The sequence below is a fragment of the Janthinobacterium sp. GW823-FHT06H09 genome, from assembly GCF_058794735.1.
In genome coordinates this window covers 279,618-459,560 of the sequence record NZ_JBXAHC010000004.1, presented here as the reverse complement: position 1 = coordinate 459,560, position 179,943 = coordinate 279,618, and the positions used below count along the sequence as shown (strand labels likewise).

Sequence of the window (179,943 nt, the reverse complement as noted above, 5' to 3'; positions counted from 1 at the left end):
GGCATTCGGCGTGCTCAGGTCGGGAAAAATATTTGATCCGGCCTTGCACGCCGCTTGACGGGGATAACAGTATCTACCTGCTGTGAGGTCAACGCGATTGTCGGATTACGCCCTCCGGGCTAATCCGGCCTACTTTTCCGAGATGGCGCTCGCGTAGGTCGGGTTAGCGCAAAGTGCGTAACCCGACACCACTGCCGGCCGCGTCAACACGGTTGTCGGATGACGCGTGGCTGCGCCCCGCTAATCCGGCCTACGCTCCCGATTTTTCAGAACTTGTATTTCACCCCCGCACTGATGAAGCGTCCCGCCGCGCCCGCGTAGTCGAGCGGGTTGTAGCCCGTGGCGCCATACGTCAGCGGGTCGAGCGGGGCGATCTTGTCGAACAGGTTTTGTACCGTCGCAAACACTTCTAGCTTGGGCGTGGCCAGCCAGCGGGCCGTCAGGTCCACCGTGGTGAACGAGGCGATGCGGCAGCCGCGCGGCGCGTCCGTGCCGTCGGCAAAATGCGTGGCGCAGCCGTCCGGGTCATTCTTGAACCGCACGTTGTCGAGCGGGGCGCGGTAGTTGACGTTGGCCGTGACGCGCCAGTTCTGGCGTTCCCAGGTGGCGCCCAGATTGATGCGGTCGTCCGGCGTGCCCATGCAGTTGGACACGTCGCAATTGCCATGCGTGCCGGCAAAATCGCGCTGCGTGCCATCCTGTTCCGTGCGCAGCCATTTGTACAGGTGCGTCCACTTCAGGTCGAACACCAGGTTGCCATAGTCGCTGCCCAGGTTGAAGCGCTGGCGGGCGTCGATATCGATGCCGCGCACCGTCGTTTGCGCCGAATTCACATAGTTGGCCAGCACGGCCGTGATGGCGCCCGGATCGCCGGGAATACCGGTGGCCGTGGACGGGTCGCGCGCCACGTTGCCGGCGGCAATGGCCGCATCCGTCTGCTCCTGGTTGATTTCATTCTTGCGGCGGATTTGCCACAGGTCGACGGAAATGCTGCTGCGCGGCAGCGGGTCCCACACGGCGCCCACGGAATAGCTGCGCGAACGTTCGGGCGACAGGTTCGGATTGGGCGAGGTGATGACGGCGATCGGCGCCGGATCGCAGGCCACTTCCACGCCCAGCGCGCAGCGCAGCGGATCGCTGGCAGTGGAGAACGCGGCCAGGCCGCCGACGCCGTTTTCCGCCGCGCTTGGAGCGCGGAAGCCCTTGGCAAAGGTGCCGCGCAGGGCCAGTTCGCGTATGGGCGTCCATTTCACGCCCACTTTCGGCGTGTAGGAATTGCCCACGTCGGTAAAATGGTCGGCGCGCAGGGCGCCCGACAGTTCCACGGTTTTCAGCACGGGCGCCAGCACTTCGGCATAGATGGCCGAGGCGTTGCGGCTGCCCTTGTAGGCGGAATAGCCGAGGCCAATGATATTGCCCCGTTCCGTGCCCGTGGTGGGTTTGAGTTCCGTCGCTTCGTGACGGAATTCTGCGCCCACGGCCACACCGAGGCCGCCGCCGTCGAGCTTGGCCACCTCGCGGCTGGCCTTGAAGTCGATCTGTGCGATATGCGTCTTGGCGTCGTTCGAGATGCGCGGCGACAGGGCCGCGTACAGCGCGGGCGAATTGAGGCCCGCGTTTTCCGCGATGCGCCACAGGCTGCCCGCCGGCAAAGCCGCATACGCCGGGTTCAGGCTGGCCGCCGCCACATTGGCGGCTGTCGGGTTGAGCAGGGCGAAGGCGACGTCGCGCTGCAGATAGCCGTTCAAGTCGTTCGAGACCTTGTTCTGTGAGTACAGCAAGGCGCTGTCGATATCCCAGCCCGCCACGCTACCCTTGATGCCGGCCACGAAGCGCGTGAAGGTCGAGTCGACTTCCGACAGGCGCGGCCCTACGTCGGCCGCCAGGTAGCGCAGCCGCGCCGCCGTGCCGAAATACGGGTTGTCCGGGTGCGCAGCACCGAGCGACACGCCGGCATTGCTGACGGGGCCGCCCGGATAGCCGACCGAACCGCTGACCGTCGAGGGCGTGGTGACGGAATTCGATTCGCTGTGATACACGTTCAATTCGGCATACGTTTGCAGGGCCGGCGTCAGTTGCCAGGCGGCGCGGCCGAAGAAATTGATGTTCTTTTGCTTGGGCTGGATCTGGCCGTATTGCTGCGCGGCATCGGTCAGGCAGCCGCCGCCCGGGTCGCCCTGCGGATGTGTGGTGAAGTTGCCGCAGGCGGCGCCGGGGAAGGTGCGCGTAAAGCCCACGCCGGCCAGGTTGCCGCGGTTGTAGTAGTCGAGCGTGTCGGGATTGCGCACATTGCCGTTGACGGCGCTGCCGGCCGCGTTGTTGGTGGTGATGGCGCCCGCGCCGCTGAGCGACTCCTGCGCGCTGAAGCCCTGGTCGCGCAAGTCGCTGCGGCCGACGGCACCCCGTCCGGCCCGGTCGCGGTTCCAGATGGCGGCCTTTTCGCTGTACTCGAGGTTCAGCAGCACGTTGTAGCGGTCGCTGTCGATGTCGCCGAAGCCGTGCGTGATGGCGGCGTGCGCATCGCGCCCGTCCCACTCTTTCGTTTTGCCGTAATTGCCCTTGATGGCCGTGCCCTGGTAGTCGCGCCGCAGGATCACGTTGACCACGCCGGCGATGGCGTCCGAACCGTAGATGGCCGAGGCGCCATCCTTGAGGATTTCCACCCGTTCCACCGCTTCCAGGGGAATGATGTTCAGGTCGGCAAATACCTTCTGGCCATCGTCGGCCAGGCCATATGGCGCCACGCGGCGCCCGTTCAGCAGCACCAGGGTCGAGGCCGTGCCCAGGCCCCGCAGCGACACGCCGGAAGCGCCGGCGGCAAAGCCGTTGCCGAAGGTAGTGGGCACGGAGCCCTGGTTGTCGACGGCCAGGGTCTGCAGCAGTTCGGCCACGCTGGACTTGCCCGATTTTTCAATGTCGGCCGCGTTCAGGGTTTGCACGGCCGACGCCGTTTCCGCTTGCGCGCGGCGGATGTTCGAGCCGGTGATTTCCACGCGGGCAATGGGAGCCGCTTCCTGTGCCAGGACGGGCAGGGCGAGCAGGGCGCTTGCCAGAGCCAGGCCCATGCGTGGCGGTGAAAACGGATGGACAGATTGTTTGTAGATCATGCGAGTCTCCGGAAGGTCAGACAGAAAAAGGTGAGGTACACCTTGCAGTCTTGGCCGTGCGGCCTGGCGGGGATTCGATCTACATCAGTAGTGCGTCGCTTCCCAAGGTCAAAACGGGCTGGCGTGGCGTGCGCGCCACGGCGGCCCCAGCGTTGTTGGCCAGCCGGTGCGGACCTGCAGCGCGCAACTTTTTACGCTTTTTGGCGTGTTTTTCAGTGTGAAACGGCAGCGGCATGCGGCTTTGCCGACAAATACGCTTGCCAACCCTTGCGATTTAGGTTTATAGTCGATCATCACTTAGGGATGACTCGCATGTTCGCTCGCCACTTTTTTACCGCTTATTTTTACTTTAGCAATTCCAACCCCAAAGGCGGTGGAGTAGCGGTCGGTTCACGTAGCAGCAAAAAACGAGACCCCAGCACATTCTAAAAAACCGCCACTGATGGCGGTTTTTTTTTACCCAGATGTTTTACCCATCCTTAAATTTTGGAGAAAATGATGCCCCGCACCGATGATTTGCGAATTCGCGAAATGAAGGAATTGACCCCGCCGTCCCACCTGATCCGCGAATTCGCCTGCTCGGAGCAAGCCGGACAGACCGCCGCCAGCGCCCGTATCGCCCTGCACCGCATTTTGCATGGCCAGGACGACCGCCTGATGGTGGTGATCGGGCCTTGCTCCATCCACGACACCAAGGCGGCGATGGAATATGCGCGCCTGCTGATCAAGGAGCGCGCGCGTTTCGCGGGCGAACTGGAAATCGTCATGCGCGTCTACTTCGAGAAGCCGCGCACGACGGTGGGCTGGAAGGGCCTGATCAACGATCCGTACATGGACAACAGCTTCCGCATCAACGACGGCTTGCGCATGGCGCGCGAATTGTTACGCGATATCAATGAGCTGGGTTTGCCTGCCGGTACCGAGTTCCTCGACGTCATCAGCCCGCAATACATCGCCGACCTGATCAGCTGGGGCGCCATCGGCGCGCGCACGACGGAGTCGCAGGTGCACCGCGAGCTGGCGTCGGGATTGTCGTGCCCGGTTGGCTTCAAGAATGGCACGGACGGCAATGTGAAGATCGCCGTGGAAGCCATCAAGGCCGCCTCGCAGCCGCACCATTTTCTTTCCGTCACGAAGGGCGGCCACTCGGCCATCGTCTCGACCAACGGCAACGAGGATTGCCATATCATCTTGCGCGGCGGAAAAACGCCGAACTATGACGCGGCCAGCGTGGACGAGGCGTGCAAAGCCATCGCCGCGCAAGGGCTGGCGGCGCGCCTGATGATCGACGCCTCGCATGCGAACAGCTCGAAAAAACCGGAAAACCAGATTCCCGTGTGCGCCGACATCGCCAGCCAGGTGGCGGGCGGCGACAGCCGCATCGTCGGCGTGATGGTGGAATCGCATCTGGTGGCGGGGCGCCAGGATTTGATACCCGGCAAGGAATTGATCTATGGCCAGTCCGTCACGGACGGCTGCATCGACTGGAGCGCCAGCGTGGCCGTGCTGGAAAACCTGGCGGCGGCCGTGAAGCAGCGCCGCTTGCAGGGCGACGCGGACTAACATGGCGCGCAGCATGAAAAAAAGCCCGGAAAGCTAAGCTTTCCGGGCTTTTTTAGTTTTCAGCTGACAGGAAGCTTAGAACTTGTAGGAACCGCTCAGGTAGAACTGGCGGCCCAGGGCGCTCGAGTACGATGGGTTGTAGCCTACTTGATGCGAACCCGTGTTACGCAGGGTGAACGGCGGATTGCGGTCGAACAGGTTCAGGATGCCGCCCGTGATTTCCACGTTCTTCAGCGGACGGTAAGCCGTCTGGAAGTCGAAGGTGGTGTAGCTCGGCACTTCCAGCTGGATGCCATAGCATTCGCCAGGGCTGCCGGCCACGATCACGGCGCAATCGTCAGCCGTCTGTTCCTTGTCCGTGTAACCGTTGCGGTAGCTGGCGCTCAGCGTATGCGTGAACTTGGCCGTCTCATACGAGGTGGTGGCGCGGATGATGTTGCGGAAGCTGACCTTGTCGTTCGAACCGTAGCGATTCAGGCTGGTTTCCCATTGATCATCGGTGCCCGGCGTCGTGTAGCGCGAACGCAGCAGGTAGGTACCCATCAGGCGGCTCGTCAGGCGGCCATCCAGCAGCTTCATCTTGTGGGTGAAGTCGTAGTCGATACCGCGGTTTTCCACCTTGCCGATGTTAATCGGCAGCAGCTTGATAGCCAACACGTCCTTGCCCGTCGAGCTGATGTGCTTGGTGGTGAACAGGTTGGCGTACTTGGCAGGATCGTTGAAGATCAGGCCTTCCGAAACCGCGGTGACCTGGTCGCGGATTTCCACGTTCCACAGGTCGAACGACATCGACAGGCTGTCGATCGGCTCGAACACGGTACCGATGCTCCATTGCTTCGACGTTTCCGGCTTCAGGTCCGGGTTGCCGCCCTGGAAGGCTTCGAACTGCTGGCGTCCGACGCCGCTGCAGTAGCCGGCCAGCGGGTGGCCGCCCATGCCGTTCGCTGCCGTCAATGGGCATTGGTAGTTACCGCCCGTGACGCCCCAGTCTTCCAGTGGGCCAGCGATTTCCTGCATGCTGGCGGCGCGGAAGCCGGTACCGGCAGCGGCGCGGAACATCAGGCTCTTGGTGGCGGAATACTTGCCGCTGACTTTCCAGGTGGTGGCGTTTTCTTTCTTGCCTACCGTCTTGCCTGTCAGCTTGTCGTCGATGGATCCGATCTGGTCATAACGCAGCGAGCCGGTCATTTCCAGTTTTTTCGAGATCGGCATCATCAGCTCGGCGTAGGCGCCGGCATTGTCGCGCGCGTATTCGCTGTCGACTTGTGCATTGTCAAACAGGATCTGCGCCTGCCTGGCGACGTCGGCCTGCTTCACCTTGTACGAGGTGTTGCGGTAGTCGGCGCCCACACCCAGCATGGCCGTGCCGCCTGGCAGCGAGAACACAGGGCGCGAAGCGCGGCCGTCGATGCCCTTCATTTCCACGGTTTGCGTGTTGTAGGTGCCGCTGAAGCCCGTGCCCAGCAGGGCCTGGCGCATGGCGTCCGGCATGGAACCGACAGGGTAGGCGAACGGGTCGATATTGCCGGCGGCTACTTGCGCGTCGAATTTGTCGGCCAGCGGGAAGCCGCTGACGTATTTCTGCGTCTGCTTGTTTTTCGAGTACGTCACGGCCGAGTTGATGTCCCAGCCGAATGCATTGCCATCGATGCCGGCGACGATGTGAGTGGCCTTGGTGCCGTAGTCGTACACGCGGTTGCCCATTTCCGACAGGCGGTATTTGGCGACGGCGCCCGTGGCGTTGGCCAACTGCGCCGGCGTCAGGTTCGGTGCCAGATATTTGTTGAACAGCGGCGAGCCGACATCGACGGAGAAATCGGCCGGGTACGGCGCGATGCTGGCGACGACGCGCGCTTCCGTGTAGGCGAGGTCATAGAAACCCTGGAAGCCGGTTTTGCCCAGCTTGACGGTACCCGAGCTGAAGATGGCGTCGCGCTTCGATTCCGGATTGATTTCGATGGTCGATGGCGAATCGAAATAGCAGTTGCCGTCGCCGTAGAAATCCATGTTGCTGGCGGCGCATTTGCCGCCATGGGCCAGGGCGTACGGGTTCAGATTGACGTTGTCGATGAAGGGCTTGTTGGTCTCTGGGTTGATGACCACATTACCGTTCGCATCGGTGCGTTTGTAATCGACCGTGGCATTGCCAGGGGCCGAGCGCGAGGAACCGTTGATGAATTGCAGGGCCTTGCCGGTCTTCGGATCGTTGAAATTGATGATGCCGCTTTTCGCGAAGCTGCGCTGCGATGCCTTCAGCGATTTTTGTTCGTCATGGCTGGCCGACACGAAGATGCTGTAGCCGTCTTCGTCGATATCGCCGAAGCCCTTGCTGATCGAGATCGAGTTGCTGGCGCCGCCTTTTTCTTCAGGACGCGAATACTTGGCATTGATTTCCAGCGGCGATGCGCCTTTTTTCAGGATGAAGTTGACCACGCCGGCGATGGCGTCGGCGCCGTACAGGGCCGAGGCGCCGTCCGTCAGCACTTCCACGCGCTCGATGGCCGACAGGGGAATCGAATTGAGGTCGATGGTGGTGCCGGAATTGGATGGCGCGATACGGCGGCCGTTCAGCAGCACCAGCGTGTAGGCTGCGCCGATATCGTGGATCGAGGCCGTTGTGACGCCGCCGCCGCCGCCGCCCACCGAATCGGCGGCCACGGAGAAGCCCTGCATCGCAGGAATTTGCTGGATGAAATCGGTCACCGTGGTGACGCCGGTTTTCTTGATGTCTTTCTGGTTGAACGACTGCACCGGCAGCGACGCTTCGGAAGCGATGCGCTTGATGCTCGAACCCGTGACTTCCACGCGTTGCATGGTGCCATCTGTTGTTTCTTGTGCGTACGCGGCGTGCATACTCAGGGCCATGCCGCCTGCAAACATCAGGCGCAGCGACCGCGATATTACATTTTCTATCATCATCTGAAATTCCTTGTTATTGTGATAAAGGCGGCAATTATTTTGAAATAACTTGTTGCTTGCCAACAATTTATTTGCCTTTTTGAAAATCCACCAATGAAAATTCTGTAAATTTTCTGGGCCCTCATCAAAACATTCACGATTCAGATTGTCAATTTCACGCGGACTTTTTGGACGAAATGCAACATTTCCCTGTTTTTTTTGTAATCCTTCAGCAATAAAGTATCGTGAACCCTTGTCAGCCTTGCTCAGATGCGTAAAATAAAACGGCGCACATCATCGCTGATGGCGCCGCTTTTCTGTTGCTGGCACGCTGTTGCCAGCGCTGCCTGTTTTATCTATTGACCTGAAAATTCCCCTTAAAACGTATAGCTGCCGCGCAGGTACCAGGCGCGCCCGATCGGGTCCGTGTAACGCGGGTCGTAACCTTTCTGGAACAAGGTGCCCTGGTTCGAGAACGGCGGTTCCCTGTCGAACAGGTTTTTCACGCCGGCCGTCAGCAGCAAGCCTTTCCACGCGTAGCTGCCCGACACGTTCAGCAGGCTGTACGACGGCACATCGTGGCGGAACTGCGGATCCACCAGATTCTGATCCGTGTAGCCGGACTTGAACGATTGCGACACGGTGGCGCCCCAGTTGCCCATGCGCCAGTTCAGCGCGGCCGTATGTTTCCAGCGGAACACGGGATTGTTGTCCGCGTAGCGGCCCACGTTGGCAATGAAGGCGCCGCCCCGTTCGTTCTGGTAGTCATACTTGCGGGTCCACGTGCCATCGACCGACACGCTGACATCGCCATACGCGCCACGGGCCAGGCGCGCATTGAGGCTGACGTCGATGCCGTCCGTTTTCACTTCGCCGAGATTGTCGTTCAAGTCCAGGATGGCGTAGGGCGAACCATCGGGATTGCGCAGGAACAAGGCCTTGTATTTCTCGTAGTTGCCGAAGATCGATTGCTCGGGCAAGGACGAAATCTTGTCCTTCAAATGGATGTTCCAGTAATCGATGGCGAGCGTGACTTCCTTGACGGGTTCGAGCACGAGGCCGAGGGCAAAGGTCGTGGATTTTTCCGGTTTCAGCTTTTCATTGCCGCCCTGTAGCTTGAACTGCTGCAAGTCGCAATCGCGCAAGGGGTTGGCACCGGGCTGCGGCACGCCGCCGGGGCACAAAATCGGGTCATCATAGGTATCGTTGGTATCGTTCTTCGACGGCGGCGCATTCTTTTCAAACAGGGTGGGCGCGCGGAAACCCGTACTGGCCGAGCCGCGCAGCACCAGCGCGCTGCTGGCCTGGTAGCGCAGGGCCAGCTTCGGATTGGTGGTGCTGCCCACGTCGCTGTAATGGTCGAAGCGGGCGGCAAGCTGTACTTCCAGGTCCTTGATCAGCGGCAAGTTGACTTCGCCGAAGACAGCTTCGATGGTCCGCGAACCGCTCTTCGACAGCGAGCCCGACAGACCGGAACTGGCAGCCTGGCCGGCGATGTCGCGGTTGACGTTGAAGTCGGCCTTTTCGCGCCGCGCCTCGCCGCCCAGCGCGATGGCCAGCGGGCCGCCGGCCAGCTGCATCAGTTCGCGGCTGCCCTTGATGTCGAAGCCCGTGGTGGTGACCTTGGCGCTTTGCACTTCGCCGCGCAGTGCCGTGCTGGCCAGGTAAGCCTTGCCGGCCGCATCCTGCTCGCCAAACGGGTTCAGAATGCCGTTCAGCACGCCAGCGGCAAAACCCGCATCCTGCACATAGCCGTTCGTGAATTTTTCCGACGACTTGCTGATGGCATGGCTCAGGCCCGTCTTGTAGTCCCAGCCGGCCAGCTCGCCTTCGAGGGCCAGCACCAGGCGGTCCGCCTTGCCGTCCGAATCGATCTGCCGCTGGCCCGCCTCGACGGGGCGCCAGTTGACGCTCAGCGGCTGGCCCGACAAGCCCGGCTGGGCCGGTACGCCGCCCGCATTGCCCGGATAATATTTGCTGCTGATGGGCAGAATCAGGCCCGTTTGCGGTGGCGGCGCCGTGCGTGCCTTCACCTTGTTTTCCGAATGCAGGTATTCCACCGTGGCCAGGTGGCCGCCGCCCAGCTTGAAGGCGCCCTTGCCGAAGAAGGCTATTTGCTGCTGTGCGGGCAAGTCGTCGATCTGGCGCGTGTAATCCTGGCGGCAGGTGCCGTTCGCCGGCACGGCCGGCACCGACAGCGGCGGCAGGCAGCCGCTGGCCGCGTAGGGGTTGCCGGCCAGGCCATTGCCGCCGTTGGCCGCCGCGTCGAAGTAGTTGCCAGGAAACGTCGTGCCGCTGGTAATGGACAGGCCGCGCGAGGGGACGATGCCGGTGGCTGAAAAGGCGCGGTCCTGCGACGTGAGCACATTTTGCTTGTGGTAGTCGAGCACGCCGAAGATATTGTAGCCGTCCGTGTCGAGCTTGCCGAAACCCGTCGACAGGTTGATGCGGTGCTCGCCGCCGCCCTTGTGTTCGGGGGCGACCACTTCGGCCGTGATGTTCGTGACGTTGACGGAGCGCTTGGTGATGAAATTGATGACGCCGCCGATGGCGTCCGTGCCATAGATGGCCGAGGCGCCGTCGCGCAGCACTTCGACTCTTTCCAGGGCCGCGATGGGGATGATGTTCAGGTCGACGCTGGCGCCGTCATACGGATGGTTGGCGATGCGCCGGCCATTGAGCAGCACCAGGGTCTTGTCGCCGCCCAGGCCGCGCAAGTCGGCGCTGGCCTGGCCGCCCGTGGGCAAGCCGCTGGTATTGCCGCCGACGGCATTGCCGCTGCCCATGCTGGACGCATTCGAGGGTATCTTGCTGAGCACTTCCTGGGCCGTCGTCAGGCCCTGTTTGGCGAAATCCTCGGCCTTGAAGATGGACAGGGGCGTCGCCGTTTCCGAGACGAGGCGCTTGATCGAGGAACCGGTGACTTCGACGCGCTGCATGGCGGCAGGCTCGCCGGCGGCGCCGGTGTCCTGCGCCATGGCCGCATGGCCATACGCGCCGAGCAGGGCTGCGCACAACAGGCGCAAGGTAGGGGAGGGACTGCGGGTTTGCGTCATCTGACACTCCTGTGGCTTGGTCATGGGCCAAGTGGCCTGCAAGGGAGTTTTACAGGCGCACAGCAGGTCAGGTTTGCGCTGGCGCAATAGGCGTGTGGATGAGAGCCTTGCGCCACAGTCGCGGACGAAAAAAAGGCGGTGATTGCTCACCGCCTTGCGCCAGGATACGGGTGTCAGCTTAGAAGAACTTGTAGCTGGCGCCCAGTTTGAAGTAGCGGCCGATGGCGCCGCTGGCATCCATCGGGTTGTAGCTCATGCCGCCATAGGTCAGCGGGTCGAGCGGGGCGATCTTGTCGGTCACGTTGTTGATCGAGGCAAACAATTGCAACTGTTTGTTGACGTTCCAGCGGCTCGACAGGTCGAGCGTGGTGAACGAAGCGAGCTTGCAACCGTTCGGCGCCGGCGTGCCGTTCGCCAGTTTGGAGGCGCAAGGATCGCCTTCAAACTTGATATTTTTCATATCCGAACGGTAGTTCAGCACGCCGCTGACGTTCCAGTTGCCCAGGTCCCACGAGCCGGTCAGATTGATCTTGTCCTTCGGCGTGCCGGCGCAGTTGGAGGTATCGCAATTGCCATGCGTGCCGGCGAACTGGTAGCGCACGGTGGCCGACTCGGCGCGCACCCACGAGGCGATGTGGGTCCAGGTCAGGCCGAACGTGGCGCGGCCGTAGTCGCCCAGGCGCACGCGCTGCTTGACGTCCAGGTCGATACCCTTGATCTCCGTGTAGCTGGAGTTGCGGTACGGTGCCTTGGTGATCAGCAAGGTGCCCGTGTTCGGCACCACCACGCCATTGATGGTCAGGTTGTTGTCGGCGCGCACGGCCGTCGGCAGGGCGGCCGCTTCGTTGTACGGCAGCGGGTTGATCTCGTTTTCGCGCTTGATCTTCCAGGCATCGAGCGACAGGCTGGTATCGTTGAACGGATCCCACACGAGGCCCAGGGTGTAGCCCTTGGACTTTTCCGGCTTCAGGCTCGGGTCGCCGATCTTGACGGCCGCCACCTGCAGTTCGCAATCGCTGGCATTGGCGCCCGGCAGGCGGGTGCCGCCCGGGCAGCGCACGGGATCGCTGACGGTCGAGGTGCCCGTCGATTGCGAGTTGGCATTGCTTTCCGCCGGTCCTGGCGCGCGGAAGCCTTCCGAATACGTACCGCGCACGGCGAAGGTTTTCACCGGTGTCCACTTGGCGCCCAGTTTCGGCGTGGTCGACGAGAAACGGTCATATTTGTCGTAACGCAAGGCGCCCGATAGCTCCACCGTCTTGATCACGGGCGCCAGCACTTCGAGGAACACGGCCGAGACCTTGCTGTCGCCCTTGGCCGCCACATAGCTGGAGTTGATGGAACCGTCCTGCGTGCCCGACAGCGAAGGATTGTCGAGCTTGTCGCGGCGGTGTTCCGCGCCCACGGCCAGGCCCAGGGTGCCGCCCGGCAACTGCATCAGCTCGCGCGAGGCCTTGAAGTCGATGATGTCGAGCTTGGTGGTGGAATCGGAGGTGGCGTTCGTCACCATGGCCGCGTACAGCGAGGCGGGATTCTTGCCCGCCTGCGCGCCGATGTAGTACGGGAAATATTGGCTGTTCGGATTGCCCAGGGCATCCTTGACGACGGCCATGTTCAGCATATTGCTGTAATCGAGGTGCAGCTTCGATTCCGAATGCGTGTAGCCGGCATCGTAGTCCCAGCCCATGGCGTTGCCCTTGACGCCGAGCACGATGCGGTTGAACTCATTGTTGGCCTGGCGCGTGCTGGCGCCCACGTCGAAGGCCTGGTAGCGCACGCGCACCGGCACGCCATACGGATTTTGCGGGTGGTTGGCGGCCAGCACGATGGTGGTGCCGGCGCCGGAACCGTAGTTGACGACGCCAGTCGGGCTGGTGGCATTCGGCGGGAAGGCGATGGTCGGCGTGATCGAGGGCGGGATCAGGGTGAAGGCCGTATCGCGCTTCGAGTAGCCCGCTTCCGCATACACCTGGGTGTCGGCATTGACTTGCCAGGTGCCGCGCGTGTACAGGTTGATCGATTCGATCTTCGGCTGCATCGAGCGGAACTGGTCGTGGTGCCACAGGCAGCCGCCCTTCGGATCTTGCGGCGAAGACACGGACAAGCTGGAGCAGCCGGGCAGGGACACATAGTTGTTGGTGACGGGGTCGCGGATCAGGCCCGTCGGTGCGGCATTCGCATCGTTGTTGCCATTGATGTAGCCGCCGGCGAACTGGGTGTTGATCGCATAGCCATACGGACGCAGGTCGGCCTTGCCTATCCATTTGCGGCCGGCGCGGTCATTGTTCATCAGCATGTCCGATTTGCTGTACTCGGCATTGAGGACGAAGTTGAATTTATCCGTATCCAGGTTGCCCTTGCCGAAGGTCAGCGAGGCGCGGTGCTGCTTGGCGTCGCTGTCGCCGGAGATGCCCGTGTCGCCTTTCAGGGTCAGGCCTTCGAAGTCCTTGCGCAGGATGATGTTGACGACGCCGGCGATGGCGTCCGCGCCGTAGGTCGACGAGGCGCCGTCCTTGAGGATCTCGATGCGCTCGACGATCTGCATCGGCACGGTGGACAGGTCGGTAAAGCTCTTCTGGCCGTCATCGGCGCGCGCGAACGGCGCCATGCGGCGGCCATTGAGCAAGACCAGGGTCGAGGTGGCGCCCAGGCCGCGCAGCGAGATGGCCGTGGAGCCGGCGGCAAAGCCGTTGCCGAAGCCCGTCGGCAGGGAGCCGGCGCCATCGGCGGTCAGGGTTTGCAGGTATTCGGCGACGGTGGCCTTGCCCGATTTCATCAAGTCGTCGCGGGTGATGAGCTGTACCGGCGATGCAGTCTCGGCCGTAGCCCGTTTGATGCTCGATCCTGTAATTTCCACACGTTGCACATTGGCGTCTTGCGCCATTGCCGGCGCAGCCATCATGCCCAGGCTGAACGCTGCTACGCTACCCGAAAAAATCAGGCGTACGGAGCGGGACATCACTGTTTCCATCATCATTCTCAGAACTCCGAAAGTATGCTCGGCCGGCCCTTGTGCGGCACAGCTTTGCCAGGGTGATAAAGATTGCTGCGTCGGCAATCGCTATGGATCAAACGGCATATCGTGTGAGCCGTCGTGATCGATAAGACCATTTGTCGAGAAACCTTGTCAACGCGCACACACCCGCTTTCAGCATGGAAACAACAGTGTTTTTTATAATGTTGACGTGTTTCAATATTTGCAATTATTTCAATGTTGCACTGCGATGCGCATTTTCCGTACTGCGATAAAAACGGCTGTCATTCGAAGCCGTAAGGGTTACTGCCAGGCCGGTTTTTCATGGCGGCGACCTGTCTTTGTTGCGCTGCGCAAGATTCTCCCGGCGAGGCAGGTGAGCGTGGCGCCACGCCACGCCAGTGCTGCGGCTTTTCGCCCGGCGAACGGAATATGCGTTATCGTTACGCCTTTTTCCGGCTCGCCTGCTTGCAGGTCCGGCTGGCGATGAACAAGGCATAGATCTTGCGAGGATGGACTGGTTTTGGCGGTGGAATCCTGTATCCCAGGGGGAAGCCAGTACAAGCGCACCAATACGGTGCGACAGATAATCGAGATGAAGGGTATTACATGAAGTCACCATGGATGCGGCGCGTGGCGCTGCTCGCCTGCCTGGCCACCCTGCCGCTGGCGGCCGTGGCCGTTGACGCTGCCCCCGCGGCCGCGCCGGTCAAAACCTTGCGCTATATCCTGCCGGCCGCCGAGACGGGCTTCGATCCGGCCACCGCGCGCGACCTGTATTCGAACCACATCACGCAGGCCGTCTTCGACACCCTGTACACCTATGACTACCTGGCGCGCCCCGTCAAGGTGGTGCCCGGCGCGGCGGCCGCCATGCCGGAAGTGTCGGCCGACGGCAAGACCTATACCATCCGCCTGAAAAAAGGCATCCTGTACACGCCTGACGCCGCGTTCGGCGGCAAGCGCCGCGAACTGACGATGGCCGACTACGTGTATTCGTGGAAGCGCCTGTTCGATCCGCGCCTGGCGTCGCCGCACAGCTGGCTGTTCGAAGGCAAGGTGGTGGGGCTGGACGACTTGGCCAAGGATGCGGCCAAGTCGAACAAGCTCGATTACAGCAAGAAGGTGGCGGGACTGGAAATCCTCGACCCGTACACCCTGCGCATCTCGCTGACCAAGACCGATTTCAATTTCCCCATGATCCTCGCCTATGTGCCGACGGCCGCCGTGGCGCGCGAAGTGGTGGACAAATACGGCGACGTGAAGGGCGAAGTGGGCTCGAATCCCGTCGGCACCGGCTACTACACCCTGGGTGAATGGACGCGCGGCAACCGCATCGTCCTCAACCGTAACCCCCAGCATTTGCCCGAGACATGGAATTTCATGGCCGGCGACGACCCGGACGACCAGCGCATCGTGCGCCAGATGCAGGGCAAGCGCATTCCCGCCATCGACCGCATCGAAATTTCCGTGATGATCGAAGACCAGTCGCGCTGGCTGTCGTTCCAGAGCGGCGGCACTGACGTGTTCTGGCTCGACGGCCCGCTGGCGCCGAAAGCGCTGCTGAACGGCAAGCTGCGTCCCGAGCTGGCGGAGAAGGGTGTGCAGTTGTCGCGCCTGCTGGATCCGGAAATCAGCTATTACTACTGGAATATGGAAGACCCCACCCTGGGCGGTTTCAGCAAGGAAAAGATCGCCCTGCGCCGCGCCATTGCCATGGCGCACAATATCGATGAGGAAATCCGCATCATCTGGAATGGCCAGGCCAAACGCCTCGACTATCCGATCCCGCCCGGCGTCGTCGGCTACGACCCGCACTATAAATCCCTGCTGCAATACGATCCCGTGCTGGCCAACAAATTGCTGGATAAATTCGGCTACAAGAAGGGCGCCGACGGCTGGCGTACCTTGCCGGACGGCAAACCGCTCTTGATCCGCTACGCCTCGCGCAACGAAGCCAATGGCGTGCTGCAGGCGGAAATGTGGCGCAAGACGTACAACTCGCTGGGCATCCGCATGGAAAACGACCGCATGATCTTTTCCGACATTTTGAAGACGGAAAAGCAGTGCAAGATGCAGACGCGCACGGCGCCGTGGCTGGCCGACTATCCGGACGGCGACAATTTCATGCAGCTGTTCTACGGCCCCAACACGCACCAGAACAACAATGGCTGCTACCAGGACCCCGAGTACGATAAATGGTACGCGGCCAGCCAGGCCATGCCGGCCAGCCCCGAGCGCGACGAGCTGTTCCACAAGATGGCGCGCCGCCTGGAAGTCAATGCGGGCGCCCTGATCGGCTACGCGCGCTACCGCAACATGCTGGCGCAAAAGTCGGTGCTCGGTTACAAGAAGCACCCTATCCTGTTCCAGGAATGGGCGTATATGGATATCGACAGCACGGGCGCGCCGGTGGCGCCTGCGGCTGACTCGGCTAAAAAATAAGCGCGGCCGCTTTTAACACCATATACGACAAGGAATCATTATGTTTGCTTATATCCTGCGCCGCTTGTGGCAGATGCTGCCCACCATGCTGGGCGTGGTCCTGCTGGTGTTTATCCTGTTCAACTGGGTGGGCGGCGACCCCGCCTACATCCTGGCCGGCAAGATGTCTAGTGCGGAAAGCATCGCCAACATCCGCCGCCAGCTCGGCGTCGACCAGCCGTACTATGTACAGCTGTGGATCTTCATCAAGCAGATCATCACGTTTGATTTCGGCCAGAGCTGGGCGACCGGCGAGTCCGTGTCGCACATCATCACCTCGCGCCTGGGGCCGTCGATGATGGTGCTGATCCCGCTGACCGTGCTGGAAACGTTCTTCGGCGTGGCGCTGGCGCTGGCCATCGCGTTCGTGCGCGGTTCGCTGACGGACCGCATGGTGATGATCGCCTGCACGGTGGGCATGTCGATTTCCATCCTCGTCTACATCATCGTCTTCCAGTACGGTTTTGCTTACAAGCTGGGCCTGTTCCCCGTGCAGGGCTGGGGCGACAGCTTCTGGGAAAACCTGCTGCGCTATTCGACTCTGCCCATCCTGATCGGCCTGGCCGTGTCCATCGCACCGACCCTGCGCTTGTTCCGCACTTTCGTGCTGGACGAGGCGAACCAGGATTACGTGCGCACGGCGCGCGCCAAGGGCCTCAAGGAAGGCCGCATCATGTGGGTCCACGTGCTGCGCAATGCCGGCATTCCCATCATTACCTATGTGATGTCGAACTTGCCGGCCCTGCTGATCGGCGCTTTCCTGCTCGAGCGCTTCTTCGGCATTCCCGGCATCGGGCGTGAAGTGATTTTGGCCGTCGAGCGCAGCGATTTTCCGGTGATCAAGGCGATCACCGTGTATGTTGCCGCCGCCACCATGCTCTTCAACCTGCTCACCGACCTGCTGTACCAGGCGGTCGATCCTCGCGTACAACTGAAGTAGAAAGAGACGATGTCGAAACCTCATACATCGCCCGGCCTGTGGGCCCTGGCGTGGCGCCGTTTGCGCGGCGACAAGATTGCAATGGTATCGCTGGCCGTGGTCGGCGCATTTTTCCTGCTGGTGCTGGCGTCTGCCAGCGGCCTGGTGGCGGCGAACTGGGAAGACGAAGTGGCCGTCAGCTATGCGCCGCCCACGTTTGTCGGTGCCGACAAGGATGCGGCCGGCGCCGCCGACGGCGCCATTCCCCAGTCCGACGAGCGCAGCGCGCCGACACCCGTCAACGTGCTCGACCCGCTGGCCGACGATATCGCCGAACTGCGCGCCCAGATGGGCAGCAATCCATCTGCCGGCGTCGAGATGTACGGCGTCATCGACCCGCTGGCCGACGACTTGACGGCCTTGCGCGCGGGCATGGGCAAGACGAAAAAGCTGATCGCGCACAAGGCGGCGACCCTGCCGTTCGGCGCCGACAAGTGGGGTCACGATATCGTGCAGAAAACCATCAAGGGCGGCGAGACGTCGATCGTCGTGGGCCTCGTGGCGGCCTTGCTGGCCGTGGTGCTGGGCACGATCTTTGGCGCCGTGTCCGGCTACTTCGGCGGCATCGTCGATGATTTCTTTAACTGGTTCTACAGCATCTTCACGTCGATTCCGTCGATTTTGATGATCTTGACGGTGGCGGCCGTGCTGCAGCAGAAGGGCGTGCTGACCATCGTGCTGATCCTCGGTTTGACGGGCTGGACGGGGCCATACCGCCTGATCCGCGCCGAATACATCAAGCACAAGGCGCGCGAATACGTGATGGCGGCCGACGCCATCGGCGCCTCGCACTGGCGCAAGATGTTCTCGCACATCTTCCCGAACGTGAGCCACGTGGCGCTGGTGCAGATGTCCATTCTCGTGGTGGGCTTCATCAAGGCGGAAGTGATCCTGAGTTTCCTCGGCTTTGGCGTGCCGGTGGGCACCGTTTCGTGGGGCAGCATGCTCAACGAGGCACAAAATGAACTGATCCTGGGCAAATGGTGGCAGCTGACGGCCGCCGCCACGGCGATGGCCGTGCTGGTGACGGCGTTCTCGCTGTTTACCGATGCCTTGCGCGATGCGCTCGACCCCAAAGTGAAATAGGAGTTGCTCATGGACCAGAATAACCTGTTGGAAGTGCGCGACCTGCGCGTCACCTTCCGCCTGGACAAGAAGACCACGTTCGAAGCCGTCAAGGGCATCTCGTTCAACGTGCCGCGCAACAGCACCGTCGCCCTGGTGGGCGAGTCGGGCAGCGGCAAGTCCGTCAGCTCCCTGGCCGTGATGGGCCTGCTGCCGCCTGACAGCACCATCATCGATCCGCAATCGCGCATCCACTTCGGCGGGCGCGACCTGCTGCAACTGTCGATCGCCGAGCGCCGCACCATGTGCGGCAAGGATATCTCGATGATCTTCCAGGAGCCGATGTCGTCGCTGAACCCCGTCTTCACCGTTGGCTTCCAGATCGCCGAGGTATTGCGCCAGCACATGGGCATGAACCGCAAGCAGGCGCGCGCGCGTACCCTGGCATTGCTGGAGGAAGTGGGCATACCCGACCCCGCCACGAAGATCGACGCCTACCCGAGCCAGATGTCGGGCGGCCAGCAGCAACGCGTGATGATCGCCATGGCGATCGCCTGCGAGCCGAAACTGCTGATCGCGGACGAACCGACGACGGCGCTGGACGTGACGATCCAGAAGCAGATCATGGACCTGATCGCGGCGCTGCAAAAGAAGCACCAGATGTCCGTGCTCTTCATTACCCACGACCTGGGCCTGGTGGGGGAGATCGCCGACCAGGTGATCGTCATGCGCCACGGCGAAGTGCGCGAGACGGGCGAGGTACGGCAAGTGTTCGAAGCGCCGCAAGACAGTTACACGAAAGCGCTGCTGCATTGCCGCCCGTCGCTGGACGAGCGCCCATGGCGCTTGCCCGTCATCGCCGATTATATGGAGGGTACGGCTGGCCCCGGCGTCGAGGTGAAACAGCGCACGCGCGGCTATACGCCGGGCGACGAACCGGTGCTGGTGGTGAATAATCTCAGTAAAAGCTTTTATACGCGCGAGGGCCTGTTCGGCAAGCGCGAATTCCAGGCCGTCAAGGACGTGTCGTTCACTTTGCCGCGCGGAAAAACCCTGGGCGTGGTGGGCGAATCCGGCTCCGGCAAGACGACGGTGGGCCTGACCCTGCTGCGCCTGCACCAGGCAACTAGTGGCACGGCCATGTTCCACGGCAAGGACCTGATTGCCATGCCGAACAAAGAGTATTTGCCCTATAAACGCCGCATCCAGATCATCTTCCAGAATCCGTATGCGTCCTTGAATCCCCGCTTTACTGTGGGGCAGATTTTGCTGGAACCGATGCGCATCCACAAGATCGGCGTCGATGACAAGGAACGCATCGCCAAGGCCTACTGGCTGCTCGATAAAGTCGGCTTGCCGGAACAGGCTTTCCACCGCTATCCGCACGAGTTCTCGGGCGGCCAACGCCAGCGCATCGCCATTGCCCGTTGCCTGACCATGCAGCCGGAGATTCTGGTGTGCGACGAATCCGTGTCGGCGCTGGACGTGTCCGTGCAGGCGCAGGTGCTCAACCTGCTGCAGGATTTGCAGGATGAATTCGGCCTGTCCTACATCTTCATTTCGCACGACTTATCAGTGGTGAAATACATCGCCGACCAGGTGATGGTGATGCACAAGGGGCAAGTGGTGGAGCTGGCCGATTCGGACGAGCTGTACCGCAATCCCGTGCATCCGTACACGCGCACCCTGTTGAGCGCCATACCGAAGGGCGTGCAGTTGTAGGGGGCTTTTTACGGTAAGATAGCGGCCATGCCCAACCTTATTTATCTGCTCGAACATTACGGCGTCCTGATTGTCTTTGGCATCGTGCTGGTGGAGCAGCTCGGTCTGCCGATTCCCGCCTTTCCCATTCTCGTGGTGGCGGGGGCGCTGGCCGTCGATGGCGACATGAATGGGGGGCTGGTGCTGGCCGCCGCGCTGGGCGCCTGCCTGATCAGCGACTTCACGTGGTTCCGCGCGGGCCGCCATTTCGGCAAGCGCATCCTGCGGCTGCTGTGCCGCATCTCGCTGTCGCCCGATTACTGCGTCAGCCAGACGGAAGACAAATTCAAGCGCTGGGGCCCGAAAGCCCTGATCGTCTCCAAGTTCGTGCCGGGATTCAATACCGTGGCCGCGCCCATGTCGGGTGCGCTGGGCACGCCGCCGCGCCTGTTCTTCCTGTATGCGGGCCTGGGCGCCTTGCTGTGGAGCGGCACCGGCATCGCCGTCGGCGTGATCTTTCACGCCAGCGTGCAGCAGGTGCTGGACTTGCTCAGCACCATGGGCAGTACGGCCTTGCTGATGCTGGCCGCCTTGCTGGGCTTGTTCCTGCTGTACAAATTCCTCGAACGCCGGCGTTTCCGCCAGGCCTTGCAGATCGAGCGCATCGGCATCGATGAATTGCTTGAACTCATAGAGCAGGGCGAGGAGCCGCTGATGGTTGACGCGCGCAGTGCCACGGCGCAAGCGCTGGAACCGGCCGTGCCGGGCGCCTTGTTCTTCAATGGCAAGGAGCCGGTGCCCGCCATGATCGCCATGGACAAGGACCGCCACATCATCGTGTATTGCAGCTGCCCCAACGACGTGACGGCCGCGCAAGTGGCCAAGCTGCTGCACCAGCACGGCTTTCACAGGGCCAAGCCCCTGCATGGCGGCCTCGACGCGTGGAATGCCGCCTACCGCTCGGACCAGCCGGCACCCGCCAGCCTGCTGGGCGAAGGCTTGCCCTCCTGAGCAGTAAAAACCGGTAGTAATAATACGAAAATACTGTCGCCGGGCCACCGGGACGGCGCCGCCACGCCTGGGCCGCCCCCTACAAAGCGGCTTTGCGCAAACTGCGGCATACTCTTGTTTTTACGCGATTCCTGCTGCTATGCAGCATGATTTTGGTGCGTCTGACGAGTGTAGGTACTTACTATAAATCATTGTTTTCGAGCAACTTTGGCCTTGCCTGTTGCATTTGGAGTGGAACTACCAATAAAGGCTTGTTTTGATGTACTTAAACTACAAACTTTGCTTGCCTCCGGGCGCATTCATCCTTTAAGCTTGGCGTCCCATGCGTCCCACTTCATCATTTAAAATCATGAGCGCTTCGTCTTCTCCCGTACTGCCGACTTCCGCCTTTGCCGATGGACCGCGCCTGCTGGCCGACGTGGGCGGCACCAATGCCCGTTTCGCCCTGGAAGTGGCCGCCGGCCACATCACCCTGGTCGAAGTGCTGCCCTGTGCCGATTACCCGAGTCTGTCCGCCGCCCTGCAAGCCTACCTGGCCCTGCCGCACATCGCTGCCGCAGGCGGGCAAGCCGTGCGCCATGCCGTGATCGCCATTGCCAACCCCGTCGACGGCGACTTCCTCAGCATGACGAACCACCACTGGTCGTTCTCGATCCGCGCCATGCGCGAAGAGTGCGGCTTCACGACCCTGGACGTGGTCAACGATTTCACGGCCCTGGCGCGTTCCTTGCCGCAGCTGTCGAGCGAACAGAAGCACCAGGTGGGCGCGGGCACGGCCCGTCCGAACACGGCCATCGGCCTGATCGGCGCCGGCACGGGCCTGGGCGTGTCGGGCCTGATTCCTTCGCACGGCGGCTGGATCGCCCTGCAAAGCGAAGGCGGCCACGTCAGCTTTGCGCCGTTCAATGAAACGGAAGTGAGCATCCTGCAATTTGCCTGGCGCGAATACGAGCACGTCTCGGCAGAGCGCCTGATTTCCGGCGATGGCCTGGAACTGATCTACCGCGCCCTGGCCGACCGCGCGGGCGTGCCGGCCGAAGCGTTGCCGGCGGCGGAAATCACGCGCCGCGCGCTGGCCGGCGAATCCCAGCTGTGCGACGATGTCATCGAAGCGTTCTGCTGCATGCTCGGCACGGTGGCGGGCAACGTCGCCGTCACCTTGGGCGCGCTGGGCGGCATTTATATCGGCGGCGGCATCGTGCCACGCCTGGGGGCGCGTTTCGACCGCTCCGGTTTCCGCGCCCGCTTCGAGCGCAAGGGCCGCTTCGCCAATTACGTGTCACAAGTGCCGACCTTCGTCATCACGGCGCAGTATCCAGCTTTCCTGGGTGCATCGGCCATTCTTTCGGAGAAACTCGCCTCCCTGTGATGCGCGAGGTACGGGCGATGTGTCGCGCCAGGGCCGGGTAAAACGCGTGTTTTGCCCGGTTTTGCGCTTTTCCGCTTTTTATCAGGTACAATTGGCATCGTTGGATGAAACGACGACTGTCGCTCTCCTGTCTGGCTGGTTCGCCGCCACGGGAAAAGCAGCTGCTCCGGAGATCGTTTCATTGCTGGTTACTTAGTGAAGGTTAATTAAGGCCAGCACCATGGATGGCAGGACTTTCACTGCATCCGCTTTAATCCCGCTTTGCGCGCATCGGCCAAGGCGTCGGAAAAACAGCCTCAACTAGTAACCCAGCACGGCGTCATTATCGATGTCTGCCATCTGTTACGTTGAAATGAACGTTTTTGATTTCTTTCTCTGCATACGAATTGCAACACACATCCGCACAGAATTGCTATGAATACAATTGAGGCTAAAAAAGTCCTCGAAACCGCGTTGCTGTGCGCTCGTGAATCGCTGACGATCCACAGCCTGAAAAAGCTGTTCGTCGATGCGGACGAGAATGGTCGTGTGCGCGGTGTCGGCGTTGGCGCCGACACGATCAAGCAATTGCTGGAAGAGTTGCGCGACGAGTGGGAAGGGCGCGGCATCGAGATCGTCAGTCTGGCTTCGGGCTGGCGCTTTCAAAGTCGCCCGGAAATGAAGATGTATCTCGACCGGTTGACGCCCGAGCGGCCGCCCAAGTATTCGCGGGCGACCCTGGAAACCCTGGCCATCATCGCCTACCGCCAGCCGGTGACGCGCGGCGATATCGAGGAAATTCGCGGCGTTGCCGTCAATTCGCAGACGATCAAGATGCTGGAAGACCGTGGCTGGGTCGATGCCATCGGCTACCGCGACGTGGTGGGACGGCCGGCCTTGCTGGCCACCACCAAGCAGTTTTTGGATGATCTGGGTTTGCAATCGCTGTCCCAGCTGCCGCCTTTGCAGCAAATCAGCGAGATGCAGGGCAACGGGCTTGAAGCCCTGGAAGCGGCCCTGCAGGAAAATTTTGACAAGGCAAGCAATGAGCTTGTCCCCCAGCTTGGTGCAGGTAGCAATACGGCTGTGACAGATGTAGATGTGACAGCAAGCCTTGATGCCGGCCCCGATGCTTCGCCCATGGACGAAGCCTACACTCACGACCCTGCGCCAGAACTAACGGTTGACGCTGCGCCAGGTCAGCACAGCCAAGAAACGAAGAATGAATAATCCGAACACACCCGAGACAGTAACCGCCAGCGACGAAGCCATCGTTGCCAAGCCCAAGCGCCGCACCAAGGCCCAGATCGAAGCTGACGCGGCTGCTGCCGGCACGGCTGGCGACGCTGTCGCCGCCAAGCCGAAGCGCCGCACGAAAGCCGACGTGGCCGCCGATGCGCCCGTCGCGGAAGCTGTCGCCGCCGACGCTACGCCCGCCGCCAAGAAAACCCGCGCCAAGCCGGCCCTGAAGGCCGTGGCCGACGCCGCTGAAGCGGCTGCCGAAGCCGTCGCTGCACCTGCGCCGCGTCCGCCGCGCGCCCGCGCCGCCGCCAAGGCCGCTGCCGCCGTCGCTGAAACGGCGCCGGAAGCCGTCGCTGACAAGCCGGCCGAAGCACGCCCGACCCGCGGTCCGCGCCAGATGCGCGGCGTGCAGGCGGAGCGCGCGTTGCGCCAGCCCCCGCGCGCCGAAGCGCCGCAGGCGGCCGATGCCGTTGCCGCAGCGCCTGCCGCAGAGCAAGCTGCCGCGCCTGTCGCCGACGTGTTCGATGCCGAAGGCAACCTCGTGTCCGGCCCGCGCCTGCCGCGCGGTCCCCGCAACGACGTGCCGGGTGCCGGCAAGAATGCCGGCAAGAGCCGTAAAAAGGGCAAGGGCCGCCAGGCTGCGCCAGGCAAGCTCAGCGACGCTGATGCCGTCTTCTCGTTCGTTACTTCCGACGCCTTCGACAGTGAAGAAGGCGGCACGGGCCGTGTACAGAAAGCGGCCGTGCGCCGCGACCTGACGTCCGACGACGATGCGCCGAAGCTGCACAAGGTACTGGCCGAAGCCGGTCTCGGTTCGCGCCGCGACATGGAAGACCTGATCATTTCGGGCCGCGTGTCCGTGAATGGCGAGCCGGCTCACATCGGCCAGCGCATCTTGCCGAGCGATCATGTGCGCATCAACGGCAAGTTGATCCAGCGCCGCGTCAGCAAGAAGCCGCCGCGCGTGCTGGTCTACCACAAGCCGGCCGGCGAAATCGTCAGCCACAACGACCCGGACGGCCGTCCATCCGTCTTCGACCGCCTGCCGACCATGAAGGCGGGCAAGTGGCTGGCCGTTGGCCGCCTCGACTTCAACACGGAAGGCTTGCTGTTGTTTACCACGTCCGGTGACCTGGCCAACCGCCTGATGCACCCGCGCTACGGCATCGACCGCGAGTACGCCGTGCGTACCCTGGGCGAGCTGGAAGAGGGCATGCGCCAGAAGCTGCTGGCCGGCGTCGAGCTGGAAGACGGCCTGGCGCAGTTCTCGAAGATCGCCGATGGCGGCGGCGAAGGCATCAACAAGTGGTACCGCGTGGTGATCGGCGAAGGCCGTAACCGCGAAGTGCGCCGCATGTTCGAAGCCATCGGCCTGACCGTTTCGCGCCTGATCCGTACCCGCTACGGCGCCATGACCCTGCCGAGCGGCCTGAAACGCGGCCGCTGGGAAGAGATGGATGAAAACACCGTGCGCGACCTGCTGACCGCCTACGGCATCGAAAAGAAAATGCCGGCATCGGGCGACCCCCGTGCCGCTGGCGCCGCCAAGGGCCGCGAAGCGCGCAAGGCCAGCCGCGATGACGAGCCGAATGGCAACCGCATCGATGTGAGCAACCGCAACGCCGATCCGTTCCCTGTCGCGCCGCGCCGTGGCCAGCCGCAAGGCCAGTTTGCCCGTCCGCAAGGCCAGGGCCGCCCGGGCGGCGCCGGCCGTCCAGGCGAAGCGCGTGGTCCGGGCCGCGGCCAGCCGCAAGGTCCGTTCCAGGGCGGCCAGCCCCGTTCGTCGGCATCGTTCGAAGGCGCGCAAGGCCAAGGCCAGGGCCGTCCGCCGCGTGCGGCAGGCCAGGGACGTCCGGCCGGTGGTGGCGAAGGCCGCGCGCCGCAGCGCGGTCCGCGCCAGCCCGATCCGCTGCAAACGGCCTTCGGCTTCGCCAACACGGGTCCGCGCCGCAATGCCGGCGGTGGTGCCGGTGGGCAAGCACGTTCCGGCGGCCAGCCGCGCGGCGGCATGGATCGCGGCGGCATGGATGGCATGCCGCGCCGCCGCAGCAAAGGTTAATCGGGAAGAGTTTCTTCTTGCGCGCCCGCCGATCTGCCGCGGGTGCGCGCTCTTGTAACTGTTGTAAGCCGGGCCGCTCCTCGTGTGCGGCATTGCGGCGAAGTTAATAAGAGGTTATAATCTGCAGCCTAATAAAAGTTCTCCGCAGGGTTGTTTGGTGGGGAGTGCTTTCATCTGGTTGGGAAAATACAAGAAGATGGGCAGATGCCCATTTTTTTTTTGTTGAACCGTTTGTAATGGCTCCGCAAGGGGCCATATATGACTTGAATGCGTGTTTTTGCATGTTGTCGGCGCTTATTGCGGCGCTGTCATGCCGAAAACGGGCCTTATTTCTGGAGAATTTCTTGCAGCAGTTGGGATTAATTGAAAAGACAGTTACAGGTCTGGGCTATGAGCTCGTTGATGTCGAACGTGCCGAGCGCGGGCTGCTGCGCGTCTTTATTGATTTCAGCGCCGCCGATGCCGCTGAAAAAGGTCCGATCACGGTCGAAGACTGTGCCACGGTCAGTCACCAGTTATCGCATGTGTTGACGGTAGAGAACGTTCCTTACGAGCGTCTCGAGATTTCTTCCCCGGGTCTCGATCGTCCGGTGCGCAAGCTGGAAGACTTCGTCCGTTTCGCAGGCCAGGAAATCATCGTCAAGCTGATGGTGGCGATGCCGGGTACGAACAACCGGAAATCGTTCCAGGGGATCTTGCAAGAACCCGTGGGCGATAAATTGTCGTTGGAATTTGAAGGTAAGGATGGTCCGGCGATGTTGGAGTTTACGCTCGCCGATGTGGATAAGGCACGCTTGGTGCCGCAGGTGGTTTTTAAGGGACGCAAAGCATGAGCCGCGAAGTTTTATTATTGGTTGACGCGCTGGCGCGCGAAAAAAACGTCGATAAAGATGTCGTCTTCGGCGCCCTCGAATTCGCGTTGGCGCAAGCCACGAAGAAACGGTATGAGGGTGAAGTAGACATCCGCGTTTCGATCGACCGCGAAACGGGCGAATTCGAATCGTTCCGCCGCTGGCACGTCGTGCCCGATGAAGCGGGCCTGCAATTGCCGGATCAGGAGATCCTGCATTTCGAGGCAAAAGAACAGATTCCCGATATCGAAGTCGATGACCATATCGAAGAACCGATCGAATCCGTTGAATTCGGCCGCCGTTTCGCCCAGGATACCAAACAGGTGGTCCTGCAGCGCGTGCGTGACGCCGAACGTGAACAGATCCTGGTCGACTTCCTGGAGCGCGGCGATTCGCTCGTCACCGGCACCATCAAGCGCATGGAACGCGGCGACGCCATCGTCGAATCGGGCAAGATCGAAGCACGTCTGCCACGCGACCAGATGATCCCGAAAGAGAATCTGCGTATCGGCGACCGTGTGCGTGCTTTCATCTTGCGCATCGACCGCAATATGCGCGGCCCGCAAGTGATCCTGTCGCGCACCGCGCCGGAATTCATCATGAAGCTGTTCGAGCTGGAAGTGCCGGAAATCGAGCAAGGCATGCTGGAAATTAAATCCGCAGCCCGCGATGCCGGCGTGCGCGCCAAGATCGCCGTCTACACGGCCGACAAGCGCATCGACCCGATCGGTACTTGCGTCGGCATGCGCGGTTCGCGCGTGCAGGCCGTGACCGGCGAGTTGGGCGGCGAACGCGTCGACATCGTGCTGTGGTCGGAAGATCCGGCGCAGTTCGTCATCGGCGCCCTGGCGCCGGCGAACGTGTCGTCGATCATGGTCGATGAAGAAAAACACGCGATGGATGTCGTCGTGGACGAAGAAAACCTGGCAATCGCGATCGGCCGTTCCGGCCAGAACGTGCGCCTGGCCTCGGACCTGACCGGCTGGAAGATCAACATCATGACGGCCGAAGAATCGGCCGACAAAGCTGCCCAGGAAACGGCTGCCGTGCGCATCCTGTTCATGGAAAAGCTCGATGTCGACCAGGAAGTGGCCGATATTCTGGTGGAAGAAGGTTTCGCCAGTCTGGAAGAAATCGCTTACGTGCCAATTTCCGAAATGCTGGAAATCGAATCGTTTGACGAAGATACCGTCAATGAACTCCGTACCCGTGCGCGTGATGCGCTCGTGACCGAAGCGATCGCTTCGGAAGAGGGTCTGGAAGGCATGGACGAGGCGTTGGTGAATCTGGAAGGCATGGATCGCATCACCGCCGGCAAGCTGGGTCTGGCTGGTATCAAGACCGTAGAAGCATTTGCAGCACTGGCATACGACGAATTTGGCGCAATCCTGGCCTTGTCTGCGGACCGTGCGCGTGAACTGATTACAAGTGAATTTAAAGATGTGACCGACGATGAGATGAAGTTGGTTGACTCGAAATACGACGATCGTGCCAAGGCGTTGCAAGCCAAGGCATGGAGTCTGGCCGAATCCGCAAAGGCTTAATTTGAGTATCTTTATCATCTCCGCGACACATAGAAAAGAGGACTGAATGGCGAGTAACAACGTAGCCCAATTTGCCACCGAACTGAAGATGCCTGCAGATTTGCTGCTGACGCAGCTGCGTTCTGCCGGCGTCGAGAAAAGTTCGACGTCAGATCCATTGTCGAAAGATGATAAGGACAAGCTTTTGGATCATCTGCGCCGCACACACGGCGCAGCGGCTGACACAGAAAAGAAAAAAATCACCGTGACCCGCAAGGAAACGACTGAGATCAAGCAAGCAGACGCCACCGGCAAATCGCGCACGATCCAGGTGGAAGTGCGCAAGAAACGCACTTTCGTCCAGCGTGACGAAGCTGCGCCGGTCGCGGCAGAACCGGTCGCGCCTGCCGCACCGGTGATCGATCCCGCCGACGTGGCGCGCCGTGAAGAAGAAGCCCGTAAACAGGCTGAACTGATCGCCCGCCAGGAAGCCGATCTGCGCGAAAAACAAGAACGTCTGGCCAAGCTCGACGCGGAAAAAGAAGCCCAGGCGAAAGCCACGCAACAGGCTGAATTGGCTGCGAAGAAAGAAGCGGAAGCGGAAGCGAAGAAAGCGGCCGCCAAGGCTGCCGCCGCGCCTGCCGCCAGTGCCGCTGCGCCTGTCGTTGACGACGCCGCCGCCGAAGCGAAAAAAGCCGCTGCCGCTGAAGAAGCGAAAAAGAAAGCCGCCGCCGCTGCTGTTGCCGCCAAGGAAGCCGCTGACAAAGCGGAAGCCACCGAGCGCGCACGCAAGGCCGTTGCCGACGAAGTCGCCCAGATCAAGGCCATGATGAACGCGCCACGCCGCGCCATCAAGGCACCGGAACCCGTACCGGTTCCCGTCAAGCCAAAGGCGCCGGAAGGCACGCTGCACAAGCCTGCTGACAAGAAACCTGGCGACAAGCCGGGCGACAAGAAGCCTGCTGTCGCAGACAAGAAATCCATCAAGTCGGCCAATGTGTCGTCCACCTGGTCCGATGACGCGAAAAAACGCGGCACCACCGGTGGTCCCAAGCCACGCGGCAATAGCGGCCCAGGCGGCCGTGACAGCTGGCGCGGTGGCGCGAAGGGCCGTCGCCCGACGCACCATGACGACCGTGAATCGAACTTCCAGGCACCGACGGAAGCCGTCGTCAAGGACGTGCACGTACCGGAAACGATCACCGTGGCCGAACTGGCGCACAAAATGTCCGTCAAGGCATCCGAAGTCATCAAGCATTTGATGAAATTGGGCCAGATGTGCACGATCAACCAGGTGCTGGACCAGGAAACCGCCATGATTCTGGTGGAAGAAATGGGCCACAAGGCGTTCGCCGCCGAACTGGACGATCCGGAAGCGCTGCTGGCCGACGTGGGCGAACACGCGCACTTCGAAACCAAGCCACGCGCACCGGTGGTCACCGTCATGGGTCACGTCGACCACGGCAAGACCTCGCTGCTCGATTACATCCGTCGCGCCAAGGTGGCTTCCGGCGAAGCGGGCGGCATTACGCAGCATATCGGCGCTTACCACGTCGATACGCCACGCGGCATGATCACCTTCCTCGACACCCCGGGCCACGAAGCGTTTACCGCCATGCGTGCCCGTGGCGCCAAGGCAACCGACATCGTGATTCTGGTGGTTGCCGCCGACGATGGCGTGATGCCGCAAACGAAAGAAGCGATTGCCCATGCGAAAGCAGCCGGCGTACCGCTGGTGGTGGCGATCAACAAGGTCGATAAACCAGGCGGCAACGTGGACCGCGTGACGCAGGAACTGGTCGCCGAACAAGTCGTGCCGGAAGAATACGGTGGCGAATCGCCATTCGTGCCGGTGTCGGCCAAAACGGGCCAGGGTATCGACGATCTGCTGGAACAAGTGCTGTTGCAAGCCGAAGTGCTGGAACTGACGGCACCGGTCGATGCGCCAGCGCGCGGCCTGGTAGTCGAGGCGCGTCTGGACAAGGGCCGTGGTCCTGTCGCGACGATCCTGGTGCAGTCCGGTACCCTGAAACGCGGCGACGTGATTCTGGCGGGCTCTTCGTATGGCCGTGTTCGCGCCATGCTGGACGAGAACGGCAAGTCGATCGCTGAAGCGGGTCCTTCGATTCCGGTCGAAATCCAGGGTCTGACGGAAGTGCCGGTTGCCGGTGAAGAAGTCGTCGTCATGGCTGACGAGCGCAAGGCGCGCGAAATCGGTCTGTTCCGTCAAGGTAAGTTCCGCGACGTGAAACTGGCGAAACAGCAAGCTGCGAAACTGGAAAACATGTTCGACCAGATGGCCGAAGGCGAAGTGAAAAACTTGCCGTTGATCATCAAAACCGACGTGCAAGGTTCGCAAGAAGCGCTGGTCGGTTCGCTGCAGAAACTGTCGACCTCCGAAGTGCGCGTACAAGTGGTTCACGCGGCCGTCGGCGGCATCACGGAATCGGACGTCAACCTGGCAGTCGCCTCGAAAGCGGTCATCATCGGCTTTAACGCCCGTGCTGATGCCCAGGCACGCAAGCTGGCCGAGTCGAATGGCGTGGACATTCGCTACTACAACATCATTTACGATGCGATCGACGAGATCAAATCGGCGTTGTCGGGCATGTTGGCACCAGAGAAACGCGAAACCGTCATCGGTCAGGTCGAGATCCGCCAGGTTATCCTGGTCTCGAAGGTCGGCGCGATTGCCGGCTGTCTGGTCACCGATGGCGTGGTCAAGCGTGCTTCTTCCGTCCGCCTGTTGCGCAACAACATCGTGGTGTGGAGCGGCGAGATCGACTCCCTGAAACGCTTCAAGGACGATGCGAAAGAAGTTCGCGCCGGTCTGGAATGCGGCCTGTCGCTGAAGAACTACAACGACATTCAGGTTGGCGACACGCTGGAAGTGTTCGAAGTCCAGGAAATCGCTCGTACCCTGTAATCGCAGCAGCAATGAAAACCGCGCGGACATACCGTTGTCCGCGCAAACACGTGGGGCGCATTGGTCAACGGGCAACCGTTTGACTCATGCGCCCTGCGGCACTTAGGACAGCATAAAATCATGGCTAAACATAGCAAAACCATGCCAGCGCGCGGCTTGCGCGTGGCCGACCAGATCCAGCGCGATCTGGCTGAGATCGTCGCCTACGAATTGAAAGACCCGCGCGTGGGCACGATGATCACCATCACCGAAGTGCAGATCACGCCCGATTACGCGCACGCCAAGGTGTTTTTCACGATGTTGAAAGACAGCAAAGAAGCCATCAAGAACACCACCGAAGGCCTGATGGCCGCGTCGGGCTTCATCCGTGGCTTGCTGGGCAAGCGCCTGCACATCCACACCCTGCCGATGCTGCATTTCGTGCACGACAGCTCGACCTCGCGCGGCATGGAAATGTCGCTCCTGATCGACAAGGCCAACGCCACGCGCGCGGCCGACGCCGAGCCGGATGTCAAACCAGAAGCGGACGAGCAATAACAGTGGCGGGTCCGAAGAAACCACCGGGCATCAAGCGGGTGCGCGACCTGGTCGATGGCGTCTTGTTGCTCGATAAGCCCGTGGGCTGGTCCAGCAACGACGCCCTGATCAAGGCCAAGCGCGTGCTGAACGCGAAAAAAGCGGGCCATACGGGCACGCTGGATCCGTTCGCCACGGGCTTGCTGCCGCTGTGCTTTGGCGAGGCGACGAAGTTTTCGCAGGACTTGCTGGAAGCCGACAAGACCTACGAAACCCTGGTGCACCTGGGGCAGACGACGGATACGGGCGACACGGAAGGCGCAGTGCTGGAAACGCGCGAGGTCAACGTCACGCAAGAGCAGATTGAAGCCGTGCTGGCGCGGTTCCGCGGGCCTATCCTGCAGACGCCGCCCATGTACTCGGCCTTGAAAAGGGACGGCAAGCCCCTATATGAGTATGCAAGGGCAGGCATCACCCTGGAGCGCGAAGCGCGCCCGGTGACCATCCACAAGCTCGAGTTCCTCGGCTATGAAGCCCCGTTTCTGAAATTGTCCGTGATGTGCAGCAAGGGCACGTATATCCGCGTGCTGGGCGAAGACATCGGCCATGCCCTCGGTTGCGGCGGCCATCTGAACGCCTTGCGCCGCACGCAGGTGGGCAACCTGACGCTTGACGGCGTCGTCACCTTGGATGAGTTGACGGCGCATGCCGCGCCGCTGAGTCTGCTGGCGCCCGTCGATGCATTATTGTCGAGCTTTCCGGCCGTGCAGCTGACGGAAGAATTGGCCAAGCGTTTCCTGCATGGTCAGCGCATCGCGCTGGGCAAGGAAGACGTCGCCGTACCAGCCGAACCGGGCAGGGTGCGCGTGTATCACGACAGCAAGCTGCTGGGCACGGGCCAGTTGCAGGAGTACAGCATCCTCGCGCCCGAGCGCCTCATTGCCACGGCGCATCAGTGACCACCTGACCAAACCTACTGCGCGTCGTGATTTGCGGCCTGCGATGCTCACTGTGCATACGCACAGCTGCGCTTCTTAGCCACAACTCACTTCCGCTCGCTACGGTTTTGTCAGGTGTCGTTAAGTCATAGGTAAGTCATGGTCAAGTCATATTGATCAGCGACACTGCTAGCCCGGTGTCGTATTTTTAAACAATCCGTCCCCGACTGCGGGAGCCGCCAGCATTTTTAGATAGCGTTGCAACGCAACATGCTATACTACGCGGTTCCGGAAATAGATTAGCATTCGGGTATCTCGTACACCTTGTACGCACTCCGCAGTTTTTCAGTAACTACTACGACCATGTCAAATACAAAACGCGCAATTCGTAATATCGCCATTATCGCCCACGTTGACCACGGCAAAACCACGCTGGTGGATCAGCTGCTGCGCCAGTCCGGCACCTTCCGTGAAAACCAAGCGGTCGACACCCGAGTCATGGACTCGAACGACCTGGAAAAGGAGCGCGGCATTACGATTCTGTCGAAGAACTGCGCTGTTGAGTACGAAGGCACCCACATCAATATCGTCGACACCCCAGGCCACGCCGACTTCGGCGGCGAAGTGGAACGTGTTCTGTCGATGGTGGACTCGGTTCTGCTGCTGATCGATGCACAGGAAGGCCCGATGCCGCAAACCCGTTTCGTCACGCGCAAGGCGCTGGCACTGGGTCTGAAGCCTATCGTGATCGTCAACAAGATCGACCGTCCCGGCGCACGTCCGGACTGGGCCATCAACCAGACGTTCGAACTGTTCGACAAGCTGGGCGCAACCGACGAGCAACTGGATTTCCCTATCGTTTACGCTTCCGGCCTGAACGGCTATGCCGGCCTGACCGAAGACGTGCGCGGCGGCGACATGAAGCCGATGTTCGACGCCATCCTGGAACACGTTCCAGTACGTGACGACAATCCGGAAGGCCCGCTGCAAATGCAGATCACCTCGCTGGACTACTCGTCGTACGTCGGCAAGATCGGCATTGGCCGCGTCAACCGCGGTACCGTGAAAGTTGGTCAAGACGTGCTGGTCATCAATGGCCCAGGCGCCACGCCAATCAAAGGCCGCATCAACCAGGTGCTGAACTTCAAGGGCCTGGAGCGCGTGCTGGTGGACGAAGCTGTTGCCGGCGACATTTGCCTGATCAACGGTATCGACGAAATCGGCATCGGTTCGACCCTGTGCGCACTGGACACCCCGGAAGCGCTGCCGATGCTGACCGTCGACGAGCCGACCCTGACCATGAACTTCATGGTCAACAACTCGCCACTGGCTGGCCGCGAAGGCAAGTTCGTGACTTCGCGCCAACTGCGTGACCGTCTGGAAAAAGAATTGAAAGCCAACGTTGCTCTGCGCGTAGCGCCGACCGACGACGACACGATCTTTGAAGTATCGGGCCGCGGCGAGCTGCACCTGACGATTCTGATCGAAAACATGCGTCGCGAAGGCTTCGAGCTGGCAGTATCGCGTCCACGCGTGGTGTTCAAGATGGTCGATGGCGTGCGCCACGAGCCGTTTGAAAACCTGTCGGTCGACGTGGAAGAAGCCAACCAGGGCGGCGTCATGGAAGAACTGGGCCGTCGTCGCGGCGACCTGCAAAACATGGAATCGGATGGCAAGGGCCGCGTGCGTCTCGAGTACCTGATCCCGGCGCGTGGCCTGATCGGCTTCCAGGGCGAATTCATGACCCTGACCCGCGGTACCGGCCTGATGAGCCACGTGTTCCATGAATACGCACCGGTCGACAACACCCGTGGCGAAATGGCTGGCCGTCGTAACGGCGTGCTGATCTCGCAAGATGACGGCGCCGCCGTTGCCTACGCTATCTGGAAACTGCAAGACCGCGGCCGCATGTTCGTGTCGCACAATGACCCGGTCTACGAAGGCATGGTCATCGGTATCCACTCGCGCGACAACGACCTGGTCGTCAACCCGATCAAGGGCAAGCAGCTGACCAACGTGCGTTCGTCGGGTACCGACGAAGCGGTGCGCCTGGTACCGCCAATTCAGATGTCGCTGGAATACGCAGTCGAATTCATCGAGGACGACGAACTGGTGGAAATCACGCCTAAATCGATCCGTCTGCGCAAGCGCTTCCTGAAAGAGCACGAGCGTAAAAAAGCGTCGCGTGATGCGTAATCTGTTGTAGAGCATGGCCTGCGGGCCATGCCGTTTCCGGCCCGCTGCGCCGCGTCACCGTCATTGGTGAGGCGCGCAGCGGGTTTGTCATTTGCAGTCCCTGTATTTTTTAGACACCATGACTTCCTCTTCTTTGCCCTCCCGCCGCCTGTCCGTTGCCCCAATGATGGACTGGACCGACCGCCATTGCCGCAAGTTCCACCGCGAAATCACGCGTCACACCTGGCTCTACACCGAGATGGTGACGACGGGCGCGCTCGTCTACGGCGACGTGGAGCGCCATCTGCGCTTCAACGAGGAAGAGCATCCGGTGGCGCTGCAGCTGGGCGGCAGCGATCCGACAGACCTGGCCACCAGCGCCAAGCTGGGCCAGCAGTGGGGCTATGACGAGGTCAACCTCAATTGCGGCTGCCCGTCCGAGCGCGTGCAAAAAGGGGCGTTTGGCGCCTGCCTGATGGCCGAGCCGCAACTGGTGGCGGACTGCGTGAAAGCCATGCGCGACGTGGTCGACATCGACGTCACCGTGAAACACCGCATCGGCATCGACGACAGCGAATCGTACGACTTCGTGCGCGACTTCGTCGGTGCCGTGGCCGATGCCGGCTGCAAGACGTTTATCGTGCATGCGCGCAATGCCATCCTGAAAGGCCTGAGCCCGAAGGAAAACCGCGAAGTGCCGCCCCTGAAATACGATTACGCCTACCGCCTGAAGCGCGATTTCCCCCAGTTCGAGTTCATCATCAACGGCGGCATTAAGACCCTGGACGAGATCGACCTGCATTTGCAGCACCTTGATGGCGTGATGCTGGGCCGCGAGGCGTACCACAACCCGTACGTGATGGCGCAGTTCGACCAGCGCTACTACGGCGACGACACGCCCGTGAAAACGCGCGAACAGGTGCTCGAGGCGATGATTCCGTACATTAGCGCGCAGCTGGAAAAAGAAGCGGGGCGTTTGAAACTGAACAGCGTCACGCGCCACATGCTGGGCCTGATGCAAAATCTGCCCGGCGCGCGCGGCTTCCGCCAGACCCTGTCGGACTCGAAGAAGCTGGCCTCGGGCGACCCCCGTTTGCTGCTGGAAGCGGCGGCGCGCCTGTCGCTGCCCGCGTAATGGACGCCTGCCATGGCCTTGCGCGCGTGATCGAGGGCTACTTGCTGGCCGTCGGCGCCCTGAAGGATGACGGCAGCTTGTTTCTTTGCGAGTATCTGGGACCCGTCGCGCCGCAGGCATCGCTCGACGCGCTGTGCCGCGCGCTGCGGATTGCGCCGACGGGCTTGTCCTTGCAGCCGCTCGAGAGCGTGGTGTGCAGCGGCATCGCCTGCACGCCGCGCCAGTGGCTGCTGGAGCGGTTTCGTCCCATGAGCGAGGCGGACCGCCAGCCGCTCGATGCGCGTTTATATGACGGTTTCGAGCGAGAACTGGCCGAACTGCTGCGCGGCGAGCCGCGCTGGTATCAATTGGTATCATCTGGCCAGATCAGCCTGACCGGGCAATTGGGCGCCATCTGGAGCGTCTTTGTCTTTGGCACAGAGTGCCACGCCTATGTGATGCATTGCAGCTGGGACAGCTGAGCCAACTTGTCTATACCGCTGCTTCTGCGTAGTGGTATTGTCCGTACTCCCCCTTCCTCTGAGCACCTCTTCCAAAACGATGCAATATGGCTACGCCATGTGTTGTAAATGCGCCGTTTCGGCGCACGCCCGCACTGCCATGGGGCATTTCTAAGAGGCAAGAATCGGCGTTGTTGCCATTTCCCCGAAGAAAGTTAATCTGCCATTTATTCAGGTACTTATTGCTTGCTTTGAGGCAAAATTTACACCTATAATTGATTATAGACAAATATTTCTCATATGAATGTTTGATGTTGATCTCATATCATCAGTGTCAAAAATTCAGCGTGTGGAGCAAGTTTGCATTCGCAGTCACTGGCTGTTTCAGGGCTGGCGAAGGACCAGGAAGTACCCTAGGCTGCGTGCAGCCGGATACCGCCAGCATACCAATGGGTAAGGGCGGATGCCGGTGTACCGCAGCCTTCGTCTTGTCGTGCCGGGCAAAAAATCCTTATCAATAGTTTCATTTACGAAGAGCCGAAATGAATTTAGCAAAAATGAAGGTTGGTACCCGCCTGGGCCTGGGTTTCGCCCTGGTACTGGTTCTGCTGGTGGCCGTGACCGTCCTCGGCATCGCGCGCATGGCGCAAATCCAGGAACGTCTCGATCACGTGATCAATGTCAACAATGTCGTCACCCGCCTGGTGATCGATATGCGTGGCAACGTCAGCGACCGCATCACCTCGCTGCGCATCCTCACCCTGATGACCGACGCGAGCGATATGGAGCCGGAAATGGCGCGTATCAAGACGCAGACGAGCACCTATCAGGAAACGCAGAAGAAGCTCGAAGAGAAATTCGCCATCGAGTCGACTGCCGAAGAAAAGACCCTGCTCGCTTCGATCAAGGAATACGAAGCGGCCGCCATGCCGGCCATCGCCAAGGCATCCGCACTGTGGATGGCCAACGATGCGGAAGGCGCCACGCGCGTGATGATCAAGGAAATCCGCCCGGTACAGAAAAAATGGATGGAAGCGCTGGAGCAGCTGGCTACCCTGGAAGACAAGCTCAATGAACAGATGCAGTCGGATGCCCGCAAGGCCTTCGACAGCGCGCGTTTGTTCATGATCATCCTCGGCGTGCTGGCCGTAGCGATGGGCGTGGCGGCGGCACTGGTGATTACCCGCGGCCTGCTGAAACAGCTGGGCGGCGAGCCTGACTACACGGCATCGATCGCCGGCAGCATCGCCAATGGCGACCTGTCGATCGGCATCCACACCCAGCCATCGGACAATTCCAGCCTGCTGGCGGAAATGAAGGAAATGCGCAACAGCCTGGTGGGCATCGTCGGCCAGGTGCGCGTCGGTACGGAAACCATCGGCACGGCATCGCGTGAAATTGCCGACGGCAATATCGACCTGTCGTCGCGCACGGAAATGCAGGCCAGCGCGCTGGAAAAAACGGCGTCCGCGATGGAAGAGCTGACCTCGACCGTGAAACAGAATGCGGACAATGCACGGGAAGCGAACAAGCTGGCCGCGACCGCGTCGGACGTGGCCCTGAAGGGCGGCTCCGTCGTGTCGCAAGTGGTCGACACCATGAGCTCGATCAACGAGTCGGCGAAGAAGATTGTCGACATCATCGGCGTGATCGACGGCATCGCCTTCCAGACGAATATTCTGGCGCTGAACGCGGCCGTGGAAGCGGCACGTGCCGGCGAGCAAGGCCGCGGCTTTGCCGTGGTGGCGTCCGAAGTGCGCAACCTGGCCCAGCGCTCCGCTGGCGCCGCGAAGGAAATCAAGATCCTCATCGACGATTCGGCCGAGAAGACGGAACGCGGTACGCGTCTGGTCGGCCAGGCTGGCGTGACGATGGGCGAAGTGGTCGACAGCGTGCGCCGCGTGACCGACATCATGAGCGAGATCGCCAGTGCCAGCCAGGAACAAAGCGCCGGCATCGAACAGGTCAACCTGTCGATCATCGAGATGGACGGCATGACGCAGCAAAATGCGGCCCTGGTGGAGCAGGCCGCCGCTGCGGCGCAAAGCCTGCAGGACCAGGCGGCCGAACTGGCCCACGTGGTCAGCATCTTCAAACTGGTCGAAGGCGAACAGAAAACGGCAGCGGCGTCTGTGCCGGCACCCGTGTCTGCCGCACCAGCGGCCGTGCGCAAGCCGGCGCCCGCATTGCGTCCGGTCAAGTCGCTGACCCGCAAGACCGAAGCGGCCGCGCCCGTGGCTGCCGCGGCGCCACGCAAGGCGGCAGGGGCCGGCAGCACCAGCAATGACGAGTGGGAAGAGTTTTAAGCGCGATCAACAGCGCACAGGAAGTTGTAATTACCGTATCTGATAATCATGGGGAAGCACATGTTTGAGAATAAGCGTTTGATGAGTGTTGCAGCAGCCTTGCTGGTGTCCGTTTCTTCCGCAGCCTTCGCTGCCGAGGTACCCGCGTCGTTCGATGCCAAGAACTGCAAGGCCGACTATCCGAAAGCCTCGTTGATGAACGAAGAGCAGGGCACCGTGTCGATGTCCTTCCTGGTCAATGCCGATGGCAGCGTTGCCGATTCGAAAGTCGAGAAGAGCAGCGGCTTCAAGAACCTGGACAAGGCCGCCATCAAGGCCCTGTCCGCATGCAAGTTCAAGCCGGGCACCAAGGATGGTTCCCCTGCGCAAACCTGGACCAAGGTCGACTACGCCTGGAAGCTGGACTGATCCAGGCATTGCCGGGAGCGCGGCTCCCGGCATGACCGTATCCGCTACGGGCGGCGCCTGCGAGGGTGCCGCCCGTATTGTTATGTGCGGCAGCCAACGGCGCTGCCGCCGCGGATTCTGTTACCCTCGAAACATACCTTCGGGATATCCCACCACAAGAGGCCTACCATGCAGCGCATCCTGACACTTTCTTCCCTGGCGGCCACCGGCTTGCTGCTTTCCGCCTGCGCTTCCCTGGGCACGCCCGTGGGCTTGCAGGCGGGGCAGACCGTCGCCGTCGTCAACAGCCTGAGCTGGGACAATCCCCTGACGGGCAAGCGCGACGGTGTACGCACCAGCTGGCCCATCAAGGATGGCAAGATTGCCCCTGAATATTTTCCGCTGGCGCAATTGAAGCAATGCGAGGCCGGCGGCAAGGCTTGCAGCTGGGGCGTGATGCGGGCGCAGCGCAGCGCGCCGAAGCTGGCGTATGCGGACGGCGGCGTCGACCTGGCCGTGAACGTTGCGATCGACGTGGCGCGGCGCCAGGATGCGCGCCAGGGTGAGACGCAAACGGCGATGGCGATACCGCAGGACGTGCCGGCCCTGGCGGGCATGCAGCGTGTGCAGCCCAGCTGGAAATTGAAGTATGGCAAGGTCGAGCAGGTCGAGCTCGATTACGGCGTGCGCTACCAGGTGTGCGTGCAGCGCTACGATGCGGCAGGCAAGGCCATCGACACGTGCGACATTCCATTTATCTGAGGAAACATGACGCATGGGCCGCTTGTGGCGTCATTGCCACATTTCATGTTGCGGCGTGCGTCGGGGTGTAACAATCGGTAAAAGCGCAGCAAAGCACGGCGTAATTTCTTATAGTACTTACTTGAGGTAGTACATATTAGGAGAATTGCGATGAAAACCCTGTTGGCAGTAATTTCGCTGGCCGCATTGGGTGGCTGCGTCGTGGCCCCGCCCGGGCCCGCGTATTACGGTTCGCGCGCGCCGCAGGGGGCCTACAATCCCTATGAATGGCATACGGTCTCGTCCGAGCCGGTGCAGTCGGGCCGCGTGATGAGCGCGCCGCGCGTGGAATACACGAATGAGCCCGTCTACGTGCAGCAGTCGCCTGTCTACGTGCAGCAGCCCGTGTATGTGCCGGCGCCCGTGTACGCGCCGCAACCGTATTATTACAATCCGCCCGTATCGATCGGGCTGGACTTCATGTTTGGCTTTGGGCGCTATGGCGGACGCCGCGGCGGCTGGGGCGGGCATGGACACTACCACGGCCGCCGCTAGACGCGGGGCGGAGTCCTTCTGGCGTGAGAAAGCGCGTCGTGCTTCGTAAAGCACGGCGCGCTTTCTCATTGGCGATGACGAGCAGCGCCGCGAAGCTGAATCAGTGGAAATATACCGAACTCTGGTGCAGCACGTCCGCCGAGCACAGGATATACATCGCCGCCGCTGCCAGACCTATTTGCAAGGCGCCAAAGCTGATCGGGATGAGGCGGGACATGTCGTACTCCTGAATGGTGTGAGGTGGGTTGTCAGGCTTTCATCATAGGTCGAATAAATGCTCTCGGGCATCGGATGAATGTCCGCCACGATGTAGGACAACACCTCGTCGCTGAGGCCCCGCCTCGCTCTCCGGCGGCCTAAGTAACCCCCAATAAATTATTGCGATTTCTGACTTCTATAACCGGCGCTCTGCGGTGTTGCCCACTGCTAGCAGTGCTCGCACTGCGTCGCAGCGGGCGCCTTGCATAGCATCCGGTTCTATTCGTCATAACTTCACAATAATTTCCTGAGGATTACTTAGCGGTTTTTCCAGCGCAGCACCGGCTCTTCCGGCGCCGTGTCCGGCACGTTCGAAATCGCCAGCCAGTGCGTCAGGCGTTCCGGATGCTTGAGATTGATGCCCATGCCATCGATGATGCCGACCTGTTCCAGCATGCGCGCGTCGATCTTCGCCTTCGACACCGTGGGTGCGCCCATGACCATGCGGTCATATGCCTTGCGCGCCTTGTGTTCCCATTTGTGCAGATTGCTTTCGTCGAAGCGGTTCGCTTCGAAGTACACGGTCAGGGTGCCGTCGAGGTTGCCGAAGCCGACAATGCCCGCGCCCTTGCGGATGGTGGTGGTGTTGTTGATGTCGAATTCCGCCGTGGGCACGAAAATGCCGGCGCGGCCATCGATGTCGGGACGTCCCACGGGTGTTTCCTTGCCGTAGGAACTCGTTTCGGTAATGGTTTTTTCTGCGGACATGGTGCGTGTGTGGTGGCCGTGCCGGGAGCGCAATCGGGTCCGGCAGCGCCAGTCATCCTGTTCAAAAAATGCGTGCTGATGATCAGGGCGGGGTAGGGGCCCTGGCGGAGCGATGCTTGGCATTGCTTGATACCCCGCTATTGTAGCGCCAATTTAATTCTTTTGGGCAACATTTAATGCTGCAGTGCACGCTTCTTCGGACGAGAAAAAGCCGCCCGGCCAAACGGCGGGACGGCTGTTGCGTGGCGTCTGTCCGGACTCAGGCGGCTGTCTTGCGGCGTGCCATGAAACCCAGCAAGCCCAGGCCCAGCAGCATCATGGCGTAGGTTTCAGGTTCCGGCACGGCGGCCGTCACCGAGACGTTGTCCAGGTAGGAACCATAGGTCGGTGCGGAGACGGGGCCGATCGATTCGAAACGCAGCAGGCTCGAAGAGCCGAGTGCGGTCACGTTCTGGCTGTAGGTTTGCCACACGCCGCTCGTGTTGCCGATCAATGCCGTTGGCGTCAGCAGGGTCGAACCCCAGTAGACATTCATCAGGCTGTTCGCGCCGCCCGCCGTATCGGGACGGCCCGAGTAGGCAAACGACAGCGCATAGGTGCTGCCGGCCGTGGTGGCGATCGCTTGCGATACCGACGTCAGGCGGTCCGTATTGAGTTCTAGGTATTGCGTGCCGCTGGCGGCGACGGGGTTGAATCCGCCCTGGCCGCCTTGCGTGGCGCCTTTCTGGATTTCAAAGGCCGAATTGCCGCTGGCCGATGAAGTCCAGCCTGTCACGCTGCTGAGCGGAGCCCAGGCTGAGGCGATGACATTGTTTTCGAAACTGCCATTGACCACCAGTTCGGTCGCGGCGTTGGCGGCGCCAGCGGTGACCAGGGTGGCCAGTGCGGCGATCTTCAGGAGGGTGGCTGGCGTTTTCATGGGTTCTCGTTTGATTGGTTAAAAGATAATTTGATTTCTTAAATGACATTTAAAGAATATCACCAAAACTCACAAAAAGAACACGCGCTCGCTAAAATTATTTGCAATTGTGAAATCATTTGTGTCTACATGGAAATTAATTTCTATGGTGAATGAATTGCTGTGAAGCTCCAAGGCGAACGCAAGCTTGGAGTTACTTGCGTCACGGTATTTTTGTGACATCGGGACGTAAAAAAACCTGCATCGTAACAACAACGATGCAGGTTTTTTCAGGTAACTGCCGTGCGCAGCGGCATATCGATTCGATAGGCGCCTTCGCGCAGGCATCAGAACGCCAGGCGGCCCTGCAGGTAGACCATGCGCGGCGCGCCCACCAGCTTGCCCAGGTTGCCGTCCGAGGTGCGCGTGAAGTAGCGCTTGTCGGCGAGGTTGTTGACGCCGGCGACCAGTTCCAGGCCCTTCTGGCCCGGCACTGTCCATTTCACCTGCATGTTCCAGGTACGGAAGCCGGGAATCACACCCAAGTTGCCGGCCGCGTTTTCCGCCACGGTATTCGCTTCGTCGGCGAACTGGCGGCTCTGATGGCTGCTCGACAAATCAACACCCCAGGCGCCCAGCTGATAGTGGACGCCGACGGTATCCGTGGTGCGCGAATAGAAGGGCACGTCGTTGCCCGCGTTCGCACCATCCTGCAAGGTTGCCTTGGTGTAGGTGTAGGTGGCATAGGCGTTCAAGCCGGCCAGCGGGCCCGACTTGTCGAAGTGGTAGTCGACGGCCGTTTCCAGGCCGCGGTGGTGCGTGGCGCCCACGTTGTAGAAGACGACGTTCTCGCCGCTGCCCACGGACTGGATCTGGTTGTCGAACTTGATGTTGAACAAGGTCGCTTCGGCCGACAGCTGGCCGCTCTTCCAGCGCGCCCCCAGCTCGGCTGTTTTCGCCAGTTCCGGTTGCAGCGGGTTCTTGCTCGACTGCGCATTGAGCTGCGTATTTTGCACGGCGCCAAACGAGCTGTTGTAGTTGCCGAACAGGGTCACGTTGTTATTGAGCAAGTAGGCGACGTTCAGCGAGGGCAGGGCCTTGTTGTTGAGCAGTTCGATCTTCTGGTCGACCGGCAAATGGTTGAAGCGTTCCGTCTTGATGTGTTCGTAGCGTACGCCCGGCGTGATGCGCCAGGCGTCGATGGCGATCTTGTCATCGATATACACGGCCTGCGCATCGGTGGCATTGTCGGCAAAGCGCGTCGGCTTTTGTTGCACGCCGCTGGCGATGATCACATTGTAGATGGCCTCGTCGGCGCGCTCGGCCAGGTAGCGGTAGCCGACGGTGACGTCCTGTGTGACCTTGCCGGTAATAAAGCGCTGCGTGTAGCGCGGCTCGATGGCCGTCGTTTCATAGTTGCGCGGCTGGTGGCCCAGGTTTTTTCCGCTGATCAAGGTGCTTTCGCGCGAGCTTTTGTTGTAGTAGGCGCGCACTTCGAATTCCTGCGTGTTCGACATGGCATTCAGGTAGCCGATGTCGAAGGCCTTGCGCTCGCCGCTCCAGAAGTCGGTGGGGCGCGTGTTCTGGAACGGGTCCTGCTTGTATTGTGCCGCGGTCAAGCCGCCCGGCGTGCGCGACGTTACGTCGTAGTAGGACAGCTTGCCGTACACCTCGGCCGTGGGGCTCAGGTCGTAGCGGAATTTCAGGGCGAAGTCGTTGACTTTTTCATCGCTGCCCACGCGCCAGTCGCTGCCGCGGATGCCGGAATACAGCACGGCCAGTCCCAGGCCGCTGTCGAGCTGGGTACCGGCAAAGACGCTGGCCTGCGTGTTGTGGCCCACTTCGCTGTACGTGTTGTAGCGCACCGTGGCGTCGCCCGTGATGCCTGGCGTGGTGGGCACGCGGCGCGTCTTGAAGTTGATGATGCCGCCCACGTTTTGCGGGCCGAAGCGCACGGCGCCGCCGCCGCGCACCACGTCGACCGTCTCGACATTGGCCAGGCTGACGGGCGCGAACGACAGTTGCGGCTGGCCATACGGCGCGACCGACATCGGAATGCCGTCAAGTAACACCGTGCTGCGCGGCGAATAGCGTCCGGCCAGTCCGCGCACACCGATGTTGAGCGAAATGGCGCTGCCCGCGCTGCCCGAATTGTCGCTGATCTGCACGCCGGGAATGCGGCGCATCACGTCGCTGAGGCTGGTTGCACCCGAGTTCTCGATATCGTCCTTTTGCACCACGGTGCGCGCGCCCGCGAAATTCTTCGTGCTGGCGGCCATGCTGGTGCCCAGCAAGTTGCTGCTGACCTGAATCGATTCGAGGATGGGACCGGCATTCTCAGCGCTATTGGTGTCCTGCGCCTGCGCGGCAAGCGGGGCGCCCAGGCAGGCGAGGGCGATGGCCAGCGCGCACGGGCGCAGCGAAAAGGACAGTGTGACAGGTGTGGCAGCCATGCATGGATCTCCGTAATGACAATGTTTGCGCGGGCAATCGGGCGGCGCGACAACATCGTGGCGTGGACATCCGGCGCAAGGGGATAAGAATGATAATGATTCTCATTTTATCCGTCAATTGCGCAAACTGCGTAGGATGGGCTTTGCATGGAGAAAGGCGGGAAGTGTTGCTGGCGCGGTACAGGAAGGAGTTTGGATTGCCGCTTGGCACCATTGCTGGGGTGCGGCGGCATTTTGCGTGCTTCTTGTATACTGCCGCTTTTGCAGCCGTCAGACGTGAACGTACAATGAGCCAGACAACTGAAACGACACCAGGCGATTCCTCCGTGGAACGCCGCCAGGGCGACCAGCCGGCAAGTGCTGCGCGCAAATTGAATCTGCTGGTGGTCGACGACAACCAGGAAGTGGGCGAATCGCTGGCCATGCTGCTCGAAGCGCTGGGCCACCATGCGGTGGTGGTGCGCAACTGGCAGATGGCCGTCGAGCAAGTCAAGCTGTGCGTGCCCGACGCCGTCTACCTCGACATCGAAATGCCCGGCATCAGCGGCATCGAAATCGGCCGCCGCCTGCACCACAATCCCGAGACGGCCAACGCCGTGCTGATCGCCGTCACGGGCCACAGCCTGCCCATGTACATGGACGACGCGCTGGCCGTGGGCTTCCGCCACTTCCTCGTCAAGCCCGTGCGCCTGGACGACCTGGCGACGACGGTGCAGTCGGTGCTGGCGGGATAGGTATCCGGCAGTAAAAGACGAAGAGAGCCGGCTGCATGCCGGCTTTTTTGCAAGAATGCGCCTGGGATTGGAAAAACAGTTGTGCTTGCTTAAAAGCGCCGTCCCTGATCCGGCATAGAGTGGCATGACATCTATCTCAAGGAGATGATTCATGCCCTATATTTATTCCAATGTCGCCGAGTTGAAAGGCAGGCCCGTTGTCGGTAGTCGCCACTGCGTCGCTTTGGTGCAGTACTATGCTCGCGCGCCAGTCACGGCAAACTGGCGCGAGGGCGAAGCGGTGTTGGGGAACGCCATCATCAAACCGGGAACCGCGATCGCCACATTTGTCAGGGGGCGTTATCCGAACCGACCACATGGCAATCATGCCGCCTTGTTCATCGGCCAGGCGATAGGCGGCATCTATATTGCAGACCAATGGAAAGCCGACGGCAAGACCGAAATTTCGGTGCGGCTGATACGCTCGCAAGGCAAGGACAAGCGCGGTAATTACATCCACGCCAGCGATAACGCCGATGCATTTTCCGTGATTGAATGAGGTTGGTCATGGCATACTCAAAAACGACAATGGCAGCACGGACCTGCTGGCCTGCAATGGCACTGCTGGCCATATCGTGCCTGCAATCGACAGCCAGCGCCGCGCCCGTTGCCTGCCCAGTGTCGATTTCCCAGGGCTCGCTGCAGCTTGCCGATGTACCGCAAGGCTGGACCAGCTATGTCGGTTCGCCACTTTACCTGCATGCGGCTGCGCCGATGAACGGGCCACCGGAGCAGTTGGGCGAGCTGTCGGACTTCCGGCAAAAGCGCTTGAAAAAAGGTTGGGTAGATACTTATCGGCTCGATGGCAAGTTTCCGGAGGGGAAATGGCTGGCCTGTCGTTACGGCGGCACGGGTCAGCTGACTTTGGCGATGCGGCTCGACGACAGTATCGACAGCTGTACTTTTACTTATCGGCAAGGTGAACATGTCGGTGAGCGCAACATCGCCATCCTGTGCAGATAGTCATGGTGTTTGATTTACGCCATAAAAACCTGCTCTGAAATAGAAAAAGCCCGGTTCGAAAACCGGGCTCTTCTTTATTCTGTGGGGTGGCTGATGGGGCTCGAACCCACGACAACAGGAATCACAATCCTGGACTCTACCAACTGAGCTACAGCCACCACTGTCTTACTTGCCTGTTTAGCTGTTTTGCTGAACAGGTGCCGAATTATACAAAGAACTCGGCAAAGTGGCAAATCTAAATGCAGTCTTTTTTAAAGAATCGAAAGATTGCATGAAAACGCCTGTTTTCCCTCATACGGACAGGTGTTCGACAGGCGGGTGCAAGTCCAGCAAGCCGGCGAAGGCTTGCGCCAGGGATTCGACCTTGGCCGTCGTGTAGCCCTGCAGCTGGGGCGCATCGTTGCCGGTGCGGCGCAGGCTGGCAGCGTCGAGCAAGCGGGCCAGCTGACGCGCCACGGCTTCGCCCGTGTCGACCAGGGTGATCGTTTCCTGCGTATGCGCGCGCACCGTGCGTGCGATGGCGTCCTGCACGAAGGGGTAGTGCGTACAGCCGAGCACGAGGGTGTCGACGCCTTGTTCCAGCATGGGCGCGATGTAGCGTTCCAGCATGGCGCTGGTGGCGTCGAGCGGGTCGTTGCCCAGCTCGCACTGCTCGATGCGGTCGGCCAGGCCGATGCAGGGCTGCAAGATGAACGTGGCGCCTGTGGCTGCGCTCACCTGCTCGCGCAGGGCCAGCAGCTTGTCGCCGCGCAAGGCGCGTTCCGTGGCCAGCACGGCGATCTTGCCGTTGCGGCTGATGGCGGCTGCCGGTTTCAGGCCCGGCTCGACGCCGACGATGGGCAGGTCGAGATAGCGTGCGCGCAGCGCCTTGATGGCGGCGATGGTGGCCGTGTTGCACGCCACCACCAATGCTTTCGCGCCTTGCTGCAACAAGAAGGCGGTGATCGCCAGCGAACGGTCGATCACTTGCTGTTCCGTCTTGTCGCCATACGGCGCGTAGGCGGAATCGGCAAAGTAAATCAAATCTTCCTGCGGCAGCTGCGCGCGGATATGGCGCAGCACCGACAGGCCGCCCACGCCGGAGTCAAAGATGCCGACAGGCAGCTTGACTGCCGGGGTCAGACCCGTCGGGTCTGACCCCAGATTTGCGCTATTACTTAAGGTAAAAGTCATATAAAGCCGAAGCCGATGAAAATAAAAAAACGCCGCGCTGGTGTTGCCGCGCGGCGTCTATGGTAGAGCTTGTTTAAGCAACCGTCACGGGAATCTTGCTGACGCTATTGAGTTGCTCGATCTTCGCCTGCCATTCTTTCGGGCCCGTGTTGTGTACCGAGGTGCCTTTCGCATCGACGGCCACCGTCACCGGCATGTCGACCACGTCGAATTCGTAGATCGCTTCCATGCCCATGTCGGCAAAGCCCAGCACCTTGGCGTGCTTGATGGCTTTCGACACCAGATAGGCGGCGCCGCCCACGGCCATCAAATAGGCCGACTGATGCTTCTGGATCGATTCGATGGCGACCGGGCCGCGCTCGGCCTTGCCGATCATGGCGATCAGGCCCGTCTTTTCAAGCATCATGTCGGTGAACTTGTCCATGCGCGTGGCCGTCGTCGGACCGGCCGGGCCGACGGCTTCGTCGCGCACCGGATCGACCGGGCCGACGTAGTAGATCACGCGGTTCTTGAAATCGACCGGCAATTCTTCGCCCTTGGCCAGCATGTCCTGGATGCGCTTGTGCGCGGCGTCGCGGCCCGTCAGCATCTTGCCGTTCAACAGCAAGGTCTGGCCCGGCGTCCACGAAGCGACTTCTTCTTTTGTCAGGGTGTTCAGGTCGACGCGCTTGGATTTTTCCGTGTCCGGCGTCCAGTGCACTTCCGGCCACGACGACAGCGATGGCGGCGTCATGTAGGCAGGGCCGGAGCCGTCCAGCACGAAGTGGCCGTGGCGCGTGGCGGCGCAGTTCGGGATCATGGCGACAGGCTTCGACGCGGCGTGCGTCGGGTGCATCATGATTTTGACGTCGAGCACGGTCGTCAGGCCGCCCAGGCCTTGCGCGCCGATGCCCAGCGAGTTGATCTTGTCGCACAGCTCGATGCGCAGTTCTTCCAGCTTGTTTTGCGGGCCGCGCTGTTTCAGCTCAAACATGTCGATGTCTTCCATCAACACCTCTTTGGCCATCAGCATGGCTTTTTCGGCCGTGCCGCCGATGCCGATGCCCAGCATGCCAGGCGGGCACCAGCCGGCACCCATGGTCGGCACGGTCTTCATGACCCAGTCCACCAGCGAATCGGACGGATTCATCATGATCATCTTGGATTTGTTTTCCGAGCCACCGCCCTTGGCAGCGACTTTCACGTCGACGGTATTGCCTTCGACCAGTTCCATGTGCACGACGGCTGGCGTGTTGTCCTTGGTGTTCTTGCGGTCGAAATGCGGGTCGGCCACGATGGAGGCGCGCAGCTTGTTGTCGTCGAAGTTGTACGCGCGGCGCACGCCTTCGTTGACGGCGTCGGTGACCGTGCCGCTGAAACCTTCGAAGCGCACGCCCATGCCGATTTTCAGGAAGACGTTGACGATACCCGTGTCCTGGCAGATAGGACGCTTGCCTTCCGCGCACATGCGCGAGTTGGTCAGGATTTGCGCGATCGCATCTTTTGCCGCCGGGCTTTGCTCGGCCGCGTAGGCGCGCGCCAGGTGCTCGATGTAATCAGCAGGGTGGTAGTAGCTAATGTACTGCAACGCTGCGGCGACGGATTCGATCAGGTCTTCTTGCTTTATGACAGTCATGGTGTTCTCGCGGTGGATAAGAAGGATAAGACTTTGATGCTGTTTGCTGTTTGCTGTTTGCTAATCAGTATGGGAGCGCCAGAACTTAGTGGGGCGCCCTGGCTTGGTTCTGCGTCACCGTCATGATGCGGTCCGTGTACGCAATCGCCATCGCCGACAGGATGAAGACCATGTGGATCACCGTTTGCGCGATGATCACTTCGATCTTGTACGAGTTGGCGTTGATAAACGTCTTCAGCAGGTGGATGGACGAGATGCCGATGATGGCCATCGCCAGCTTCGTCTTCAGCACGGACGCATTCACATGCGACAGCCATTCCGGCTGGTCCGGATGGTCGTCGAGGTGCATGCGCGAGACGAACGTTTCGTAGCCGCCGATGATGACCATGATCAACAGATTCGAGATCATGACCACGTCGATCAGGCCCAAGACCACCAGCATGATGGTCGCTTCATTGAGCTTGGTCGGCAGGGCGCCGCCCGGTACGGCCACGGCCGTCAAGACGTGCTGCAGGGCCGCATCATTGCCGAACACGGCGCCGATCAGGTCCGACAGTTCCACCCAGAAATGAAATACGTAGACGCATTGGGCAAGGATCAAACCCAGGTACAGCGGCAGCTGCAGCCAGCGCGACATGAAGATGAAGGCGGACAGGGGATGCAGTTTGCTATGTTTGGGCTTTTGTAAGTGGTCGATCATCTGGAGTTTCCTGGGGGTAAATACCAATTTTTGGTATGCCCGACATTTTACACTTGCTGCTGATCACTGCGCATGCCCTCGATTTGGATTCTTGGGCTTGATGAAACACAAAGCGACGCCAACTAATTGACTTGTTATCAGTTTTTCCATCCAGAATGCTGGGCGGCGCGCGCTTGACGCCCGTCGCCGGTGGCGATTATGGTTAGAATGGATCGGGGAAAACGCTGCATGTAAGGCGTCCGTAAGACAGCAGGAATATTGTGTTAATAAACAATTACTACACTGGAGACTAGCATGGCCGCTATAGAGAACCAAGGGCAGGGCACTGAGCAGCAGGGACCGGAAGAGTCGCGCGTATTTGAACCGTCGGCAGCGTTTGCCGCACAGGCAACGATTTCCGGCATGGACGCCTACCGCGCCATGGTGGCCGATGCCGAACGCGACTACGAAGGCTTCTGGGCCAAGCTGGCGCGCGAGAACCTGAGCTGGAAAAAGCCGTTCACCCGCACCCTGAACGAAGACAACGCCCCGTTCTACAAATGGTTCGAAGACGGCCAGCTGAACGTGTCCTACAACTGCCTGGACCGTAACATCGAAAATGGCCTGGGCGACAAGACGGCCATCATCTTTGAAGCGGACGACGGCACCGTTACCAAGGCAACCTATAAAGAACTGCACGAAAAAGTCTGCAAGTTCGCCAACGGCCTGAAATCCAAAGGCATCGCCAAGGGCGACCGCGTCATCATCTATATGTCGATGTCCGTCGAAGGCGTGGCCGCCATGCAAGCGTGCGCGCGCATCGGCGCCACCCATTCCGTCGTGTTCGGCGGCTTCTCGGCCAAGTCCTTGCAGGAACGCATCATCGACGCGGGCGCCGTGGCCGTCATCACGGGCGACGAGCAATTGCGCGGCGGCAAAAAGCTGCCATTGAAATCCATCGTCGACGAAGCGCTGGCGCTGGGCGGCTGCGACTCCGTGAAAAACGTCATCGTGTATCAACGCACGGGCAGCGACCTGCCGATGGTGGCTGGCCGCGACACGTGGCTGCACGACCTGGTCGAAGGCCAGAGCGCGCAATGCGAACCGGAATGGGTCGATGCCGAGCATCCACTGTTTATCTTGTACACCTCCGGCTCGACGGGCACGCCGAAGGGCGTGCAGCATTCGAGCGGCGGCTACCTGCTGTGGGCCGCGCTGACGATGAAGTGGAGTTTCGACATCAAGCCCGACGACGTGTTCTGGTGCACGGCCGACATCGGCTGGGTGACGGGCCACAGCTACATCGCGTACGGCCCGATGGCGGTGGGCGCCACGCAAGTGGTGTTCGAAGGCATCCCGACCTACCCGAACGCGGGCCGTTTCTGGGAAACCATCAAGAAACACAACGTCAGCATTTTCTACACGGCGCCAACGGCCATCCGTTCGCTGATCAAGGCGGCCGACGTGGACCCGAAAGTGCATCCAAGCAACTACGACCTGACGAGCCTGCGCCTGCTGGGCACGGTCGGCGAGCCGATCAATCCGGAAGCGTGGATGTGGTACTACAAAAATATCGGCGGCGAGAAATGCCCGATCGTCGATACCTTCTGGCAAACGGAAACGGGTGGTCACATGATCACGCCACTGCCGGGCGCCACGCCGATGGTCCCCGGTTCCTGCACCCTGCCATTGCCGGGCATCATGGCCGCCATCGTCGACGAAGCGGGCCAGGACGTGCCGAACGGCCAGGGCGGCATTTTGGTCGTAAAACGCCCATGGCCATCGATGATTCGCACGATCTGGAACAACCCCGAGCGTTTCAAGTCCAGTTATTTCCCGGAAGAACTGGGCGGCAAGATGTACCTGGCAGGCGACGGCGCCATCCGCAACAAGGACACCGGCTACTTCACGATCACGGGCCGCATCGATGACGTCTTGAACGTGTCGGGCCACCGCATGGGCACGATGGAAATCGAATCGGCCCTGGTGGCCAACCCGCTGGTGGCCGAAGCGGCCGTGGTGGGCCGTCCGGACGACACGACCGGCGAATCGATCTGCGCCTTCGTGGTGCTCAAGCAAGCGCGTCCGACGGGCGAAGAAGCGAAGAAGCTGGCCCTGGAGCTGCGCAACTGGGTCGGCAAGGAAATCGGCCCGATTGCGAAGCCGAAGGAAATCCGTTTTGGCGACAACCTGCCGAAAACCCGCTCCGGCAAAATCATGCGCCGCCTGCTGCGCGTGCTGGCCAAGGGCGAGACGATCACGCAAGACGTCTCAACCCTGGAAAACCCGGCGATTCTGGATCAGTTGAAGGAAGCGTCTTAAGAAGGTCAGTCCCTTCTGGATCGGCCTGCGCCCCACTGGGACGCAGGCCCCCTCAGGGTCCGACCCTAGTCCTTCCGGGTTTACTTTCGATGCCTGAATGTTTTACCCCACGGTAAATAACTTTGGCAGTCCGTAGAATCTTTGCTATAATCTGCGGCTTCGCGACAAGCGAGAAATAGTACGCAATGCGAGCAAGTAGACGCATTGCCTGCAGGAGAGGTGGATGAGTGGTTGAAGTCGCACGCCTGGAAAGCGTGTATAGGTTCATAGCCTATCGGGGGTTCGAATCCCCCTCTCTCCGCCAAGGATACAAATTGGCCAGTTCAAGGAAGTCCAAGAACGTCCACAAAAAACCGTTTTAGCCCGTGCTAAAGCGGTTTTTTTGTATTCTGGCGTCCAGTAGTGTCCAGCTGAAGCCAGTAAAAATCGGAGCTAGATACAGATCAGCTTACCCCAAGTCTGGCAACCAAGCCCTCATTCGTCGGTCTAAAGTGATTTCTGACGCATATGCTGAGGAGACAGCCATGGCCAAGATCATTCCTCCCCTGACCGAGTTCCAGGTCAAAAATGCCAAGCCCAGGCAAAAGTCATACAAGCTGTTCGATGGCGGCGGCCTGTACGTTGAAGTGATGCCCAGCGGTTCGCGGATCTGGCGGATGAAATTCCGTCAATCGAACGGCAAGGAAAATACGCTGACCTTCGGACCTTATCCGGAAATTTCGATCATGGTGGCGCGTGAAAAGCGCACGGAGGCGCGCCGCTTACAGCTGCAGGGAATCGACCCTGGCAAGCATCGCGACGACGCCAGGCGGCTCGCCGCCGAAAAAGCATCCAATACCTTCGAGAAAATCGCCCGCGAGTGGTACGCGAACAAGGTGCCGACATGGAGCGAGCGTACTGCCAAGAACATGCTGCAGCGCCTGGAAGCCGATATTTTCCCAAGCATCGGCGACCGGCCGATCACGGAAATCAGGCACCGCGAACTGATTGCCACGCTGCGCAAGATCGAGGAGCGCGGCGCCACCGAGATCGCGCATCGCCTGAAAGCCGTCTGCTCGCAGATATTCAGCTACGCCATCCAGTGCGGCCTGGCCGACCGCAACCTGGTGGTGGATATGAAGGACGTCCTGAAGACCAAGCGCGTTTCGCACTTCGCCGCCATCGATGCCGATGAATTGCCCGTTTTCCTGGACACGCTGGCGCGCAACGAGGCGCGCATGTTCGAGCCGACGCGCATCGCGCTGCGCCTGATGCTGCTGATCTTCGTGCGCACCAGCGAACTGATAGAGACGCCATGGAGCGAAGTCGATCTGGAGAAGGGCGAGTGGATCATTCCTTGGCAGCGCATGAAGCGCGGCAAGCTGACCGTCAACCCCGACACGACCAATCACCACGTCTGCCTTTCGCGCCAGGCGCTGGCCTTGCTACGCCAGCTGCACACCATCACCGGCCGCGGCACGTACCTGTTTCCCAACCAGCGCGACCACGACATGCCGCTGAGCAACAACACGCTGCTGGTGGCGCTGGCCCGCATGGGCTACAAGGGCCGCATGACGGGCCACGGCTTCCGGGCGCTTGCCATGAGCACCATCAAGGAGCGCCTGGGCTACCGCCATGAGGTGGTGGACCGTCAGCTGGCGCACGCGCCCAAGGACAAGGTGGCCAGCGCCTACGACCGCGCCCAGTTCCTGTCGGAGCGCCGCAAGATGATGCAGGAGTGGGCCGACTACCTGGAAGCCGTGGAACGCGGTGATACGCCCCAGCCAGGCCATCATGGATCGCTGGAACTGGTGTGGCCAGCGCCGCGTCGTTAAGGAGACAGCCATGCCAAGACGAATTGAACCTCTGACAGAGCAACAGCTGATACAGGCGGAGCCTGGGGACAAACCATTCAGGTTATTCGACGGCTACGGCCTGTATGTTGAAGTCATGCCGACTGGCTCGAAGGTCTGGCGCATGAAATTTCGCCAGAAGGACGGCAAGGAAAATGCCCTGACATTCGGCCACTACCCGGAGGTATCGCCAACGCTTGCTCGATGCCGCCGCGCAGTCGCCCGCCAGATGCTGCATGATGGGCTGGACCCGCGTACAGAGTTCGACGCGGCCCACATGCGTCCACCGAAGCCCGTCAGGCGGCATTGCCTGCTTCCCGTTGCCATGGACGATAGAAAGGTGGAGCGCTGCGTAAGCCAGGTTGGCAGGCAAGCGCTGGAGCGGTTGCACGGCCTTGTATTCCCGGCGCTGAGCCGCGTCGTGGCCGACGAAGGCGTGAGAAGCGACATGCAGGCCATGCTGGAGAAAATCCAGAAGGAGCGCAGCGTAGAGGTGATTGATTTGCTGTACGACTACTGTGCCGACATCATCTTTGGCTGCCTTGGATTGGGCATTGATGAAGATGATTTGATTGAGGCCATGAGGGATGCTAGGGTGGCGCAGCGGCGGAAGTGAACGGCGCTATGCCGCAGGTATCCCGGTATCCCGGCTTCATTCGGCTCTGGTCCCTTTGTTGCCGATTGGCCTGGTGCTTGATGAAGTGTCGATTATCGAGCATACCGTGTCTGCAGGTCTGCTGGCGTCGATACACGCTTGCATCCAGCGTAGCACCTCGCTCCTGAGCCAGGCGGAGGAACGCCCCTGCAGCTTGACAGGGGGAGGGAAGGTGCCTTCCTTGATGCCTGCATAAACGCTGCTGCGCGACTTGCCGCAGGTTGCCAGCACTTCGCCCAGGCGGATGAAGCGCTCTTCCCCCATGCGAGGTTCAACGCGGCGCTCTTTCAGGTATTCGGCTGTCGCTGCTTTCATGGCGTCCCCTTTCGTGAACCAAAAATGCCAGCGGCAACACCGGGGCGAATGGCATATGCGGCAGGCCTTCCCCTGCCACCGATTCGTCCTTCGTCGAGACGCGCTCGCAATCATTATTCCGAAAACATGGGGCCAGTATCGAATGCCGTAATCGCTGGTGCAACAAGAATCGGCCTGCCATGCCACTTGGATCAAGCCTGCCGCGCACTTTGTGTGAGATCAAGGCTGGACACAGGAGCGGGTTCGTGGAAGCTTTAGCTGCTAAAAATTGGGCAATCGACAGCGCATTCTTCATGCGATAGATGCATTGGCGCGGCCCCGATTTCATTGCTTCTGTCGCTGTATCGCCGCCACATGTGCATGCGACTGCTTGCATCTCACGCCGTCAATACCTGTCAGTAATCGTTTTGACCGTCTCCAGGGGGGAGTTCTTTCTGTCTACGCGGAAAGGCGCAGCCATCGGAGGAGAAGCGCGCTTATTGCCGTGTAGTACTCGTACAGCAGACTATGAAAATTTGTTGCTGACATTGATCAAGGTCGGCCCAGATACATGTCAAATGTTCCCACTTGGACGCTGCTTATTGCCGCTGATCAACCGTGCTACTTTCGGCATACATTCCTGCTAAATCTGCTCTCGTACCTGCAAAAAAATGGTTCGACCGAGGTATTACCCGGTGATTTAAGGGTTCAGTCGCTGCACGGGGCGGAACTACCGTGCTAGTTTCGGCATACATTCCTGCTAAATTTGCTTTCGTACCTGTAAAAAAATGGTTTGGTCGAAGTTGTGTCCGACGATTTTTGTGGTTTAGTCGCTGCGCGAAGCGGGGCAGGATAGGTGAAGTTAGCTAACCTTCGGTTAGCTAACTTCCCACCTGCTTATTCGCACTTTGTGCTCAACGTGACACCCCAAATTAGACTTTCGATTGAGCATGCATCTACTGCACCTTTGCGTGAGTCCGTGTCCGAATGGCAGGCCCGACCCTTGCTCCCCTGAAACGTTCGGAAGTTCAGGTATCGTGCTGCAGCACAGCCGCTCCCTATCAACTGGTGCTTGTTGGGCGTGTAGCCTAGACTGCTGTCGTCGTGCTCTTATCATAGTTCCCTTAGGGGAACAGGCTAGCGTATAGTGTTAGATGACCCGTCGTCAGATCGAGCTCCACTCTACCTAGGGCGAGCTCCGCAGCATTGTGATTGAATAGTTTGATTACGCCGAGTGGCGAAAGGAAGGACCGATGGCTGGAGGCCACGCAACAACGGCAGGGATCAAGTTTCAATGTGAAGTCGGCGCATGGTTTGCCGCCCACATATTGTGCGAACGCTCGCCACTAACCATCGGTGATGAACTGCCGATTGCGATTAAGTTGGAAGCACTATCGCCCGTCGATGATATCGTTTTGCTTACAGCCGGTGGCATTGGATGGTACGTCAATGTTAAGTCTGAAGTCGCTGTATCTTCGCTCTCTAACTCGCCACTTTCAAAGGTCGTCGACCAATTTGTACGCCAGGTTATTTATGGTGTGGATACGGGAGACGGTAGGAGTACGCCAAGGAAGTGGAATCACGACACTGATAGGTTGATACTTGCGGTGCGGGCGGGCGGGAGTGGTAGCCTCATTCATGGACTTTCACCAGTTATCAAGCGGCTGGCGGATGGCGCAACTCGGTTCGGGCTGCCGCTACTGACCAATCAAACGGAGACGGCAGCCTTCAACGCCTTCTTTGCGCAAGCGAACTACCATTGGAGCCTGCACACTGGCGTAAGTCCATCAGAAGCCGAAATTCTGCAGCTTCTAGCATGTGTTCGTTGCCTTGAAATCGACACCGTTGGCGGCGATCGAATGACCGCAATAAGTATGCTGGAGTCCTCAGTGGGGGCGGAAGATGCGGCAACAGCATTCGACCTGTTAGTAACAGTCTGCATGGCTTTTGCTGAGAGGCGGTCAGGCGGTGACATCGTTACGCTGCGAGAGGAGCTTAATTCTAGAGGAATATCTACCCAACCCTTGAAGGGGTTTGCAAACGATATTAGTAAGTTAAAAGAGCGGACTGAATCTGCACTCGCAGACATGTCCAGGTACGCCAAGATCGAAGTACACGCCGGCAACGACAGCATCTCGACGAGCGTTGAGATTCAGCGCGTATGTGTTGAGCAGCTTATCCAAGCTGCTGCATGCAGTAGGTCGTTTCTGGTGGTTGGTGAGCCAGGTTCCGGCAAGTCGGGCGCTATGTATCTTGCTGCTCGCGAGCTACTCACGCGTGGTCATGATGTGCTGTGCTTACAGGTGGACGAACTGGAAGGGATGACCTCGGATCTGCTTTTAAATGATGCGGGATTGGATAACCCAATTGCCGATGTGTTAGCGAACTGGAAGCCGAGCAAACCAGGAATTCTGCTGATTGATGCATTGGACGCGTCCCGAGGGATGGGGGCAGAAGCCGGTGTTCAGGCGCTCATCACTGAAGTCCGTCGAAGAGCGCCCCACTGGTCCATCGTTGCAACAATTAGAAAATTCGATCTCCGCTATGGGACGCATTATCAACGCCTTTTTGAGGGAAAGTCGCTATCGAAACATTTTGAAGACTCGGAGTTTCCCCGCGTTGCGCATTTAAATGTACCTCAGCTTTCTGCGGACGAAGTACTGCAAGTGCGGGAGCAGTGGCCATCACTAGATGAAATAGCTGCTGTTGCGACTCCATCTGTTCTCAGCATGTTGAGTATCCCCTTCAACTTATACTTGCTTGGCAGGTCGTTGGGTCTGCATCAAGGACAATGGGCAGCAAGCACACAACTCGAATTACTTGAGCAATTTTGGAAGCAGAGGGTGGAGCATGATTTTGTAACGGCGGAAGCATCTAGCAATGCGCTGGAACTCCTTCTCGGGAAAATGCTTGGCCAGAGACGGCTATTCGCCTACACGACTGGCTTCGATGGTGCGACGCTTCGTTCCATGGAGAGGCTTCAGAGCGATGGAGTACTTTATCGTCCTGAGTCGTCAAGGCAATTGAAGTTTGCTCACCATATGCTCTTTGATTTTGCGGTTGCAAAACTTGTATTTATGCGAGATGGAATTAGGTCTATTCCTATCGCATTGGAAGAGCATGCAACTGATGTTCTTATGGTTGCCCCGGCTTCAACGCTCGCGCTCGCAATGGCTTGGCACTATGAAGCTGAGCACACGGCATTTTGGGATGTGGCACTTGGCATTGCGACCAATGAAGGTCTCGGCGCTTTTATGAGGACGCTGCCTGCAAAGGTCGCGGCTGAGCAGGTGAGAACGCCCGAGGATGTGGCTCCATTGCTGTTGGCGATGAATGCAGAGGCTGTGAAGAAGGCGGCAGGTGCCAAATTTCTGGCTCGGCATATCCTCAACGTATTGCTCGCGGGCGTAGTTCAGGGCAGGCCAACATTTGGCGGGCATGATGACCCTTGGTGCGAAATCGTTCGTAATTTTTCGATCGAATCTCCGAAGGAGCTCCATTGGCCGCTCAACGCAGTGATTGCCACGTGGTCCTCAATGGAACTGTCCAGCACAGAAGCGCGTGCTATTGGCGAGGCTTCACGCCACTTACTCAAGAGCCAGTTGGTCGCTGGTGATGACTGTCATGAGGGAGTGGTCTCCGCTGCGATAAAAGGGATCGCTAAGACATTCGACACATCTCCTGCCGAAAGTGCCGAGCTTATTCGTGGTTTGTTGCTCCCGGAAAGGGTTGTGCAACGAGGACATAGTGAGCTTTTTTGGTTGGCGAATGAGTTCAAAAAATTTGCTAAAGAAGATGCTGAACTTGCAGCCGATATTTTTATTGCAGCCTACACCACCCCTCTCCCAAGCAGCGAAGAGAAGACGTCAATTGGGGACAGCCGGATCATGAGTCTTACCTCCACTAAACGCCAAGATTTCGAAGGTGTGTTGTATGCATTGGAACGGAACCTAGCTTGGTTTATCGCATCTGCGCCAAAATCCGCAACTCGTGCTTTAAAGGCATCACTTGACTGTTATGTTCGCGACAGTCAGACAACAGAGCGTGCGCCAAAATCGGCACTTGCAAAATTTGGAGCCCGGTCTGTTTGCGTAGTTGAAGATCGTAGTTTTATTTGGTGGGGTCCCGATTCTAGTTACCGCGAAACTCATGCTAAATTGGTTGATGCCCTTTTCGATGACCTGAAAAACGCACCTTCGGAACGCTATGCGCTGCTTGCAGAATTGCTCCTCGACGGGGACGTTTGGGGTGCGGTAGTTGCTGCATTTCTACGGGCGGCCACCAGCAGAGAAGACGCCGGTGGACTTGTCTACGAATTGCTCGCCTCCCCAGGGGTCTTAAGCCTTATGGATACATCGTTTGATGCTGGCCAGTTTATTGCATCCAAGTTTACTGAATTTCCGTTAACAATTCGTAGCGCCATCGAAGACTCGATTTTTCAGATACACGATGAAAACCAGAGAAAAGTATTGGTTGGGTGTCTACTGAAGGCCGGAGTGTCTCCCGACATGCTCGCGCCAAGGCTCCGGGAATTAGTCGGCAGTGATGATCAGTTACCTTTGAATAATCCGCACTTCTCTTTAACTGCTGGGTGGGTTGAGACTGACGAGAACTGGTGGTTGAAGGAGCAAGGCGTTGATTTAGAAAACGAGGAAGTCCTTGAATTAATAGAAGTTTCGGATGCGCTTGCGGGAGGAAAACATGGACACCAAAAGCTACCGTTGCGCGAAAAGTGGAAACTTGCTCAGAATTTAGTGGATCGAGTTCAGCGCAATACAGGACTGAACAATAGCCTGAGAAACCAAATAATGGATGTAATAGCGGAGGTTGCTGAGGAAATCTGTCAACTGCCACCGGATAGCGATGAAGTTCTGTCGTACTTAGGGGTTCGGAATGTAATCGCTAAGTGTCTTGACTTTGGTCTCTCTCCTAAACCCGAGATCGACGAAGAAAATGAGCGTCAGTTTGCTCGTGGCCCGAGCTGGGGGCGGCCTGCACCCAGGATTGTTGGGGCTTCGGCGCTAATGGCGTACATACGCCAGACCGGCTTCGCTTCGCCTGAAGACCGACAACTTGTACTAAGCCTAGCTGGAGATCCAGCGGTGGCGGTCAGACACGCAGTGCTGTCGCGAGCAAATGTCGTGTGTGTTGCGTCGCAAGAGTTGGCTAAAGAATTGGCAGAAATTGCTTTTCTGAGGGAGCGTAATCAGGGTGTTCTGAGGTCTTTCCTCAATTCCTTCGATAAATATATTAGTCAAGACGTCACCTGGTCGGCGTCGCAAGTCCTTGAGCTGGAAAATCGTCTATTGCCATCGAGCGAAGCGGACGGAACGGACAGCCTGCGAACAGCTATTGTCCATACGATATTGCGGTTTTGGATGACTTGGAGTATCGGCGCTGCTGAAAGTCGGGTCAAAGAATGGGCGCGCGATCCGTTACGCTATCACCACCAAGTTCATGCGTTAATCAGCGATTTGCGCCAATTGGTTGTGTTTGGCGAACCAGACGGGATTGAGCAGCGTAGCGATACGATTCGTGAAAACGCGCGTTGCCTCACTGAATTGATTATTCGTACTTTGGTTGCTAACTTCGAAGATATGTGGAAGCGAGCGGCGACCGAGCCAACGGTTCGTGATTCCCTTACGTTGATCACTAGGCTCTTGAGAGAATGTGCTAATCAGCTTTATTTTGGCTCTGGCGCATATGATTTGAGTAAATCAGAAAAATTAAAATACGACACTCGGGGACAAAAGATTAGACGGCGATTTCTCAATGAATATCTGCCGAGCTTGCAATTGTTAGCAAAGGTTTCTTACCCTGCAGTTACTCATCCTATTCTGGAAATAGTCGAGTCAATGATCGACGATGAGCCTGAATTGCTTCTTCAGTTGGTATTCGACGCAATGCAGGAGGGGGGGGAGAAAGGAGGATATCAGTTCGAGAGCTTGGGTGCAGATCTCGTTGTAAAGATAGCGCGGAAATACCTCGCGGATTACACTTCATTATTGTCGAGTTCGCCGAAGAACAGAGGATCGCTTTTGGATGTTCTCAATATTTTTGCCGATACGGGTTGGGCGGAAGCCAAGAAATTGGTCTACGAATTGCCGGAGGCCATGCGTTGAGCCAATCCGATATCAATGCCTTCGCTAGGACTATGGAGCGCCTTGGTACGAGGCTTCATAAAGAAATTCTGCCTGTAATCCAGAAAAAGTATGCTGATTTGTCCACATCGACAAAACTAGGCACACTCCCGATGGCCCGTAATCAAATTAACGAAGCGCAAATTCGACAATATATTCTCGATCCTTTGTTAGCCTCGCTGGGTTGGAACTTAGCATCTCCTGATGAGATGCTAGTGGAGGCTCCCGCGGAGCCTGAGTCCACAAAAGGAAATCGACGGTTTTTGGATTATCTTGGGCAGGTTTCCGCTATCGAGACCGGAGCGCTGCTTGTGGTGGAAGCTAAACGCCTTTCCTTGGAGCTCCCTGCTATTGCGGGCGGCCCACCGGATTCGACCAGCCTTTGCCAAGCACTCTTGGCGGCAGTTAAGAAGCGTGGGAAAATTATAACCAAAGAGTGGTCAGAAATACTTGATACCATCATGGATTATGCTAAGCGCTTGGGGGAATCAAAGGTAGGTGCTCCGTTACGTATGGCAATAATGAACGGAGAATGGGTTGTTGTTTTTCTAAATCCGAGGAAGACATTAATCGAGAAGCAAATCGAGGCTAGCGACATACTCGTTGTTGCTGATATTGCTGACGCATTGCCGCAGGTGCAGCAGTTGTATGCGAATCTTTCATTTCGGGAATTGTCGGGTACGCTGCCGGTTCAGCATTTTGTGAATTTTAATCGTTTGATTTTGGATAGTGGCGGCGAGTTGGAGGCTTCCTTTGCTGTAGAGATTGAGACAGGTGATTTCGGTCGTCGCCCTCTAATGCAGCTTTCTGAAAGCGTTGCAGTAAGGCTAGAAAATGGTGCATGGGTGCGTTTTAGAGACGGGGCAAAGGACCCGCGTATCCTAAGGGATGATGAGGAAATTGTTGATGATATGAAGGACATATCGAATCGCGCAGTCGGACTTTTCTCCAAATTGGCTGCACGCCGTCCTTTGCGGTTGATTGAGGCTAGCTCATATGAGGGGCAGCAAACTAAAGAACTTGCTTTTCCTTCTACTCAATTGCTAGCGCATGAAGGAAAGGGCCGCTACGTATGGTATCTGGGAAAAGAAAGTGCACCCTTTCTAAGTCCCACAGACTACGAAGGTTGCCCATTTCATCATCATGACGCCGCCGACGCCGAAGGCATGGGGCAACCCGACGACCCTATTCGAAAACGTTCCATTCAACCCCCCGTTTACTTTCCTAATGGATCGTCATATCACTGTGCTCACAAGAAAGTGCATGCCTTACGACAGCAGCGCGAGTGCCCTATCTTTTATATGGAGGAGCAACTTTGCTGTAGAGCGTGCTCTTTAAAAGAAAGGTGCTGGCCTGAAGGCGTCGCGGAGTTACCGTGTGTGGAAGCGAAACATGAAGTGATCGATTTACTGACGAAATATGGCCCAGGGGCTGAATGAAACATGCAGGCCTAAATGCATCCGGTTGGTGGTCCACACCGAAGGCAGGTACAGGCGTCTGCACAATTGGATTCTTACGCTGGATAGTCTGCGTGGCATCGGCTATAAAACGCGAGACAAATTTTGGAAAAAGTGATAGTGGTGAATTTTTACGCAGCCTCCTTCGATAGCGACACATGTCCTTTGGGCGAATGTCCGGGGGTGTCACTCGGCTGAGTGTACTGCCCCGCAGTATGAGCCAATTATCCTACCTATAGGCTATCTTTTCTGGGTGCGAAGAAAGAGCTAGGGATAATGCGCGTAACTATTTAATTTCGTTGCTAATTCTCGGTGGCCCGCGGCGGAATCGAACCACCGACACAAGGATTTTCAATCCTTGGCGCGAATGGATTTTTTGTTGCACTAATTTATGATGCAGATAGGCAATCTTTTGGTAAGGGCATCGTTGAGGGTATTCTTCAAGTTTGTATCCGTCGAAATCGGCTATCCATACGCATTTTTAGCCATGATTCGAATCCCCCTCTCCAAAAAAGAAAAAGCTACCTTCGGGTAGCTTTTTCTTTTTTCGTCTATACGCGGAGAGAAGCACTTCGTTCCTCAGGCGCAGGGCAGTGCGCTTCGAATCGACCAACTGCTGTCGCTGCGCTGAAGCCTAGCGCATTAGTGGTTCTAATCAATTTTGTGAATGAGCATGCTTTTACGGGGCCTAGCGTATCAGTTCGTGTCCAAATGGCAGACCTGACCCTGCGTCCTTCGCAGCATGAGCGACGCAACTGCCGAGACGACGCTGACGATGCCTGCTATCAAGAATGCGAACCGGTAACCCGCAAGTTCGGCCGCCTGGGGGAGTTGCCCGGTGGCCAATTGCGTCGCCATTACTGAATGGGCGACTGCACCGAGTACTGCTATGCCCACTGCGCCACCTAGCTGGCGTGCAGTGTTCTGTAGTCCTGCTGCAAGACCCGAGTCTTTCCGTGGAACGCCTGAAAGAACTGCTTGCGTGGCACTCATCATCACCAAGCCGTTGCCAGCGCCGACCAGCAATGTAGGCAGCAGAAATTCGCTGACCTGCAATGGGTGAACAGGTAGCCAATTGAGCCAGATCAGGCCTGCTGCCGACACGAGGCTGCCAATAAAGGGCAACTGTTTAAAGCCAGCGTCCCGCAAATAGCGTGATGCGATCGATGCGATAGCCAGCGCCGAAGCCATTGGCAGTAAAGCCAGTCCGGTGTCGAGCGGACTGCGCCCGTCGATCCGCTGCAGCGCCTGCGACAGAAAGAACATCGACACCGTGAGAACCGCGCCGAGGCTCAACACCATAGCCATTCCGATCGTTACGTTTCGCAGGCGAAATATTTCGAAATTGATCAGGGGCTGGGCCGAACGGCGTTCAGCTGCGATGAAGGCGACGAACATGATCAGCGCGGTAGCCAAGGCACTGAGCACGGTACTGGATGTCCAGCCTGCATGTACCGATTCTGAGATCGCATAGAGAAACGAGGCCAACGCCAGCGTGACAGTGGACGCTCCCAGAACATCGAGCTTCGCCCGGGCGTCGTCCGTTAGCTGTGGTCGCAGACAGCCGGCAACAACCGCAGCCAGGACGATACCGACAGGTATGTTGACGAACATCACCCAGCGCCAGCTGGCTAGGCTCGTCAGCAAGCCGCCAATGACCACGCCAAAGGCGGAGCCCATCGCGGCGCAGGCCGCCCACAGGCCGATCGCGCGTTCCTGACTCGACCCCTTGGGATGGGCGGCGACGATGACTGCCAGCGGTGAGGTCGCCAGTACCGACGCGCCCAAACCCTGCATTGCGCGCGATGCCAGCAGCATGCTCCCGGAAGTCGCAAAGCCACCTGCCAGGCTGGCTCCAGTGAACAGCGTCAAACCCCACAACAGAAGGCGCCGGCGCCCATAGATGTCGCTGGCGCGTGCAGCGAGCAACATGAAGCCACCCAGCAACAGCAGGTAGATGTCGACTACCCACTGCAATTGGACAGGTGACAGACCCAGGTCATCGCGCATCGCCGGTAGCGCGACGTTCACGATGGCACCGTCCACCACGACCATGAAGGCACACACGCAGGCGACGAAGGTAGCAATCCAGGTCGATACGCCACTGCGCAGCAGCGGTGGCGGCATCGCCGGTACGGAAGATATAGACATTTGTTGCCTTTCAGCACGAAGATGGCGGCAACTGCCGCCTAAAAGTTTGGTAGGAGCCAAGTATGCTGAACAGTATGAAAAGTCATATAGCGGTAAATGGACTTAAAATGGTGATAAATGGCCAAACTGAATCCTGAGCATGAGCAACCGGAAGACGACTTCAGCGAGTGGTCGGATGGCCCTCGTCTGATCGCGCTGTTGGGGAATGACGATCAGGCCAGCGAGTACCGCCTCGGAACACGCGAGTACGGTTTGCATCACCATCATCGAGGGCAGGTGTTCTGCGTAGAAGCTGGGCTCATCCATGTGCGGACAGCTCAAGGATCGTGGTTGCTCCCGCCGAACCGGGCCGGCTGGATGCCGCCAGGGGTACCGCATCAAGTACGTGTCAGCGGTGCTCTTGCCGGCTGGAGCGTGTTCATCACGCCGAAATCCAGTGCGTGCTTGCCGAACCAGCCTTGCGTGATCGGCATCACCGAGGTGTTGCGCGCATTGGTGCGCCGGGCCGCCGAATGGGACAAGTCCGCTCAGCTGTCACTGGACCAAGAGCACGTCGTTACCGTAATCCTTGACGAAATCCGTCGCGCGCCGCATGAGTCGCTGCACTTGCCAATGCCGACAAATGCCCGGCTGGAGCGCATCGCTCGGGCGATCCTGGACGATCCCGGTTCGATTCGAACGTTGGAAGCGTGGGCAGATTGGGGCGCGATGTCGGCTCGAACGCTGCGCCGTCAGATGCAGGCTGAAACAGGCCTGAGCTTTGCCCAATGGCGCCAGCAGGCACAACTCACGCACGCCCTGGAAATGCTGGCGCGTGGCGAGTCGGTCACGCATGTTGCCGACACGCTGGGCTATGCCTCACCGAGCAACTTCATCGCCATGTTTCGCCGTTCCTTCGGCAACTCGCCGGCACGATACTTTGCGGCGCGTTCTGTTGGCGGCAGTTGAAGCGCTGTCATCAATCGGCTGCCTCCCATCATTGAGATCGGGCAGGCACGCGCTTGGACGATGCGTACACGCTGGCAGCATCTTTAAAAATGACAGCGGGGATATTCATGCCTGTTTTCTCATGCACTATTGGTCGAACTCGGCAGCCCGGAGGAGAAGCGCTGCTCTCTGCAACATCGGTCCAGGCCGCGTAAAGCGTGGGTTGTTGAATTAGGTAAGTCCGTTTCTATTGACCTATCACATACCTTGCCGCGGGTCTTGAGCATACCTTTCAGTGTATGAATTGTGCTGCGCCCACGTAGCAGTACTCATTGCCATTCCCCTTATTTGCAAGAAGAATTCTATTTTAGTTATGTGGGGTAGACGTCGGTGATCTATCCCTGTTTGTGATGTGGGAGGGCCTTCTTGATGTCATCGTTGATGATGCCGAGGTTCGAACACATAACAACAAGGAACGGGTGCAGCCATGGATGTATGGAAAGCGATAACCTATGTGAGTTCGCCTCTGACGCTCGTAGCATTCCTTGCTGCCGTTGTGGCATGGGTTTATGTCACCCAGCTTAAACGTACTGAGGTACTAATCAATAGCGCCAAAGAATCTGACAGGCGCATATTGCTCGAAGGCGTGCTGGAGGTGCTTCGTGTCAATGTGGACAAATTACCTCTGGCGCGGCGATTTGAGATTGCTACACAGCTTCTGCACGGAAGGGCACTTAAACTCAAACTGGCATTTGCTGCGTTCATGGTGGTGGCGTTTGGAATGCTTGCTTTGTCAGCTTTCGCCATTTATCAATTACCAGCGGAACAATCTATCAAGGATCTGCTGGAGGGGCAGCAAAAGCTAGAGGCAGTGGCTGCACTGAAGAGACATCAGATATATCCTATTTCTGATACTGATTTGCCTCGTGCTCTGAGCGAGCTAGTAAAACTCGACAAGAATGAGTTGAAGTTGGGGATACTTGAGAGAACGCAGAAAATGCAGGAAAAAATTGACGCAGCTCCATCTGTCGCCGAACTACGGAGACGGGCGGAGCGAACGGAGGCTCCCTTTGAACGTCTGGGCCTCAAGCTATGGGCAGGCGTTCCCAAAATAGGTCCAGATCAGCCACGTCGTTTTTATGTCAATGTACCAATAGGTGCAGACTATGCATGGAAAAGGCTGAGGATTATCAATCCAGCCACAAATGAGGAAATCAGGGTGATTGCACGCCCAGTGATAGATGATCAGATTCGAGACGTTGATATTCACCTTAATTATCAACAAGCCGCACAGCTTTTTGGTACACAGATTTCTGAAAGAAAGAAGGAATTATGGGCGCAGGTGCTGGGGCCGGGTCAGCTTTATGATCCAAGTTGTGAACCAGCTCGCAAGCCGGCGGAAAAGAGGCGGTTGGCACAATGTGATCCTGAAGAGTCACCTGACTATTTTGTTATGTTAAAGTCCCGGCCATAAGCATGTCGTGCTGAGTCTGCTCGAGCGTGACACTACAGCCATATCTTCGGGAGCAAGGTACGCGCAAATACATAATCTGTTTTGTCGACGATATGCGGCTTACCGAAGTCCTGTACAACCCATGTACTGCACAGCGACGCGGGATGCGTAATTCACGGACGCCGCCACCGCCGTTATTCCCCCGCAAACCTTATCCCATCTCAACTCCCCTATTGTTTCCCGCATGTATCGTAAGCCTCTCCCATCACCCCCGGAGAGTCCCGTGCCCTATGCCTGCACCAAAGTCGACGATCTGGAAAAAACCACCATGGTTGGCAACCACCAATGCGTCGCGCTGGTCCGCCACTACGCGGGTGCGCCTGCCACATTGGCCTGGATGCAGGGCGAGGCAGTGCTGGGAAACCGTTTGCTGCGCAATGGCACGGCCATTGCCATATTCGTCAACGGCAAGTATGCGAATCATCAGCAAGGCAATCACGCGGCCCTGTATATGGGACAGGCGCTGGACGGTATCCTCGTCATGGACCAGTGGGCGGGCAAGCGCCCGGGCATCGTGACGTCGCGCACCTTGCTTGCCAAAGGCCAGTACAAGAATGGCTTGCATATCGACCCCAGCAATAATGCCGACGCTTTTTTCGTCATCGAATAAGGGAGCATCGATGCAACATCAACGTTTGTTGACCGGTGCCGCCTGCTGCCTATTCCCTGTGTTCGCGCAGGCTGCGATGCCCGCCGTCCATGCTTGCCCGGACAGCGTGCCCGAGGCATCGATCAGGCTGAACGCCGTGCCGGCTGGCTGGACGCCGTATATCGGCAGCGCGCTTTACTTGAGCGCCGCGGCGCCGATCGACGGCGTGCCGGCGCGCAGGGGGCAGCTCGTGCCCAGCGGGGAGCGTAAGAAGCAAGGGAGAACGACGCTCAGCTACCGGCTGGAAGGCCCCTACCCAGACGGCAAGTGGCTGCAGTGCAGCTATGGCGTGCATGGCGAAGTCACGCTGTCGCGGAGGATGGACGACAGTGTCAGCCTGTGCGAGTTCACCTACAGGAAAGGCCGCAAGGCCGGGCAGAACGAGATCGATATCGATTGCCGGTAAGTGTGTTGGTATCAGAGGTATTGCTGGGTGAATCGCAGGCCGCTGCAATCAGTGCCTGCAGCTGTGCATGTCGGCTTACGCGTTCCGCTAAGCCGACCTACGCAACTGCCGCCTACCGGCGGGCCAGACGTAAAAAAGCCCGCCGAAGCGGGCCTTGTCACTCTACAGTCAAGCCAAAAGCTCAGAACTGGTTCATGGTGTTGTCTTTACCAGCCGCCTTCAGTGCCGCTTCGCCGCTGAAGTAATCCTTGTGATCGTCGCCGATGTCCGAGCCGGACATGTTTTGATGTTTCACGCAGGCGATGCCCTGGCGGATTTCCTTGCGCTGCACGCCGGCCACGTAGCCCAGCATGCCCTGGTCGCCGAAGTATTCCTTGGCCAGGTTGTCGGTCGACAAGGCGGCCGTGTGGTAAGTAGGCAGGGTGATCAGGTGGTGGAAGATGCCGGCTTCGCGGGCCGAGTCGGCCTGGAAGGTGCGGATCTTCTCGTCGGCCTGGACCGCCAGTTCCGTCTGGTCGTATTCCACGCTCATCAGCTGGGCACGGTCGTAAGCGGACACGTCTTTGCCTGCCGCTTTCATCGCGTCGAAGATTTGCTGGCGGAAGTTCAGGGTCCAGTTGAACGACGGGCTGTTGTTGTACACCAGCTTGGCGTTCGGGATGACCTTGCGGATTTCGCTGACCATGCCGCCGATTTGCGCGATATGCGGTTTTTCCGTTTCGATCCACAGCAGGTCGGCGCCGTTTTGCAGCGAGGTGATGCAATCGAGGACGCAACGCTCTTCGCCGGAACCGGCGCGGAACTGGAACAGGTTGCTCGGCAGGCGTTTTGGACGCAGCAGCTTGCCTTCGCGCTTGATGATGACGTCGCCATTGCCCAGCGCGTCGGCCGACACTTCTTCGCAGTCGAGGAAGGAGTTGTATTGGTCGCCCAGGTCGCCTGGTTCAGTCGTGACGGCGATCTGCTTGGTCAGGCCGGCGCCCAACGAATCGGTGCGGGCGACGATGATGCCGTCGTCCACGCCCAATTCCAGGAAGGCGTAGCGGATGGCGCGGATCTTGGCCAGGAAGTCTTCGTGCGGCACCGTCACTTTACCGTCCTGGTGGCCGCATTGTTTCTCGTCGGATACCTGGTTTTCGATCTGGATGCAGCAGGCGCCCGCTTCGATGAACTGTTTCGCCAGCAGGTACGTTGCTTCGGCATTGCCGAAACCGGCGTCGATGTCGGCGATGATGGGCACGACGTGGGTGACATGGCCGTCGATCTTGGCCTGGATCGCTTGCTTTTCAGCACCTTGGGCCGCATCCAGCTGGCGGAACAGGCCGCCCAGTTCGCGGGCATCGGCCTGGCGCAGGAAAGTGTACAGTTCCTTGATCAGTGCCGAGACGGCGGTTTTCTCATGCATCGACTGGTCCGGCAGCGGGCCGAACTCGGAGCGCAGGGCGGCGACCATCCAGCCGGACAGGTAGAGGTAGCGGCGGTCGGTGCTGTTGAAGTGCTTCTTGATCGAGATCATCTTCTGTTGACCGATGAAACCGTGCCAGCAGCCGAGCGACTGGGTGTACTTGGATGGGTCCGCATCGTAGGCGGCCATGTCGTTGCGCATGATCTTCGCCGTGTACTTGGCGATGTCCAGGCCGGTCTTGAACTTGTTCTGGGCGCGCATGCGGGCGGCGGACTCGGGATTGATGGCGTTCCATGCGCTGCCTTGTTGGTCTTTCAAACCAGCAACAGCTTTGATGTCGTCTTGATATTGGGACATGTGAATCTCCTAAAAAGAAAAGCTATGTTTGAGAAAATCGCCGAGTGCGCCACAACGTCTTGTCGAAGCAAACTGCATGACTAAATAGTAGGCCGATTCGCGCCGATCTTCAAGTCTTATATAAGACATATAACTTAAATTAAGTCTTTGTTTTTCAATGGCTTAATTATTATTTTTCATGATGTGAAATGAATTTTCAAAAAGTGAGAGGATTTATTGCTGAGTCTGCTGTTCGGAATTCCGCGATGTGAAACGTCTTTTCAGAATTTGGTGCAGCGCGACAAAATCTGGGCGAAAAAAAAGCCACCCGAAGGTGGCCTTGGCCGCTGGCGGCTGATTTAGCGTCCCACGGTCTGCCGCTGATCCTTGATGAACAGCGCCGTCAACATGCCGATCACGCACACGCCGATCACGTAATAGGCGGGACCCAGCACATTGTTCTTCAGCATCAGGGTCACGACCACGGGCGTCAGGCCGCCGAAAATCGCGTACGACAAGTTGTAGGAAAACGACAGTCCCGAGAAGCGCACCTGGGCCGGGAATGCCTGCACCAGCACGTAGGGCACGGCGCCGACGACGCCGACGAACAGGCCCGTCATCGCGTACAGGGGCAGCAGCAGGTCGGGGCGGCTGCCGACGGTGGTGTAGAAGATATAGGTACTGATGGCCAGCAGCACGGAACCGGTGAAGATCACGCGCTTGCCGCCCAGGCGGTCGGCCAGCATGCCGGCGATGATGCAGCCGAAGGCCAGGCACAGGGTGGCCACGGTATTGGCCACCAGGGTGGTGTGCGGCGCGATGTGGTGGATCTTTTGCAGCAGGGCCGGTGTCATCAAAATGACGACGACGATGCCGGCCGACAGCATCCACGTCAGCAGCATCGACACGGCGACGGCGCCGCGGTGGCTGCGCAGCACGGATTTCAAGGGCATTTCCGTGGCCAGCGCCTTGCGTTGCTGCATTTCCGCAAAAACAGGGGTTTCATGTAGCCAGCGGCGCAGATACATGGCGCCGAAGCCGAAGATGCCGCCCAGCAGGAAGGGATAGCGCCAGGCGCCCTCGGCGATTTCTGCCGGCGTATAGACGGTGTTGAGGCCCGTCGCCACGAGCGAACCGAGCAGGATGCCCACCGTCAGGCCGGCCGTCAGCACGCCGCAGGCAAAGCCCGTGTAGCGGCTCGGCACGTGTTCGGACACAAACACCCAGGCGCCCGGCACTTCGCCGCCCACGGCCGCGCCCTGGAAGATGCGCATCAGCAGCAGCAGCAGCGGCGCGGCCAGGCCGATGCTGGCGTAGGTCGGCAGCAGGCCGATCAGCAGGGTCGGCACGGCCATCATCAGGATGGACAGGGTGAACATGCGCTTGCGGCCGAGCAAGTCGCCGAAGTGGGCCATGACGATGCCGCCCAGCGGACGCACGACGTAGCCGGCGGCGAAGATGCCGAAGGTTTGCAGCAAGCGCAGCCATTCTGGCATTTCCGGCGGGAAGAACAACTGGCCGATGGCGTTGGCAAAGAAGACGAAGATGATGAAATCGTAAAATTCCAGCGCGCCGCCGAGGGCGGCCAGCGACAGGGTTTTGTAGTCTTGCTGGGTGAGGGGACGGCTTGCGGCGTGGATGGCGGCGGTGTTGGAAGTAGGCATGTGTCTCGTTCTTGTGTGTTATCGGAGATTGCCAGATCTAGCATACGCATTTCCGCCGCGTGAGTAAACGCGGCGCGTATGGGGATCAGCCTCAGCTGTGCTTAATACAACGCCGCTATCATCGGCGTTGACTTCATTGGAAAGGACACAGTATGCACATCATGATCGTGGGCGCCAGCCGGGGCCTGGGACGCGCACTGGTGGACGGTTTGCTTGCTGACGGGCATGCCGTCATCGGCGTATCGCGCCAGCAACCCGCCGACTTGCCTGCCGGCCAAGGTACACAGCTGCAATGGATCGCGGCGGACCTGGCCGCACCCGCCGAGGCCGTCGAACGCATCGCGCGCGAAGCGCCGGCCGTACTGGACGCGGTGATCTACAACCTGGGCATATGGGAAGAGAAGGCCTTCAGCGACGACTATGCGTTTCTCGGCGATGCGGACGATACTATCGTCGACATGGTCAATACCAACATCACGGCGACCATTCTGCTGCTCAAGCGCCTGGTGCCGCGCTTACTGGCGAGCAACAAGCCGCAGCTGATCCTCACGGGATCGACGTCCGGCCTGCGCCAGAGCGGCCGCCCGGAAGTGACGTTCAGCGCCTCGAAATTCGCCCTGAACGGCATCGCCGATGCCTTGCGTGAAGGTTTCCGCGAACAGGGGCTGGCCGTGACGGCGCTGCAGCTCGGCTATCTGAATACCTACGATGGCTTGTCCGTGCCGCTGGCGGACGCCGCCGCGCGGGGCGAAGGCGAGCTGATCCCCGTGCATGACGTCGTCGCCGTCGTGCGCATGCTGCTGAACCTGTCGAATGCCTCGTTCGTGCGCGAACTGGTGCTGCCGGCGCTGCGCGACGAGCGTTTCTAGCCGCTAGGCATCGTCGCCGTAGACTTCGGACCAGCCGAGACGCTCTTCCAGCCACTCATCCGCTTCGGACGAGTCCATGTGCAGCAGCAGGGCGCCCAGGCGCAGCTGGCCCTTGGCCAGGGCCAGCACGGCGAACACGGATTCCAGCATGACGGGGTCCAGCTGGCCCTGCAGCTCGCGCGCGGCGATGGCGGGCAGCTGCGCCCAAGTAGCCTGGTAGCTGGCGGCCAGCCAGTCCGGCAGCGGCGGATTGTGCGGGCGGTGGCGCTCCAGCTCGATCAGGGCGATGAGCGCATAGAAATCTTCCTCGCGCGATGGTGCGTTGCCCAGCAGGTGGACGAGCTGGGGCACGGCCGCATACGAGGCGACGCCCACGTCGCCCTGGTGGTGCAGCTCTTCCCACAGCTCATGCCAGACGTCCTCGCCCGCCTGCATGGCCTTGAGCGCCCCGGCCACGTCGTAGGGCATGCGGTAGCCGCCTTCCAGGGTGGGCCAGATGGGATCGTCGAGTGATAACAGCATGGGTTTCCTTGATGATTGGGGAACGCTCGCCTGAGCAAACGCGCACTATACAAGCACTAAGCAAGCACCCGGCGCACGCAGCGCGCATGGCCGTCAAATTCGCGCGCGTTCTGGTAGGCGACGCCCGTGTCGAAATCCTTGCACCAGGCTTCGCCTTCGATGTCGCCCAACTCGTTTGACCAGTGCCAGTTCGGCCGGAACGCCTCTTTCAATGTCGCATACAGCAAGGTCTGCTCGCGCCGATCCGGCAGGCTGTGGCCCAGGCTGGCAGCCCAGTTGGATGCGGCTTGCCAGGAATGGTTCTCCTGCTCGTACTCGTCCGGCAGCAGCACCAGGTGGTAATCGGGCGCGCTATCCCAGCCGAGGATCAGGCCGGCATAGCGTTCGCCCGGCTGCAGGGCGATGGGCGCGTCGGCCGATGGCGCCAATGTGACCCGGCGCACGGCGCAGGCGCGGCCTGAATAAGTCTTGCGATAGTTGTACTGGGTGCCGTTGTCGAAATCGTGGCTCCACGCCATGCGGGGCAGGATGGCGTCCGCTTCCGACGACCAGTACCAGGCATCCGGGAAGGCGTGGCCCAGGTTGGCGTGCAGCAAGGCCAGCTCGCTGCGCGTCGGCAGGCAGGCGCCGCGCGCCGCGGCCCAGGCTAGCGCGGCTTGCCAGGGCAGGGCATCGGCCTCGCCGGGCAGCAGGAACAACTGGTAGCCGGCGGCGCCATCCTGGCCCGGCATGATGCCCGCGTAGCGTTCGCCGGCAGCGGCGCCCAGCACGCCCGGGCAATGCTCAAACCAGCCATCGTCTTCTTCCGTGGCAATAAATGCCGCGATCAGCGCCTGCTGCGCGGGCGGCGCGGCGGCCAGCAGGGTGTTGAAGCAGGTGATGGCCGAGGCGTTGGGTGTGCCGGCGTCGTTGGCGATACCGACGAGAAAGTCACCCGCCCAGTCGGGCAGGGTGGCGATCAGGCGCGGCAGTTCGTGCAGCAGGGCGGTGCAATACGCCGTCTCGCCGAAACGCCAGGCGGCGCGGCTGGCCGTCTGGTAGGCGCCGTAATCGTGCTCGGCCTGTACGGATTGCACAATCGCCAGCGCGTAGTGCGTGCCCTCATTCCCCGTCAGCGCATCGAGCATGGCGCAGTAGCGCTGGAAGCGCCGCTGCGCTTCATCGGACGGTGTGGAGGTATCGTCATCCTGGACGATGTTGCCCACAATTAGTAATTCGGCTTTCCAGAGTTCAAAGGCAGTTGGCATGGCTGTGGCTGGCGAGAGTGGCGTCGGCCATGATTATGCCCCGACCATTGGTGTTTCAGCGTGCTGATTGAACATGCTACAGTCCGCCTTTGCCGCCAGCCTGGTGCGGCTTTGCCTGGATCATGATTGATGCCCACCTGGACTTCTCCGCCGCAACTCGTCGCCCTGGCCGCCTTGTATGCGCAGGCGCAGGCCCATCCTGAAACGATCAGCGACGCGGCCTTCCTCGAGGCCGTCAAGGCTGCCCACTGGCCCACCAATTGCTGGAGTTATGTGGAAGCATCGTTCGCCATCATCGCGCCCGCCTGCCTGCTGCGTCCGCATCTGACCGCCGGGCTGATCGTATTCCCCATCGATGCCATGATCGCCGGTGGCCTGGACGATGCGGGGCAAGTCATCGCGATCGGCCTGGACTGCGCCACGCGCGACGCGCCGTATGTGGAGGTGAGCGAGGATGGCGGGCGCTGGCTGACACAGGTGTGGCCGGGACTGGGGGAGGTGGTCGAGACCGTGTTCCAGGCCAGGCTGCAAGCGGCGCTGGCCGATGACGATGATGAATAAGCGATCAACAAGCGCTGAGGCTTGACGCCGAAAGCCCGTTTACGTTAGGGTATACGTAACTACTTACATATATCCTTTCAACATGTCTTCCAATTTGCAAACCTATGGCTCGCTGATGCTGGCCAGCCGCCTGCGCCGTCTTTCCGATCAACTGTATGCGGGCGTCGATACCAGCTATCTGGCCGCCGGCGTCGAGCTGACGTCGCGTTGTTTTCCCTTATTATTGCTGCTGCGCGACAATGGTCCCACCGCGATCACGGCCCTGGCCGCGCAGATCGGGCAGACGCATCCGGTGGTGGTGCAGCTGGGACGCAAGCTGCTCGATGCCGGCGTGGTGGCTGAGCTGCCGGACGCCAGGGATGAGCGGCGCCGCCTGCTGGCGCTGTCCGACGCCGGGCAAGCCTTGCTGCGCAACATGGCGCCCCTGTGGGACGACGTGCGCGCGGCCGTCGATACGGTATTCGAGCAAGGCACGCCGCAGCTGATGGCCAGCCTGGACCGGGCCGAAGCGCGCTTGCAGGCGCAGGGCTTTGGCGAGACGATCGCCGCGTGCCGGCGTCAGCGCGAGCGGGCGGCCGTGGAAATCATCGACTACGACGCCGATTACGCGGCCGACTTCAAGCGCCTGAATATCGCCTGGCTGGAACGCTACTTTTATGTCGAGGCGCTCGACGACAAGGTGCTGTCCGATCCGCAACGCTCGATCCTCGACGATGGGGGGCAGATTTTTCTCGCGCGTTTGGACGGCAAGATCGTCGGCACCTGCGCGCTGATCCGCGCCGGCGGAGACAGCATCGAACTGTCGAAGATGGCCGTCACGCCCGAATGCCAGGGCCTGGGCATTGCGCGCCGGCTGATCGAACGGGCGTTCGACGCCTTTGAGGTCAGCGGCGCCAAGCTGCTGTTCCTCGAGTCGAACAGCAAGCTGGCGCCCGCCATCCGCCTGTACGAAAGCAGCGGTTTTACCCACGTGGCGCGGCCGGCCGGCGACGCCCATTATCAGCGCGCCGACGTCTACATGGAGTGGCAGGGCAGGTAGCGCACGCCAGGGCGCCACGCGGCGCTCCCCATCGGCCGTCTCCCGCGTTACAATACGTGCTCCCATAACGGAACCACGGTTCCACTATCGAGAGACGCCGACGCCGCATGCCTTCCTTTCCGATGCCCTTCCCGCAGATGATCGTTCCCCCGGAACCCACTCAGGCGCGCAGCAAGCAGGCGTTCGAGCGCCTGCTGCTGGTGGGGGAACAGTTGCTGGCGGAAAACCGTTTCGATGAAATCGGCGTGGCCGACCTGGCCAAACTGGCGGAAACCTCCGTGGGCACGTTTTACCGTTTATTGGGCGACAAGGACACCCTGAGCCGCTTGCTGCTGCAGCGCTTTTTTTCCGACATGGTGGAAAAGGTCGAGACCCTGACGGAACTGCGCCAGTGGGAAGGGCGCAGCCTGGAAGACTTCATCCGCGCCATGGTGGCCATGTTCGTGGCCGTGAATGGCGGGCGCAGCGGCGTCTTGCGGGCCTTGATCACGCGCGCATCGCAGGATGCGCAATTCCGCGACAGGGTGCACCAGATCAATCATCTGATCTCGCAACGCACGGTCGCCGTGCTGGCCAGCAAGTCGTCCAGCATCCGCCACCCGAACCCCACGCAAGCGATGATGGTGGTGCCGCCCGTGCTGCTGGGCATCCTGAACCAGCATACCTTGACGGGTTCGCTATCCTTTTTGTCGGGTGCGGCACTCGAGGATGAGCTGGTGCGTGTTGCCTTAAATTACCTGACTTGAGATATTTAGCGATTTAACTTGAAATCGGAATTCGGATTCCGTATTATGTTTTCCAACAGCAGGAAAACATATTCCTGCACCTGAACACAAAGCATGTTCAACAGCAAGGAGACAGAATGCGGCGTCACACGACATCCGATGTTCCATTGCATTACCTCGACCTGGGCAGGGAGCAGGGCGATCCTGCGCAGTCAGAGCCTATTTTTCTGTTGCACGGCCTCGGTTCCTGCGCCGCAGACTGGCGTCCGCAGATCGATGCCCTCGGCAGCAGTTATCGGCTGATCGTGCCCGACCTGCGCGGCCATGGTGCCAGTCCCGCGCCAAACGGCGATTGGCAGATCGGCGACTTCGCCAACGACCTTTTCAATTTGATGGACCAGCTCGAGGTGCCGCGCGCACATATCGTCGGCTTTTCCCTGGGCGGCATGGTGGGCCTGGAAATGGCCAACCGCGCCCCGGGCCGGGTGGCCAGCTTGTGCCTGATCAATTCTCAACCATTTCAGGGCAGCAAGCCGGCAGCGCTGCTGTTTGCCTACTGGCTGCGGCGCACGGTGATCGCCACTTTCGGCCTGAAAGCCATGGGCAAGATCATCGGCAAGAAACTGTTTCCAGATCCGGCACAGCAGCCCCTGGTCGAGCGCTTCGCCACGCAGATGGCGGGCATGGACAAGCGTGCCTACCTGGCCGCGCTCGATGCCATTTTCCACTGGGATATCGACATCCATTTCCAGGCCCTGGCCATGCCCGTCTTCATCATGGCGGCCGACCAGGATTACACGCCCGTCGCCAGCAAGCGGGCCTTTGCCGCACAGTTTCAGCAGTGCGAGATCGAGATCATCGCGAACTCGCGCCATGCCACGCCCCTGGACCAGGCGCAGCGTGTGAATACCTTGTTGCAGTCCTTTCTCGCCACACATTCAAAATAAACAGGCCACTCGCCGCACGGGCAGGGGCCGGGAAACAGTCATCGCAGGGCAGGTGCTCGCTTCACGTGCGCGGGTACCTTGACGTCTTGCGATTCTGCAAACCGGCCGTCTTCCCTGGTGGTAAGCAAGCCTGACATTGGAGACGCTATGAAACTTGCTTTGAAATTGATGCCCGCCGCCCTTGCCGTTGCCGGTGCCTTCAGCTTTTCCACCCAGGCCCAGGCGCAGGAGGCCAGCCAGGCCACTGCTGTCAGCGCCCAGGAAGCCAGCGACGCAAAAGAACGCATGGAAACCGTGACGGTCTCTGCCCGCCGCCGCGAAGAACGGCTGCAGGACGTGCCGCTGGCCGTCACGGCGTTTTCCGCCAAGGCCCTGGAACGGGCGAATATCCAGAACCTGGCCGACTTGCAGGAGCGCGTGCCGAACCTGACCGTGTACGCTTCGCGCGGCACGAATACCACCCTGACCGCGTTTATCCGCGGCGTGGGCCAGGCCGACCCCGTCTGGGGCGTGGACCCGGGCGTGGGTATTTATTTTGACGACGTCTACATGGCCCGTCCGCAAGGCGCGCTGCTCGACGTGTTCGACGTGCAGCGCATCGAAGTGCTGCGCGGCCCGCAAGGCACCTTATACGGCAAGAACACCATCGGCGGCGCCATCAAGTACATTTCGCGCCCCCTGGCAAAGGAAAACGGTGCCTCGGCGGAAGTAGGGATTGGCAATTACAATCAGCGCAACTTCAAGGCCGCCTTCAATGTGGCCAACGAGAGCGGCACCTGGCGCGCGCGCCTGGCCGCTGCCAAACTGGACCGCGACGGATTCGGCCGCAACACGTTTAACGGCGAACAGGTCAGCGACCAGGACAGCACGGCCGCGCGCCTGTCCGTCGGCTACTTTCCGCAGGACATCCCCCTCACCGTCGTGCTGAGCCTGGACGCCACGGACGACAAGTCCGGTGTGCGCGGCTTCCAGCGCATGGGCGTGAGCGCTTTCGATCCGCTCAAGCGGCCCGCCAGCACGGATGCGTATGACATCCAGAGTGGCATGCCGGGCAACAACTTCACGCACAACCGGGGCGGTTCGCTGGTGGCCAACTACACCTTGTTGAACGACTGGTCCGTGAAAGTGATCGGCGCCAAGCGGCGCAGCACGTCCGAGCAAACCATCGACTTCGACGGCTTGCCGCAACCGATTGCCGACGTCTTCGGCGATTCGCGCGACGAACAGAAAAGCCTGGAATTGCAGGCCTCGTACAGCGGCGACTACGGCGCCGGCGTGATCGGCCTGTACCGCTTCGAAGGCACGGCCGGCGGCGGCATCTACAACAACTTCCTTGGGCGCCAGTTTACGACCGCCGTCAGCACGGTGGAGACGGACAGCACGGCGCTGTACACGGACTGGACCTGGCCGCTGGGCAAGGTGTGGAGCATCAATGCGGGCTTGCGCCACACGCGCGAGGAAAAGCGCGCCATCGTGCTCAACCGCGCTTTTGCCGATGTGGGCTTCACGCGGCCCATCCAGACGGCGGCCGACTTCGACAAGTCCTTGTCCGTCAGCAATACCTCGCCGAAAATTTCCGTGCGCTATGAAGCGTCGAAGACGACGAATTTCTACAGCAACCTGTCGCGCGGCTTCAAGTCGGGCGGCTACAACGTGCGCGCCAACAACCTCGTGGTGCCCGATTCCGCGCGGCCCTACAAGGATGAAAAACTCGACGCGCTGGAAGTGGGCATGAAGTATGCGGCGCCCGACGACACCTTCGACGCCAACGTGGCCCTGTTCTACAACCGCTACAAGGATATTCAATTGTCCGTCTTCACCAGCTATGTGCAGCCGGGCGGCGTGCCGGGCTTCTATGGCGACTTCACGAATGCGGGCAAGGGCACCGTGAAAGGCGCGGAGTTCGAATTCTCGTGGCGGCCGAACCGCCAGTGGGAAGTCAACGGCTTCCTCGCCTTGCTCGATGCCAACTATGACGAGTTCATGAGCGGAGGCAAGAACATTGCGGATACGCAAAAGTTCAGCAATACGCCAGCCCGGCAAGTGGGCTTGAACGTGACGCGCACGGACCGCGACGTGTTCGGCGGCGCCTTGCGCAGCATGCTCGGCTATGGCTACCGCAGCAAGGTCTACCCGACGACGGACTTGAGCGAAACCCTGGCGCAGGGCGGCTACAGCATCTGGACGGCCGGCGTCGTGTGGGAAGCGCCGAAGAACTGGACCTTCAGTCTGCACGGCAGCAACCTGGGCAACAAGCGCTACCGCACGGATGGCTACAACATTCCCGCCGTGTTTATCCTCGACGGTTTCTATGGTCCGCCGCGCCAGATCATCGCCAAGGCTGGCTACAAATTTTAGAGTTCTTCACTGCCGGGGCCGGACCCGTTGGGTCGGGCCTCGCGGGTCGGAAGTGCCGGCTTGACGGGCGTCAAGCCGGGTCGTTGTCGCTGTTTTCGTCGTGAATAATAATCAGGAGACTGGCATGGCACATCTGCATCAGCAACTGCGTCATTTATTTTCTGCACTGATCGCCGCCTGCGGCTTGCTGGCCGCGCTGCCGGCTTCCGCCGGGCAGTGGGACTTCGGCCTGTACGCGAGCCTGTGGGGCTCGCGCGAATACCAGGTCTGGCTGCCGAGCAATTACAATCCGAACACGCCGCTGCCCGTCGTGCTGATGCTGCACGGCTGCGGTTCCGAGCCGAACAGCATGGCTGCCGTCAGCCGCTACAACCAGCTGGCCGACAGTGAAAACTTCATCGTCGTCTACCCGCGCCAGAACGTCACGGCCAACCCCATGCGCTGCTGGAATTTCATGTTGCCGCTGAACCAGGAGCGGGGCACGGGCGAACCGGCCGTGCTGATGGGCATCTTGAACAAGGTCAAGAGCAAATATGCGGTGCAGGACAGTCGCGTGTACGTGACGGGCATTTCGGCCGGCGGCGCCATGGCGTCCATCATGGCCGCCTGTTATTCCGACGTGTTCGCCGCCGTGATGGTGCATTCGGGCGGCATGTACAAGGGCGCCACCGGCCTGGTCACGGCTGCCGACTCGCTGTTCAACGGCAGTTCCTTCGACCCGAAAGTACGGGGCAAGGATGCCTGGCGCTGCTCCGGTTCGCCGCGCCGGCTGATGCCGACGATGGTGTTCCACGGCACTTCCGACATCGTCGTCAATCCCGTCAACGGCGAACAGACCATCGAGCAATTCCTGCAGACCAGTGATTATGGCGACGACGGACTCGACAATGACAGCGTGCGCTACCGTGCCGACAGCATCGTGCGCCAGACGGTGCCGTACGGCCGCAGCTATACCATCGACACCTACCTGCACAACGGCGCCGTCATCGCGCAAAAGTACACGGTCGAGGGCATGAACCACGCGTGGAGCGGCGGCCCTCCCGGCTGGCCATTCAGCGATGAGCTGGGCCCGGACGCCACCGTGATCAGCTGGAACTTCTTCAAGAATTACCAGCGCTGATGCTGTAAGGAAATTGATAGCTTGTACAATGGGGCGCAGCGATTGCGCCCCATTTTTATGCCCGTGAAAGATCCCATGTCTGCTTGCCGCCTGCTGTCCTGTCTTGCCGCCGTACTGCTGTCCGCTTGCGCCAGCGCCGGCCCGTCCGCGCCGTCTGCCGCCGACCTGCAAGCGTTCGAGCGCGCCGCCCAGCAAGACAGCATGCGCAGCGAGTGCGACTGGAACGTGCGCTATGCGCCCGTCGCGCCCAGGGACGCCAGCGTGGCGCAATTGCAGGCCATCGCCACGGCGCGTCTGGGGGCCCTGCAACTGGCGCCCGCCTGGACCTTGTCCATGCCCGGCAGCGAGGCGCACGCCTTTACGGACTCGGCGCAAGACCGTGCCGGGCTGCAATTGCTGCTCAGCATCGTCCTGCCGGCCATGGAGCGCTACCCGGCTGGCGTCTTCGCGCGCACGGGCTTGCGCCACGTCGTGCTGGTGAAGGACTTGAGCGTGGACGGCCAGCGCCGCCTGGCCATGCCGGCGCCGGACATCGACAGCGTCGTCTACGCCGACAACCTGCTGGCCGCCCTGTGTCCATCCGGCATGGAGCTGCGCGTGCACCACGAGTATTACCACTTCATCGAATACCGGCTGTTCAACGATTTCTATTACCGCGACCCCGCCTGGCTGGCCCTGAACCCGCCCGGCACAGCCTATGGCCAGGGCGGCGCCACGGCCTACGGCAAGGGTTTCCAGAACCTGGGCCACCCGCAGCCCGGTCTCGTGAGCCTGTACGCCGCCTACGGCCCCGAGGAAGACAAGGCGGAGGTGTTCGGCTGGATGATGGCGCCGGCGTATGCGTTGCGGCTGGAACAGTGGACGGCGTTTGATCCCACCCTGCTGGCGAAGCGGCAAAGATTGATGGAAGTATTGGGAACCTTGGAGAATTCTTACTAAATATCAAGTATTTCCTTGCCGTCCCATGGCATTGTCGTTTCTCCAGCTTGATTAAATGCAAGTAAGAATGAGGAGAACGCCATGGACGGTGATGATTCGATATCGGGTGGCGAACGTCCCTTGCGCCTGCGCCTGGGCGTATCCCCAAAGGTGCCCGCCGGTGCGCTGATACCGCAGCGCGTCGCCGGAAGCGAGGCCATCTGTGGCGGGATCGAATACCGTGTGCTGTGCGTCTCGACGCATGCGGATTTGCCGCTGAGCAGTTTCATCGCCTTACCCGCCGCTATCGATATCGTCACCGACCAGGGGAAGTTGCGCAGCATCTGCGGCATCGTTACGCAAGCGAGTGCCGGTGACAGCGATGGCGCGCTGGCCAGCTATCAGCTGGTGCTGACGGACGCCTTCGCCGTCATGGAAAAGCGCTGCAATACGCGTGTTTTCCGGCGCCTCACGGATATCGAGATCATCAAGATCCTGCTCGACGAATGGATACGCAGCAATTCCGTGCTGGGGCATGCCTTCCAGTATGTGTTTGCCGATTTCTTCGAGGCACAGACGTATCCACAGCGCGAATTTGTCATGCAGCACAATGAGTCCGATGCGGCCTTCGTCCGGCGCCTGCTCAAGCGCAGCGGCGTCGCCTGGTTTTTTCGAGCGGAAGGCAATGCGGATGCGCATGCCGAGCCGGCACATACCCTGGTGCTGTTCAACCATGCCGATGGCTTGCGGAAAAACATGGCCGATACCGTGCGCTATCACGCGGACCGCGCGACGGAACAGCGCGACACCCTGACGTCGTGGAACGAAGTCCGCAAGTTGCAGGTGGGCAAGGTGACGCGCCATAGCTGGAATGAGGAACATCCACGCGCGCGGCCGTTCATGACTGCCGACGCCATGGGGCAGGGCCGGCAAGGCATGCATGGCAATGCCGTTGCCGCCAGCCTCGATGATTACCGCGTGCTGCCGCCACGTGCGGGGAGCGATCATGATGCCTTGTGCCAGTTGGGCATGCTGGCCATGCAGCAGCATGACTACGAAAGCCATTGTTTTCATGCCGAGGGCAGCGTGCGCGACCTGTGTCCGGGCGAATACTTTAGCCTGGCCGAACATCCCGATATCGACGCACTTCCGCCGGCCGAGCGCGATTTTGTCGTGACGGCGCTACAGGTGGCGGCGCAGAATAATTTACCCCGGGAACTGGCCGCCAGGGTGGCGCGTTTGTTCGCGCGCAATCGCTGGCAGGCCGATGATGCATCGCTGCCGCAGCGCGAACTGGCGATGGCGGTGGACGATGGCCCCTTGCGCATGCATATCGAATTGAGCGCTGTGCGGCGCGGCGTGGCCATCGTTCCGGCCTACGACACGCGCATCGACCTGCCGCCAGTTACCATGCAAAGCGCCGTGGTGGTGGGGCCGGCGAATGAAGAGGTTCATTGCGACGCCATGGGCCGGGTCAAGGTGCGCTTTCCCGCCACGCGCAAGGTGGACCATGAGCATGCAGGCGGCACGGGCGCTTCCGACACGGATGCCGATTCGGCCTGGGTAAGAGTCGCGTCGAGCTGGGCGGGAAGCGGGCCTGGCAGCATGCAGCAGTGCGGCTATCTGGGCTTGCCCCGCGTGGGCAGCGAAGTCCTGCTGGCTTTCCTCGGCGGCGACCCGGACCGGCCCATCATCGTGGGACAGCTGTACAACCACAGTGCGTTGCCGATCGCATTGAGCAAGGCGGGCGACTTGCCCGGCAACCGTTATTTGTCCGGCATCAAGAGCCGCGAGATCAAGGGCACACGTGGCAACCAGCTGCGTTTCGATGATGTGCATGGGCAAATCAATGCCCAGCTTGCCAGCGACCATGGCTCCACCCAGCTCAACCTGGGCTGGCTGACGCAGGACCGGCGCAATGGCCAGGGAGAGGCGCGCGGCGAGGGCGCCGAGCTGCGTACCGATGAGCAACTGGCAATGCGGGCGGGCAAGGGCATGCTGATTTCGGCCTGGAAGCGCCTGAACGGCGACGGCGGGCACATGGCACGCAGCGAATATCTGGGGCTGATGGAAAATTGCCTGGAATTGTTTCGCTCGCTGGGCAGCTATGCTGCCACGCATCAGGCGCTGGAGAATACGGATGAAGCGCAGCAGGAGCTGCAGCACAGCTTGAAAAGCTGGGAAGGCGGCAGCAATACGCAGCCCCGTGCCGAGCTGGGCGGTGCGGCGGCGATTGCCGTCACGGCGCCGGCCGGCATCAGCTTTGCCAGTTCGAAGGCCATCATCAGCTATGCCGCCGGCAGCATCGATACGGTGGCGCAGCAGCATCTGCAAGCGGTGGCGGGCCAGCGCTACAGTGTGAACGCGGGCAAGGGCATTTCGCTGTTTGCCCATGCGGATGGCATCCGCGCCATCGCCCACCATGGCAAGTTCCTGCTGCAAAGCCAGCATGACGACATGGACCTCAACGCGGCGAAAAATTTGAAGCTCACCGCCAGCGAGGGCAAGCTGACGGGCATGGCCGATGAAATTGTGTTGATTTCCAAGCATGGCGCTTTCATCCGCATCGGCGACGGCATCACCTTTGGCAGCAAGTCGCCACTGAACTTCAATGCACCCAATTTCGTCTTCAATGACCCGCAGAGCATGGCAGTGCAATTGCCAAGCTTTGCCGAAGGCAAGGCCGATCAGCAATTCATCTTTCAATATGAGGGCGACGACAGTCCCGTCGATGGCGTGCCGCCAGCCCCCCAGCTGGCGCCGCAAGTCCAGTTTGCCGTGAAGCTGGAAGATGGCTCGTCGGCCGATGGCCGCAGCGACGGGGACGGCAAGACGGAGGTGCTGGAGCGCGCGGCCATGCACCTGGCCGCCATCGAAGTGTTCAACAACAAGGATTGATGACGCCAGGAGAGTGCAATGGGCAGCTATCCGAAAGTGCCGTACGTGGTGGGCGAAGACGTGACGCTCCTGCATTGCGAACGCAGCGTCTGCAAGAAGGTGAAAATACGCCGCAACTTGCCGGGTAATATCATCGTTATTCACGGTGTCAACGATGTGGGCGTCAGCTACAAGGCGGTGGAGCACGGCTTGTGCGAGGGATTGACGCAAAGGCTGGGCCGCGGCTTTACGCCAGCTTCTTACCGCATGCCTGTGGCGGCGGACAAGGACAGGCTGGAAGACGATCCCGACGCCGTGTTCTTCAAGCGCACTATCGCCAAGGATACCAACAGCCCCGTGATCCCGTTTTACTGGGGCTACCGTGAAGTGGGAGTGAAATGCAAAACGATCAACGGCCAGTTTGTTGACCGCTACGGCAACCGCCTCGACAAGGACCTGTCCAAGGAAGGCGGTCCCTTCGGCAACGCCACCAGCAGCTTGCCCGACATGTGGCGTCCGGGTATCTATGCGCCTGCGGATCCCATGGGCGATGCCTTGCGTCCATTGAGGACGGCGCCTGGCCGCATGTACATGGTATTGGCGGCCCAGCGTCTGGCCGCACTGATTTCCATGATCCGCGATTATGATGCTGACGATACTGTCAGCATCGTCGCGCACAGCCAGGGTTGCCTGCTGTCGCTGCTGGCCCAAGCCATGCTGATGGAAAAGGGGCTGGCGCCGGCCGATAATTTGATACTCACGCATCCGCCGTACAGCCTGGTGGACAGCCTGCCTCTGCTGATGCGAGGCGCCGCCTGGTTCGACGGCGGCGAGGATGCGGCGATGAAGCCTTATTACCATTTGCTCAGTGGTGCGCAGACCATGGGAGCGCGCCTGAAGACTTTGGCGAATATCGTGGCCTGTGTGGCAAAGGGCACTGGCCAGGCCTGCCAGCCGCCGTTTGCCGACTTGAAGAAGGACGAACATCGTGGCATGGTCGGCAGCCGCTGGCAGAGTGCCGACGACCGCGACAATCGCCGCAAAGTTTATCTGTATTTTTGTCCCGAAGACATGACGGTGGCACTGGATAATATCCAGGGCATGGGGTGGGATGGCGTACCGGATTATGCATCGGGAAGTGAACTCATGGAGGAAGAGGAAACTTCCAGCATTGATGGAAACAGCGTTTTTACTGGACATACCCGCATCGTGGAACGCGAGCAGGTACGCAATGCGCTGGCGGAACTGGGCGGCAGATTTTATCAGCGGATATTCAGCAACAAGACCAGGCTGGATCCGGCCACTGGAAAGACCACGGTGTCGTTGGTAGGCAAGCCGCCGCCTTTTGACTTTCCACTGCGTCTTACAACAGAAAGCGAACAGGCACACGTTGATGTTTCATTACGAAAATATCGTGCGCAACACAAGGCGGTGGCTTGGCCTATCAATACCAGGTTGAGCAAGACGGAACAGCGTAATGGCATACGCACCATCACTGGCGAAGCATTGAAACAGCCGGTGCCGGCCGATTTGCGCGGCACCTCGCAAATCGATTCGCCCAATATTCCCAAAACTTCGATGATGCGAAACCGTAAACCTGAAGATCAGGGACCTGTGGAAGAAGTCGATCCCTGCGATGCATCAGTAGCACTTACCAGCGGAAGCGGCCTGTACACAAGCGTCGAGGATCGCCCGGATCCGGCCGGCTATCGCCGCTTTCCAGAGCGCGATGAAGCTATACGCGGGGCCGAATTAGCCTTGATGACGACTGCCTATAACAAGGAAAAGAAACTCGATGGCAAAGGGCCGCTCGATCAACGCAACGTCATTGCAGCCACCCGCTACACGGACGGAAATGTCTTGGCAACCATCCAGGAAAGCCCGAATGAGGCCCGCTTGCGCTGGCAGCGGGAGGTCAGCGCCAAGTCTTTTCATAGTTCTATTATCGGTAGCGCGAAGAATCATAGTCAAGTGACCGCGTATGACGTGGCGATTGGCAGCGGCAAGGCTAGTTCGGATCCGCAGTTTTATGCGTATTTATGTGCGGTGGCGGATTGGCGGGTGAAGAACCTAAAGAGCAATGAAAAAGGGCGCAATGGAATACGGATAAAAGAAAAGTTCATATTGGAGTTTGCGCCATATTTGTCCGTCGAGCCTGCCTGGAGAAGTGCCGTGATCAATGGCACCATTAACTATTACAACACTGGAGTTTTGCCCGCAGGATTACCCTTGCTATCAGGGCCATTGTGGAAAATTGTAGTGTCACAAACAAAAAATACAAAAATAGTGACTGAAAAAAAAGCGAAATAAATGGATTGTCGTAGCCCCGTCGGTAATAATTTTCTTCCGACTATTGTTCCTTCGAAACTGCAGGCCGAAAGGTGATAATCATGATGACGCTTCGTTGGTTGGGAATATCAATAGTTGTTGTAATTTTATTTTTTGGTTTGTTATGGCTCAGTGCCTTATCGAAGAGCCAGGCGCGTGAAATTGCGTCACAGTTGCAGGCGCAACAGCCAAAGAAACCTATGGAGCCAGAGCAAGAGTACGTGCTGGAAGTGATCGGATTGGGAGTGACGCTGGATAAATATCGTCAGGGCAAATTGTGGGAGGCCTTGCAAAAAGGAAGTGCTTACACCAGCATACGCGAACAAGATCCCAAGAAATACCCGTGGACGGGCGATGACAAGGACGGGGAAGGTGGCAGCAGGGCCTATGACGCGCTGGAAAATGGTGTAAATTTTACCCCATTATACTGGGGGCTGCCATCGTTCTATGCAGGTACTCCCATCCTTGACCCGGCGGCACAACCGAGCTTAACTGAGCCGATGGCGGGACTCGTGGCTGGCGCTGGCACATCTGGAATGGCTTGGCACTTGTTTTCGATTGCTTCCTGGAAGCTGGATGAGCATCCTGACCAATTGCTGATTGATGTGTTTGATTTTTTCGATAGGCATCCTGATGTACCCTACATCGTTTTACATTCCGAGGACAGTGTTGGCACGCGGGATGGCAACCGGAAGCCAGGCACTGCAAGGAAATTGGTAAACGGATATTTCATTCCTGATATGCCTGATGCCACGGCAGTATTTATCCTGGCACGGCGCGAACGTGTTGATTTTTTGCGGCCAGCGATATGGGACGATCCCGGAAATAAGTTCGTACAAGAGCAATTCAGAGCGATGTATTATCAATTGATGGAATCTCTGGCGAAACCAGATAAGGAACTAGGAGCGGAATTTCCTCCCATACCTCGCCAACCCACCGTCGCCGAATGGCTCGCCGCTGCCGCCTCTTTCGCCCAGCGGCCCGATATCCGTGGCGTCGGCTTGCACACCTTCGATAAACTCAATCCCTGGGAAAATCGTCCGCCGCGCGACTGGAAGCCGACGCCGTGGTTCCCCATTCCGTGGAACCGGGAACAGATGGAAACCTTCGACCGATTGCCTTCGTTTGGATTCGTGCACAGGCCCGTGTTCGTCAAGTTCGCGGATGAGGAAGGCAAGCCCGTCACGCGGCGCGATGCGCGCCAGAATATTTTTAACGCGGGCTGGCGGCAAGCGCTGCAGACCTTGCCGGAAGCCGAGCGCGGCAAGGGGCCTGCGCGCATCGTGGCCGGCACGGGAAACCAGCCGGAGCAGTTACTGATGTTGGAAAGCATGCTGCATGACTATGCGGCACAGGGTGGCCCCGAAATCGACAGCAGCAAGAGCATGCAGTTCATCAATACCGATCTTCGCCTGGGCAACACGGGCGCGGCCACGTGGTTCATGCAGATGGCCATCGGCGTGATGGGCAGTTATCGCGATGGGGGCGCCAGTGCGGCAATTAATTTACGCGACAGCAATGAGGCCAGCATCATTTTTATTACGCCACCATCGGATGCCAAACGCCACCAGCAGGATGCCAATGGCGATATCTTCCGCAGCCGCATCACGCCGGCCGTCGATCCGGCCAATTATGCGGCGCCATCGGTGGAAGCCATCCTGGAAAGCTCGGCGGGCAAGTAGAACGGGAGGTAGCATGCGCAAAGTCATCCGTTTGGGCGACGCAACGTCGCATGGCGGCAAGGTGCTCAGTTGTGCCGCTACGCACTTCACGGTCAATGGTATCGCTGTCGCCTGCGTCGGGGACTTGTGCAGTTGCCCCATCAAGGGGCACCAAGGCTGCAAGATTGCCAGCGGCTCGTCCCGGCATAGCATCAACGGCATCGCCATCGCCTTCGAAGGCGACACCACCACCTGCGGCGCCAAGCTGCTGGCTGGCGGCGTCAACTTCCACACGTCCTGATGCCGCGTCCTCCCGGTATTTCCTGCTAACTATATAATCGGCGCTTGGGCGATACCCGCCTCTGAACGTCGATTGAAGGAATGCCATGCCAGGATATTTCGTGCGCCCCTTGGCGCTGTGTGTAATGTCGGCCGCGTGCCTCTCTGCCAGTGCCGCCGAGGCGGTGGCGGTGGATGCGCAGCAGCGCGCGTCCTTGCTGGAGTTTTATGCGCAGCAATATCCGGGCGAGCCGGCCACGCGCACCGTGTTCGAGAGCGTGCCCGTGGTCGGCGGCCGCGGCCGCGAAGTGGTGGGCAGCGTGGAAACGCCGCCGTATCGCGGCCATGGTGCGCTGTGCCGGACCCAGCGCACCAAGTTCGTGCTGCATGGCGAAGGCAAGCAGGCGCGCTGGCAAGAGGCGGGCATGGAGTATTACGCCTGGCTCGACCGTGGCACTTGCCGCGCGGTGGCCGAACCCGTGCGCATGCTGCAACGGATTCCCGATGTGGAACTGGAAGGCGTGTTGCTGTACCAGAAGCCGCTGCTGGAACGGGCGCGATTATTGATGGCGGGTAACACGGCCTGCGCGCCGCTACGGGCGCTGAAATTTACGCTGGCAGCCGTCGACGTGGGCGCCGCCGCCCCGCGCGCCGAAGAGCGCTACGCGCTGGTGTTCAAGAGCGACCGCGACAGCTACACCCGCGTCTGGCTGCGCAAGAGCGGCGCCCAGTATGACGCCTGGAATGTGACTTGCCCGCCAGTGCTGTAAGCTGCGCTCCCTCGATTTATTTTTTGACTATTGCAACCATGAACGAAAATTCCACTTCCGCCCGCAGCTGGGGCACCATCGTCACGCATAGCGACGAGATGGCCATCATCTACCGCTATGTCGACACCTTCCATGACGACTGGGACCTATCGTCGCAGCCGGACCGCATCATCATCGCCTGGCGCTATGAGGACGAGACGGGCATGCCCGCGCCGAACGAGCGCGAGCACATGGAGGAGCTGGAAGCGGCGCTGGCGCCCGTGGTGGAAGAAGAGGGCTTCGCCACCCTGGCGCTCGTGTCGACGGGCGAAAACTTGCGCGAATGGATTTATTACACGCAGTCGGGCGAAGAATTCTTCAATCGCCTGAACACGGCGCTGGCCTCGCGCCCGAAATTTCCGATTGAAATCCGCAGCGCGGCCGACCCGGCCTGGTCGACTTATGCCGGCTTCATGGCCGCCCTGCCGAAGTAATTACACCAATGCAGCCGTCACGATGCGCGTGGCGGCCGTGATGATGTCCTGATTCGTGTCCGCGTTTTTCTGTTCGCGCGTGTAGTACACGGCGATGAGCAGCGGCGCGCCGCTGGGCGGGTAGGCCACGCCGATGTCGTTGACGCTGCCGTAGGCGCCCGAGCCCGTTTTATCCGCCACCTGCCAGCCGGCCGGCACGCCGGCGCGGATGCGCTTGTCGCCCGTCGTGTTGCCGCGCATCCAGGTGTCCAGTTGCTGGCGCTGCTGCGCCGGCAAGCTATTTTCCAATAACAGTTGTTGCAAGCTGTGCGCCATCGACGCAGGGCTGGCCGTGTCGCGCATTTCGCCGGGGATGGCGCTATTCAATTCTGTTTCCCAGCGTTCCAGCTGGAATACCGTATTGCCGATGCTGCGTGCAAACGCCGTCACGGCTTGCGGCCCGCCCAATATTTTCATCAGGAAATTGGCCGCGCTATTGTCGCTGTACTGCAACGTGGCGGCGCACAGCTCGGCCACGCGCATACCGTCGGCCAGATGTTTTTCCGTGATGGGCGAATAGGTGACCAGTTCCTTTTTCTCGTAACGCACGAGCTGTTCCAGCAAGCCCGGCTGGCTGACGCTGCGGGCCAGCACTGCGGCCGCCAGCATGGCCTTGAAGGTGCTGGCCAGGGGGAAGCGTTCGTCGACGCGGTAGGCAACGCGCAGCTCGCTGCCCTGGCGCCAGGCGGCAACGCCGAGGCGTCCGCCTGCGGCCTGTTCCAGCGCGGCCAGCTGCGTGTGGGCGCTGGCGATGCTGGTGGCGGGTGCGGCGAACAGTAGCGGTGCCGGGCACAGCAGGGTGGCGCCAGCGGCCAGCAGGAGGGTGCGGCGGACGTGGTTCGGGGAGTCAGTCATGGTCTGTAGGTATTTTCGGAGTGGAAAGGGCGGCCAGCAGTTCGCCGATGGCGAGCAGGTTGGCCGGTTTGGTCAGGTGGTGGTCGAAACCGGCCGCGCTCGATTGACTGCGGTCGTTTTCGGCGCCCCAGCCCGTCAATGCGACGAGCACGACCTTGGCGCCGGCCGGTATCCGGCGCAGCGCGCGCGCCACTTCGTAGCCGTTCATGCCGGGCAGCCCGATATCGAGGAAGATGACGTCTGGCAAAAATTGCGGCGCCACGGCCAGCGCCTGCGCGCCATCGTGGGCTACGTGCGTGGCATGGCCCATCATGTCGAGCACGGCGGCAAGGGTTTCGGCCGCATCGACGTTGTCGTCGACCACCAGTACGCGGAAATGGCGGCCGCTGGCGGCGGGGGCGGGCGCGTCCGGTGCGGCGGGGGCTGGGGCTTCCTCCTTCAGCAGCGGCAGGCGCACGGTAAACGTGCTGCCCAGGCCGGCGCCGGGACTGGCCGCCGTGGCGCTGCCGCCATGCAATTCGGCCAGGCGCCGTACCAGCGACAGGCCGATGCCCAGGCCGCCCTGGGCGCGGCCCATGTTTTGTCCCACCTGGGTAAACATGTCGAAGACGGTGGCGATCGACTCGGCGGGGATGCCCACGCCGCTGTCTTCCACCTCGATCAAGACCTCGTTGCCGTCGCGTACCGCGCGCAAGGCGATGTGGCCGCCGGCGGGCGTGTACTTGGCGGCATTGTTGAGTAAGTTGCCCAGCACTTGCGCCAGCCGCGTGGGGTCGGCCTCGAGCGGCAACGCCTGCTCGTCGAGCTTCACCTGCAACAGGTGATGGTTCGCTTCGATCAGCGGCATGCTCGTTTCCACGGCGCTGGCGATGATGGTTTTCAAGTCCGTGCGTTCGAGCTTGAGTTCGATCTGGCCCCGCGTGATGCGCGCCACGTCCAGCAAGTCGTTGACCAGGTGCACCATCTGATTGACTTGCCGCTCCATCACGTCGCGCACTCTCGCCACGGTGGCGGGCTTGTCGGCGGCCAGGCGCATGATTTGCAAGCCGTTGCGGATCGGTGCCAGCGGGTTGCGCAGTTCGTGCGCCAGGGTGGCGAGGAATTCCGTCTTGCGCCGGTCCATCTCGGACAGGTTATCGGCCAGCTGGCGCAGCTGCTGTTCCGAGCGCTTGCGCTCGCTGATGTCGCTGAACAGCACCGTCAGCAGGCGGCTGCCGGGGCCGCCGAGGCGCGCCGCAAAAACTTCGAACCAGCGTTCCATGGCCACGGCTTCGTTTTCGTAGCGCACGGGCTCGCCCGTCTTGACGACCTGGTCGTACAGGTCGAACCAGTGCTGGTCATGGTCGGGCACGAAGCTGCGGATGGTCTTGCCGATGGCATTGTCGAGGCCCGACTGCTTGACGAAGGCGGCGTTGCCTTCCAGGTAGCGGAAGTCCACGGGGCGGCCCTGCTCGTCGTACAGCATTTCAATGACGCAAAAGGCCTGGTCCATCAGCTCTATCAGAGTGCGGTAGCGTTCCTCGCTGCGCCGTAGCGCATCTTCCACCTGTTTCTGGCGCGTGATGTCGAGCAGCACGCCGGGCAATTGCAAGGGGGTGCCATCGGGCGCATATTCCGCGCGGCCCCGCGCGATGACCGAGCGGTACTGGCCATCGCCGGCAGCGACGCGGTAGCTGGCCTCGAACGGCGCATGCGCGTGCAGCGCCTGGGCAATTTGAGCGCTGACTTGCTCGCGGTCATCGGGATGGATGATGTCCAGGTAGCGCGCCAACGGCGCCGCCGTGGTCGCATCGGCATTGACGGGGAACAGGCGCGCCATATTACTGTCGGCCGTCACGCGGTCGGCAACGATGTCCCAGTTCCAGGTGGCCACTTCGCCGGCCGCCAGGGTCAGGCGCAGGGTTTCCTCGTTCTGCTTGCTGGCCGTCAGGTCGAGCGAGATGCCGGACAGGGCGATCACGTTGCCGGCGCCGTCGCTGGCGCAGGTGCCGCGCATGTGCGCCCAGTGCAGTGCGCCATCTGGCCAGCGCACGCGGATATCGATCTCGAAATCGCTGGCGCTGGCAATGGCTGCATGCACCACCGCTTGCCATTGCTGCAGATCGCCGTCGAGCATGGCACCCGTCAGCTGCGCATAATCGATGTGGCTGTCAGGTGGCAGGCCCAGATTGGCCTTGAACGCATCGGAGCCGGCCATACTGCCGCTGCCCAGGTCGATCTCCCACGTGCCCATGCGGCCGCCCTGCATGGCCAGGCGCAGCCGCTGTTCCGTCTGCCGCTGCTGCGTCACGTCGCAATGCGAGCCCAGCCATTCAACGATGCTGCCGTCGGGCGCCAGCACGGGCAGCATGCGCACGAGCATGTTGCGGTAGCTGCCGCTGACGTGGCGCAGCCGGTATTCCGCCTCGAACACGGTCGTCAGATGCGACGGCATGACGTAAGGCAAGTTGCGGTCGTCCGGATGCAGGGCATTGAGCCAGCCGCGGCCCCGCAGTTCGGCTTCCGTCTGGCCCGTGAAGGCGCGCCAGGACGGCTGGTCGGTATCGAACTGGCCGAAGGTTTTCGTGCTCCAGACGATGTCGCAATGGGCGCCCAGCAGCCTATGCGCGGCCTGCGCGGCGGCGGGGGAGGAAATGATGTCGTGGCTGTGCTGGCTCGGTTCTGGCATGGATAAGGTCGGCAATGGTGCGGCGCGCCGCCGCTGCACTGGGATGGGGCAGCACGGCAAGCTCAAGTATGGCGATATTACAGTCAAATACCGGCCGGAGCCTGTCTTGCAGGCAGCATTTCGCCGCCGCGGCGCAACGGCGGCGCCAGGGCCGGAAAATGGGCAAAACAGCAAGCTCCTGAGCGTATTGTGGCTGAATAACCACTAGTCAGGCTTTTATGTTGGTGAATAAATATTTTACATAACAATATTCTTGCAGCGCATAAGCCGCTTGAATTAAATTGGCGCCTTACTTAAAAGTTGGTGTTCATCAGACATCCGAGAGATGCGGCCGGAACCGCTGTCAACTTGAGTGACAGCCAGGACAGAGCCAGTGACGCCGAGAGCGGGGGAACATCCGCTCGCGCTGCTGCACCGTGATGGTGCAAACGATCGTCCAGCGCCGTATATAACCCGGAGACAGGTTGCAAGAAAGACAGATTTCGCAATTCTTTTTTAAACTTCTGGGAAACCACATGATCAAGATGTCCAAGATGCACAAGCGTTTGTGCGCCAAAAGCGCTGCTATGCTGGCACTGTCCGCTGCCTTGCCTATCGGCTCGGCTTATGCTGATGAAGTCGCTGCTGATACGACCCCTGCCGCCAGCCAGCTGGAAACCGTGACCGTGACGGCACAGCGCCGCAAGGAAAATATCCGCGACGTGCCCGTCTCCGTGTCGCTGCTGCGCGACGAGAAGCTCGACGTGCTCGTGTCCAGCGGCCAGGATATCCGCGTGCTGGCCGGCAAAGTGCCGAGCCTGAACGTGGAATCGTCGAATGGCCGCACCTTCCCCCGCTTCTACATCCGCGGCTACGGCAATACCGACTTCAACATCTTTGCATCGCAACCTGTTTCCCTGATTTACGACGATGTCGTGCAAGAAAATCCCATCCTCAAGGGCTATCCGATTTTTGACGTGGCTGGCGTGGAAGTACTGCGCGGCCCGCAAGGCACCTTGTTCGGCCGCAATACGCCGGCCGGCGTGGTCAAGTTCGAATCCGTCAAGCCGAAGCTGGACAAGGTTGAAGGCTATTACAACGTTTCCGCCGCTACGCACAACACGACCAACTTCGACGGCGCCGTCAACGTGCCGCTGAGCAAAGAATGGGCGCTGCGCTTCTCGACCCTGCGCCAGCACCGCGACGATTACGTCGACAACACATTTACGGGCCAGAAGAATGCGCTGGACGGCTACAACGAACATGCTGAACGCGTGCAATTGCTGTACGCACCGAACACCACGTTCAACGCCCTGTTCAATGTGCACCAGCGCAACACCACGGGCAGCGCGCGCGTTTTCTACGCCAACCTGATCAAGCAGGGCACGAACGACATCGTCGACGGTTTCGACCCGAACAAGTCGTTCACGAATGCGCCGAATTTCCAGCGTCTGCGCACCAACGGCGCCAGCGCCCGCCTGAGCTGGGACCTGGACGGCGTCAAGTTGTACTCGATCACCGGCTTTGAACAGGTAGGCAGTTACGTGTCGCATGGCGACATCGACGGCGGCACGCCGACGGGCCCCGGCTTCATTCCTTTCCAGGTTGAAACAGCCGGCGGCATCACCAGCGTGAAACAATACTCGCAGGAGTTCCGCGCCGAATCGAAAAATGCCGGTCCGCTGAACTGGCAGGCAGGCGTGTACTACTTCAACGAAGATGCCAACGGTTTCACCGACAACTTCGATACCGACACGCACGTGCTGACCACGCACCTGGCCAGCCGCCAGAAGAACTCGGCCTGGGCCACCTTCGGTTCCGTCAACTACGCCGTCAACGATGACTTCATGCTGCGTGCCGGTTTGCGCTACACCAAGGACAAGAAGGATTTCAACACGGTGGAAGCGACCAACATCGTGCAGGTCAACCCGACCAGCGCCGATGTCAGCAAAGCCAAGGTCAATTGGGACTTGAGCGGCACCTATAAATACAACAAGGACGTGAACTTCTACGCGCGTATCGCCACTGGTTTCCGCGCGCCAAGTATCGCCCCGGCCAGCGACAAGGTGTCCGTGACAGTTGCCGATGCGGAAACTATCACTTCGTACGAAGCCGGTATCAAGGCCGATTTGTTCAACCGCCGCGCCCGCGTCGCGTTCAGCGTGTATGACTACCAGGTGAAAAACCAGCAACTGACGGTGGTGGGCGGCACGTCGAACATCACGCGCCTGATCAATGCCGCCAAGACGAACGGCCGCGGCGCCGAGCTGGAACTGGAAGGCTTTGTCACGCCGAGCCTGAAGATGTCGCTGGGCGGCAGCTACAACTTCACGGAAATCAAGGACCCGAGCCTGTCGATCGCCACCTGCGCACAAACGCGTTGCACCGTGACGGACCCGCTGACCACCGGCAACCGTGCCATCATCGACGGCAATCCATTGCCGCAAGCGCCGAAGTGGACGATCACCGCCACGGGCCGTTATTCGATCCCGATGGAAAACGGCGAATTCTTCGTCTTCACAGATTGGGCTTACCGCAGCAAGATCAACTTCTTCCTGTATGAGGCAACCGAGTTCACCGGCAAGCCGATGGTCGAAGGCGGCTTGCGCGTGGGTTACACCTGGGATGCCGGCAAGTATGAAGTGGCCGCGTTCGGCCGCAACATCACCGACACCCAGCGTATCACGGGCGCCATCGACTTCAACAATCGCACGGGCTTCATCAATGAGCCACGTCAATTTGGCGTGCAATTCAAAGGCAACTTCTAAGAACACATAAGCAAACCTGCTGCGCGTCGTGATTTGCGGCCTGCGATGCTCACTGTGCTAAAGCACAGCTGCGCTTCTCGGCGGCAACTCACCGCCGCTCGCTACGGTTTTCTTAAGTGTTCGGTTCCAGGCGCCGGCCATGTGCTGGCGCCTGCATTGCTACCCGCCCGGCTCGCGCCGCGGCGGGTTTTTTTATGCGTGCCCGGGAAGGCGCGCCAGCCGCTGCGCCCAGGCGGGAATGGCTTGCCGCCAGAAATCTTCCACGTCGTCGGCGCGCACATCGAGACCGAGGAAGCGGGCCGCCGGCAGCAGCGCCGATGCCAGCAGTTCTGCCGCATCGGTGCCCGTATCGAAGGCGAGGGCGCCCGTCTGCTTCGACAGTTTCTCGCCGTTGTCATTGGTGACGACAGGCACGTGCAAGAAGCCGGGATGAGGCAAGCCCAGCACATCCTGCAGATACAGCTGGCGCGGCGTGGAGTCGAGCAAGTCCGCCCCACGCACCACCTGCGTGATGCCCTGTGCGCCATCGTCGACCACCACGGCCAGCTGATACGCCCAAAAGCCATCGCCGCGCAGCACGATGAAGTCACCCACTTCGCTGGCAAGGTCTTGCCGCTGCGGACCCGCCCAGCGGTCCGTAAAGCCGTACACGGCTTGCGGCCCCTGCGGCACGCGCAGCCGCCAGGCCCGCGCCGCCTTGCCCGGCGCCAGTCCATGGCGGCACGTGCCCGGATACACGGCGGCGCCACTCTTGGGCGCGCCCGCCTGCAGCACCGAATCCTGGATCTCCTTGCGCGAACAGCCGCACGCATACACGAGGCCATCGTCCTGCAACTGCTTCAGCGCCGCCTCGTACAGCGGCAGCCTGCGGCTCTGCCATGTCGCCTCGCCATCCCAGTGCATGCCGCAGCGCCGCAGGCTGGCCAGGATACCCAGATCGGCGCCCTCGACATTGCGGTCGTAGTCCAGGTCCTCGATACGCAGCAGCCATGTGCCCTGATGCACCTTGGCATCGAGATAACTGGCCATGGCGGCAACAAGCGAGCCCATGTGCAGGGGACCGGAGGGGGAGGGGGCGAAGCGGCCGATGTAGGGAGCGGTGGGGGAGTTCGGAGACGGCATGCTGTGAGTGTAGGCGGCGGTGACAGGCGCTGATGGTTTATTGCGTAGGATCGGTAGCTTGGCGACAGCGGCAAGTATCGTGCAGGGCGATGGGCAAGTCAAATCCTGGGTTGTTCCAGGTGCTGCCTAATTGATAATCAAGTGTGTAACGTTATCTTCAACATATGAAATTTCTTCATTGCAGTAATGCGGGTCATTCAGCTCTCGGAAATGTAAATCCTTGTCGAATTTCTTCGTTCTGAACTTGTTACTCAGCAGTGCTACAACGCTCCCCTCATCTGGCCAGTTTGAAGAATATATTGCTATCAATGCATTTTCAAAAGAAATTTCATTGAGAAGACATATTTTTAATCTTCGAGGTAGCTTCTTCAATAAATTCAGCCATTGTATCTCACTTGTTTTTGGGAAAAAAGTATCACTATTTTTTATGGATTCCATTATTCGTTGCTGCACTTTTATCGATTTATCTATATTGATATGTGATTCACAATTATCATTCATTTTCAATCGGATGGGTGATTTTCTGGCTATTTTGTACTGCAAGATTATGCATGATGAGGATGTTTTTATGTCATGTTGTACGATAACGCTTCCCCACGGAAATTGAAATACTATTTCTGATAACCCTTTCATTTTTCCGGGAATGCCAGACTTTCTTTGAATTTTTTTGACTAACGATGATTCACTCACGCCGTTGCCTACAGAATTATTTTCAAAGTAATGCATTATTACGTAATCTATTTCGGGGAAAATTTCTTTTACAATAATCAACTCGACAACGTAATCGCCCACCCATCCATTGATATCAAAAATATACATTCCAGCCCCTGTTGTTGTGGGTTTGGTGTGGAATGTATTGATAATTCTATTTATGAAATCGTTTGCTGGAGTTTTTTTCGATAATGCAATCTCTCCATTGACGAGCAGTAATCCATCAATGAAATAAAAAATATAGCCTGGGATTTCAAATTTTTTCATTCCGTTATGCGGAATTTTGAATGAGGCATCTCGTATGAATTATTACAGTGATTCAGCACGGTTGGTAGAGGCAAATATTGTTCCCCATCGGATCTTCGACGTTCAGAAAACTTGCGTAGGGAGCCTCTACGTAATTGACGAAAAAAGCAGTTTTTTCCAGTCGCTTCTTGAGCGTGTCAATATTGTTCGTTGGTAAAGTGAATAGATTGATCGTGCCACCTTTGCTAGGAAAAATCGCGCGACAGGCTTTCGCTGGCGGCCAGGCTGTTGGCCAGGAACTGGACGCCGGCAGGGCCGTCGCCATCCGGAAAGTGCAGGCGCAGCAGGCGCTGGCCCTGCATGTCGCCCACTAATGCCGTCCATGCCGCCGTCGTATCGGGGAACTGGCTCATCGTGCATCGCTTCACGTTAGGAATCGTTGGCCGACTGTAGCAATAGCGAACACAAGCGTTTTTGCGCGGCAACAAGATTCAATCGTTGAGTGAGGGCATCAATTGCATTTCGTAATGCATGTCATCGCGGTGGCGCGGCGTTGTTGCATCGCCGAGGAAACTGTTGCGGCCGAGGCCAGCTTGCCCGGTGGCCGTCAACGCCATTCCCCCCACATCGCTGGCGCGCAGCACCAGCACGATGTCGTAGCGCACGAGCGGCTGGCGGAACAGCGTCAGCATGTGCCGCAGCGCCGCGCTGGCCGGGGCGCGCGGCAGGAAGCCGGCGTGCTGTTCCGCGGTGAGCGGGCCGAGGCGCAGGCGTACGGCCAGGTCGGGCCGGCGGCAGCGCTCGCCGACGGTGGCGCGCTGGCCCAGCACGGCGTTTGCCATGCCCAGCGCCGTTTGTTCGCGCGGCGCCAGCACGTCCATGGCGCCCGTCGCCTCGTCGATATGGCAGGGCACGCCGAAGTGGTCGGCGAGAATGCGCGCCATGACGACGGACGAGATGTTGCGCTGCTGGAGCAAGCCGCTGTACAGGCCGGCGGCGGCCTCGTCCTGGCTTGGGCGGCATGCGGCCAGGGCCAGCAGGCGCGTCAGGAAGTCCCCGCTGTGGCCGGCTTGCTCGATGCGGTATTTTTGCCAGGCCAGGTAAAACAGGACAACGGCGCGGCTGGAAAACAGGTCGAGAAAAGCGCGCGGGCTATTCTCTCGTTCGCTGTACTGGTGCGCGGCAATGCGCTCCGAGTAGTGGCTGGGCAAGCAGCCCTGGCAACCCAGCAGGCCCATGAAGGCGGGCGTGATGTGGATATGGTGTACATGACCCGACAGCAGCGCTTGCAGCAAGGCATCGGCGTCGGCGATGCCGCTTGTCGTGAGCGTCTCGACCTGGCTGGCGGGAAAGCGCAGCGAGATGCTATTATCGAAGCGCATGACCTTCGCCAGCGCCGTGTGTTCATCGATGCCGTGTTCGGCCAGCCAGGCCAGCAGCAGGCGCAGCGCCTGGAAGCACTCGAAGCGCTGCGGCGCGTCGAGCAATTGCTGGATCACGCTGGCGTGGCGTCGGCGCTGCGTTCTGGGCATCGTAGGATTTCCTCGCCGCTGCGATGGGACAGCAGCGTCAGTTGGCTAAAGCAGTTGAGCTGGCTGTTCAGGGCGAAGTAGCGCTGCAGCACCTGGGCAAAAATAGAGATGCTGGTGCCGACGAAGGCTTGCTCGTCAATGCCCAGGCGGATGGCGATGCCGGGCATCAGGGTGGGAAACGGTACGGTTGGCATCCACGCGCGCGTGCTGCCGTGCTCGAGCGTGACGATGCCCTGGATCAGCCGTTGCGTGGTGGGCGAGCGGGGCAGGTCGTACAGGCTCAGCATTTTCTGGAAGTCGCCCAGGCCAGCCTGCGTCAGGCTCGAGTAATTGAGCGACAGGTGCGCAATCAGGCGCCAGTGCGTGTCCGCCGGGAAACGCATGCTGGGTGTGGGCTTGCGCAGGAAGCGCGCGGGGATGCCGTCGGGCACGTCCTCGGCCAGCAGGTCACCGCCGGGCAAGCCGTAGTGCAGTTGCGTGGGCAAGTCGCGGTTGCTGCACAGCAGCTGCGTCGAGACGGTGGCGCAGGCCGCGCTGCCTGGTGAAAACTGCGGGTCGATCAGGCTCAGGCGCATTTCATGGCCGGGGCTGATGGCGGCCACGGCTTCGTCGCGGCGCGCCAGCCAATACTGTCCCTGCTCTGCCTGAGAACCCTGCAGCGATGCATACAGCGGCAAGAAGGTGCTCAGGCGCTCGCCGGCCTCATCCTTGCGCACCACGGTGACGGCCTCGATGCTGTGGATGTCGTAGGCAAACGCATGCGTGGCATCGGCCACCAGCGCGTAGTCGGGCTCCGTGTGCGTGAGGCGGATCGGCACGCCGGACTTGGCAAACAGGTTGACGACGGGCGTGCAGCCGGGCAGCAGGTTGTCGCGGCTGACGCCGGACAGGAGCCGCGCCTCGTGGCTGTCGCTGCGCACGCCTTTGAGCGGCAGGTGCAAGGTGAACTGGCGGCACTGTTTCGGCAGCAAGGCGGCCAGCAGGGACCAGGCGACGTCGATGAAATGGAATTTTTCCGGGAAGGCGAAATACTCGGTCAGCAGGCGCAGGGCCGGGTGCGAGCGGGCGGAAACGGGGATCAGCGCATCGTCGTCGGCATAGCCGGCCGGCGCCAGCGGCGTGCCGTCGACGGCCAGCCACGGACTGTGTTCGTCCAGCGCCACATACGCGCCCGTGCTGCGCAGGAACAGGGCGTCGAGCAGGGCCGCGCGCACGGACGGTTCGCCATCGGCAAACAGGCGCAGGCTGGACAAGCCGGCCTGGTCCAGGCGGTAGTTGTCGCTGCTGCTGGTGAACTGAATGCTGAGCAGGGCGCTGGCACCGGCGGGCAGGCGCAGGCCGGGCGGCGCGTCGATGAGCGGCGAAAAATGCAGGCGAGAAATAGCCAGCGGCGCCAGGGTCACGTCATACGCGCTGGTGAATTTGCAGGCCACGCCCTGCACCGGCTGCGAGCGCAGCACGGTGCCGCGCGCCACATGCGCCACCTGGGCCAGCTGGCCGCCGCCCGGCGCTTCGTCTGCCGCGATACGCGCGATGGAGCACGAGGGAAAGGGCCGCAGATAGTGCGGGTATAAAGTTTCCAGCAGAGAATTGGTGAATTGCGGATAGGCGTCGTCGAGGCGCTTGGCGACCCTGGCCGTGAGCAGGGCGACGGACTGGATCAGGCGCTCGACGTGCGGGTCTTCGCACGTCTCGCCGGCGATCAGCAGGCGCCCGGCCGCCTTCGGATAGCGGCTGGAAAACTCGCGCGTGTACTGGCGGAACAGGCCCAGCTCACGCTCATAATACGGCAGCAGTTGTTCCACGGTCGCGCTCTCCGCCAGCAGGAAAGCTTCATGCTGGCATCAGGCGCGACGGTGGGTGTTGATGAGAAACAATGATTCTTAGAAATGGTATTCCGCGCGTATCATCGGCGTCTTTGCCGTCTGGCCCACGTTGCCCGTGGTGGCGGGCGAGTTGCCGAACTTGTTCTTCCAGTACTGGTATTCCAGGCCCACGCGGAAGGTGTTCTTGGCGCTGCCCAGGGCCGCGCCCACGTCGTACATCACTTGCATGTCGATATTTGTTTCCACGGCCGTGTCGCGCCCCACTTCATCTTTGCCTTTCGAGTCGATGAGGTTGAAGAACCCTTCGAACGAGAACAGCAGCGACAAGGGGATGGCCCAGGCGCCCGTCAGCATGGCGTGCGTTTTATACGTGTAGCGGCCCGTCACTTGCGAGATGGGCGGGAAGGCGCCGCTGGGGGCGTTGCTTTCGCGCAGCAACAGCAGGCTGGTGTTGAAGAAGCCGGGCACGTCCCACATCAGGGTCGGGCCGGCCACCAGCATGCGCTTGCGCGAGTTGTAGCCGACGTCATTCTTCGTGTTGACGTCGAAGCCCAGGGTCACGCCCACGCCGCGCACGGGGCCGAACTTGATGTCGCTGCCGCGCACCTTGCCGATGTCGATGGTGTTGCGGTACACCAGGTAGGCCTCTTGCGCGCCGGACGTTTTACCGAGTGCGCCGGGGTCCTTGCTGTCGGACATCAGGAAGTCCAGGTTGACGAAGTTGCTGCCGTATTTGTAGCCGCTGGCGTGCGTGATGGCAAAGATGTTTTTCTTGATGTCGTCCGGATTGAACGGCTCGCGGTAGTCATTGCCGGCGCGCCAGCTCAGCGCGGTATCGCTCCATTCGGCAGCCTGGGCGGTCGCGCCCACGCCGAGGGTGGTAGTGAGGCAGAGCAACAGACAAGGTAGGGTTTTTGGCACTTTCGGCTCCTGATGGCGGTGTTGGAAAACGGGAACTGGGATGGCTGGGCGCAGGGGTTGGCCCACTAGCGCATGAAGTGCTGCGATGGGATATTGCGCGCCGTTCAATCCATGATGCGAGAAGCGCCGCGTCGGGCGATATGTCTTATCTGCATACTTACTATCAGTTCTTGCATATAATCATCGCACCTTCTCGTCCTTGCGGGGCAAGGCGGCCGCTGTAAAGCTGATAATTTTTTTCAAAATTGTATACAGGTGTTGTTTTTTTGTGGAAATAGAAATGCGCGCCGCCACACCATCCCCCAAGCGCCGCGGATGCCGATACGATAGAGACAAGAGCTTGAATTTTTCCACCGGCGATGATGCCGGCGACCCCGCAGCGAGGCACGAAAAAAACAATGACGGCACGCCTGGAATTACACGACATCAGCAAGCGCTATCCGGCCGTGGTGGCCAATGACGGCATCGACCTCACCGTCGCGCCCGGACAAATTCACGCCGTGCTCGGCGAGAACGGCGCCGGCAAATCGACCTTGATGAAAATCATCTACGGCGCCGTGCAGCCCGATGGCGGCCGCATCGTGTGGAATGGCCGCGAGGTCGAGATCGCCAACCCGTCGGCCGCGCGCGCGCTGGGCATCGCCATGGTGTTCCAGCACTTTTCCCTGTTCGATACCTTGACGGTCACGGAAAACATCGCCCTCGGTTTGCCCGCCGGCACCAACATGGCGGAGCTGGCCCAGCGCATCGAAGACACTGCGCGCCAGTACGGCCTGGACCTGGAACCGCAGCGCCACGTGCACACGCTATCCGTCGGTGAATGCCAGCGCGTGGAAATCGTGCGCGCCTTGCTGGCCAAGCCGCAACTGCTGATCCTCGATGAACCGACGTCCGTGCTGACGCCGGGCGCCGTGGAAAAACTGTTTGGCACGTTGCGCCAGCTGGCGGCCGAAGGTTGCAGCATCCTGTACATCAGCCACAAGCTCGACGAGATCCGCGCCCTGTGCCATACGTGCACCGTGGTGCGCGCCGGCAAGAACGCGGGCGTGTGCGACCCTTCGCAAGAGTCGGCGGCCAGCCTGTCGCGCATGATGATCGGCGCGGAGCCGCCCGCCGTCACGCGCGTCGCGCGCGCGCCCGGCGCGGCCATGCTGAGCGTGCGGCAGCTGGATTTGCCGAAGAGCCATCCGTTCGCCACGCAATTGACGGACATCCATTTCGACGTGCGCGCAGGCGAGATTGTCGGCATCGCGGGCGTGTCCGGCAATGGCCAGCAGGAATTGCTGGCGGCCCTGTCGGGCGAGGACCTGCGCGCGGCGCCGGCCAGCATCGTGCTGAACGGCACGCCTGCCGGGCGCTTGCCGCCGGGACGCCGGCGCGCCCTCGGCTTCGGCTTCGTGCCGGAAGAGCGGCTGGGACGCGGCGCCGTGCCCGACATGGGGCTGGCCGACAACGTCTTATTGAGCTTGCAGACCCCCGCCACCATCCGCCACGGCTTCCTGCGCCGCAAGGTCATCGCGCAGCGGGCGGCCGCCATCATCGCCCGCTTCCAGGTGAAGGCGGGCGGGCCGCAGGCGCTGGCGCGCAGCCTGTCGGGAGGCAACTTGCAGAAATACATAGTCGGACGCGAAGTCATGCGCGAGCCCACGGTGCTGGTGGTTGCGCAGCCGACCTGGGGTGTGGACGTGGGCGCGGCCGCGCAAATCCGCGCCGAACTGCTGGCGCTGCGCGACGCGGGCTGTGCCTTGCTCATCGTGTCGGAGGAACTCGATGAATTGTTCGAGATCAGCGACCGCCTGCTGGTGATGGCAAAAGGAAAAATATCGCCGTCCCTGGACGTGGGCGAGGCCAGCGTCGATCTCGTGGGGCAATGGATGAGCGGGCTGTGGCCGCAGGAGGCTGCCCATGGCTAAGTTCGCCTTGCGCCTGGAAGTCCGTCCTGCATCGTCGCGCCTGATGTCGTGGCTGTCGCCCGTGCTGGCCGTGCTGCTGACCGTGCTGTGCGGCGCGCTGCTGTTTATGGCGCTGGGACATGATCCCTTGGCGGGCCTGGCCGTGTTCTTTGTCGAACCCTTGCGCGACGCGCACGGCTGGTCCGAGCTGGGCCTCAAGGTGGCGCCTTTGCTGCTGATCGCCGTGGGCCTGGCCATCTGCTTTCGCGCCAACATCTATAACATCGGCGCGGAAGGACAGCTGACCCTGGGCGCCATCTGCGGCGGCGCGGCGGCCCTGTACCTGGACACGGGCGACGGCGCGGGCGGCGCGGCCCTCATCGGCATTTCCCTGCTGGCCGGCATGGCGGGTGGCATGGCGTGGGCGGGCCTGGTGGCCTGGCTGCGCGACCGCTACAACGCCAGCGAAATCCTCGTCTCGCTGATGCTCGTCTACATCGCGCAATTGCTGCTCAGCTATCTCGTGTATGGCGTGCTGCGCGACCCGGAAGGGTTCAATTTTCCGCAATCGAAATTGCTGTCGGACGGCTTGCTGTTGCCGATGGTGATCAGCGATACGCGCTTGCACGTGGGTATCGTGTTTGCCCTGCTGGCCTCGCTGGGCGGCTGGCTGTATTTATCCAGAAGCATTGCGGGTTTTCGCCTGCGCGTGGGCGGCATGGCGCCGGCCGCCGCCCGCTATGCGGGCTTTTCCTCGCGCAAGACCTTGTGGTCGTCCTTGCTGATCTGCGGCGCCCTGTCCGGCCTGGCGGGCGCGTGCGAAGTGCTGGGACCGATGGGGCAGCTCACGCCCACCGTGTCGCCCGGCTACGGCTTTGCCGCCATCATCGTCGCCTTCGTGGGGCGGCTGCATCCCGTGGGCGTGATTTTTTCCAGCTTCGTCATGGCCCTGTTCTATATCGGCGGCGAACTGGCGCAATCGCGCCTCGGTTTGCCCAGCGCGATCACGGGCGTGTTCCAGGGCATCTTGCTGTTCGCCTTGCTCGCCTGCGACGTACTGATCCAATACAAATTGCGCTGGAGGAAACATGGATAACCTGGCCCTGACGATAGCGCCCTTGATCGCGGCCAGCATCAACGCGGGCACGCCGCTGATGCTCGCCGCGCTGGGGCTGCTCGTCAATGAAAAGGCGGGCGTGGTGAACCTGGGCGCGGAAGGCATGATGCTGGTGTCGGCCATCACGGGCTTTGCCGTGGCCGTCAACACGGGCAGCCCCACCCTGGGCTTTCTGGCAGGGGCGGGCGCCAGCATGGTCCTGTCGGGCTTCTTTGCCTGGCTGACCGTGTGGCTGGGCACGAACCAGTACGCGACGGGCCTGGCCTTGTCTCTGTTCGGCGCGGGTGCGTCCACGTACATCGGCTTGAAGTATGTGGGCAACAGCCTGCAGAACGGCCGCTTCGGCATCCCTGTATTGGAAGACATTCCCGTGCTGGGGCCGGCCCTGTTCCGCCAGCATCCGATGGTGTATCTGTCGCTCTTGCTGTGCGTGGCCATCGCCTGGTTTCTGTACCGCACGCGGGCAGGATTGGTGCTGCGCGCCGTGGGCGAGTCGCCAGCGTCCGCGCATGCGCTCGGCTATCCCGTGCGGCGCATCCGCCTGGCGGCCGTGCTGTTCGGCGGCGCCTGCTGCGGCCTGGCCGGCGCGTTTTTGTCGCTCGTGTACACGCCGCTGTGGGTCGAGGGCATGGTGGCGGGACGGGGCTGGATCGCACTGGCGCTGACCACCTTTGCCACCTGGCGCCCCGCGCGCGTGGTGGGCGGCGCCTATTTGTTCGGCGGCATCACGATATTGACGTTCCACGCGCAGGCGCTGGGCGTGCCCGTCGCGTCGCAGCTGCTGTCGATGCTGCCGTATTTGGCGGCCATCTTTGTGCTCGTGCTCATTTCCAGCAATGCCAATTACATCAAGCTCAACATGCCCGCTTCGCTGGGGAAAAATTTCAATCCCGGAAATTAATCACTCACCACAAGGAAAACCATGTCCAAGAAATTACTGTGCGCCGCCGTTTGCAGTGCCACGCTGATGTCCGCCATGCCTGCCATGGCCGCCGCGCCGGCCGCCGCTCCATTGAATGTCGGTTTCGTGTATATCAGCCCCATCGGCGACGCGGGCTGGACCACCCAGCACGATCAGGCGCGCAAGGAAATGGAAAAGGCGCTGGGTAACAAGATCAGCACCAGGTTTGTGGAAAACGTGCCGGAGAGCGCCGATGCGGAGCGCGTGATCCGCGACCTGGCGCAAACGGGCAGCAAGCTGGTCATCACGACTTCGTTCGGCTACATGAATCCCACCTTGAAAGTGGCGAAACAATTTCCTAATGTGAAGTTCATCCATCTGACTGGCTACAAGACGGCCGTCAACGTGGCCAACACGAATGCCCGTTTCTACGAAGGCCGCTACCTGGCCGGCGTATTGGCGGGCAAGATGAGCAAGACCCACGTGGCCGGTTATGTGGCGGCGTTTCCCATCCCGGAAGTGTTGCAGGGAGTGAACGCCTTCACGCGCGGCATGCGCAGCGTTGACCCGAAGGCGGAAGTGAAAGTGGTGTGGGTCAATAGCTGGTTCGACCCGGGCAAGGAACGCGACGCGGCCATCACCCTGATCGGCCAGGGCGCCGACGTGGTCACCCACCATACGGACTCGACCGCCGTGGTGCAGGCGGCGGAAGAGAAGGGCAAGTATGCGATCGCCTACCACTCGGACATGAAAAAGTACGGGCCGAAGGCGCAGCTGGCCGCCGTCACCCACCACTGGGGCGACTACTACACGAAGCAGGCGCAGGCCGTGCTGGACGGCACGTGGAAGTCCAGCAGCACCTGGGGCGGCATCAAGGATGGCATGGTCAAGCTGGAAGGCATCAATGCGGCCGTGCCCGCCGACGTGAAACAGTTTGTATTGGCGCGCGAGAAAGACTTGGTTGCTGGTAAGCTCAATCCTTTCAGCGCGCCGATCAAGGATAACGATGGCAAGGTGCGCCTGGACAAAGGCGTGCTCGACGATGCGGCGCTGACGAAGATGGATTATTTTGTCGAAGGCGTGGCAGGGAAAGTTTCCGGAAAGTAATAGGGTTGCGTATAAACTTGCTGTAATATTGCCGGAAACGGGAGCAGGGCCGGGGATACATGCGCGTTCCCGGCCCACCCACACAGCAGAGCCTAATAGGCCCGTACCGGAGATTGACCCATGGACAGACTGGAAGTATTCAAGATTATCGCGTTGCAAGCGAGCAAGGGCGAGCTGACGTTCCCCGCCAACGTCAAGGCCACCTTGAAGCTGCAGGAAGCGCTGGACGACCCCGATTGCCATATCGAAGCGGCCGCCCGCATGGTCATGGCCGAGCCGCTGCTGTCGGCGCGGGTCGTGGCATTGGCCAACTCGGCCGCCTACAACCGTTCCGGCAATGAAATTGCCAATGTGCGCGCAGCCGTTTCGCGCCTGGGCTTTGCCACCTTGAAATCGATGGTGGCGTCCGTCATCGTGCGCCAGCTGGGCAGCCAGATCACGGACCCGCAATTGCGCGCCAAGGCGGCCAGGCTGTGGGAACATACGGCCCACGTGGCCGCGCTGAGCCAGGTGATCGCCCGGAAAGTCACGCACGTGGACGTGGAAACGGCCATGTTCGCCGCCATCGTGCACGAGGTGGGCGGCTTTTATCTGCTGTCGCGCGCCGAGGAATATCCGGGCCTGCTCGACGACAATACCGAAGACTGGATCGAATACGGCGAAAAGCTGATCGGCCGCGGCGTGCTGCGCCAGCTGCAAGTGCCCGACATGGTCTTGCAGGCCGTGGAAGGCATGTGGCACGGCGGCAGCACGTTCCCGCCCCGCACCTTGGGCGCGACCCTGGTGCTGGCCAACGATCTGTCGCCCGTCGGCTCGCCCCTGCACCCGCCGGAAAGCGCCGCGCGGCGCCAGGCGGCGGCGAAGATCGATTTCGGTATCGGCGGCAGCACCCTGCATACGATACTCGAGGAATCGGCCGAAGAGATCGAATCGCTGGCGGCCGCCTTGCTCGTGTAATTTACTCGGCCATGACATCCCCGCCTTGCCGCGGGGATTTTTTTCGTCCGCATTTTGCCGCGCCTGCCCCATGGCATACAATCGCCGGCCCGGCTATCCGCCGGACTGAATGTCTCCTCTTATCCAAAGGATCTTATGCAGAAGCTGTTTTCTTCCCTGGCCTTGACCGCGCTGGCGTTTTCCGCCCAGGCCGCCACCGGTTTACCCGTGGTGCAGGAAGCGCCCTTGCGCGCCCACCTGGCCTTCCTGTCCAACGACTTATTGGAAGGCCGGGGCACGGGCCAGCGCGGCGCCGACCTGACGGTGGCTTATTTGGAAACCCAGGCGCAGATGGCCGGACTGCAACCCGTGCGCGGCAACAGCTACCGCCAGAGCGTGCGGATCGCCGGCGTGAAGTCGCTGCCTGCCGAAAGCAGCCTGCAGGCGGTGGCGGGCGGCAAGCCCGTGCCGCTGGCGTTCGGCCCCGACTGGGTGTGGGCCACGGGCGACTCCGTTGCCGCGCACACCTTCGACGCGCCGCTCGTGTTCGTCGGCTACGGCATCACGGCGCCGGAAGAGGGCTGGAACGATTTCAAGGGCGCCGATGTCAAAAACAAGATCGTCGTCATGATGGTCAACGACCCGCAGCCGACCGCGCTTGATCCGAACCGCTTCGCCGGCAAGGCGCTGACCTATTACGGCCGCTGGACCTACAAATTCGAGGAAGCCAGGCGCCAGGGCGCGGCGGGCGTATTGTTGATCCACACGAAACCGTCGGCCTCGTACGACTGGAGCGTCGTACAGAACAGCTGGAGCGGCAGCGAACGCTTCCAGTTGACGGACCGCACGGCCGGCACCCCGCTGCAGGGCTGGATCGCGGAAGACGCGGCGCGCCGGCTGTTTGCGGCGGGCGGCCAGGACTTGGACGCCTTGCGCGCCAAGGCGGAAAACAAGGATTTCCAGGCCGTCGCCTTGAACGCCAAGCTGTCGGGCGAGATGAAGTCCATCGTGCGCAAGGTGGAGCAATTCAATATCGCGGGCATGGTGCCGGGCACCGACCCGACATTGAAAGATGAAGCCGTCATCTACAGCGGCCACTGGGACCACCTGGGCAAGCAAGGTGACTCTGGAGACACGATCTACAACGGCGCCGTCGACAACGCTTCCGGCACGGCCGGCTTGCTGGCCATGGCGCAGGAAGCCGTCAAGAAACCGGCGAAGCGCACGCAGATATTCCTGTGGGTGGCGGCCGAGGAACAGGGGCTATTGGGCAGCGCCGCCTACGCGGCCGATCCGCTGTGGCCGCTGGACAAGACGGCCGCCGCGCTGAACCTTGACAGCCTGAACTTCGTGGGCGCCACGCATGACATCGGCGCGCAGGGCAGCGAGCGCACGGAGCTGGGGGCGATGGCGGCGGCAACGGCCAAAGCCATGGGCATGCACATTGCTGCCGCGCGTCCCGACCTGGCCGGCGGCTACTTCCGCAGCGACCATTTCAGCTTTGCCAAGGCGGGCGTGCCCGCGTTTTCCATCAATGGCGGACGCGAGTACATCAAGGACGTGGCCGCGTCGAAAGCCAAGGCGGCCGCCTACGGCCCCCGCTACCATCAGGTGACCGATGAGTACGACGCCAGCTGGGATCTGTCCGGCATGACGCAGCAGGCGCAATTCACCTTGAACCTGGGGCAAGCCGTGGCGAATGCGGCCAGAATGCCGGCCTGGAAGGCGGGCGATGCGTTCGGCAAGGCGCGCGGGCCGGCCGCGAAATAAGACGTGGTCTGTGCAAACAACGTTGTCGGATTACGCGCGGCCTCGCCGCGCCTCGGCGGTCCCGCTAATCCGACCTACGCCTGTTCGCTTGGAGCAAGTGCGTAGGTCGGGTTAGCGCGCCAGCGCGTAACCCGACAACATTGTTGGCACCGCAGCCCCGCAGCGCCGGATCAAGCCGCCCGTTCCAGCCTGCGCTGCGTATGCCGGTACTTGCTCCACACGATCAGCAGCAACAGCGGCATGGCGCCGCCCACCATGCACAGGGCGGGCCAGCCGCCGGCGGCAAAGCTGGCGCTGGCCAGGGCCGAGCCAGCCGAGGCGCCGATGAAGCCGCCCGCGATGAAGACGGTGGTGACCCGCGCCCGCGCATGCGGAGCCAGTTTATAGATGATGGACTGGTGCGTCACCTGCAAACCCATCACGCCCATGTCCAGCAGCACGATGCCGATCAACAGCAGCGCCAGCGAATGGGCGCCGAAGCCGATCAGGGCCCAGCCCGCGATCGAGGCGACGGCCAGCAGCCACGTGGCCTGGCGCGCATAGCCGCGGTCGGCCATGCGGCCGGCCGTGTTGGCGGCAAAGGCGCCTGTGGCGCCGGCCAGGCCGAACAGGCCGATCTGCATTTCCGAATAGTGGTACGGCGCGCCGCTGAGCAGGAAGGTCAGGCCCGTCCAGAACACGCTGAAGGTGCCCAGGCCCAGGCCCGAGAACAGGGCGCGCTGGCGCAGCAACGGTTCCTGGCGGATGATGTCGGCCAGGGAAGCCATCAGCTTGCCGTATTGCAGCGTGCCACGCGGCGCCTCGTTGGGCAGGATGCGGCGCAGCATGACGAGCAGGGCGGCCACGACGATGGCGGCCAGCACGTAGACGGTGCGCCAGCCACCGCTGATCTGCGACACGGTGCCGGAGACGGTACGCGCGAGCAAGATGCCCAACAACAAGCCAGTCATGACGGTGCCCACCATGCGGCCCCGGCTGTGATCGGGCGCATACGACGCCACCATGGCCGTGACCACCATCAAGGCGCTGGCCGTGATCCCCATCAAGACGCTGGCGATGGCAAAGACGATGATATTCTGGCTCGTGGCGGCCAGCAGCAGGGCACCGATCTTGGCGATCAGCATCCACGTCAGCAATTGGCGGCGGTTCAGCACGTCACTGAGGGGGACCAAAAACACGATGCCCAGCACATAGCCGATCTGCGTGGCCGTGACCAGGTAGCCCGCTTGCGGCACGCTCACGCCAAACGAGGCGGCCAGCATGGACGTGAGCGGCTGCACATAGTACAGGCTGGCGACGAGCACGCCGGCGGACAGGGCGAACAACAGGATGCGGGTGGAGCTCAGCAGGGCGCTGGCATCGAGGGAAGAGGGGGCGGCGGGAACAGCTGGTTTCATGCGATACAACTTTCTTGGAATGACGCTTTTGGATGAGCATGATAGCGGGGCTGCGCATTTCTTGCCGGGCAGGGCCGATTTTGCGGCTGGGTGGTGAGCAAAAAAATCCCGGCGATCGTTGCCGACGGCCGGGAAAAGGGTATTTGGGGAAATACCGAGGGGAGACAGTGAAGTTACTACGCGCGCGCCAGCTCCGCATGCACTTGCGCCGTGATTTCATACGAGCGCAGCCGGTGCTGGTGCTCGAAGATCTGCGAGGTGATCATCAGTTCGTCGGCGCCCGTTTCGGCGATGAAGGCGGCCATCTTCGCCTTCACCGTGTCCGGCGCGCCGATGGCCGTGCAGGACAGGACGGAATCGAGCATGGCGCGTTCCTGCGGGCCCAGTTGCTCCAGGTAGCCGGGCACGGGCGGTTGCAGACGCGACGGACGGCCCGTGCGCAGGTTGACGAAGGCTTGCTGCATCGACGTGGCGCGCAGGTGCGCCTCGGCATCCGTATCGGCGGCAAAGACGTTAAAGCCCAGCATCACGTACGGTTTCGCCAACTGCTTCGATGGCTTGAAGTGTTCGCGGTAATAGGCCACGGCTTGCATCATCATTTGCGGCGCGAAGTGCGAGGCGAACGCATACGGCAAGCCCAGGTGGGCGGCCAGCTGGGCGCCGAACAGGCTGGACCCGAGTATCCACACGGGCACTTTCGCGCCCTTGCCGGGCACGGCCAGCACGCGCTGGCGCGGCTCGTCGGACATATAGTCGATCAGTTCCAGCACGTCCTGCGGAAACTGTTCCGCGTCGGACTGCAGGTCGCGGCGCAGGGCGCGCGCCGTCGTCTGGTCGGAGCCGGGCGCGCGGCCCAGGCCCAAGTCGATGCGGCCTGGGTGCAGCGCTTCCAGCGTGCCGAACTGTTCCGCGATGACGAGCGGCGAGTGGTTCGGCAGCATCACGCCGCCCGCGCCCACGCGGATGGTCTTGGTGCCGGCCGCCACATGGGCGATGACGACGGCCGTGGCGGCGCTGGCGATACCGGGCATGCCGTGGTGTTCGGCCAGCCAGTAGCGGTTATAGCCCCAGCGTTCGCCGTGCTGCGCCAGGTCCAGCGTGTTCTTGAACGACTGGCTGGCGTTGCTGCCTTCGGCGATGGGCGCGAGGTCGAGTATGGAAAATGGAATCATGGTAGCGATATCGGGACGTGGTGGAAAATCACAATGGACGATTTGTCTATCCCCTGACGACAACAGGGTCGGCCTTGAAAGCGGCAGGGATGACAGGCTGTGCACATGATAATGCGAATCGGGAATTTGCGTACTGATCGGTAAAAAACTCGTGTCGATTGGAAATTCATGACAGCAGTGCTAGAGTGGGCCTCCCCACTTCACGCGCCCCGCCATGTTCAAGAAATCCCTGCTGTTGTCCCTGCTTGGCCTGCTGCTGCAGCCTTCCGTTCACGCCGCTCCCGTCAGCCCGCAGGCGCAGGAGACGGCCCGCTACGCGCTGGCCACCTATCCCGAACCGCTGATCGCCAGCCTGGCGAAGATGATCAGTTTCAACACGGTGGCCGACCCGGCCGTGCCGTTTGCCGACAATCCCCAGCACACGGGTTTTAAACGCTACCTGGCGGCCGAGGCGCAGCGCCTCGGTTTCGATTTCCACGATCATGGCCATGTACTGGTGATCGGCATGGGCAAGGGCAGCGAGCGCGTGGGCGTGATCACGCACGGCGACGTGCAGCCTGTGAATCCGGCCAAATGGGCCCGCTCGCCGTTCGAGCTGGACCGTACCAGCGAACCGGGCAAACTGCTGGGACGGGGCACGGAAGACGACAAGGGTCCCATCGCCACGGCCCTGTATGCGATGAAGGCCATCCAGGATAAACAGGTGCCGCTGAGCAAGCGCATCGAGCTGTACGTCTACATGGCCGAGGAGTCGGACTGGGAACCGCTGAAACAGTTCCTCAAGACCCACACGCCGCCGCAAGTGAACATCACCATCGATGCGGAATACCCGGTGGTGACGGCCGAGAAGGGTTACGGCTCCATCAAGCTGACCTTGCCGCCGCGCACGGCACTGCCGGCCGATGGCGGTCCCATGCTGAAGAGCCTGACGGGCGGCTTTTTCGGCAGCCAGATTCCGGAAGACGCACAAGCCGTCATCGAGCGCGCGCCGGCCGCGCTGGAAGCGGCCATCCGCGCCCGCGCGCAGCAGCAGAAGGGCATGCGCTACAGCTACGCGCGCGATGGCGGCACCTTGACGGTGACGGCGCTGGGCGTGTCGGCCCACTCGTCGAAGCCGGAAGACGGCGTCAACGCCATCGGCATGCTGGCCGATGCGCTGGCCGTGCAGCCGTGGCAGGGCACGCAGGCGGCCGACATGTTGTCGTTCCTGAATGAGCTGGTGGGTACCGGTATTTACGGCGAGCGCTTCGGCCAGATCGCCTACCGCGACGGTTTCATGGGCCCGATGACGGTGGCGCCTACCGTGCTCAAGCAACAAGGCGGAGAACTGGAACTCAATATCAACCTGCGCCGTCCGCAAGGCAAGACGGCGGCCGTGCTGCAGCAGCAGGTGACGGCCGCCTTCGATGGCTGGAAGGCGCGGCGCCAGGTGCCGGCCGCGCTGCAGGTGCAGATCGGCGAGCCGTGGCTGCAGACGGACGCGCCGCAGATTCCCACTTTATTATCCGTCTTTGAACACTACACGGGCATGGCGCATCCGCAACCGGTCGCCATCGGCGGCGGCACCAATTCGCGCCTGTTCCCGAATGCCGTCAGCTTCGGCCCGGCCATGCCGCATACGGTGTACACGGGCCATTCCGAGCATGAGTTCATCACGGAAAAACAACTGCTGCTGAACTTGCAGATGTACACGGCCGTGCTGATTGAACTGGCGAAATAAACGCCTGCGCCGGAACTTTTCTCGCCAGTGCCAGTCTTAAGAATTCGTGTCTTAAGAATGCGAAACATCATGTATTGCAAGCAACTTGCCAAGCCCGACGGGCGCCAGCTGACCCTGTACAGCCGGCGTCCCATCGTCGTCGCCGGCGTTGCACCGAGTCCCTTCCCCGAGCCGCAGGAGGCCAATCCGCACTTGCGCTGGCATCCCTTGCGCGGCGAATGGGTGGCGTATGCGGCTTACCGCCAGGGCCGCCCCTTCCTGCCGCCGGCCCGGTACAACCCGCTGGCGCCCACGCGCGATCCCGCGCAGCCGACGGAATTGCCTGCCGGCGACTACGATATCGCCGTCTTCGACAACCGCTTTCCCACCCTGGCGCCGCACGCCCATGATCCGCCCGACTTGACGGTCGCCACGGCGCCCGCCCGCGGCCATTGCGAAGTGGTGGTGTTCGCGCAGGATGCCGGCGCCTCGCTGGGCACGCTGGCGCCCGGCCACATCGCCTTGTTGCTGCAGGTGTGGGGGGAGCGCACGGCACAGCTGGCCAGCCGGCCAGGCATCGCGTACGTGCTGCCGTTCGAGAACCGCGGCGCGGCAGTGGGCGTGACCCTGCACCATCCGCATGGCCAGATCTACGCCTACCCCTTTGTGCCGCCCGTGCCGGCGCGCATGCTGGAGCAGGAACACGCATATTTCGCCAGCCATGGCCAGGCCCTGCTGGTGGACATGGCGCGGCGCGAAGCCGATGGCGGCGCGCGCCTGCTGTACCTGGGACCGGAGGCGATCGCCTTTGTGCCCGCCTGCGCCCGCTATCCGTATGAAGCGTGGGTGATGCCGCTGCGGCAGACGAACAGCTTCGCGGCCTTGTCGGCATTGCAGCGCGACGACCTGGCGCGCGCCCTCAAGACCGTGCTGCTGAAATACGACGGCTTGTGGCAGCGCGCCATGCCTTATCTGATGGCCTGGTACCAGGCGCCGCCGGACGGCCGCGCGCATCCGGAAACGCAGCTGCACGCACAGTTTTATCCGCCGTACCGCACGCGCGAACGGCTCAAATATCTGGCCGGCACCGAGCTGGCCGCCGGCATGTACGCCATGGATGCCCTGCCCGAGGAATCGGCGCGGCAGCTGCAGCAAGTGCGCGTGGCATGGGAAATGGCAGAGGAAATCGCATGAACTGGAATGTCGAACTGGAAATTGCGCACAAACTGGCGCAGATGCGTGGCTGGCTGGAACAGGAAAAGGCCGGCGCGTTGCGCCTGCGCGGCGTGGACTGGTTCGCCTGGGCCACGGCCGGCGCGTCGGGCAGCACCTGCCAGACGGCCGAGTGCGGCTGTGCCGAGGTGCTCGTCACGCGCGATGCGGCCTACATCCTGACCGATGCGGCCGAGGCGCAGCGGCTGCGCCAGGAAGAGGTGCGCGGCTGCTGGACCTGGCAAGTGACGCCGTGGATGCAGCCCCGGCTGGCCGAATTGCGCGAGCATTTCGTGCAGCATGCGGCGCAGGGGCGGCCCGTGCTGTGCGACCGGCCCGGGCTGCACGAGCGCTGCCTGCCCGTCGCCCTGCGCGAGGAGCGCCTGCCCTTGCTGGCGCCGGAACAGGCGCGCTACCGCGAAGTGGGCCGGCTGGCCTCCGCTGCCGCCAGCGAGGCGCTGCGCGCCGCGCGGCCCGATTGGAGCGAGCAGGAGCTGGCCGGCGCCTGCGCCCGCGCCCTGTGGTCGCGCGGCCTGCATGCCGTGTACGTGCTGGCGGCCGGCGCCGAGCGCTTCGAGCGCTACCGGCGCGCGCCGCCCGCCGCGTCGCCGCTGGGCGAACGGGCCGTGCTGGCGCTGTGCGCGCAAGGTTTCGGCCTGTGCGCCAGCCTGAGCCGCCAGCGCCGTTTCCGTCCCGCGCGCGACGGCATCGGCGAAGCCGACGCGGCCATCCTGGCGCTGGAAGCGGTGGCGCTCGATGCCTGCGTGGCGGGGCATGCGCTGAGCATGGTGTATCACGCGCTCGACAGCGCCTATGCCTATGCGGGGCAGCCCGATACGGTGCAGGAATTCCGGCAGGGCGGCATCGCCGGCTACCGCGCGCCCGAGGTGGCCGCCGGCGCGCATACGGAAATCGCCCTGAAGGACGGCATGGCCGTGGCCTTCCATCCCAGCCTGCCCGGCAGCATGGTGGAAGACACTTTCCTGCTCAGCGGCGGGCGCCTGCACAACCTGACTTGCGATCCCGACTGGCCGGCGGCAACGGTGCAGGGACGGCGGCGTCCGCTGACCCTGGAAGTGCAATGATCACCCCCGACGCGTATTTCGGCGCCGTCCCCGTGGTGGCGGCCTCGGCGCCCGGACGGGTCAACCTGCTGGGCGAGCATACGGACTACAACGATGGCTACATGCTGCCGTGCGCCACGCCGCAGCGCACGCGGGTGATGCTGGCGCTGGCCGCCGACGGGCACCACCAGTTCTATTCCGCCACCCTTGACGAACTCGTGCGTTTCGAGCGCCAGAGCGCCGCACCGCCCGGCTTTGGCCGCTACCTGGAAGGCTGCATACGCCTGCTCGAGGAGCGCGGCGTCGCGGTGCCGGCCGTGCGCGGCCATATCGATTCGGACGTGCCGCCGGGCGCCGGCCTGTCGAGCAGCGCCGCGCTGGAGATCGCCATGCTGCGCGCGCTGCGCCAGTTGCTGGGACTGCAGATCGATGACGTGTCGCTGGCGCTGATGGGGCAGCAGGCGGAAATCCGCTACGCGCAGGTCAATTGCGGCGTGATGGACCAGATGGCATGCAGCCTGGCGGACGAACATCACATGCTGCTGCTCGACGCACGCACCCTGCGCCATGAACTGCTGGCGCTGCCCCATGACAGCGAGGTGCTGGTCATCGACAGCGGCGTGCCGCGCACTCTGGCCGGCAGCGCCTACAACGTGCGGCGCGCCGAGTGCGAACAGGCGGCGCGCCTGCTGGGCGTGGCGGCACTGCGCGACGTGCGCGAGCCGTCCGTGGTGGAAGGCTTGCCCGAGCCGTACCGCCGCCGCGCGCGCCACGTGGTCAGCGAAAACCTGCGCGTGCTGCAGGCTTGCGGCCAGCATGGTCCCGTGCGCTTCGGCCAGCTGATGGCGCAGTCGCACGCCAGCCTGCGCGACGATTACGAGGTATCGCTGCCGGTGCTCGATGCGCTGGTGGCGCTGCTGTCGGCGCAGTCGGCCGTGTACGGCGCGCGCCTGACGGGCGCCGGTTTTGGCGGCGCTTGCGTGGCCCTGTGCCGCAAGCAATGCGCGGCCAGCGCGGGGCGTACGGTGGTACAGCGCTTTAACGCTTTGGGACGCCACGCACGCATGCTGGTTCCGCTCGACTGAGCATGGTTTGATCCTGCTCATGCATCACCGCCCAAGCCCCATACGGCGGAACTTGCCCCATGCCGCATGCATCCAATTGGCATGCTCGATGACCATCTCTCCCCACCCCATACGGATGACGGCCTGGCCGGTACTGCCCTGCCTGGCGCGGGCGGCTTTGCCTATCCCCGCCCGCAGATGGTGCGCGAGAACTGGCAATCGCTGAACGGCGCCTGGCGTTTTACCTTCGACAATGAACGGCGCTACCGCCTGCCCGACGGCGGCATCGGCTGGACGCACGAGATCATCGTGCCGTTTCCGCCGGAATCGCAGGCCAGCGGCGTGGGCGACCGCGGTTTTCACCGCGTATGCTGGTATCAGCGCGACTTCCTGCTGCAGCCGGGCGGACCCTGCGTGCTGCTGCATTTCGGCGCCGTCGACTACCATGCCAAGGTCTGGCTGAACGGTCACGTGGTGGCCGAGCATGAGGGAGGCCACACGCCGTTTGTCGCCAACATCAGCCATGCCCTGCTGGCCGACGGGCCGCAGGTGCTGACGGTGCGCGTCGAGGACGATCCGCACGACCTGGCCAAGCCGCGCGGCAAGCAGGACTGGCAACTGCTGCCCCATTCCATCTGGTATCCGCGCACCACGGGCATCTGGCAAAGCGTGTGGATCGAGCGCGTGGCCACCACCTACATCGGCAAGCTGCGCTGGACGCCCGTGTTCGAGGGCTATGAAATCGGCTGCGACGTGTTCGCCATGGGCGAGCTGCACGACGATCTCATCGTGGGCGTGCGCATCTGGCATGGCGACAACCTGCTGGCCGACGACCAGTACAAGCTGATCGAAAACGAAGCGAGCCGCAAGATCGCCCTGTCCGATCCCGGCATCGACGATTCGCGCAACGAACTGCTGTGGAGCCCGGAGCGGCCCATCCTGCTCGATGCCGAAGTCACGCTGCGGCATGGCGACGCCTTGCTCGACACGGTCAGGTCGTACACGGCGCTGCGCTCGGTGGCGATCAACCGCGACCGCTTCATGCTCAATGGCCGGCCGTATCCGCTGCGCCTGGTGCTGGACCAGGGTTACTGGCCCGACACCCTGCTGGCGGCGCCTTCCGATGCGGCCTTGCGGCACGACGTGGAACTGGCCAAGGCCATGGGTTTCAACGGCGTGCGCAAGCACCAGAAGATCGAGGACCCGCGCTACCTGTATTGGGCCGACCGCCTGGGCTTGCTGGTGTGGGAAGAAATGCCGTCCACTTACCGTTTTTCCGGCAAGGCCATCACGCGCATGGTGCGCGAATGGACGGACGTGATCGAACGCGACTACAGCCACCCGTGCATTCTCGTCTGGGTGCCGTTCAACGAATCGTGGGGCGTGCCCAACCTGACGGCCATCCAGGCCCACCGCAACGCCGTCGAGGCGCTGTACCACCTGACGCGCACGCTCGATCCCACGCGGCCCGTGATCGGCAACGACGGCTGGGAAGCGTCGGCCACCGACATCCTCGGCATCCACGACTACGACTGCGATCCGGAACGCCTGCAGGCGCGCTATGCGATCAGCGATTCGGCCCGCACCACCTTGTTCGACCAGCGCCGCCCGGGCGGGCGCATCCTCACGCTCGACGGTTTTCCGCACCGGGGCCAGCCCATCGTCCTCACGGAATTTGGCGGCATCGCCTTTGACCGGGAGCAGGGGGAAACCGATACCTGGGGCTATGCGCGCGTGGGGAACGAGGCGGCCTTCCTCGACCTGTACCGGCGCCTGATGACGGTCGTCAATACGGCGCAAATGTTCAGCGGCTTTTGCTACACGCAGTTCGCCGACACGTTCCAGGAAACCAATGGCCTGCTGACGGCGGACCGAACGCCGAAGGCCGCGCTGGAACTGCTCAGCGCGGCCACCCGCAATATCCGGCTCAATTGAACGCAAGCCGGGCCTGACAAGTTTCATCTGGTCCCTACATTAACAGGAGCAGGCATGGCCGATACCGATGGCGCGGCAGCGCCGTTTTTGACTTACTGGCAGGCGGGCTACGAGGGCGCCGACCACGTCACGCACGGCGGCCAGGCGCTGGACATGAACCGCGCCACGGGCCACCTGGACAGGGTGCGCGAAGACTACCTGCTGCTGCGCCAGTTCGGCATCCGCAGCGTGCGCGAAAGCATAGGCTGGCGCCTGGCCGAACGCGATGGCCGTTTCGATTTTTCCTGTATCGAGGAGCGCGCCGCCGTGGCGCGGGAACTGGGGCTGCAGGTCAACTGGACCTTCTGCCACTACGGCTGGCCGCCCGACGTCGACCTGTTCTCGCCGGACTTCGTGCCGCGCTTTGCCCGCTACTGCAGGGCGGCGGCGCAGTTTCTCGCGCCCTATGCGGGCAGCAAGCCCGTGTATTCGCCCGTCAACGAAATCTCGTTTACCAGCTGGGGTTTGTCGGTGCACATGTTCCAGTGCCTGAACATGCAGCGGCCGGACGCGGGTCATGAAGGCAAGCGGCAGCTGGTGCGCGCCACCGTGGCCGGCTGCGACGCCATCCGCGCCGTCAGCCCGCATGCGCGTTTCCTGCAATGCGATCCCCTGATCCACGTGATCGCGCCGCCGGGACGGCCGGACTGGGTCGACCAGGCGGCCGCCTGGCGCGCTTCGCAGTTCGAGGCCTGGGACATGCTGTGCGGCCGCCGGGCGCCGGAATTGGGCGGCGCGCCGCGCTACCTGGACTTGATCGGCCTGAACTATTACCACAGCAACCAGTGGGAAAGCGGCAGCAACCTGCGCCTGTGGTGGCACCTGGGCGAGCCGCGCCGCATGCCCCTGTACCAGCTATTGCTGGAAGTGGGGCGGCGCTATGGGCGGCCGCTGCTGCTGGCGGAAACGAGCCACGTGGGCAGCGGGCGCGGCGCCTGGATACGCGACGTGGCCGCCGAGGCGGCGCTGGCAGTCCAGCACGGCGCGGATCTGCGCGGCATCTGCATCTATCCCGTCATCGACCGCCCCGACTGGGACGATGCCAGCCACTGGCACCGCAGCGGCTTGTGGGATGTCAGCCTGGAAGAGGCGGGAGGGGAGCGGCTGCGGCGCATCCTCTCGCCGCCCTATGCGGCGGCGCTACGGCAGGCCCAGCGCCTGACCGCACACCTTTGTTCAACGTTTGCCCCGGCGGGGCAGAAAGGAACTGGCATGCGAACCATTATCGTCTTTTCACACCTGCGCTGGAATTTCGTGTATCAGCGGCCGCAACAGCTGCTGTCGCGGCTGGCGCAGTTCTACCGCGTGGTCTTCATCGAGGAACCGGTCTGGCACGACGGGCCGGGTACGCTGGAGCTGTCGACCCCGGCGCCGAACGTGACCGTGTGCCAGCCCCGCACGGCCGTGCGGGCGCCCGGTTTTCACGACGACCAGCTGGCCGTGCTGCAACCGCTGCTGGCCCAGATCACGCCCGCCGACGACCCCATCGTCTGGTTCTATACGCCGATGGCGCTGCCGCTGCTGCCGGCCCTGCACGCGGGCCTGGTGGTGTATGACTGCATGGATGAACTGGCCGCATTCAAAAATGCTCCGCGACAATTACTGCAGCGCGAAACGGCCCTGCTGGCGCGCGCCGAACTGGTGTTCGCGGGCGGCCCCAGCCTGTTCGAGGCGAAACGCACGCGCCATGCGAACGTCCATTGCTTCGCCAGCAGCGTCGATACCGTGCACTTCGAACAGGCGCTGGACCGCCACAACGGCCATCCCGCGCAAGCGGAGATCGGACGTCCCAGGCTGGGCTATTACGGCGTGATCGACGAGCGTTTCGAGCCTGCCCTGGTGGCGGCGCTGGCCGATGCCCATCCCGACTGGCAAATCGTGCTCGTCGGCCCCATCCTCAAGATCGACCCGGCCAGCCTGCCGCAGCGGCAAAATATCCATTACCTGGGCCAGCAGCCGTACCAGGCGCTGCCGCACTTCCTGGCCGGCTGGGACGTGTGCCTGCTGCCCTTCGCCCGGAACGAGGCGACCCGCTTCATCAGTCCTACCAAGGTGCTCGAATACATGGCGGCGCAGTTGCCCATCGTTAGCACCTCGATCACCGACGTGGCCGTGCCGTATGGCGGCATCGTGGCCATCGCCGACACGCCCGATGCCTTTGTTGCCGCCTGCGAGGCGGCGCTGGCCGCGACGCCGGAGCAGCGTGCTGCCATGGCCGCCGGCATGCGCGCCATCGTCGAGGCCACCTCCTGGGATGCCACGGTGGAACAGATGCGCCACTTGCTCGACACGACGCCGCCGGCGCAGGGGGCCCGCCAGGCGGCGCCCGCCGTCAACACGGCACAGGCTGCCGCACCGGGCGCCGGCGTCAACCTCCTGCATCCGCCCGGTGCGCCGCAAGCCGTGGCCTGCGCCATCATCGGTGCGGGCCCGACGGGCTTGAGCGCCGCCTATCACCTGGGCGCCGATACCTTGTTGCTGGACAAAAATGCTGCGGTGGGCGGCTGGTGCCGCTCCATCGTCGACCGCGGTTTTACTTTCGACCATGCGGGCCACATCATGTTTTCCAACGATGACTATGTGCTCGACATGTACCGCACCTTGCTGGGCACCAACCTGCACTGGCAAAACCGCGAAGCCTGGGTGTACAGCAAGCAGGTCTACACGCGCTATCCTTTCCAGGGCGCGCTGTACGGCTTGCCGCCGGCCGTCATCAAGGAATGCATCATGGGAGCCATCGAGGCGCGCTACGGCAAGGCGCCTGCCGTGTCGGGCCATGCGGCGGCGGTGGCCTGCGCCGTGGAAGACTGCTGCGCCGACGGCGGCACGGGGCTGGAACAGGCGCACGATGCAGTGGCGGCACCGCCCCAGGCGGGGCTCAATTTCGAGCAGTTCATCCATCAGGTATGGGGCAGCGGCATCGCCCGCCATTTCGCCATTCCCTACAACAAGAAATTATGGACTGTACCGCTGGCCGAGATGGAAACGTCGTGGCTGGGCGGGCGGGTACCGTTGCCGAACCTGGAAGACATCATCGAGGGCGCGCTCGAACCGGTGGCCAGGCCGATGGGCCCGAATGCCCGCTTCGGCTATCCCTTGCGCGGTGGTTTCCAGGCATTGATGTCGGGCTTCCTGCCGCATCTGCAAGGCCAGCTGGAGCTCAACGCCGAGGTGGTGCAGATCCTGCCGCGCCAGCATGTAATCGTGCTGGCCGACGGCCGCCGCTTCCGCTACCAGCACTTGCTGAGCACCATGCCCTTGCCGGAACTGGTGCGCCTGAGCGGCGAGCAGGCGCCGCAGCAGGTACGAGCGGCGGCGCACGCCTTGCGGCATATTTCCGTGCGCTGCGTCAACCTGGGCGTGGCACGTGAAAACATCAGCGAGAAACACTGGATTTACTACCCGGAAGAGACGATATTCCACCGCATTTTCCTGCAAGGTAACGCCAGCCCCCACTGCAATGCGCCGGGCGGCTTTGGCCTGACGTGCGAGATCAGTTATTCGCCCTGGAAACCGTTGCCGCTGGATGGGCAAGCCCTGATCGACCGTTGCATGGCCGATTGCATCGCCGTGGGCTTGCTGCGCGACGACGACCGGCTGCTGGCTGCCAACCAGGTGGACATGCCCTACGCCTATGTCGTGTACGACCACGCGCGGGCCGCCAATGTGGCGCTGGTGAAGGCCTGGCTGGCCACGCAGGATATCGTGCTGGCGGGACGCTACAGCGAATGGGAATACTACAATTCCGACCATGCCTTCCTGGCCGGGAAAAAAGCGGCGGAACAGATCGCCGGGCTGGCGGCCAGCCGGCGCAAGGTGAGCATGGTGGAATAGGCGCTTGCGCCGGGGGAGCCTGGAACGGCGCTCCCGGCGCAGGATGGATAGGCAAACAGGGAAAAGGCGCAAACAGGGAAAGGCGCAAACAGGGAAAAGGCGCAAATGGGGAAAGGCAGGGAAAGGCGTAGACAAGAAAAGGCAATACACAACAGGCAACAGGCAACAGGCAACAGGCAACAGGCAACAGGCAACAGGCAACAGGCAACAGGCAACAGGCAAGGCGGATGAAATACCGGCCTTGCCTGTGTCAGCACGCTGGCGGCGCGGTGTCGCGCTGGCGTTCAGCGTCCGGAACGCCAGCCCCGGACGCTATCGCGCATGGCGACGCGGTATGCCTAGTAGCGCTGCAGCAAGCCGTTGACCACCTTGACGTGATCGCCGATCTGGTAGCTGGGCTGGGAGTTTTGCATGAGGGTTTGTGTGCTGCCGTCGTCCAGGCGCAGGGTGACCCGGTACTGCGTATTGCCCGAGGTGCTGCCCGCTGTGCCGGAACTGCCGGATTGCATGTCACCGCTGCGCTGATCCATTCCGCGCGGCACTGGCTCGATCGACTGTACCGTGGCAGAGGCGATGCTGACACCCGTCTGGCTGCCGTCCATGTTCATGGCGTTATTGGCCGTGGAGGTGCGCGTGTCGGCGCTGCCGGTGCCGGCATTGCTCATCGTGCTGCTGGTGCTGGTCCCGGTCCCGGTTCCGGTCGAAGTGCTGCCCGTCCCGGCCGTATTGCTGTAGCTTTCACCGCTGCGGCCATTCGTACTGCTCATGCCGGTGTTGTTCGGATTCGAATTGCAGGCGGCCAGCGTACACAGCAGGCCGGCCAGCGCCATGGTTTTTTTTGCTCTCATCTTGTTCTCCTCTTGGTCTGACAAAGTGGTAACCCGGTTTTCAGGGTGTGGCGGAGGTCAGCGTCAATGGCGCATGCCAGGCATGGCCGTAACTACTGCTAGTAAGAGAGCAGGGAAGGAAAGATGTTCGATCCTTGTTATTTCACATTGAGATACATCAAGCGCTTCAATTGTCGAGCTTGGTATAAAAGACATTCTTGTACGAATGTGCACAGCGTCAGCGCTGTCCCGCTGTCCTTCCCGCTGCTTATCTCAGGAGAATAAATGGCTTCCGATTCCACTAGCGTCAAGCTGATCAATGAGTTGGTGATTGCGGTGTATGGTGCGCCGGGCACGGCGAACGATATGCGCGCCCGCCATGCGCTGACCCAGGCCCTGCATGCCTTGACGAGGTTGTCACGGTCCGAGCAGTTGATGGAAATGCGGCGCGATGCGGCGCGCGCGGCGGGAGCGCACAGCCGGCGCGAGATGCACGCGGCCTTGCGCCGCATCGCCGGCCGGGCCGCGGCCGGGCAAGGCCAGTTGCCCCTGGCGCTGAGCGCCGGCGACGGCGCGGCGCCCTGATCAGCCGCGCGCCTTCTTCAGCGCGGCGGCGGCCATGCCGGGCCAGAGGAAGTACAGCGGCAGCACCACGGCCGTGGCGGCCGTGATATCGACCACCCAGTCGCTGACGGCGCCATGGCGGTAAGGCAGGAAACTCTGGATAAATTCGTCCAGCGCGCCCATGGCTGCCACCATCAGCACCGACAGCAGCGCCCGGCGGGCCATGCCGCCGGCCGTGCCGCTGAACAGGATCAGGGCCAGCACGCCATAGCCGAACGAGTGCAGCACGCCGCCCGATGCATATTGGCCCACGTCCGCGCGCACGCCGGGGATGTCGCCGATCAAAATCACCAGCACATACAACAGCAGGGCTGTGCGGTAGCGCAGGCGTTCGTAGCGGTCGGCAAAACAAAGTTCGGACAAGGCTGCAGGCATGATGCGTCAGGATGGGTGGAAAGGCAGTCACAATATCATGGGCGTGGCGGGGCACCGTGTTTTTGCGCAAGAGCTTGCCGGACAGGAAAAAAAAAGGCCCGCGGGGGCGCGGGCCAAAAACCCAAATGAAAGGGTCAAGAGTTGAGAGTTGCTCGGTACTTACCCTGTCGCGCGCCTTGCCGGCGCCCGCCACGGTCATGAAAGGGGAGTGGTGTGCCATGGCGGCACACCTGTCTGTAGTCAGGCATATCGGTTGCCTGTACAGCAGATGAAGCAAGTATAGGGGGCGAAAATGACGGGCTGATGACACGCCGCAACATTTTTTTGCGGCAGACAGAATGAACGGGTAGATTGTGAGAAATGGCAAGAATGGCCATGTTGCAGCAGCAATAGCAAAAAAAAAGCCCGCTGGTGAAAGCGGGCTTAAAACTATTTTCTTGGAGGAGAATAGTGGAGACAGGTGCATTATGCTGCGTCGCACGATATGTGTCTAATGATCTTTTTAGATATGCATTATTCTTTTTTGATATAACTCGCCTGTTTCACTCTTTCACGGCCACCGTGTAGTTGAGCGCCATGCGTCCGCCATCGACATAGATGGTCTGGCCCGTCATGTAGGTGGCGTCGTCGCTGGCCAGGAAGGCGGCGATGCCGGCCACTTCTTCCGGCTCGCCGCAGCGGCCCAGCGGCGTGCGCGACAAAATCGTGTGGCGCGCTTGCGGGCTCGACAGCACCGCCTGCTTGGCCAGTTCCGTCAGGATGGTGCCTGGCCCGATGCCGTTCACGCGCACGCCGTGCGGCGCCAGGTTCAGGGCCATGACCTTGGTCAGCTGGTTGATGGCGCCTTTCGACACCACATACGGCACCTGGTTCGGGATCGCCAGCTCCGCATTCACGCTGGACATATTGATGATGCAGCCGCTGTTGCGCTTGACCATCTCGCGCGCCACGGCCTGGCCGCACAGGAACATCGATTTCAGGTTGATGCGCATGACGCGGTCGAAATCGTCTTCGCACACGTCGAGGAAGTCGGCCGCGTGCGTGACGCCCGCATTGTTGACGAGGATATCGATGTGGCCGAACTGCGCCAAGGTTTCCTTCAGCATGGCATCGACGTCCGCTTTCTGGCTGACGTCGGCGCAAAAGAAGCGCGCCTGCGGGCCGAGGGCGGCGGCCGCCTGCGCGCCTTCTTCCTTGATGTCGACCAGCATCACTTGCGCCCCTTCGGCGATCAGGCGGGTGGCGCAAGCCAGGCCGATGCCTTGCGTGGCGCCCGTGACGATGGCGGTTTTATTGACTAATTTCATGTGTGCTCCTCGGCGGGGTATGGGGGCCGCGCTGCCAGGAACACCAGCCCGCGCGGCAATGGGCAGATTTTAATCCCTGGGCAGGAATCAGAGGAGGATGGGTTCGTTCGGCAACTGGTTGCCGCGCGTCCCATTGGCGGGGAAGTGGCTTTGCAGCAAGGTATTCAGCTGCTGCAAGGCATCGAGCGTGCTGTCGTGGTAATTGCCATCCTTGAACCCTTTGGTCATGGTGCGGCACACGGCTTGCCACTGCTCCGGCGTCACGCGCCGGCCCACGTTGCGGTCGGCCACGATATCGACCTGGTGTTCGGCCAGGTTGATATAGATCAGCACGCCAACGTTGTCTTCCGTATCCCACACGCCATATTGGGCGAACAGTTCGCGCGCCCGTTCGCGGTTGCTCACGCCGTGATAGGCCATGCCCGGCGTCAGGGCCGCTTCGACGATCAGGCGCACTTCCGCCCGGTGCATCGTTTCACCGTCGGCAATCGCCGTTTCGATGGCTTTCAGGGTGCGCTCAGGAAAGGCCTGGCGCGCCGTCGCCGGCGTGCCCCGCAAATGTTTCAGGGCCCGTCCGCAGCGTTGTCCGAATGTCAGTTGTTTCGTCATTACCAATCTCCCGAGGCGCCGCCGCCGTCAAAACCGCCGCCGCCGCCACCGAAACCACCGCCGCCACCGCCACCGCCAAAACCACCGCCACCGCCGCCGAAGCCGCCACCGCGGTTGTTCAGCGCCTGGCTCAAGATGCTGCCCAGCACGACGCCCGTGGCGCCGCTGGACCAGTTGCTGCCGCGCTGCAGCCGGTTCGGCCCGCCGCGCGAGCGGAACACGGTCACGAGCACAAGAAAGCCGAAGAACAGCAGCGGCAGCCAGAAGGTCAGGCCGCCCGCTTCCACGGTCGCCGGGGCCTGTTTTTGCGCCGGTGCGGGAAATTGCTCCTGGTTCAGCAAGGTAGCGATGGCGCCAATGCCGGCCACCAGGCCGCCGTAATAGTCGTTTTGCTTGAAATGGGGGGCGATCACGTCTTGCAGGATGCGTTTCGATTGCGCATCGGTCAGCACGCCCTGCACGCCACGGCCCGCCTCGATGCGCAGGCGGCGCAAGGACGATGGGTTGTCCTTCGCCACCATCAGCAGCACGCCGTCATCGACGCCCTTGCGGCCCAGCTTCCAGGCATCCGTCACGCGGATGCTGTATTGCTCGATGGCTTCCGGTTCCGTGCTCTTGACCAGCAGCACGGCGATCTGGCTGCCCGTCTTGGCTTCGTAGTCGGCCAGCACGCCTTCCAGCGCCGCTTTCTGCTTGCCATCGAGCATGCCGGCGTTGTCCGTCACGCGCGCCGCCAGCGGCGGCACAGGCTGCAAGCCCTGCGCGCTGGCGGGCAAGGCTGTCCACAGCAGCAGCGCCGTCGCCAGCGCCGCCAGATAAGACCAGGCTTTCATCTTATTTACCGAAGTTGACGGTCGGCGCGGTCGAAATGGCTTTTTCGTTTTCCACCGTGAACGAAGGCTTGACCTTGTAGCCGAAGATCATCGCCGTCAGGTTGTTCGGGAAGCTGCGCGCATGCACGTTGTAATCTTGCACGGCGGCGATGTAACGCTGGCGCGCCACGGTGATGCGGTTTTCCGTGCCTTCCAGCTGCGACTGCAAGTCGCGGAAGCTGGTGTCGGCCTTCAAATCCGGGTATTTCTCGGACACCACCATCAGGCGCGACAGGGCCGACGACAGCTGTCCCTGCACCTGCTGGAATTTCTCGAACGCGGCCGGGTCGTTCAGCACTTCGGGCGTGATCTGGAAACTGGTGGCGGCGGCGCGCGCCTTGGTCACCGCTTCCAGGGTTTCGCGCTCGTGCGTGGCATAGCCCTTGACGGTGTTGACCAGGTTGGGGATCAGGTCGGCGCGGCGCTGGTACTGGTTGACCACTTCGCCCCAGGCGGCCTTGGTGGCTTCGTCCTTGCTCTGGAAGTCGTTGTAGCCGCAGCCCGTCAGGATGCCGGCCAGGACGGTGACGCTCAGGGCCAGGCGCAGCCATTTGGTGAATTGATTGGTGATTTGCATGATGGGTTCCGTGCAGAGTAAAGGAGGTGGGGCAAATATACCTGAAACGGCCCGCCATGTCGGTTTAATAAGCGCCGGCCGCCGCCTCAGCCTGCCTTCCCTGGCTTGCGCCGCGTTACAATACGGGGTTTGCAACTGAATATAGAGAAGGTGTGCCGTGAATTTCATCAATAAATTATCCGCCGCGTGGACGGCCAATAATTCCCTGCTGTGCGTGGGTCTGGACCCCGACCTGGCGAAACTGCCGGCCGAGCTGCGCGACTTGCCCGATGGAATCACCACCTTTTGCACGCGCATCATCGATGCCACGGCCGACCTGGCCTGCGCCTTCAAGCCGCAGATCGCCTATTTTGCCGCACTGGGCGCGGAAAAGCAGCTGGAAGACATCTGCCGCTACGTGCGCGAAAATTACCCGCACATCCCGCTGATCCTCGACGCGAAACGGGGCGACATCGGCGCCACGGCCACGCAATACGCGCGCGAAGCGTTCGAGCGCTACGGCGCCGACGCCGTCACCGTGAACCCCTACATGGGCGAGGACTCGCTCGATCCCTACCTGGCGTGGAAAGACCGCGGCGTGATCATCCTGTGCCGCACCTCGAACCCGGGCGGCTCGGACCTGCAATTCCTCGACACGGACGGCGAACCGCTGTACCAGCGCGTGGCGCGCCTGGTGGCCGAAAAATGGAACAAGAATGGCCAGTGCGCGCTCGTCGTCGGCGCCACCTTCCCTGAAGAACTGGCGCAAGTGCGCGCCATCGTGGGCGACATGCCGCTGCTGGTACCCGGCATCGGTGCCCAGGGCGGCGACATCGCCGCCACCGTCGGCGCTGGCCAGACGGCGAACGGCATGGGCATGATGATCAGCTCCTCGCGCGCCATCATCTACGCCACGCCGCAGGACGGCGAAGACTGGGCCGACGCGGCGCGCCGCGTGGCGATCGAAACGCGCGATGCGATCAATCAACACCGCGCAGCGTAGGTCGGATTAGCGGCGACGCCGCGTAATCCGACACCACCTCGCTCGGGCCAACTATGTTGTCGGATTACGCTCTACGAGCTAATCCGACCTACGGCTAATCCGCCCTACCCGGCCTGGTTCTTCAGTCGCGCATGGGCGCCACCATCTCCGCGTAATCGTACAGCTCGCCCAGAATCTCTTCCCCCCGCTCATCGACGGACTCCGACAGCACGTCGATCTCCGTAAACAGCATCTCGATGGTACGGGCGCCGCCGTCGCCGTCGAATAATCGGGCGGCGCGGTGCTGTTCCCAGCGCAGGCTTTCCGCCTCGCTCAGGGTTTGCGGGAAATTGCGGGCACGGTAGCGGAACAGCAATTCCTGCAGGCGCTCGTCGGCAAACGAGGGGCGGGCCGTGGCCAGCTTGGCCGGCGTTTCGCGGCGCAAGGATTCGAGCAGGCGGCGGTCGTCGTTGCTGACGAAACCGTTGTACAAATCCTCATCCACGTCCAGCGCGGCAGCCGCACCCGGACGCTGGAACACTTCGGCCCAGATGGCGTCCATGTTCGGCGCCGCGGCGGCCAGCTGGGCGTTGATCTTCGCCGCATCGACGTCGATGCCCCATTGCGCGGCCATGGCCGGCGACAAGGTCTTTAAATTGCCGACCAGCATGGGCGACTTGTTCAGGTGCACGCTTTTCACGGGCAGGCGCGTCATCCCTTCGGGCATCGCTTCCTTGCGCGTGAACAAACGCGTGCGGATGGTGTCGGCGTCCAGTTCGAACAGTTCGCGCGGGTCGTAGGCGCAATCCCAGACGAGGATCTCGTTCTTGTTGCTCGGGTGCGTGGCCAGCGGCCAGACGACGCCCAGGCAGCCCCGTTCGGCGGGGAACATGCCCGACACGTGCAGGAAGGGCTGGCGCTCGCCGGCGGCCAGGTGCATGCCCATTTCGCTGGCGACCCTGTCCTTCTTGTGCAGGGCCAGGCAGAACTCGAACAGTTTCGGCTGCTTTTCGCGGATCAATCGCGCCAGGGCGATGGTGGCGCGCACGTCGGACAGCGCATCATGCGCCGCTTCGTGGGCCAGGCCATTGGCCTTGCTCAAGTGTTCCAGTTTGAAACTGGTCTGGCCATCGTCGCGCTTCGGCCATTGAATACCTTCCGGGCGCAGCGCGTGCGTCATGCGCACCACGTCGAGGATGTCCCAGCGGCCGCAATGGTTCTTCCATTCGCGCGCATACGGGTCGATCAGGTTGCGCCAGAACAGGAAGCGCGTGACTTCATCGTCGAAACGGATGGTGTTGTAGCCCACGCCGATCGTGCCCGGTTCCGAAAAGGCCGCTTCGATGGTGGCGGCGAACTGGTGTTCGGGCACGCCCAGCTGCAGACATTGCTGCGGCGTGATGCCCGTGATCAGGCACGATTGCGGATCGGGCAGGAAATCATTTGCAGGCTGGCAATACAACATGATCGGTTCGCCGATCTCGTTGAGTTCGGCATCCGTGCGGATCGCGGCGAACTGGGCCGGGCGGTCGCGGCGCGGCTGGGCGCCAAAGGTTTCGTAGTCGTGCCAAAGAAAGGTCTGGTTAGTCATTGATGGTCGTAACTTAATGTTGCTGAATGGGTTATCCGGGCCGCTAAAAACAAGCCGCCGCTTCAGTTTTCTGAAAACCTGCCGATACTACACGAGAGGATGGTCATCATCGCGTTTCCCGCATGGTGGCATACATTGTCCGTTCAAGGAGGTCTATCGTGTCAATTCCCATCGCCGCAGGCGGCAATTCCACCCCTTCCGTGACTTCCGTCAGTCCGGGCGTTGCCGGCAAGGACGATAAAGTCCAGCAAAAGGACGGCGTCAACGCTGAAATGAGCGTGAATGACCGCAGCAAGCTGCAATTGAACGCGTCCATCATGCAGGCGTCGTTGAACGTGTCCATCGGTTCCGAGAACGAACCGCTGGCGCTGCTGTACAAGACGGCCATCACCAACATCAATGAAGCGCTGAAAGGCCAGTACGGCGACGATGCGATCCAGAACGCGGCGGCGTCGCAGGACAACAGCGCCGAAGCGACGGCGAGCCGCATCGTCTCGCTGTCGACGGGGTTTTTTGACGCGTTCAAGAAACAGAATCCCGGCATGGACGACGATACGGCCCTGACCAAGTTCATGGATACCATCAGCGGCGGCATGGAAAAAGGCTTCAAGGAAGCGCGCGACATCCTGGGCGGCTTGAAAGTGCTGAACGGCGATATCGCCGGCAATATCGACAAGACGTATGAGCTGGTGCAGAAGGGCTATGCGGATTTCATCGCCGCGCACAGCAGCAAGAAGGATGATGCGGCCAAGCCGGATGTTGTCAAGCCGGCCGACAGCAAGGCTGCCTGAGCTACAGCATGACCCGGTTGCGGCCGCCGGCCTTCGCGCGATACAAAGCCGCGTCGGCCGCCGCGATCAGCGCTTCGTCGTCCTGTTCGGCCGCCAGGCTGGCCACGCCGAAGGAACCCGTGATGTGCGGCAGCGCGCTGCGCATATCGGCGAAGATGACGGCTTGCTGCATGCGTTCGCACAAGCGTTCGGCGACCCGCAAGGCCACGTTTTCGCTGGTATCGGGCAAGATCACCATCATTTCCTCGCCACCATAGCGCACGGCAAAATCCGTGGGCCGCAGGGCCGCGCCCAGCACTTGCGCGGCAATGCGCAGCGCCTGGTCGCCCGCCTGGTGGCCGTGCGTGTCGTTGAAACGCTTGAAATGGTCGAGGTCTATCATCACCAGCGACATCGGCGAGCCGCTGGCGTGGGCCGTGACTATCATGGTCGGCAATAAATCGGTGAGCCAGGCGCGGTTGTACAAGCCCGTCAGGCTGTCGACCATCGACATCTGGCGGTAGAACTCGCCCAGCTTCTGCCGGCGGCGCAGCAGGGCGTTGGCGGCGCGGATGCGGAAAGACAGCAGCCGCAGCAGGTTGCGTGCCAGGCCGTTCGATTGTTCGATCAATTCCCAGACGACGGCCGCGTCGATCACCAGCAAGTCGGTTTCTTCCAGGGCGGAAATGGCGGCCAGGTTGCTCGCTTCATCGAGCACCGATTGTTCGCCCACGCTTTCGCCGGGCAAGACCTTGCTGACGGTGCCGTCATCCATGCCCGTGTGGATGTCGGCGGCCACGGCCAGCGAACCGCGCAGGACGATATACAGGCTGGTGCCCTGTGTGTCGGCAATGGCTTCGCCCGCTTCGAGGCGCATGACGGGGCAGGGCGCCAGCATGGCGGCCGTCTGGCTATCCGCCCCATCGCGAAATAGCTGTAAATCGCCGATGTTGCAGCCTGAAGCGCCGAAGTTGCCGATCTGTTCCACAATCACACTTTCAAAAAGCCGGCGCGCGCGAGCAGGGGGCCGGTAGCTTCATGATAGCGTAAAGCGGCCTTGGCTGTAACGGCAAAGGCTTGCTTGGTGTCACTTTCTGTGGGAAATACGACAATTATTTCATTGCCGTGTTAATAAGTTGAAATGCTTGCTGTTCTACTATGGATGTTGTCGCGCAGGAAGGTGGCTCCAGATGTGCAAAGGCAGCCTTGAACGGCTGCCTCAGTCTCTGGAAATCCTGCAGGAGGGGAGTTACTCGGCGGTTTCTTCCGCTTCGGCCGTATCGATCACGGCATTCTTGCCGGTGGCGTGGCGCTTGCTGTCTTGCAGGCGGCCCAGGGCGCTATCGATGGCGCGTTTCAGTTTGTCGGTGGCGCCGGCAACGGATTGATGCACGGTGGCGTTCTGTTCGGTCACGGCAATCGGTTGATAGCCAGCAACGCGTGCTTCCATGACGCAGCGGATATCGTCGGCGCCGCCTTTCGGGCCATTCGTGTCGCTGATATGGACTTCGATGCGGGTCAGGTTGTCGCGGAAGCGGCTCAGTGCGCTTTCAAGTACGGATTGCACATGTTCGTTCAGTCCAGCGGTGTTGGCGATGGTGCTGTCGGTATGAATATTGATTTGCATATGCTTACTCCTGTCAATTCAAAAAAAACCCATCTCAGGCGTGCTGCGGCCTGGTTGCTGCCTCATGCACATGACGTCTGTGCATGGAACTTATCTTACTCCTCTTTCCAGTATTTCAAGAGGGTGCGCACGATTAAGATGAGCTTAACCCTACACCCAGGTCAAGTTTCCTCACGGAATTTTTTCAAGCCGGCGCCAGCTTTATCCATTGATGAGGCCGGCCGCGATATTGATCGACAGCCCCAGCACGACCAGGTTGAAGAAAAAGCTCAGCACGGATTGCCCCAGCACGATCTGCCGCATTAGCCGCGTCTGTACTGAAACGTCCGACGTTTGCACGGCCACGGCGATGGTGAAGGCGAAATACAGAAAATCCCAGTAATCGGGGTTTTGCTCGTCGTCGGGAAACTTCAGGGGGCGTACTGCGGGGTCGGCCTGGTAATACAGGTGGGCATAGTGGAAGCAGAACAGGGTGCCGACGAGGAACCAGGAACCGACCAGTGTCAGGATCGTCAAGCCGTAATGCAGCGCGCGCTCGTCGGGCGCCATGTCTTTCATCGAAGACAGTTGCGAGACGATGGCCACCAGGCTCATCACGGATGCGACGGACAGGGCCGACAGCACCGTGGTGGCCCGCTCATCCTGGCGCGCCGCCATCACCTTGACCTTGTGATGGTTGGCGCGCATCATCATCCAGGCCATCGTCGCCAGGTAGAACCAGACGGCGACATTCCACGCCGTCAGCAAACGCGTCATCTGTTGCCAGGAAGAGGGCAACAGTAGGCCGACCGCCACGCCGATGGCCGTGGCCATGCTCAGGTGGGGGCGGCTGCGGATGAAGCCGTGCAATGGAAGCGTGATTTTCATGGTGCAAGTTCGTCAGTGGCAATAGCGCATCTTAGTCTTTAGTTTGCGGTCGCGTTGGGCGTCCTGGCGGCCGCTTCCTTTTCGTGGTGGGGGAAGCGGTCCATGCGCGACAGCACGGGGAACAGCACGGCCCACACGCCCGTCACGGCCAGGGTGGCGGCGCCCCCGAAGAGCACGGCGCGCACCAGGCCGAACCAGCCGGCCGTCAAGCCCGATTCGAATTCGCCCAGCTCGTTCGAGGCGCCGATGAAGACGGCGTTGACGGCGCTGACACGGCCGCGAATCTCGTCCGGCGTCTCGAACTGCACCAGCAGGTGGCGAATGTAGACGCTGACCATGTCGCCGGCGCCCATCAGGAACAGCGCCGCCAGGGCCAGCGGGAAATAGCTGGTGCTGCCCAGCACCAGGGTGCCCAGGCCGAAGACGGCCACACCGCCGAACATCCAGGCGCCCACCCGGCGCGTGATGGGAAAGAGGGCCAGTGCGATCGAGCACAGGGCGGCGCCGGCGCCCGGCGCCGTGCGCAGCAGGCCCAGTCCGCTGGGGCCGATATGCAGCACGTCGTGCGCGAGCGCCGGCAGCAGGGCCGTGGCGCCGCCGAACAGCACGGCGAACAGGTCGAGCGAAATGGCGCCCAGCACGATGGGTTTCGACCAGACGAAGCGCAAGCCTTCGAGCAAGGTATGCCAGCTGACGGGCTCGCGCTTGACCACTTGCGGCGCCGGCGTGGTGGCGCGCATCAGCAGCACGGACAGCACCAGCAAGGCCGACGAGATCAAATACACGACCTTGGGGCCGAAGTAATACAGCAGGCCGCCCAAGGTCGGTCCCAGGATGATGGCCACGTGCGAGCTCGACGAACTGAGTGCGAGGGCGCGGCTGAAGTGTTGCGTGGGCACCATGTTGACCAGCACGGCTTGCGTGGCCGGCATCATGAAGGCGCGCGCGCTGCCGAACAGCACCAGCACGGCGAACACGGGCCAGACGATGGAAATATTGCTTAACGTAAACGCCAGCAGGGCCAGCGCGCAGGCGAGCTGCGCCGTCAGGCACCAGGCGATGATGTTGCGGCGGTTGTAGCGGTCGGCCACGTGGCCGGCCGGCAAAATCAAGACGAGGAAGGGGGCGAACTGCGCCAGGCCGATCAGGCCCAGGTCGAACAGGCTGCCCGTGATCTGGTACACCTGCCAGCCGATGGCCACGCTTTGCATCTGGACGGCGACCGTGCCCAGCACGCGGGCGGACAGGTAACAGGCGAAATTGCGGTGACGCAGGATACTGAAGCCGTTGCCGGCGGAAGCGAGAGACATGACATTTCCAGGAAACAGCGGGATGGGGCGGGTGACGGCAGCGGATGCCGCGCCAGCAGCACCCCGCTGTCTGGATGCTTATTTGGCCAGGTCGGCTTCCGTCGTGAAAGCGTCGGCGTAGAACTCGTCGGCTGGCAGCCGGCACAATTGCACGAAATCGCGGTTGGCCGATTCGACGACGATGGGCGCGCCGCAGGCATACACCTGATACGCGGACATGTCGGGCAAGTCGGCGATGACGGCCTGGTGCACGAAGCCCGTGCGGCCGCGCCATTCGTCTTCCGGCAAGGCTTCCGACACGACGGGCACATAGGTGAACTGCGGCAAGTCGGCGGCCCACTGGCGGCACAGCGCATCCATGTACAGGTCGTGCGGACGGCGGCCGCCCCAGTACAGGGTGATTGGGCGCGGGGATTGCTCGTTGATCATGTGCTCGACGATGGCTTTCAGCGGGGCAAAGCCCGTGCCCGAGGCCAGCAGCACGACGGGTTTGTCGGAATCTTCGCGCAGGAAGAAGGTGCCCATCGGGCCTTCAAAGCGCAGGATGTCGCGCTCTTTCATCGTGCCGAACACCTGGTCGGTGAACAGGCCACCCGGCATGTGGCGGATGTGCAGGCTCACGGGGCCGCCTTCGACGGGCGCGCTGGCCATGCTGTAGCTGCGGCGCTTGTTGTCGCGCAGCATGATTTCGATATACTGTCCGGCGCGGTAGTTGAGGCGCTCGCTGGCTGGCAACTGCAGGGTCAGCACGACGACGTCGGGGGCGACCTTCTCGATGGTGGTCACGCGCGACGGCATTTTCTTGATCGGGTAGTCGCTGCTGCCCGCCACTTCGCGCGCCTGCACCACCAAATCGCCTTGGGGCACGGCGCAGCACAGCAGCGAATAGCCGGTCGCCGCTTCTTCTTCCGTCAGGGAGCGGGTCTGGTATGGCTTATGCTGTACATTGCCTGACACGATCTTGCCCTTGCATGAGCTGCAGGCGCCGCTCTTGCAGCTGTACGGCAGGCCGACGCCGGCGCGTATCGCCGCCGACAGGACGGTTTCGTCCGTTTCACAGCTGAACTGGTGGCCGCTGGGCTGAACAGTAATTTGAAAAGTCATACAATCCTTGAGATGAAAAATATGTTAAAGCACTCTTTGCGCAAGCCCTCAGGCTTGCCGCGCCTGCTGATCCTCGGTTGCGGCGATGTCGGCATGCGGCTGCTGCCCCTGCTGCGCGCGCGCTTTCGCGTCTTTGCCGTCACCAGCCAGCCGGCCCGCTGCGCGCAGCTGCGCGCGGCCGGCGCCGTGCCCATCGTGGCCAATCTCGACGACCGCGCCAGCTTGAAACGGCTGGCGGGACTGGCGACGATGATCGTGCACCTGGCGCCGCCCCTGTCGTCGGGCTTGCTGGACCGGCGCACGCGCAATCTGGCCGCCATTTTACCCGAGCATGCCCGCATGGTGTATGTGAGTACCAGCGGCGTGTATGGCGATTGCGGCGGCGCCTGGGTCGATGAAACGCGGCCTGTGGTGCCCGCCAATGCGCGCGCGAAGCGGCGCGTCGACGCCGAACAGGTCTTGCGTGGCTGGGGCGCGCGCCGTGGCGCCACGGTGGCCATCCTGCGCGTGCCGGGCATCTATGCGGAAGACCGCCTGCCTTTGAAACGCTTGCGCGAAGGCACGCCGGCCCTGGCCGCGGATGACGACGTGTACACCAACCATATCCATGCCGATGACCTGGCGCGCATCATCGAACGGGCCTTGTGGCGCGGCAAGTCGGGACGCGTGTATCACGCCAGCGATGACAGCGAACTCAAAATGGCCGAGTATTTCGATGCCGTGGCCGATACGTTTGGGCTGCCGCGCCCGCCGCGCCTGCCCCGTGCCGAGCTGCGGCAAGTGGTCACGCCGATGCTGCTGTCGTTCATGTCCGAATCGCGCCGCCTGCACAATACGCGCATCAAGCGCGAGCTGGGCGTGCGCCTGCGCTACGCGCGCGTGACCGATGCCTTGCAGGCGCTGGCAGCCGGCGCGGGCCGCATCGGGTAAAATGGCCGGTTATCTGCGCACTTTGCTGGGCCGGCGCGCAGCGCGCCGTTCCCGCGTTGCGCCACTCACTTAAGGAAGACAGCATGAGCACCCTCACTTACGAAGCATACCTGGACGAGGTCACCACCGTCCTGACGGAATTGTACGACCTCGATGACGATGCCGCCATCAAGCTGGTCGTGGCGGCGCAGGACGCCGAATTTTTTGTCCCGCACGATGCGCATGAGGAAATGCGTACCGTGGAGCAAGCCAAGAAAGATGCGGTCGCCCTGTTCGAGCGCAAGCAGAACCGTCAGCAAACGCAGGAAAAACAACAACAGCGCGTGCGTCAGCAAAAGAAATAAAAATGGCGTGCTGTGCCTCTGGCCGTCAGGTCGCGGGGCAGCACGGGCTGCGGCGCAACGCCGGGACCGTGCCATTTGATGCAGCGCAAACGTGTCATGGCGCGCTGGCGATATGGTGAGCAATGTCGTCACGCGTCCGGGCTCTTGTGGCGGGCTCGGCATCTACAATTAGCGCGACGCTGTTTCCCGTCAGCAGGAGCGAGCCATGCGAGCTACGAATCACCCCAGCAAGGAGCAGGTCCGCGCGTATATGCGCCGGCGCGAACGTGCGCTACAACCGCCGCCGCCGCCCGATGAAATTCGCCGGCAACTGGCCTGGTGCCGCATCGACGATTTTTCATGCAACTGCCTTTTGGTCACCCCGGCCGGCGTGGCCGCGCAAGGCTGGCATTTATCGACGGAAATCGCTCGCCTGGGCGCCCTCATGGCGATTGCCTGGCTCATGCGCAGCGGCGTTCCTCATTGTAAAAATTGATGACTTGCAGCAAATTTTTCCGATTTGGGTTATCCTCTAGCACATTCCAAGTGCGTCAATTCTCTTCAATTATCACAATTTTGCTTTAAGTTACGCAAAAATCAACAATAGCGTGTATTATATTGTTTGTGGCGTAAAAGCCGCATAAGTGATGGCGCTTTTTAGTGTGTTTACCCTGAATTATAGCGAAAGAGGCATTCGGCTTCTTTTTGCTCTAATACAACAAGTACGGATTTTTGATCATGTCTCTCAAACAAATTACTTCTTTGCCTACCTACAACCCGAATCGCGTCCTCGATGCGATCATCGACAAGCTGCAACTGAAAAACGATGCCGCCTTGTCGCGAGCTCTGGAAGTGGCGCCACCTGTTATCAGCAAGATTCGTCACAACACCTTGCCGATCGGCGCCACGATCCTCATCCGCATGCATGAAATCAGCGATTTCAGCATTCGTGAACTGCGCGAGTTGATGGCTGCCTAAGAGCGCCTGACAGACGGCAAACTGAGAGGTGCCGTCTGGGTAAGTCAGGCTTGCCGCGTGCGGCAGCCACATCTGTTTTCCGCCGTTCTATTGCGGGTCGCGGTTCAGTACCGGACGATCGACATAGAAGCGCCCCAGTTCCAGGCCAGTCGAAGACGATTTGACCACCGCTGCGGTCAGAGAGGCCGGCGCGCTGGAAAACGCGGTGCTGGCAGCGCCCGTCGCGCGGCCCGAATACGCCGTCGCCTGCACGGCCGCACTGGAAAACGCCGTCTGCACGGCCCGGCCCGAGTAAGCGGTGGCCTGTACCGCGGCACTGGAAAATGCTGTTTGTACCGCGCGTCCCGAATACGCTGCCTGTACCGCACGTCCCGAATACGCCGCCTGTACGGCGCGCCCCGAATACGCCGTTTCTGCGCGGATATAATCTTCCCCGAACGTCTGCTCATACAACTGCTTCATGCGCTCGCCCACGCGATGGTGCGCCGCTTCGTCGTCTTCGCCGCGCAAGCCGATGTACGGAAAGTGATGGAGGAAGTAACCGAACACCTGCTCGCAGTCCGCCGCATATTTCAGGGTGTCGAGGATGTGGTAGTGCCAGAAAGTATCGACATCCATCAGTGGCGCCGTTTCTTCCTCCGGAAACTGTTTCATCAGGATCAGGAAGCGGCGGTATTCAAATTCCACGGCATTTGCCTTTTCCAGGCTCCATCCTTCGCCTGACTCCCGGTGCATCAGCTTGACCTTGATCGCGTCCAAATTCAAATCGGCAATTGCTTTGAAACTGTCGTTCGTATCCATGAATGTCCTTTTGTAAAGAGCGTTGTGGGAAATACGGTGAAACAAGGGAAGGCGGCGGGTGTGTACTCCTGGCAAGTAGTCGAGGAATGCCTGCCCATGGCGGGCGGGCGCTGAGTTGTTCAACATCAATATTGCATCTAATTACGAAATATGCAAGCTGGGCTTGCTTCATGCGGGCGGGCGCCGATCAGCTGCTGGCCCGGCTTTCTTCCTGGTAGGGAAACGCGGTAGCGTCCGCGCCCAGCGGCACGCTCACGTGTACGCTCATGCCGGCGCCGGGGCTGCTTTCGATGTAGAAAGTGCCGCCCAGCAACTTGATGCGTTCCTCGATGCCCACCAGGCCAAACGAGCCCAGCTTGTTGCGCCCGTCGATGGCCGCGCCCACGCCGTTGTCGCTGATGCTCATCGATACCGTATCGCGGCACTTCTCCAGCTTGACCTGCACGCGGCTGGCATTCGCATGCTGGGAAATATTGCTGAGCGACTCTTGCAGGATACGGAACAGGGCCGTCGCGCACTGGTCGCTGAGGCAAATGTCGCCATGGCTTTCATGCACTTCGCAGGCGATGCCCGTGCGCTGGCGAAATTGCGCCACCTGCCATTCGACGGCCGCATTCACGCCCAGGTCCAGCACGGTAGGGCGCAAGTCGTTGATGATCTGCCGCACGCTCTTGATGGTGGCGTCGATCTGCTCCAGGGTCGAGCGGGCGCGCGCATTCAGGCGCGGGTGGCGGCGCTGCGTGCGCGAGGCCAGCATGTCGGCGTCGATGCGCAGCACCAGCAGGTTTTGTCCCAGGTCGTCGTGGATTTCGCGCGCGATGCGCTTGCGCTCTTCTTCCTTGATCTGGTCGGCGTGGGCCGCCAGCCGGCGCAGTTTCTGGTGCGACAGCTGCAGGCGGATCTGGCTGGCGCGCAATTCCTCCGTCATGCCCGTCGCCATCTGGATGGCGCGCCGGCGCGACGACGCCAGCGTGTGGAACAGCATGTACAGCAGCATGGCGCTGGCAAAGCCGATCAGCAGGGCCAGCCATGGCAAAAAGACATCGAAGCGCGTATACAGGTCGCTCTTGCGCACGCTGAACAGCGCTTGCCAGACGCGGCCATTGTGTTCGATCAGCATCGTGCTGCTCAGGTAGCGGCCCGAACTGCCGGGCAGCCACCACGGCGCATGCATGCCCGCCGTCGTGCTGTCGAAGATGGGGCGCATGTCGTGCGGCAAGTTCAGTGCTTCGCGCGCCTGGGGGCCGATATCGAACAGGGTCAGGCGCACGTTACGCACCGGCATGTCGGCCAGCGCGCTGCGCATCATTGTCACCAGGTCGTAGCCGATGCCGACGGAACCCTGGTAAGCGGCGCGCCGCTGCTCCACCGTATCGACCGGCATGCCGTAGCGGTACACGGGCAGGCGCATGGCCATGCCCGTCAATTGGGGCCGGCCTTCCATCGGCACGGGCACGCCGGAATTGCTGATCTGCCCGGAATCGCGCGACTGCTCCAGCATTTCCGCGATCAGGGGGCGCGCGGCGATGTCCTGGCCATACTTTTCCGGGGCGCTGGCAATCGGCTCGATGTACACCAGCACGGAATAACGGGCGCGCGGGGCGGGTGGATGGATGGCAAATGCCGGATAGCCGTCGCGCCCGGGCGGATAGTCGCGCTGCATGGCCGCTTCGAAGGCGCCGCGCTGCGCGTCGTCGAGTTCCTGGCTGTAATTAAGATTCATCACGCCCGGGTAGTTCTGTTGCAGGGCAATGTTTGCCACGTAGCGGTGGAATTGCTCCCGGCTCACGTGTGCGTTGGCGTGGAACAGGCTGGCCGTACCGCGCAGCAGGTTGGCATACGACTTGACGCGCGATTCGATGTTTTTCCGCGTATTGCGGGCCAGATTGTCGAACAGGTCGCTGGCGTCGTTTTCGATCGACAGCGAGGCAGCCATGTAGAACAGCAAGCCCACCACCATCGACATCACGAAGCCGAGCAGCCAGAGCGGTTTTTTTTCAGCAGATAAGGGGTGTTCGCTGGCAGTAGAAGACATCGCCATCCGCATCAGGAAGAGGAATCGGGGGCCGCCTGGGCGACAGTGTTATACAAGCGCTATTGAAATTGCAAATTGCTCAATAGCTGCCTAATATACAAAATTATCGTGAATGTAGTCAACAGGCAATATTCTGGGGTGATATATGTTCTTGAAACGAAAAAAAACCGCCGCAGCGGTTTTTTTGTGGGTCGTCCGGCGCCTTATTTTGCGGGCTGCCAGCTGTCTTTCAGGGTGACGATGCGGTTGAAGACGGGCTTGCCAGGCTGGCTGTCGACCCGGTCGGCCGCGAAGTAGCCGTGGCGCTCGAACTGGAAGCGCTGTTCCGGCTGGGCCAGTTCCGCGCCCGGTTCCAGCCACGCCTGCACCACTTCCTTGGCCAGCGGGTTCAGGGCCAGCTTGAAGTCCTTGCCGCCCGCGTCCGGCTGCGGGTCCGTAAACAGGCGGTCGTACAGGCGTACTTCGGCGGCAATCGCCGTCGGCGCGCTGACCCAGTGCATATTGCCCTTGACCTTGTAGTTGGCGCTGCCTTCCGTGCCCGACTTGCTGTCCGGGAAATAGTTGCAATGCACGGCGATGACCTTGCCTTCGGCATCCTTGTCAAAGCCCGTGCACTCGATCACATAGCCGTAGCGCAGGCGAACCTTGCTACCCGGCTTGTCGTCGATGGGCGGATACAGGCGGAAATAGCCCTTGTTCGGCACTTCCATGAAGTCGTCTTCCTCGATCCACAGCTCGCGCGAGATGGGGAAGGTGCGCAAGCCCCGTTCCGGGAAGTGCGGGTGCACGGGCGCCGTGCACTCGACGCTCTCGTTTTCCGGGAAGTTGTCAATAATCAACTTCAGCGGACGCAGCACGGCCACCGTGCGCGGCGCCTTCGGGTCCAGGTCTTCGCGCAAGCAGCCTTCGAGCACGCTGTAGTCGATCCAGCCGTCCGATTTCGTCACGCCCGTGCGTTCGCACATCAATTGAATCGCTTCCGGCGTGTAGCCGCGGCGGCGCATGCCCACCAGGGTCGGCATGCGGGGGTCGTCCCAGCCGTCGACGATGTGTTCTTCCACCAGCTGGCGCAGCTTGCGCTTGCTGGTAACGATGTAGGTCAGGTTCAGGCGCGAGAATTCGAACTGGCGCGGCACCGGTTGCTGGAAGAAGCCGCCGGCGGCCAGGGTTTCCAGCAGCCAGTCGTAGAACGGGCGGTGATCCTGGAATTCCAGCGTGCAGATCGAATGCGTGATGTTTTCCAGCGCGTCCGAGATCGGGTGCGTGTAGTCGTACATCGGATAGATGCACCAGGCGTCGCCCGTGCGGTGGTGGTGCGCGTGGCGGATGCGGTAGATGGCCGGGTCGCGCAAGTTCATGTTCGGCGAACTCATGGCATCTTCGCTCATCTTCGCGCGCAGGATGTGCTCGCCATCCTTGAACTGGCCCGCCTTCATGGCGCGGAACAGGGCCAGCGATTCGTCGCGCGGACGGTCGCGGAACGGCGAATTCTTGCCGGCCTGGCCGAAATTGCCGCGGTTGGCGGCCATGTCTTCGGCGCTCTGGCTGTCCACGTAGGCAAAGCCGGCCGTGATCAGGTACTCGGCCATCGCGTACAGCTGGTCGAAATAGTCGCTCGCGTAGTGCAGGTGGCTCTGGCCATCGGCAGTCTTCGGTTCCCAGTCAAAGCCCAGCCATTTCACGCTGTCCATGATGGTGTCGACGTATTCCTGCTCTTCCTTGGCCGGATTGGTGTCGTCGAAGCGCAGGTTGCACTGGCCGGCGTAATCGCGCGCCAGGCCGAAGTTGACGCAGATCGACTTGGCGTGGCCCACGTGCAGGTAGCCGTTAGGCTCCGGCGGGAAACGCGTGATCACCTGGGGCAGGCCGGGACGCACGTGCGCGCCGGCAGCCAGGTCGGCTTCGATGATGTTACGCAAGAAATTGGGCGCCAGCGCTGGCGCGGCGGTATTCGGTTTATCGTTGCTCATTGATCAATGCGGAAGAGTGACAGTAAAAAGCATTTTACCGTACCGCAAGCGCTTTATAAGCACGTATTTGGCCCCATATCCCAGCATGCAAGCGACGCGGGCGCCGTTCTATAGGATAATTCGCCTTTAATTAGCAAACAAAACGTGACCCCGGAGCCATTTATGGAAAATTTGTATAACGTCCTCGGTGTCGCGCCCAATGCCAGCGACGATGAAATCAAGAAGGTTTACCGTTCGCTGGCCATGCGCTTCCACCCCGACCGCAACCAGGCCCCCGGCGCCGAGGCGCGCTTCAAGAGCGTCACCAAGGCGTATGAAATCCTGGCCGACCCGGCCAAGCGCGCCGAATACGACCAGAGCGTGAACCACCGCATCATCATCGATCCGGAAGCGGAAGCCTATGCCCTGTGGTGCGGCGTGTTCCGCCTTCACGGCACGGTATTGCCGGCCGACTAAGCACGCTGGCGGCCGTCCGGTCAGCCTGAATGATTTGAAAAACAACAACAACGGCGCTTTTAATGTAACAGCGCCGCGCATCACATTGGAAAGCACAGCATGAGAAGAGTACACCCTGAATTCGCGTACCAGTCGCGCGAGCTGGAAGGCCAGATCGACGGCATCCTCGGCGACCCGCCGAACCGCAAGAACTATAAAAGCATGGTCGACGCGCTGGTGAGCGAGTACGCGAGCGGCGGCGGCATCGAAGACGTGAACATGCTGGCCTTCGCGCTGGTCGATCACATCACCTTCAGCGACCCGAAGGGCTTGCTGGCGGAAAGCGAAGACTACGAGTTCGGCGACCCGGCCCGCGTGTTTTCCATGGCGACATGCGCCGCGCCGGAAGCGGCGAAGATGTACGCCGCCATCGAAGAGAGCTTCCCCGACCTGGCGCGCCAGGCCATCATCACGGCCTTCCTGCACAAGAACCCGCGCCTGTGGGACGACGACGACCAGTCGCTCGACCAGCTGGCCGCCAATGACGACGGCGACGACGATCACGATGAAGACGAAGCCACCGACGATTTCGCCCAGATGTTTGACCAGGATGGAGATGACCATGGCCGATAATGAACAAAAAAGTAACCTGCCCGCGCTGACGAAACAGGTCACGGAATTGGTGCTGTCCGGTTCGCTGGGCCACGCCGAGCAGGCGTTTGCGGACGCGGCCGACCAGTACGGCGACCTGGCCGTGGTGGAAGTGCTGAGCGCCATCCCGCCGCAGGTGACGGCCCTGCACCTGGCCGGTTTCGACGGCGGCAAGATGTCGCTGGCCACCCTGCTGGTGCCGCCGAAAGCGTGGGCCGACAGCCTGGCCTTCATTGCCGCCACCTGGAGCGACGACCAGATCGAGGATGATCCGGAGCGCATCGCCGAAGCGCTGTTCGCGCACATCCACGGCGTGGTGTTTTCCACCGACGACGCCGAGCGCCGCCGCGAGCTGCTGCTCGAAGCATCCGCCACCGACTGGGGCGCCACGGCGTTCGCCATTTTGTTCTCGATGGCGCCGAAGGAAATCCTCGAAGTGGCGGGCGAAATCGTCATCAAGGGACCGTACGTGACGGGCGTGACTTCGTCCGACAACGACATCGTGCCGCTGGCCATCGAACTGGCGCAAGCGAATGAAGACGGCTGGGACCGCTCGCTGTTCGAACTGTTCCCCGACTTCCGCCACAGCGCCGACCTGGCCGACGCGGAATACTCGGACGATCCGGACGAAGAACCGACCATGTTGCAGCGCAGTACCAAGGAATTGCTGTACCGTCTGCGCAAGCAAGTGCCGAGCACGCGCAGCGCGCCGCGTTCCAGCACGCGCCGCAGCCTGGGCACGGGCATTTTCTCGTAATGAAAGCAGGGAATCACTAATGCTGCCAGCAATTGTTGTAGAGAATCTTCCGCGCCTGGTGCGCGCCATCAAGCTGTTGCCGGGCGACCCGCGCGAAGACGCGGCGCTGAACCTGGCCGACGAATTGACGGGCATCACGGCCATGGTGGCCGAGAAGTTCACGAATGAACGCACGGCCGACGGCATCCAGAAGGCGCTGTACCTGACTGTAGGCGGCGTGTCGCTGGGCCTGGAGCAGGCCGTCACGCATGAAGGCGACCAGGCCGCGCTCGATTTCCTCGTCGAGCACGGCGCCGAGCACGCGTTCCAGGTGGGCTTTCGCCTGATCAAGGACCTGTCGCAGCTGCCCGAAGACGCCCTCGTCGGCGAATACGACCAGGACCCCGTCTACCTGCAGCGCCGTTTGCGCGAGCTGTTCATCGATATTTGCCAGGCCGACCCGAACCAGAACTGGGCCGGCTATGAAAAGTATGCGTTGCAGTTGCAACAGCGCAAGGAAGTGCAAGCCGTCGTGCGCCTGGCCAGCTGGCTGCGCCGCCACCACGACAACGGCCCCGTCAGCGACAGCGATTTGAATGCCGAGGGCGTCATCGCTCTGGCCATCATCTTCGCCATCGAAGGCGGCGGGCGCATCGTGGCGCGCACGGGGCAAAAGGAGTTTGAACGTTTCGTGCGTTCCGTGCGCAAGAACAAGCCCGACTTCGAGGAAGGCTGGGCCGCCCTGGTGGCCAAGGTGCCCGTGCAGCACCATCCGGTGTTGCTCGACCGCATCGCGTCCTACCGCCGCAGCTGCACCGTCGTGCAGAAAATCCTCACGCGGGCCAGCATGAAGAGCCTGTTCGAGGACCTGGAGAATTACGCGGGTTCCGAGCTGGATGCGGATTATTCGTGACCGCTGGTGTCGGATGACGCGGCGGCTTCGCCACCGCTAATCCGACCTACGCCGGCGCGCGTCCTGTAGTCCCGTAGGTCGGCTTAGCTACGGCACAGCCGCAGCGTAAGCCGACACGCCGGCCTACGCTCCCCCTTCCATGGCCGCTTCCTCGGCCAGCTTGACGAATGCCGCCACCAGCGGCGACGTCTCTTCTTCCCGTTGTGCAAGTAACAAGCTGGTCGTCGCCTGCGGGTCGGCGATGGGGCGGTAGCACACGCCATCCATGCGGATGCGGTCGAACGAGGCGGGCAGCACGGAAATGCCGCAGCCGGCCGCCACCAGGCCGATGATGGTCGATGCTTCGCCCGCTTCCTGCGTGACCTGGGGCACGAAGCCTGCGGCCTTGCACAGTCGAAAAATCTGCGGATAAATCCCCGTGCCCGCATCCCTGGGATACATGACAAAGCCTTCGCCCGCCATGTCGGCAATCGCGATGCTGTCCTTGGCCGCCAGCGCGTGGGCGACGGGCAGCACGAGGAACAGCGGGTCTTGCCGCAATTCGGTCAGGCGGATGTCGTCCGGGTACGTCGTTTCCGGCGGGCGCACGAAGCCCAGGTCCATCGTCCTGCCCGAGATCGCTTCCAGTTGATGCAATGTCGCCATTTCATGCAGGGTCAAGGTGACGTGCGGGAATTGCTGGCGGTAGCGGTTGATGACGGTCGCGAAGTAGGGTGTGAACGGCGTGGAAAAGGTAAAACCGATGCGCAATTCGCCCGCTTCGCCCCGCTGTGCCCGGCGCGCCGTGACGGCCGCCTGTTCCGACAGGGCCAGGATGCGCCGCGCATCGTCGAGAAACAGCGCGCCTGCCTGCGTCAGCCGCACGGAGCGCTTGTTGCGCTCGAACAACTGCGCACCGAGTTCCGCCTCCAGCGCCTGGATCTGCTGGCTCAGCGGCGGTTGGCCGATGTGCAGGCGCTCGGCCGCGCGCGTGAAGTGCAGCTCTTCGGCAACGGCGACAAAGTAACGCAGGTGGCGCAGTTCCATATAAGTAATATTTTAAAAGTATGAGTTGGGCCTTGAATATATATTGGACGATATGAGTTGGCAATCCTAAGATGAAGACTCGCTTCCTTTCCGAAACACGGCCATGTCTGATTCATCGCTTGCCTTTGCCCCCGCCACCTCGTCTGCCATCGCGGTTTCTCCCGCCGCACCCGCGCCCCGCACGGCCATCGCCAAGGGCTCGATCGAATTCAAGCGCAGCAACCGCGCCCTGTTCTTTGGCGGCTTTTCCACCTTCAGCCTACTGTATTGCATACAACCGCTGTTTCCGCTGCTGTCGCACCAGTTTCATCTGACGCCCGCGCAAAGCAGCTGGTCCTTGTCCGTGTCGAGCGGCTTGCTGGCCATCTCCTTGGTGCTGCTCAGTGCCGTGTCGGACCGGGTCGGGCGCAAGCCGCTGATGGTGGCGTCGATGTTTTCCGCCGCGATATTGACGATCTTGTCCGCCTTCGCCCAGGATTATGCGCAACTGCTGGCCATCCGCGCCGCGCTGGGCATCGCCTTGGGCGGCATGCCGGCCGTGGCCATGGCTTACCTGGGCGAGGAAATCGAGGGGCCGTCGCTGGGATTGTCGATGGGCTTGTATATTGCAGGCAGCGCGTTTGGCGGCATGTCGGGACGCCTTATCGCTTCCATGCTCAGCGATTTCCTGTCGTGGCGCTGGGCCCTGGGCGTGCTGGGCGTGGCCGGCGTGCTGGCGGCGGCGGAATTCTGGCGCAGCCTGCCCGCGTCGAAGAATTTCGTGCCCACAACCCGAGGCTGGAATGCGCTGCCGCACGCGATCAAGCAACATTTTTCCGACCGGGGCTTGCCATGGCTGTTCTGCCTGGCTTTCGTGCTGATGGGCTGTTTCGTCAGCCTGTATAACTACATCGGCTACCGCCTGCTGGCCGCGCCATTTGGCTTGCGCCAGAGCACGGTCGGTTTGCTGGCCTTTCTGTACCTGATCGGCATCTTCAGTTCCGTCTGGGCGGGCCGCCTGGTGGACCGGCTGGGGCGCCGGGGCGTGCTGTGGATCATGCTGTCGGTGATGCTGTCCGGCATAGTATTGACCCTGTTCGACTCGCTGCCGCTGATCGTCATCGGCATGGCGCTGGCTACCTTCGGTTTCTTTGCCTCGCATTCGATCGCCAGCAGCTGGGTCAGCCGCCGCGCCCGCGCGCCGCAGGCGCTGGCCTCGGCCTTCTATCTGCTGTTCTATTATTTGGGGTCAAGCCTGATCGGTTCGGCCTCGGGCATGATGTGGGGCTTCGACGGCTGGACGGGCGTCATCATCATGCTGGGCGTATGCCTGGGCGGCGGCGTGCTGATCGCCTTGCGCCTGCGCCATCTGCAGCCGCTGGGCGCGCGCGAAGCGGTGGGCTGAGCCCGGCTATTTGGGGCAGTTGCCGATCATCGTTTCCCCCTGCTTGCCCGCGCGCGTGGTCACGCACAAGGTGCCCAGCGCGCTGGTGATTTTATACGTGCGGCTGCCCCTGGCCTCATTCGCGCCCACTTCCTCGATTTTCGATGCCTCGTACCATTTCGGCGGCACGGCCGCGTAGGCTTCGGCAAAGCCTTGCTGCATGCGCTTGAAGCCCGTGTCCTCCAGTTTTTGTTCTCCCCGCTGCGGGAATTCCTTGCGCAAATCCCTGTCGATCTTGCCCACGTCGCGCTTGGCTTGCGCCAGGATATCGGCGGCGCTGGGCGCTGGCGGCGCCGTGATCGCTTCCGCCATTGCCGGTGCTGGCGCCGGCTCGGCGGCGGGCGGGGGCAGGGGGCGGCTGACGGGCGCCGGTATGGTTCGGCGCGGCACACGTTCAGCGGCCGGTTTTGCGCTGCGCAAGGCTATCGGCTTGGGCGGCGCAGGGGGCGTGTAGCGCAGCCAGGCGATGGCCGGGCCCTGCGGCAAGTGCTCGTCAGCGGCAAGGCGGGGGCGCGACTGCAGCACGACATAGGCCAGCCCCGCGTGCAGCAGGACGATCAGCAGCAGGCCGGGAGCGCGGCGGGGCAGGGGGGGCAGCGAGGTCATGGAGGGCATGGTGGTTCAGGTACGCCAATGTATCTGAAGGATTTGATAATTATCTAGAATGTCACAAGCGCTTACAAAAAAATGCCCCATGGAAATTTCAATGCCATGGCGCGTGGCGGGGAACCTTGGGCCGGCCTGACGATCCAACTCTCGATACCATGGGAGGACAGATCATGATGCAGGTAAAGGAAGTGGCACGGCGCTTTGGCGCCATCGAACACGCGATCGGCCAGGCGGCCCAGTTGTGCGGCAAGCAGCAGGGCATGCCGATGGACTTGAAGGATTGCATCAACCAGCTGGACCAGCAAAAGAGCGCCGTGCGGCAAGCCATCGACACGCAGGACGATGCGCGCATCCGCCAAGCCGTCGACCAGATGGAATCGCTGGGCGACCGCGCCAAACGGGCGTGCGGCACGGCGACCAGCGTGACGCCGGAAATGAAGAGCGCCGTGCTCAAGGTCCACGATGAACTATCGGACCTGAAGCATCAGCTCCACTAGAACCCGGCTCTTGCGCGCTACATCTGCCGGAACAGATGGGCATATAAAGGGCTGACACGCAGTTGCGCCGGATGCTGGCGTAGGGTCAGCGACAGCTTGCCCGCCTCGTCGCGCACGGCCGTGGCGATGGCGCTGGCATTGACGATGGTGCCTCGGTGGATTTGCCAGAATTGTTGCGGGTCCAGCTGGGGCAAAAGTTCCTTCAGGCTCGTGCGTATCAGCGCTTCGCTGTCCTGGCACACGACGTTGATGTATTTGTCCAGCGCCTCGAAATACACGACGTCGGCCAGCGCGATCATGCGCACGCTGTTGCCTACGGCCGCCCGTATCATTTGCAGGCGCGGCGCGGGCGGCACCATGGCCTGCAACTGGGCCAGCAGGCGGGCCAGGTTGTCGTCGCCGGCGGCCGCCGTCACGGGCACCGCCGTGGCCGCCGCAGGCGTTGCTGTCCCGCTGGTGCCGGCGCTGTCGCGCAGGCGTTGCTGCAAGCGTTCCACCGTCTTGCCCAGGCGCGCATCGTTGACGGGTTTTAAGACGTAATCGGCGGCCGCGTGCTCAAAGGCGGCCAGCGCATATTCGTCGTAGGCGGTAACAAACACGATGTGAGGGAACGCGATGCCGTCCGGCCACTGTTCTGCCAGTTCCTCGGCCGCTTCCAGGCCCGTCTTGCCCGGCATCTTGATGTCGAGAAACAGAATGTCGGGCTGCAGCGCCAGGCCTTGCTGCAAGGCTTCCACGCCATTGGCGCAGGTGGCAACGATGTCGAGTTCCGGCCATAGCCGGCGCAGGGCATGCGCGAGGGCGGCGGCGAGTATGGGTTCGTCTTCGGCGATCAGGGCGCGCGGGGTGGAACTGGTCATGGCGTGGGGCTCGTGGTGGTGGAGTGTATCGGTAATTGAAGGCGGGCGACAACGCCTGCCGGCGTATTGGCGATCAGCGACAGGCTGGCGGCTTCGCCATGCATGCCGTGCAGGCGTTCGCGGATATTCGCCACCCCCAGCTGCGTGCCCTTGGTCTGGCCCGGATGGTCGAGGCCCAGGCCATCGTCGCTGACGGTAAGCACCAGCGCGCCGCCGTCCGTGGACGCCTGCACGTGGATATGGCCGCCTTCGATCTTCGGTTCCAGGCCGTGCTGGATGGCATTTTCCACCAGCGGCTGCAGCAGCATGGGCGGCACCTTGATATCGCGCAAGGCCTCGGGCAAGTCCAGTGCATAGTTCAGGCGCGCACCCATGCGTATCGACATCAGGCCCAGGTAGGCTTGCATTAGGGAAAACTCCTGCGCGAGGGTGGTGGACCCGGCGCGCGAGGAACTCAAGGTGGCGCGCAGATACTGGATCAGCTGGTCGAGCAGCAGCTGGGCGCGGTCCGGATCAAAGCTGATCAGGCCCTGCAGGTTGGCCAGGGTGTTGAACAGCATGTGCGGCTCGATCTGCGCCTGCAGCAGTTGCAGCTGCGCCTGCATGGCTTGGCGCGCCACGGATTCGGCGCGGGCCTTTTCCTCGGCGGCGATCATTTGCAGGCGGGCAATCTTTTCGCGGCTGGAGAAAAAAAGCACGGCGCCGCCCGTGGCCAGCAGGGTGAACACGAGCGTGCCCATCATTTGCGTGGGCAACAGCTTGTCGAAGCCGCCCACGTCCACTCCCGTCAGCCAGCCGAACAGAACCAGGCCCAGCATTTGCGCCACGGGCACGGATAGCAGGATGATGAGCATGAAGGGCAGGAGTCTGGGCCGCTGGTCCGCGCCCCATAAAGTCAGGCGCATGCCGTCGATCAGCAGGAATGCGATCGTGCCGATGCACATCGAGGCGATCAGGTTTTGTCCGAAATGGCTGCCCGGATTGAGGATGAAGGTAATGACCAGCGCGCAGATCGCGTTCAGCACCAGCGCATAGCGAGAGTCGAGCAGCATGCGGTAGTAGGGAAAGCGGCGTCTGGCGGGGGCGTCGGCGGAAGGGGCGTCTGAGTTCATGGAAGTGTCTGCTGGTAGCGATGGGGCATTGTGTGCCAGCGCAGGCCAGGGCGCAACAGGGCTGCGACGAAACGGTGCCGGCGCGTCGCCATTCGCAACATCGCGCCGCCAAACGGAGCCGCTTTACTTTTCACGATGGGCGCGGGATAGTATGGCAAGACAGTCTTTGCTATAAAGGAATCCTCATGTGGCCCTATCCACGCACCCTGGCGCACCGCGGCGGCGGCACCCTGGCGCCTGAAAACACCCTGGCCGCCCTGCGCTGCGGCCTGGCTTACGGCTACCGCGCCGTGGAATTCGACGTCATGCTGGCGTCCGACGGCGTGCCCGTCGTCGTGCACGACCCCGAGCTGGGCCGCACGGTGGCCGGCAGCGGCCACGTCAACGATTACACGGCCGCACAGCTGGGAACGATGGAGGCGGGCGCCTGGTTCGGCCCGCAGTTTGCGGGCGAGGGCGTGCCCACGTTCGAGGCCGTGGCGGCGTATTGCAAGGCGCAGCACATCTGGATGAATATCGAGATCAAGCCGGCGCCCGGCTTCGACGTGCCGACGGGCGAGACGGTGGCGCAGGCCACGCGCGATTATTTTGCAAAGGAAATTGCTGAAGGAGAGTTATTGCCCTTGCTCTCGTCGTTCAGCATCGCCGCCCTGGAAGCGGCGCGCCAGGCGGCCCCGGAACTGGCGCGCGGCTGGCTGGTCGAACAGATACCGGACGACTGGGCGCGCACGGCGAAGGAACTGGATGTGGTGGCGCTCCATTGCGACCACACGCAACTGACGCGCGCGCTGGCGCTGGCAGTCAAAGAGGAGGGATTGGGACTGTTCTGCTACACCGTCAACACGCCGGAACGGGCCAGTGAACTGCTGGCCTGGGGCGTGGATGGTTTTTGCACGGACAGGATCGATATTATTCCATCCATGGCGTAGGTCGGATTAACGGGGCAAAGCCCCGCGTAATCCGACAACATTGTTGACGTTATTGGTGTTGTCGGCTTACGCGCTTGCGCGCTAAGCCGACCTACGTTTCAAGCGGCTTAGAAAGTCACGCGCATGCCGACGGTGACATTTCGGCCCATCAAAGGCGCCGCATTCTTGATGAATGAAGTGTGGCTGTACGCCAGCTCATTCGTCAGGTTGTTCGCCTTGATGTAGAACTGGGCCGGCGTCGTGCCGATGCGCGTGTCGTAGTTGGCGGACAGGTTCAGCATGTTGTAGCCCGGGGTTGCCGTTTCGAACGCGGCCACCTTGTCTTGCTTGCCCACACGGTAGAACTCGGCCACGCCGCTCCATGCCTGCCAGTTGGCGTCGACCTTCACGCCAAAACGCTGGGCCGGAATGCGCGGCAAGTTGCCACCATTGTTGGCCAGCTTGGCCCGCACGTAGTCGCCGAACACGCTGGCGCCGAACATGGGGTTCAGTTGCTGACGGACTTGCCCTTCCACGCCCGTGAACGTGGCGTCGCGCTGGGCGTACTGGATCAGCTGGAAGCCTTCATGGCTGTCCAGCGTGCTGCCAAAGATGTAGTTGTCGACCTTGTTGCGGTAGGCGCTGGCCGAGAAGGTCGTGGCGCCCGCATATTTGCGCAAGGTCAAGTCGATATTGTTCGACGTTTCCTTGCCCAGGTTTTGATTGCCCAGTTCATACGTGGCCGTGGCCATGTGCACGCCGTGCGCATACAGTTCCTCGGCGCTGGGCAAACGGTGCGTGCGCGAGATGGTCGAGCCGAGCGAATACTGGGGCGCGAATTTCCACACGGCGCCCAGCGAGACCGACGTGCCCTTGGCGCTGCGGTCTTGCAGGGTGGCGCTGTCGACCGCGATGTCTTGCCACTCGTGGCGCAAGCCCGCTTCGAAGCGCCATTGGTCGAGCTTGTATTCTTCCACCAGGAAGGCCGCGTGCTTCTTCGTCACCGTCGGCGCCACGTAGGCTTCCTCGCCCAGGGCGGAGAAATCGCGCTTCGACGTTTGCAGGCCGACCACGCCGCGCCAGCCGAAGACGGGATGGTGTTCCATTTCCAGGCGCGCGTCGTGGCCCTTGTTCTTAAATGTGGTGGCGATTTCCGTGCCTTCGATTTCATCGTGCTTGTAATCGGTAAACGACGCGCGCAGGCGCAGCTTGGCGAAGCCGGGCACGGGGTCGCGCAATTCGCCGCGCACATCCCAGCGCTCGCTCTTCAGTTTCACGTAGGGCACGCTTTCATGCTCGTGATCGTGGTCATGTTCCTCTTCGTCGCCGTGGCCGTGGCCTTCATGACCGCCGCAGTGCAGGTGGGTGCCATGCGGGTGGCAGCTCTCGAATTCATGGTTGTGGCCAGGCAAGCCGTATTCCGCATGCTGGCTGGTGAAGGCCAGGCCCAGGAAGCCGCGCTGCCCCACCCACGACACGCCCACGCTGCCCGTGTCCGTCTTGTTGTAGCTGCCGGCCACTTTGGAGCCGCCTTCCCAGCCGCTGCCGACCTTGTATTCCTTCGCGTCGCGCTTGACGCCTTCCGCGTGGAAGGCGATGTTGCCGGAGCCGCCAGTCACTTCAAAGGCGCCCGCCTTGTCGCGCGCTGCCGAGTTGGCGCGTACTTCCGCGCTGCCTTCGAAGCCCTTGGCTGGCACGCGCGTGGGGATTTTCTTGTCGATCACATTGACGACGCCGCCGACGGCGCCGCCGCCATAGGCCAATGCGGACGGGCCGCGCAAGACTTCAATCTGTTCCGACAGCATCGGTTCGGCCGCGACGGCATGGTCGGGGCTGATGGTCGACGCATCCTGCACTTCGGCACCATCGGACAGGATCTTCACACGGGGACCATCCATGCCGCGGATGATGGGGCGGCTGGCGCCGGCGCCGAAATGGCTGGACGTGATGCCGGGCTGGCCGGCCAGGGTTTCGCCCAGGGTCGCCTCGCGGGCGCGCACCAGTTCCTCGCCTTCCAGTACGGTCACGGGCGTGCTCATGTCGTCGCTGCCCAGGGCCAGTGCGCTGGCCGAAACGGTGACGGCAGGCAAGGTGGCGGCCTGTTGCGCCAGGGCGCTGGCGGGGGCGGCAAAGGCCAGCATGATGGCCAGCGCGAGGGGAGTGGGTTGGTGAGGACGGACGGACATGGGCAAGAATTCCTTTATCAGCTATCGGTGTTGGCAGGGTTGGGGCAGCGCATGAACAGGAAATAGCCTGCCCTAAGATGATAATGATAACCCATTATCATTAATGTGTGGCAGTTTTTCCGGGCAGTAGATACAGGCGGATGGTGTATTCTGTCGGCTATGGAACGCACAACACGTCAAAAAACCGCTATTCAAGCCGCCATCGAGTCGGCCCAGCGCCCCCTGTCGGCGCAGGAAATCCTCGAACAGGCCAGCTTGCAAGTGACGCAGCTGGGCATCGCCACCGTTTACCGCAACTTGAAGTCCTTGGTGCTGGAGGAAAAGGTGCACGTGGTGACCTTGCCGGGCGAAAACCCGCGCTACGAGTCGAACACGGCCGCCAATCACCACCATCACCATTTCCAGTGCACCACGTGTCAGCGCGTGTTCGATGTGCATGACTGCCCGGGCGACTTGAAGCGCATGGCGCCGCAAGGCTTTGTCGTCGAGCGCCACGAACTGACCCTGTACGGCCGCTGCGCCGATTGCAATGCGGCCGCCGGCGTCAGTGCGGTCGCCGCCGGTGCCGCCCCGCACGCCTGCGCCAGCGGCCACGACCCGGCCTGAGCGGGCAGGCTGTCGATGTTGGCACGTGCGCAACAATGCCCGTGCCCGCCGTCATTGCCGCACCCCATATCACGTATAATCTTCCCTTTAAAGCTGCCGCCACTCTTTGCCAAAAAAACATGAAATCAACTGAAATCCGCGACAAGTTCCTCAAATTTTTCGAGTCCAAGGGCCATTCCATCGTCCGTTCCAGCTCCCTGGTGCCAGGCAACGATCCGACCTTGCTGTTGACGAACAGCGGCATGGTGCAGTTCAAGGATGTGTTTACGGGCACGGACAGCCGTCCGTACACGCGCGCCACCTCGGTGCAGCGCTGCGTGCGCGCCGGCGGCAAGCACAACGATCTGGAAAACGTCGGCTATACGGCGCGCCACCATACCTTCTTTGAAATGCTGGGCAACTTCAGCTTCGGCGACTACTTCAAGCGCGACGCGATCCAGTACGCATGGGAACTGTTGACCAAGGTGTACGGCTTGCCGGCTGACAAGCTGACCGTCACCGTCTACATCGAAGATGACGAAGCGTACGACATCTGGGCCAAGGAAATCGGCGTGCCTGTCGAGCGCATCATCCGCATCGGCGACAACAAGGGTTCGCGCTACGCTTCGGACAATTTCTGGCAGATGGCCGACACGGGTCCATGCGGTCCATGCACGGAAATCTTCTACGACCACGGCGCCGACATTCCTGGCGGCCCGCCGGGCTCGCCTGACGAAGACGGCGACCGCTTCATTGAAATCTGGAACCTGGTGTTCATGCAGTTCAACCGCGACGAAGCGGGCGTCATGCACAAGCTGCCGAAGCCGTGCGTCGACACGGGCATGGGCATGGAGCGCCTGGCCGCCGTGCTGCAGCACGTGCATTCGAACTATGAAATCGACCTGTTCCAGCACCTGATCAAGGCCGCCGCGCGCGAAACGGGCGCCACGGACCTGGAAAACAAGTCGCTGCGCGTAATCGCCGACCACATCCGCGCCGCCGCCTTCATGATCGTCGACGGCATCATTCCGGGCAGCGAAGGCCGTGCGTATGTTCTGCGCCGCATCATCCGCCGCGCCCTGCGCCATGGCCACAAGCTGGGCCAGACGAAACCGTTCTTCTACAAGCTGGTGGCCGATCTCGCCATCGAGATGGGCGGCGCCTATCCGGAGCTGGAAGAAGCGAAAGAAAACGTCGCCAACATGCTGAAAGCCGAGGAAGAGCGTTTCGGCGAAACGCTGGAAACGGGCATGAAAGTGCTGGAAGCGCAGCTGGCCAAGGATGCCACGGGCATCGACGGCGCCACCGCCTTCACCTTGTACGAAACCTACGGCTTCCCGCCGGACCTGACGGCTGATATCTGCCGCGAGCGCAACATCAGTTTCGACCAGGCGGGCTACGACGCGGCCCTGAAGGAAAGCCAGGAACTGTCGCGCAAGGGCGGCAAGACGCACAAGGACAGCAAGGTCGAGTACACGGGCGAGAAAAACAAATTCGTCGGCTATGACCAGTTGACGTTCAGCAGCAAGGTCGTCGCGCTGTACGCGGCCGGCACGCCCGTGCAGGAATTGAAGGCGGGCCAGGACGGCATCGTCGTGCTCGACACCACGCCGTTCTACGCGGAATCGGGCGGCCAGGTGGGCGACCAGGGCGTGATCGCCTCGGGCGCCGGCAGCTTTGCCGTCAGCGATACCCTGAAAATCCAGGCCGACGTGTTCGGCCACCACGGCGTGCTGGAGTCGGGCGTGCTGAAGGTGGGCGATGCCGTCTCGGCCGAAGTCGACACGGCCAAGCGCGCGCGCACCATCCGCAACCACTCGGCCACGCACCTGATGCACAAGGCCTTGCGCGAAGTGCTGGGCGGCCACGTGGCGCAAAAGGGTTCGCTGGTCGACCCGGACAAGACCCGCTTCGACTTCAGCCACAATGCGCCGATGACGGCCGAGCAGATCGCCGCCGTGGAAACCATCGTCAACAAAGAGATCCTGGAAAACCGCGCCACGCAAGCCCATTTGATGTCGTTTGACGACGCCGTCAAGCATGGCGCGATGGCTCTGTTCGGCGAAAAATACGGCGACGAAGTGCGCGTGCTCGACATCGGCAGCTCAAAAGAGCTGTGCGGCGGCGTCCACGTGCAGCGCACGGGCGATATCGGCCTGTTCAAGATCATCGGCGAAAGCGGCGTGGCCGCCGGCATCCGCCGCGTGGAAGCGGTGACGGGCGAGGGCGCGCTGGCGCTGGTGCAAACCATCAACCGCCGCCTCGTCGAAGCGGCCAGCGCGCTGAAGGCGCAGCCGGAAGAATTGACGGCCCGCATCGTCCAGGTGCAGGACCACGTGAAGGCGCTGGAAAAGGAACTGGCCGCGCTGAAATCGAAACTGGCGTCGGGCCAGGGCGATGAGCTGGTCACGCAAGCCGTCGATGTGAACGGCATCAAGGTGCTGGCGGCCGTGCTGGAAGGCGCCGACGTGGCCCGTCTGCGCGAAACCATGGACAAGCTGAAGGACAAGCTGAAAACGGCCGCCATCGTGCTGGCCAGCGTGGCGGACGGCAAGGTCAGCCTGATCGCCGGCGTGACGGCGGACGCGACTTCCAAGGTCAAGGCGGGCGAGCTGGTGAACTTCGTTGCACAGCAAGTGGGCGGAAAAGGCGGCGGACGCCCCGATATGGCGCAGGCTGGCGGCACCGATCCGAGTGGCCTGGCGAACGCCCTGGCCGGCGTGCCGGCCTGGGTCGGCGAACGCGCAAAATAAGGCGTAAGCTAGAAGGCATGCGGGGTTTTCGCCCCACAGCCCCTTGAAAACGGCCCGCAGACGGTGTTTGCGGGCCGTTTTGCCGTGTGGAATCTCGTTGTGACACCACAACAGCCGATGAACTATTTTGGTGCAGCGCGTCAATGCCCCTGATTTAGAGTAGTATGTCGAAAATCAGTACAACAAAACAATGGTGGGATATTGATGATGAGCGACACACTACTTGATACCGAGATTATGGAATTTCACAAAGAACTCGACGCGCGCGGCTTGAATTGCCCGTTGCCGATTCTGAAGGCGAAAAAGGCTTTGTCAGAGCTGCAGAGCGGGGAAGTGCTGCGCATCATGGCAACCGATCCCGGTTCCGTGCGCGACTTCCAGGCTTTCGCCAAGCAAACGGGCAATGCCCTGCTGTCGCATGTGCAGACGGGTACCGAATTCGTCTTCCTGATGCAACGCAAATAATTCTGCCAGCCGGGGCCGCCGTGGCGCGGCCTGGTTTTCCTTCCCGAACCAGCCCTTTTGCTGCCCTGCAGCGTAGCGGCGGACCCCCTTGAAATTCCCGAAGCTGGACAGTTTAGATGGATTGCTCTAACAAAAAATCGCACGATCGTGCTTAAATTCGGTTCAGGATTCAAATTTCTCTTATAATCGAACGCACAATCAGCACTTGATCCGTCATTTTTATAATTTCCCAAAGGCATAGCTATGAAAGTCTTGGTACCCGTCAAACGCGTGGTCGACTATAACGTCAAAGTCCGCGTCAAGAGTGACGGCACTGGCGTCGATACCGCCAACGTCAAAATGTCGATGAACCCTTTCGATGAGATCGCGCTGGAAGAAGCGATGCGCCTGAAAGAAGCCGGCAAGGTCACTGAAGTGGTCGCCATCTCCTGCGGCGTGACGCAGTGCCAGGAAACCCTGCGCACGGCCATGGCCATCGGCGCCGACCGCGGCATCCTGGTGGAAACGACGACCGAACTGGAACCGCTGGCCGTCGCCAAGCTGGTCAAGTCCCTGGCCGAGAAAGAGCAGCCGCAACTGATCATCCTGGGCAAACAGGCGATCGATGACGACAGCAACCAGACGGGCCAGATGCTCGCTGCCCTGCTGGGTTGGCCGCAAGCCACGTTCGCTTCGAAAGTCGTGCTGGAAGATGGCAAAGTCACCGTCACGCGCGAAGTCGACGGCGGCCTGGAAACCCTGGCATTGACCTTGCCAGCGATCATCACCACCGACCTGCGTCTGAACGAGCCACGCTATGTGACCTTGCCGAACATCATGAAGGCAAAGAAAAAGCCGCTCGAGACCGTCAAGCCGGAAGACCTGGGCGTCGATGTTGCGCCACGTCTGAAGACCCTGAAAGTCGTCGAGCCAGCCAAGCGCTCGGCCGGCATCAAGGTGCCGGACGTCGCCACCCTGGTCGCCAAGCTGCGTACCGAAGCCAAAGTCATCTAAGCGGCTTTGCCGTCACTCCAGAACAATTACAGGACATATCATGGTCGCATTAGTTATTGCTGAACACGACAACGCTACCTTAAAGGGCAGCACCCACCACACCGTGACCGCGGCTGCCCAGTGCGGCGGCGACGTGCACGTACTGGTCGCAGGTTCGAACGCCTCGGCTGCCGCCGCTGCCGCCGCGCAAATCGCCGGTGTGACGAAAGTCATCGTGGCCGACGCGCCATACTTTGCCGACGGCCTGGCCGAAAACGTGGCCGAGCAAGTGCTGGCCATCGCCGGCAACTACAGCCACATCCTGGCGCCAGCCACCGCCTACGGCAAGAACATCCTGCCGCGCGTGGCCGCCAAGCTGGACGTAGCGCAAATCTCGGAAATCACCAAGGTCGACTCGCCTGACACCTTCGAGCGCCCGATCTACGCCGGTAACGCTATTGCCACCGTGCAATCTGGCGACAAGGTCAAGGTCATCACCGTGCGCACCACCGGTTTCGACGCCGCTGCCGCCACCGGCGGTTCGGCTGCCACGGAAACCGTCGCTGCCGTTGGCGACAATGGCAAGTCCGCCTTCGTGGGCCGCGAACTGGCCAAGTCCGACCGTCCTGAACTGACCGCCGCGAAAATCATCGTGTCGGGCGGCCGTGGCATGGGTTCAGCCGAGAACTTCCACATCCTGGAGCCGCTGGCCGACAAGCTGGGCGCCGCCATGGGTGCTTCGCGCGCCGCCGTCGACGCCGGCTTCGTGCCGAACGACTGGCAAGTGGGCCAGACGGGCAAGATCGTCGCCCCATCGCTGTACATCGCCGTCGGCATCTCGGGCGCGATCCAGCATCTGGCCGGCATGAAAGACTCGAAGACCATCGTCGCCATCAACAAGGATCCGGAAGCGCCGATCTTTGCCGTGGCCGACTACGGCATCGTGGGCGATCTGTTCGAGATCGTGCCGCAACTGGTCAAAGAACTGGGTTAATTTAAACCCATCAGGTTTTGTATATCACGAAGCCACGCCGGCCCGCCCCACACGGCGAGCCGCGCGTGGCTTTTTTCTTGGAGAAATAGATGAGCTATCAAGCCCCGCTGAAAGACATGTTGTTCGTCATGAACGAACTGGCCGGCCTGGCCGAAATCCATACTTTGCCTGGCTGCGAAGACGCGACACCCGACACGGCCGAAGCCGTGCTGGAAGAAAACGCCAAGTTCTGCGGCGGCGTGGTGGCCCCCCTGAACTGGCCCAGCGACAAGGAACCGAGCTTCTGGCACGACGGGCAAGTCACCACGTCGAAAGGCTTCAAGGAAGCGTTCAAGGCCTACGGCGAAGCGGGCTGGCAGGGCGTGCAGCATCCGACGGAATTTGGCGGCCAGGGCTTGCCCAAGCTGCTGGCCACGCCCTGCATCGAAATGCTCAATTCGGCCAGCATCTCGTTTGCCCTGGTCGCCCTGCTGTCGGACGGCGCCATCGAAGCGCTGCTGACGGCCGGCAGCGACGAACAGAAGGCCACCTACCTGGAAAACCTGGTCTCCGGCAAGTGGACGGGCACCATGAACCTGACGGAGCCGCAGGCGGGGTCCGACCTGGCCGCCGTGCGCACGCGCGCCGTGCCGCAGGACGATGGCACCTATAAAGTCTTTGGTACGAAGATTTTCATCACGTACGGCGAACACGACATGGCAGAAAACATCGTCCATCTGGTGCTGGCCCGCACGCCGGACGCACCGGCCGGCGTAAAAGGCATTTCGCTGTTCATCGTGCCAAAATTCCTCGTCAACGCGGACGGCAGCCTCGGTGCGCGCAACGACGCGCACTGCGTGTCCATCGAGCACAAACTCGGCATCAAGGCCAGCCCCACGGCCGTGCTGCAGTTCGGCGACCATGGCGGCGCCATCGGCACCCTGGTGGGCGAGGAAAACCGCGGCCTCGAATACATGTTCATCATGATGAACGCTGCCCGCTTCGGCGTGGGCCTGCAAGGCATCGGCCTGGCCGAGCGCGCCTACCAGCAAGCCGTGGCGTTCGCCAAGGACCGCGTGCAGTCGCGCGACCTGGCCGGTTCCGCCGGTCCGGTCTCCATCATCCACCACCCGGACGTGCGCCGCATGCTGATGTCCATGCGCTCGCAGACGGAGGCGGCGCGCGCGCTGGCCTACGTGGGCGCGGCCATCAGCGACGTGGCACACCACCATCCGGACGCCGACGTGCGCGCGGAAAGCCTGGCGACGTACGAATACCTGGTGCCCGTGATCAAGGGCTGGGCCACGGAAATGTCGCAGGACGTCACGCGCGACGGCGTGCAAGTGCACGGCGGCATGGGTTTCATCGAAGAGACGGGAGCCGCCCAGCATTACCGTGACGCCAAGATCCTGACGATCTACGAAGGCACGACGGCCATCCAGGCCAACGACCTCGTGGGCCGCAAGACGGTGCGCGACGGCGGCGCCGTGGCAAAAGCCATCATCGCCCAAGTGCGCGCCACGGAAGCCCAGCTGGGCGAGCTCTCCGGCGCCGACTTCCAGGCCATGCAGCGCCACCTGGCCGAAGGCAGCGCCGCGCTGGAAGCCGTGGTCGAGTATGTGGTGGCGAACATGAAGACGGACATCAAGGCCGTGTTCGCGGGCAGCGTGCCCTACCTGAAGCTGGCCGGCATCGTGCTGGGCGGCTGGCAAATGGCGCGCGCGGCCATCGTGGCGCAGCAAAAGCTGGGAGAGGGCAGCGGCGACGCATCGTTCTACAAGGCAAAAATCGCCACGGCCCGCTTCTTTGCCGACCACATCCTGTCTCAGGCACCGGGCTTGCGCGCCACCATCATCGACGGCAGCGCCGGCGTGATGGCCTTGTCGGAAGAGCAGTTTTAAGCGGGGTCAGACCCCCTCGTCCGCTAACGCCGAGTTTGGCGTTGGCATTGTTGAGGGTCTGACCCCAGCAGTGTGCTGAAGACCCGCAGAAGGCAAAAAAAGCGCTGGAGATCGCTCTCCAGCGCTTTTTTTAACCACAAAGACAAATGCCGGGGTCAGACCCGACGGGGGAATGTGCGCCAATGGCGCGCATTCCGATCCCACAGGGACTGACCCCAGATTTACTCTGCGTTCTTAGCGGCGGGCGATGCCGTTGCCGGAATTGCGTACCAAGTCGCCAGCCGCCAAGCCAGGGTCCTGGTCAAACGCGAAATCGGCCTTGGCGCCCGTTTCGTATTGCACGGTGACGGTCCAGGTCTTGGCGTTCTTCATGTGGCCTTCGACTTGCTTGCCCGCGTAGGCGCCGCCAGCGGCGCCGGCCAAGGTGGCCAGGTCCTTGCCGCGTCCGCCGCCGACCTGGCGGCCCAGCAGGGCTCCGGCCACGCCGCCGCCGATCATGCCCAGTGCGCCGCCTTCACCGGCTTTTTCAGTGACGTTGACTGCCAGCACCTTGCCGCAATCGGCGCAAATCTGATGCTGCGGCTGCTTGGAGGGCTGGCTGGCGTAGGAGTTGCCCGCCTTTTGCGCGGCCTTGGCATTGATGATGGCCTGGTCGTATTCGCCCTTGGCGTCGCGCAGGCATTGCATGCGGGCTTTCGAGCTGCTTTCTTCTGCGCACAATTTCTTGTCGTCCGCATAGCGCGTGTTGGCTTGCTTCGTGTCGTACGCGTATTGCGCCTTCGGCGACAGGTTTTGCGCGAAGGCGGATGTGCTGAACAGGGCCGTGACGGCGACTGCGAGGATGAGTGGGCGACGAATCATGATCTTCTCCTAGGGGGTGTTAAATGAGCCAGTAATGTCGGCATTGTGAATGCAGTATAGAGGAAAATCATGATTGCTTACCAACACTTACATGTGCGTGCGGGGCGACGGATAGATGTCATTTCCATGCGGAAATTAACCGTAGGCGCCGCCTGTGTACAGCAAGTCGAACAGGCGCGCCATGGTGGCGATCAGCACGCCCGCGCCTAGCATCAAGGTAGCGACCAGTACCACGGCCAAGGGCCAGCCCGTGTCCGACAGGCGGCTTGATGCAGCATTGTAGCGGGCGTCCCATTTGTCGTCCGGCATCAGGCCCAGCACCAGCGCTTCCAGGAAGCCGCCCAGGGCGGATAGGGTCAGCGGTAATATCTGATAAAACCAGTCCGCCTCGGGAAACAGCTGATGCAGCAACGCGCTGGTGGGCAGGGCGGCCAGGTGTAGCCAGCCCCAGCGGTCTTTGGCGCCGTGCAGGTAAAAGCGGTGTGCGCCCAGCGTGCCCAGCAAAAAGGCCAGCAAGGTGGTGAATGCCTTGTTCTTGTGCGACTGTTGCAAAATGGTAGCGGTGGTCATGGGACTCCAGAATTGCTCATCAGTAAAGATTGCCAGTATCGGTCATTGCCTCGCACAACGATAGCACTTTCCTGTGGCGTTTATGCAATGATTTCGCCTGATTTCGCCTGAGTCCAAGCCATGGCCGGCACGATAGACGCAGACGCCTATTGCGTCTTCGGCCCTGACTGGTCATAATGTTTGATTAGCCCAAATTACACGCCCGTCATCATAACGCTTGCTGCCTGGCGGTAAAGCGCGCTATAATTTGCGGCTTTTTCCGCCTCAGCACACTTTTTGGAAATATTATGGTCGTTATTCGTTTAGCTCGTGGAGGCGCCAAGAAGCGCCCGTTCTTCAACATCGTTGCTACTGATTCGCGCAATCGCCGCGATGGTCGCTTCATTGAGCGTATCGGTTTTTACAACCCGATGGCGCAAGGTGGCGAAGTTCCACTGCGTATCACCGCAGACCGTCTGGCCTACTGGCAAGGCGTTGGCGCACAATTGTCGCCAACCGTTGCTCGCCTGGTAGCCAGCAACAACAAAGCAGCAGCTTAATTAGATCACTGGTTTGACGGTCAAGACTGCATCCGGGGTGAAAGTCCCCGATGACCTGGTACAGGTAGGCTATGTCTCCGGTGCTTATGGCATTGCTGGCGGGGTCAGGATCACTCCTTTCTCCGACGATGCGGATGCATTATTAAGCGTCAAAACCTGGTGGTTTGATAAACCGACCTTGCATGATGTTCAAGTCAGGCAAGCGAAGTTACACGGCGGCGACGTCGTGGCCCAGCTGGTGGGTGTGGTCGGGCGGGATGCCGCAGAAGCGCTGAAAGGCGTCTCTGTGCAAATTCCGCGTAGCCATTTCCCGACGCTGTCGGCCGATGAATTTTATTGGTCCGATCTGATCGGACTGACAGTCGAGAATTTGCAAGGCGAGTGCCTCGGCACAGTGCACGACATGATGAGCAATGGTCCGCAGTCGATCTTGCGCGTTACGCCCGTCGCCAGTGCCGATGAGACCGTTGAAAAGGCGCCTGAGCGCCTGATCCCGTTTGTTGGCCAGTTTGTCATTAACGTTGACAAGGCTGCCAGCAAGATCACGGTCGATTGGGGCCTCGATTATTAAACCGCCTGCGCATAACTTTGCGCCGGGCAAACGTTGCAGGATGGTGAGCGATGCAATTTGATGTCGTGACCCTGTTCCCGGAAATGTTTGCCGCGCTGACGCAGTCGGGTGTGACCCGGCGCGCCTTCGAGCAGGGGAAATGTGGCTTGTCCTTGTGGAATCCCCGTGATTTCACGACCGACAATCACCGTACCGTGGATGACCGCCCCTATGGCGGCGGCCCCGGCATGGTGATGATGGCCCGTCCCCTCGAAGCGACAATTAATGCCGCCAAGCAACGCCAGGCCGAATTGGGACTGGCGGCGCCCCGCGTGGTGTTCATGTCGCCGCAAGGCCGTCCGCTGACGCACGCGCGCGTCACGCAGTTGAAAGCCGAGCCTGGCCTGGTGATCCTGTGTGGCCGCTATGAAGCCGTGGACCAGCGTTTGCTGGACCGGTGCGTCGACGAAGAGATCAGCATCGGCGACTTCGTCCTGTCGGGCGGTGAATTGCCCGCCATGGCGCTGATGGATGCGGTGATCCGCCTGTTGCCCGGTGTCTTGAACACGGAGGCATCGGCCATCGAGGACAGCTTCGTCAATGGCTTGCTCGATTCGCCGCACTACACGCGGCCGGAAACATACGAAGGCATGGCCGTGCCGCCCGTCTTGATGGGTGGCAATCATGCCGAGATCGTCAAGTGGCGCCGCCAGCGCATGCTGGAAGCGACCGCGACAAAGCGGCCTGACCTGCTGGTCAGTGCGCGCGCCGCCGGCTTGCTCAGCAAGACCGACGAAAAATTCTTGGCCAGCCTGTAAGCCGTCTCCGGACGGCCGGCAGGGGGGCCAGTAGTGCCGGGCATGTTGCCCATATTGTGTTACCCATCCTCTACCGGGCGGATACTTGCTATCCACAGTGCGCCGGCATGATGGTTTTCGGAGTGTTAAAAATGGACTTGATTCAACAATTAGAGCAGGAAGAAATTGCTCGTCTGGGTAAAACCATTCCTGAATTCGCACCAGGCGATACCGTTATCGTCAGCGTCAACGTAGTCGAAGGCACGCGCAAGCGCGCCCAGGCTTACGAAGGCGTCGTTATCTCCCGTCGTAACCGTGGCCTGAACTCGAACTTCATCGTTCGCAAGATCTCGTCCGGCGAAGGCGTTGAGCGTACGTTCCAACTGTACTCGCCGCTGATCGCTTCGATCGAAGTGAAACGCCGTGGTGATGTTCGCCGCGCCAAGCTGTACTATCTGCGTGAGCGTTCGGGTAAATCGGCGCGTATCAAAGAAAAATTGCCAAACCGCCGCGTTGTGGCGAAAGCAAGCGCGTAATATCAGCGTCTGCGTTGGGAAAAGGGGTACCGTATTGGTGCCCCTTTTTTTATTCTGAATTGCTAATGGGATAAGCTGCCATGGCCACCATCGCATTTGATCCAAAACAACTCGCCATCGATTCGATCGCCGGCGAGGCGGCGCTGGACGCCGTGCGCCTGACGCCGGACTGGCTGCGCCAGCGCCTGGCCGAACAGCCTGACTGGCAGCCCGAGATCACCCAGGATTTCCTCTCCGCCCGCGCCGTGCCCGTGCGCGCCGCCGTCCTCATTCCCCTGGTGCAGCGGCCGCAGGGCTTGACCATTTTGCTGACCATGCGCACGGACCACCTGAGCAGCCATGCGGGCCAGGTCAGTTTTCCCGGCGGTCGCAGCGAGCCGTTCGATGGCTCGCCCGTGGCCACGGCCTTGCGCGAAACGGAAGAAGAAGTGGGCCTGGCGCGCGAGCACATCGAAGTGCTGGGCTGCCTGCCCGACTACCTGACGGGCACGGGCTACCAGGTCACGCCCGTGGTGGGCCTGGTAACGCCGCCGTTCGAACTGCGCGCCGACCCGTCCGAAGTGGCGGAAATCTTCGAAGTGCCGCTGGCCTTCCTCATGGATGGCCTCAACCATCAGCGCCTGTCGGTGGAATTGCCGGGCGGACGGCGCTCGTTCTACGCCATGCCGTACGAGCGCTTCTACATTTGGGGCGCCACGGCCGGCATGCTGCGCAATCTGTTTCACCTGCTGCGCGCGTAAAATGGCGCCGCGCACGTAATAAGTTTGATTCCAGCACGGCACTGCGCTATCGTAGCGGGCATTGCGGTATTGCTGAAAAAGACAAAAAGGACGTTTGATGACATTTCTCTCCATACTTTGCGCATTGCTGATCGAGCAGCTCAAACCTTTGCGCGCGGACAATCCGATCTACGCCGAAATCAAGAGCCTGGCGATGCGCATGGAGACCTGGTTCAATGCCGGCCACGCCAGCCACGGCCGCATGGGCTGGTTCCTCATGATCGGTGCGCTGATGGTGCCGACGGCGGGCGTGTACTGGATCTTGCTCCACTATCAGCTGACCCTGCTGGCCTTTGCCTGGAACGTCCTCATCGTCTACCTGACCCTGGGCTTCCGTCATTACAGCCATTACTTCACCTCGATCCAGCTGGCCCTGAGCGCCGGCGACGAAGCGACCGCGCGCACCTTGCTGGCCGACTGGACCAAGCTCGACACGGTGGGCATGGAAGCGAGCGAGATCGCCCGCATCGCTGTGGAAAAAGCCCTGATCACCACGCACCGCAATGTGTTTGGCGTGTTTTTCTGGTTCCTCATGCCGCTGGGTCCTGCCTGCGCCGTGATGTACCGCGTGGCCGAATACCTGGCGCGCGCCTGGAACGAGCCCGAGCACATGCGCAATGAAGCGTTCGGCCAGTTCGCCGCGCGCGCCTTTTACTGGATCGACTGGATCCCCGTGCGCCTGACGGCCGTGGCGTTTGCCGTGGTCGGCAATTTCGAGGACGCCATCTACGCCTGGCGCAATTTCGCCCAGCGCTGGCAGGACGAGTCCATCGGCATCATCCTGACGGCCGGCGGCGGCGCCATGGGCGTACGCCTGGGCACGCCAGCGGAAACGGCCGCGCGCGTGCTCGTCACGCCCGACATGGCCGTCGACGACAGCGACAGCGAAAGCGATATCCTGCCGGGCGAAGAGCCGGGCGCGCGCGCCTTGCAGAGCACGGTGGGCCTCGTCTGGCGCGCCTTGCTGCTGTGGATGCTGTTGCTGCTGTTGATGTCGGGCGCCGTTTTCCTCGGCTGACGCGGGCGCACATGCGCCATCCATGCGCCTTGCGCGTGGAACAAGGTTAAAATAGGGGCTGGCGCGCAAGGCGTGCCGGCCCCTGTTTGCATCGCCAGGGCAGATGGAGGTAGAACCCAAGTCTTCTATAAGATATAATACTGGCTTACCGCAGCAAACGTAGTTGACTACCAGCCCGGCTTACCCGCCGGGGCCATTCACGCAATCCAGTCCCGACAAGCCACATGGCCGAGTTATCTCAAAAAACAGGGGAACTCTCAGACGAGTTCTTCATCCTTGGTCTCACCAGCAATGGCAAGCAATTCCGACCCAGCGATTGGGCCGAGCGCCTTTGCGGAGTGATGTCCTGTTTCAATCCCGACGGCGGCGGGCGCAATGCGCACCTCCAGTATTCGCCCTACGTGCGCCCGACCGTCGTCAATGGCGTCAAGTCGGTGGTGGTCAACACCAAGCTGCGCGAGATCGAGCCGATGGCGTTTCACTTCGTGCGCGAATTTGCCAAGGATAACGACCTGCAGATCGTCGAAGCCTGCTTCTTGCCGCCCCCAGAAGAAAAGTAAGACCGTTTCAATTGATTTGCCTCAAACCCGCCACGGCGGGCTGGCGTAGCGTGGACACTCTGCCTCAAACGGAGCGGCGACATGCGCATCGGCGACATCTGTACCCTGCATACCATCCATTGCCAGCGTGACACCAGCGTGCAAGACGCCGCGCTGCTGATGCGCCAGCACCACGTGGGCGACCTGATCGTGGCCGAACAGCCGAATGGCGAGCGCGTCCCCATCGGCATCCTCACCGACCGCGACATCGTCATTTCCGTCATCGCCCTCGGTCTCGACCCCGCCAGCCTGCTGGTGGGCGACATCATGAGCGCGCAGCTGCTCACCGCCAGCGAAGACGAAGACGTCTACGACATCATCGAACGCATGCGTGTCAACGGCATCCGCCGCCTGCCCGTGGTCAACAGCCTGGGCGCGCTTTCCGGCGTTGTCAGCATCGACGACTTGCTGGCCTTCCTGGCCCAGGAAATGGCCGAGCTGGCGCGCATCAGCAGCGGCCAGCTGGTCCACGAAAAGCGCACCAGAAAGTAAGCGCGTATTGCGCAATTCCGGTCAAGTCACGGCTTGCTGAAAATGCTACAGTCGCTGCTCGTTCAACGGGAAGCGTTCATGCACTATCTGGCCAAGGCACTCTGGTATATCGAATCGCATTATGCGGACGATCTCTCGCTCGGCGATATCGCCCACGTGGGCGGCGCTTCGCCCTGCCATCTGACGCGCGCGTTCGGCCTGGCCACGGGCCACTCCGTGATGCGCTATGTGCGGGCGCGCCGGCTCAGCGAGGCGGCGCGCGCGCTGGCCCAGGGCGCGCAAGACATCCTCGCCGTCGCGCTGGAGGCCGGCTACAGTTCCCATGAAGCCTTTACGCGGGCCTTCCGCGAACAGTTCCACGTCACGCCGGAAACGGTACGGGCCCAGCGCCACGTCGCCAACCTGGCGCTGGTGGAAGCGATCAAAATGGATGTGGCGCCGGGCGTGCCTTTGGCGCCGCCCCGTTTCGAGCAAGGGCCCGCCTTGCTGGTGGCGGGCCTCGTTGAGCGGTATTGCGCGGAATCGTCTGCCGGCATCCCCGCCCTGTGGCAGCGCTTCCTGCCCCATGTGGCGCCCGGCCAGCTCGTGTATGGCGTGTGCTGCAACAATGACGACGCGGGCAATTTCGACTACCTGTGCGCCATGCCGGTGGCCGACTTTTCCCAGGCTCCCGACGGCTGGGCGCGGCTGCGCATCGCGCCGCAACGCTACGCCGTGTTTCATCACCGCGGCCACATTTCCACCATCCGCGCCACCTGGCATACGGTGTGGAACGAGTGGCTGCCCCAGTCGGGGCTGGAAGTGGCCGACGCGCCCGATTTTGAACGCTACGACCGGCAATTCGATCCCGCCAGCGGCGTCGGTGGCGTGGAAATCTGGCTCCCCTTGAAAGCATGAGCATGTTCAATACCTTGTCTGCGCCGGCCCTGTTCGCCGGTGGCGCCGCGCTGCGCCGTCGCCTGTCGCAAGTTGCCGCCGTGCTGGCGGCGGGCCTGCCCCTGTACTGGGTGCTGGGACCGCAGCCGCTGGGCCCGCTGGCCTGGTGTGCGCCGCTGCCCGTGCTGTGGCTGGCCCTGCGCGCGTCGCGCCGCGATGCGGCCTGGATGACTTTCCTGGCCACCGTGCTGGGTCTGTCATCCAACTTCAGTTATTTTCGCCTGCTCATGCCCTTGCCGGCCGTGCTGGCCGTGATCACCGTCAAGGCACTGCTGTGGCTGCTGGTAGTGCTGGCCACGCGGCGCCTCGTGCTGCGTTACCGGGCGTCGTGGACGGTGCTGGCGTACCCCGTGCTGTGGGTGGCTATCGATACCCTGATGGCGGCCTTGCTGCCCGATGGTAACTGGGGCAGCCTTGCGTATTCGCAAGCGGACAATGTTGCCATATTGCAGGTAGCTGCCCTGGCCGGCGTGCCTGGCCTGCTGTTTCTGCTGTGCCTGGCGCCGTCCGCGCTGGCCTTGCTGCTGGCCGGCGGACGTGCGTATGCACCAGCGGCGGGGGCGACGTTGTTGCTGCTGGCGGCTGCGTTTGGCGGTGGCGCCTGGCGTGTGCAGGGCGCACCGGCAGCAAGCGGGCCACTGGCGGGACTGGTGGCCATCGACGACTTCATCGGCCCGGCCACGCCGCCGGCACGCGCGCATGCCGTCTGGGACCAGTACGTGCGCCACGTCGAACAGCTGGCCGGGCATGGCGCCAGGCTGGTGCTGTTGCCGGAAAAGATAGCCGTGCTGGCGCCCGCGCAGGCGGATGCCGTGCGGCAGCGTTTCCAGGCGCTGGCGCGCGGGACGGGTGCGTGGATTACCCTGGGCATCGGCGTGCAGGATGCTGCCGGCCGGCGCAACCTGGCCTGGTTGTTCGCGCCCGATGGCGCCGCGCCCGTCAGCTATCAAAAACATCACCTGGCGCCGCCCGAGCGCGATTTTCTTGCTGGCAGCGCGTATGCCGTGCAGCCGGTGGCGGGGCAAGCCATGGGCCTGGCCATCTGCAAGGACATGCATTTCGCGCCCCTGGGGCAGGCGTATGGCGCGGCCGGGGTGCAGGCGATGCTGGTGCCGGCCTGGGATTTTCAGCTGGACGGCTGGATGGGCGCGCGCATGACGGTGGTGCGCGGCGTGGAAAACGGTTATGCCGTGCTGCGCGCGGCGCGCGAGGGGGTACTGACGGTCAGCGACGCGTATGGCCGCGTGCTGGCGGAACGGGCCAGCAGCGCCATGCCGGGCAGCACCTTGCTGGCGCCGCTGCCGGCGCACCCGTCCGTCGCCACCTGGGCTGGATGGCTGGGGCCGCTGTTCGGCTGGCTCTGCGTGGCGCTGGGCGTGATGTTGCTGTGCGCGGGACGCCGTGCCATGCCTTCTTCCTGATGGGAAAAGTCAGATTTTGCTGCAATGCGCAAAAACGCATTGCGCAGCCCTTTTTATATTCTCCGTACGCAGGTCAGATAATCGCCGCCGATTCATTCGCCATGGCCGTGCATATAATAGGCGTGATGGCGGCATATATATTGCACTGCAATAAATGGTGTTATCTGGTATTCGTGAAATGCGGCGATTGGTATTAATTGGTACTTAATTCAGCCACGAAGTCATACATATCGCCGCGGAAGTAGGAGCGGCAAAACTCCACGGCGCGGCCATCGCGCAAAAAGCCCAGCCTTTCCACCGACAAGCCCGCGTCGCCTTCCTCCGCCTGCAGCAGGCTCGCCTGCTCGCCCGTCAGCAACAGCGCGCTGAGGCGCTGCAGGGCGCGCACGGGCCGGTTGCCCGCCTGTTCCAGCGCGTCGTACATCGACACGTCGACGGCGTCGAGCGCCGGCAGGCAACTGGCGACGATGGTCGCGTATTCCAGGCACATCGGTATTTCGTCCGCATAGCGGATGCGGTGGAAGCGGTACACGGGCGCGCCCGGCGACAGCCGCAGGCGCAAGGCCTCTTCCGGCGTCACGGTGCCCTCTGCGCGCTTGAGCCACACACTGCGCGGCGTGCGTCCGCGCGCCCGCATGTCCTCGGAAAAAGAGGTCAGTTTGGCGAAGTTTTTTTCGATGCGCGTATTGATGAAATTGCCTGAGCCGGGGCGCCGCACCAGCAAGCCTTCGTTGACGAGGCCATCGATGGCCTTGCGCACGGTGATGCGCGAGACGGCCAGGTCGCTGGCCAGCTGGCGCTCGGCCGGCAGGGCTTCGTCGGGGCCGAGGATGCGCTTGTCGATCGCTTCGCGCAGCGCGCGCTGCAGTTGCTGGTACAGGGGCAGGCTACTCGTCTGCCCCAGGCCTTGCATGATGTGAGCCAGGGTTGTCATACGCTGAAGGTCTCCGTTACGGCGCGTTGCAGACGCGCTCTGTATCTGTTTTATGTCGCTGGATAATACCAAAAAAGACCGTTATAAAACCAATTTGAATTATCAGGGCGGCAATTTATGCCTGCCCTCGCTGGTATTTACCCCGCTAATACGGGCTACAAATTGATTTCGCTGAAGTGGTCTGTGTGATTCAAACAACGTTATAAAAAAAAAGTTGCAACTGGTAGTGTTCTGGTATTGGATAGTAGTATATTGGCGTTGAATTGGTTTTGTAAGTGGTTGTGCCGAAGGGTCTGCAGCATGCCGCAGTAGTAGGCGGGCTGGAAAGAAGACCTACGTTAAAAATGAAAAGGTTCCAATCCTGGAGCCTAAATCAAGGGGGAGTACATGAAACGCAATTTGACACCTGCAGCTGCCGTCGTGAAATCCGGTTCGCGTAGCCGTACGCCGATCGCTGCGGCCGTTGCCGTGATGGTCGCCGGTCTGGCCTTATCGGCGCAGGCGCAGGAAGCGCCGGCCGACGACGTGGCCACCGTGGTGACGGTGACCGGCGTGCGTGCCTCGCTGGAAAAATCGCTGAAGCAAAAACGTAATGCGGATTCCGTGGTGGAAGTGGTGACCGCCGAAGATATCGGCAAGATGCCGGACCGTAACGTGGCTGACGCGATCCAGCGCCTGCCAGGTGTGAATACCCAATCGTCTGCCGGTGGCGAAGGCGGCTTCGGCGAAAACGACCGCGTCAGCCTGCGCGGCACCAGCCCCAGCTTCCAGCAAACCCTGTTCAACGGCCATGCCATCAGCACGGGCGACTGGTTTGTCTTGAATCAATTTGGCGGCAACGTGGGCCGTAGCAGCAGCTTCTCTTTGCTGCCATCGGAGTTGGTGAGCTCCGTTGTCGTGCACAAGAGCGCCACCGCCGACCTGCCTGAAGGCGGCGTCTCGGGCGTGATCGACGTGATCACCCGTCGTCCGCTGGAATTCAAGAACCAGATCACGGCCGAAGGCTCGATCCAGGCTTTCCATAATGACCTGGCCGGCAAGACGGACCCGCAGTTCTCCGGCCTGGTAAACTGGAAGAATGACACGAATACCCTGGGCATCATGGTGCAGGGTTTCTCGCAAAAGTCGACGGTGCGCCGCGATGGCCAGGAAATCCTCGGCTATACGCCGATCTCCGCTACCAGCAATGCGGCCTTGGCCCATCCTGAACTGGCCGGCGTAAAAGTGCCGACCTTTATCGGCGCCAGCCTGTTCGAGCAAAAGAAAACCCGCGAAGGTGGCGCATTCGACATCGAATTCAAGCCCAGCAAGGACCTGACACTGGACGTAAACGGCTTCTATTCGCAGCTGAAGGCACCGCATCAAAACACCAACTGGCTGGCTGCACCGGCCAACTCGGTGAACAGTACCAACGATAAAGGTGTCTCGACCGGTCAGGTGCCGACCAACTACACGGTCAAGAATGGCACACTGACAGGCGCCACCTTCGCAAAAAACTCTGGCGAAGTCGACAATATCTACCGTCCTGATGCCGGCGGCGAGTCGTACTACCTCGATTTCAACTTCAAATACCGCGCCACCAAGGACCTGACCCTGACTGGCAAGCTGGGCAAGACCCATGGCGTCGGCTATGACCGCGACGATGTGTACTACCAGAACAACGTCGATGGCGGCATGGTGTATCAATTGAACGGCATGAGCCCGGCCAGTGTTTCCTATCCGGGCGGCACCACCACCAAGCCAGGCTCGACGGCATGGGCCGGCGGCGGCGAATCGCGTTCCGTGGACCAGGAAAAATATGCTCAGATCGACGCGGAGTTGCGCCTGTCTTCGGGTATCTGGGATTCCGTCAAGTTCGGCGGCCGCTTGACCGATCACAAGCGCGATGCGGAGCATCCGTTCGAAACCCGTCCGGGCGACCTGGGCTTCTCCAATCCTGGCCCCGTGTGGAATGGCACGATGTACCCGAGCGACTTCGCCAACAACCTGGGCGGCAACCTGTCGAGCAACTACTTCAAGTACGACGGTTCGGCACTGGGCGCTTGGGGCGCGGCACCGGGCAACCGCCTGTTCGACTACGTGCGTCGCCATAACTGGACCGACGAATTCAAGTTGAAGGAAAAAACCTCGGCTATCTATGCCATGGCCAACCTGACGGGCGACAACTGGAGCGGCAACTTCGGTCTGCGCGCCGTTCACACCAAGCAGTCGACCCTGGTGAACCAGGCCGGCGGCCCGATCACCGGTTCGGACTGGGGTGCGTACTCGCAGCATCTGTATGAGCGCAGCTATAACGATTTCTTGCCTAGCGCCAACATCAAGTTCGATGTGCGCAACGACCTGGTGGTGCGCGCCGCCGTGGCCCGCACCATCGCCCGTCCCGACTACAGCGCGCTTGGTGGTTCGGTATCGCTGAACGACGATGCATTGAGCGGCAGCGGCGGCAACGTCAACCTCAATCCGGTGAAGTCGGATAACGCCGAAGTCAGCGCCGAATGGTATTTCGCACCGAAGTCGGCCTTCTCGGTGGGCTTGTTCTACATGGACCTGAAATCGGTCGTGTCGAACGGTACCGTCAACGCTACCTACTTCAACAGCAAGCGCAATGCCAACGCCGTGTACCAGATCACGTCGCCATTCAATACCAGCGGCAAGAACAAGGGCGCGGAGTTCAGCTATCAGCAACCGCTGTTCGGCGACTTCGGCATTTTGGCCAACTACACCTATGCCGATGGCAAGCTGGACAACGGTGACGAACTGGTCAACGCATCGCGCAGCACGTACAACCTGACGGCCTTCTACGAAGCCAACGCCCTCAGCGCACGCCTGGCCTACAACTACCGTTCGGCTTACAAAGCGGGCGTGGACCGTGGCGCCAGCCAGCACGTTGCCGGCGCCGGCGGCCTGGCCGGTTCGCTCAACTACAAGATCAACGAACACTTCACGATCACGTTCGATGCGCTTAACTTGACGAACACGACCATCAAGATGTACGCGGAAAACAAGGATCAGCCACGCGCTTTCTATAGCAACGGCCGTACCTTCTACCTGGGCCTGCGCGCCAAGCTGTAAACAAGACGATCTGGCCTGATGCACCCGCGTCAGGCCCGGTCTTCCTCGGTCTTTCAAGGCAAGTTCCTGTTTCAGGGGCTTGCCTTTTTTTTCGGCGCTCCCGCTGATCTTTGTCGCTTTCTGCCGCACCCCGTCGTTTGCCGTCTGTACTCATCCATAAAACCGTCCCGCCAGCGCGGCGGGCATCCATAACGAGGAGTCTATGAACAGCCGTTTGCATCCCGTATTACATCCCATCGCCGCCGCCGCAGCCTTGCTGTCCATGAGCATGGCTGCCCAGGCGCAGCAAGCCCCCATGCAGGAAGTAGTCGTGACCGGCATCCGCGCCTCGCTGGAGCAATCGCTGAGCCAGAAGCGCAACAGCGATTCCGTGATCGACGTCGTCAGCGCGGAAGACATCGGCAAGTTGCCCGACAAGAACGTGGCTGACGCCGTGCAGCGTGTGCCTGGCGTCAACATTTCCTCGTCGGCCGGCGGTGAGGGCGGCTTCTCGGAAAATGACCGGGTCAGCATCCGCGGCACCAGTCCCAGCCTGACGCAAACCCTGATCAACGGCCACGCCGTGGGTACGGGCGACTGGTTCGTCACCGACCAGGTGGGCACCGTGGGGCGCAGCGTCAGCTTTGCCTTGCTGCCGTCGGAAATCGTCAGCCGCGTCACCGTGCAAAAGAGCGCGCAGGCGGACCTGGTGGAAGGCGGCGTGGCCGGCTCCATCAATATCGAGACGCGCAAGCCCCTCAGTTTCAAGCAGCCGTTCACGGCGGAATTGGCCGTGCAAGCCATCTATGCGGACTTGCCGGGCAAGACCGATCCGCAGATGAATGCCCTGTTTAACTGGAAGAACGAAGCGAAGACCATGGGCGTGCTGTTCCAGGTGTTTTCCGAGAAGCGCCACGAGCGCCGTGACGGGCAGGAATTCTTCGGCTATGGCGCCATCGACGCCGACAGCCCTGCCGCGCAGAAACATCCGGAACTGGCCGGTGTGCTGGCACCGCTGGGCATCAACTCGGCCCTGTTCGAACAGGTACGCAAGCGCCAGGGGGGCAGCCTCGACCTGCAATTCAAGCCGACGTCTGATTTGATGCTGGACGTCAATGGCTTCTATTCCAAGCTGGACGCGGCCAATTACAACCGCAGCTTTTATAACCAGCCGGGCGCCAATCTGAATGCCGTCGATAATGACGGCAAGCATGTGGGCGTGATTCCCAGCGCGTTTACGGTCAAGAACAACACCCTGGTGGCAGCCGATTTTCCCGCGTCGCAATTTCCTGCCGCGAATGCCACCACGCCGTACAACGGTCAGCTGTATCCGGCCCTGGTGGACCAAATCTACCGCCCTGGCTCGAATTCGTCGACCGCGTATGTGGACTTCAACGGCAGCTACCGCGCCAGCGAGCGCCTGCGCATCACGGGCAGCCTCGGCTACACGCGCGGCATAGGCGAAACACCCGTCGACCTCGGCTATGAGGCGGGCTTGACCGGTGTGGGCGTGTCGTACCAGCTGAACGGCCTGTCGCCGGCCAGGCTGAATTTCCCCGGTCTCGATGTTTCAAAGTTATCGAATGCGGTAACGGCATCGGCCTGGGGTTCGCATGTGGAAACCCTGGACACGGAAAAATACGGCCAGGCCGATGGCGAGCTGAGCATGGATTACGGCGTGCTGGAATCGCTGAAGTTCGGCGCGCGCTACGCGGAACACCACCGCAATGTGTCATGGCCGGAAAACCGCAGCTGCGCCGTGTGCGACGGCACGACGAATGCGCCCTTGCCGACATGGAATGGCGGCACCTACCCGGGCGACTATGGCAAGGGCCTGGGCGGCAATGCGCAGGGACGCTACTGGCAGCTCGATCCGGCCGACCTGGTGGTGTGGGCCAACAAGTATGACAATACGGGCGGCCCGAATTCGCGCAACTGGCCGGCTGAACTGGACGTGAAGGAAAAGGATAGCGCGGCCTACATCATGGCCAACCTGGCAGGCAACAAGTGGCGCGGCAACGTGGGCGTACGCGTGGTACGCACGCAGCAGACGACGGTGACGAACGTGCCGGGCGGCGAGAACCCGATCGGCCAGGAAAACATTTTCGGCACCTACACGCCCACCGTCGTCAAGCACAGCTACACGGATGTGCTGCCGAGCGCGAACATCAAGTTTGACCTGAGCAAGGACCTGGTGGCCCGCGCGGCGGTGGCGAAAACCATGGCGCGCGCCGACTACAGCGCCCTGGTGGGCGCCGTCAACCTGAACGACCAGTTGCTGACGGGAACGGGCGGCAATCCGGATTTGAAACCGATACGCTCGACCAATTACGACGCCACCCTGGAATGGTACTTCGCGCCGAAAGCCATGCTGTCCGTGGGGGCTTTCTACATGGATATGAAATCGTACGTGACGTTTGGTACGGCGCCCGTGAGCTACTACAATAATACCTTCAAGAAATTCAACACCTATGTGATCCAGTCGCCGACGAATATCGGCGCCAAGAACAAGGGTGTGGAGCTCAGTTACCAGCAGGGCTTGTGGGGCGGTTTCGGCGTGGTGGGCAATTACACCTATACGAATGGCAAGGCCGACGATGGCGCCGCCGTGGTCGGCAGCTCGCGCGGCACCTACAACCTGGAAGGCTATTACGAGGACGAGCGGCTGAGCGCGCGCCTGGCCTATACCTACCGCTCCAGCTTCCTGGCCGGCCTGTTCAGCAGCTCGCCCCAGTATGTGCATGGCGTGGGCAACCTGGCCGCATCGCTCAACTACAAGATCGACGAGCGCTATTCGCTGACCTTCGATGTGCTGAACCTGAACAATCCGGTGCTCAAGTATTACGGCGCCAACCAGGACCAGCCGACGGCCCTGTATTCGAATGGCCGCCAGTTTTACTTTGGCCTGCGCGCCAAGTTGTAGTTTTTTTTTACCGGCTTTCCGCCACAAGCGGGAAGCTGGTTTTTATCTTTTTGAATTGTTTGACCATGACTATTGCTTCTCAACGCTACCTCGCCCTCGACGTCCTGCGCGGCCTGACCGTCGCCCTGATGATCGTCGTCAATACCCCTGGCGACTGGGGCAGCGTGTATGCGCCTTTCCTGCATGCCGAATGGCATGGATTTACCCTCACGGACCTGGTCTTTCCCAGCTTTTTGTTTGTCGTCGGCAATGCGTTGGCGTTTGCGCTGGGCAAGTATGAACACCTGGGACACGGCGCCGTGCTGGCCCGGCTGTGCAAGCGCAGCGCGCTGATCTTCTTGCTCGGCTTTTTGCTGTACTGGTTTCCCTTCTTCAAGATCGACGATGCGGGCCAGTTCGCCTGGTCGCCGTTGTCGCACACGCGTATTCCCGGTGTGCTGCAGCGCATCGCCGTGTGCTATCTGGCCGCCGCCCTGATCCTCCATTACGGGAAGACGCGCGGCGCGCTCGTCTTCAGCGCCTGCGCCTTGCTCGGCTACTGGGCCATTCTGGCATGCTTTGGCGACTACAGCCTGCACGGCAATGCGCCGGCCAAGCTCGATCTGTTCCTGCTGGGCGACAGCCATTTGTACCATGGCGAAGGCATCGCCTTCGACCCGGAGGGCGTGCTGGGCACCTTGCCGTCCATCGTCAATGTGATTGCCGGCTACCTGGCGGGGAGCT

The 179,943-nt window shown here is 61.4% G+C and carries 143 protein-coding genes and 3 tRNA genes (1 of these 146 cut by a window edge); 95 read left to right on the top strand and 51 right to left on the bottom strand.

Features of this window, described 5'->3' with window-relative positions; translation table 11 throughout:
- Positions 1-266: 266 nt before the first annotated feature.
- Positions 267-3,107, bottom strand: coding sequence for a TonB-dependent receptor (locus AC1Q6X_RS09110; protein WP_492496530.1), 2,841 nt, complete (start codon positions 3,105-3,107; stop codon positions 267-269).
- 498 nt (positions 3,108-3,605) lie between these two features.
- Between AC1Q6X_RS09110 and aroG the strand changes: the two genes are divergently transcribed.
- Positions 3,606-4,670, top strand: a complete 1,065-nt coding sequence (gene aroG, locus AC1Q6X_RS09105; RefSeq protein ID WP_492496544.1) for a 3-deoxy-7-phosphoheptulonate synthase AroG — start codon at positions 3,606-3,608, stop codon at positions 4,668-4,670.
- A gap of 75 nt (positions 4,671-4,745) precedes the next feature.
- On the opposite strand, the gene AC1Q6X_RS09100 is transcribed toward aroG, so the two are convergent.
- The 3 genes from AC1Q6X_RS09100 to AC1Q6X_RS09090 all read right to left on the bottom strand — a co-directional run bounded on the left by AC1Q6X_RS09100 (position 4,746) and on the right by AC1Q6X_RS09090 (position 13,583).
- Positions 4,746-7,484, bottom strand: a complete 2,739-nt coding sequence (locus AC1Q6X_RS09100) for a TonB-dependent receptor (RefSeq protein WP_162995553.1) — start codon at positions 7,482-7,484, stop codon at positions 4,746-4,748.
- Positions 7,485-7,945: 461 nt separating this feature from the next.
- The gene (locus AC1Q6X_RS09095) at positions 7,946-10,624 is read right to left on the bottom strand and encodes a TonB-dependent receptor (RefSeq protein ID WP_492496527.1); all 2,679 of its coding nucleotides are present in this window, start codon (positions 10,622-10,624) and stop codon (positions 7,946-7,948) included.
- Positions 10,625-10,802: 178 nt separating this feature from the next.
- Positions 10,803-13,583, bottom strand: coding sequence for a TonB-dependent receptor (locus tag AC1Q6X_RS09090; protein WP_492496525.1), 2,781 nt, complete (start codon positions 13,581-13,583; stop codon positions 10,803-10,805).
- A 624-nt stretch (positions 13,584-14,207) separates the two neighbouring features.
- On the opposite strand from AC1Q6X_RS09090, the gene AC1Q6X_RS09085 reads away from it, so the two are divergent.
- The 20 genes from AC1Q6X_RS09085 to AC1Q6X_RS08990 all read left to right on the top strand — a co-directional run bounded on the left by AC1Q6X_RS09085 (position 14,208) and on the right by AC1Q6X_RS08990 (position 39,980).
- Complete coding sequence (locus tag AC1Q6X_RS09085; RefSeq protein WP_070291152.1) at positions 14,208-16,043, top strand: ABC transporter substrate-binding protein; 1,836 nt, start codon at positions 14,208-14,210, stop codon at positions 16,041-16,043.
- Positions 16,044-16,083: 40 nt separating this feature from the next.
- The gene (locus AC1Q6X_RS09080; protein WP_492496523.1) at positions 16,084-17,022 is read left to right on the top strand and encodes an ABC transporter permease; all 939 of its coding nucleotides are present in this window, start codon (positions 16,084-16,086) and stop codon (positions 17,020-17,022) included.
- Positions 17,023-17,031: 9 nt separating this feature from the next.
- Entirely contained in the window at positions 17,032-18,147 is a 1,116-nt protein-coding gene (locus AC1Q6X_RS09075; protein ID WP_230503515.1) for an ABC transporter permease, read from the top strand.
- A gap of 9 nt (positions 18,148-18,156) precedes the next feature.
- The gene (locus tag AC1Q6X_RS09070; protein WP_492496521.1) at positions 18,157-19,848 is read left to right on the top strand and encodes an ABC transporter ATP-binding protein; all 1,692 of its coding nucleotides are present in this window, start codon (positions 18,157-18,159) and stop codon (positions 19,846-19,848) included.
- Positions 19,849-19,875: 27 nt separating this feature from the next.
- Positions 19,876-20,838 carry a VTT domain-containing protein gene (locus AC1Q6X_RS09065; protein ID WP_070219237.1) on the top strand — a complete coding sequence of 321 codons (963 nt, stop codon included), beginning with the start codon at positions 19,876-19,878 and terminating at the stop codon, positions 20,836-20,838.
- A gap of 349 nt (positions 20,839-21,187) precedes the next feature.
- The gene (locus tag AC1Q6X_RS09060) at positions 21,188-22,207 is read left to right on the top strand and encodes a glucokinase (RefSeq protein ID WP_070219236.1); all 1,020 of its coding nucleotides are present in this window, start codon (positions 21,188-21,190) and stop codon (positions 22,205-22,207) included.
- 414 nt (positions 22,208-22,621) lie between these two features.
- A complete protein-coding gene (scpB, locus tag AC1Q6X_RS09055) occupies positions 22,622-23,416 on the top strand; it encodes an SMC-Scp complex subunit ScpB (protein ID WP_070219235.1) in 795 nt (264 codons plus the stop codon).
- Positions 23,409-25,487, top strand: a complete 2,079-nt coding sequence (gene rluB / locus AC1Q6X_RS09050) for a 23S rRNA pseudouridine(2605) synthase RluB (protein ID WP_492496518.1) — start codon at positions 23,409-23,411, stop codon at positions 25,485-25,487. Before scpB ends, rluB begins: the two co-directional genes overlap by 8 nt.
- Before the next feature lie 344 nt (positions 25,488-25,831).
- A complete protein-coding gene (rimP, locus tag AC1Q6X_RS09045; protein ID WP_035828693.1) occupies positions 25,832-26,320 on the top strand; it encodes a ribosome maturation factor RimP in 489 nt (162 codons plus the stop codon).
- Entirely contained in the window at positions 26,317-27,882 is a 1,566-nt protein-coding gene (gene nusA, locus AC1Q6X_RS09040; RefSeq protein ID WP_492496516.1) for a transcription termination factor NusA, read from the top strand. Before rimP ends, nusA begins: the two co-directional genes overlap by 4 nt.
- Before the next feature lie 46 nt (positions 27,883-27,928).
- A complete protein-coding gene (infB, locus tag AC1Q6X_RS09035) occupies positions 27,929-30,787 on the top strand; it encodes a translation initiation factor IF-2 (protein WP_034760145.1) in 2,859 nt (952 codons plus the stop codon).
- A gap of 120 nt (positions 30,788-30,907) precedes the next feature.
- Positions 30,908-31,324 carry a 30S ribosome-binding factor RbfA gene (gene rbfA, locus AC1Q6X_RS09030; protein WP_035825200.1) on the top strand — a complete coding sequence of 139 codons (417 nt, stop codon included), beginning with the start codon at positions 30,908-30,910 and terminating at the stop codon, positions 31,322-31,324.
- A gap of 2 nt (positions 31,325-31,326) precedes the next feature.
- Positions 31,327-32,262 carry a tRNA pseudouridine(55) synthase TruB gene (gene truB / locus AC1Q6X_RS09025; RefSeq protein WP_492496513.1) on the top strand — a complete coding sequence of 312 codons (936 nt, stop codon included), beginning with the start codon at positions 31,327-31,329 and terminating at the stop codon, positions 32,260-32,262.
- Between the two features lie 342 nt (positions 32,263-32,604).
- Entirely contained in the window at positions 32,605-34,437 is a 1,833-nt protein-coding gene (typA, locus tag AC1Q6X_RS09020) for a translational GTPase TypA (protein ID WP_070223676.1), read from the top strand.
- A gap of 163 nt (positions 34,438-34,600) precedes the next feature.
- Positions 34,601-35,551 (top strand): tRNA dihydrouridine(20/20a) synthase DusA, encoded by a 951-nt coding sequence (gene dusA, locus AC1Q6X_RS09015; protein ID WP_492496542.1) that lies wholly within the window; start codon positions 34,601-34,603, stop codon positions 35,549-35,551.
- On the top strand, positions 35,551-36,012 hold the full coding sequence (locus tag AC1Q6X_RS09010) for a hypothetical protein (protein ID WP_492496510.1): 462 nt from the start codon (positions 35,551-35,553) through the stop codon (positions 36,010-36,012). The genes dusA and AC1Q6X_RS09010 overlap by 1 nt, the downstream gene beginning before the upstream one ends.
- Positions 36,013-36,548: 536 nt before the next feature.
- Positions 36,549-38,297, top strand: coding sequence for a methyl-accepting chemotaxis protein (locus AC1Q6X_RS09005; protein WP_492496540.1), 1,749 nt, complete (start codon positions 36,549-36,551; stop codon positions 38,295-38,297).
- A 60-nt stretch (positions 38,298-38,357) separates the two neighbouring features.
- Complete coding sequence (locus AC1Q6X_RS09000) at positions 38,358-38,705, top strand: energy transducer TonB (protein ID WP_070218202.1); 348 nt, start codon at positions 38,358-38,360, stop codon at positions 38,703-38,705.
- Positions 38,706-38,873: 168 nt separating this feature from the next.
- Positions 38,874-39,446 (top strand): hypothetical protein, encoded by a 573-nt coding sequence (locus tag AC1Q6X_RS08995; protein WP_070291161.1) that lies wholly within the window; start codon positions 38,874-38,876, stop codon positions 39,444-39,446.
- Between the two features lie 150 nt (positions 39,447-39,596).
- Positions 39,597-39,980, top strand: coding sequence for a hypothetical protein (locus AC1Q6X_RS08990; protein WP_070311565.1), 384 nt, complete (start codon positions 39,597-39,599; stop codon positions 39,978-39,980).
- A 516-nt stretch (positions 39,981-40,496) separates the two neighbouring features.
- Here the strand turns inward: AC1Q6X_RS08990 and AC1Q6X_RS08985 are convergent.
- The 3 genes from AC1Q6X_RS08985 to AC1Q6X_RS08975 all read right to left on the bottom strand — a co-directional run bounded on the left by AC1Q6X_RS08985 (position 40,497) and on the right by AC1Q6X_RS08975 (position 44,297).
- Positions 40,497-40,946: a hypothetical protein gene (locus AC1Q6X_RS08985; protein WP_070218194.1), complete on the bottom strand. Its 450-nt coding sequence runs from the start codon at positions 40,944-40,946 to the stop codon at positions 40,497-40,499.
- 259 nt (positions 40,947-41,205) lie between these two features.
- Complete coding sequence (locus AC1Q6X_RS08980; RefSeq protein WP_070218193.1) at positions 41,206-41,865, bottom strand: FxDxF family PEP-CTERM protein; 660 nt, start codon at positions 41,863-41,865, stop codon at positions 41,206-41,208.
- A 326-nt stretch (positions 41,866-42,191) separates the two neighbouring features.
- On the bottom strand, positions 42,192-44,297 hold the full coding sequence (locus AC1Q6X_RS08975) for a TonB-dependent receptor family protein (protein ID WP_492496507.1): 2,106 nt from the start codon (positions 44,295-44,297) through the stop codon (positions 42,192-42,194).
- Between the two features lie 287 nt (positions 44,298-44,584).
- Between AC1Q6X_RS08975 and AC1Q6X_RS08970 the strand changes: the two genes are divergently transcribed.
- The 3 genes from AC1Q6X_RS08970 (at position 44,585) to AC1Q6X_RS08960 (ending at position 46,033) form a co-directional block, all read left to right on the top strand.
- A complete protein-coding gene (locus AC1Q6X_RS08970; RefSeq protein WP_162995554.1) occupies positions 44,585-45,031 on the top strand; it encodes a response regulator in 447 nt (148 codons plus the stop codon).
- A 151-nt stretch (positions 45,032-45,182) separates the two neighbouring features.
- On the top strand, positions 45,183-45,569 hold the full coding sequence (locus AC1Q6X_RS08965; RefSeq protein ID WP_070291164.1) for a BPSL0067 family protein: 387 nt from the start codon (positions 45,183-45,185) through the stop codon (positions 45,567-45,569).
- Entirely contained in the window at positions 45,566-46,033 is a 468-nt protein-coding gene (locus AC1Q6X_RS08960; RefSeq protein ID WP_329958114.1) for an STY0301 family protein, read from the top strand. The genes AC1Q6X_RS08965 and AC1Q6X_RS08960 overlap by 4 nt, the downstream gene beginning before the upstream one ends.
- Before the next feature lie 82 nt (positions 46,034-46,115).
- Here the strand turns inward: AC1Q6X_RS08960 and AC1Q6X_RS08955 are convergent.
- The 4 genes from AC1Q6X_RS08955 to AC1Q6X_RS08940 all read right to left on the bottom strand — a co-directional run bounded on the left by AC1Q6X_RS08955 (position 46,116) and on the right by AC1Q6X_RS08940 (position 49,521).
- Positions 46,116-46,191: transfer RNA gene (locus AC1Q6X_RS08955), tRNA-His, on the bottom strand.
- Between the two features lie 133 nt (positions 46,192-46,324).
- Complete coding sequence (gene murI / locus AC1Q6X_RS08950) at positions 46,325-47,206, bottom strand: glutamate racemase (protein ID WP_492496504.1); 882 nt, start codon at positions 47,204-47,206, stop codon at positions 46,325-46,327.
- 73 nt (positions 47,207-47,279) lie between these two features.
- Complete coding sequence (locus tag AC1Q6X_RS08945) at positions 47,280-48,821, bottom strand: fumarate hydratase (protein WP_086144995.1); 1,542 nt, start codon at positions 48,819-48,821, stop codon at positions 47,280-47,282.
- Positions 48,822-48,906: 85 nt separating this feature from the next.
- On the bottom strand, positions 48,907-49,521 hold the full coding sequence (locus tag AC1Q6X_RS08940) for a YqhA family protein (RefSeq protein ID WP_070291168.1): 615 nt from the start codon (positions 49,519-49,521) through the stop codon (positions 48,907-48,909).
- A 294-nt stretch (positions 49,522-49,815) separates the two neighbouring features.
- Between AC1Q6X_RS08940 and acs the strand changes: the two genes are divergently transcribed.
- The 4 genes from acs (at position 49,816) to AC1Q6X_RS08920 (ending at position 54,270) form a co-directional block, all read left to right on the top strand.
- Positions 49,816-51,822 carry an acetate--CoA ligase gene (gene acs, locus AC1Q6X_RS08935; protein WP_492496501.1) on the top strand — a complete coding sequence of 669 codons (2,007 nt, stop codon included), beginning with the start codon at positions 49,816-49,818 and terminating at the stop codon, positions 51,820-51,822.
- 213 nt (positions 51,823-52,035) lie between these two features.
- A tRNA-Ser gene (locus AC1Q6X_RS08930) sits at positions 52,036-52,126 on the top strand.
- Between the two features lie 220 nt (positions 52,127-52,346).
- Positions 52,347-53,636: a tyrosine-type recombinase/integrase gene (locus AC1Q6X_RS08925; RefSeq protein ID WP_492496499.1), complete on the top strand. Its 1,290-nt coding sequence runs from the start codon at positions 52,347-52,349 to the stop codon at positions 53,634-53,636.
- 10 nt (positions 53,637-53,646) lie between these two features.
- A complete protein-coding gene (locus AC1Q6X_RS08920; protein WP_492496497.1) occupies positions 53,647-54,270 on the top strand; it encodes a DUF4102 domain-containing protein in 624 nt (207 codons plus the stop codon).
- A 36-nt stretch (positions 54,271-54,306) separates the two neighbouring features.
- On the opposite strand, the gene AC1Q6X_RS08915 is transcribed toward AC1Q6X_RS08920, so the two are convergent.
- The gene (locus AC1Q6X_RS08915) at positions 54,307-54,624 is read right to left on the bottom strand and encodes a helix-turn-helix transcriptional regulator (protein WP_492496495.1); all 318 of its coding nucleotides are present in this window, start codon (positions 54,622-54,624) and stop codon (positions 54,307-54,309) included.
- A gap of 1,232 nt (positions 54,625-55,856) precedes the next feature.
- Here AC1Q6X_RS08915 and AC1Q6X_RS08910 point away from each other — a divergent pair.
- Positions 55,857-60,725: an ATP-binding protein gene (locus tag AC1Q6X_RS08910; protein WP_492496493.1), complete on the top strand. Its 4,869-nt coding sequence runs from the start codon at positions 55,857-55,859 to the stop codon at positions 60,723-60,725.
- The gene (locus AC1Q6X_RS08905; protein WP_492496491.1) at positions 60,722-62,182 is read left to right on the top strand and encodes a hypothetical protein; all 1,461 of its coding nucleotides are present in this window, start codon (positions 60,722-60,724) and stop codon (positions 62,180-62,182) included. The genes AC1Q6X_RS08910 and AC1Q6X_RS08905 overlap by 4 nt, the downstream gene beginning before the upstream one ends.
- Positions 62,183-62,513: 331 nt before the next feature.
- Here the strand turns inward: AC1Q6X_RS08905 and AC1Q6X_RS08900 are convergent.
- Together AC1Q6X_RS08900 and AC1Q6X_RS08895 are read right to left on the bottom strand one after the other, a co-directional pair.
- Positions 62,514-62,588, bottom strand: a tRNA-Phe gene (locus tag AC1Q6X_RS08900).
- Positions 62,589-62,896: 308 nt separating this feature from the next.
- Positions 62,897-64,351: an MFS transporter gene (locus tag AC1Q6X_RS08895; RefSeq protein WP_492496489.1), complete on the bottom strand. Its 1,455-nt coding sequence runs from the start codon at positions 64,349-64,351 to the stop codon at positions 62,897-62,899.
- A 117-nt stretch (positions 64,352-64,468) separates the two neighbouring features.
- Between AC1Q6X_RS08895 and AC1Q6X_RS08890 the strand changes: the two genes are divergently transcribed.
- The 4 genes from AC1Q6X_RS08890 (at position 64,469) to AC1Q6X_RS08875 (ending at position 67,846) form a co-directional block, all read left to right on the top strand.
- Positions 64,469-65,299: an AraC family transcriptional regulator gene (locus tag AC1Q6X_RS08890; RefSeq protein ID WP_492496487.1), complete on the top strand. Its 831-nt coding sequence runs from the start codon at positions 64,469-64,471 to the stop codon at positions 65,297-65,299.
- A gap of 466 nt (positions 65,300-65,765) precedes the next feature.
- The gene (locus tag AC1Q6X_RS08885; RefSeq protein ID WP_070291185.1) at positions 65,766-66,752 is read left to right on the top strand and encodes a hypothetical protein; all 987 of its coding nucleotides are present in this window, start codon (positions 65,766-65,768) and stop codon (positions 66,750-66,752) included.
- A gap of 262 nt (positions 66,753-67,014) precedes the next feature.
- Complete coding sequence (locus tag AC1Q6X_RS08880) at positions 67,015-67,401, top strand: BPSL0067 family protein (RefSeq protein ID WP_492496485.1); 387 nt, start codon at positions 67,015-67,017, stop codon at positions 67,399-67,401.
- Between the two features lie 10 nt (positions 67,402-67,411).
- Positions 67,412-67,846, top strand: coding sequence for an STY0301 family protein (locus AC1Q6X_RS08875; RefSeq protein WP_492496483.1), 435 nt, complete (start codon positions 67,412-67,414; stop codon positions 67,844-67,846).
- A gap of 181 nt (positions 67,847-68,027) precedes the next feature.
- Here AC1Q6X_RS08875 and AC1Q6X_RS08870 read toward each other — a convergent pair whose 3' ends face one another.
- Together AC1Q6X_RS08870 and AC1Q6X_RS08865 are read right to left on the bottom strand one after the other, a co-directional pair.
- Positions 68,028-69,608, bottom strand: a complete 1,581-nt coding sequence (locus tag AC1Q6X_RS08870) for an isocitrate lyase (protein ID WP_070310553.1) — start codon at positions 69,606-69,608, stop codon at positions 68,028-68,030.
- 338 nt (positions 69,609-69,946) lie between these two features.
- Positions 69,947-71,251 carry an MFS transporter gene (locus AC1Q6X_RS08865; protein ID WP_492496481.1) on the bottom strand — a complete coding sequence of 435 codons (1,305 nt, stop codon included), beginning with the start codon at positions 71,249-71,251 and terminating at the stop codon, positions 69,947-69,949.
- Between the two features lie 152 nt (positions 71,252-71,403).
- Between AC1Q6X_RS08865 and AC1Q6X_RS08860 the strand changes: the two genes are divergently transcribed.
- Positions 71,404-72,120 (top strand): SDR family oxidoreductase, encoded by a 717-nt coding sequence (locus AC1Q6X_RS08860; RefSeq protein WP_492496479.1) that lies wholly within the window; start codon positions 71,404-71,406, stop codon positions 72,118-72,120.
- Positions 72,121-72,123: 3 nt separating this feature from the next.
- Here the strand turns inward: AC1Q6X_RS08860 and AC1Q6X_RS08855 are convergent, their stop codons facing one another.
- Both AC1Q6X_RS08855 and AC1Q6X_RS08850 read right to left on the bottom strand, forming a co-directional pair.
- The gene (locus tag AC1Q6X_RS08855) at positions 72,124-72,642 is read right to left on the bottom strand and encodes a hypothetical protein (protein WP_492496477.1); all 519 of its coding nucleotides are present in this window, start codon (positions 72,640-72,642) and stop codon (positions 72,124-72,126) included.
- Positions 72,643-72,698: 56 nt separating this feature from the next.
- Positions 72,699-73,889 (bottom strand): Lcl C-terminal domain-containing protein, encoded by a 1,191-nt coding sequence (locus tag AC1Q6X_RS08850; protein WP_492496475.1) that lies wholly within the window; start codon positions 73,887-73,889, stop codon positions 72,699-72,701.
- 129 nt (positions 73,890-74,018) lie between these two features.
- Here AC1Q6X_RS08850 and AC1Q6X_RS08845 point away from each other — a divergent pair, with 129 nt between their 5' ends.
- The 13 genes from AC1Q6X_RS08845 to AC1Q6X_RS08785 all read left to right on the top strand — a co-directional run bounded on the left by AC1Q6X_RS08845 (position 74,019) and on the right by AC1Q6X_RS08785 (position 89,945).
- Positions 74,019-74,450 (top strand): hypothetical protein, encoded by a 432-nt coding sequence (locus AC1Q6X_RS08845; protein ID WP_492419144.1) that lies wholly within the window; start codon positions 74,019-74,021, stop codon positions 74,448-74,450.
- A gap of 82 nt (positions 74,451-74,532) precedes the next feature.
- Positions 74,533-75,489, top strand: a complete 957-nt coding sequence (locus AC1Q6X_RS08840; RefSeq protein ID WP_492496473.1) for a bifunctional helix-turn-helix transcriptional regulator/GNAT family N-acetyltransferase — start codon at positions 74,533-74,535, stop codon at positions 75,487-75,489.
- Positions 75,490-75,596: 107 nt separating this feature from the next.
- Positions 75,597-76,235, top strand: a complete 639-nt coding sequence (locus AC1Q6X_RS08835; protein WP_492496471.1) for a TetR/AcrR family transcriptional regulator — start codon at positions 75,597-75,599, stop codon at positions 76,233-76,235.
- Positions 76,236-76,351: 116 nt separating this feature from the next.
- Positions 76,352-77,161, top strand: coding sequence for an alpha/beta fold hydrolase (locus AC1Q6X_RS08830; RefSeq protein WP_492496469.1), 810 nt, complete (start codon positions 76,352-76,354; stop codon positions 77,159-77,161).
- Positions 77,162-77,308: 147 nt separating this feature from the next.
- Positions 77,309-79,519, top strand: coding sequence for a TonB-dependent receptor (locus AC1Q6X_RS08825; RefSeq protein ID WP_492496468.1), 2,211 nt, complete (start codon positions 77,309-77,311; stop codon positions 79,517-79,519).
- Positions 79,520-79,643: 124 nt separating this feature from the next.
- Positions 79,644-80,639 carry an extracellular catalytic domain type 1 short-chain-length polyhydroxyalkanoate depolymerase gene (locus AC1Q6X_RS08820; protein WP_492496466.1) on the top strand — a complete coding sequence of 332 codons (996 nt, stop codon included), beginning with the start codon at positions 79,644-79,646 and terminating at the stop codon, positions 80,637-80,639.
- Between the two features lie 75 nt (positions 80,640-80,714).
- Positions 80,715-81,578, top strand: coding sequence for a hypothetical protein (locus tag AC1Q6X_RS08815; protein ID WP_492496464.1), 864 nt, complete (start codon positions 80,715-80,717; stop codon positions 81,576-81,578).
- An 81-nt stretch (positions 81,579-81,659) separates the two neighbouring features.
- Positions 81,660-84,455, top strand: coding sequence for a type VI secretion system Vgr family protein (locus AC1Q6X_RS08810; protein ID WP_492496462.1), 2,796 nt, complete (start codon positions 81,660-81,662; stop codon positions 84,453-84,455).
- Between the two features lie 18 nt (positions 84,456-84,473).
- Complete coding sequence (locus tag AC1Q6X_RS08805; RefSeq protein ID WP_492496460.1) at positions 84,474-86,744, top strand: T6SS effector phospholipase Tle3 domain-containing protein; 2,271 nt, start codon at positions 84,474-84,476, stop codon at positions 86,742-86,744.
- Between the two features lie 80 nt (positions 86,745-86,824).
- A complete protein-coding gene (locus AC1Q6X_RS08800) occupies positions 86,825-88,444 on the top strand; it encodes a type VI lipase adapter Tla3 domain-containing protein (RefSeq protein WP_492496458.1) in 1,620 nt (539 codons plus the stop codon).
- 13 nt (positions 88,445-88,457) lie between these two features.
- Positions 88,458-88,724, top strand: a complete 267-nt coding sequence (locus AC1Q6X_RS08795) for a PAAR domain-containing protein (RefSeq protein ID WP_070310542.1) — start codon at positions 88,458-88,460, stop codon at positions 88,722-88,724.
- 85 nt (positions 88,725-88,809) lie between these two features.
- Entirely contained in the window at positions 88,810-89,472 is a 663-nt protein-coding gene (locus tag AC1Q6X_RS08790) for a hypothetical protein (protein ID WP_492496456.1), read from the top strand.
- Positions 89,473-89,510: 38 nt separating this feature from the next.
- On the top strand, positions 89,511-89,945 hold the full coding sequence (locus AC1Q6X_RS08785; protein WP_070218165.1) for a DUF695 domain-containing protein: 435 nt from the start codon (positions 89,511-89,513) through the stop codon (positions 89,943-89,945).
- Here the strand turns inward: AC1Q6X_RS08785 and bla are convergent, their stop codons facing one another.
- Both bla and AC1Q6X_RS08775 read right to left on the bottom strand, forming a co-directional pair.
- A complete protein-coding gene (gene bla, locus AC1Q6X_RS08780) occupies positions 89,946-90,839 on the bottom strand; it encodes a class A beta-lactamase (protein ID WP_492496453.1) in 894 nt (297 codons plus the stop codon).
- Positions 90,832-93,507, bottom strand: a complete 2,676-nt coding sequence (locus AC1Q6X_RS08775; RefSeq protein ID WP_492496451.1) for a hybrid sensor histidine kinase/response regulator — start codon at positions 93,505-93,507, stop codon at positions 90,832-90,834. Before AC1Q6X_RS08775 ends, bla begins: the two co-directional genes overlap by 8 nt.
- On the opposite strand from AC1Q6X_RS08775, the gene AC1Q6X_RS08770 reads away from it, so the two are divergent.
- Both AC1Q6X_RS08770 and AC1Q6X_RS08765 read left to right on the top strand, forming a co-directional pair.
- Complete coding sequence (locus AC1Q6X_RS08770) at positions 93,506-93,715, top strand: hypothetical protein (protein ID WP_121668614.1); 210 nt, start codon at positions 93,506-93,508, stop codon at positions 93,713-93,715. The genes AC1Q6X_RS08775 and AC1Q6X_RS08770 overlap by 2 nt on opposite strands.
- 307 nt (positions 93,716-94,022) lie before the next feature.
- On the top strand, positions 94,023-96,254 hold the full coding sequence (locus AC1Q6X_RS08765; protein ID WP_070218161.1) for a TonB-dependent receptor: 2,232 nt from the start codon (positions 94,023-94,025) through the stop codon (positions 96,252-96,254).
- 192 nt (positions 96,255-96,446) lie between these two features.
- Here AC1Q6X_RS08765 and gluQRS read toward each other — a convergent pair whose 3' ends face one another.
- From gluQRS to AC1Q6X_RS08735, 6 genes are all read right to left on the bottom strand, one after another.
- On the bottom strand, positions 96,447-97,376 hold the full coding sequence (gene gluQRS / locus AC1Q6X_RS08760) for a tRNA glutamyl-Q(34) synthetase GluQRS (protein WP_492496448.1): 930 nt from the start codon (positions 97,374-97,376) through the stop codon (positions 96,447-96,449).
- 126 nt (positions 97,377-97,502) lie between these two features.
- Positions 97,503-98,354, bottom strand: coding sequence for a hypothetical protein (locus AC1Q6X_RS08755; RefSeq protein ID WP_492496446.1), 852 nt, complete (start codon positions 98,352-98,354; stop codon positions 97,503-97,505).
- A gap of 224 nt (positions 98,355-98,578) precedes the next feature.
- The gene (locus tag AC1Q6X_RS08750; RefSeq protein WP_492496444.1) at positions 98,579-98,746 is read right to left on the bottom strand and encodes a hypothetical protein; all 168 of its coding nucleotides are present in this window, start codon (positions 98,744-98,746) and stop codon (positions 98,579-98,581) included.
- Between the two features lie 78 nt (positions 98,747-98,824).
- Positions 98,825-99,865, bottom strand: coding sequence for a type VI secretion system baseplate subunit TssG (gene tssG / locus AC1Q6X_RS08745; RefSeq protein WP_070310060.1), 1,041 nt, complete (start codon positions 99,863-99,865; stop codon positions 98,825-98,827).
- Entirely contained in the window at positions 99,829-101,670 is a 1,842-nt protein-coding gene (tssF, locus tag AC1Q6X_RS08740; protein WP_492496442.1) for a type VI secretion system baseplate subunit TssF, read from the bottom strand. Before tssF ends, tssG begins: the two co-directional genes overlap by 37 nt.
- 78 nt (positions 101,671-101,748) lie before the next feature.
- Entirely contained in the window at positions 101,749-102,561 is an 813-nt protein-coding gene (locus AC1Q6X_RS08735; RefSeq protein ID WP_492496538.1) for an outer envelope protein, read from the bottom strand.
- 449 nt (positions 102,562-103,010) lie between these two features.
- Here AC1Q6X_RS08735 and AC1Q6X_RS08730 point away from each other — a divergent pair, with 449 nt between their 5' ends.
- The 6 genes from AC1Q6X_RS08730 (at position 103,011) to AC1Q6X_RS08705 (ending at position 110,335) form a co-directional block, all read left to right on the top strand.
- Positions 103,011-104,525, top strand: coding sequence for an ABC transporter ATP-binding protein (locus AC1Q6X_RS08730; protein WP_492496440.1), 1,515 nt, complete (start codon positions 103,011-103,013; stop codon positions 104,523-104,525).
- The gene (locus tag AC1Q6X_RS08725; protein ID WP_492496438.1) at positions 104,518-105,600 is read left to right on the top strand and encodes an ABC transporter permease; all 1,083 of its coding nucleotides are present in this window, start codon (positions 104,518-104,520) and stop codon (positions 105,598-105,600) included. The genes AC1Q6X_RS08730 and AC1Q6X_RS08725 overlap by 8 nt, the downstream gene beginning before the upstream one ends.
- Positions 105,593-106,522, top strand: a complete 930-nt coding sequence (locus AC1Q6X_RS08720; RefSeq protein WP_492496436.1) for an ABC transporter permease — start codon at positions 105,593-105,595, stop codon at positions 106,520-106,522. Before AC1Q6X_RS08725 ends, AC1Q6X_RS08720 begins: the two co-directional genes overlap by 8 nt.
- Before the next feature lie 21 nt (positions 106,523-106,543).
- Positions 106,544-107,629: a BMP family ABC transporter substrate-binding protein gene (locus AC1Q6X_RS08715; protein ID WP_070218150.1), complete on the top strand. Its 1,086-nt coding sequence runs from the start codon at positions 106,544-106,546 to the stop codon at positions 107,627-107,629.
- Positions 107,630-107,749: 120 nt separating this feature from the next.
- Positions 107,750-108,586, top strand: coding sequence for an HDOD domain-containing protein (locus AC1Q6X_RS08710; RefSeq protein ID WP_070218149.1), 837 nt, complete (start codon positions 107,750-107,752; stop codon positions 108,584-108,586).
- A 135-nt stretch (positions 108,587-108,721) separates the two neighbouring features.
- Positions 108,722-110,335 (top strand): M28 family peptidase, encoded by a 1,614-nt coding sequence (locus tag AC1Q6X_RS08705; protein ID WP_492496433.1) that lies wholly within the window; start codon positions 108,722-108,724, stop codon positions 110,333-110,335.
- A 170-nt stretch (positions 110,336-110,505) separates the two neighbouring features.
- Here AC1Q6X_RS08705 and AC1Q6X_RS08700 read toward each other — a convergent pair whose 3' ends face one another.
- Together AC1Q6X_RS08700 and AC1Q6X_RS08695 are read right to left on the bottom strand one after the other, a co-directional pair.
- Positions 110,506-111,732 carry an MFS transporter gene (locus AC1Q6X_RS08700; RefSeq protein WP_492496431.1) on the bottom strand — a complete coding sequence of 409 codons (1,227 nt, stop codon included), beginning with the start codon at positions 111,730-111,732 and terminating at the stop codon, positions 110,506-110,508.
- A 176-nt stretch (positions 111,733-111,908) separates the two neighbouring features.
- Positions 111,909-112,904: an LLM class flavin-dependent oxidoreductase gene (locus AC1Q6X_RS08695; RefSeq protein ID WP_492496430.1), complete on the bottom strand. Its 996-nt coding sequence runs from the start codon at positions 112,902-112,904 to the stop codon at positions 111,909-111,911.
- 214 nt (positions 112,905-113,118) lie between these two features.
- On the opposite strand from AC1Q6X_RS08695, the gene AC1Q6X_RS08690 reads away from it, so the two are divergent.
- The 6 genes from AC1Q6X_RS08690 to AC1Q6X_RS08665 all read left to right on the top strand — a co-directional run bounded on the left by AC1Q6X_RS08690 (position 113,119) and on the right by AC1Q6X_RS08665 (position 123,751).
- A complete protein-coding gene (locus AC1Q6X_RS08690; protein WP_492496428.1) occupies positions 113,119-114,624 on the top strand; it encodes a dipeptidase in 1,506 nt (501 codons plus the stop codon).
- Between the two features lie 69 nt (positions 114,625-114,693).
- Positions 114,694-115,797, top strand: coding sequence for a galactose-1-phosphate uridylyltransferase (gene galT, locus AC1Q6X_RS08685; RefSeq protein WP_492496426.1), 1,104 nt, complete (start codon positions 114,694-114,696; stop codon positions 115,795-115,797).
- On the top strand, positions 115,794-116,900 hold the full coding sequence (locus tag AC1Q6X_RS08680; protein WP_070218144.1) for a M24 family metallopeptidase: 1,107 nt from the start codon (positions 115,794-115,796) through the stop codon (positions 116,898-116,900). Before galT ends, AC1Q6X_RS08680 begins: the two co-directional genes overlap by 4 nt.
- Entirely contained in the window at positions 116,897-117,964 is a 1,068-nt protein-coding gene (gene galK, locus AC1Q6X_RS08675; protein WP_070218143.1) for a galactokinase, read from the top strand. Before AC1Q6X_RS08680 ends, galK begins: the two co-directional genes overlap by 4 nt.
- A gap of 177 nt (positions 117,965-118,141) precedes the next feature.
- Positions 118,142-119,878 carry a glycoside hydrolase family 2 protein gene (locus tag AC1Q6X_RS08670; protein ID WP_070218197.1) on the top strand — a complete coding sequence of 579 codons (1,737 nt, stop codon included), beginning with the start codon at positions 118,142-118,144 and terminating at the stop codon, positions 119,876-119,878.
- 54 nt (positions 119,879-119,932) lie between these two features.
- On the top strand, positions 119,933-123,751 hold the full coding sequence (locus AC1Q6X_RS08665) for an NAD(P)-binding protein (protein ID WP_492496423.1): 3,819 nt from the start codon (positions 119,933-119,935) through the stop codon (positions 123,749-123,751).
- 338 nt (positions 123,752-124,089) lie between these two features.
- Here the strand turns inward: AC1Q6X_RS08665 and AC1Q6X_RS08660 are convergent, their stop codons facing one another.
- Entirely contained in the window at positions 124,090-124,599 is a 510-nt protein-coding gene (locus AC1Q6X_RS08660; RefSeq protein WP_162995565.1) for a hypothetical protein, read from the bottom strand.
- A 264-nt stretch (positions 124,600-124,863) separates the two neighbouring features.
- Here AC1Q6X_RS08660 and AC1Q6X_RS08655 point away from each other — a divergent pair, with 264 nt between their 5' ends.
- On the top strand, positions 124,864-125,163 hold the full coding sequence (locus tag AC1Q6X_RS08655) for a hypothetical protein (protein WP_070312035.1): 300 nt from the start codon (positions 124,864-124,866) through the stop codon (positions 125,161-125,163).
- On the opposite strand, the gene AC1Q6X_RS08650 is transcribed toward AC1Q6X_RS08655, so the two are convergent.
- The 5 genes from AC1Q6X_RS08650 to AC1Q6X_RS08630 all read right to left on the bottom strand — a co-directional run bounded on the left by AC1Q6X_RS08650 (position 125,164) and on the right by AC1Q6X_RS08630 (position 128,942).
- Positions 125,164-125,577, bottom strand: coding sequence for a VanZ family protein (locus AC1Q6X_RS08650; protein WP_070288585.1), 414 nt, complete (start codon positions 125,575-125,577; stop codon positions 125,164-125,166).
- A gap of 542 nt (positions 125,578-126,119) precedes the next feature.
- Positions 126,120-126,884, bottom strand: coding sequence for an SDR family NAD(P)-dependent oxidoreductase (locus AC1Q6X_RS08645; RefSeq protein WP_035825332.1), 765 nt, complete (start codon positions 126,882-126,884; stop codon positions 126,120-126,122).
- Between the two features lie 87 nt (positions 126,885-126,971).
- Positions 126,972-127,493, bottom strand: a complete 522-nt coding sequence (locus AC1Q6X_RS08640; protein ID WP_230503632.1) for a TPM domain-containing protein — start codon at positions 127,491-127,493, stop codon at positions 126,972-126,974.
- Complete coding sequence (locus AC1Q6X_RS08635; RefSeq protein WP_492496419.1) at positions 127,493-128,326, bottom strand: TPM domain-containing protein; 834 nt, start codon at positions 128,324-128,326, stop codon at positions 127,493-127,495. The genes AC1Q6X_RS08640 and AC1Q6X_RS08635 overlap by 1 nt, the downstream gene beginning before the upstream one ends.
- A gap of 1 nt (position 128,327) precedes the next feature.
- Positions 128,328-128,942, bottom strand: a complete 615-nt coding sequence (locus tag AC1Q6X_RS08630; RefSeq protein WP_070221362.1) for a LemA family protein — start codon at positions 128,940-128,942, stop codon at positions 128,328-128,330.
- 157 nt (positions 128,943-129,099) lie between these two features.
- Here AC1Q6X_RS08630 and pyrF point away from each other — a divergent pair, with 157 nt between their 5' ends.
- On the top strand, positions 129,100-129,924 hold the full coding sequence (pyrF, locus tag AC1Q6X_RS08625; RefSeq protein ID WP_492419085.1) for an orotidine-5'-phosphate decarboxylase: 825 nt from the start codon (positions 129,100-129,102) through the stop codon (positions 129,922-129,924).
- A 121-nt stretch (positions 129,925-130,045) separates the two neighbouring features.
- On the opposite strand, the gene sbcB is transcribed toward pyrF, so the two are convergent.
- Positions 130,046-131,494 carry an exodeoxyribonuclease I gene (gene sbcB / locus AC1Q6X_RS08620; protein ID WP_230503641.1) on the bottom strand — a complete coding sequence of 483 codons (1,449 nt, stop codon included), beginning with the start codon at positions 131,492-131,494 and terminating at the stop codon, positions 130,046-130,048.
- 158 nt (positions 131,495-131,652) lie between these two features.
- On the opposite strand from sbcB, the gene AC1Q6X_RS08615 reads away from it, so the two are divergent.
- The gene (locus tag AC1Q6X_RS08615; protein ID WP_492496416.1) at positions 131,653-132,285 is read left to right on the top strand and encodes a DUF5610 domain-containing protein; all 633 of its coding nucleotides are present in this window, start codon (positions 131,653-131,655) and stop codon (positions 132,283-132,285) included.
- Between the two features lies 1 nt (position 132,286).
- On the opposite strand, the gene AC1Q6X_RS08610 is transcribed toward AC1Q6X_RS08615, so the two are convergent.
- The 5 genes from AC1Q6X_RS08610 to AC1Q6X_RS08590 all read right to left on the bottom strand — a co-directional run bounded on the left by AC1Q6X_RS08610 (position 132,287) and on the right by AC1Q6X_RS08590 (position 137,172).
- Positions 132,287-133,252, bottom strand: a complete 966-nt coding sequence (locus AC1Q6X_RS08610) for a GGDEF domain-containing protein (RefSeq protein WP_492496414.1) — start codon at positions 133,250-133,252, stop codon at positions 132,287-132,289.
- A gap of 261 nt (positions 133,253-133,513) precedes the next feature.
- Positions 133,514-133,891, bottom strand: coding sequence for an HPF/RaiA family ribosome-associated protein (locus tag AC1Q6X_RS08605; RefSeq protein WP_070221366.1), 378 nt, complete (start codon positions 133,889-133,891; stop codon positions 133,514-133,516).
- 201 nt (positions 133,892-134,092) lie between these two features.
- Positions 134,093-134,758, bottom strand: coding sequence for a DUF1345 domain-containing protein (locus tag AC1Q6X_RS08600; RefSeq protein ID WP_070221367.1), 666 nt, complete (start codon positions 134,756-134,758; stop codon positions 134,093-134,095).
- A 38-nt stretch (positions 134,759-134,796) separates the two neighbouring features.
- Positions 134,797-136,068 carry an MFS transporter gene (locus AC1Q6X_RS08595; protein ID WP_492496411.1) on the bottom strand — a complete coding sequence of 424 codons (1,272 nt, stop codon included), beginning with the start codon at positions 136,066-136,068 and terminating at the stop codon, positions 134,797-134,799.
- 78 nt (positions 136,069-136,146) lie between these two features.
- Positions 136,147-137,172: a CDP-6-deoxy-delta-3,4-glucoseen reductase gene (locus AC1Q6X_RS08590; protein ID WP_492496409.1), complete on the bottom strand. Its 1,026-nt coding sequence runs from the start codon at positions 137,170-137,172 to the stop codon at positions 136,147-136,149.
- A 12-nt stretch (positions 137,173-137,184) separates the two neighbouring features.
- On the opposite strand from AC1Q6X_RS08590, the gene AC1Q6X_RS08585 reads away from it, so the two are divergent.
- The 4 genes from AC1Q6X_RS08585 (at position 137,185) to AC1Q6X_RS08570 (ending at position 139,403) form a co-directional block, all read left to right on the top strand.
- Entirely contained in the window at positions 137,185-138,102 is a 918-nt protein-coding gene (locus tag AC1Q6X_RS08585) for an SDR family oxidoreductase (protein ID WP_492496407.1), read from the top strand.
- An 83-nt stretch (positions 138,103-138,185) separates the two neighbouring features.
- Positions 138,186-138,446, top strand: coding sequence for a hypothetical protein (locus tag AC1Q6X_RS08580; protein WP_070221371.1), 261 nt, complete (start codon positions 138,186-138,188; stop codon positions 138,444-138,446).
- A gap of 205 nt (positions 138,447-138,651) precedes the next feature.
- Complete coding sequence (locus tag AC1Q6X_RS08575; protein WP_492496405.1) at positions 138,652-138,921, top strand: hypothetical protein; 270 nt, start codon at positions 138,652-138,654, stop codon at positions 138,919-138,921.
- Between the two features lie 242 nt (positions 138,922-139,163).
- Positions 139,164-139,403, top strand: coding sequence for a hypothetical protein (locus AC1Q6X_RS08570; RefSeq protein WP_029496207.1), 240 nt, complete (start codon positions 139,164-139,166; stop codon positions 139,401-139,403).
- Positions 139,404-139,490: 87 nt separating this feature from the next.
- Here the strand turns inward: AC1Q6X_RS08570 and AC1Q6X_RS08565 are convergent, their stop codons facing one another.
- The 3 genes from AC1Q6X_RS08565 to AC1Q6X_RS08555 all read right to left on the bottom strand — a co-directional run bounded on the left by AC1Q6X_RS08565 (position 139,491) and on the right by AC1Q6X_RS08555 (position 144,209).
- Positions 139,491-140,330: a glycine-rich domain-containing protein gene (locus AC1Q6X_RS08565; RefSeq protein WP_343216245.1), complete on the bottom strand. Its 840-nt coding sequence runs from the start codon at positions 140,328-140,330 to the stop codon at positions 139,491-139,493.
- A 61-nt stretch (positions 140,331-140,391) separates the two neighbouring features.
- The gene (locus tag AC1Q6X_RS08560) at positions 140,392-142,239 is read right to left on the bottom strand and encodes a CHASE domain-containing protein (protein ID WP_492496402.1); all 1,848 of its coding nucleotides are present in this window, start codon (positions 142,237-142,239) and stop codon (positions 140,392-140,394) included.
- A 203-nt stretch (positions 142,240-142,442) separates the two neighbouring features.
- Complete coding sequence (locus AC1Q6X_RS08555) at positions 142,443-144,209, bottom strand: glutamine--tRNA ligase/YqeY domain fusion protein (RefSeq protein WP_492496400.1); 1,767 nt, start codon at positions 144,207-144,209, stop codon at positions 142,443-142,445.
- Between the two features lie 162 nt (positions 144,210-144,371).
- On the opposite strand from AC1Q6X_RS08555, the gene AC1Q6X_RS08550 reads away from it, so the two are divergent.
- The 4 genes from AC1Q6X_RS08550 to AC1Q6X_RS08535 all read left to right on the top strand — a co-directional run bounded on the left by AC1Q6X_RS08550 (position 144,372) and on the right by AC1Q6X_RS08535 (position 146,944).
- Entirely contained in the window at positions 144,372-144,665 is a 294-nt protein-coding gene (locus tag AC1Q6X_RS08550; protein WP_010395442.1) for a DnaJ domain-containing protein, read from the top strand.
- A gap of 99 nt (positions 144,666-144,764) precedes the next feature.
- On the top strand, positions 144,765-145,277 hold the full coding sequence (locus AC1Q6X_RS08545; protein WP_492496398.1) for a hypothetical protein: 513 nt from the start codon (positions 144,765-144,767) through the stop codon (positions 145,275-145,277).
- Positions 145,267-146,052, top strand: a complete 786-nt coding sequence (locus AC1Q6X_RS08540; protein WP_099410539.1) for a hypothetical protein — start codon at positions 145,267-145,269, stop codon at positions 146,050-146,052. Before AC1Q6X_RS08545 ends, AC1Q6X_RS08540 begins: the two co-directional genes overlap by 11 nt.
- A gap of 19 nt (positions 146,053-146,071) precedes the next feature.
- The gene (locus tag AC1Q6X_RS08535; RefSeq protein WP_070313672.1) at positions 146,072-146,944 is read left to right on the top strand and encodes a hypothetical protein; all 873 of its coding nucleotides are present in this window, start codon (positions 146,072-146,074) and stop codon (positions 146,942-146,944) included.
- Positions 146,945-147,067: 123 nt separating this feature from the next.
- Here the strand turns inward: AC1Q6X_RS08535 and AC1Q6X_RS08530 are convergent, their stop codons facing one another.
- Positions 147,068-147,970, bottom strand: coding sequence for a LysR family transcriptional regulator (locus AC1Q6X_RS08530; RefSeq protein ID WP_121668642.1), 903 nt, complete (start codon positions 147,968-147,970; stop codon positions 147,068-147,070).
- 103 nt (positions 147,971-148,073) lie between these two features.
- On the opposite strand from AC1Q6X_RS08530, the gene AC1Q6X_RS08525 reads away from it, so the two are divergent.
- Positions 148,074-149,354 carry an MFS transporter gene (locus AC1Q6X_RS08525; RefSeq protein ID WP_492496395.1) on the top strand — a complete coding sequence of 427 codons (1,281 nt, stop codon included), beginning with the start codon at positions 148,074-148,076 and terminating at the stop codon, positions 149,352-149,354.
- A gap of 6 nt (positions 149,355-149,360) precedes the next feature.
- Here AC1Q6X_RS08525 and AC1Q6X_RS08520 read toward each other — a convergent pair whose 3' ends face one another.
- Complete coding sequence (locus AC1Q6X_RS08520) at positions 149,361-150,008, bottom strand: hypothetical protein (protein ID WP_492496393.1); 648 nt, start codon at positions 150,006-150,008, stop codon at positions 149,361-149,363.
- Positions 150,009-150,172: 164 nt separating this feature from the next.
- Between AC1Q6X_RS08520 and AC1Q6X_RS08515 the strand changes: the two genes are divergently transcribed.
- A complete protein-coding gene (locus tag AC1Q6X_RS08515; RefSeq protein WP_070221866.1) occupies positions 150,173-150,499 on the top strand; it encodes a hypothetical protein in 327 nt (108 codons plus the stop codon).
- Positions 150,500-150,516: 17 nt separating this feature from the next.
- On the opposite strand, the gene AC1Q6X_RS08510 is transcribed toward AC1Q6X_RS08515, so the two are convergent.
- Complete coding sequence (locus tag AC1Q6X_RS08510) at positions 150,517-151,359, bottom strand: LytR/AlgR family response regulator transcription factor (RefSeq protein WP_492496391.1); 843 nt, start codon at positions 151,357-151,359, stop codon at positions 150,517-150,519.
- Positions 151,356-152,471, bottom strand: a complete 1,116-nt coding sequence (locus AC1Q6X_RS08505; RefSeq protein ID WP_492496389.1) for a sensor histidine kinase — start codon at positions 152,469-152,471, stop codon at positions 151,356-151,358. Before AC1Q6X_RS08505 ends, AC1Q6X_RS08510 begins: the two co-directional genes overlap by 4 nt.
- Positions 152,472-152,656: 185 nt before the next feature.
- Between AC1Q6X_RS08505 and ugpQ the strand changes: the two genes are divergently transcribed.
- Complete coding sequence (gene ugpQ, locus AC1Q6X_RS08500; RefSeq protein WP_492496387.1) at positions 152,657-153,400, top strand: glycerophosphodiester phosphodiesterase; 744 nt, start codon at positions 152,657-152,659, stop codon at positions 153,398-153,400.
- Between the two features lie 107 nt (positions 153,401-153,507).
- On the opposite strand, the gene AC1Q6X_RS08495 is transcribed toward ugpQ, so the two are convergent.
- A complete protein-coding gene (locus AC1Q6X_RS08495; protein WP_492496385.1) occupies positions 153,508-155,565 on the bottom strand; it encodes a TonB-dependent receptor domain-containing protein in 2,058 nt (685 codons plus the stop codon).
- A gap of 159 nt (positions 155,566-155,724) precedes the next feature.
- Here AC1Q6X_RS08495 and AC1Q6X_RS08490 point away from each other — a divergent pair, with 159 nt between their 5' ends.
- From AC1Q6X_RS08490 to AC1Q6X_RS08465, 6 genes are all read left to right on the top strand, one after another.
- On the top strand, positions 155,725-156,171 hold the full coding sequence (locus AC1Q6X_RS08490) for a Fur family transcriptional regulator (RefSeq protein WP_121668647.1): 447 nt from the start codon (positions 155,725-155,727) through the stop codon (positions 156,169-156,171).
- Positions 156,172-156,290: 119 nt separating this feature from the next.
- Positions 156,291-158,903, top strand: a complete 2,613-nt coding sequence (alaS, locus tag AC1Q6X_RS08485) for an alanine--tRNA ligase (protein WP_492496382.1) — start codon at positions 156,291-156,293, stop codon at positions 158,901-158,903.
- 237 nt (positions 158,904-159,140) lie between these two features.
- Positions 159,141-159,368: a sulfurtransferase TusA family protein gene (locus tag AC1Q6X_RS08480; protein WP_010395510.1), complete on the top strand. Its 228-nt coding sequence runs from the start codon at positions 159,141-159,143 to the stop codon at positions 159,366-159,368.
- A gap of 243 nt (positions 159,369-159,611) precedes the next feature.
- Entirely contained in the window at positions 159,612-160,361 is a 750-nt protein-coding gene (locus tag AC1Q6X_RS08475) for an electron transfer flavoprotein subunit beta/FixA family protein (protein WP_034759884.1), read from the top strand.
- 40 nt (positions 160,362-160,401) lie between these two features.
- Positions 160,402-161,334: an electron transfer flavoprotein subunit alpha/FixB family protein gene (locus AC1Q6X_RS08470; RefSeq protein ID WP_070221858.1), complete on the top strand. Its 933-nt coding sequence runs from the start codon at positions 160,402-160,404 to the stop codon at positions 161,332-161,334.
- Positions 161,335-161,423: 89 nt separating this feature from the next.
- Positions 161,424-163,214, top strand: a complete 1,791-nt coding sequence (locus AC1Q6X_RS08465; RefSeq protein WP_492496380.1) for an acyl-CoA dehydrogenase — start codon at positions 161,424-161,426, stop codon at positions 163,212-163,214.
- A gap of 234 nt (positions 163,215-163,448) precedes the next feature.
- On the opposite strand, the gene AC1Q6X_RS08460 is transcribed toward AC1Q6X_RS08465, so the two are convergent.
- Both AC1Q6X_RS08460 and AC1Q6X_RS08455 read right to left on the bottom strand, forming a co-directional pair.
- Positions 163,449-164,075 (bottom strand): glycine zipper 2TM domain-containing protein, encoded by a 627-nt coding sequence (locus AC1Q6X_RS08460; RefSeq protein ID WP_070221856.1) that lies wholly within the window; start codon positions 164,073-164,075, stop codon positions 163,449-163,451.
- 135 nt (positions 164,076-164,210) lie between these two features.
- Positions 164,211-164,645 carry an NINE protein gene (locus AC1Q6X_RS08455; protein WP_492496378.1) on the bottom strand — a complete coding sequence of 145 codons (435 nt, stop codon included), beginning with the start codon at positions 164,643-164,645 and terminating at the stop codon, positions 164,211-164,213.
- A gap of 287 nt (positions 164,646-164,932) precedes the next feature.
- Here AC1Q6X_RS08455 and rpsP point away from each other — a divergent pair, with 287 nt between their 5' ends.
- The 10 genes from rpsP to AC1Q6X_RS08405 all read left to right on the top strand — a co-directional run bounded on the left by rpsP (position 164,933) and on the right by AC1Q6X_RS08405 (position 172,312).
- Positions 164,933-165,184, top strand: coding sequence for a 30S ribosomal protein S16 (rpsP, locus tag AC1Q6X_RS08450; RefSeq protein WP_010395524.1), 252 nt, complete (start codon positions 164,933-164,935; stop codon positions 165,182-165,184).
- A 13-nt stretch (positions 165,185-165,197) separates the two neighbouring features.
- Positions 165,198-165,755, top strand: coding sequence for a ribosome maturation factor RimM (gene rimM, locus AC1Q6X_RS08445; protein ID WP_070221854.1), 558 nt, complete (start codon positions 165,198-165,200; stop codon positions 165,753-165,755).
- A gap of 50 nt (positions 165,756-165,805) precedes the next feature.
- On the top strand, positions 165,806-166,552 hold the full coding sequence (gene trmD / locus AC1Q6X_RS08440; protein ID WP_492496375.1) for a tRNA (guanosine(37)-N1)-methyltransferase TrmD: 747 nt from the start codon (positions 165,806-165,808) through the stop codon (positions 166,550-166,552).
- 131 nt (positions 166,553-166,683) lie between these two features.
- Positions 166,684-167,067 (top strand): 50S ribosomal protein L19, encoded by a 384-nt coding sequence (gene rplS / locus AC1Q6X_RS08435; RefSeq protein ID WP_010395528.1) that lies wholly within the window; start codon positions 166,684-166,686, stop codon positions 167,065-167,067.
- A gap of 80 nt (positions 167,068-167,147) precedes the next feature.
- A complete protein-coding gene (locus tag AC1Q6X_RS08430; protein WP_070221852.1) occupies positions 167,148-167,807 on the top strand; it encodes a CoA pyrophosphatase in 660 nt (219 codons plus the stop codon).
- 97 nt (positions 167,808-167,904) lie between these two features.
- The gene (locus AC1Q6X_RS08425; RefSeq protein WP_070221851.1) at positions 167,905-168,864 is read left to right on the top strand and encodes a CobD/CbiB family protein; all 960 of its coding nucleotides are present in this window, start codon (positions 167,905-167,907) and stop codon (positions 168,862-168,864) included.
- A gap of 224 nt (positions 168,865-169,088) precedes the next feature.
- A complete protein-coding gene (locus AC1Q6X_RS08420; protein ID WP_070221850.1) occupies positions 169,089-169,424 on the top strand; it encodes a DUF3579 domain-containing protein in 336 nt (111 codons plus the stop codon).
- Between the two features lie 81 nt (positions 169,425-169,505).
- A complete protein-coding gene (locus AC1Q6X_RS08415) occupies positions 169,506-169,955 on the top strand; it encodes a CBS domain-containing protein (protein ID WP_070221849.1) in 450 nt (149 codons plus the stop codon).
- A gap of 78 nt (positions 169,956-170,033) precedes the next feature.
- Positions 170,034-170,852: an AraC family transcriptional regulator gene (locus AC1Q6X_RS08410; protein WP_492496372.1), complete on the top strand. Its 819-nt coding sequence runs from the start codon at positions 170,034-170,036 to the stop codon at positions 170,850-170,852.
- Positions 170,849-172,312: a nitrilase-related carbon-nitrogen hydrolase gene (locus AC1Q6X_RS08405; protein WP_492496370.1), complete on the top strand. Its 1,464-nt coding sequence runs from the start codon at positions 170,849-170,851 to the stop codon at positions 172,310-172,312. The genes AC1Q6X_RS08410 and AC1Q6X_RS08405 overlap by 4 nt, the downstream gene beginning before the upstream one ends.
- A 193-nt stretch (positions 172,313-172,505) precedes the next feature.
- Here AC1Q6X_RS08405 and AC1Q6X_RS08400 read toward each other — a convergent pair whose 3' ends face one another.
- A complete protein-coding gene (locus AC1Q6X_RS08400) occupies positions 172,506-173,246 on the bottom strand; it encodes a GntR family transcriptional regulator (RefSeq protein ID WP_070221847.1) in 741 nt (246 codons plus the stop codon).
- Between the two features lie 387 nt (positions 173,247-173,633).
- On the opposite strand from AC1Q6X_RS08400, the gene AC1Q6X_RS08395 reads away from it, so the two are divergent.
- The 3 genes from AC1Q6X_RS08395 to AC1Q6X_RS08385 all read left to right on the top strand — a co-directional run.
- Positions 173,634-176,318 (top strand): TonB-dependent receptor, encoded by a 2,685-nt coding sequence (locus AC1Q6X_RS08395; RefSeq protein WP_492496367.1) that lies wholly within the window; start codon positions 173,634-173,636, stop codon positions 176,316-176,318.
- Positions 176,319-176,520: 202 nt separating this feature from the next.
- Positions 176,521-179,220: a TonB-dependent receptor gene (locus AC1Q6X_RS08390; RefSeq protein ID WP_492496365.1), complete on the top strand. Its 2,700-nt coding sequence runs from the start codon at positions 176,521-176,523 to the stop codon at positions 179,218-179,220.
- Positions 179,221-179,285: 65 nt separating this feature from the next.
- Positions 179,286-179,943, top strand: the 5' portion of a protein-coding gene (locus tag AC1Q6X_RS08385; protein ID WP_492496364.1) for an acyltransferase family protein. It continues 464 nt past the right edge of the window; 658 of the gene's 1,122 nt are visible here — the first part of the coding sequence; it begins with the start codon at positions 179,286-179,288; its stop codon lies off the right edge, out of view.

What these genes read in the sequence shown, in the direction of transcription:
- AC1Q6X_RS08425 (WP_070221851.1), top strand. Translation starts at nt 167,905, where the DNA reads ATGACATTTCTCTCCATACTTTGCGCATTGCTGATCGAGCAGCTCAAA.
- AC1Q6X_RS08405 (WP_492496370.1), top strand. Translation starts at nt 170,849, where the DNA reads ATGAGCATGTTCAATACCTTGTCTGCGCCGGCCCTGTTCGCCGGTGGC.
- AC1Q6X_RS08965 (WP_070291164.1), top strand. Translation starts at nt 45,183, where the DNA reads ATGCCCTATATTTATTCCAATGTCGCCGAGTTGAAAGGCAGGCCCGTT.
- AC1Q6X_RS08750 (WP_492496444.1), bottom strand. Translation starts at nt 98,746, where the DNA reads ATGAGCCAGTTCCCCGATACGACGGCGGCATGGACGGCATTAGTGGGC.
- AC1Q6X_RS08730 (WP_492496440.1), top strand. Translation starts at nt 103,011, where the DNA reads ATGACGGCACGCCTGGAATTACACGACATCAGCAAGCGCTATCCGGCC.
- AC1Q6X_RS08590 (WP_492496409.1), bottom strand. Translation starts at nt 137,172, where the DNA reads ATGACTTTTCAAATTACTGTTCAGCCCAGCGGCCACCAGTTCAGCTGT.
- galK (WP_070218143.1), top strand. Translation starts at nt 116,897, where the DNA reads ATGATCACCCCCGACGCGTATTTCGGCGCCGTCCCCGTGGTGGCGGCC.
- AC1Q6X_RS08575 (WP_492496405.1), top strand. Translation starts at nt 138,652, where the DNA reads ATGCGAGCTACGAATCACCCCAGCAAGGAGCAGGTCCGCGCGTATATG.
- gluQRS (WP_492496448.1), bottom strand. Translation starts at nt 97,376, where the DNA reads ATGCCGTCTCCGAACTCCCCCACCGCTCCCTACATCGGCCGCTTCGCC.
- dusA (WP_492496542.1), top strand. Translation starts at nt 34,601, where the DNA reads ATGATGGACTGGACCGACCGCCATTGCCGCAAGTTCCACCGCGAAATC.
- AC1Q6X_RS08845 (WP_492419144.1), top strand. Translation starts at nt 74,019, where the DNA reads ATGCCCACCTGGACTTCTCCGCCGCAACTCGTCGCCCTGGCCGCCTTG.
- AC1Q6X_RS08655 (WP_070312035.1), top strand. Translation starts at nt 124,864, where the DNA reads ATGGCTTCCGATTCCACTAGCGTCAAGCTGATCAATGAGTTGGTGATT.
- AC1Q6X_RS08990 (WP_070311565.1), top strand. Translation starts at nt 39,597, where the DNA reads ATGAAAACCCTGTTGGCAGTAATTTCGCTGGCCGCATTGGGTGGCTGC.
- rbfA (WP_035825200.1), top strand. Translation starts at nt 30,908, where the DNA reads ATGGCTAAACATAGCAAAACCATGCCAGCGCGCGGCTTGCGCGTGGCC.
- AC1Q6X_RS08600 (WP_070221367.1), bottom strand. Translation starts at nt 134,758, where the DNA reads ATGAAAATCACGCTTCCATTGCACGGCTTCATCCGCAGCCGCCCCCAC.
- AC1Q6X_RS08580 (WP_070221371.1), top strand. Translation starts at nt 138,186, where the DNA reads ATGAGCACCCTCACTTACGAAGCATACCTGGACGAGGTCACCACCGTC.
- AC1Q6X_RS08975 (WP_492496507.1), bottom strand. Translation starts at nt 44,297, where the DNA reads ATGGCTGCCACACCTGTCACACTGTCCTTTTCGCTGCGCCCGTGCGCG.
- AC1Q6X_RS08525 (WP_492496395.1), top strand. Translation starts at nt 148,074, where the DNA reads ATGTCTGATTCATCGCTTGCCTTTGCCCCCGCCACCTCGTCTGCCATC.
- AC1Q6X_RS08800 (WP_492496458.1), top strand. Translation starts at nt 86,825, where the DNA reads ATGATGACGCTTCGTTGGTTGGGAATATCAATAGTTGTTGTAATTTTA.
- AC1Q6X_RS08995 (WP_070291161.1), top strand. Translation starts at nt 38,874, where the DNA reads ATGCAGCGCATCCTGACACTTTCTTCCCTGGCGGCCACCGGCTTGCTG.
- AC1Q6X_RS08570 (WP_029496207.1), top strand. Translation starts at nt 139,164, where the DNA reads ATGTCTCTCAAACAAATTACTTCTTTGCCTACCTACAACCCGAATCGC.
- AC1Q6X_RS08510 (WP_492496391.1), bottom strand. Translation starts at nt 151,359, where the DNA reads ATGACCAGTTCCACCCCGCGCGCCCTGATCGCCGAAGACGAACCCATA.
- AC1Q6X_RS08885 (WP_070291185.1), top strand. Translation starts at nt 65,766, where the DNA reads ATGGATGTATGGAAAGCGATAACCTATGTGAGTTCGCCTCTGACGCTC.
- AC1Q6X_RS08875 (WP_492496483.1), top strand. Translation starts at nt 67,412, where the DNA reads ATGCAACATCAACGTTTGTTGACCGGTGCCGCCTGCTGCCTATTCCCT.
- AC1Q6X_RS08795 (WP_070310542.1), top strand. Translation starts at nt 88,458, where the DNA reads ATGCGCAAAGTCATCCGTTTGGGCGACGCAACGTCGCATGGCGGCAAG.
- AC1Q6X_RS08630 (WP_070221362.1), bottom strand. Translation starts at nt 128,942, where the DNA reads ATGCAAATCACCAATCAATTCACCAAATGGCTGCGCCTGGCCCTGAGC.
- AC1Q6X_RS08555 (WP_492496400.1), bottom strand. Translation starts at nt 144,209, where the DNA reads ATGAGCAACGATAAACCGAATACCGCCGCGCCAGCGCTGGCGCCCAAT.
- AC1Q6X_RS08775 (WP_492496451.1), bottom strand. Translation starts at nt 93,507, where the DNA reads ATGCCAGAACCGAGCCAGCACAGCCACGACATCATTTCCTCCCCCGCC.
- rplS (WP_010395528.1), top strand. Translation starts at nt 166,684, where the DNA reads ATGGACTTGATTCAACAATTAGAGCAGGAAGAAATTGCTCGTCTGGGT.
- rpsP (WP_010395524.1), top strand. Translation starts at nt 164,933, where the DNA reads ATGGTCGTTATTCGTTTAGCTCGTGGAGGCGCCAAGAAGCGCCCGTTC.
- AC1Q6X_RS08420 (WP_070221850.1), top strand. Translation starts at nt 169,089, where the DNA reads ATGGCCGAGTTATCTCAAAAAACAGGGGAACTCTCAGACGAGTTCTTC.
- AC1Q6X_RS08865 (WP_492496481.1), bottom strand. Translation starts at nt 71,251, where the DNA reads ATGCCTACTTCCAACACCGCCGCCATCCACGCCGCAAGCCGTCCCCTC.
- AC1Q6X_RS09000 (WP_070218202.1), top strand. Translation starts at nt 38,358, where the DNA reads ATGTTTGAGAATAAGCGTTTGATGAGTGTTGCAGCAGCCTTGCTGGTG.
- AC1Q6X_RS08790 (WP_492496456.1), top strand. Translation starts at nt 88,810, where the DNA reads ATGCCAGGATATTTCGTGCGCCCCTTGGCGCTGTGTGTAATGTCGGCC.
- AC1Q6X_RS09005 (WP_492496540.1), top strand. Translation starts at nt 36,549, where the DNA reads ATGAAGGTTGGTACCCGCCTGGGCCTGGGTTTCGCCCTGGTACTGGTT.
- alaS (WP_492496382.1), top strand. Translation starts at nt 156,291, where the DNA reads ATGAAATCAACTGAAATCCGCGACAAGTTCCTCAAATTTTTCGAGTCC.
- AC1Q6X_RS08715 (WP_070218150.1), top strand. Translation starts at nt 106,544, where the DNA reads ATGTCCAAGAAATTACTGTGCGCCGCCGTTTGCAGTGCCACGCTGATG.
- AC1Q6X_RS08710 (WP_070218149.1), top strand. Translation starts at nt 107,750, where the DNA reads ATGGACAGACTGGAAGTATTCAAGATTATCGCGTTGCAAGCGAGCAAG.
- AC1Q6X_RS08665 (WP_492496423.1), top strand. Translation starts at nt 119,933, where the DNA reads ATGGCCGATACCGATGGCGCGGCAGCGCCGTTTTTGACTTACTGGCAG.
- AC1Q6X_RS08785 (WP_070218165.1), top strand. Translation starts at nt 89,511, where the DNA reads ATGAACGAAAATTCCACTTCCGCCCGCAGCTGGGGCACCATCGTCACG.
- murI (WP_492496504.1), bottom strand. Translation starts at nt 47,206, where the DNA reads ATGACTTTTACCTTAAGTAATAGCGCAAATCTGGGGTCAGACCCGACG.
- AC1Q6X_RS08980 (WP_070218193.1), bottom strand. Translation starts at nt 41,865, where the DNA reads ATGAAAACGCCAGCCACCCTCCTGAAGATCGCCGCACTGGCCACCCTG.
- AC1Q6X_RS08985 (WP_070218194.1), bottom strand. Translation starts at nt 40,946, where the DNA reads ATGTCCGCAGAAAAAACCATTACCGAAACGAGTTCCTACGGCAAGGAA.
- AC1Q6X_RS08960 (WP_329958114.1), top strand. Translation starts at nt 45,566, where the DNA reads ATGAGGTTGGTCATGGCATACTCAAAAACGACAATGGCAGCACGGACC.
- AC1Q6X_RS08690 (WP_492496428.1), top strand. Translation starts at nt 113,119, where the DNA reads ATGTTCAAGAAATCCCTGCTGTTGTCCCTGCTTGGCCTGCTGCTGCAG.
- AC1Q6X_RS09085 (WP_070291152.1), top strand. Translation starts at nt 14,208, where the DNA reads ATGAAGTCACCATGGATGCGGCGCGTGGCGCTGCTCGCCTGCCTGGCC.
- AC1Q6X_RS08460 (WP_070221856.1), bottom strand. Translation starts at nt 164,075, where the DNA reads ATGATTCGTCGCCCACTCATCCTCGCAGTCGCCGTCACGGCCCTGTTC.
- AC1Q6X_RS08400 (WP_070221847.1), bottom strand. Translation starts at nt 173,246, where the DNA reads ATGACAACCCTGGCTCACATCATGCAAGGCCTGGGGCAGACGAGTAGC.
- AC1Q6X_RS08465 (WP_492496380.1), top strand. Translation starts at nt 161,424, where the DNA reads ATGAGCTATCAAGCCCCGCTGAAAGACATGTTGTTCGTCATGAACGAA.
- AC1Q6X_RS08535 (WP_070313672.1), top strand. Translation starts at nt 146,072, where the DNA reads ATGCTGCCAGCAATTGTTGTAGAGAATCTTCCGCGCCTGGTGCGCGCC.
- AC1Q6X_RS08700 (WP_492496431.1), bottom strand. Translation starts at nt 111,732, where the DNA reads ATGAAACCAGCTGTTCCCGCCGCCCCCTCTTCCCTCGATGCCAGCGCC.
- AC1Q6X_RS08650 (WP_070288585.1), bottom strand. Translation starts at nt 125,577, where the DNA reads ATGCCTGCAGCCTTGTCCGAACTTTGTTTTGCCGACCGCTACGAACGC.
- AC1Q6X_RS08765 (WP_070218161.1), top strand. Translation starts at nt 94,023, where the DNA reads ATGATCAAGATGTCCAAGATGCACAAGCGTTTGTGCGCCAAAAGCGCT.
- AC1Q6X_RS08815 (WP_492496464.1), top strand. Translation starts at nt 80,715, where the DNA reads ATGTCTGCTTGCCGCCTGCTGTCCTGTCTTGCCGCCGTACTGCTGTCC.
- AC1Q6X_RS08920 (WP_492496497.1), top strand. Translation starts at nt 53,647, where the DNA reads ATGCCAAGACGAATTGAACCTCTGACAGAGCAACAGCTGATACAGGCG.
- sbcB (WP_230503641.1), bottom strand. Translation starts at nt 131,494, where the DNA reads ATGACTAACCAGACCTTTCTTTGGCACGACTACGAAACCTTTGGCGCC.
- tssG (WP_070310060.1), bottom strand. Translation starts at nt 99,865, where the DNA reads ATGCCCAGAACGCAGCGCCGACGCCACGCCAGCGTGATCCAGCAATTG.
- AC1Q6X_RS08490 (WP_121668647.1), top strand. Translation starts at nt 155,725, where the DNA reads ATGGAACGCACAACACGTCAAAAAACCGCTATTCAAGCCGCCATCGAG.
- AC1Q6X_RS08545 (WP_492496398.1), top strand. Translation starts at nt 144,765, where the DNA reads ATGAGAAGAGTACACCCTGAATTCGCGTACCAGTCGCGCGAGCTGGAA.
- AC1Q6X_RS08835 (WP_492496471.1), top strand. Translation starts at nt 75,597, where the DNA reads ATGCCTTCCTTTCCGATGCCCTTCCCGCAGATGATCGTTCCCCCGGAA.
- AC1Q6X_RS08565 (WP_343216245.1), bottom strand. Translation starts at nt 140,330, where the DNA reads ATGTTGAACAACTCAGCGCCCGCCCGCCATGGGCAGGCATTCCTCGAC.
- AC1Q6X_RS08970 (WP_162995554.1), top strand. Translation starts at nt 44,585, where the DNA reads ATGAGCCAGACAACTGAAACGACACCAGGCGATTCCTCCGTGGAACGC.
- AC1Q6X_RS08505 (WP_492496389.1), bottom strand. Translation starts at nt 152,471, where the DNA reads ATGAACTCAGACGCCCCTTCCGCCGACGCCCCCGCCAGACGCCGCTTT.
- AC1Q6X_RS08770 (WP_121668614.1), top strand. Translation starts at nt 93,506, where the DNA reads ATGGATAAGGTCGGCAATGGTGCGGCGCGCCGCCGCTGCACTGGGATG.
- AC1Q6X_RS09010 (WP_492496510.1), top strand. Translation starts at nt 35,551, where the DNA reads ATGGACGCCTGCCATGGCCTTGCGCGCGTGATCGAGGGCTACTTGCTG.
- AC1Q6X_RS08695 (WP_492496430.1), bottom strand. Translation starts at nt 112,904, where the DNA reads ATGATTCCATTTTCCATACTCGACCTCGCGCCCATCGCCGAAGGCAGC.
- AC1Q6X_RS08395 (WP_492496367.1), top strand. Translation starts at nt 173,634, where the DNA reads ATGAAACGCAATTTGACACCTGCAGCTGCCGTCGTGAAATCCGGTTCG.
- AC1Q6X_RS08515 (WP_070221866.1), top strand. Translation starts at nt 150,173, where the DNA reads ATGATGCAGGTAAAGGAAGTGGCACGGCGCTTTGGCGCCATCGAACAC.
- AC1Q6X_RS08410 (WP_492496372.1), top strand. Translation starts at nt 170,034, where the DNA reads ATGCACTATCTGGCCAAGGCACTCTGGTATATCGAATCGCATTATGCG.
- acs (WP_492496501.1), top strand. Translation starts at nt 49,816, where the DNA reads ATGGCCGCTATAGAGAACCAAGGGCAGGGCACTGAGCAGCAGGGACCG.
- AC1Q6X_RS09060 (WP_070219236.1), top strand. Translation starts at nt 21,188, where the DNA reads ATGAGCGCTTCGTCTTCTCCCGTACTGCCGACTTCCGCCTTTGCCGAT.
- AC1Q6X_RS08915 (WP_492496495.1), bottom strand. Translation starts at nt 54,624, where the DNA reads ATGAAAGCAGCGACAGCCGAATACCTGAAAGAGCGCCGCGTTGAACCT.
- AC1Q6X_RS08860 (WP_492496479.1), top strand. Translation starts at nt 71,404, where the DNA reads ATGCACATCATGATCGTGGGCGCCAGCCGGGGCCTGGGACGCGCACTG.
- galT (WP_492496426.1), top strand. Translation starts at nt 114,694, where the DNA reads ATGTATTGCAAGCAACTTGCCAAGCCCGACGGGCGCCAGCTGACCCTG.
- AC1Q6X_RS08840 (WP_492496473.1), top strand. Translation starts at nt 74,533, where the DNA reads ATGTCTTCCAATTTGCAAACCTATGGCTCGCTGATGCTGGCCAGCCGC.
- scpB (WP_070219235.1), top strand. Translation starts at nt 22,622, where the DNA reads ATGAATACAATTGAGGCTAAAAAAGTCCTCGAAACCGCGTTGCTGTGC.
- AC1Q6X_RS08805 (WP_492496460.1), top strand. Translation starts at nt 84,474, where the DNA reads ATGGGCAGCTATCCGAAAGTGCCGTACGTGGTGGGCGAAGACGTGACG.
- AC1Q6X_RS08720 (WP_492496436.1), top strand. Translation starts at nt 105,593, where the DNA reads ATGGATAACCTGGCCCTGACGATAGCGCCCTTGATCGCGGCCAGCATC.
- AC1Q6X_RS08855 (WP_492496477.1), bottom strand. Translation starts at nt 72,642, where the DNA reads ATGCTGTTATCACTCGACGATCCCATCTGGCCCACCCTGGAAGGCGGC.
- AC1Q6X_RS08945 (WP_086144995.1), bottom strand. Translation starts at nt 48,821, where the DNA reads ATGACTGTCATAAAGCAAGAAGACCTGATCGAATCCGTCGCCGCAGCG.
- AC1Q6X_RS08940 (WP_070291168.1), bottom strand. Translation starts at nt 49,521, where the DNA reads ATGATCGACCACTTACAAAAGCCCAAACATAGCAAACTGCATCCCCTG.
- AC1Q6X_RS08895 (WP_492496489.1), bottom strand. Translation starts at nt 64,351, where the DNA reads ATGTCTATATCTTCCGTACCGGCGATGCCGCCACCGCTGCTGCGCAGT.
- AC1Q6X_RS08585 (WP_492496407.1), top strand. Translation starts at nt 137,185, where the DNA reads ATGAAAAATATGTTAAAGCACTCTTTGCGCAAGCCCTCAGGCTTGCCG.
- AC1Q6X_RS09075 (WP_230503515.1), top strand. Translation starts at nt 17,032, where the DNA reads ATGTCGAAACCTCATACATCGCCCGGCCTGTGGGCCCTGGCGTGGCGC.
- AC1Q6X_RS08595 (WP_492496411.1), bottom strand. Translation starts at nt 136,068, where the DNA reads ATGTCTCTCGCTTCCGCCGGCAACGGCTTCAGTATCCTGCGTCACCGC.
- AC1Q6X_RS08660 (WP_162995565.1), bottom strand. Translation starts at nt 124,599, where the DNA reads ATGAGAGCAAAAAAAACCATGGCGCTGGCCGGCCTGCTGTGTACGCTG.
- nusA (WP_492496516.1), top strand. Translation starts at nt 26,317, where the DNA reads ATGAGCCGCGAAGTTTTATTATTGGTTGACGCGCTGGCGCGCGAAAAA.
- AC1Q6X_RS08870 (WP_070310553.1), bottom strand. Translation starts at nt 69,608, where the DNA reads ATGTCCCAATATCAAGACGACATCAAAGCTGTTGCTGGTTTGAAAGAC.
- AC1Q6X_RS08645 (WP_035825332.1), bottom strand. Translation starts at nt 126,884, where the DNA reads ATGAAATTAGTCAATAAAACCGCCATCGTCACGGGCGCCACGCAAGGC.
- AC1Q6X_RS08415 (WP_070221849.1), top strand. Translation starts at nt 169,506, where the DNA reads ATGCGCATCGGCGACATCTGTACCCTGCATACCATCCATTGCCAGCGT.
- aroG (WP_492496544.1), top strand. Translation starts at nt 3,606, where the DNA reads ATGCCCCGCACCGATGATTTGCGAATTCGCGAAATGAAGGAATTGACC.
- AC1Q6X_RS08910 (WP_492496493.1), top strand. Translation starts at nt 55,857, where the DNA reads ATGGCTGGAGGCCACGCAACAACGGCAGGGATCAAGTTTCAATGTGAA.
- AC1Q6X_RS08550 (WP_010395442.1), top strand. Translation starts at nt 144,372, where the DNA reads ATGGAAAATTTGTATAACGTCCTCGGTGTCGCGCCCAATGCCAGCGAC.
- rluB (WP_492496518.1), top strand. Translation starts at nt 23,409, where the DNA reads ATGAATAATCCGAACACACCCGAGACAGTAACCGCCAGCGACGAAGCC.
- AC1Q6X_RS08470 (WP_070221858.1), top strand. Translation starts at nt 160,402, where the DNA reads ATGGTCGCATTAGTTATTGCTGAACACGACAACGCTACCTTAAAGGGC.
- AC1Q6X_RS09090 (WP_492496525.1), bottom strand. Translation starts at nt 13,583, where the DNA reads ATGTCCCGCTCCGTACGCCTGATTTTTTCGGGTAGCGTAGCAGCGTTC.
- AC1Q6X_RS08850 (WP_492496475.1), bottom strand. Translation starts at nt 73,889, where the DNA reads ATGCCAACTGCCTTTGAACTCTGGAAAGCCGAATTACTAATTGTGGGC.
- AC1Q6X_RS08820 (WP_492496466.1), top strand. Translation starts at nt 79,644, where the DNA reads ATGGCACATCTGCATCAGCAACTGCGTCATTTATTTTCTGCACTGATC.
- trmD (WP_492496375.1), top strand. Translation starts at nt 165,806, where the DNA reads ATGCAATTTGATGTCGTGACCCTGTTCCCGGAAATGTTTGCCGCGCTG.
- AC1Q6X_RS08755 (WP_492496446.1), bottom strand. Translation starts at nt 98,354, where the DNA reads ATGAAAAAATTTGAAATCCCAGGCTATATTTTTTATTTCATTGATGGA.
- AC1Q6X_RS08670 (WP_070218197.1), top strand. Translation starts at nt 118,142, where the DNA reads ATGGTGCGCGAGAACTGGCAATCGCTGAACGGCGCCTGGCGTTTTACC.
- AC1Q6X_RS08825 (WP_492496468.1), top strand. Translation starts at nt 77,309, where the DNA reads ATGAAACTTGCTTTGAAATTGATGCCCGCCGCCCTTGCCGTTGCCGGT.
- AC1Q6X_RS08640 (WP_230503632.1), bottom strand. Translation starts at nt 127,493, where the DNA reads ATGACGAAACAACTGACATTCGGACAACGCTGCGGACGGGCCCTGAAA.
- AC1Q6X_RS08725 (WP_492496438.1), top strand. Translation starts at nt 104,518, where the DNA reads ATGGCTAAGTTCGCCTTGCGCCTGGAAGTCCGTCCTGCATCGTCGCGC.
- AC1Q6X_RS08475 (WP_034759884.1), top strand. Translation starts at nt 159,612, where the DNA reads ATGAAAGTCTTGGTACCCGTCAAACGCGTGGTCGACTATAACGTCAAA.
- AC1Q6X_RS08480 (WP_010395510.1), top strand. Translation starts at nt 159,141, where the DNA reads ATGGAATTTCACAAAGAACTCGACGCGCGCGGCTTGAATTGCCCGTTG.
- AC1Q6X_RS08520 (WP_492496393.1), bottom strand. Translation starts at nt 150,008, where the DNA reads ATGCCCTCCATGACCTCGCTGCCCCCCCTGCCCCGCCGCGCTCCCGGC.
- AC1Q6X_RS08560 (WP_492496402.1), bottom strand. Translation starts at nt 142,239, where the DNA reads ATGTCTTCTACTGCCAGCGAACACCCCTTATCTGCTGAAAAAAAACCG.
- AC1Q6X_RS08810 (WP_492496462.1), top strand. Translation starts at nt 81,660, where the DNA reads ATGGACGGTGATGATTCGATATCGGGTGGCGAACGTCCCTTGCGCCTG.
- AC1Q6X_RS08530 (WP_121668642.1), bottom strand. Translation starts at nt 147,970, where the DNA reads ATGGAACTGCGCCACCTGCGTTACTTTGTCGCCGTTGCCGAAGAGCTG.
- AC1Q6X_RS09110 (WP_492496530.1), bottom strand. Translation starts at nt 3,107, where the DNA reads ATGATCTACAAACAATCTGTCCATCCGTTTTCACCGCCACGCATGGGC.
- AC1Q6X_RS09065 (WP_070219237.1), top strand. Translation starts at nt 19,876, where the DNA reads ATGCCCAACCTTATTTATCTGCTCGAACATTACGGCGTCCTGATTGTC.
- AC1Q6X_RS08430 (WP_070221852.1), top strand. Translation starts at nt 167,148, where the DNA reads ATGGCCACCATCGCATTTGATCCAAAACAACTCGCCATCGATTCGATC.
- bla (WP_492496453.1), bottom strand. Translation starts at nt 90,839, where the DNA reads ATGACTGACTCCCCGAACCACGTCCGCCGCACCCTCCTGCTGGCCGCT.
- AC1Q6X_RS08495 (WP_492496385.1), bottom strand. Translation starts at nt 155,565, where the DNA reads ATGTCCGTCCGTCCTCACCAACCCACTCCCCTCGCGCTGGCCATCATG.
- ugpQ (WP_492496387.1), top strand. Translation starts at nt 152,657, where the DNA reads ATGTGGCCCTATCCACGCACCCTGGCGCACCGCGGCGGCGGCACCCTG.
- AC1Q6X_RS08925 (WP_492496499.1), top strand. Translation starts at nt 52,347, where the DNA reads ATGGCCAAGATCATTCCTCCCCTGACCGAGTTCCAGGTCAAAAATGCC.
- AC1Q6X_RS08890 (WP_492496487.1), top strand. Translation starts at nt 64,469, where the DNA reads ATGGCCAAACTGAATCCTGAGCATGAGCAACCGGAAGACGACTTCAGC.
- AC1Q6X_RS08830 (WP_492496469.1), top strand. Translation starts at nt 76,352, where the DNA reads ATGCGGCGTCACACGACATCCGATGTTCCATTGCATTACCTCGACCTG.
- AC1Q6X_RS08455 (WP_492496378.1), bottom strand. Translation starts at nt 164,645, where the DNA reads ATGACCACCGCTACCATTTTGCAACAGTCGCACAAGAACAAGGCATTC.
- typA (WP_070223676.1), top strand. Translation starts at nt 32,605, where the DNA reads ATGTCAAATACAAAACGCGCAATTCGTAATATCGCCATTATCGCCCAC.
- AC1Q6X_RS08680 (WP_070218144.1), top strand. Translation starts at nt 115,794, where the DNA reads ATGAACTGGAATGTCGAACTGGAAATTGCGCACAAACTGGCGCAGATG.
- AC1Q6X_RS08605 (WP_070221366.1), bottom strand. Translation starts at nt 133,891, where the DNA reads ATGCAAATCAATATTCATACCGACAGCACCATCGCCAACACCGCTGGA.
- AC1Q6X_RS09070 (WP_492496521.1), top strand. Translation starts at nt 18,157, where the DNA reads ATGGACCAGAATAACCTGTTGGAAGTGCGCGACCTGCGCGTCACCTTC.
- infB (WP_034760145.1), top strand. Translation starts at nt 27,929, where the DNA reads ATGGCGAGTAACAACGTAGCCCAATTTGCCACCGAACTGAAGATGCCT.
- AC1Q6X_RS08635 (WP_492496419.1), bottom strand. Translation starts at nt 128,326, where the DNA reads ATGAAAGCCTGGTCTTATCTGGCGGCGCTGGCGACGGCGCTGCTGCTG.
- AC1Q6X_RS08540 (WP_099410539.1), top strand. Translation starts at nt 145,267, where the DNA reads ATGGCCGATAATGAACAAAAAAGTAACCTGCCCGCGCTGACGAAACAG.
- AC1Q6X_RS09080 (WP_492496523.1), top strand. Translation starts at nt 16,084, where the DNA reads ATGTTTGCTTATATCCTGCGCCGCTTGTGGCAGATGCTGCCCACCATG.
- AC1Q6X_RS08705 (WP_492496433.1), top strand. Translation starts at nt 108,722, where the DNA reads ATGCAGAAGCTGTTTTCTTCCCTGGCCTTGACCGCGCTGGCGTTTTCC.
- AC1Q6X_RS08390 (WP_492496365.1), top strand. Translation starts at nt 176,521, where the DNA reads ATGAACAGCCGTTTGCATCCCGTATTACATCCCATCGCCGCCGCCGCA.
- AC1Q6X_RS09095 (WP_492496527.1), bottom strand. Translation starts at nt 10,624, where the DNA reads ATGACGCAAACCCGCAGTCCCTCCCCTACCTTGCGCCTGTTGTGCGCA.
- AC1Q6X_RS09100 (WP_162995553.1), bottom strand. Translation starts at nt 7,484, where the DNA reads ATGCAACGCGTGGAAGTCACGGGTTCGAGCATCAAGCGCATCGCTTCC.